Below are 230,686 nucleotides of genomic sequence, written 5' to 3' on the forward strand. Positions count from 1 at the left end.
TGGCCATGATGGAGTCGGTGCCGTAGCTGGCGAAGGAGGCATCAGTCTCGATGCGGTCCTGCGGCAGCTGCAGCACCTCCGACAGCTTGCGGCGCAGGTAGGCCTGCATGTCCGCCAGCGTGCTGCTCGCCGGGGCAGGCGTCGCAGCGGGCGCCAGCGCGGCAGGAGCAGCCGCCGCGGCCTGGGGAGCGTCCACCGCCTGCGGCAGATCGCCGCGTTCCAGCAGATAGGCGCTCAGCTCCTCGATGTCTTCATGTTCGAAGAACAGGGTCTTGGGCAGGCTGCCCAGGTCCTTCTCCAGCTCCCGGATGAGGGCCATGGCCATGATGGAGTCGGTGCCGTAGCTGGCGAAGGAGGCATCAGTCTCGATGCGGTCCTGCGGCAGCTGCAGCACCTCCGACAGCTTGCGGCGCAGGTAGGCCTGCATGTCCGCCAGCGTGCCGTCCCTGGGGGCGGGCACCTGCGCCGGCACGGCCGGCGCCATGGGCGTCGGCAGCGGGCGCTTGGCCTCAGCAGGGGGGACTGCCCTCTGCGCATCCGGTGCGGCCGGGGCCGGTGGCACCAGGGCCTCCTGCCGTTGCGGGGTCGCCGTCGCGGCGGCCACGGGGAACGATGCCCGCACCAGCCCGTTGCTCTGCGCGATGACCAGCTGCTGGCCGTGCACATGCAAGGCTTCGCCCGGGAACAGCACGCGTTCGTACCCTTCGTCCTGCAGCACCTGACGCCAGCTGTCCTGGTAGAGGCCTGGCGAGCCCGGGATGCGCAAGGCGGCGTCATCGTAATTCCACCAGCCGTCCAGCAGCCCGAACGTCACATGGCTGAACAGGGTCTTGTGGCTGATTTCATTCAGGACCAGCAGACCGCCGGCCCGCAGCGTCGCCTTCACGTTGCGGAGGGTCTGCCGGATGTTCTGCGTGGCGTGCAGGACATTGGTCGCGATGACCACGTCGAAGCGACCCGCCTCGATGCCCTGCCCCTCGATGGCTTTCTCGGCGTTGAAGATCTGGGTCTTCAGGAAGGGCGCGATCGGCGCATAGTGCTGCCGGGCATGCATGAGGAAGGCATGGGAGAGATCGGTATAGACGTACTCCTCGAGGGCCACGCCTCGATCGGCGATCTTGCGCAGAAGCCCGGCCGTCGTCCCACCGGTCCCGGCGCCGACTTCCAGCACCCTGAGCGGGCTTGGGGCGCTGCGGGCGATGGCCAGCACGGCGTCATGGACCATCTCGTTGAACAAGTCGGCCTTGCGGTTGCCCTTGTACAGCCCTTCCACCAGGGCCATGCTGGAGCCCGGGAACATGACTTCCGTGGCGAGTTGGCGCCCGGCCAGGATGTCGGGCAAGGCGCGCAGGCAGACCTCGGCAAGCTTCATGGGGATGCGCCGGTAGTCGTTCTGCGGCCACCCCGCTGCCTGCTGTTCCCAGTCCGCCCAGGCGCTGAGCGCCTGGGCGCGGGCCGCGGCGGACACCTGCCAGGCCTGCCCGCCCGCTGCCGTGCACGGGCTGATGGAGCCCTGCTCCTGCAGGACCGAGAGGCTCTCCTCGAGCCAGCGGCCATGCCTGGCCTGGGCCGCCTCGCGGCCGTCGAGGAAGGGCAGCATGCCCCACAGCAAGGCGCGGGCGATCAACGCATCCAGCTCCGGGCTGCGCGGTTCCACATCGGCCGCGCGTTGCGTCCAGTCCTGGGCACATTGCTGCAAGGCCGAGTCAAGGGCCTGCAGGGCGGTCGCCTGGCTCGCCGGGGTGCCGGCGACGTCGCGGTAGTGGAGGATCCGCTCCTCAGCAGGACCGGCCGCCCGGCCCACGACGCCCGGGCGAAGCGTCTTGAGCACGGCCACCTGGGGCAGGCGGCTGGCAAGCAGCGCCTCCAGAGCCCGCATGCCCTCGTCGGGCTCGATGGACCCAAACCCGGCGGCCGCCATGCGCTCCCGGTAGCTGGCATCGCTGACGACGCCGACGCTCCCCCAGTAGCCCCAGTTCACCACCTTCACCGGGAAGGGCAGCGTCCGGTCCAGCCAGGTGGCGAAGGCATCCTTGAAGGTGCAGCCGGCCGCATAGTTGGACTGCCCGGCCGTCTTTCCGTAGGCCGTGATCGACGAGAAGAACACCATGAAGTCCAGCGGATCGGCACCGAAGACCGCCGCCATCTGCACGCTGACATCCGCCTTGGAACGCCAGGCTGACAGGAAGCGCGGCTCGTCCATGGTGGCCAGGCTGGCGTCCGCCAGCACGATGGCCGAATGGATCACGCCGCGGGTGGCAAGAGCCTGCCCATCCCAGCGGAGCGCCGCGATGCGGCGATGGGCTTCGGCCAGGCTGTCGCGATCACTGGCGTCGGCACACAGGTAGACCGGTGCGGTGCCCAGCCGGCCCAGCGCTTCGCATTGGCGGCGGATGGCGGCGTCCTCCGGGCGCCGACCGATCCACACGATACGCGCCTGGTGCTGCTCGATCATCCAGCGGCTCCAGGCCATGCCGATGCCGCCCGCTCCGCCGATCACCACATAGACCCCGCCTCGCCGGTACGCGCCATCGCCAGCAGGCAGGTCCTGCACGGCGACCAGCTCGCGCGCCAGCCAACAGCCATCGCGCCAGGCCCAGGCATTGCCTTCGGGGTCGAAGGGGACCGAGAACATTGCGCCAAGAGGCCAGGCCCGGGCGGCCTGCAGGTCGAGCAGGCGGACCTTCCACGTGCGGTACTCCTTGGCCATGGCGCCGACGAGACCATGGATGCCCGCATGCGTCGGGATCACCCGGTCGCCGGGGCTGGTCGCGTGCGTCTGCTGCGTGAGCAGCGTCCACGCCAGGTCCTTGGCCCCGTAGCCGGCGGCCAGCAGCATCTTGATGTGGCGATACAGCGCCAGCACGCCCTGCTCCTGGGCCGCCAGGATCGCCTCCCCGCTGGCCTGCGGACCCGCGGCGCTTGCGGTGTCGAGGGAAGCCGGTGCGATCCAGACGATGTGGTTCACCGGCTGGCCGCGCGCCAGGGCACGGGCCAGGGCCGCCTCGGCCTGCGGCCGCTGGCCGTCGGCCGCATCGTGGCTGAGCTGACAGGCCGGGAACAGGCCCTGGATGGCCTGCTGCTCCTCTCGGGTCCCGCCCAGCACCAGCATGCCGGTGCCGTCTGCGCTGCGGTCCTTCAGCGACAAGGGCGAGTCCTGCGAGGTCGGGACCTCCTTCGGATTCCAGAGAACTGAGCGCATCAGCAGCCCGACCTGGGTGTCGGAGGCCGGACGCGGCCCTGCGGCGTCCGGCGACGGTGTCGTGGCCGGAACCGAGTCCGTGCCCGGGCGATGCAGGGCGCGCGAGGACAGGCCTCGCATCCGGACGCACACGGCACCGCTGTCGTCGCAGACGTCGATGTCGATCTTGTCCGCGCCTGGCCTGCCGGCCGCCTCGCCCTTCTTGCGGCGGGCCGCAGGGGCGCTCTCGGCAGCGGGTCGCAACCAGGCCCAGACAGCGTCGCCGCAGGCGCGCAGCACCTCGACGGTGTCCAGCGCGAAAGGCAGGTAGGCCAGGCGAGCCGAGGCCTGATGCGCAGGCGTCCGGCGCAGGCCGATGGCCGCCTGGAGGACGGCATCCAGCAGGCCCGGATGCATCGTGAAGCGGCCGGCCGCTGCCTGCTGGGACACCGGCAGACGCACCCGGGCGAGCACGCCGGCCTCGTTGACCCGGCACGAGGCAAGACCTCGGTGGCTGGGGCCATACACGATGCCCACGCGTTCGAAGGCGGCATACCAGAGCGCAGGATCCACCACCTCGGCCTGCGCGAAGGCGGCCTGCAGGGAGGCCAGGTCCAGGCGGGCGCCCTCCTCCGGCCCGGAGGCACCCACAACCCCTTCGCAGCACGTGAAGTGCTCGCCCCCGGTGGCTTCGATCTGGACGCTGAAGCGGCCAGGCCCTGTCCCCGGGGCGGGCGGCTCGATGAGCAAGGTCACGGGGCTGTTGACCCGCACCGGGCGAATCCAGGCCACATTCGACAGGCGGACCGTGGTCGCCCCAGGCCCCGAGGGCCAGGCGAGACGGACCGCCTCATGCACGAGCTCCAGCTGCGCCACGCCGGGCAGCACGGCATCGCCCTGCACTTGATGGTCGCGCAGGCAGTCCTCCTGCCCGCTCAGGGTGAGGCGGGCACGCCCCGTCGCGGCCTCGACAGCCGTCGCCGGCAGCAGAGGATGGGCGGACCGACCCGCATTCACGCTGGCGGTCTGGGTTTCAGGGCCCGATGCGGCCACGGCCGCCGACTCCGAAATCCAGTAGCGTTCCCGCGCAAACGGGTAGCCCGGCAGGTGCACGCGGCGCACACCGAGCGACCCGCCGATTTCATGGAGGCGGGTCCAGGGGATCGACGCGCCCTTGACCCAGGCGTCCAGCAGGGCCTCGAGCTTGCGGCCGTCGATCCAGATGTCCAGCAGGCGGTCCAGGCCGGCCATGCCGGCGGCCTCTTCGGCTCGCGCATGCTTCGAGACCTTCACGCGGCCCCGTGCCATGCCGGGCACCCTCTCCTGGCCCGCGACGAAGGCCGCCAGCCGGGCTTGCAGCTCAGCCCACGACGCCACGACAAAGCCCACGCGCTCCGGCATGGCCTCGCGCCCGACCTGCAGCGTGTAGGCCAGGTCTGCCAGGCGCGGCGCCGGTTGCGCAGCTGGGACGCCAGGGGCGGCCTCCGTGGCGATGTCCTGGACGTACTGGCGCAATGCACGCGCTGCGTCGATGAGGCGATCCGAGGTCTTGGCCGACAGCAGCACCACCGCCGGTCCTGCGTCCACCGCGGCCGCGCCGGCCGGGGCCGGCCGGTCGTCCATCGGCTCTTCCAGGACCACGTGCGCGTTCACCCCTCCGATGCCGAAGGAGCTGACGCCCGCCCGACGTGGCAGTGGCTGCCCGTCGGCATCCGGGATCCGCGGCCAGTCCAGGGTGTCGCGAGGGATGAAGAAGGGACTGTCGGTCAGGTCGATGTAGGGGTTCAGTGCCTCGCAGTGCAGGCTGCGCACGCGCTGGCCGTGCTTCATCTGCAGCAGCACCTTGATCACGCCCGCCACACCGGCAGCGAGCTCCAGGTGACCCACATTGGTCTTGAGGGCCCCCAGCGCGCAGCTGCTGTCCCAGCGCCGCTGCGAGCTCTGCGGCTGGGCGGCCAGGCGTTCCGCAAAGGCCTGCTTGAGCGCATTGATCTCGATGGGATCGCCGAGCTTCGTGCCCGTGCCATGCGCTTCGAGGTAGCCGATGGTCCTGGGGTCCACGGCGGCGCGGGCATGCGCCTGGACGATGACCTCCCTTTGTGCCGTCGGATTGGGCGCCGTGAGGGTGTTGGAGTGACCGCCATGGTTGACGGCACTGCCCCGGACGATGCCGTGGATGGCATCGCCGTCCCGCCGCGCCGCACTCAGGCGCTTCAGGAACAGCATGCCGACACCTTCGCCGCGGACAAAGCCGTCCGCCTGCGCCGAGAAGGTCTTGCAGCGGCCGTCCGGGGCCAGCATGCCGGCCTTGCCAAAGCTGATGTGGGCATGAGGCGTCAGGATGGTCTGCATGCCGCCGACCAGCGCGAGCTCGGCATCCCCGCAGGCGAGGCTCACGACCGCCCGGTGGAGGGCCACCAGGGACGACGAACAGGCCGTCTCCACCGGCTCGCTGGGGCCGTGCAGGTCCAGGAAGTGGCTGATCCGGTTGATGGCGATGGAGGGCACGACGCCCAGGAAGGAGTTGCCTTCGATGCCCTCGCCGGCCGCCTTGCGCAGGTCGCTGTAGCCGCTCTGGGCCACGCCGACGAACAAGGCCGTCTTGCTGCCCGCCAGGTCCCTGGGGTTGTAGCCGGCGTCCTCGATGGCCCACCAGGCATGCATCAGCAGCTGGCGGTGCGAGGGGTCCATCTGGTAGGCCTCCCTCGGGGAGATGTTGAAGAACAGCGGATCGAATTCCGCCAAGCCGTCGATGAAGCCGCCCCATCGGCTGCTGGGCAGCGAGGCATCCTCTGCGGCCTCCGGCGTGCAGGCGCGCCAGTCCCAACGGTCGGCAGGAACCTCGGTGATGCAGTCCCTGCCCTCGAACAGGTTTCGGGCAAACGCCGACACGTCACGGGCGCCAGGGAACCTGCCGCTCATGCCGATGATCGCGACGTCGTCGCCCCGATCCTCGATCGCCGCGGCCCCCGCCGGGGCCTGCGACGGCGCCTGGGCCCAGACGGTCGGCGGCACCGCTGCGGCCTGCTGGATGGCTGGCACTGCGGGCACTGCGGCAGGTCCTGCAGGCTGCGGCCGCTCATTCAAGGCCGGGTAGGTCTCCAGCATGAACTCGGCAATCTGCAGCAGGGTGGGACGCTCGAAGAAGGTCGTCGGGTTCATGAGACCCGCAGCCTGCGTGCCCAGCGACAGGCGCTCGTTGAGGCGGTTGCTCAGAGCGGTCAAGGACAGCGAGTCCAGGCCGTAGTCGCCGAAGTTCTGGTGCTCGTCGATGTCTTGCTCTGCAGACTTGATGACCTCGGCCACCTCGGACTTCAGGCGCAGGATGAACGCCGCCAGGCCCTCGGCGCTGGCGGGGGCTGCGGCGCGGCTGTCCGCCTGCACGGGCGCAGCGGCCGCAGTCGCCACGGGCAGGGGGCCTGCCTTGTCAGGGCCCTGGCCGGCGCTGCCGGGCTTCCAGCCGACGATCATCGCTGACTCCCCCTGGTGCAGGATGAAGTGCAAGGCCTGCACCACCGTCAGGACCTGCCGCGATGCGATGCCCTGCAGCAGAGGCTGGGCCAGCGGCATGGGCAAGGGCTCAGGGCAGAAGACGGCCGCGCTGCGTCCGTGGCGGATGCCCACCTTCACCCAGGCGTCCCGCTCGTCGAGCCAGGCGAGGATGGCGGCGTCAGGTGCCAGCGCCTCATCCGTCGCCTCGACAGGCAGGGCAATGAAGAAGTCGAGGGACTCGGCCCGGGTCGCCTCGTCCAGGGCCCTCAGCTGGGCCTCGGGCAGCAGGCGCCCCTGTGCGGGAGGGGTGGCGGCTTCGGTGCAGGCCAGCACGCCGGTGATCGGCCCGTGGCGTTGCCGGATGCGCTCGACGAGGGCCTGGCCGTCCGCGGCGGGATCGCCCGCCATGAACTCGAGCCTCGCGCCATTCACGAGGTAGGACTGCAGGCGCTCCAGCCAGGCGCTGTCCGGGGCCTGGAGGTCGGTGAGGACGAGGCTTGCCCCTGGCACCTGCCCCAGGTGGCAGGCCAGGTTCAGCGCCAGGCCGCTGCAGGCCCCGGTGATCCAGTACACGCCGCCGGTCCGGAAGATGTCCATCTCGAGCATCCAGCGTTCCGGCTCCACGGGGACGAAGCGCCGGGCCGGACGCCGTGCGGCGACGGCCGCCTGCGGCGCCGCGCCATCGCCCCGACGTCGCACCCAGTAGCGGTTGGCATTGGCGTCGCCGTCGGCGGTCTCTGCCCGGGCGCTGAACTCGCGGATCGACACGCAGACCTGCCCTTCAGCATTCAGGAAGTCGATGTCGTAGCGCGCCACGGCCGTGTTGCCGCCGGGATCGTCGCTGAGGCGGACATGGACATGGGCCTGCTCGCCCATGGGCCGCCACACGACCAGCTCCTTCACGAAGAAGGGGAGGCAGCCCCCATTGGCACGCGGCTGGAGGATGAGGCTGTCCGCGATCTGGAAGGCCGCATCCATCATGCTGGGATGCAGGCCGAAGGCATCGCCCCGCTGGGCGGCGGCAGGCAGGGACAGGGACGCCAGCACCTCCTTCTCGCCCTTGAACAGGGCCGAGATCGTCTTGAAGCTGGGCCCGTAGTTGCCACCACCGCTGTCCAGGTACTCATAGAAGCGCTCCGCCGCCACGCGACGCGGGCAGCGCGCCCTCAGGGCCGACAGGTCCACCCGCGCCGGTTCGGCGCTGTCCATGCCCGGCCCGAAACGCACGGCGCCCTGGCAGTTCAGCGCCAGGGGCGTGCTTCCATCGGCGCGGCCGGAGCTCACGGTGAACTTCATCGCGCCGGCGTCGTCCAGGTCAGCGTCCGGGTCGAGGCTCAGCACGACCTCGGCGGGCTGGTCGACGACCATGGGCGACATCCACACGACGGACTGCAGGCGCACCCGGCCATCTCCACGGGCGATCGCTGCCGCCGCGCGGGCCATCTCGAGATAGGCCACACCAGGCAGCAGGCGGCGACCCCGGATCATGTGGTCCGCCAGGAAGCGCTCCTGGCCCGAGAAGCGGGAGCGCAGGCGCAGGCGGCGGGGCTGGGTCGCCTCGACCGGGAGGACTTCCTGCAGCATGGGGTGCAGCGGGGCGGCGAGGCCGTCACGCGGGGTGTGCGCAAAGGGGGCCGGGACCTGCCGCGGCGCCGCGACGGGCCCACCCGCCGCGCCCAGCGTCTGCAGCGGCGCAAAGCGCTCGGCCGCGAAGGGATAGGTGGGCAGACTGGCCCGCTGGGGCCGCCCATGCGGGTGCAGGAGGCGCCAGTCGAGGTCGACGCCCTGGGTCCACACGGCCGCGATCTTGGACAGGCTTCCGGCCTCGACCCAGCCGCGGATCAGGCCCTCCATGCCCTGGTCGTCGCTCAAGAGGCGCGCCAGGCCCTGGGCGCCCTGCCCGGGCGCGGCAAGGCCAGTCTCGGCGCCGCCATGGCCCTGCGCGACGAAGGCGTCCAGGGCCTGGGCCAGCGCCAGATGGCTGTCCACGACGAAGGCCACCCGGCTTGCCATGGCCTCGCGGCCCACTTGCAAGGTATAGGCCAGGCGGTCGAGCGCGGGCAGCTCAGCCGGCTCCTGTGCCAGGAAGGCGAGCAGCTGGGAGGCCTGGGCCTTCAGCCGATCCGGGTTTTTCGCAGACAGCGGAACGAGCACCGCCTGCCCGCCCACGGCGGGCGCCTCCCCCGTGACGGGCTCGGCCGCCTCCATGATCAAGTGCACATTCGTGCCGCCGATGCCGAAGGAGCTCAGCGCGGCGCGACGCCGCCCGCCCGGCTCGCTCGCGGGCCAGGCCTGCAAGGCCCGCGCCACGAAGAAGGGCGACTGCTGGAAGTCGATGGCGGGGTTGGGCACCTCGCAGTTGATCGACGGCGGGATTTCGCCGTGCGCCAGGCTCAGGGCCACCTTGACGCAGCCCGAGAGACCCGCCACGGTGTCCAGATGCCCGATATTGGGTTTCACCGAGCCGATGGCGCAGAACTGCCGCTTCTCGCTGTAGCGGCGATAGACCTCCGTCAGGGCCGCGACCTCCACCGGGTCTCCCAGCTTGGTCCCGGTGCCATGCGCTTCCACGTAGCCGATGGTCTCCGGGTGGATGCCTGTGGCGTCAAGCACCTTCTGGATGACCCGCGACTGGCCGCCGACGCTCGGTGCGTAGAAACCGACCTTGTCGGCGCCATCGTTGTTGACGGCGATGCCGCGCAGCAGGGCGTAGATGTGGTCGCCGTCCGCCACTGCATCCCGGGCCCGCTTCAGCATCAGGACGACCACCCCCTCGCCTGGCGTCAGGCCGCTGGCCTGGGCGTCGAAGGTGCGGCAATGGCCATCGCTGGACAGGTTGAGCCCGGGCTGGTGGACATAGCCGATGCTCGCCTGCGGAAGCACCGTGGAGGCTCCAACCAGGGCATGGCGGCACTCGCCCGTGCGCAGGGCCTGGGCCGCCAGAGCCAGAGACACCGGACCCGATGAACAGTTCGAGTGGACGAAGAGGCTGGGGCCGGTCAGGCCGAGTTCATAGGAAATGCGGGTCGGGATGGTGCCGCCCTGAGCCAGCAGCCAGGCCTGGTATTCGTCGGTGGCATCGATGCCGCCGGCCTGGTTCAGCAAGGCCTGGTAGTAGCTGTTCGAGGCGGACATGTAGACGCCGGCATCGGCGATCGCCTCACGCGTGTAGCCGGCGTCCTCGATCGCCTTCCAGGCATGCTGGAGCAGCAGCCTGAACTGCGGGTCCATCAGCTGCGCGTCCTTGGACGTCAGGTTGAAGAAGGCCCGGTCGAACAGGTCCTTCCCGTCGAGGGTCTGCTGCATCGGCACGTAATGCCGCTCCTGAATGCGCGACTCCGGCACGCCTGCGGCGCGGAGCTCCTCGGGGCTGAAGAACCGCGCACTTTCCCAGCCTCGCGCCAGGTTGCGCCAGAACTCGCGATGGTCGGCGGCGCCGGGCAGCTCGCAGGACATGCCCACGATGGCCAGTGCGTCGTCTGCCTCGAGCGGTCGCGCGCCGCCGGGCGCAGCAGCGTCCGCCACCGGCCCGCCCACTTCGGCGTGACGCTCGCCGGTGATGGCGCCAGCGGTCGGCTCGCCGGTCTGCGCCAGGCGTTGGGCCAGGAGGGCCGCGAGGGCCGCGACATTGGGGTGCTTGAAAAAGTCCCCGACATCCAGCGCTGCGGGTTGGAACGCCAGCAGGGCACGGTCGGCGATCACGGCGATCGTCACCGAGTCGGCGCCGGCCTCGAAGAAGCCGTCGGTCACGGACATGTCGGTGATCTTCAGGACCTCGGCGCACAGGGCCAGCAGGCGCGCCTCGATGGACGAGGCATCAGGACGCGGGCGGGTCGCTGCCGGCGGCCTTGCGGGCGCGAGCCCTGCATGCAGGGACACCGGCCGATCGGCCAGCTCCTTGCGGTTGACCTTTCCGTTGTTCGTCATGGGCAGGGACTCGAGGGGTAGAAACAGGGAGGGCACCATGTAGTCCGGCAGCTGTGCCGAGAGCTGGCTGCGCAGCTGGCGGGCCAGCGCGCGGAAGTCGTCGGGCGTGCCGGCGGTGTGCGGCACGCAGTAGGCGACGAGCTGATGGACGCCCTCCTGCTGGCGCGCCACGACCGCGGCGGCCTTGAGCGCCGGGTGCAGGCCGAGGTGGTGCTCCACCGTCTGCAGCTCGACGCGGTGCCCGCGGATCTTCACCTGGAAGTCGATGCGGCCCAGGTGCTCGATGCTGCCGTCCGGGCGCCACCTGGCCAGGTCCCCTGTCCGGTACAGGGTCTCCAGGCGGCCGCTTCCCGCGGGATGCTCGAAGCCCGCCACGAAGCGCGCGCGCGTCTCCTCGGGCCGGTTCAGATAGCCTGCCGCCAGGCCGTCGCCGGCGATGCACAGCTCGCCCGCCACGCCCACCGGCACGAGCTGGCCGTGCGGGTCGATGATGCGCACCCGCGTGTTGGCGATGGGGTGGCCGACATGGACGGGCTCCTCCGCCCTCACCCGCGCCACGGTGGACCACACGGTGGTCTCGGTAGGCCCGAACAGGTTCCAGACCTCGTCGGAACAGGCCAGCAGCTTGCCCTTGAGCGACGCGGACATCGCGTCCCCGCCGCACAGCACCTTCAGGCCTTCCTCGTTGCGCCAGCCCGAATGCAGGAGCAGCTCCCAGGTCGACGGCGTGGCCTGCATGACAGTCGGCCGGGTGCGCTGGATCAGGGCACGCAGCGCGGCACCGTCACGGGCCGTGGCGCCTTCGCTGAGCACGCACCGGGCCCCCTGGACCAGCGGCAGGAAGAGTTCCAGGACGGCGATATCGAAGCTGCAGGTAGTGACGGCCAGCAGGGTGTCGTCAGCTGCCAGGCCGGGCCTCGTGGCCATGGACAGCAGGAAGTTGGTCAGCGCGCCGTGCGGGATCATCACACCCTTGGGCTTGCCGGTGCTACCCGAGGTGTAGATGACATAGGCCAGCTCCGTTGCGTCGGTCCGTTCCTCCAGGACCCCGGCCTCCAGCGCCGCATCGTCAGCGGGCTCCGCATCGAGCGTGATCACCAGCGGTGCGCTCGCCTGCCCGGCCACCGCCCGGAGGCGTGCCTGCAGCGCAGACTCGGTGAGGAGGATGCGCGGCGTGCTGTCGCGCAGGATGGCGTCTGCCCAGTCCTCCGGATAGTCCGGGTCCAGCGGCACGTACACCCCCGAGGCCTTCCACACGGCCAGCAGGCCCACGACCAGGGCCGTGGACCGCCGCAGCTGCACGGCCACGCGGTCGCCCGTGCGCAGGCCGCGCTGGCGCAGCTGCCGGGCCAGGGCGTCGCTGGCCTCCTTCAGCTGACGGTAGCTCAGCGAGCGAGCGCCGCAGCGCACGGCCTCGGCATCGGGCCGATGCCGCGCGTGCCGGTCGATCAGCTGAGGGACGCGAGCATCCCGGGGATAGTCCACCGCGGTGTCCGACCCCAGCGCCAGCAGCTGGCGCTGCTCGGCCGGCGCCAGCATTGCGCAGCGGCCGACCGTGGTCGACGGTTCGGACAGCACGCTGTCCAGCAGCTGCGCGTAGTGGCGTGCCAGGGTCTGCAACGCGGCCTCGTCGTGCGAGCCCGGCCGGGACTTCCAATGCAGGGTGAAGTCCGTGCGGCCGGAGCTGCCTTGCGTCTCGTGCACCTCCAGGACCAGCTCGTACACGCCTTCCTGCCTGAACTCGGGCATTGGCGTGACGTCGGCGTCGTCTGCCGGCAGCCTGGCGAGGAAGTCCTGGTGCATGAAGGCGATGTCGAACAGCGGGCTTCCCTCGCCCTGGCCCTGGAGCCCCAGCTGCCTCACCAGCGCCGCGAAGGGGAGCTGCAGGGCAATGCCGTCGATCAGGCTCCGGTGCAGCTGCTTGAACAGGGCCAGGGCGGTGTGGTCGGGCTGCAGACGGGTGCGCAGCGGCAGCATGTTGATGAAGAGCCCCATCGCCGAGCGGTAATGCCCGGCGCCTCGGGCATCGACCGGCATGCCGATCACCAGGTCGCTCTCTCCGCTGTAGCGGTGCAGCAGGATGTGCAGCACGCCGAGGAAGAGCGTGGACGCCGACAGCTGCTGGCCTTGCAGGAACGTGTCCACCCGGCCGCTGGTCGCGGGGGCGAGCGGTACGCTCAGGCAAGCCCCCGGGCCCTGCGCCGCCCGGGCTGCCCGCGGGGTGCCCAGGGACAGGCGCAATGGCGGCGCCGGCTGCGCCAGCTGCTCCTGCCAGTAGGCCAGGCGACGCGCGCCCTCCTCGCTGGCGAGCAGGGCTTGCTCTTCGCGCACGAAGTCGTCGAAGGTCTCGTCCAGGGCCTGAAGCACGGGCTCCTGCCCTTGCATGGCCTGCCGGTAGGTCTCGAACAGGCGCGTGACCAGGGCGACCATCGACTGGCCGTCGAAGACGATGTGGTGGACATGCAGTGCCACAAGGGTGTGGTCCGATGTCAGGGGGCTGGCGTCGGCTGGTGTGTCCTGCCCCTGCCAGCCCTGCAGGCCGAGCAGGTGGATGCGCAGCAGGGGCCCCACCTCCAGCGAGAAGGGCTGGCGGATCTGGCGGTGAAGGTGGTCCACGATAGCAGCGCGTTCTGCGCCAGCCCCCAGGAGGTCGACCACCTGCTCCAGGACGGGTTCTGGGAAAGCGCCGCTGGCCATGACGCGCCGGGGTTCACCATCCAGCGTCTGTATCGCCGAATGCAGGATGGGGTACTGCCTCACGACATGCCGGCAGGCCCGGCGAAAGGCGTCGAGGTCGAGATTCCTGACGGCAAAGCACAGGGGGATGGTGTAGGCCTGGCTTGTGGCCTGCCGCTTCTGCAGGGCCCAGATCCCCCGCTGGCCTTCGGACAAGGCCTGCGCCGTCTGGCTTTCACGCGCTGCGCCGCGAAGTTCGCCCACCAGAGCGTCGAGCGACAGCCGGCCCGTTCTGTACGCTTGAATCGCGTCGCTGATCATGACTTTCATTGGGTACTCTCAATGCAGAAAATGGCTTCGTCCAGGCTCAGTCGGCCGCCTTCCAGGCTGGCCAGCAGCGCCAGCACCTCGGGCGTCGGGGCGGCCTCCGGGCCCGCTTTCGGCATTCCTGCCGGTGCGGCCGCTGGCGCCTGCGGTGCGCATGCCGGAACCGGCCCCGACGCGGCGCTGGACGCCCGCCCCTGGGTGCGGCGCTCGGCCAGATGGGCCGCCAGCCCTTCGATCGTGGGGTAGTCAAGCAGGGCACTGGGCCTCAGGCGGCTGTCCAGCTCCCGCTGGATCGCTTGAGCCAGGGCAACAAGGTCGAGCGAGCTGCAGCCCTGGTCGACCAGACTGCGCCGGCTGTCCACCCGCTCGGCAGGCACGCCCAGCAGGGTGCCGACCTGTCGACGCAGCCAGTGCGCCTCCTCCTGCGCCAGCGCGGCTGCGGCTCGGCTTGAAGCGGTCGGGGCGTGCGGCGACGGTACCGCCGACCGCGCATTGCCCAGCGGCAGCACGGGCAGGTGGAGGCGCACTGGCGCCGTGGCCGCATCGGCGCCCTCCGCCACTGGCCAGACGACCGCGCCACCCGAGGCCCATTGCCATGCCGCCTGCCGCAGGCGGCGCTCCTCGGCGTCGCGGGACGTCGGTGCCGCTTCCTGCAGGGCCGTCTCGCCGTCGATCAGGTCGGGCGAGCTGCGCTGCTGCAGGACGTCGTCCAGCCTGTCGATGAGCCCGGCGAGATCGGTGGCCAGCAGCACCCGCCTGTAGGCCAGTGCGGAGCGGCCGGCCTGCATCGTGTGGGCCACATCCCTGAGGCGAAGGGCTTGCCGGCCCGGCCCCGGGGCCTCGTCCGCCGCCAGGAGGAAGGCCTTCAGCACCTCAGCGTAGTCCCGCAGGGCCTGGCGGCTCGTGGCCGACAGGGGCACGGCCTCCAGCCGGCTCACATCGCGGCCAATCCGGCCCTGACCCAGGCCCTGGCGGACCGGCAGATGCTCCTGGACCACCAGGTGCACATTGGTGCCGCTATGCCCGAACACGTTCAGGGCGGCCTGGCGCGGGGCCCGCGGCGCGCCAGCGGGCCAGGGCTGGCGTCCCTTGGCAAAGTGGAAGGCGGAGCCCTCGAGGTCCATCATGGGGTTGGGCTGGTCCCAGCCCCGCAGGCCCGGCATCGTCCGATGCTGGAGGGCCAGGAGCACCTTGATCAGCCCGATCACGCCCGACGCCGCCGCCGTATGGCCGATGGTGGCCTTGACGCTGTCCAGGGCGCAGAAATCGCTCCTGTCGGTGAAGCGGCTGAACGCCCGGGCCAGCGCATTCACCTCGACGGCATCGCCCAGCAGCGTGCCGGTGCCATGGGCCTCCACGTAGTCGATGCGTTCGGGGTCGATCGAGAAGCGTCGGTAGACGTCGACGATCAGCTCCTCCTGGGCCACGCCATTCGGTGCCAGGATGCCGTTGCTGGTGCCGTCCTGGTTGACGCCGGAGGCCCGGATGATGCCGTGGATAGGGTCACCGCTGGCCAGGGCATCCGACAGCCGCTTGAGCACGACAACGCCCAGGCCCTCGGCGAAGGCGGTGCCATCGGCTGAGGCATCGAAGCTGCGGCATCGGCCTCCGGTCGACAGCATGCCGGCCTGCTCCAGAGTGCCGGTCATGTCCGGCCCCATGGCCGCGAAGACGCCGCAGGCCAGGGCCCCGTCCGTCTCCCCGCGCCGCAGGCTCTCGCAGGCCAGATGAATGGCAACGCCACCCGAGGAGCAGCCCGTGTTGATGACGTAGGCCGGCCCGCGCAGGTTCAGGTGGTACGAGACGCGCGAGGCGATCAGGGCATCCGAGGCACCGGCAAAAGTGCTGGACCGGTAGCCCGTCGGCTCCGCGCCGGCGAACACGCCCATCCGGGCCCCGGCCAGGGACTGGGCTGGCATCGCAGCGTTCTCCAGCGCCTTCCAGCACTCCTGGAGCACCAGGCGCTGGTAGGGGTGCATGGCGGCCGCTTCCTCTGGCGACAGCTGGAAGAAGTCATGGTCGAAGGCGCGGCCGCCCTCGAGCAGCCCCCGGTTCGGCGGCGGGCCGGGCTCGTCACCCGCTTGTGTCAGCAGCTCCCAGAAGGCCTCGACGCTGGACGCACCGGGGAACAGGCCGGCCATGCCGACGACGGCGATGTCGGACTCGCGGGCCAGCTCGCGGTCGGCCCCGTCGGCCACCCCCGCCTCCGCTGCCGGCGCCGCAGTCGCGGATGCCGCCAGGGCCTGCGCAGGGGCGGCCACTTCGGGCGCCACGGCGCGAGCCTCCAGCTCGCGGGGCGACGCGTTCGCTGCGCCCTCCAGCTTCAGGCGGATCGCCTCGGCATGGCGGCCCGCGATGAAAGTGGCCAGGTCCCGGACGGTGGCGTATTCGAAGATGGTTGCGGTCTTGAGCGGGATGTCCAGGGCCGCCTTCAGCGTGTCGATGAAACGCACGCCCAGGATGGAGTCGATGCCGTAGTTGATGAAGGGAACGTCGTCCCGGATCTGCTCCGCCGGCAACTTCAGGGAGGCCTGCATGGCGCGGCGGATCTCCGCGCTCACCAGGTCCCGGAGCGAGGCGTCCGAGGCGACGCCCGCAGTCACGGCGCGGGCCGGCCGGCTGCTCGCATCGCGCGGGCGGTCCGGGTGGCGGTTCGTCGGGGCTGCCGTCTGCTGGCGGATCAAGCCGTTGCTGCTGGCCTGGACCACCTGCTGGCCGGCGGCATGGCCGGCTGCGGCCAGATGCCGGATGTCCGAGAAGCCCTCGTCCTCCAGCACCTCACGCCAGGTCTGCGGGCTCAGGACCGGGCTTCCCGGCACGCGGAGCGAGGCATCCTCATGCAGCCACCAGCCTTCCAGCAGCCCGAAGGTCAGGTGCGTGAACAAGGACTTCTCGCTGATCTCGCTCAGCAGCAGCAGACCACCAGTCCGCAGGCAGGCCTTGGCGTTGCGCAGGGCCACGCGGACATTGCGCGTGGCGTGCAGGACGTTGGTCGCGATGACCACGTCGTAGTGGCTCTGCGCGATGCCCTGGGGCGCCAGGGCCCGCTCCACGTCGAAGAGGCCCGTGCGCAGATAGGGGCAGTGCTGTCCCCACAGCTCTTCCGCACGCATCAGGAAGGCCTTGGAGACGTCCGTGAAGTGGTACTCGCCCACATGCGCGGCCACGGTTTCCAGTGCCTTCAGCATCGGCACGGTGGTCCCGCCGGTGCCGGCGCCGATCTCGAGGATGCGGATCGGCGCGGTCCGGCCCTGGTCGACCTGCACCTGGACGTAGTGGCGCAAGGCCTGGGCCTGCACGGCATTGAACAGATCGGACTTGGGGTTGTTCCGGTAGAGGCCCTCGACCAGGGCCATGGAGCCCTGCGGGAACAGCACGTCCGCAGCCAGCACGGCACCGCCGAGCACTTCCGGCAAGGCCTGCAGGCAGGCATCGACCAGCGTGAACTGGGCGCTGCGTCCGCCGTCGCCCTGACGCAGCGTCTGCGCCTGGAAGGCCTTCCAGTCCTGCCACAGGGCCTCGACCGGCTCGGGCCTTGCCAGGCACCGGGGCACGCCGTTCTCCAGGCAGATCAGCTGATTCGCCTCGAGCAGCTGCAGGGTTTCCTGCCACCAGCGCGCATGGAAGCCTGCGGGGGCGGTGAAACCTTGCAGCAGCGGGGCCACCGTGGCATAGGTCAACCTGAGCAGCCAGCTTTCCAGGACGCGCGCCTGCGCGGCCATCGCCGCGATGGCCGGCGCGCTGGCGTCCGCCAGGCTGGCAGACATCCAGGGCAGCGCTTCCGACCCACCGGTGCCGAGGGACAGGACCTCGTCCTGGGACACCCCCATGAGCTGCTCCACATCGCCGGAGGCGCGCATGCAGACCATCTCGCGCAGGGCGTGGCCATGCATGCACAGGCCGACGAACTGTTCGAAGCAGTCGAAACCTTCCTCGTCGCTGAGCATGCCCACATGCCGGGCATCCAGGGACCCGGCGTCCTGCAGCGATGTCTCCCAGAAGCCCCAGTGGATCGTCCCCACCGGGAACGCTGCGGCGGACCTCAGGGCACGCACCCAAGCATCCCCGGCCGTCGTGGCACTGGCGTAGGCACCGAGCCGCGTCGCGCCGGAGAAGGCGTAGGCCTGCGCGGACGAGAAGTAGCAGAGGAAGTCCAGGGCCTCGTGCTGCAGGGCCTCATGGAAGTGGCGGCTGCCCACGGCCTTGATGCGCAGGATCTCCTGGAAGCGGTCTTCCGGGACCTCCGCCACGGTGTGGTCGGCATCGAAGACCATGCCGGAGAAGATGGCCCCATCGACCTTGCCGAATCGCTGCCTGAGCGCCTGGACGGCCTGCCGCAGGGCGTCCGCGTCCAGCGCGTCGGCCTGCACATAGGCGGGGGCCGCACCGTCGAGCGTGCAGCGGTCGATCGCCGCCCGCACGGCCGCGGCCTCGGGCGCGCTGCGTCCCATCCAGACCACCTGGGCCTGGTAGCGCCGCATCAGCTGCCGGGTCAGGGCCTGCCCGACATGCCCACTGCCCCCGAGGATCAGGTAGACCCCCTTCTGGCGCAGCCCCTGGTCCTGCCGCGTCGGCGACGCCGGCAGCCGGAGGAAGCCCTGCCGGTAGGCGCGACCCGATCGCAGCTTGGTCAAGGCACCGCGGTCGGCTGGCTCCAGGGTGAGCAGCTGGCGCAGCAGCGCCTGCGTGTCCGAGGGGGTGCTGCCTCCGCCGAGATCACTGAGAGACAGATCGACATTGCGCACATGGAAGCGATGGTCGCCTTGCGCGACGGCGTAGGCCAAGCCTGACACGCCCGCCCCCCAGGGCTTGGCTGCGCCTTCACCCAGGGGATGCTGGTCCAGCGTCAGCACGTACAAGTCCACCAGGTCCGTCGAGCCCAGGGTGCGCGCGAGCGCCTGCACCAGGCGCAGCAGGGCGATTTCGTCGCTGTCCGGCTGTGCCGTCGTGGCCAGGCCAGGGGAGTACGGCTCGCGACAGCCGGCCAGGAAGAACACCTCCTGGGGAAGCCCCTGCGCGCGCAGGCGGGCATCAAGCCGCTCCAGGTCCTGGGTCTCGGCGGTGCCGGCGGCGGCCAGCGACTCCCCGGCGGCGTCCAGGTTCCAGGCCGTGAAGGCGTCACCGGGGCTGCGCTGAGCCAGGGCGTCGACCAGGCCCCAGGCCGGGCCCCGGTGCACGACCAGGGTTTTGCCCAGGGATGGACGGGGGTGTCGCACGGCGGGGTCTTGCGCGGGCCAGGGCACTTCGTTCCAGGTCGGGACATAGGTCAGGCACTCGGCCGTGCCGGCGTCCGTCGCCAGCGCCCGGGGCGCGAGGCTGACGAGCCCTGCCTCCTGTGCCGTCTCCTGTGCCGTCTCCTGTGCCGTCTCCTGTCCCGCGGCCGGTGCCTCGACCCAGCATCGCAGCTTGGCAAAGGGATAGCTCGGGCCCGATTGGCGCAGGGGGCGCGCCTCGGCCGGCAGATGCTGATAGAGCTGCGGCCAGGCGACGGACAGGCCCTGCACCCACAGCGCCGCGATGCGCTCGACCTTCCCCTTGCGGATCCAGCCCTGCAGCGTCAGTGCGAATTCCTCGTCGTTGAACAAGGCCGCGCCCAGGGCGGCGTCGGCCTGCAGACGGCCGCTGCTGACCCCCTCGCCCATCTCGCCGCGCTCGAGGTAGCGCTCCAGCTGCGCCGCCAGCTCCTGCGCGCTGCCGGCCACCAGTGCCAGGCGCTCCTCCATCTCGTCACGACCCACCTGCATCGTGTAGGCGAAATCGGCGAGCCAGTGCGGTGCCTCCGCTTCAGCCGCGTGGCGCTGGAGGTGGTTCAACACCTCTCGTGCATAGGCGCGCAGCCGGTCCGGGTCGCGTGCAGAGATGGGCAGCAGCACGCGGGATGGCGGCTGCTGCGCGGGCGCCGCCCGGTGCGGCGACGGCTTCACATACTCCTCGATCACCAGGTGCGCATTGGTGCCGCTGAAGCCGAAGGAGCTCACGGCCGCGCGGCGCGCCTGGCCAGGGACGGCCGGCCAGGGCTGGCGCTCGGTGTTGACGAAGAACGGCGACTGCAGGAAGTCGAAATGCCGGTTCGGCGTCGAGAAGTGCAGCGTTGGCACCAGCTCCCGGTGGGCCATGCACAGCAGCACCTTGTGCACGCTGGCCATGCCTGCGGCCGCCGAGGTGTGACCGACGTTGCTCTTCACCGACCCCAGCGCGCAGAAGCCCGTCTCGTCCGTGTAGGCCCGGAAGGTCGTTTCCAGCGCACGGAGCTCGATGGGGTCGCCCAGCTTCGTGCCCGTGCCATGCGCCTCGACGTAGCTGAGGGTGCGCGGATCGATGCCATGGCCCTCGTACACCTCACGGAGCAGCTCGGCCTGGCTGGCTCCACTGGGGGCGGTGATGCCGTTGGTGCGGCCGTCCTGGTTGATGCCCGAGGCGATGATGACGCCCAGGATGGGGTCACCGTCGCGCTCGGCATCGGACAGGCGTTTGAGCACCAGCGCGCCGACTCCCTCGCCTGGCACGAAGCCGTCGGCGTCGTCGTCAAAGGTCTTGCAGCGGCCGTCCGGGGACAGCATGCCGGCGGCACACATGCCGACGTAGGACTCGGGGGTCAGGTACAGGGTCGAGCCCCCTGCCAGGGCCAGGTCGATCTCGCCCCGCTGCAAGGCCTGGCAGGCCAGGTGGGTGGCCACCAGGGAGGACGAGCAGGCCGTGTCCACCGGGATGGCGGGGCCCTTCAGGTTCAGGTAGTAGGGCAGGCGCGCCGCACCAATGGCAAAGCTGCTGCCGATGCCGGCCGCGGCGCCGCGGCTCTTCATGGCCAGGGTGCCGTACTCGTGGTTCATCAGGCCCAGGTAGACGCCGCACTTGTGCTGCGACAGGGAGGCCGGTGCCACACCCATGCGTTCGATGGCGTGGTAGCCCTCCTGCAGGAACAGCCGGTGCTGGGGATCCATTTCCTCCGCTTCGGCGGGAGAAATTCTGAAGAAGGTCGGATCGAAGCAGTCGACGTCCTCCAGCATGCCGATCCACTTGCAGTAGGTCTTGCCCTCCGTGCCCGGTGTCGGGTCGTAGTGCCGGGCCACGGACCAGCGGCTGTCGGGCATCTCGACGACGCTGCTCCGGCCGGCGGCCAGGTTGTCCCAGAACTCGCGCAGGGTGGGCGCGCCCGGATATCGGCCTGACATGCCGACGATCGCGATCCGCTCGCGTCCGGCCCTGACGGACGGGTGCCCGGCCGGATCGCGGGCCTGCTGCTGCGGAGCCACTGCCGGCGTCGTGAGCGAAGTGAGGGGCGTCGCTGCGACGGCGTTCGCGGCTGATGCCCCCTCCGTGGCTGCTGCCGCTTGCAGCGATACCAGGGCCTGCGGACGGGCCAGGGTCACCTGCGCTGCCCCCGGGGCGGGCGCGGTTGCCGAGCTCGCCACCGCGGCCGCGTCGGCGGCAGCCGGCCGTGCCTCATGCAGGCGTTCATGCACCAGGGCAGCCATGGCCGCCAAGGTGGGATGGTCATAGATATCCATGCCCTTCAGCGACGTGCCGTAGCGCGCGTTGAGGCCCTTGATCCATTCGACGCCGACGATGGAGTCCAGCCCCAGGCGGGCAAACGGCTCTGTCGGATCGATGGCTTCAGGCGTCAGGCGCAGGGATTCGGCCAGGCTCTGCTGCAAGGCCCGCTGCAGCTCCTGCAGCCGGACGCCCGGCTCGCCATCCTGGGGCCGGCCCATGCCGGCAGGGGCCTCGGCCGGCACCGCGCCCTGCGTCACGACATCGCCTGCCGCGGCTTGGCCCAGGCTGCCTCGCAGCAGGCCGGCCAGCGCGCGCACGCTGGGATAGTCGTAGACGTCGGTCGCGCGGATCGACGCCTGGTAGCGCTGGTTGATGTCGCGGATCCACTCGACGCCAACGATGGAGTCGAGCCCGAGCTCATGAAAAGGTCGATCCAGTTCGATGGCCTGGAGCGGCAGGAACAGCGCACTGGCGAGGCTGGCTCGCAAGTCGCTCTCCAGCTGCGCAGCCTGCGCGGCGATGGGGGCGGCGGCTCGCGTGCCCACGCCCTCGGCGGCATGGGCCTCCGTGGCGCTGCGCAAGGGCGTCAGTTCGATCAGCGAGCGAGCTGGCGCGACGTCGCGGCGTGTCTCTGGGTTCGAAGTCATGCGCTCTTCCTGGCTGGGCAGGGTGCGGGTCTGAAGGTCGAGGGGGACGGCCGGCGCCGGCGCCGGCGCCGGGGCCGACACGGCCGTGCCGGTGCTGGCGGCAAGGGGCTTGAGCCAGTAGCGATCCCGCAGGAAGGGGTAGGTGGGCACGCCGATGCGCCGGGGCTTCAGCAAGGCGCCCTGGACAGGCCATGCCCCGAGCTCACCGCGCACCCAGCGGGCCGCCAGCAGCGCGGCGTCGTCAGCGGCAAGGCCGGGGGCTTGTTCCCCCTGCCCTGCCTGCACACGCCCCACGTGGAGAGCCGGGTGGGTCAGCTGCCCGTCGATGAAGGCTGCCAGCGCCGCTCTGAGCTGGGCCAGCGAGTCGACCACCAGGGCCAGGCGTTCCGGCATGGCGACGCGGCCGCGCTGCAGGGTGCAGGCCAGGTCGACCAGGCGGAGATCCGCCTTCTCGAGGCCCTGCGCGTGACGCTGGAGAAAGTCCTGCAGGCGCCGTGCATAGGCCCCCAGACGCTCCGGGCTTCGGGCGGACAGGGGGACGACGACGGCCGACGGCAGCGGCACGGGCTCCGGCGGCGCAGCTCCCTCAGCGGGAGCTTCGTACTCGGTCAGCAGCAGATGGGCATTGGTCCCTCCGGCACCGAAGGACGACACCCCGGCGGCGCGTGGCAGCGTCCGACCGTCCACGGTGGGGCGCTGCCAGGCCCGCAGCGACTGGTTGATGACCCAGGGCGTGGCGGCCATCTGGAGGTGCGGGTTCAGCTCGCTGGAATGCAGCGAGGGCACGATCTGGCCGTGCTGCAGCTGCAGCAGCACCTTGGTGAGGGCCGCGACGCCGGCCGCGCCCTCGCAATGGCCGATGTTGGACTTCACGGACCCGATCCAGCATGGCGACGCCGGTCCCGCATCGGCGAAGGCGCGGGTCAGGCCCGCCAGCTCGATGGGATCGCCCAAGCGGGTGCCGGTGCCATGGGCCTCGATGTAGCCCACGGAGCGGGGATCGACCCGGGCCTCCTTGAGCGCCTTGGCAATCACGGCGGCCTGGCTGGCCGCGTTGGGCACGGTATAGCCGTTGGTCCGCCCGCCGTGGTTGACGGCACTGGCTTTGATCAGGCCGTAGATCCGGTCGCCATCGCGTTCCGCATCGACGCGGCGCTTCAGCAGCAGCACGCCCACGCCCTCGCCCGGCACATAGCCCTCGGCATCGCGGCCGAAGCTCTCGCACCGGCCCCGCGGCGACATGAAGCCGGCAGAGCTCAGCATCCGGTACTTGTTGGGATGAATGCTGAGGTTGACGCCCCCGGCGATCGCCAGGCCGACTTCGCCTGCCAGCAGGTCCCGGCAGGCCAGATGGACGGCCACCAGCGAGCTGGAGCACATGGTGTCCACGGCCACGCTGGGGCCGTGCAGGTCCAGGAAGAAGGAGATGCGGTTGGCGATGCTGGCATAGCTGCCCCCGGTGAGACCGGCGGGCGCCTGCTCGCCCATCTCGGCGGCCAGCCACTGGTAGTTCTCGTACATCACGCCGACGTACACGCCCGCCAGGGACGCCAGGCCCTGCGCGTCACGCCGCTGCAGGTCCTCCGGCCGCAGTCCTGCGTCCTCCAGAGCGGTCCAGACCTGCTGGAGGAAAAGGCGCTCCTTCGGGTCCATGGACCCGGCCTCCCGCGGGGAGATGTTGAAGAACTGCGGGTCGAACTCGTCCACGCCTTCGACGAATCCGCCCCACTTGCTGCGATGCCGGCCGGCGCGATGACCGTCGGCATCGAAGTAGTCGCGCCAGTCCCAGCGCTGGGCGGGCACTTCCTCGATGCAGTCCTGACCTTCGCGCAGCTTGTCCCAGAACTGCTGCAGGTCGCTGGCCTGCGCGTACTGGCCCGACATGCCGACCACGGCGATGTCGCTTGCGCCCGCCCCGCCAGTCTCGACAGGGGCCAGCGGGGCGTGCGCAGCCAGCGGGGCGCGCGCAGCCTGCGGCTCGTCCGGGCCCGCACCGGCGGCGCGCAGCCCCTCGGGGGCGGGCTGCGGCACCGGCACCGGCACCGGAGAGGCCGACGCCAGGGCGCCTGCAGCCAGGCGGTCCTGCAGCGTCGAGGCATGGGCGCGTGCCAGGTACTGGGCGACCTCGCGCAAGGTCCGGTGCTCGAAGAACAGGGTCTTGGGCAGCTGGCCTAGGACGCGCTCCAGCTCGTGGATGAGCTGGACGGCGTTGATCGAGTCGATGCCGTAGTTCTCGAAGTGCTCCGTCTCGCTGATCTGCGAGGCGGGGAGCTTCAGCACCGTCATCAGGGCATCCTTCACCAGGCCTGCGGCGAGGGGCAGGCCCGCGCCCGCCTCGGCGGCAGGCCGGGGCGCCGCCACCCCGTGGTCGGCGACGACGGCCTCCGCGGGCATGAAGGAGCGCCGGGCCAGGGCGAGGATGTCCCGCCGCTGTCCATGGTTGACGAAGACCGCCGGCGCGTCCCCGGCCAGGGCGCGGAGCAGGGCCTCGATGCCTGCCGGTGTCGGCATGGGGGTCATGGCCAGCCTGCTGCGCAGCTCGGACGCGACCTGCGCGTCGACCGTCATGCCGCCATCGAGCCACAGCGGCCAGGCGATGGAAAGGCTGCGTCCGCTGCGCTCGCGTCCCAGGCTGCTGCGATGGGCCGCATAGGCATCCATGAAGGCATTGGCGACGGCATAGTCCGCCTGGCCGGCATTGCCCACCGCTCCGGCGCCGGACGAGAACAGCAGGAAGAAGTCCAGGCTGCCCAGGGAGCGGGTCGCCAGGTCCAGGTTCACCGTGCCGCTCACCTTCGGTCGCAGCACTTCGTGGAATTCAGCCGCGGACTTCCGCAGCAGGTACCGGTCTCGCAGCAGGCCTGCGCAGTGGACGACGCCATGCAGCGCGCCATGTTCCGCCACGATGCGCTCGACGCGATGGCGCACGGCCTGCGCATCCGCGACGTCCATGGCGTGGTAGTGTGCCTGGACACCTCTGCCGCGCAGACGCTCGATGAGGGCAAGCGTCGCCGCGCTGGCCGCGGACCGGCCGGTCAGCACCAAGGTCATGCCGGATGCGGCGCCGCTGGCACTGGCTTGCACCGCCATGGCTTCCGCGACGATGCGCCCCAGGCCGCCACCGGCCCCCGTCATCAGGTAGACACCCTGCTGCCGCCAGGGCGGCCGGCTGGCCGAGGCGGCCTCCGGACGGCTTTCACAGGGTTCCCAGCTCAGCACCTCGCGCCGCACGCCGACGTAGCGCACGCAGGGCTCGTGCGACTGCCGTGCCTCGGCTTCCAGCAGGGCCGGCAGGCTGTCCAGCGCCTCGCCGTGCACGAGGACCAGCTGGCCCTGCAGCCAGGGATGCTCGAGCTGGACGGTCCTCAGCAGCGCGCCCAGAGCCTGGGTGAAGCGGCTGGCCTCATCGCCCGGCACGAGCAGCTGCACCCGCGTCGGCTGCGTGATGCCGGCGAGCAGCAGCTCGCGCAGCTTGCCCGACAGGGCCTCAGCCTGGGCGCCAAAGCGCTCCGCCACCGCCTGCAGGTCCAGCGCCTGCGTGCGGGCGCCCTCCCCGAGCAGGTCCTTGAACAGGGCCCGGGCGCGCGGGCCGGCAGGATCGCCGACGTCCACGGGCGCCGCATCATGCGAGAGCACCCAGACATGGCGTTCACCGACCCAAGTGCCGGCGCCCTCCCCTGCCGCAGCGGGCGTGAAGGGGCGCGTGGTCCATGCAGGCTGCAGCAGCACGGCCTCCTCCGCCGCCGTCGGCATGGCCTTGACCACCACGTCGCGCAGGGCCACCGGGACCGCGCCCTGCTCGTCCATGAGGTCGATGTCGAAGGTCCAGCCGGCATCGCCCGCCTGCATGCGCAGCCAGGCCCACATGCGGCTCGAGGTCGGGCCCTGCACGTCGACACGTCCGATGCGATGGGGCACCACCGGCACGTTGTCCGCCACCTGGTTGCCGATCAGGCACAGCATGGCCTGCAGGGCCGAGTCCAGCAGGCCCGGGTCCAGTCCCTGGTCTGCGGGGGCCTCGGTGGACCCGGCAGGCTGGCTCAGCCTGACCAGCGCCTCCCGGGTGCCGAGGTGGATCTCCTGCACCGCCCGGTGGGAGGGCCCGTAGGCCATGCCCAGGCGGTCGAAGCGCTCGTACAGCGCCTGGCGAGCCTGCGTGCCGCGCAGCGCGTCGGCGCTGTTGAAGCGCCGATGCAGCGCCGGCAGGTCATGCGCCGTCACCTCCATGGCAGGGCGCGGGCGCACGGTGCAGCGGCAGTAGGCGCTGAACGCGGCCTCAGGCTCGCCGGCAGGTGCCGCGCTGACCTCGACCTGGACGACATCCAGGCCGTCATCGCGGCGGCATTCCACGCGCAGGCGCCGTGGTCCCGCGTCCAGGGGCAGGACCTGCAGCCAGCTCAGCTGCTCCAGGCTCAGCGGCGCCTGCGCGCCCAGGGTCGCCTGCACGGCTTCGCGGACGTACTCGATGTAGGCCGAGCCCGGCATCATGGGCACGCCAGCGATGCGATGGTCTCGAAGGAAGGGTTCATCGCCCGTGAGCACGCCGTGAAAGCGGGTGCCCGGTGCCGCGCCGGCCTCGGCCTGCAGACGCCCGGCTTGCCGGGAGGTCGACAGTGGCAGCGAGTCCAGCGTGGCCTGCGGCAGCGGCGCCGACACCCAGTGGCGCTGCGGCGCAAAGGGGTAGGTCGGTGCGCCGATCCGGCGCGGCAGCGAGCCCGACCCGGCCCCCGGGTGGAGCCAGCGCCAGTCGATGTCCGCCCCTTGCACCCACAGCGCCAGGACCGTGGACCGCTTGCCGCGTTGCAGCAGGGTCTGCACCAGCATGGCCAGATCCTCGCCCTCCATCAGTGCGCCCAGGGGGCTCGCCGCGTGCGGCCCCGCCGCCCGCACCAGCCCTTCGCAGCTTGTGTCGTGCTGGACGAAGGCGGTCAGCTGGCGTTCCAGCTCCGCCGTCGAATGGGCGAGCAGGCCCACCCGTGCCGGCATGGCCTTGCGGGCGACCTGGAAGGTGTGGGCCAGGTCAGCCAGCGAGAGGCTGGCGCCCGCACTGTCCTGGCGGCGGAGCCAGGCCAGGAGCTGGCTTGCGTAGGCCGCCAGACGCTCCGGGTCGCGCGCCGACAGCGGCAGGAGGAAGGGCCCCGTGGCGCCCTGCTCCGAGGGACGGGGGCGCACGTACTCCTGGACCACCAGGTGGGCATTGGTGCCGCTGAAGCCGAAGGAGCTGAGGGCGGCGCGCCGCGGGGCCTCGGCACCTGAGGTCCAGGGCTTGCGCGTGGTGCCCACATAGAAGGGCGACTCCTCGAAGCAGAAGTGCTGGTTCGGCGTGTCGTAGTGGAGCGTGGGGACCAGCTCGCGATGCTGCAGGCACAGCAGGATCTTGTGCAGGCTGGCAATGCCCGCCGCCGCGGACGTGTGGCCGATATTGCTCTTCACCGACCCGATGGCGCAGAAGCCCCGGGCCTGCGTCTGCAGGCGGAAGGCATCGCGCAAGGCCGCCAGTTCGATGGGATCACCGAGCTTCGTCCCCGTGCCATGGGCCTCCAGGTAGCTGATGGTGGACGCCTCGATGCCGTACTTGCGGTAGATGCCGGAGACCAGCTCGAACTGGCTCTCGCGGTTGGGCGCCGTGATGCCGTTGGTCTTGCCGTCCTGGTTGATGCCGGAACCGATGAGGGTCGCAAGAATCGGGTCGCCATCGCGTTCGGCGTCGCTGAGCCGCTTGAGGACCACGGCCCCGACCCCTTCGCCCGGCACAAATCCGTCGGCCTTGTCATCGAAGGTCTTGCACCGGCCGTCCGGCGACAGCATGCCCGCGGAGCACATCTCCACATAGCCTTGCGGCGTCAGGTACAGGGTGACGCCGCCGGCGAGGGCCATGTCGATCTCGCCGCTGCGCAGGGCCTGGCAGGCCAGGTGGATGGCGACCAGCGCCGAGGAGCAGGCCGTGTCGACCGGCAGGGCCGGCCCCTTCAGGTTCAGGTGGTAGGCCAGGCGCGCGGCGCCAATGGCATAGCTGTTGTGCCGCTCCAGCGCCGTCACCGCGCCGTGGGCGCTCAGCTGACGGTACTCCTGGTTCATGATGCCCAGGTACACGCCGCAATTGGTGCCATCGAGGGCCTGCATGGGATAGCCGGCGTGCTCGAAGGCCCGGTAGCCCTCCTGCAGGAAGAGGCGATGCTGGGGATCCATCTCCTGCGCCTCCGCGGGAGAGATCTTGAAGAAGGCCGGGTCGAAGTGATCCACGTCGTCCAGCAAGCCGATCCAGTGGCTGTACACCTTGCCGGGCCGGCCGGGTTGCGCGTCGAAGAAGCTGCGGGCGTCCCAGCGCGCCAGGGGCATCTCGGTGATGGCGCAGCTGCCGGCCGCCAGGTTGGACCAGTAGGCGTCGAGGTCCTTGGCCGCGGGATACCGACCCGACATGCCGATGATGGCAATGGGCTCCAGCGCCGGTGAGGCGCCGCGATCCGGGCGTGTGTCAGCAGCCCGCTCGGCAGGGGCCGCCGCCGGCGGTGCGCTTGGCGTGGGCAGGCCCGCGGGGACCTGGCCAGGCCCCGCGCCCAGCAGCCGGGCCAGATCCACAAGGCTGGGCAGGGCCATGGCCTGCTCGACGCGCAAGGCCGTCCCATGGCGGCGATTGAGCTGGCCCAGCCATTCCTCCGCGACGACAGCGTCCATGCCCGCGGCCTCGAGGCCTTGCCCGGCATCGATGTCCTGCGGCTGCTTGAACAGCGAGGCCGCCAGGCTCTCCAGCAGGCCCGCCAGCAAGGGGTCGGCGCCTGACGCCGGCGGCACGCCGACGGGCGCCGTGGTGCTCGCCACGGCGGCCGGCGCGATGGCAGCCTGCGCCGCGGGCCGGACCTCCACCACCGGGTCACTCTCCGGTACCGTCTCGGCCGGACCGACCAGGCGCGCCAGCAGCGTGGTCAAGGTGTCGATGTTGGGATGGTCGTAGATCTGGATGGCCTGGATCGAGACGCCGAACTTGCGGTTCAGCCCATGGATCCACTCCACGCCGATGATGGAATCCAGCCCCATCTCCATGAACGACTGCTGGGTGTCGATCTCCGCGGCCTCCATGTACAGCGCGCTGGCCAGGCTCTCGATGAGCTGCTGCTGAAGGTCCTGGCGAAGGCGGCTCGACGGGGCGCTGGCCAGCGGCACGGCCGCTGGCGGGGCGCTCACCGGAGCGGGTGTCAGCGACACCGGAGACACCGGAGACTCCGGCGGCGCGGCCGGTGCGGGCGCGCGGACAGCCGGCGTGGCGGCGGTGGCGGCGGTGGCGGCGGTGGCGGCATCCAGCAAGGAGCCCAGCAGGTCGGCCAGCCGGGCGACGCTGGGATAGTCATAGACCTGGATGGCCTGGATGGACACCCCATAGCTTCGGTTGATCTGGTGGATCCACTCGACGCCGATGATGGAATCCAGTCCCATGTCCACGACGGGCAGCTCGGTGTCGATCTGCTCTGCGTCCATGTAGAGCGCCTTGGCAAGGCTGAGGGCGAGCTCGCCGACCAGACGCTTCCGGTCGTGGCGCGGCGCCAGGGGGGCCGGCGCCGATGCAGCGGGGCTCGCGAGTGGCGCTGGCGCTGGCTCCGGTGCCGGCACAGGCACAGGCATAGATGCAGGCGCCATGGGCCGTGCCTCCGCCGGCCGTGCCTGCCCGGCGCCTTGGGTGCGGCCCGTGTCAGGGGCGCTGAGGGCCGCCGCCAGGGCCGCCGGACTGCCGATGCGGGCCAGGTCCCCGAGGCCGAGGGCCGTGCCGGGATAGCTCCTGCGGATCTCGCGCAGCCATTCATTGCCCACGAGGGAATCGACGCCCAGCGCCTCGAAGGAATCGCTGGGACCGACGCGCTCCGGTGCCACCAGGAGCAGGCGGGCCAGGCTCTCGGTCAGGAATGGCAGGGCGGCGCGAGGCTCGGTGGCGGAGGCCTGCACAGTAGACCCCACCGGCTGGGCGGCGGGCGCATGCGGCGGCTGGGCGGCCAGCGAGCTCAGCTCGACCCTTGCGCTGAGGCGCTGCCCCCCGTACTGGCGGCCCTCATGGTCCAGGGGGCGGCTCAGGGAGATCTGCATGACGGGGTCCTGCATTGAAGGCGTTGAAAGCATTGAGAGGGGAACAGAGGCGGTCGGGCGCTCCGGTGCCGCGGGCGGGGCGCCGCCGGGGGCCGGGTCTGCGTGGACCCAGAACGTGCTCTTCGCAAACGGGTAGGTCGGTGCGCCCGACAGTGCCGGCGGCACCTCGGGATACAGGCGGGACCAGTCAGGCGTCTGCCCCTGCATCCAGCGTTCGAGCATTTCGTTGACGACGTTCTTTTCAATCGACATGGTGACTACTCCGTCCAACCCGACCCACTTGCATGCCCTCGATGGACCTGTCGCCGTCGACAAATCTCTGCAGCTTGCTCTCCAGTTCCTGGACCGAGCTCACGACCAGGCCGAGCCTGGCCTCCATCGCCTCGCGCCCGACCTGCAGGGTGTAGGCCAGTGATTGCAGGCGCTGTGCGCCCGTGCTGCCCCGGTAGGCGGGTTCTTTCACATGGACCAGCAGGTCCCGCGCATAGCGCTCCAGCAGGTCCGGTTTCTTCGCGGACAGCACGATCAGCACGGGATCGGCCGCCGCCGCGGCAGGCGCGGGCCTCGGTGGCGGGGGCTCGTACTCCTGCAACACGACGTGCGCATTCGTGCCGCCGGCGCCGAAGGAGGAAACGCCGGCCAGCCGCGGCTGTTCCTGGCCGTCGATCAGGGGCCGCTGCCAGGGCCTCAGCTCGCGATTGACGAAGAACGGCGACGCGTCGAAGTCGATGTTCGGATTGAGTTCGTCCGCATGCAGGCTGGGCACCAGGGTGCCGTGCTTCATCTGCAGGAGCACCTTGGTGAGCCCCGCGATGCCGGACGCCGCCTCCAGGTGGCCGATGTTGGACTTCACGGATCCCAGCGCGCAGAAGCCCCGGTCCTGCGTGTCCTGGGCAAAGGCACTCGACAGTCCGGTGACCTCGATCGGATCGCCCAGCTCCGTGCCGGTGCCATGGGCCTCGATATAGCTGATGGCACGCGCATGCACACCGGCGCGCTCCAAGGCCTGGCGGATGACCTGCCCCTGGGCCTTGGGGTTGGGCACGGTGTAGCCGTTGGTCTTGCCGCCATGGTTGACGCTGGTGCCGCGGATCAGAGCGTGGATGCTGTCACCGTCCCGCAGCGCTGCGGACAGCGGCTTGAGCACGATCACGCCGACCCCTTCACCTGGCACATAGCCATTGCCGCCCAGGCCGAAGCTCTTGCAGCGGCCATCCTGGGACAGCATGCGCTGCGCACTCAGGCTGATGTACATGTAGGGATGCAGCGACAGGTTCACGCCGCCGGCGATGGCCATCTCGCACTCGCCGAACCGCAGCTTCTCGCAGGCCTCGTGAACGGCCACGAGCGACGAGGAGCACATGGTGTCGATGGGGATGCTCGGCCCGTTGGCATCCAGGAAGTAGGACACCCGGTTGACCAGCGAGCAGAACGAGGTGAAGGGTGCCTTGCCCTTCTTCAGCTTGTCGTTTCCATACAGGCTGAACTCCGAGCGGGTGATGCCGGCGAAGACGCCCAGGCGCCCCTGGTGCTGGCTGGCGATGCGGGCACGGGTGTAGCCGGCATCCTCCAGGGCCTCCCAGCAGGCCTGCAGGAAGATGCGTTCCTGCGGGTCCATGTTGGCGGCCTCCCGCGGCGACAGGTTGAAGAACAGCGGATCGAACTCGGCGAAGCCGTCGATGAAGCCGCCCCACTTTCCATAACAGCGGCTGCTCTCGATGGCCGCCTCGACATCGGACTCGTAGAAGCCGTCCAGGGGCCAGCGGTCCGGGGGGATCGTGGTGATGCTGTCTCGGGCGCCCTGCAGGTTCGCCCAGAAGGCCTGCAGCGTGGCCGCCTGCGGGTAGCGACCGCTGAGCCCGACGATGGCCACGGGCTCATCCCAGGCGGCCGCGGCTGCGCCCTTGGACTTCGGGGTCCGCCGCACGGGCTCCGAGCGCTCCAGGGCCGCTGCCGCGACGAGGTCAAGTGCCGGCGCTGCGGTGGCCTGGGCCATCGGCTGGGCGGGGGCTGCCGGGGCGACGCCGGCCAGGCGCGCGCAGGCCGGCGCATGCTTCGCCAGCAGATGCTGGGCCAGCGCCATGCCGGTCTGATGTTCGAACAGCAGGGTCTTGGACAGGGCACCGAACACCTCGGCGAGCCGGCTGTTCAGCAGCTTGACCAGGAAGGAATTGATGCCGTAGTCCTCGAAGGGGCGGTTCAGGTCGAAGGCCTCGGCGGGGATCTGGAAGGCATCCGCCAGCAAGGCCGCGAACCTGGGCAGGAAGCCCTCGGCGAGCGCGGGTGCGGTGGGCGTGGGCGTGGGCGTGGGCACGGGCGTGGGCGGCGCCGCGCGCCGGCCCTCGGTCCCCTGCCCCTTCGCAGGCCCCGTCCAGTAGAGACCGTCGGCAAAGGGATAGGTCGGCAGGCCGGCCAGGCGACGCGGCTGAAGGCCCGGCCGCAGCAGCGCCTGCCAGTCGACGGCGGCTCCGGCCGCCCAGCGTCGTGCCGCGGCACGGAGGGCCTGCAGCGGCGCATCGTCCGCAAGGGCCGCGGGCGGCTCTGACCCCACCTCCTCGGCACCGGGCCCATGGACGTCCGGATCGTCGCCCGGGCATGCGTCGTCACACCATCGGGCCAGTTGGCCCGCCAGCTCGTCCTGCGAGCGCGCGACCACGGCGAGGCGGCAGGCCATGGCGTCCCGACCGACCTGCTGGGTGTAGGCCAGGGATACCAGGTCGAGCGGACCTCCGGCCGTCAGGAAGGCCTGCCATCGGCGTGCATAGGCCTTGAGGCGTGACCGGTCCCGCGCGGAGAGCACGAAGACGACGGGCTCACCGTCCTGCGCCACGGGTGCGGCATCGGGGGCGAGGTGTTCCTCCACCACCAGGTGGGCGTTGAGGCCGCTGGCACCCGTGGAGGTGATGCCGGCACGCCGGGGGACGGGCCGCCCTTCCACTTGCACCGGCGCCCAGTCCGCCAGGGTCTGGTGGACCTCGAAGGGCAGTGCCGCGAAGTCGATGGCGGGACTCGGGGCCCCGATCAGGAGCGTGGGTGGCAGCTGGCGGTGCTTCAGTGCCAGCAGCACCTTCGTCAGCTGCGCCATGCCGGACACGGCCTCGCCATGGCCGATATTGGGCTTGAGCGATCCGATCCGGTAGCTGCCTTCGGTCTGCTGCCGCTGGCCACCGAACACGCGGGTCAGTGCCGCCATCTCGATCGCATCTCCGGCGGGCGAGCCATGGGCGGCGGCCTCGATGTAGCTGATGGTGCGCGGGTCGATGTCCCCCTGCGCCATCGCCTCGCGGATGACCGCTTCCTGCTGCTTCTGGCTGGGCATGCCGAATCGGTTCATCCGGCCGTTGTGGTTCACCGCGCTGCCTCGAATGACGGCATAGACCGGGTCACCGTCCGCCAGGGCACGCTGATGGCGCTTCAGCACGACGACGCCCACCCCTTCGCCAGGCACATAGCCGGTGGCCTCGCGGGCAAAGGCGGCGCTCGATGCGTTCGCCGCCAGCACCTGCATCTTCGAGAGCTGAGCGTAGGTGGAGGGATGGAGGTTGAGGTTGACGGCCCCCGCCAGCGCGAGCCCGTCCGGCTCCCGCCGCAGGTAGTTGCACGCCTCATGGATGGCGATCAGGGCCGAGGCGCAATGGCTGTCGTAGGCCATCGCCGGCCCCTTCAGGTCCAGGCAGTGCGAGACCCGGTTGACCAAGGCCGCCAGTGACGTGCCCTGGTAGGGCTGGGCATGGTCGAGGCTGTGCAGGTTGAAGCCCTGCTTGGTGATGCCACCGAAGACCCCCACCTTCGCCCGCTGTGCCGGCGACAGGGTGGACGGGGCACGCCCCGCATCCTCCAGGGCATGCCAGCAGGCCTGCAGGAACAGCCGCTCCTGCGGGTCCATGAAGCCGGCCTCGATCGGGGCGATGTTGAAGAACAGCGGATCGAAGGCGGCAAAGTCCTCGAGGAAGGCGCCCCACTTGCCATAGGACTTGCCCTCGGCCAGCGCCTGCTCGGGATCGGCCGCGAAGTGCGACTGCCAGTCCCAGCGCTCCTGCGGCACTTCCGTGATGGCCTGCTGGCCGGACAGCAGCAGGTCCCAGAAGGCCTGCAGGGTGGCCGCGCCGGGATAGCGCCCCGCCAGCCCGATCACGGCGATGGCATCGGCATCGGCATCGGCAGCTGCCGGGGCCGGCGAGACAGGCTTCGGCGCGGCGTCGTGTCGGGCTCGCTTCAGCAGGTCGGGCGTGGCATGTGCCGCCCCGACCAGGGACGCCTTCAGGGCGCCGGACAAGGCCTCCAGCAGGGCCGGGTCCTCCAGTTGCAGGGGAAGGGCCAGACGGACGCATTGGTTGAGGGCGGCGTCGCGCAGGTTGCCGACCAGGTGCAGGCCGCCGCGGATGCCATAGCGCTCCAGCAGCAGGCGCAGGTAGCTCTCGCGGGAATGCGCCCGTCCTGCCAGCGGCGGCAGGCAGTCCACCCGGACGAGCACGCAGTGTCCTGCCCCGGGCTGGATCACGGGCACCCCTTCGCGGGCCAGGGCCAGGTGGAGGTCCCGGACCCGGTCCAGCTGACGCGCCACCTGCGAGGCCAGGAAGTCCCGATCGGCCAGAGCCCGCTGGATGCGCTGGGTCTCCAGCTCAGCCGGCAGCCCGCCCTCGACGCGGCCCAGCCCCTGCGAATTCCGGACGAAAGCCGGATCCCTGGAAGCCAGCAGTCCGCCGACATCCAGGCCGAAGTCCTTGCAGAGGCTGCCCACGAGGGCATCCGCCTCGCTGGTGATGGCGCGGACGATGTCCCAGAGCTCACGGCCCGACTGCCCGGGTTCATGGCGCCGGATCAGCTCGGCGTTCTTCAGGATGCGGGTGACATCCAGGACCAGGGGCACGCCATGGCGGCGGCATCGGGCCGCGACCGCCTGGAGCTGCGCCAGGGAGAGCGGATAGCCGCCAGTGGCGTTGTTGCAGAGCTCCACCAGCACCATCGCGATCGCGGGCGCCTCGGCCTCCAGGGCCTGCTCCAGCCGGTGCAGGTCCAGGCCGCCCCGGAACAGAGCCGTGGCGTCGGGCCGCAGGGCCTCGGGGTCCGGTATCTCGACGGGTTCGAAGCCCCCCTTCACCAGGTTGTGCAGCGTGGACTCGAACAGCAGATTCTGGAGGACGCGCTTCTTGCCGCTGCGCCGCGCCGTCTGGAAGAACAGGCGCTCGGCCGCGCGGCCGGACGTGGTCAGCAGGGACGCCTCGAAGCCGAACAGCGCCGCGAGCTCGCCGCCCGCCTCCGGAGCCTGCGAAGGGCTCTGGCACGCCCCGAGGGCGGCGGAGCGGTCGCCGATGAAGGCATAGCTCAGATGCGCCCAGGAGTCGCTGATCAGGTCGATGCGGATGGCGGCCGGGTCGGCCTTGGTGGCGTCAAAGTGATCCGCCTCGGCGCGGGCCGAGACCTGCGTCACCGCCGGGGCGCACCGCCGCTGCACCTCGAGGTAGGAAATCCCCTGGCGGAAGAACTGGCTCAGGCAGCTGGCGAGGAGGCTCGGGTCGCTGTCCGCCCGGCGGTACAGGTGCACCGGATAGTCACGCGTCCCGTACTTGCTCTTGTACTGGCGGTTGGCCTTGCCGCGCTCGAGGATCTGCTGAAGCTGCGTCTGCGTGCCGGCCAGGAAGGCGCTCCCCTCTGGATCGCCGTCCTCGGAACCGAGCTCGAACAGGCCCCAGGTCAGGCCCAGGCTGAAGCGCTCGCACCCCTCCGCGGCCAGCAAGGCGACGATCTCGACGACCGCATGCTCGGTCCCGCCCAGCGGCATGTCGGGCAGGTAGTACTCCTGGTCCATCAGGTAGCCGTCGGGCTCCCGGCACACCATGATGACGTTCTGCAGGCTGCCGTCGAAATAGGTCAGGAAGACGCGGTAGCGGTCCAGGAGGCTGCCGTTGCGCATCTCCTCCAGCACCAGGTCCACGTTGTTCACGACCTTCTTCATCTCGCTCCAGGCGCAGATGACGCGCTGGATGTCGCGGACCAGCCCCGGCTCCAGCTGCCGGCATTCCACCGTCCGGCATTCGCCCAGCTTGCGGTAGCGCTCCACCATGTAGCGGAGCCGCCGCATGCGTCCCCCTGCGAGGGAGAAGGCAGGCAGGCTCTCCATCACCTGCACGGCCCCGACCGGGCAAGCCAGCAGGCCGCCAGCGCGTTCGAGGTCCGGCTTGCGTCCTTCCGTCAGATCCAGGTAGGCGAATGCCAGGCCCTGTTGCTGGCAGTAGGCGAGCAGCTCCGTGAAGAAGGCCTCGCGGTGCGCGGCGGGCCCGGCGTATTGCGTGGCGAAGAACAGGCGCTTGTCCACCAGCACATGGCAATAGCCCTGGGCACGAGCGTCGATGTAGACCTCCGGCCAGATCTCCAGCAAGGCAACGCCTTTCGGCGCCGCGCCATCGATGTCAGCCAGGGTCTGGCGGCTGGCGGCGTCCTGCTGCAGCGCTGCCTTGCGCAGCAGGCGGCCGGCGCGCGCCTCGCGCACGCTGGCGGGGGCTTCAGCCAGAGGCGCAGACACCGCCAGGGCCGCGCTCGCCGGTGGAGCTTGCACGGCATCGGCCAGCCCCGGCTGCAGGCAGGTGGCCAGCCGGTCGGCGTAGTCTTCCAGCAAGTAGCTCGCGAGCTGGCGGATGTTCTCGTACTCGAAGAAGAGCGTCTTCGAGAGACCGCCCAGGTCCTCTTCGAGCTTGCGGATGATGTCCAGGGCGAGGATGGAATCCAGGCCGTAGCGGGAGAAGGCGGCGTCGGCGGCGAGGGCCGAGGGCGCATGACCCAGCACCGCTCCCATGATGGACTTCAGATAGGCCTCGACCTCTCCCTGCCCGACGCAGCGAACGGGTGCCGGTGCTGGCGTCGATGCCGCCGGGGCCGAGGGCCGGGCCACCGCAGCCGGCACAGACGCAGGCCTGGGGCTTGGCGTCATGATCAGCGCGCGGGTCCGCTCCATGGACCCGTTCACCACCACCAGGTGCGGCGATGGCTCGGCCAGTGCAGCGTAGAAGGCGGCGAGGCCGTCCTGCGTCTCCATGGGCGTGAGGCCGAGCGCCTGCTCGAAGTGCTCGGCCACGCCCGCCTGATGCCCCATGCCGCCCTCGCGCCACAAGGGCCATGCCAGCGACAGCACCCGGCCATGGCGCCGCTCGGGTACCTCGGCATGCCAATGCGCCGCCTCGTCGAGGAAGGCATTGGCAGCGCAATAGTCGACCTGGCCGATGTTGCCGGTCGTGCCGACGATGGAGGAAAAGGACAGGAAGAAGTCCAGCTGGCAGTCGCGCGTGCTACGGTAGAGGTTGATCGTGCCGGCCACCTTGGGCACCAGAACGGCCTCGAAGGTCTCGCGGCGCTTCCTGATCATGAACTCGTCGCGTGTCAGGCCGGCCGCATGGATGACGCCGGACAGCGGCCCGTGCGTCTTCAGCAAGTCCTGCAGCGCGGCGTCCAGGGCGGCCTGGTGGCTGATGTCCACGGCCACGTAGCGCACGACGGCACCGGCCGGGGCCTGCAGGTCCTGGAGAGACTGGCGTACGGCCGGCGTGAGCTCGGAGCGCCCCAGCAGCACGACGGTGACGCCCTGCGCCCGCGCGAGGATTTCCCTCGCGAAGACCAGGCCGAGCCCGCCCGCGCCGCCGGTGATGAGGTAGACGCCACCCTCGCGCCAGGGCGAGGGCTGCGGCCCGCCAGGCGTCGGCACCACGGTTCCCTGCAGGGCCTCGGGCACGAGGACCTGGCGCCGGCCCTGGCGGTAGCGCAGCTGCACCGCCTGTTCGTCCAGGCGGTTGGATCGCAGCTGCAGCGCCAGCGCCGGCAGGCTGGCGCTGGCGTCAAAGGAGAGCACCTGCACGACCAGCCACGGATGCTCCATGCGGACCGCCCGGGCCAGGCCGGCCAGGCCCTGCAGCACGCGGCCGGGACCGTCGCCAGGCACCACCACCTGGACCGCGACACGGTCCCCGGGCCGGCGACGCGCCAGGCCTTGAAGGAACTCGAAGAGCTGGGCCGCGATGTCCGCATAGCCCTGATCGCCGCCTGCGGCCTTGCCTTCCATGACCTGGATCGAGGCCTCCGGCAGGCTGGCCTGCAGCACCACGGCTTGCGGGTCCAGCTGGGCCCGCTCGCCACAGAGGATCACCCAATGCGCACCCGCGGGCATGGCCTCCTCCGGGCCGTGGGCCGCAACGGCCGCCAGCGGCTGGTCGACCCACGCCATGCGAAGCAGCTGGGGCGACGAGGGCCGCGGGACCTGCGTCGAGCCTGGCGCCTCGACCCTGGCCTGCAGGGGGCGGAAGACCAGCTCCTCGATGCGGACCCAGACCCGGCCCGTGTCATCGCACAGGGCCAGGTCGACCGCGGGCAGCGAGGCTCGCGCGCCCGCGCTGCCCTTGCGCAGGCGACACCAGACCCACAGGCGGTCCGGGCAGGCCCCATAGGACACCAGGCGCCTGAGCGAGAACGGAAGGCCGCCCGCGGCGGTGCCGTCCGGCTGCGTGCTGCTGGCCAGCAGAAGGCCTGCCTGCAGCGCCGCATCCATCAGGCTGGGGTGCAGGACGAACTGCGCGTGGGAATCGGCCACGCAAGGCGGCAGCGCCAGGTCCGCCAGGAGGGCGGGCTGACCCGCCTCGTCACGCCCCCAGCGCACGCTGCGCAGAGCGCGGTGCGCCGGGCCGTAGGACAGGCCCATGCGCTCGAAGGCCTGGTAGCAGTCTTCCGCCGTGGTGCCTGGCCTGCCGGTCGGCAGCGGCTCACGGCCCAGCGCCTGCTGCAGCGCCGGGAGGTCCAGCCGGGGCGCGGGCTCATTCGCCAGGGACTGCAGGGTGCCGTAGCCATGCAGGGCCGAGGGGTCAGAGGCCCCATGCGCTTCGTATCGGTAGGCCTCCGCCGCGGTCTCGCCGGACCGGGCGGGCTGGCGGACCAGGCTGATCAGCAGCCGCTCGGGCCGGCTGACCAGGAAGGGGCGGAGCCAGGCCACATCGCTGATTTGGAACGCCGCCGCCACGGGCGCTGAGCTGCTCAGGCAGTTCCATGCCTCGCGTGCAAATTCTAGGTAGGCGACACCGGGGAGGACTGGCGTGCCCTGCAGGCGGTGGTCGGCCAGGAAGAACTCACTCCCCTCCAGCGCGATGTCCAGGCGCTGGCCACCTGGCGTGGCGGCCATGGCGGGCTTCCCGAGGTAGGCCTGAGCGGCCTCGCTGGCCTCGCGGAAGGCGTGCTGAGGGCCCCGGGCGCTGGGGATCCAGTGGCGGTCCCTGGCAAAGGGATAGCAGGGCAGGACAAGGCGCCGCGGCAAGGTCTCATAAAGGCCCTCCCAGGCGCGAACCTCGACACCCTGGGCCCACCACCGGGCCACCTGGTCCAGGCGCCCGTCGCGCAGCCAGGCGCCGACCATGTCCTGCACATCCGTGTTGTGATGGACAAGCTCCGCCAGGGACGCTTCACCGGCCGCCGGGCTGCGGAAGATACGCGCGGCCCCGCGGCCTGCCAGGAAGGCGCTCAACAGCTCCACCAGCTCGCCGACGCTGCACGCAACGAGGGCCAGCCGGTGCGCCATGGGCTGGCTGCGTTGCAGGGTGTAGGCAAGGGCCTGCGCCTCGAGTGGCGAACCCTCGCGCTCGCAACGCTGGCAATGTTCCAGCAGCCGCCGGGCCCGGGCCTGCAGCTGCACCTCGGTGTGGGCGGACATCAGGAACAGCAGCTCGCGGCCTGCTGCGGGCGCGGGCACCGCCGGGGCGGCCCTGGGCACGTACTCCTCCAGCACCACGTGGGCATTGGCCCCACCGGAGCCAAAGCTGCTGACGCCTGCTCTGCGAGGCGCACCTTGCGGACCCGCGGGCCAGGGGCGCAGGGTCTCGACGACGCTGAACGGCGTGCCGTCGAGGCGGATCTGGGCATTGAGCCGGTTGAAGTTGACCGTCCTGGGCAGGGTCTGGTGCGCCATGCTGAGCACGACCTTGAGCACGCCTGCCAGGCCCGCCGCGGCCTCTAGATGCCCGAGATTGCTCTTGACCGAGCTGATCGCGCAGCCGGCATGCGGGGCCGGCCCGGGCCGGCTGAGGAAGGCGTCCGTCAGCCCGCGCACTTCGATCGGGTCACCCAGCCGGGTACCGGTGCCATGCATCTCCACATGGCTGATGGCTTCGGCACTCACACCCGAGGCCGCCCAGGCGGCGCGCAGCAGGTCGGCCTGCCGATCGGGGTTGGGCACGGTCAGCCCGCTGGTCAGCCCGCCATGGTTGCAGGCGCCGCCGCGGATCAGGGCATGGATGGGGTCGCCATCCGCCATGGCCCGCTCCAGGGGCTTGAGCATGAAGAGGATGCCGCCCTCGGCACGCACATAGCCGTTGGCGGTCTCGTCCAGCGTCTTGCAGCGCCCGTCCCGGGACAGCATGCCGGCCTTGTAGTAGGCGACGGTATTGCCCGGATGGCACATGAGGTGGACCCCGGCGACCAGGGCCTGGTCGCACTCCCCCTGGCGCAGGGCCTGCACCGCCTGGTGCAGCGCCACGAGCGAGCTCGAGCAGGCGGTATCGATCTGCAGGCTCGGACCGCGGAAATCAAAGGTGTAGGAGATCCGGTTGGCGATGACGGCCATGGAGCCCCCCGTGGCGAGGTGAGGCTCGACCGCGACGCCCTCGGACTCCATCAGCAGCCGGTAGTCGGAGCCGCTGGCGCCCACGTAGACGCCGGTGTTGCTGCCGGCCATGGCGTCCCGCGCGTAGCCCGCCCGCTCCATGGCCTCCCACGCGAGTTCGAGCAGAAGGCGCTGCTGCGGGTCCATCGTCGTGACTTCCTTGGGCGCCAGGCGGAAGAGACCGGCATCGAAGGACTGGATGTCGCTCAGGAAGCCCCCCTGATCGATGCCGGGGTGGCTGCGAACCGGGTCGATGTCCTGGGGCCATTCCCAGCGCCCGGCCGGCAGCGATCCCACGACGCAGGTGCCGGCCTCCAGGCATTCCCAGAACTTCTCGGGCGTGTCCAGGTCTCCAGGCAGGCGGCAGGCCATGCCCACGATGGCAATGGCCCCGGGCGGGAGGCTGACGCCGGCTGGCGCGGCATCGGGCGCCACTGCGGGTGCGGGCCGCTCGGGTGCGCGGGCGGCAGACCGGCGCTCCAGCCCTGCGGACTCGGGCGCATGGCCCGGCGAGGCCGGCGGCAGCGCCTCACGCCTCAGGGCGTCGAAGTGCGCCACCACGCGCGCCGGGGTGTTGTTCCGGAACAGGAAGGTCGCGTCCAGCGGCACCTTGCACCAGGCCGCCAGGGCCTCGGCCAGCTCCAGCAGGCCGACGGAGTCCAGACCCGCCTGCATCAGCGGCAGGTCGGGGGCATACGGCAGCGACTCGTCCTGGCGAAGGATGCGCCGCAGGGCGGTGGCCAGGAAGTCGTGCAGGGCGGCCGCGTCCGGCAGCGACGGCGCGGTGGCGTCGCCGTTCAGCGCCGGCCCGGCGGCGGGCGCCTGGCGCGCCTGCTGCTGCCAGACCTCCAGGCGCGCGCGCCGGGCGAGGTCATAGGCGACCAGCACGCCGTAGCCCAGGTTGCGGGTGTCACGGGGACGGTAGCCCGGCAGGGTCTTGAGGATGCTCGCGCCATGCAACTCATGGAAGCGCAGGATGGGGTCCGCGAGCACCCCGGCACCATTGCGATGCCGGACATAGGCCTGCATGTCCAGGGCGGACTGCTGGTGGAAATCCTTGCACAGCGTCACCGCGGCCACGGAGGCGACGTCCGACTGGCCACTGCTACGCTGCAGCATGAACTCCAGGAGCTGGTCCCCCAGGCCCTGGCCTTGGTAGCCCGGGTCGACGTTGACCGCCAGCAGCTGGACGATCGGCCCTGCGCGTCGGTGCAAGGCGTCCACCGTCGTGGCCTCCACGGACGCCAGCTCGTCAAGCGCGCCGATGCGCTGGGAGTAGATGACGCCGACCACCTCGGCCCGACCGTCCTCACCGTCGACCTCCACGACGAGCTGCCCTTCGGCATGGGTTTCGACGCGGCGCGCCAGGGTGGCGTCAGGCATGCGAAGCTCCAGGGGCCAGCAGGCTGCTTCCAGGGAGACCAGGGTCGGCAGGTCCGCCGCGCGGCCCGGACGGATGCGGTAGTTGCGCGCCTCGAAGACCGTCAGACTGCCCCACCAGCGCCGCGCCAGGCTCGGAAAGCCCTGCGGCGGCTGCCTGGGGAACAGGCCGGAGGCGCCCAGGCGCATCAGCAGCGGTGCGCCTTCCAGGGTCGACCCTCGTCCGAGATGGGTCGCCAGGGCGGCGATCAGCCGCGCCAAGGGGCCGCCGGCCCACTCACCGTCCGCAAAAACCTGGCCGTGACGCATCCAGACCACCGGTGCCTGCGCGCCCTGGTCCACCAGCCATCGCAGGTAGCGGCACTCCGCATCGGCGTCGGGGTCGGCCAGGCGATCCGCCGCAAGAAGGCAGACCGGGAGCACATCCGCCAGGGCGGTGCCGTCCAGGTCCGTCAGGGCCGGATGCCATGCGACGACCGGCAGGGTCGGCCGGAGGTCCGGCGCCCGGCTGGGCGCGGCGCCCTCGTCCACATCGCCCAGCAGGCGCACGGCGATCGCCCGCGGCGCCACCGCCGCCGGCCGTCCGGACTGCACATCCTGCGCGCGGATTCGCTCCAGCAGGCGGTGGGTCCAGGTGCCGTCCTCGTCGCCAAGCACGGCCAGGCGCGTCGGCCGCCCGGACGCCGGGGCCTCGAACTGGCGCAGGACATGGGCTTCCAGCAGGTCGAGCGTGCCGAGCGAAGCTGGCCGTGACAGGGCGGAGGTGATGCAAACGAAGGGGTCGGTGACGGGGTCGGTGGCAGCCTTCCACAGCTCGTCCCTGAAGGTCGCAGCGCCATGGAGCAGCCCAAGCCAGGGCGCGATCGCGCCCGCCGCCGCGTCAGCCAGGCCCACCTGGCGCAGCAGCGCCTGGGTGGATGTGCCCAGCGTGCCGGCCACCCCAGCCAGCGCGGACGGCCGCTCGGCCAGGAGGCCGGGATGCGCCCGGTCACAGGCCAACAGCAGCGGCACCAGGACCGGTCCGAGCCGGATGTCGTCCCAGACCGAGAGATCCTGGCGCTCGAGGATGCGTGCACTCCACAGCTCCAGGCAGGCCCGGAACGACGCGTCCTGGAGCGTCTTCTCATCCAGCGCGAACCCATACAGCGCCATCAATTCCTGGGGCCAATGCGCCGGATGAGTGGCCAGGTTGCCGGGAGCCGCCGGGGCCATGGCCGGTCCGTCATGGCCCGGCTGCACAGGCTGCGCCGCCAGCCATGCCCGCAGTTCCCGCTCGATGCCTTCGTCCAGGGCACCAGCGTCGGGCGCCGCCGCGGGAGGGGCATCAGACCCCGACGCGCGTGCGATCAGCGGCTCCAGCCGCTGCCTCTGCCTCAGCGCCAGCAGGAGCGGAAACACCAGATAGCCAACCCCAACGCCCGACCACAGCTCGTTCATCACCGCCCCTCGCTAACCTAACGTCGACTCGCACTCTTTGACATGCACCCCAGGCAGTGTTCGGTGCGCGCGCCGACGCATTCACCACCCCAGGCTTCCCATGACAAAGGGATTCCCAGACTCGGTGGAGCCCGCTCACGAAAGGGATTGTTGAGGGCAGCGCGCTTGTCCAGTGACAAGCAGCCCTCCCCGCTCGAACAGACCGTCACGGCCCGGTTACCCCGGCCGCAACAATCGCTGCGCATTGACGGCACCCCCCTGGAGAGATGCCCATGAGTTTCCTGCACGTCAATGACAGTCAGCCATTCTGCTAACTTGTCATTTGACCTCCATTCCCGCGGCGATCATAAGTCAATATTCATGACATCAGTCAAGCTCATGCCCCGGGGGTCATCAGCTTATGAATGAACAAAGAGAAGCAATTCAAGACCTTCTGAATTGTTCAGATCCGCTGCCACTGCGGCGCCCGGCTGCATTCAGCTAACACGCCAGATTGCAGTCCGACAAGTTCTTGACAGAAGCTTTTGTCGTTGGCTTATGATGCGCGCGATTAAAGGCGCTCGTCTGCCGTGTTAGTGGCCATCCATGACACGGACAGAAGACCGACCCATAGACTCACCAATGACTCCGTGGGCGCCCTGCGCTCCGGAGTTTCAAAGGGCAGAAGCCTGCCCGCCTGCGCCATGACATCGATTGGAAATCGAGAAGCCCGGGCGTCTTTTCTTCAATGCCAGATCTGCCTGACTTGACCACGCGTGGGTGACATGAGCGACATCTTCATATTCCTGGCCCAGGCCTTCTTCATCATTGCCCTGCCGCCGGCGCTGACCAGCCTCCTGCGCTTGCACTCGATGGTGCCGCTGGTCGTCATGCAGATCTTTCTGGGCATCCTGATGGGCCCCTCCGGCCTGGGCCGGCTGGCGCCCGAGCTGTACGCCGGCCTGTTTCCACCTGGTTCCCTCACTTTTCTGTCGCATGTGTCCTCGCTTGCCCTCTTCTTCTTTGCCGTGCTGACGGGGGTGCACCTCGATGCCGGCTTCCTGAAGGGCAGCGGCAGAAAGCTGGGCATGATCTCCATGGCCAGCATGGTGGTGCCGCTGCTGCTGGGCGCGCTGGCAGGGGTTGCCGTGTGTGCCCTGTACCCCTTTGCCATGCCGGAGAACGGCTCCGTGCTGGAGTTCGCCATTGGTGTCGGCATCTGCTGTGGTGTCACGGCCTTGCCGGTGCTCGCAGCCATGCTGCGCGAACTGGACCTCACCCACCAGCGCCTCGGCCAGTTCGCCCTGGCCCTGGCCGCCGGCAATGACGGCATGCTGTGGATCCTCCTGGCCGTCTTCCTGTCCTTCGTCCATGCCGAGGGCGCGAACGCGGGCAACCTGCTGCTCATGGCGACGCTGATCGCCGCCTATGTGGCGCTGGTGTTCCTGGTCGTGCGCCCCGTTTTGGCGGCCGTGGCACGGCGGCCGGCGGTCTCCGACGGGGCCAAGATCATTGCCGTCTGTGGCACGGCCATGACTTCCGCGGCAGCCACCGAGTACCTGGGCCTGCATTTCCTGCTGGGCGCCTTCATCGCGGGCGCGATTGTTCCCGCCGCCTGGCGCAAGACCCTGCTGGCGCAGCTGCAGCCCATCACCGTGAATGTCCTGATCCCCTTCTTCTTCATCAGCACGGGCCTGAAGGTCCTGGTGGACTTCCATGCGGCGGGCTTCGCGGAGATCACCGCGTTGGTCACGGCCTGCGCCATCGTCGGCAAGGTCGTGGGCACCTCGGTCGCGGCGCGGCTGACCGGCGAGTCCTGGAGCTTCTCACTCAAGCTCGGCTCGCTGGCCCAGGCCAAGGGGCTGATGGAACTGGTGGTCGCCACGATCCTGCTGGACGCCCACGTGGTGTCCCGCACGATGTTTGCCGCCCTGATCCTGATGGCGCTGGTCAGCACCGCCCTGACCTTGCCCTTCATGCGCCTGACGTCGAACCGCAGCACGGAGCCGTCAACACCAGGCGTGCCCGCCAGTGCCTCGTGACGTATTCGCCCCTCACCACCGATTCCCCCTATGACCGACCACGCTCCAGCGCCCGCCCAGGGCCAAGCCCTCACTGTCTTCATGTTTCCCGGGCAAGGGTCCCAGGAAAAGGGCATGGGTGGCGACCTGTTCGACCAGTTCCCGGAGCTCACCGCTCAGGCGGATGCGGTTCTGGGCTACTCCATCAGGACCTTGTGCCTGGAAGACCCGCGGAATGAGCTGAACAACACGCGCTTCACCCAGGCCGCGCTGTATGTCGTGAACGCCTTGAACCATCTCCGCAAGATGCAGGCGGGTGGGCGCCGGCCGGACTACCTCATCGGCCACAGCCTGGGCGAGTTCAATGCCCTGCTGGCGGCCGGCTGCTATTCCTTCGAGACCGGCCTTCGGCTGGTCAAGAAGCGTGGCGAGCTGATGGCGCAGGTGTCGGGCGGCGCCATGGCCGCCATTCTCAACGCCAGCCAGGACTTCATCGAACGGACCTTGTTCGAGGCCGGCCTGGATGACGTGAGCGTCGCCAACTACAACACGCCCTCCCAGCTGGTGATCTCGGGGCCGGCCGAGCAGCTCGCCAAGGCCGAGCCGCTGCTGCGGGTCGGCAAGACCCGCTTCTATCCCCTGAACACCAGCGGGGCCTTCCATTCGAAGTACATGCAGCCGGCCCAGGCCGCCTTCGCTGCCTTTCTCGAGGGCTTCACGTTCTCGCCGCCAACGGTGCCTGTCATCGCCAACGCCAGCGCCAGCGCCTACGCGCCCGATGCGGTCGCCAAGGGCATCGCCCAGCAGATCGCCAGCCCGGTGCGCTGGTGCGAGAGCATCCAGGGCCTGCTGGCGAGCGCCACTGCGCAGGGCCGCCCCCTGAACTTCGAGGAACTGGGGCATGGCGATGTGCTGACACGGCTGGTCCTGGCCATCAGGCAGCAGACGGCGTCACCACCTGCCAGTGCCGCAGTCGCACCGGCACCTGCACCGCGCGCCGTGGAGCAGCGACCGCTCAGCGCGGTCGAGAAGATCGCGGCCTGGAACCGGCTGCATCCGGTGGGCTCCAGGATGCGATCGCTGCGCAAGGACTACCCGGAGCTCGAGACACGCAGCGATGCCGTCGTGCTCTTCGGTCATCGGGCCGCCGTCTACATGAAGGGCTACAGCGGCTACTTCGACATCGATGAACTGGTGCCGGCCTGAGCAGGGCGCGGGCAATGAGTGCTTCGAGCGGGCGGCCCCGGACGATGTCGAGGGCATCGACCTGTGGCTGGCCTTCGAGGACGAGGCGAGCGACCCGGCCCTGCTGAACCGGCTGCGCACGCTGCTCAGCGATGACGAGCGCGCGCAGGCCGGGACGTTTGTCTTTGACCGCGACCGGAAGCGGTTCGTGCTCACCCGGGCGCTGGTGCGCACCGTGCTGTCGCGCTATGCGCCCGTGCCTCCTGGGGCGTGGGCCTTCTCGATCAATCGCTACGGACGCCCCGCCATCGACCTGCGCCACGCGCTGGGCAACGGGCTGGACTTCAATGTGTCCCATACCGCCGGCCTGGTCGTGATGGGCGTCACCCGGCGGCGCGTCCTCGGGGTGGACACCGAGGACTGGATGCACCGCCCGGTCACGACAAGCCTCGCTCGGCATTGCTTCACTGCCCAGGAGGTCTCGGCCCTGATGGCCGTGCCCGCCTCGGGTTTCGCGGATCATTTTTTCCAGTACTGGACCTTCAAGGAGGCCTACATCAAGGCCCGCGGCATGGGGCTGTCCCTTCCCCTGGACCAGTTCAGCTTCCACTACCCCTGCCAGGCGACCGTGACCATGACGGCAGCGCCGGCGCTGGACCCGGATGCGTCGGCGTGGCATTTCGAGCAGTTCCGGCCCACGCCCCGCCACCTGCTGGCGGTGTGCGCGGACCTCGGGCCGGAGGGCCGCCCTCCCCGCATCAGGCTGCGTCGGGTGGTCCCGACGGTGGGGGCGTGGGTCCTGCCGCTGGCGCCCACGCGGCGCACGGTCCGAGCGAGTTAGTCTAGCGGCTGTTGGCGCCGACTCAAATTTGACCGTGGGTCAGCTTTCGGCGAGCGTCAACCGTCCTGGAGGCTCGCGAAGTCTCGGCTGGCGGGCAGCCCTGCGGTGCGCGGTACAGGGGGCGCGTGGAGTTCGCCATCAAGAACACCGCAGAAGGGGCCTTGTTCGAGTTCGGCTATGTCCCCTTCCTGAAGGTCGGGGCGAGCTATCTGCTGTTCCTGAGCCGGTATGCAGACGTTCCCGTCGAGGCCATTCCGACGTTCGCCGCCCGGTGCGAATCGGCACTGCCCTCCGCAGCGATCGTCGGGCACTGGCGTGGCGCGATGGAGATCGCCGGCGACACCAGCCAGCCCGCCCAGCAGGACCGCTGGCTGGTCCGCCCGCCCCGCCTCTTGGTGTTTCCCCCTGCCACCCGAAGCACGCTCGTGAATGGCCAGAAGCACCTGTACCTGAGCGACCTGCTCAAGCGCATGCGCCGTCCATGACGGCAGACCAGGCGGTCGGGCCGCGGCGGCGAGCCGTGGCCCCGGCACTGCAAGGGCCTACTTGGTATTCGGCGGAATGAACATCTCGCCGACCTTCTCCTTCTGGCCCTCGAAGGTGTTGAAGACGGTGAAGCGGATGCCACCGTCAGGCAGGCGGCCGCCCCACTTGCAGGTCAGGGTGTGGACCCAGGGCATCTTGGTGACGGTGGTCTGATCGAACTTGCAACGGTCAACGGGCTTGTTCTGGGCGTCCGTCCACTCGATGGAGGGCGTGTGCTTGCCCAGCTTCTTGTAGGCCACATAGGCCAGCACATAGGCTTCCTCGGCCGGGTCGTTGACGTTGTAGACGGTCCAGATCATCTTCGGGTTGACGAAGTTGTTGACTTCCACAGTCCCGGAGGTGTTCATGATGCCCACCAGGCCGGCGGTGTCCCCGGCCCAGGCGCCTTGTGCGGCGAGAAGGGCAATTGCTGCGCTGACCAGACTCTTCATCGATGTCGTCCTGCTTGGTTCGTGATGACCAGGGCAGTCTAGGAGGGGCGGCGAGCGCCCCGGCCCGATAGGCGACGAAATGGAGAAAATCTTCACGCGCAGGTCACACCCGGGCCGACGCAAGACCTGGCCCCCGTGTCTTTGCACAACACTGCATGCGGCTGCCGGCTGCATCCGGGCAGGGTCCAGCAGCAAGGGCCTGGCCCTGGCGACCCGGCCCCTGCCCCGCCCGCGGTTCACTCGCGCGCCACGGCCTCCACCTGGATGCGCAGGTTCACGTCCATCTTGAAGCCCCAGTCCTTGCCCGCGGCCAGGCCGAAGGACTCGCGGTTGAAGCTGCCGGAGGCGTCCGCGCCGCAGAAGTCGCGCTTGAGCATGGGGTGCGGCATGCACTTGAGCTGGTGGATGGCCAGGACCATGGGCCGGGTCTGGCCGTTGAGGCTCAGCTCGCCCACCACCTGGGTCGGCACGCCGCCCTGGGCGCCCCCCTCGAAGCGGCCCTTGAAGACGGCGCTGGGGTGCTTCTCGACGTTGAAGAAGTCCTTGCCCGTGGCCCACGCGTTCATCGCGTCCAGGCCGAAGTCGATGCTGGCCAGGTCCATCGTCACCTCGACGCTGCCGGCGCCGCTGGCCTTGTCATAGACGATGGTGCCGGCGCTTCGATTGAGCTTGCCGCGCCAGTAGGACATGCCCATGTGGTCGGCCTCGAAGCTGGGGTAGGTGTGGGTGGGGTCGATCTCGTAGCTCACGGGAGCGGCCTGCGCAGCGGCAGCAACGAGCAGGGCGGAGACGAGCAGCAGTGATTTCATCGTGGATCCTTGTGAAGCGGCTTGGCAGGGTCGCCATCCCTACGACGAAGCGGGGCGGCGGTTCTCGACAAGCCCGCATCATCGCCCGTCCACGAAGAAGGCAGGCAGGGCTGGGTGCTGCCACCCGCCCGCGCCCGGCACGAGCGCTGGACGAGCGGCAGGGTCAGGGGCTGCGCGGTGGCGCCTGCTCGATGCGCTGCAACAGGGCATCCGCGTCCACGGGCTTGACGAAGTGCGTGTCGCATCCGGCGCTGCGGGCCCGGTCCACGTCCTCCTTCAGGCCATAGCCCGTGAGTGCGATGAGGGTCACGCCGGACATCGCCGCGCGTCCACGCAAGGTGCGCGCGACCTGGTAGCCGTCCAGGCCGGGCAGCCCGATGTCCAGAATGATCACGTCGAAAGGCTGCTGATCGGCCACGGCGAGGGCGCGCGCGCCGTCAAAGGCCAGGCACACCTCATGGCCGTGCAGTTGCAGGATGGCGCCCAGCATCTGCGCCGCGTCGACGTTGTCGTCCACCACGAGAACCCGCCGCGCCAGCGGGCTGGCACGCGGGACCGCCGGCGAGGCCGGGGCCTGGGCGGGCGACTTCGGCAGCGGCTCCAGCAGAGGCAGACGCACGCTGAAGGTGCTGCCCTTGCCCAGGCCGGGGCTGGACGCGGTCACCTCGCCGCGGTGCAGCTCCACGAGCTGGCGCACCAGCGTCAGCCCCAGGCCCAGGCCGCCCTTGGCCCGGTCCAGGGTGCGGTCGGCCTGGCTGAACAGGTCGAACACGCGCGGCAGCATGTCCGCCGAGATGCCCGCGCCGTTGTCGCTGACCTGCACCAGCACCTGCCGCCCCAGCGCACAGGCCTTGACCTGGATCTCGCCGCCCTCGTCGGTGTACTTCGAGGCGTTGTTCAGCAGATTGGCAAAGACCTGGGTCAGGCGTACCAGGTCGCCACTGATCAGCAGCGCTTCGTCCGGCACCTCCACGCGCAGCACTTGGCTTCGCGAGTCGATCAGGGCCTGGCTGACTTCGATCGAACGCTCGATCACGACGCGCAACTCGACAGGCGCCAGCTCCAGCTCGGTCTTGCCGCGTGCGATGCGCGCCACGTCCAGGAGGCTGTCCAGCAGACGGCTCATCGCCTGCGTCTGGCGCTCGATCACGCCCACGGCCCAGGCCGCCGTCTCGCCCGCGGCGTCCTGGCGCGACAGCAGCTGCGCCGCATTGCGGATGGGGGCCAGCGGATTGCGCAGTTCGTGGGCGAGCATCGCCAGGAATTCATCCTTGCGGCGGTGCGCGTCCATCAGCTCGCGCTCCGCGAGCTTGCGGTCGTCGATGTCCAGCATCAGGGCCACATAGCCCGCAAACTCGCTGTCGCCGCCGACATGCGGCACGCTGATGGAGCGCGTCCAGCGCGGCACGCCGTCATGGCGGCGCAGGCGGATGTCGATCTCCAGGCGCGCGCGCGCCGCATAGGCACGGGTCTGCTCGGCCAGGTAGCGCTGGCGATCCTGCGGATGGACGAACTCCAGCCAGCCGCTGCCCAGCAGCATGTCAATCGAGGCCCCGGTGAACTCGGTGCAGGCGCGGTTGACGAACTGCGCCAGGCCCTGCCTGTCTTCCACCCGCAGCAGGGCGGGAATGTCATCGGCCAGGCGGCGGAAGCGGACCTCGCTCTCGATGCGCCGCCGCTCGGTGATGTCGCGCTCGGTGGACAGGAGCGCCGCCGGCATGCCCTGCTCATTGCGCAGCGCGGACATGACCACCGACACATTGATGCGGTGACCACCCCGCGTGCAGCGCAGGACATCCGCCGGCCCGGCTGCGCCGGCCTCCAGCGCCCGCTTCATCAGCCGCCGCGTCCCGTCCTGGTACTCGGGCGGCACGAGGTCGAAGATCGTCAGCTGCCGGGCCTGCGTTGCCGTGTAGCCGAAGATCCGCTCCGCCCCCTGGTTCCAGTTGAGGATGAGCCCCTGAGGATCCAGCGTGAGCACCGCGTCGTTGGAATGGTCCAGCACCGAGGCCAGCTGGCGCACCTGCTGCGCGGCGTTGCGGATCACCGTGATGTCGATGTAGGTGGCCACCACGCCATCGACTTCACCGGTCTGCGTCAGGAAGGGCTGCAGGCGGCGCAGGTACAGCCGCCCGTCCAGGCTCGTGATCTCGGCGTCCGAGGTCTGGCGCAGGTCGAAGGTGCGGCGCGCCTCCTGGGCGAACTGCGGGTCCTCGACACGGCTGGCGATGTCGCTGAGCAGGCGGCCCTCGTCGCCGGAACGCAGGCTGAACAGCTGCATGGCTGCGGGGGTGAAGCGCCGGATGCGCATCTCGCGGTCCAGCAGGATGGCGGCCAGCGCGGTGCTTTCCAGCAGGTTGGACAGGTCGTCGGCATGGCGCGCCATCTCGGCCATGCGCTCCTCGAGCTGCGCGTTGACGGTGGCCAGCTCTTCGTTGAGCGACTGCAGCTCCTCCTTGGAGCTTTCCAGCTCCTCGGTCGAGGACTGCAGCTCCTCGTTGAGAGAGGACGCCTCCTCGCTGGCCAGGCGCAGCTCCTCGTTGCTGCGCTCCGCATCCTCCAGGGCCTGCGCCAGCTCGCGCCGGCTTTCCTCCAGCTCGCTCAAGCCCTCGCCTGCAGGCGGGACCGGCGCTGCCGGCCCAGGTGCGCGGCCGGAGGCGGTGAACGTCACCACGAAGGCACCACGGCCCGCCTTGCCCTGCACGGGCTCGGCCTGGATGAGCACCTGCTTCGTGAGCAGCCCGTCCTGCAGGGCGATCTGGCGCGAGGTGGCCGCGCCCTCGGAGAAGGCCTGCCGGATCAGCAGGCGCATCGCGGGCTTCAGCTCCTGCCGGACAGTGCGCAGCAGCTCCTGGGTGGCATCGCCCTGCGGCGCCAGGAAGCGCCCGGTGTCGCCGTGGTAGTGCAGGGCGCGGCCCTCGCGGTCGATGAGAACCGCCGCGCTGACCTCGCGGCCCGTCAAGTGCAGGCGCAACACATCGCCGGCCGCCAGCGAGCGGTCGGCGGCCCGGTAGGCCGATTCCGCGGCGGGGCTGAGCGGCGCCATGAAGCCTCGCGGGAGGTGGGAACGCCCCCCCAGGCGGCGGTACACGCGCATCGGGCGGGAGACCGGCTCGAACAGGCTGCCGTGCCCGGTGAGGGACTCGGCCTTGCCCAGCCACAGCAGCCCGCCGGGCTTGAGCGCGAAATGGAAGAGCTGCACGATGCGGTCCTGCAGCGACTGCTCCAGGTACATCAGCACATTGCGGCACAGCAGCAGGTCCAGGCGCGAGAACGGCGTGTCCCGCGCCAGGTTCTGCGGCGCGAACATGACGCTGTCCCGCAGCGGCTTGCACACGACGAAGTCATCTCCCCGGCGGTCGAAGAAGCGCGCGAGGCGCTCGGGCGGCATCGCGGCATCGATCGAGGCCGGATAGACGCCGCGCCGGGCGACGGCCAGCGCCTCCAGGTCGATGTCTGTCCCGAACACCTGCACGGCCGGCGGCAGCCCGCGCTGCTCCAGCGCCTCGATCAGCAGCATGGCGATGGAATAGCTCTCCTCGCCAGACGAGCAGCCGGGCGTCCAGACGCGCAGCGGAGGGGCGTCGGGCTGGCGCTCGGCCAGCAGGGCCGGCAGGAGGGTGTCCGCCAGCTCGTCCCAGGCCTCGCCGTCGCGGAAGAACTCGGTCACCCCGATGAGGAACTCGGCGGCCAGGGCCGCGCTCTCCTCGGGGGTGTCGCGCAGCAGCTCCAGGTACTCGCCCAGCTGCTGGCAGCGGCTGCGCACCATCCGCCGGCGCAGACGCCGCCGCAGCATTCCCGGCCGATAGAGCTGAAAGTCGTGCCCCGTGCGATCCAGCACCAGGGCCAGGGCCTCATGGAGCAGGTCCTCGCTCTCGGCGCTGACGTCGTCGTCGCCGGCAGCCTCGTCCGGGAGCGGCTGCGGCTGGCGCTTCAGATAGTCCAGCAGGGCCAGGGCCATGGCGCGCGGCGCCATCACCTCGTCCGCCGCGCCGGCGGCGATCGCGCTTTGCGGCATGCCGGGGAACTCGGCCGTCGCGGGCGTCTGGGCGAAGGTCCAGCCGCCCGCGGCCTTGATGGCCTTCAGCCCCGCGGTGCCGTCGTGGTCGGTACCGCTGAGCACGATGCCGATGGCGCGGGCGCCGGCATCCTCGGCCAGGCTGGCCATGAAGTGGTCGATGGGGCGCAGGCCGGCGGCCCTGTCGACGGGCTTGTCCTCGAAGGCCAGCACATTGCCCTGCACGCTCATCCAGCATCCGGGCGGCATGACATGGACGCGCCCCCCGCGAATCCGGTCGCCCGCCTGCACCTCCTGGGCGGGCAGCATGCCGGCGCGCTGCAGCAGCTCGGCCAGGTAGCTGACGTGGTGCGGCGGCAGGTGGGTCAGCACCACGAAGGCCAGCCGCTCGTCCGGCACCATGGCACCGAAGAATTCGCGCAACGCCTCCAAGCCACCCGCAGAGGCCCCGAGCGCCACGACCATCGGGTGCCCCGGCGGGGAAGAGGAATCAGCGGGGATGTCGAGGGACTCGTTCACGGTGCTCCGGGTGAGGGCTGCACCGCGCGCATGACGCCGTTCGCTGCGGAGGCCGCCCCGGATGGGTGGCTCTCGCACTGTGCCTATGCCTGTGCCCGGGCAGTCTACTCCCTGCGTGGTTCGCCTCGCCGGCATGCCCCACTTTACGGTCGGGCCTCTGTCGACTCCATTCAATACCCCAGTCGCCCGAACTGCGAGACTGCTGCGGCCGACACCATCACCCTCCACCATGGCCCCCATCGTTCTCCAGCAGGTCCAGAAGACCTACCGTATGGATGCCGTCAGCGTTCCGGCGCTGCGCGACATCAGCCTCCGGCTCTCACCGGGGCGCTTCAGCGTGATCGCTGGCGCCTCGGGCAGCGGCAAGACCACCCTGCTCAACATCATCGGCTGCCTGGACCAGGCGGATGCGGGCGAGGTGCAGGTGCTGGGCGAGTCCGTGCGCAGCCTCAGCGACAACCAGCTGGCCGACCTGCGCGCGCGGCGCCTGGGCTTCGTGTTCCAGAACTTCAACCTGCTGCCGGTGCTGGACGCCTACGAGAACGTCGAGTACCCCACGCTGCGCCTGGGCCTGTCCGCGGCGCAGCGCCGTGAGCGCGTGGGCAGCCTGCTGGAGGCCGTGGGCCTGGCCGAGTTCGCCCGGCACCGCCCGGGGCAGCTGTCCGGCGGGCAGCGGCAGCGGGTGGCCGTGGCCCGCGCCCTGGCCAACGAGCCCGAGCTGGTGCTGGCCGACGAGCCCACGGCCAACCTGGACAGCAGCACCGGCGCCACCATCATCGCGCTGATGCGCCGGCTGCAGCGCGAGCGTGGCGTGAGCTTCGTGTTCTCCTCGCATGACCAGCAGCTGCTGGCCGAGGCCGACGAGGTCTTCCACATCAAGGACGGCGTCATCGACCGCCAGGAGGTCCGCGCATGAACGCCACGACCTTCAAGCTGGCCCTGCGCAACCTGCTGCGCAACCGCCGCCGCTCACTGACCACCCTGCTGGCCATGGTGGTGGGGCTGGGCGCCATCCTGATCTTCGGCGGCTACAGCCGCAATGCCATCCTGGGCATGGAGACGGGCTTCATCCAGCTCCACGGCCATCTGCAGGTGCAGCGCCAGGGCTACTTCCTCTACGGCAGCGGCAATCCGGCCAGCTACGGCATCAAGGACTACGAGGCTCTGATGCAGCGCATCCGCGGCGATGCGGTGCTGGGCCCCCTGGTCAGCGTGGTGACGGCCAAGCTGGAGCTGGGCGGCCTGGCCGGGCACTTCGCCGCCAACCAGTCCACGCCGGTGGCCGCCGCCGGCATCGAGCCCGAGGGGCAGGCCGCGCTGCGCCGCTGGGACGACTACGGCGCCGCCATGTACTCCGCCCCGCGCGACCTGCGCGGCAGCCCGCCCAATGCCGTCGTCATCGGCCTGGGCGTGGCCCGCAAGCTGCAGCTCTGCGCGGAGCTGCAGGTGGCCGACTGCCCGCCGCCGCCCGAGGCGGAGCCGAGCGGCACGCAGGAGGGCATCCCCGCCGACATTGCGGCCCTCAGCAGCGAGCAGGCCCAGGCGCGGCAGGCGGGCGCGCAGGATCCGGTGCAGATCGAGATGCTGGCCTCCAGCCTGCGCGGTGCGCCCAATGTCGTCGCCCTGCAGGTGCTGCGGGCGGAGAACTTCGGCCTCAAGGAATTCGATGACCGCGCCACCGTGATGCACCTCGCCCAGGCGCAGAAGCTGGTCTACGGCGGGCAGGCGCCGCAGGTGACGGCGCTGCAGATCCAGCTGAAGCACACGACCGCGCTGCCGCTGGCGCAGGCGCGGCTGAACACCCTGCTGAAGGAGCCCGGCGTGAGCACGCAGGCCCTGGAGGTGCTGGACTTCATGACCCTGGCGCCCATGTACCGCCAGAGCCTGGAGTTCTTCGATTCCATGTTCGGCTTCATCGCCGTGCTGATCGGCGTCATCGTGCTCTTCACCGTGGGCAACACCATGAGCACGGCGGTGATGGAGCGCACGGTCGAGATCGGCACGCTGCGCGCCATCGGCGACCGCCGCAGCGGCATTCGCGGCCTTTTCCTGGCCGAGGGCCTGCTGCTGGGCCTGATCGGCGTGGTGCTGGGCCTGCTGGTGGCCCTGGTCGTCGCCGCGCTGATCAACCGCGCCGGCCTGAGCTGGACGCCGCCCGGCTATGTCTATGCCTACCCCATCCGCGTGCGCCTGCTGGGCGACTGGGGCCTGCTGCTGGGCAGCGCTACGGGCCTGCTGAGCGTGGCCCTGCTCTCGGCCTGGTGGCCGGCGCAGCGGGCGGCGCGGCTGCAGATCGTCGAGGCCCTGCGCCATGTCTGAGGAGAAGACCGTGCCGATGCTTCCATCCCGTCGTGAGTGGCTGGCCCTGGCCGCCTTGCTGTGTGCCGGGGGCCTGGCCCACGCCGCCACCGATCCCCAGGCCCTGCTGGCCGCCAGCGATGCCGTGCGCAACCCCGATCACGGCTTCGGCCTGACCAACACCCTGCTGGAGTACCGCCAGGGCAAGCAGACCGACAGCAGCACGCTGGCCGTCTATTCCAAGGCCGACGCCAGCGGGCAGTTCCGCAGCCTGGTCCGCTTCATGGCCCCGGCGCGCGACACCGGCAAGCTGATGCTCTACAGCGGCAAGGACCTCTGGTTCTACGACCCCGCCAACCGCGCCAGCATCCGGCTCTCGCCCCAGCAGCGCCTGCTGGGCCAGGCCTCCAACGGCGACGTGGTGACGGTCAACCTGGCCCGCGACTACCAGGCCACCGAGGCCGTCGAGGAAGAGGTCAGCGACGGCGACCGCCAGAAGCGGCGCAGCTACCGACTGAGCCTCGCCGCGCGCAATGCAGACGCCAGCTACCACCGCATCCTGCTGTGGATCGCCGTGGACGGCCTGCGTCCGCTGAAGGCGCAGTTCATGGCCGAGAGCGGCGCCCTGCTCAAGACCGCCTTCTACCGCCGCTACCAGGCGCAGCTGGGCGCCGAGCGGCCCACCGAGACCGTCATCATCGACGGCCTGGACCCCAGCTGGGTCACCGTCATGCGCCTGAGCGACTGGGCGCGGCGGGACGTGCCCGAGGCCTGGCTGCAGCGCGACTACCTGCCGCGCTTCAAGCCGGAATGAGGTCCATGCCACGACACAAATGCCTCGCCCTGGCCCTGGCCCTGATGGCCGGCACCGCCGCGGCGCAGGGCACGGTCGCCCCCGACGAGGACCAGGCCCTGCGCCTGGCGGACCTTGCCCCCGAGACGCCCGCCCCCCCTTCGGGCAAGACCTGGCACGGCCATGCCGAACTGGCCTGGGGTCGCGCGCTGCAGCGCAGCCTGGCGGGCCCACAGACCTGGCAGGCGCAGCAGCGCCAATCCGTGCTGCTGCAGGGCGAGGTCCAGGCCGGCCCGGACCTGCGCTGGCTGGGCACCGCCCGCCTGGATCACAGCGATCCCGCGCAGGCGCCCTACCCTCAGGCCCTGCTGAGCCTGCAGGAGGCCTATGCCTCCTGGCGCGTCCGCGAGCAGCTGCTGCTGGACGCCGGCCGCATCAACGCCCGACAGGGCCTGGGCACGGGCTACAACCCCAGCGACTTCCTGCGCGGCGGCGCCCTGCGCTCCCAGATCTCGGCAGACCCGGCCAGCCTCAAGACCCACCGCCTGGGCACGGTGATGCTGCGTGCCCAGCACCTGTGGGAAGGCGGTGCGCTGACGGCGCTCGTGGCCCCCAAGCTGGCCGAGGCGCCCAGCCAGGCCGGGCTCAGTGCCGATCTGGGTGCCACCAACGAGCGCAGCCGCTGGCTGCTCAGCTGGAGCCAGCGCTGGAGCGAGGACCTGCAGCCGCAGTGGTCCTTCTATGGCGCGGACGGCCAGTCGCCGCAGCTGGGCTTCAACCTCAGCAGCCTGCTCGGGCAGGCCACCGTGCTCTACCTCGAATGGGCCGGCGGGCGCGCGCCGGACGCCATCGCGCAAGCCCTGACCCTGCCCGGCGCACCTCGCCACTGGCAGCAGCGCCTGGCCACCGGCCTGCGCTACACGGCCGGCAACAAGCTCTCGCTGACCCTCGAATGGGCCCACGACAGCGCCGCCCCCGATCGCCAGGCCTGGCAGCAGCTGCAGACCCAGCCCGCGGCCTACCTCGCGTACCGCCGCTGGGCGCACACGGCCCAGGCGCTCAACACCCGCGGGCAATGGGGCCTCTACGCCAACTGGCCCGACCTGCTGGGCTGGCAACACCTGGACCTCAACGCCCTGCTGCGCCTCAACCCCGAGGACCACAGCCGCATGCAGTGGCTGGAGCTGCGCTACCGCTGGCCGGGGCTGGACCTGGCGCTGCAGTGGCAGGCCCAGCAGGGCCGGCCGGGCAGCGAGTACGGCAGCCTGCCGCAGGCGCGGGCCTGGCAGCTGAGTGTGCGGGGGTATTTCTGAACCTATGACTGCACGCCGGCCAGTGCCCAACTGCGGCCCCGATTCCCAACTGCGCAGTGAGCGCCTGACCTTTCGACTGCACGATGAGGAAACCCACCCCTCCCCATCCCCTGGCCTCTCCGGATCAAGGAATTCGCGCCGGCCTTTCATCGCTTCCGACGGTGCTGCTCGCCACCCTCGCGGCGCTAGCATGCAGCGGATGCGAAGCCATCTACACGCGCAGCATGCAGGACGGCAAGGAATCGTGCTGGAAGATCAATGACACGGTCCGCCGCAATGAGTGCCTGCAGTACTACTCGAAGCCCTACCAGCGCTACGAAGAAGACGTGAAGGATCTGCGCAAGGGCAAGTAGCCGGGCAGGAGGGGGCCTCTTCGCGAGGCCCTGCGGCCTCAATAGCCCAGCGTGAAGCGCTGGCGCACGAACTGCGGCTGCTCGGCCTCGGCCACCAGGGCGGCGGCCAGGTCGGCCACGGTGACGCGGCTGTGGCCTTCGGCGTCGAAGACCGGTTCGTCACGGCCCAGGCGGTAGACGCCCGTGCGCTCGCCCGGCTCCAGGTGCATGGCGGGGGACAGGAAGGTCCAGTCCAGGCCCAGGCCTTCGTCGGTCTTGAGGCGGTTCAGGGCCTCGCGGGCGGCCAGGGCACCGGCCTTCCATTCGGCCGGGAACGCCGGCGTGTCGACCAGCTGCACGCCCGGCGCGATGTAGAGGCTGCCGGCGCCGCCCACCACCAGCAGGCGCCTGACGCCCGCGGCCTTGACGCCAGCATTGATGGCGGCGGAGCCGCGCAGGAACTCATCGTGCAGGTCGGCATGGCCCCAGCCGGGGTTGTAGGCGCTGATCACGGCGTCCACGCCGCGCACGGACTCGGCCACGGCGCTGGCGTCGGTGACGTCCGCCTTCACGGTCTGCAGGCCCGGCTGGCTGGCCAGCTTGGCGGGGTCACGGACCAGGGCCCGCACCTCGTGGCCGCGGGCCAGGAGTTCCTTGAGCACGGCGCTGCCCACGAAGCCGGTGGCGCCAATCAGAGCGATCTTCATACGATGTCCTTTCAGTGGGCGACCGCCATCGGTGACTGCGGCGGTCGCGGTGTTGCGATGGGATGAACTTTAAAAACTTCACAGTCCCGTGATAAGACGGCAGAATTCACCAGCACTGTTTAGAAAATCTTCATGTCTGACCCGTTGAAACGCAGGGGGAGGCGCCATGCTTGATCAGTTGAAGCGCATGGCCGTGCTGGCCACCGTCATCGAGCAGGGCAGCTTTGCCGGTGCGGCCCGCCAGCTGCAGACCAGCACCTCGGCCGTCAGCCAGCAGGTGCGGGCCCTGGAGCGGGACATGGGCGTGACCCTGCTGCACCGCTCCACCCGCAAGCTGAGCCTCACCCCCGCCGGCAGCCGCTTCCACGAGGGCTGCGCCGCCATGCTGGCCGCCGCGCGCGAGGCCCAGACGCAGCTGCACCAGCTGCGCGACGCGCCCGAGGGCGAGCTGCGGGTGGCCGCGCCCGTGGGCTTCGCCCGCCAGCTGGGCCCGGCCCTGGCGCCGCTGCTGGCCACGCATCCCGCCCTGCGCCTGCACCTGGAGGTGGATGACGGCTTCACGGATCTCGTCGAGAAGCGCATCGACCTCGCCATCCGCTTCGGCCGTCTGCCCGACAGCGCCTGGGTGGGCACGCGCATCGGCGAGAAGGGCGTCTCGCTCTATGCCGCGCCCGCCTACCTCGCCCGCCACGGCGTGCCCACGCTGGAGACCCTGGCCGCGCACGACTGGCTGCTGCTGCGCCCCGACGCCGGCAGCCGCCACCGCCTGCCGCTGCCCGGGGCAGGCAGCCGGGTGCTGGAGGTCCAGGCCCGCGCCACCAGCAACAACCAGCTGAGCCTGCAGCAGCTCTGCGAGGCCGGCCTGGGCCTGGCCCTGCTGAGCCCCGGTGACGTGGGCGAGGCTGCGCAGTCCGGCCGCCTGCTGGCCCTGCTGCCGGAGCTGGCCTGGCCCGCCCTGCCCATCCACGCCCTGAGCCCGCAGCGCGACGCCCAGCCCGCCAAGGTGCGGCATGCCATCGCCGCCCTGAGGCAGTACTTCCAGGCGGGCGGGCAAACTGCCGGCAAGCCCGCCACCGATCCCCATCGAGAAACCCCATGAACACCGACGCCCCCCTGCACGACGGCCCCCTGGCCGGCCTCAAGGTCCTGGAACTGGGTCAGCTGATCGCCGGTCCCTTCGCGGGCAAGACCCTGGCCGACTTCGGCGCCACGGTGATCAAGGTGGAGCCGCCCGGCAGCGGCGACCCGCTGCGGCAGTGGCGCATGCTCCACGAGGGCGAGAGCGTCTGGTGGCAGGTGCAGAGCCGCAACAAGCAGAGCATCACCCTGGACCTGCGCGAGCCCGCCGACCGCGCCCTGGCCCGCCGCCTGGCGGCCGAGAGCGACGTGCTGATCGAGAACTTCCGCCCCGGCCTGATGGAGGAATGGGGCCTGGGCTACGACACGCTCGCGGCCGACAACCCCGGGCTCATCATGCTGCGCATCAGCGGCTACGGGCAGACTGGCCCCTACCGCGACCTGCCCGGCTTCGCCGTGGTGGCCGAGGCCATGGGCGGACTGCGCCACCTGATGGGAGAGCCGGGCCGGCCGCCGGTGCGCGCGGGCGTGAGCCTGGGCGACACCCTGGCAGCGCTGCATGGCGTGATCGGCGTGCTGCTGGCCCTGCAGGCGCGCCAGCGCACGGGGCGCGGACAGGTGGTGGACGTGGCGCTGTACGAGTCTGTCTTCAACTGCATGGAGTCCCTGCTGCCCGAGTACAGCGCCTTCGGGGCGGTGCGCGAGCCCGCGGGCTCCGCCCTGCCCGGCATCGCGCCCAGCAATGCCTACCGCTGCGCCGACGGGCAGGTGGTGATCGGCGGCAACGGCGATTCCATCTTCAAGCGCCTGATGAGCGCCATCGGCCGCGAGGACCTGGGCCAGGACCCCGGCCTGGCCGGCAATGCGGGCCGCGCCGCCCGCGCAGACGAGCTGGACGCCGCCATCACCGCCTGGACCGTGCAGCGCCCCGTGGACGAAGTGCTGCGCCTGCTGCAGGCGGTGCGTGTGCCGGTGGGCCGCATCTACACCGCGCGGGACATCGCCGAGGACCCGCACTACCGCGCCCGCGGCATGATCGAATCCATCACCACGGCCCGGGGCCTGGCGCTGGAGGTGCCGGGCGTCGTCCCCAAGCTCAGCGACACGCCGGGCCGCCTGCGCAGCCTCGCGCCTGCGCTGGGTGAGCACAATGCCGCCGTGCTGGACGCCTTGAACAGGCCACCGGCTGAATCCGGCAAGACCTGACCCCATCAACACCGCCATGAACCTCAGCCCCGCGGCCTGGGCCCGCATCCTGCCCTTCCTGCTTTTCCTGGGCCTGCTGGCCCTGCGCGGCGTGATGGCCGACATCGGCTGGCTGGACGCCCGCTGGATCTACGCCCTGAACCTGTTGCTGGTGGGCGGCCTGCTGGCCTGGAGCTGGCGCGGATTCGGCGAGCTGCACCGCCAGAACCGGCCGCAGGGGCGCGAATGGCTGTGGAGCGTGGGCCTGGGCCTGCTGGTCTTCGTGGCCTGGATCCACCTGGATGCGCCCTGGATGCAGATCGGCGAGCCCACCGCCCCCTTCGTGCCCACCCAGGCCGACGGCCGCCTGGACTGGCCCCTCATCGCGGTGCGCTGGCTGGGCGCCACGGCCCTGGTGCCGGTGATGGAGGAGCTGTTCTGGCGCAGCTTCGTGATGCGCTGGCTCGAGCATCCGCAGTTCGAGTCGGTGCCGCCGCAGCGAGTGACGATCAAGCCCGTGCTGATGGCCACCTTCGCCTTCATGCTGGTGCACCCGCTGTGGCTCGCCGCCATCGTGGCCGGCGCGGCTTACGCCTGGATCTACGTCCACACCGGCCGGCTGTGGAACGCGGTGATCGCCCATGCCGTCACCAATGGCGCGCTGGGGATCTGGGTGGTGGCGACGGGGAACTGGCAGTTCTGGTGAGCGCCACCGGGTGAGCGTCACCGGGTAAGGGCCCAGGCAGAGTCAGTGCGCGCCGCTTGGGGGCTCGTGCGCCTGCAGGGCCCGCTCGATGCGCCGGTCCGGCACCAGCCACACGATGGCCACGCCCACGAAGACGGCCTGCGCCAGCGCCGGCAGCACGAAGGCCAGGGGCAGCGCCAGGGCGTAGGCCACGGCGGACCAGCTCCCCTTGCGGTCCCGCCCCAGGGCGCGGGCCACCACGGAGTCAGGCCCCTCGACGCTGAGGATGCAATGCGCCAGCAGCCAGTAGGCGATGGCCGCCATCAGCAGCACGAAGCCGTAGACGGCGGTGGGCAGGGCGCCGAAGTGGTTCTCGCCCATCCAGCCGGTCACGAAGGGCAGCAGGGACAGCCAGAACAGCAGGTGCAGATTGGCCCACAGCACGCCGCCGCTGACCTTGCGCACCGCATGCAGCAGGTGGTGGTGGTTGTTCCAGTAGATGCCCACGTAGACGAAGCTCAGCACATAGCTCAGCAGCACCGGCAGCAGCGGCCACAGGGCCGCCAGGCTGTCGCCATGCGGCACCTTCAGCTCCAGGACCATGATGGTGATGATGATGGCGATGACGCCATCGCTGAAGGCTTCGAGTCGGGACTTGTGCATGCGGGGCTTCCTCTCAGGTTCTCAGGACTGGACGTTCGGGCGGCGCTGCAGGTGGCGCAAGCGCTCGAAGAGCCAGCCGCGCATGCCCATCAGCAGGGTGTACTGGCGCTTCTCGGCGTCCGGCAGCTTCTGGTCCAGCAGGTGCTGGCGGGCGAAGTCCTCCGCCACGCGCTGCAGGCGCTCGTTGAGCTCGCGCGCCTTGGCCGGCGCCAGCTGGCCATGGACCAGCATCAACAGCTCGCCCTCGCCGTCGAAGCCTCCGGCGTAGAAGTCCTGCATCACCTCCTCGCGGAAGTACTGCATCACCGGGCCCTGCGGCCGCCAGCGAAAGGTCTTGGCCACCTGCAGCTTGTAGCGGTTGAGCGGGCGCAGCTCGATGATGCCCAGGCGGTCCAGCTGCGCCAGGTAGCGCGTCACCTCGGCCTCGTCGAGGCGGTAGTGGGCACTGATCTGCTCGGCCGTCCACTGGCTGAGGCAGCAGATGGCCATCAGCAGGAGCTTGTCGTCGGCCACCACGGCGCGCTCCTGGGCCAGTGTCAGCTCGCGGCGCAGGGGCCGGGCCTCGACCAGCCGGCGCGAGAGCTCGGCGAAGTCGCAGCGCAGCACGCGGCAGATCTCGTCCACACGCGACAGCGGCATTTCGCCGCCGCTGGCGAACATGCGCTTGACGCTGGACTCCGACAGCCCCAGGGCCTGGGCCAGCTGGCCGTAGCTGATGGACTGGGCCTTGAGTTCGGCCTTGATGAGGGTGAGCAGGTCGTGGGTACCGGACATGGCGCAACGGTAGCAGCAGACGCTACCGCCGGTGCCCCGGGATGGCCCGGCCTTGCAAATCCGGCGGCGGGCAAGTCCTGGCACCCCAGCATGCCGGCATGACAGCGCATGAGCACCCTGCCGCCACCCGTGCCCACTTTCGCCCCGACCGCCGCCGCCTGCTGTGCTGCGGTGCCGCCGCCCTGGGCTTCTTCACCAGCCTCGCACCTGCGCCCGCCCTGGCCTCCCCGTGGACATCGCCCTGCCCCGACACGCCGCCGCGGCCCGCCCTGGACAGCGCGCTGCAGGACCTGCTCGCCCGCAGCTGGGACGGCCTGGACCCGGCCCGCGTGTGGGACGTGCACACCCACCTGCTGGGCAGCGGCGATGCCGGCAGCGGCTGCCGCCTGAACCCCGTCATGGACCAGTGGTGGCACCCCATGGAGGTGGTGCGCAAGCGGGTGATCATGGACGCCGCCTGCGCGCGCCCGGCCGGAACCGGCCCGGCCGCCAGCACCGATCGCGCCTATGTGCAGCGCCTGCGCCAGCTGGCCGCCGACTTCCCGCCCGGGGCGCGCTGGCTGCTCTACGCCTTTGACGAGGCCCTGGATGCGCAGGGCCGTCCCCGCCCGGACTGGACCACCTTCCACACGCCCGACGCCTATGCGCAGGGCGTGGCCGCGGCCCATCCGGAGCGCTTCGGCTGGGTCGCCTCCATCCACCCCTACCGGCCGGACGCCTTGGAACGCCTGGCCCTGGCACGGGCCGGTGGCGCCGTGGCGATCAAGTGGCTGCCCAGCAGCATGGCCATCGACCTGCGCGATGCGCGGCTGCGGCCCTTCTACGAGCAGCTCGCCGCCAGCCGCCTGCCGCTGATCGTGCACTGCGGCGAAGAGCACGCCGTGCCCGGCGCCGGCCGCGAGGACCTGGGCAATCCGCTGCTGCTGCGGGAGCCCCTGCGCCATGGCGTGCGGGTGATCGCCGCACACTGCGCCTCCCTGGGCCAGGCGCTGGACCTGGACCGGTCGCGCCCCCGGCGTCGCCCCGCCTTCGAGCTCTTTGCCCGGCTGATGGACGAGGCGGACGGGCGCCAGCGCCTGCTGGGCGACGTCTCGGCGGTGTTCCAGTTCAACCGCGAGCCCGAGGTCTGGCGCACCCTGCTGACCCGGCAGGACTGGCACGAGCGCCTGCTGCACGGCTCCGACTACCCGCTGCCGGCCGTGCGCCCCCTGCACCGGCTGGGGCGCCTGGTCGCGGCAGGCCTGCTGGACAGAGCCGAGGTCCCCCACCTGGAACGGCTGCGGGATGCCAACCCCCTGCTCTTCGACTTCGCGCTCAAGCGCAGCGTGCGCTGGGAGGGCCAGGTCTTGAGCCCGCGGGTTTTCGCCAGCGCCCACCATTTCGGGGGGGCGGTGTCATGAGGCGATACTTCGCCGGCCGGCTGGCAGTACTGACCAACACAGCGGAGGACCGGGCCCCGCGGCCGGCAGATCATGGGCCCAGCGACCTCCGGGAGGATCTTATGCAACACACCCCGTCCATCGTCCGCCGCGACACCGCCGCCTGGCGCCTGCAGGTCTGGATCTCCTTCGGCCTCAGCGTGAGCCTGTGCGCCATCGGCCTGGCCTGGCTGCCGGGCGAGGACCTGGACCGCGCCTTCATGGTGATGGGCTACATCTTCTGCCTCTCCACCGCCTTCGTGCTGGCCAAGTTCATCCGCGACAACCAGGACAAGTCCGTCGACACGCCCATGTGGCGGGTGGTGGTCTGGAGCGCCTTCTTCCTGGCCATGGGCCTGACGGGCTGGGGCCTGTGGCGCATGGAGATCCAGCCGGTGTGGAAGGCCTACCTGCTGGTCTGCTGGTTCTACCTGATCTCCAACGTCTTCACCCTGGCCAAGATGCTGCGCGACGCCCATGACGCCGACATCGCCGAGGCCCGCTACCACGGCCGCCGCCCGGTGATGCACGAGGACACCACCCCGGCCGCCTGAGGCCTGGCCGACGCTTGAAAGGACCGCTCATGACGCCCCTGCACCACCGCCTGCATGCCCGTGCCCTGCTCTGCGCGGCCTTGAGCCTGCCGCTGGCCAGCCAGGCCCATGACCCCTCCGCGGACCTCAGCCTGGTCTCCATGCTGCCCGTGGCCGTGTCGGTGGCGGCACCGGTGGCCCTGCTCTCGGCCGGCGCAGTGCTGACCGTGGTGGCCGTTGAGGCCAGCGCGCAGGGCACGGTCTGGATCCTGGAGCGGGCTTCCGATGGCGCGCGCATCAGCATCCGCTTTGCCGGCAAGGTGCTCAAGGGCGCGGCGCTGTCGGCGGGCACGGCGGTCACCGTCTCGGTGATCGCCACGGGCACCGTGCTGTCGATCGCGGGCGAGGCCATCTGCTTCATCCCCAACGAGATCGGCGCCTCCCTGCTCTACAACGAGAAGGTCAGCAAGTGAAGGCCGCCACCACCGCCCTGCTGCTGGCTGTGGTGGTGAGCACGGCCCAGGCGGGCCGCCCCTGCGAGGAGAAGCCCCTCACCCGGCCGCAGATCGAGCAGGGCATGGCCCTGGCCCAGCGCACGGCCCAGCAGCTGGACGCCAGCGGCGCGCAGGTGCTGGTGCTGGCCCGTGCGGGGCAGGACCTGTCCAAGTACGGCCTGCAGTGGTCCCACCTGGGCCTGGCCTACAAGACGGAGCAGGCGGGCAGGCCGGTGTGGCGGGTGCTGCACAAGCTCAACCACTGCGGCACGGCCGATGCAGCCATCTACCGCCAGGGCCTGGGCGAGTTCTTCCTGGACCGGCCGCACCGCTACGAGGCCGCCTATGTCGTGCTCAGCCCCGCGCTGCAGCAGGCCCTGCTGCCGCTTCTGCGCGATCCCCAGCGCCTGCTGACAGTGCACGAGCATCGCTATTCCATGGTGGCCTACCCCTGGGCCACCCGCTACCAGCAGAGCAACCAGTGGGTGCTGGAGTCCATCGCCCTGGCCGCCGAGCCCGGCCTGCAGGGCCGCGCCCAGGCCCAGGCCTGGCTGCAGCGCCAGGGCTACCAGCCCAGCGACCTGCGCATCTCCACGCTCTCCCGGCTCGGGGCGCGCGTCGGCATGGCCAATGTGGCCTTTGACGACCACCCCAATGCCCAGCGCTTTGCCGGTCACATCGAGACCGTCACCGTCGATTCCATGTTCGCCTGGCTGCCCCGTGCGGGCCTGGGCGAGCGCGCCGTCCTCATCAAGCCCTGAAGAAGTCCGCCATGTCCGACGCCCACAACGCTCAAGACGACCACGCCCACGGCAACCAGTTCAGCCTGCTCGCCCAGCGCCGCTTCGCGCCCTTCTTCTGGACGCAGTTCCTCGGGGCGGGCAATGACAACCTCTTCAAGTTCGCCTTCACGGTGCTGATCACCTATCAGCTGCAGCTCTCCTGGCTGCCGCCGGCGCAGGCGGGGCTGGTCATCGGCGCGCTGTTCATCCTGCCCTTCGTGCTGCTCTCGGCCACCAGCGGGCAGCTGGCCGACAAGCTCGAGAAGGCCGGCCTGATGCGCCGCATCAAGGAGCTGGAGATCGCCATCATGGCCCTGGCCGCCTGGGGCTTCTGGACGGTCAACGTGCCGGTGCTGCTGGCCTGCGTCTTCCTGATGGGCCTGCACTCCACGCTCTTCGGCCCGGTCAAGTTCGCCTACATGCCCCAGCACCTGGACGAGCGCGAGATCACCGGCGGCAACGGCATGGTGGAGATGGGCACCTTCGTGGCCATCCTGCTGGGCAATGTGGCCGGCGGCCTGCTGATCGCCACGCCGGAGGTGGGCCGGCATCACGTGGCGCTCGCCGCCCTGGGCCTGGCCGTGCTGGGCCGGCTCACGGCGCAGCTGATTCCCCACAGCCCCTCCACCGACCCGGGCCTGAAGATCAACTGGAACCCCGTCACCGAGACCTGGCGCAACCTGGTGCTGGCGCGCGAGCAGCTGGCGGTGTTCCGCTCGCTGCTGGGCATCTCCTGGATGTGGTTCTTCGGCGCCGTCTTCCTGGCCAACTTCCCGGCCTTCGCCAAGGACGTGCTGCATGGCAACGAGCAGGTGGCCTCGCTGCTGCTGGTGGTGTTCTCCATCGGCATCGGCACGGGCTCGCTGCTGTGCGAGATGCTGTCGCGCCGCCACGTGGAGATCGGCCTGGTGCCGCTGGGCGCCATCGGCATGAGCGTCTTCGCGCTGGACCTCAGCGCGGCCTCGCAAGGCCTGCCGGCCGTCGCGCAAGCCCTGACCCTCTCCGAGTTCCTGGCCCAGCCGGCCCATTGGCGCGTGCTGGTCGACCTGTGCCTGCTGGCGCTTTTCGCCGGCCTGTACAGCGTGCCCATGTACGCGCTGATCCAGATGCGCTCGCAGCCCAGCCACCGCGCGCGCATCATCGCGGCCAACAACATCCTCAACGCGCTGTTCATGATCGCCAGCTCGCTGATCTGCGGCGTGCTGCTGGGCGCGGGCCTGAGCCTGCCCCAGCTCTTCGGGCTGCTGGGCCTGGCCAACGCAGTGGTGGCGCTGTACATCTTCCTGGTGGTGCCGGAGTACCTGCTGCGCTTCTTCGCCTTCTGCCTCTCGCGCCTGATCTACCGCTTCAAGCTCAAGGGCGACGAGCACATCCCGCTCAAGGGCGCGGCCGTGCTGGTGTGCAACCACGTCAGCTTCATCGACGCCGTGCTGGTGATGGCCGCCAGCCCCCGCCCCATCCGCTTCCTGATGGACCACCGCATCTTCCGCATGCCGGTGCTGGGCTGGCTGTTCCGCCTGGCCAAGTGCATCCCCATCGCCCCGCAGAAGGAGCATCCCGCCATCTACGAGGCCGCCTTCAAGGAAGCGCAGGCCGTGCTGGCCGACGGCGAGCTGCTGGGCATCTTCCCCGAGGGCGGCATCACCCGCGACGGCCAGCTGCAGCCCTTCAAGGGCGGCATCATGAAGATCCTCGAGGCACAGCCCGTGCCCGTGGTGCCCCTGGCGCTGCAGAACCTCTGGGGCTCCTACTTCTCGCGCATCGAGCAGGGCCAGGCCATGGTGCGGCCCTTCCGCCGCGGGATCTTCAGCCGCGTGGGGCTGGTGGCCGGGCCGGCGCTGGCGCCTGAGCAGGTGACGCCGGAGGGGCTGCAGCAGCAGGTGGGCCAGCTGCTGAGCGCCTGAACCCGCTGGCAGGACTGCCCATGCCCTCTGTGGCCTCCTGCTGACAGCGCAGCGCAGCGCCGCGGCACCCACCCCTTCCCCTGGTCAGAAAAGTCGCGCTTTTGCAGGGGCCGTGAGGCTGCCTGGCCGGCAGTTGGGGGCATCATGGCCGCTTCAAGAGCCGCCCCCGAGGTGATGCATGCCCCGCGCCACGCTTCCTGATGCCGCCCGCCGCACCGTGCTGCGCCAGCTGGGATCGACCCTGGGCCTCGCGGCCCTGGGCACGCCCGCCCTGGCGCAGGAGAAGGTCTACAACTTCTCTCCCGTCAACCAGGCCAGCATCCCGCTGATGGCGAGCTACTGGAACCCGATCATTGCCTACGTGTCGGAGAAGAGCGGGGTGAAGCTGGCGCTGAAGCTGGGGCGCACCTCGGCGGACACCACCAGCTATGTGCTGGCGCAGGAGGTGGACTTCGTCTTCAGCAACCACCTCTTCAGCCCGGAGCGCGAGCAGCTGGGCTGGCGGGTCTTCGGCCGGCGCCAGACACCGCCCATCCACGGCCAGATCATCGTGCCGGCCGACTCCCCCATCAGGGAGCTGGCCCAGCTGGAGGGCAAGGACGTCGCCTTCCCCGGCCCCGAGGCCCTGGTGGCCTACAAGTTCCCCTATGCCCAGCTGCTGAGTCGCAAGATCAATGTGCGGGTGGTCTTCGGCGGCAACATGGACGGCGCCCTGACCCAGCTCTACAGCGGCAAGGTGGCGGCCTGCGGCGTCAACTCCCAGCTGGCGGAGAGCCACGCCCGGCGCGAGAGCAAGGCCTACCGCGTGCTGTGGAGCTCGGACGCGCTGCACGACCTGGCCCTGATGGCCTCCGCCCGCGTGCCGGACAAGGACATGCAGGCCGTGGCCCGCGCCTTCGTCAACATGCACAAGGACCCGCGTGGCCTGGCCATCCTGGAGCAGGGTTCGCAGGCCCTGGGCCTGTCCGGCGAGGCGCATTTCATCGCGTCCGACGGCAGCGAGTACGCCGCCTACCGCCGCTTCTACCAAAGCGCGCCGGCCCCTTTGCGCTGAACCATGGCCCTCCGCTTCGGCGCCCTGCTGCCTCAGAGTCTGGTGGCCCGGGTCTTCCTGCTGCACTCGGCGGCGATGCTGCTGTTCGTGGGTCTGGGCTTCGGCGGCTTCGCCTGGTACACAGCGCGCAGCAGCATGGACCAGGCCATCATCGAGGTGGACACCCTGGGCGCGGTGATCAGCCCGGCGGTGGGCGAGTCCGCGGTGATCGGCGACTACGACACCATCAAGCGCCAGCTGGAACGCGCCATCGACCACCCGGCGCTGGATCGGGCCCAGTTCATCGACATGAAGGGCGCCCTGATCGACGTGCGCCGCCAGGAGCACCCGGGTCTGAGCGCCCCGCTCTGGCTGCTGCAGCGGGTCAACGAGGAGCTGGTGGATGCCAGCCTTCCGATCAGCGTGGGAGGCCGGGACTACGGCGTGCTGCGCCTGAGCTTCCACACCCGGCGCGTGGCGGGGGAGATCTGGCGCCAGGCCCTGCTGTCCCTGGCCCTGGGCCTCAGCGCCCTGGCCAGCGGCGTGGTGCTGGTGTGGTTCCCGCTCAAGCGCTGGCTGGGCAATCTGGGCCGCATCCAGGCTTTCGGCCAGCAGCTGCAGACGCAGGGCGGCACCCTCGCGAGCATGGCCGACGACGCCGCCGCGCCGCTGGAATTCCGCCAGACCTTCGAGATCCTCAACAAGGCCGCGGTCTCGCTGCAGGCCGAGCGCGCGCAGGCAGCGGTGACGCTGTCCGCCATCGCCGACGGCATCGCGACCACCAATGCGCAGGGCGAGCTGGTGCTGGTCAATCCGGTGCTGGCCGACTGGCTGGGCAGCAGCCCCCAGGAGCTGCTGGGCCGCCCCCTGCAGTCCCTGGTCCCGTACCTCCATGACGAGAAGGAGGAGGGCGACGAGGCCGGCGGCCTCATGGTGCTGGCGCGGCCGCGGGGGGCGCCCCTGATCGTCTCCGTCAGCCGCTCCTCGGTGCGGGCGGGTGACGGCCAGGTGGCCGGCTGGGTCTACGCCCTGCGCGACGTCAGCGAGCAGCAGCGCCTGGCCGCGCAGCTGCAGGAAGAGCTGGCCGCCCGCGCCGCCGCCATGCGCTCGATGCGCGAGCTGCTGGAGCAGCACCGCAGCCGCGGCAACCTCTCCCACCTGCTGCAGCTGCATGACGACGAGGCGCCGTCCGAGATCGAGCACCTCTCCCGTCTGGTGGCCGATCTCGTCCAGCAGCTCAGCGGCCAGTCCGCCCAGCTGGAGGCGATCTTCGCCCTGAGCCCGGACGCCTTCGTGGCCTTCGATGCCGACGGCACGGTGCACTACGCCAGCCCCGCCTTCGAGACGCTCACCGGCAGCGAGATCGCCGATATCCTCGGGCTGGACGCCGCCGGGCTGTCACGCGCGCTGCAGGCGCGCTGCGTGGATGCGCAGGCCGCGCTGTCCATCGACCAGCTGGCCGGGCGCCGCCAGACCATCGAGCTGGCCCAGCCGCGCGACCGCGTGCTGGAGCTGGCCCTGCACCGCGGCAGCGGCAGTTCCATCCGCCAGGTGCTGCACATCCGCGACCTCAGCCACCAGGTCGCGCTGGACCGGCTCAAGAGCGAGTTCGTCACCACCGCCGCCCACGAGCTGCGCACGCCCATGACCAGCATCTACGGTTTTTCCGAGCTGCTGCTGATGCGCACGCCCTCGCCGGAGCGCCTGAAGGATGTGCTCGGCCGCATCCACCGCCAGAGCGAGGCGATGATGCAGATCCTCAACGAGTTGCTGGACCTCTCGCGCATGGAGGCGCGGCGCGGCAAGGACTTCCAGTTCGAGCAGCTGGCCCTGGCGCCGGTGCTGACCGAGCTGGTGCAGGACTTCCAGCCTGCGGACGGCCGCGAACCGCCGCGGCTGCAGCTCGCCGCGGACGTGGGCGGCGCGCAGGTCCGCATCGACCGCGCGAAGTTGCTGCAGGCCCTGCGCAATGTGCTGTCCAACGCCTACAAGTACTCGCCGGACGGCGGCGAGGTGCGGGTGACGCTCTCGCGCACCCTCCGCGAGGGGCGGCCGGCCCTGCTGGAGATCGCGGTGCAGGACCAGGGCATCGGCATGACGGCCGAGGAGCTGAGCCATGTCAGCGAGCGCTTCTACCGCGCGGACAAGTCCGGCGCCATTCCCGGCACCGGCCTGGGCATGGCCATCGTCAAGGAGATCGTCGAGCTGATGGAGGGCAGCCTCTCGCTGAGCAGCGAGCGCGGCGTGGGCACCTGCGTGACGCTGGCGCTGCCGGAACGCTCGCTCATCGCCTGAGCCAGGGCAGCACCCCGGGGGCACGCTCAGGACGAGGCGCCCCCGTGCATCATGGCCCGCCACTGCTGGCGCCAGCGCTTGAAGAGCTGCTTGAGCTGGCGCTTGAGCGCGCGGGCCTGGCGCCACAGCAGCGTGCCGTGCAGCCAGTCCAGCACGCCCTGCTTCCAGGCGGTCCAGCGCCCGTAGAGCCGTGCGAACCAGGGCAGGGCCATCAGCGCGGGCTGGGTCAGGTGGAAGAGGCGGGCCAGCAGGGCCGTGCCGCCGAACTTGACCGAGAGGATCAGGAGCAGGCCCAGCAGGGCCCGGCCCGAGGCCATCAGCCAGACTGCCAGCAGCTTGACGGGAATCGCCAGCAGGAAGGGCAGGGCCAGCACCACCAGCGCCGGCTTGGGCGGCAGCGCCCGGATGCGGTCTTCCAGCCACTTCAGCGGCGGCCACCGGGCCAGCCAGGCCATGAAGCGCTGCAGGGGCACCCAACCCCATTCCTCGAAGAGGATGACGAAGGCCATCAGCAGACGGCCCAGCCAGCGCAGCGGTGCGATCAGCAGCTTGAGCATGAGCCCATGATGCGCCGCAGGGCGCCCTCTGCCAAAAGCCATGCGCGCGAATGGGAGGTGGCGCTCATGGCTTCAGGCGTCGAGACGACTCAGACGCCGCGCGCGCGATCCGCCGCGAAACGGGCACGGAAACCTTCGAAGTCGCCGGCATCCAGCGCGTCGCGCACTTCCTGCATCAGGTTCAGGTAGTAATGCAGGTTGTGAATGCTGGTGAGCATGGGGCCCAGCATCTCGCCGCAGCGGTCCAGGTGGTGCAGATAGGCGCGGCTGAAGCCGCCGCTGACCGTGCCGTCGGCGTTCGTCACGCCCTTGCAGGTGTAGCAGCTGCAGGTCTCGTCCACCGGGCGCTCGTCGCTCTTGTAGCGGCTGTTGCGCAGGCGCAGGTCGCCGAAGCGGGTGAAGAGGTGGCCGTTGCGCGCATTGCGGGTGGGCATCACGCAATCGAACATGTCGATGCCCTGGCGCACGCCCTCGACCAGGTCTTCCGGCGTGCCCACGCCCATCAGGTAGCGCGGCTTGTTCTCGGGCAGCTGGTGGCCGGTGTGCTCCAGCACGCGCAGCATGTCGGCCTTGGGCTCGCCCACCGAGAGGCCGCCGATGGCATAGCCCGGCAGGTCCAGCGCCACGAGGCCGGCCAGGGAGTGGTCGCGCAGGTTCTCGTACATGCCGCCCTGCACGATGCCGAACAGCGCGTTGGGGTTCTGCAGGCGGCTGAACTCGTCCTGGCAGCGCTTGGCCCAGCGCAGGCTCATCTCCATGGACTTGCGCGCTTCCAGCTCGGTGGCGATGTGGCCCTTGGTCTCGTAGGGCGTGCATTCGTCGAACTGCATGACGATGTCGGAGTTCAGCACCGTCTGGATCTGCATGGAGATCTCGGGCGTGAGGAAGAGCTTGTCGCCGTTGACGGGCGAGGCGAACTTGACGCCTTCCTCGCTGATCTTGCGCATCTCCCCGAGGGACCAGACCTGAAAGCCGCCGGAGTCGGTGAGGATGGGCTTGTCCCAGCGTTCGAAGCGGTGCAGACCGCCGAACTGCTTCATGATGTCCAGGCCCGGGCGCATCCAGAGGTGGAAGGTGTTGCCCAGGATGATCTGGGCGCCCATCTCCTCCAGCGAGCGCGGCATCACGCCCTTGACGGTGCCATAGGTGCCCACGGGCATGAAGATGGGGGTCTGGACCACGCCATGGTTGAGCGTCATGCGGCCGCGGCGGGCGCGGCCCTCGGTCTTGAGGAGTTCGAACTTCAGCATGGGCGCGATTGTCGCAGGGGCGGGCCGGGGCGCGGCATGCGCGGCCCGGACCGGCATCACCCGCGAATGAACGGAGGTGGCTTTCCACACCCTGCAGCCGCTCCTACACTGGGAGAAACAGGGAGACACCCGGCGGCGGCCTGCGGCTCGCGGCCCTCATGGCGGTGCGCGTTCATGCGTCTCTTCTCCCTGACCTCCCCCCCTTTCCTGGCGGCCCTGGCGATGGCAATCCTGCCGGCCCTGCTGCCGGCCAGCGCATCGGCGACAACGCCCACAGCGCCCGCAACGCCCACAGCGCCCACAGCGCACCCGCCGCCCTGCGGCCCCTTCACCCTGGCCTTCTACGAGCTCGGCCTGCTCTACCACCAAGACGAGGCCGGCGGCTTCTCCGGCATCGACAAGGACGTGGTGCAAGCCCTGCAGGCACGCAGCCAGTGTGAGCTCAGGACCCTGCTGGAATCGCGGGTGCGCATCTGGGACCGCATGGCGGCCGGCAGCCTGGATCTCAGCGTGTCGGGCATCCCCACGCCGGAGCGCGAGCGCTTCGCAGACTTCGTGCCCTATTTCCAGACCCGCAACTTCGCCCTGATGCGTCGGGAGCTGGCCCAGCGCCTGCCCACGCCCGAGGCCTTCCTGGCGGACAAGGCGCGGCGGGCCGTCGTGGTCAAGGCCTTCCGGCATGGCCCGGGCTTCGACAGCTTCATCGGCCAGCTGCGCGAGCAGGGCCGCCTGATCGAGGCGGCGGACTTCGACACCGTGCTGCGCCTCTTCCTGGCCCGCCGGGCGGACCTGATGCTGGCCCTGCCGACCTCCTGGAGCCCCATGCTGCACAAGCCCTCGCTGATGAGCCAGCTGAGCGTGCTGGACTGGGCGCCGCAGGACCGCGTCATCCACGGCCTGATCATGTCGCGGGCCCGGCTGCCGGAAGCCGAACGCCAGCACCTGCGTCAGGCCCTGGAATCGCTGGTCGCCGACGGCAGCATTGACGCCATCTTCCGCCGCCACGTGGGCGAGCGCATGGCCCGGGAAATGCGCCTGGACCTGCCGCCGCCAAGCGCGGGTCTGCGCAAGGGCAAGGGCGGCGAGGCCGGCGGAGGGACAATGCCCTGATGCCCTTCAGCCTTGCCGACCCCGTCCACAGCGAACTGATCATCAAGAAGAGTCGCTTCCTCGGCTGCGTCGAGCCCTGTGCCGACCGCAGCCGCGCGCAGGCCCGCGTGGCCGAGCTGAAGCAGCAGCATCCCGGCGCCGCCCATGTCTGCTGGGCCCTGCTGGCCGGCGGCCAGTCCGCGGCCAATGACGACGGCGAGCCCGGCGGCACCGCCGGCCGCCCCATGCTGGACGTGCTGCGCCACCAGGACCTGGACGGCGTGCTGGCCACCGTGGTGCGCTATTTCGGCGGGGTCAAGCTGGGCGCGGGCGGCCTGGTGCGGGCCTACACCGACAGCATCGCCCAGGCCCTGCTGCAGGCGCAGAAGATCCCCCGCGTGCGCCAGACCCGGCTGCGCTGCACCCTGCCCTATGCGCTGGAGGGACTGCTGCGCCGCGAGATCGAGCTGGCGCAGGCACAGCTGCTCGATGTGCAGCATGGCGCCATGGTCGAGATGAACCTGTCCCTGCCCGAGCCGCAGGCCGCCGCCTTCCAGACCCGGCTCAACGAGGCCTGCCAGGGCCGCCTGGGCTGGCTGGCACCGGACGACGGCGCCTGAGCCCTGCCCGGGCGGCGCTCAGCCCTCGCGCCGCTCCAGCAGCATCGCGTCTCCGTAGCTGAAGAAGCGGTAGCCCTGTGCGATGGCGTGGCGGTAGAGCGCCATGATGTGCTCGTAGCCCGCGAAGGCCGAGACCAGCATCATCAGCGTGCTCTTGGGCAGGTGGAAGTTGGTGACCAGGCGGTCCACCACGCGGAACTGGAAGCCCGGCGTGATGAAGATGCTGGTCTCGCTGGCACCCGCCTGCAGGCTCCCGCCGCGGGCCGCGGACTCCAGCGCGCGCAGCGTGGTCGTGCCCACCGCGACGACCTTGCCACCGCGCTCGCGCGTCCGGGCGATGGCTTCCACCGTGGACGCGGGCACCTCGAAGCACTCGCTGTGCATCTGGTGCTCGGCGATCTTCTCCACCCGCACCGGCTGGAAGGTGCCGGCGCCCACATGCAGGGTCACATGGGCCGTGTCGACGCCACGGGCGGCCAGCGCGGCCAGCACGCCTTCATCGAAGTGCAGGGCGGCCGTGGGGGCGGCCACCGCGCCGGGCTGACGGGCGAAGACGGTCTGGTAGCGGCGCACGTCGTCCGCGCTGTCCTCGTGGCTGATGTAGGGCGGCAGCGGCACATGTCCATGCCGCTCCAGCAGCTCGAAGGGATCGCCCGAGAGACGCAGGTGGAAGAGCCCGTTGTCGGGGCCGCAGCGGCCCAGCACCTCGGCATCGAAGGCCTCGGCGAAGCGCACGATGGCGCCCGGCTTGGGGCTCTTGCTGGCCCGCATATGGGCCCAGACCTCGCGGGTGCCGGGCAGCACGCGCTCGATGAGGGCCTCCACCGCGCCGCCGCTGGCCTTGGCGCCATACAGGCGGGCCTTGATGACCTGGGTGTCGTTGAAGACCAGCAGGTCGCCGGGGCTCAGCAGCCCGGGCAGCTCGCGGAACACGCGGTCCACCGGGGGCTGGCTGCGGCCGTCCAGCAGGCGCGAGGCGCTGCGCTCGGGCGCGGGATGCTGGGCGATCAGCGCGGGGGGAAGTTCGAAGTCGAAGTCGCTGACGCTGAACTCGCGCGCCGCGTCGGGGGGAAGACTGCTCATGGACTTGAGGGCCGGACAGACCCGTACCAATCAGGTGACGAAGGCCTGGATTGTTCCATGCCTTCGAGCAGGACTCAGAGGCCGCCCGTCCCCGTAGCCAGCACCGCACCCCACATGCCAATGGCCCAGACCGTGCGGCTGTCCAGCACTTCCAGGCGGTACAGGTCCTGCTTCGTGCCAGACTCCTGACGCTCCCAGGTCGTGCCGCCGTCGCGCGTGGCATGAATTTGCCCATCATGGCCGACCACCCACCCGTGCTGGGCATCAGCGAAGCGGACATCCAGGAAGTGCCCCGGCAAGCCGGATGAAGTCCAGGTCACGCCTTCGTCCCTGGACACCATCAGGCCGTCGACGCCCACAGCCCACAGCTGCTTCCCGTCCACCGAATGCAGGCCAAACAGGGAGCTCTTGGATGGCGTTGCGCGTTCGATCCAGCGCAGTCCCCCGTCGTCCGACTGCTGCACCCGGCCTTCCTCACCGACGATGGTCAGCCGGCCGCTGGCACTGCGGTACACCGCGGCCGGCACCTTGAGTGGCACCTGCACCGCCTTCCAGTGGGCGCCTGCGTCGTCACTGAGGAGGACCGCGCTCGTCAGGCTGCTCGGGCATTGCCGGACATCGCTGATCAAGCCGCCGCACAGGGGCGGCACCACCCAGAGGAACTGCTCATCCTGCGCTCGCAGCGAACCCCAGCGCTGCGCGGGCGTGCCGTTGAAGACTGACCAGGACTGCCCCTTGTCCGGGCTGAGCCAGAGCTGGCCGTCCCCGTCCACCACGCCCAGACGATCCTTGCCCCAGGCCGCGAGGGAGGCGGGGGACCAGACCTGGTTGGCGACATCCATGCGGCCCGGCTTGATGCCCACCGAGGGCAGGTCTAGCAAGGACCAGGACTGCCCCCCGTTCTGGCTGCCGTAGAACTTGCCGTCGGCACCGAACAGATAGCCCTGCTGTGCGCTGGCAAAGCTGACCACCGTGGGGCTATGGAAGCGATGGCGATCGGCCACCTGGGTCCACCGGCCATCGGCCGACAGGACAAAGTCCGGCCCCATGCCACCGGCGACAAAGACGAGGGCACCATCCGGAAGCGCTTCCAGACGTTCAAAGGCGGTGTCACGGTAGTTCCGAACCGCATCCGGCATGGACTTCAGGTCCCAGGTAGCCCCTAGGTCCTTCGTCACGCCATAGGACCTTCCGTCATAGGTCGAGCAGATCAGGCGATCACCGGTGGAGGCGCAGTTGGACGACAGCGCGAAGCTGGGAGGCAGCGACTGATCCCAAATCCAGGTGCGTCCGCCATCCAGGCTGCGCACGGGATGGCCAAAGGCGATGGCCAGCAGTCGCTGGCCGCCGTCCATCGCGGCCACCAGGTCTGCATACACGCCGCCGAACGGCGCGCCTTTGGTCGAGAGGGCATCCTGGATGCGCCAGGTCAGGCCATCATCCTGGCTCACGTAGGTGATGGGCAAGGGCTTGTCGCTGGCCGTGGAGGTGGACGCCTGCACCGCCCAGATGACGCCGCCGCTGGACGACCAATGCACGTCGTAGCCCCCCGCCATGCCACCCGCCGCCTTCAGGTTCAGGACCACGCGGGACGTGCCTTGCGAAGGATTGGCGCGAAAGATCTCCCCATTGGCATGCGTCAGGAGGGTGCCCTTGTCGGTGACGATGCCGTCGCCCAGAACGTCTGGCGTGCTCCAGCTGGCACCACCGTCAGCCGTATACCGGAAGCCCGGACGGGTGCCCCAGCGCGCATTCCAGATTTTGACCAGCAGGCCTCCATTGGGATAGACGTGGCTGATCGTGTAGTGGTCCTGGCTCAGGCGTCCGAAGTACAGGTGGCTGATGCCGAAGAGCCCGGGCGCCGTGGCCTGGGTCCAGCTCCGGCCGCCGTCGCTCGTGTGCAGCAGCACGTTCTCGTCCTGCAACCATTTCTCGCCGAAGACCCACACCTCGTTGCTCGACACCGCCCGAACGGCCACCAGGCGCAGATCCGACTTCTTGTGCTGCAGGCTCCAGCCAGCGCCGCCGTCACTCGTCTTGAAAATCTCGCCTTCCTCGCCGACGCGCCAGCCGGTCTTGCCGTCTGCAAAGGCCAGGCCGTAGCTCGGATTTCCTGTGGGCGAGGGCTGCTGCCAGCACCAGCCCTTCTCCTCGGCCTTGTTGCAGTTCAGACCCTTGACGATGCCCGGGCGGCTCAGCGCGATGGAGGTCTTGTACTCGCGCGTCTGGCCGGCTTCGTTGGTGATCGTCAGGTGAATCTCATAGTCGCCCGCCTTGACATAGCTGTGGCGAGGCGCCAGCTCCGTGCTGCTGCTGCCGTCACCGAACTCCCAACGGGCCTTGAGGCCGCTGGCGATGGTGGCGCTGGTGCCCAGCGGCACCGCCTGCGCCACGTCGCCGCTGGCCGGCGCGGTGATCGACAGCTCCGGCAGCGGCGTTGGCTGGACCGGGCTGGTGTCACCACCGCCACCACCGCCACCGCAGCCGGCCAGCACCACGCTGGCCAGTGCCGCAACGGCGAAGGGGGTCCGGGAAAGGGTCGACGTTGCTACCGACATGCCTGCAATCCTCCTCATTTATGGGTCTTCGGCCCTCGTCTGGCGCTGGCCTTCGCGCAGGCCCTGACGCCGGATACGAGCCCAAAGTTGCGCGGATTCTATGAGTCAGCATCCGGCCCCTGGCACCACCCGATGGGGGAGTACCGCCGGGCGCGTCGCGCACTCGCACACTTGATGCGCATCAACGCGCGGGGACGCCAGCGGTGCAACGATGGCGTCAAGGAGCCCTCACCATGAGCACATCCCTGACACCCGGCCAGAAAGGCCTTCTCGAGACCGCCCTGCTGACGCAGCGCAGCCGCCTGGAGGCGGAGCTGAAGCTGCAGCTGGGCGGCGAGGACCGCGTCACCCATGCCCGCGAGCAGCTGCTGCAGGACACCGACGGCGAGACCGCCCACGAGGCGGATCGCGAGGTGGACCTGGCCCGCAGCGACGCCACGCTGCTGGCCCTGCGCCAGGTCGATGCGGCACTGCAGCGCCTGCAGGAGCCGGACTTCGGCCACTGCGCGGACTGCGGCGCCGCCATCGCCTTCGAGCGCCTGCGCCTGAGCCCGCAGGTCACGCGCTGCATCGAGTGCCAGTCGGCCGCCGAGACCCGAGGCGGCGGCGCGCATCACGCCACGCTCTGAGCCCGCCCAGATTTCCCATCCCTTCCATTCACAGGAGCCCCGCATGAGCCTTTTCCACGCCGTCGTCTGGCTGGACCACCACAGCGCCAACATCCTGCAGTTCGACGCCGAGCATGTGCAGGCCGAGAAGGTCAAGGCGCACACGCACCACACCAAGCAGCACGGCAGCACGGTGCGCAGCGAGCATGAGTTCTTTGCCGACGTCTGCACCGCCCTCGCCGGCATCACGGAGATCCTGGTCGTGGGTTCGTCCACGGCGCAGAAGGACTTCAAGCACTACGTGGAGAAGCATCGCGCCACGCTGCTGCCGTCCATCGTGGGCTATGAGTCGGTCGACCATCCCAGCGACAAGCAGCTGGTCGCCCTGGCCCGCCAGTACTTCCTGAAGCACGACCGCATGGCCGGCGTGCCGACGCCGACCTGAGCGGCCCGCGCCCGTCCCCCTCGAACGCCCTGGCCCGCCAGGGCGTTTGTCATGGCCGGGGGGCGGACAGCATCTCCATGCGCTGGCGCTGGCGCAGGCGCATCTGCTCGATGTCCAGCTCGCGCAGCAGGCTGCGCAGGCGCTTGCGCTCCTCATCGGTCTTGGCGTCGGCGAGGTCGCGCTCCAGGCGCTGCATCTCGCGGTAGTTCCGATCCAGCTGCTGGCCGATGTCATAGACACGCTTGCCGGCCTGGTAGTTGTTCTCGAAGTCCTCGCCCTCGGGCTGGTCCGAGCAGACGCCACGGTAGTACTCGCCCTTGAGTCCCAGCTGCCAGCCGTTGGACGGGCGGCAGTAGCGCCGCAGGCCCTCGGTCCAGCCTGTCTGCCAGCGCGTCTCGTCGGGGCTGATGCCCACCTTGGCGCAGGCCTTGGCATGGTCCTCCACACGGCCGCGGGCCTGGCCGTCGCGGCCGTCCTGCACGCCCTTCTGGTACCAGTCGGCACGCTGGCATTCGCTCTCGCTCATGCTGGCGCAGCCACCCAGCAAGGCCGCCATGGCCGCGGCCAGACTCCATCCCCATGCACGCTTGCTGATCATTCCCGGGCTCCTCGGTCCATTGTCAGTTCTGGCTCCAACGCATCTTCGCCGATTCCAGCAGACCGCCGCCCTCGGCACCCCCCGGTTTAGGCAGAATGCCGCCCATGTCCGCCACGCCCGAATCGTCCCCAGCACCGCAGGCTCCGCCGGCCGCCGCGGTGGCCAAGTCAGGCCCGAAGAAGGCCATGGAGAAGCTGGGCCTGAAGCGCGACATCGACCTGGCCCTGCACCTGCCCCTGCGCTACGAGGACGAGACCCGCCTGGTTCCCATCGCCGAAGCCGGCGAAGGCGAGACTGTGCAGTGCGAAGGCGTGGTGCGTGAGTGCCGCGTGGAGCTGCGCGGCCGCCGCCAGCTCATCGTGCGGCTGATGGAAGACGGCGCTGACACCCGGGGCCGCGCCGCCGAGCTGACCCTGCGCTTCCTGCATTTCTACCCCTCGCACCAGAAGAGCCTGGCCGTGGGCACGCGCGTGCGCGTGCGCGGCGAGGTCCGCGGCGGCTTCTTCGGCCGCGAAATGGTCCACCCCACCTTCCGGACGGTGGACGAGGACACCCCGCTCGCAACCGCGCTCACGCCCGTCTACCCCACCAGCGCCGGCCTGCCCCAGGCCTATCTGCGCAAGGCCATCGGCGCGGCGATGAAACGGGCGCCGCTGGAGGAGGTCCTGCCAGCCGGCGCCGTGCCCAGGCCCCTGCCCTCGCTGCGCGAGGCCCTGGACTACCTCCACCATCCTCCGCCCCTGGCCCGCCTGGGCAGCCTGGAAGACCACAGCCACCCGGCCTGGCAGCGCCTCAAGTTCGAGGAGCTGCTGGCTCAGCAGCTGAGCCAGATGAAGGCCCAGCGCGAGCGCGCCCGGCTGCGCGCGCCCATGCTGCCCACGCGCCCGGGCGGCCTGCAGGAGCAGCTGCTCGCCGCCCTGCCCTTTGCGCTGACCGGGGCGCAACGCCGGGTCTGCGAGGAGATCGCGCAAGACCTGGCACGCCCCCAGCCCATGCACCGCCTGCTGCAGGGCGACGTGGGCTCGGGCAAGACCGTGGTGGCGGCCATGTCCGCCGCCATCTGCATCGCCGCGGGCTGGCAGTGCGCGCTGATGGCGCCCACCGAGATCCTGGCCGAGCAGCACTTCCGCAAGCTGATCGGCTGGCTGGAGCCGCTGGGCATCAAAGTCGCCTGGCTGACGGGTTCCGTGAAGGGCAAGGCTCGCCAGAAGATGCTGGACGCGGTGGCCGACGGCAGCGCGCAGCTGGTGGTGGGCACCCACGCGGTGATCGAGGACAAGGTCCAGTTCCGCTTCCTGGGCCTGGCCATCGTGGACGAGCAGCACCGCTTCGGCGTGGCCCAGCGCCTGGCCCTGCGCAAGAAGCTGGAGTCCTCCAGCGGCGAGATGCCGCCCGGCTATGGCGACCACGTGCCGCACCTGCCCGCCCAGCGCTCCGGCATCGAGCCGCACATGCTGATGATGAGCGCCACGCCCATCCCCCGCACCCTGGCCATGACCTACTTCGCGGACCTGGACGTCTCCACCATCGACGAGCTCCCGCCCGGCCGCAGCCCCATCGTGACGCGTGTCTTCGCCGATGGCCGGCGCGATGAGGTCATCGCCAAGATCGCCGACGCCGTGGCCGAGGGGCGCCAGGTCTACTGGGTCTGCCCGCTGATCGAGGAGTCCGAGGCCCTGGACCTCAAGAACGCCACCGAGACCCACGCCGAGCTGAGCGCCGCCCTGCCCGAGCGCATGATCGGCCTGTTGCACGGCCGCATGCCGCCGGCCGAGAAGGCGGCGGTGATGTCGCTGTTCGCCTCGGGCGAGATGCAGGTGCTGGTGGCCACCACCGTGATCGAGGTGGGCGTGGACGTGCCCAATGCCAGCCTCATGGTGATCGAGCATGCCGAGCGCTTCGGGCTCTCGCAGCTGCACCAGCTGCGCGGCCGCGTGGGGCGGGGCTCGGTGGCCAGCGTCTGCGTGCTGATCTACACGGGGCCGCTGTCCCAGACCGGCAAGGAGCGCCTGCGCGCCATGGCCGAGACGACCGACGGCTTCGAGATCGCGCGGCGCGACCTGGACATCCGCGGCCCCGGCGAGTTCATGGGTGCGCGCCAGAGCGGTGCCGAGCTCCTGCGTTTCGCCGACCTCCAGGAAGACGCGCCCCTGCTGCAGGCCGCGCGCCGCCTGGCGCCGCAGCTGCTGGATGCGCACCCGGCCGCCGCCGCGAAGCATGTAGACCGCTGGCTGGGCAGCAAGGCGGAGTTCCTCAAGGCCTGAGGCGCAGGCGGGCTGGCAAGACCTGACCCTCTGCGTGCCCTCGGCGTGCCCGGCGCCTCAGCGGCAGCCTTCGCGGGAGGGGGTGCCGATCGGGTGGCCGTCGCTGAGCGTTTCCAGGAAGCACTGCAGGTCCCGCAGGTCCGAGGGGCTCATGCGCGGCGTGGCGCTGCCGAAGGGCGCTTGCGTGGTGACGTTGCCGCGCAGTGCCTCGGGCAGGTCGTCAAAGCGCTGCACCACGCCATCGACGGTGGGATACCAGCGGGCCGGCTCGCTGTCCCGCGTGTTGTAGAAATCCAGCACCTGCGCCAGCGAGGTGAAGCGGCCGTTGTGGAAGAAGACGGGCCGGCGCGCCACATTGCGCAGATTGGGCGTGCGGAAGGCGCCGCAGTAGGCCGGCACGTTCAGATCCTGACGCTGCGGCCCGCACAGGCCGAGGTCGAAATGGGCCGGGTCGCGGTTGGCCGGCAGGTCCGGATTGCGCGGCACGCCCAGGGCCGCGTAGCCGAAGTTGGTGAAGCGCGGCTGCTGGCCTGAGTTGGTCACGATGTCATGGCAGCTCATGCAGTTGCCCTTGTCAGGATCGCGGAAGAGCTGCAGGCCGCGCTGCTCGGGCGGGCTCAGCTGCTCCAGGCTCTGCAGCACGCGGTCGTACTTGCTGTCAAAGGGATGGAACTGGGCGCTCTCGCGCTGGAAGGCCGCCAGGGCCTGGGTGGCCTGCGTCAGCTTGAGTTCGTCGTCGGCCGTCTCGCCGAAGACCTGCACGAACAGCGGCGCATACGCGGCACGGCGCAGCTTGCCGGCGAGGACGGCGACGCTGCCGTTGTCCATCTCCAGCGGATTGAGAAAGGGCAGCCGGGCCTGGGCCTCAAGGCTGGCGGCACGCCCGTCGCTCATCAGGCCGCCCCGCAGGCTGGCCAGGCTGCCGTCGGCCCGGCTGAAGGCGGGCACGCCGTCCAGGTAGCGCAGGGAGGGCGCGGCGCGCAGGCCGAATTCGGTCTCGAAGGCGCCGCCCACCTGCACGGCCTGCGCGTTGGAGGGCCCGTGGCTGAACGCCGGGTCGTGGCAGGTGGCGCAGGACATGCGCCCCGAGCCGCTGAGGTTGCGGTCGTTGAAGAGCCGTTCGCCCAGCTGCACGCGGGCCTGGGCCGTGGCATCCGGCCCGGTGGAACCACCGCCGCCACCGCCGCCGCCGCCACCGCCGCCGCCACTGCCCCCGCCGCCACAGGCCACCAGGGCGCTGAAGGCACCGATCGAGGCGGCACGCAGGATGAAGGACAGGGCAGGCGATGACATGGCGCGCATTGTGGTGCGGGCAGGCGTCCGACGGCGGAGTCCTAGGGAAATTACTCAGCGTCCCGTTGCACCGGGCCGCGTCCAATGCGCGAAACACGGTCTGCATGCGCCGGCGTGGCCGAACACACGACCGGATTCGCAGGACCGAACCCGCACGACTGAGCGAGAGGATCCCATGGCACGACAAGAACAGCGCCGCCGCCTGCTCCTGGGCGCCGGCATGGCCGGCCTGCTGCAAGCCTGCGGTGGCGGGGGCGGATCGCCCAGCCCCTCGCCGGCCCCCACGCCCACGCCCACGCCCACGCCCACGCCCACGCCTACGCCCACCCCGACCCCGACTCCAACGCCGACACCGACGCCCACCAGCGATCCCGCCTGGGCCTTCTACGGCGGCAATGCCCAGCACACGGCGCAGGCGGGCGTCGCCACGCAGGCGCTGCAGCGCGTGCTCTGGACCCTGCCCGTGGACCGCCAGCCGCCCTACCGCGCCGGGGGCTTCCTGCTGATCCACTACGGCACGCCGGTGATCAGCGCCGCCAACACGGTGATCGTGCCGGTCAAGACCAGCACCGCGGGGGACTTCATCATCGACGCGCGCAAAGGCAGCGACGGCAGCAGCCTCTGGACCCTGGCCACCGACTACCTCCTGCCCGGCAGCAGCTGGACGCCGGCCTTCAACATCGCCCTGGATCGCCAGTCCCGCGTGTACGTGCCGGCCAAGGGCGGGCGGCTGCTGCAGCGGGACCAGGTGGACCAGGCCAGCGGCACCGTGCGGACCCTGGTCTTCTACGGCAGCGCCAACTATGACGGCGCCCCGGCCAGCTTCGACAGCACCGTGCTGATCAACACGCCGCTGACCGTGGGGCCGGATGGGGCCGTCTACTTCGGCTTCATCGCGCGCGCCGGGGCCCCGCTGGGCCTGCGCGGCGGCATCGCCCGCATCGCGGCCGATGGCTCGGGGAGCTGGAAGGCTGTCGCCGAGCTGGCGGACGATCCCCTGGTCGTGCAGCCCGCGATGAACGCGGCGCCCGCGCTGTCGGCGGACGGCAAGACGCTCTACGTGGCCGCGAACACCGACGCGGCAGTGAACCCGCAGACGGGCTACCTGCTCGCCCTGGACGCCGCCACGCTGGCATTGAAGGCGCGCCAGCCCCTGTTCAACCCGGCGACCGGCCAGCGGGCGCGGGTCAGCGACAGCAGCACCGCCTCGCCCACCATCGGCCCCGACGGCGACGTCTTCTACGGCGTGCTGGAAAGCACCCGCCAGGACCACAACGGGCGCGGCTGGCTGCTGCATTTCGATGCCGCGCTGGGCCAGCTCAAGACGCCCGGCTCCTTCGGCTGGGACGACACCCCCTCCGTCGTGCCGGCGTCCGCCGTGCCGGGCTACACGGGGGCCTCGCCCTATCTGCTGCTGGTCAAGTACAACAACTACTACGGCATCGGTTCCGGCGACGGCCAGAACCGCATGGCCCTGCTGGACCCGCGAGCCAGCAGCGCCGACCCCATCACGCCGACGGTGCAGGTCATGAAGGAAGTGCTGAGCATTCTCGGCCCGACGGAAGACCCCGAGACCCCGGGGGGCGTGCGCGAATGGTGCGTGAACTCCGCGGCGGTGGATGTGGCCGGCCACGCCGCGCTCGTCAACTGCGAGGACGGCTTCCTCTACCGCTGGGACTTCCGCAGCAACACCTTCAGCGAGTCGGTGCGGATGAACGCCGGCGTGGGCCAGGCCTACACGCCCACCCTCGTGGGGCCGGACGGGCGGGTGTACTCCATCAACAACGCGCAGCTGCACGCCGTCGGTCGCTGATGGGGCGCGGCGGGGCCGCCCGCCGGCTTCAGCGCACGCGCTGCACCCAGTAGACCAGCACCTCCTGCTGCGGCTCGATGTCAGAGGCGCTGTAGTAGTAGGTCGGCTGGCCGTTGATGGCGTAGACCGTGCTCATGCCCGAGATCACCCGCCCGAAGACGGTGTAGCCGGGCTTGCTGGCGCTTTCATAGTCCAGGGTCCGGCTGTTGTCGACCACGTTGATGAAGAACTGCGAGGTCGCGCTGTTGGGATCGCTGCGGCGCGCCATGGCCACCGTGCCCACCAGATTGCTCAGGCCGTTGTTGGACTCGGACACGATGGGCGAGTAGGTCGGGGACTTCACCCGCATGCCGCTCGTGTAGCCGCCGCCCTGGACGACGAAGTCGCGGTCCACATGGTGGAACAGGGTGTTGCTGTAGAAGCCGTCCGACACGTAGCGCAGGAAGTTGTTGACCGTGACCGGTGCGTAGCCCGGGTAGAGCTCGATCACCATCTCGCCGCTGCTGGTGAGCATGCAGACGGTGGGGTAGCTGCTCGCCGCCGCCGCGGCCAGGCCGGTGCTGCTGCAGCTCATGGTGGGCGGATAGGGCTGGGGATTGCGCCGCGGATAGGGGCCGCCGCCATCGCCGCCACCGCTGTGGTACTCCGCGCCGCCGCCACAGGCGCTCAGGATCAGGGCAGCGGCCGCCACGGCGGTGCGCAGGATCAGGGTGCTCATCGGTTTGTCCTCCTGGTTGGAAGGCTCAACGCGGCAGGGCGCGCGCCCGATGACCGCCGCCCGCCGCTGCTCGCACACCTGTCAGCTCTGCCAGCAAGGCTTCTTGACAGGCCCTCGCTACACTGCGCCGCGCGCCGGCTCTGCCGGCGGCGCACTTTGCAGCCACACCTGGCATCCAGCGGCCGGCCCTCTGCGGCGGCCGCACCTACCCTTTCTCGCCCCATGAACAAGACGTATCTTCGCCGCTCCCTGCTGATCGGCTCCCTGGTGATCACGGCCGGCCTCACCGCCTGCGGCGGCGGCGGCAGTGGTGACAGTGTCTTCAACGACACCTCCGGCTCCTCCGCCATCACCACCCTGCAAAGCACCGACACCGTGGTGGGCACCGGTCTCGTCGCCACCACCGGCAAGAAGGTGACCGTGCACTACACGGGCTGGCTCTACGACGTCAAGGCGGCCGGCACCAAGGGCAGCAAGATCGACAGCTCCCTGGACCGTGGCCAGCCCTTCACCTTCCCGCTGGGCGCGGGCGAGGTCATCGCCGGCTGGGACCAGGGCGTGCCGGGCATGAAGATTGGTGGCAAGCGCACCCTGGTCATCCCCGCCAGCCTGGCCTACGGCAGCGCGGGCAGCCGCAATGGCGTGATCCCGCCGAATGCGGCGCTGGTGTTCGAGGTGGAGATGCTGGGCGTCCAGTGACGCCCGGCGCTCGAGGCCTGGCTCAGGCCTCGATGTTGTCGATCAGCCGGGTGCTGCCCAGCCGGGCGGCGGCCAGGGCCACCAGGGGCTGGCCGTCCTCGGGCGTGCCCAGGTCATGCTGGCGGCGCAGCACCACGTAGTCCGGCTGCCAGCCCGCCTCGCGCAGGGTCTGCAGCGCCTCGGCCTCCATGGCCGGGAGGTCCCGCTCGCCGGCCTGCCAGCGGGCGATCAAGGCCCTCAGGGTGCGGGACAGCAGCAGGGCGTCGGCCTTTTGCGCCTCGCTGAGGTAGCCGTTGCGCGAGGACAGGGCCAGGCCGGCCTCGTTGCGGCAGGTCTCGCCACCCAGGATGCGGATGGGCAGGGCCATCTGCTGCACCATGCGGCGGATCACCATCAGCTGCTGGTAGTCCTTCTTGCCGAAGACGGCCAGCTGCGGCTGCACGATGTTGAAGAGCTTGGCCACCACCGTGCTCACGCCGGTGAAGAAGCCGGGCCGGAAATGGCCCTCGAGGATGTCCGCCAGCTCGGCAGGCGGCTGCACCTTGTAGCCCTGGGGCTCGGGATAGAGCTCCTTCTCGGAGGGTGCGAAGACGAGGTCGCAGCCCACGCCGGCCAGGAGTTCGCAGTCGCGCTCCAGGGTGCGGGGGTACTGGTCGAAATCCTCGTGCGGCGCGAACTGCAGCCGGTTCACGAAGATGCTGGCCACCACCACGCCCTGCGGCCCCACGGCCTCACGGGCCTGGCGCACCAGGGACAGATGCCCCTCGTGCAGATTGCCCATGGTGGGCACGAAGGCGACGGGGCCGCGGCCCTGCAGGGCGGCCCGCAGGCCGGCGATGTCGTGGTGGATCTGCATGATGGGAAGCGTACTCGGGTCAGGCACCGGTTCAGAAACCGTGCACGGCGTCTTCCGGGAAGGTCCGGGCCTTCACCTCGGCGACGTAGCGCTGCACGGCCTCCTGCACCGACGCGGCGCCCTGCATGAAGTTCTTGACGAAGCGGGGCTTGCGACCCGGCGTGATGTTGAGCATGTCGTGCAGCACCAGCACCTGGCCCGAGCAGCCCACGCCGGCACCGATGCCGATCACGGGGATGGGCAGGCTCTGGGTGAGCTCGGCGGCCAGGGCCGCGGGCACCATCTCCAGCACCAGCATCTGCGCGCCGGCCTCGACCAGCTCCTGCGCATGCGCACGCAGGCGGGCGGCCGAGGCCTCGTCCCGGCCCTGCACCTTGAAGCCGCCCAGGGCGGTGACGGTCTGCGGGGTGAAGCCCAGGTGGGCGCAGACGGGGATACCGCGCTCGACCAGGTAGCGCACCGCCGGCGCCGTCCAGCCGCCGCCTTCCAGCTTGACCATGTGAGCGCCCGCCTTCACGAGCGCCGCGGCGCTGTGCCAGGTCTCGGCCAGGGTGCCCTGGTAGCTGCCGAAGGGCAGGTCGCCGACGATGAAGGCCGTGCGACGGCCGCGGGCGACGCAGCGCGTGTGATAGACCATCTCCTCCAGCTCGACCGGGGCGGTGGTGGGCTGGCCCTGCAGCACATTGCCCAGGGAGTCCCCCACCAGCATCACGTCCACGCCGGCCTCATCCTGCAGATGGGCGAAAGCGGCGTCATAGCAGGTCAGCATGGCGATCTTCTCGCCGCTGGCGTGCATGTCCAGCAGGCGCTGCAGACTGACGGGTTTGCGCTCGGTCGTCATGGCGTGAAGCCCTCACGGTTGATCACGGTTGAAAAAGCTGCGGCAGTGTAGCGGGGCGCTGCGGGTTTGCACCGAGCCCGGCAGAATGTAGGGCTCATACCCTAAGGCCTTCAGGAGATCGATAGCATGACCCTCACCGAGCTCCGCTACATCGTCGCCGTGGCCCGGGAACGCCATTTCGGGCGGGCAGCCGAGGCCTGCTTCGTGTCTCAGCCCACGCTCTCGGTGGCGATCAAGAAGCTCGAGGAGGAACTGGACGTCAAGATCTTCGAACGCGGCGCCAGCGAGGTGACGGTCACGCCGCTGGGCGAGGACATCGTCCGGCAGGCGCAGTCGGTGATCGAGCAGGCCAGCGCCATCAAGGAGATCGCCAAGCGCGGCAAGGACCCGCTGGCCGGCGCCCTGCGCCTGGGCCTGATCTACACCATCGGCCCCTACCTGCTGCCGGAGCTGGTGCGCCACACCATCGAGCACTACCCGCAGATGCCCCTGATGCTGCAGGAGAACTTCACGGTGAAGCTGCTGGAGATGCTGCGCACCGGCGAGCTGGACTGCGCCATCATGGCCGAGCCCTTCCCCGACACCGGCCTGGCCCTGGCCCCGCTCTATGACGAGCCCTTCGTCATCGCCGTACCCGCCAGCCACCCGCTGGCGCAGCGCGAGTCCATCAGCGCCGAGGAGCTCAAGGCCGAGACCATGCTGCTGCTGGGCACCGGCCACTGCTTCCGCGACCACGTGCTGGAGGTCTGCCCCGAGTTCGCCCGCTTCTCCAGCGACGCCGAGGGCATCCGCAAGAGCTTCGAGGGCAGCTCGCTGGAGACCATCAAGCACATGGTGGCCTCGGGCATGGGCATCACCGTCGTGCCTCTGCTGAGCGTGCCCAAGGAGGCCAGCCCGCACCTGCGCTACGTCCCCTTCAGCGCCCCGGTGCCCAGCCGGCGCGTGGTGCTGGCCTGGCGCCGCACCTTCACCCGCTACGAGGCCATCGCCGCGCTGCGCAACGCGGTCTACGCCTGCCCGCTGGAGGGCGTGGCGCGGCTGTCCTGAGCCTGGCCCGGAACAGAGCGGCCTGCGCAAGAAGCGGGTCGCCGTCGGCCGGGCCGCTGGCCAGAATGGGCCCATCGCCTGCCAGCCCCCGAATGCCATGGACACGCCCCTGCCGACCGCCCCCCCCGAACCCGCCGTGACGGATACCGACCCCCAGCGTTACGCCCGCGTCCGCCAGGCCATCGAGACCATCGTCCGTGAGCCGCAGGCACCCAGTCTGGAAGCCCTGGCCCGGGCGGCGGGCCAGAGCCCCTTCCATTTCCAGCGCAGCTTCGTGCAGCTGGCCGGCATCAGCCCCAAGGAGCTGGCCCAGGCTCTGAGCCTGGAGCGCGCCAAGAGCGCCCTGCAGCAGGCCGCACCGGTGCTGACGGCGGCGCTGGACGCGGGCCTCTCCGGCCCCTCGCGCCTGCATGACCTCTTCCTGAGCCTGGAGGGCCTGACGCCCGGGGAGTTCAAGGCGGCGGGCGCCGGGCTGCAGGTGCACTGGACCTGCTTCGACAGCCTCCTGGGCCCGGTCTTCCTGGCCGCCACCCCGCGCGGCGTGCTGCGCATGGCCTTTCTGCAGGACCAGGTGCCGGAGCAGGCCCTCGCCGCCGCCCAGGCCGAGCTGCCGGCGGCCCGCTGGGTGCCTGACGACACCGGCCTGGCCGGGCTCTCGGCGGAGGTGCAGCGGCGGCTGTCCGGCGCCGCCCCGCAGCAGACCATCGGCCTGCTGATGAGCGGCAGCCCGCTGCGCCTGCAGGTCTGGCGGGCGCTGCTGCAGGTGCCGCAGGGCCAGGTCCGCTCCTACACCCAGCTGGCGCAGGCCGCTGGCGCCCCGCAGGCGGTGCGCGCGGTCGCAAGCTGTGTGGCGGCCAATGCCATCGCCTACCTGATCCCCTGCCATCGGGTGATTCGGGCCAATGCCCAGTTCGGCGAGTACCGCTGGGGGCCCCTGACCAAGCGTGCGCTGCTGGGCCTGGAGCTGGCGCGCCACAGCGGCTGAGCTCCCCCGCAAGGGGCGGGCAATTTGACACCTGGCGGCCCCGGGGCTGGGCTAAGCTTGGTGCCATGAAAAGCCAGCCAGGGGGATGCAAAGCGACACTGCGCGTGCAGTCCCTGCCGCCGTCGCACGAACAGACCGCGCTGCGCCGCCTGTGCCTGCTGGCGCCGCTGGGCCTGCTGGTGGGCGGCCCGGGCCGCGCCGCCCAGCCCCCGGGCCGGGAGCTGCGCATGGCCTTCGGCGAGCGCATCCCGCCCTTCTGCCTGCCCCAGACGGAATCGGGTATCGAGGTGGATGTCTTCCGCGAGGCCCTGGCCTACAAGGGCTACCGCCTGAAGCCCCTGTTCTACCCCTTTGCCCGAGTGCCGAGGGCCTTCAAGACCGGCGAGGTCGACGCCACCATGACCGACCTGGGCGAGGACCTGGGCCGGCAAGGCGGCCACTACGGCGACAGCGCGGTGCTCTACGACAACGTGCTGATCAGCCTGCAGTCGCGCCGGCTGCGCATCCAGAAGCCCGAGGATCTGACGGGTCTGAGCGTCATTTCCTTCCAGGGGGCCCTGCGCCGCTTCCCGGAATGGCTGGAGCCCGTGCACCAGGCCGGCCGGCTGGTGGAGATCAATGACCAGGCGCTGCAGGTGCGCACCCTCATGCGGGGCCGCTATGACCTGGTGCTGTCCGACCGCAGCATCTTCCGCTACTTCAGCCTGCAGCTGCGGCGAGAAGGGGAGGCCCTGCAGCCGGTGACCGAGCATGTGTTCACCGTGGCCAATCCACATGACTATCGCCCGGTCTTTCGCGACGCCCGCGTGCGCGACGACTTCAACGAAGGCCTGCGCTGGCTGCGCAGCACAGGGCGCTACAAAGCCATCTACGAGCATTACCTGGCGGAGTGATCAGCCTTGTGAGCAGGCGCTCACATTCACGCAAATAAAGGCCTGGACTGGCGCCCGAGGCCCCGGCGCTCAGAGCACCTGCACCGAGCCGGCGCGCACGCGAGCCTCGAACTGGACCTGCACGGCCTCCCATTCCTCGTAGGTGGAGTCCGAGACCTCCAGGCCGTCGATGCCCTGGCCGGGACGCAGCAGGGGGCGCGCCAGCAGGCCCAGGGCCTCACGCCCCACCCGGGTCCAGCGCCAGGCCTCGCCGAAGGCGCCCTTGGCAGCGGGGGCCTCCTTCGAGGCGGCAGCGAAGCGGGTAGCAGTGGCGTGGAACATGGCGACCTCTCGTGTTGCAGTGCACGAAGTGTCGGGTTCGAGCACCGACATCCCCCATCCCACTGAAGTGGCCCCCACGCCTCCCCCATTAGAGGGAGAAGCGCTGCTCTGCATTCGCGTGTTGAACGCCAGCACGGCCCGGTGAGCGCAGCCGACCGTTGTTTGCCGGTGCTTGCGCGGGCAACAAATTACTGTACATTCATACAGTACTTAAAACGTCTACACAAGGAGCCGCGCCATGCATCTGGATCTCAACAATCCTCGCAGCATCGTCAGCTGGTGGCAGGTCTACCCGGAACGTCACGGCCCGCAGCTGAGCGCACTGGCCCGGCTGCAGCCGCAGTTTGCCGCCAGCATCCGGGAGGCCCGCCGCCTGATTGACGACGACCCCCTGCTCGCCGAGCGCCATGCCGCCGCCCAGCGCCGCCAGGCCCTGGTGCGGGGCTGGGTGCCCAGCGCGGAAGACCGCGAGCTGGACCAACTGGCCGAGCAGGCGGCGGACGAAGACACCTCCGCCGCGCCGCCCGAGCCGGAGGAGCCGGCTGCGGCCAGCGCCTGGCACTGAGCGCGGCCGGGCCCCGGGGGCGGCGAGCGCTCCTATGGGCTCAGGCCCGCTCAGGCCATTTCAGGCCAGTTCAAAGCGGTCCAGGTGCATCACCTTGGACCAGGCCGCCCCGAAGTCCCGCACAAAGGTCGCCTGCGCATCGTGGCTGGCATAGACCTCGGCCACAGCGCGCAGCTGGGCATTGGAACCGAGGACCAGGTCCACGGCCGTGGCGGTCCAGCGGCGCTCGCCGCTGCGGCGGTCGCGCCCTTCCAGCACATGCGGATCCGCTGCGGAACGGGCCCATTGCGTGCGCATGTCCAGCAGATTGACGAAGAAATCGTTGCTGAGCACGCCCGGCCGGCCGGTCAATACGCCGTGCGGGCGCTGGCCGTGGTTGGCGCCCAGCACCCGCAGGCCGCCCAGGAGCACGGTCATCTCCGGCGCGCTGAGCGTCAGCAGCTGGGCCTTGTCGACCAGCAAGGCCGCTGCCGCCTCCTCCAGGCCCGGCTTGACGTAGTTGCGGAAGCCGTCGGCGCGCGGCTCCAGCACGGCGAAGGACGCCTCGTCAGTCTGCGCGGCACTGGCGTCGGTGCGGCCGGGCCGGAAGGGCAGACTCAGGGGCTGGCCGGCGTGGGCGGCGGCCTGCTCCACGGCGGCATCGCCCGCCAGCACGATCAAGTCCGCCAGTGACACCCGCTTGCCGCCGGTCTGCCGGGCGTTGAAGCTTTCCTGGATGGCGCCCAGGGTGGACAGCACCCTTCCCAGTTGCTCAGGCTGATTGACGGCCCAGTCCTTCTGCGGCGCCAGGCGGATGCGGGCGCCGTTGGCCCCGCCACGCTTGTCGCTGCCGCGGAAGGTGGAGGCCGAGGCCCAGGCCGTGCCGACCAGCTCCGCCGTCGTCAGCCCCGAAGCCAGCACCTGGGCCTTGAGCGCAGCCACGTCCTGGTCGTCGATGAGGGCATGGTCCACCGCCGGCACCGGGTCCTGCCAGATCAGCGTCTCCTGCGGCACCAGCTTGCCCAGGTAGCGGGCGCGCGGGCCCATGTCGCGGTGGGTCAGCTTGAACCAGGCGCGGGCAAAGGCGTCGGCAAAGGCCTGCGGGTCCTGGTGGAAGCGGCGGGCGATTTTCTCGTAGGCCGGGTCGAAGCGCAGGGAGAGGTCCGCCGTGGTCATCATGGGCGGGTGCTTGCGGCTGGGGTCGTGGGCGTCGGGGATCAGGTGCTCGGGCTTCACGTTCTGGGCCACCCATTGATGGGCGCCGGCCGGGCTCTTGGTGAGGGCCCATTCGTAGCCGAAGAGCATGTCGAAGTAGCCCATGTCCCAGGTGGTCGGGTTGGGCTTCCAGGCACCCTCGATGCCGCTGGTGGTGGTGTGCACACCCTTGCCGGAGCCGAAGGCGTTCTTCCAGCCCAGGCCCATCTCCTCCAACGCGGCGCCTTCGGGCTCCTTGCCCACCAGGGCCGGATCGCCCGCGCCGTGGGCCTTGCCGAAGGTGTGGCCACCGGCGATCAGGGCCACGGTCTCCTCGTCGTCCATGGCCATGCGGGCGAAGGTCTCGCGCACGTCGCGGCCCGAGGCCACGGGGTCGGGGTTGCCATTCGGGCCTTCCGGGTTCACGTAGATCAGGCCCATCTGGACGGCGGCCAGGGGACTGGCCAGCTCGCGCTCGCCGCTGTAGCGCTGGTCGCCCAGCCAGGTGGCCTCGGGGCCCCAGTCGATGTCCTGCTCGGGCTCCCAGATGTCGGCCCGGCCGCCGCCGAAGCCCAGGGTCTTGAAGCCCATGGACTCCAGCGCCACATTGCCGGTCAGCACGAGCAGGTCGGCCCAGGACAGCTTGCGGCCGTACTTCTGCTTGACGGGCCACAGCAGGCGGCGGGCCTTGTCCAGATTGCCGTTGTCAGGCCAGCTGTTGAGGGGGGCGAAGCGCTGAGCGCCGGTGCCCGCGCCACCGCGGCCGTCGGCAATGCGGTAGGTGCCGGCGGCATGCCAGGCCATGCGCACGAAGAGCGGCCCGTAATGGCCCCAGTCCGCGGGCCACCAGTCCTGGGAGTCGGTCATCAGGGCCTTCAGGTCTGCCACCACGGCGTCCAGGTCCAGGGTCCTGAATTCGGCGGCGTAGTCGAAGTCCTCGGCCATGGGACTGGCCTTGGGCGAGTGCTGGTGCAGGATGCCCAGCTGCAGCTGGTTCGGCCACCATTCGCGGTTGCCCTTGGCGCCGGCCAGGGACTGCGCGGCCCCGGCACGGGCTGCGGAGGCAAAGGGGCACTTCATTTCGGTCGACATGCGCATCTCCTCGGTCGTTCATGCGGAAAAGGCAGTCTAGGAACGCCGATTGCCGGCGGCAATTCAAGGATGCCAATCGCAGTGATAGCGACGATTCAACGCGCCCTGCCCTGCCCTGTCCTGCGCCGCCGCGCCAGCGTTGGCCGCTGATTTCAGGCGAACTCGCGATCCCGGGCGTCAATAGCTGCGGGCATCGATGACCTCCCGCACCAGACCCAGGGCCCGCCGCAGCTGCGGCAGGGCCACGGACCCCAGGGCCAGGCGGATGGCATGGGGCACGACGGCGCCAGTTGCGTAGGGCTCGGCCGTCGACACCGAGACGCCCCGCCGCAGCAGGTCCATGGCCACCTGGTCGGCCCGCACCTCCTCGCCCAGGGGCAGCCAGACGAAGTAGGAGCTGGCATGCCCGCGGCGCTTCAGGGGCCCCAGCAGCTCCGCCGCCAGGGCCTGGCGCTCCCGGGCGTCCTCGCGCTTGCGGGACTCCAGGCGAGCCACGGTGCCGTCTTCCAGCCAGGCACAGGCCAGGGCGCTGGTGAGGCCCGGTGTGCTCCAGCTGCTGGCCCGCAGGGCGCGCTCCAGGCGCGGCGCCAGGGCAGCGGGCAGGGCCACGAAGCCGGTCCGCAGCCCCGCGGCCACGCTCTTGGACAGGCCGGTGACATAGACCGTCAGCTCCGGCGCCAGGGCGGCCAGCGGCGGCGGCGACTCGCCGGCCAGGTAGGCGTAGGCGCCGTCCTCGATCAGCAGCAGGCCCTCGTGCCGGGCCAGGGCAACCAGCTCGCGACGCCTCTTGAGGCTCATCACCCAGCCTAGCGGGTTGTGCATCGTGGGCATGGCATAGACAGCCCGCACGCGGCGGCGGCGGCAGGCCTCGGCGAGGGCGTCCAGGTCCGGCCCCAGACCGGAGGCGGGGATGGGCAGCAGCTCCAGGCGCAGGGCCTCGGCGATCAGCTTGAAGCCGGGATAGCTGAGACTGTCCACCGCCACCACCTCGCCGGGCTGCAGCAGGGCCAGCGCCGTGAGCATCAGCCCATGCTGGGCGCCTTCCACCCACAGCACCTCGGCCCCGGATACCGCCAGCCCCCGGTCCGCCAGGTGCCGGGCGGCGATCTCGCGCTCATGCGGGCGTCCGCCCAGGGGCTGGTAGCGCAGCAGGGCGTCCAGGTCCCCGCCCTGGGCGAGCTGGCGCAGGGCGCTGCGCAGCATTTCGGCCTGGCCCGGCAGCGAGGGGTAGTTGAAGCTGAGGTCGACCATGTCGGCCGCCGAGGCCAGCAGGTCCACGCCCTGGCCCGGTGGCAGGGCGGTCTCCTTGACGAAGGTGCCGCGCCCCGTCTCGCCGCTGACCAGGCCCATGGCCTCCAGCTCCGCATAGACACGGCTGGCCGTCACCAGGGCCAGGCCTTCGCGGGCGGCCAGCTGGCGGTGGGTGGGCAGGCGGCTGCCGGGGAGCAGGCGGCCCTCGCGGATGTCAGCGGCCAGCTGGTCGACCAGTTGCTTGTAGCGGGCTCGGGGCATGGTGCGGCGTATCCATGACAATATTTTGATTGTATTGATTGACCTGCCTAGCATGCGCCGCATACCTCGCCGGACAGTCCGGCGGATTTGGAACGGCAGACAGCAGGGAGGCCTTCATGGCGGCACAGGGAACACAGGGCAGGCCGGGCAGCGGCTGGATCCACGGCTTCATCGGCATGCTGATCTTCAGCGGCTCCATGCCCGCCACGCGCGTGGCCGTGGCGGACTTCGACCCCGTCTTCCTCACCGTGGCCCGCGCCAGCCTGGCCGGCGTGCTGGCGCTGCTGGCCCTGGTCCTGACGAAATCGGCCTGGCCGGCGCGCCCGCAATGGCGGCCGCTGGGCGTGGTCTCCGGCGGCGTGGTGCTGGGCTTTCCCTTGCTGACGGCGCTGGCCCTGCGGCAGCTCAGCTCCGCCCATGCCCTGCTCTTCCTGGGCCTGCTGCCGCTCTCGACCGCGGGCTTTGCCGTGCTGCGCGGCGGCGAGCGGCCCCGGCCGGCCTTCTGGCTCTGCGCCGTGCTGGGCAGCAGCCTGGTGGGGGGCTACGCTCTGAGCCGCGGCCCCGCGCTGCAGGGCTCGCTGATGGCGGACGGGCTGATGCTGCTGGCCGTGCTGGTCTGCGGCCTGGGCTATGCCGAGGGCGCGCGCCTGGCACGCAGCCTGGGCGGCTGGCAGGTGATCTGCTGGGCCCTGGTGCTGGCCCTGCCGCTGAGCGTGCTGGGCGCCTGGCTGCTGCTGCCCGCCAGCTTCAGCGGCGTCAGCGACAGCGCCTGGCTGGGCCTCGCCTACGTGAGCCTGTTCAGCATGCTGATCGGCTTCGTGTTCTGGTACCGCGGCCTGGCCCTGGGCGGCATCGCGGCCGTGGGCCAGCTGCAGCTGCTGCAACCGCTGTTCGGCCTGGCGCTGGCGGCGGGCCTGCTGCACGAGGCCGTCAGCGCAGGCATGGTGGGCGTGACAGTGGGCGTGCTGATGTGCGTGGCCGTGGCGCGGCGGATGGCGGCATAGGCGACGCTCAGGCCGGGCGCGTCACCGCGCTGTACAGGGTCCCCACCGCCAGCCCCACCAGGGACAGGCCCATCACCCCCGACAGCAGCACGGCCCCCCGGCCGCCTTCGCGCTGCCAGCGCCGCGAACCCAGGCAGGCCAGCAGCACGGTGCCATACACGGCGATCTGGTTGCCGGCAATGATGCTGCCCAGCAGCAGGCCTTGCGCCGCCAGGCCGCGCTCGCTGCTGCGCAGGAAGCCGGGAAAGACCGCCAGCATGAAGGCATAGGCCTTGGGATTGAGCAGGCAGTTGGCCATGCCGCTGAGGAAGATGCGGCCCGGGGACTGCGTCGCCACGGGCGCCGGCGCGGCGGCGGCGGCAAGGGGCGCGGGCACCGCGTGCCAGCCCTGCCAGGCGCCGCGCAGCATCTGCAGGCCGATCCACCCCAGGTAGAGCGCCCCTGCCCACAGCAGGACCTCGAAGGCGCCCGGCAGCAGCATCAGCAGGGCGGACAGCCCGCTGAGGTTCAGCAACACATGCACCACGCCGCCCGCCACGATGCCGCCCAGGGCGAGGAGCCCGGCCCGCGCGCCGGACTGCAGGGCGTGGCCGGCGATATAGGCCATGTCCATGCCGGGCAGCACGATGATGCCCAGGGTGAGCAGGAAGAAGAGCCAGAGGCTGTGCGAGGCGTCCATGGGGAACTCCGGGGAAAACGGTGAGACCGGGCGGGGAATGGGTGCCACTGTAGAGTCCATACAGGACAAAATCCGCCCTGATTCAACACCACCCACCGAACATGGCCCGCGCCCCCAGCCCGCCCTCGCCTGACGGCCATCCCGCCGGCCGCCTGCTGAGCCTGCTGGAGCTGCTGCAGTCCCAGCGCCAGCGCAGCGGGCCCGAGCTGGCCGCCCTGCTGGGCGTGGACGCGCGCACTCTGCGCCGCTACATCGCCCAGCTGCAGGCCCTGGGCATCCCCATCCACAGTCAGCGGGGCTGCGACGGCGGCTACGGCTTGCGGCCCGGCTACAAGCTGCCGCCGCTGACGTTCAGCGCCGATGAGGCCCTGGCCCTGGCCATCGGCCTGCGCGCCGCCCGCGAGCTGGGCCTGCAGGGCGCCCTCCCGGCCATCGCCAGCACGCAGGCCAAGCTGGACCGGGTGATGCCCGAGGCCCAGCGCCAGCGCATCCAGGCCGTCAACACCAGCGTCGCCCTGGACCTGGGCCGCGGCGGCAGCAAGGGCTCCGCGGGCCGCGAACTGCTGACCCTCAGCGCCGCCGCCGCCTCCGGCCAGCGCGTGGCCCTGCACTACCGCGACCGTGACGGCCGGGGCAGCGAGCGCGAGCTGCACCCGTACGGCATCGCCTGGCGCAGCGGCACCTGGTACCTCGTGGCCTGGTGCCGCCTGCGCAAGGACCTGCGCAGCTTCCGCCTGGACCGCATCGAGCAGGTGCGCGCCCTGCCCGCCTCCTTTGCAAGGCCCGAGGGCTTCGACGTGCTGGCCTATCTCGACAAGACGCTGGCCAGCCTGCCCCGTCGCCATGCAGTGGACGTGCTGCTCGGCGGCCCCGGCGAGCCACCGCCCGCCATCGACGCCAGCCTGGGCGAGCCCGAGTTGCAGGCCGAGGGCTGGCGCCTGCGCGCGCAGGTCGACGACCTGGACTGGATGGCCCGCGAGCTGGCCCGCCAGCCCTGCCGGGTGCGCGTGCTGGCGCCGCGCGCGCTGCGTGAGCGCCTCGCCGCGCAGGCCCGCCGCCTGCTGATCGATTGCACCGAACCGGGCCCCTGACACCCCTCGCCGCCCCCCTTTTTCGGCCGCGCATTCGTGACATCCGACACTGGCCCTGTCAGCCCCTGCGATTGACGCTGCCCGGGGCCCGGACCTAACTTGTTCGGCACGCAACGGCCGCTCCGTGCCGTGAAGGGAGTCCGTCATGATCCAACTCGCCCACCTGCAGATCGGCACCCGGCTGAGCATTGCCTTCGCCCTGGTGATTTCGCTGCTGCTGCTGATCCTTGGCGTGGCCTACCAGGTGCTGTCCCGCTCGGGGCAGACCATGGAGCGCCTGGTCGACGACCGCTACGCCCAGATCGCCCTGAGCACCGAGATCAAGGACGTGGGCGACAAGGGCATCATCACCGTCGGCCGCCTGCTGCTGACCGAGGAGCCCGAGCGCACGAAGCAGTACATGAGCGAGTACGCCGCCCTGCGCAGCCGCAACACCGAGAACTTCAAGAAGCTCGAAGGCCTGCTCAACAACGACACCAGCAAGGCGATCTTCAAGGAGCAGAGCGAGGCGCGCCAGGCTTACGGCGCGGCCCTGCGCAAGGTCTTCGAGCTGCTGGCCGCGCGCCAGCGCGAGGCCGCGCTGAGCCTCTACCAGGGCGATCTGGTGGGCCTGCAGGTGCGCTACTACGCCCTCATCGACAAGATGGTCGACTACCAGGCCCGCAGCATGGTGGCCGACGTGAACGAGGCCAGGGATGACGCCACCCGCGCCCGCCTGGAGATGGCCGCCATCACCCTGCTGGCCGTGCTCTTCGCGGGCGCCACGGCGGTGATGATCACCCGCTCCATCACCCGCCCCATCCGCCATGCCATCGAGCTGGCCGAGTCCGTGGCAGCGGGCAACCTGACCTACCACCTGCGCGTGGAGCGCAAGGATGAGGTCGGCCGACTGATCGCCGCCCTGCAGCGCATGGTGGACAGCCTGCACCGCATCGTCTCCGAGGTGCGCTCGGGTGCCGACACGATTGCCAGCGCCGCCCTGCAGGTGGCCGACGGCAACCAGGACCTCTCCGCCCGCACCGAGCAGCAGGCCAGCGCCCTGGAGCAGACCGCCTCGGCCATGGAGCAGCTGACCTCGGCCGTCAAGCTCAGCGCCGACTCCGCCAGCCAGGCCGACCGCTCGGCCCACAGCGCCTCCGAGGTCGCGGTGCAGGGCGGGCAGGTGGTGGGCGAGGTCATCACCACGATGAACCAGATCGCCGGGGCCTCGCGGCGCATCGTGGAGATCATCGGCGTGATCGACGGCATCGCCTTCCAGACCAACATCCTCGCGCTCAACGCCGCCGTGGAGGCCGCACGGGCGGGCGAGCACGGCCGCGGCTTCGCGGTGGTCGCCACCGAGGTGCGCAACCTGGCCCAGCGCAGCGCCGTGGCCGCGCGCGAGATCAAGGGTCTGATCGACAACTCCGTGCAGCAGGTCGACCAGGGCAGCCGCATGGTCGAGCAGGCCGGCCAGACCATGCAGCAGGTGGTGGACAGCATCCAGCAGGTCAGCCGCATCGTCGCCGACATCAGCCGCAGCAGCCGCGAGCAGAGCCTGGGCATCGAGCAGGTCAATGAAGCCATCGTGCAGATGGACGACAACACGCAGAAGAACGCGGCCATGGTCGAGCAGAGCACGGCCTCGGCCCGCTCGCTGCAGGACCAGGCCCACCAGCTGAACGACATGGTGCGGACCTTCGCCCTCTGAAGGCCGCCCAACGAGGGAGAGAACACCATGAGCACCCCCCTGCCGCTGCCGCATCCCGACTGGGCCAAACGCAGCCGATTCCATCTCGCAGGCGAAGCCCTGCAGTCCCGGCCACAGCCGGCCGGCCCGGCGGCGGACCCGCTGCGGGTGGAGGCCTATGTGGAGCAGGTGCGCCGCGAGGGCCACCGCCACGCCCTGCTGGACCCGCTGCAGGCCAGCCCGCCGCTGCCCGCCGAGACCCTGCAGGCCGCCGCCTTCGGCCTGGAGGCCACGCAAGACCTGACCCCCGCGATGGCCGCGCAGTGGGGCTGCACCCAGGTCGCCGGCCTGCAAAGCCGCCTGCTGGCCCTCTACACCGGCGCGCTGAGCCTGGACTGCTCCGCCCTGCGCGACGACACCCGGCGCCGCTGGCTGCTGTCGCGCTTCGAGGCCGCGGCCCCTGCGCCCGAACCTCACCAGGCCCTGCAATGGCTGGAGCGTCTGATCGAGGTCCAGGCCTGGGAGCAGTTCCTGGCCCAGCGCCTGCCGGATGAAAAGCGCTTTTCGCTGGCCGGCTGCGAGGGCCTGGTCCTGCTGCTGGACGCCTTGTGCGAGGCGGCCGCGGCCCAGGGCGTGCGGGCCGTGGAGATGGGCATGCCGCACCGCGGCCGACTGGCCGTGCTGGCCCTGCTGCTGCAGCAGCCGGTGTCTGACATCCTGGAGGCGCTGGACCCCGAGAGCCGCCGCCCGCGGCCCGACCTCGCCTACCACCAGGGCGCCCAGGCCCGCCTGGACACGGCCCGCGGCACCCTGGCCCTGCGCCTGGCCCCCAATCCCTCGCACCTGCAGAGCATCCAGCCCGTGGTGCTGGGCCGCGCGCGGGCCTGCCAGGACGCCTCGCAGGGCCTGCCCCGTGCGCAGGCCGCCCTGGCCCTGCTGCTGCATGGCGACGCGGCCTTCGATGGCCAGGGCATCGTGGGCGAGAGCCTGCTGCTGTCCCGCCATCCGGCCTACGAGGTCGGAGGCTGCATCCATGTGCTGATCAACAACCAGGTCGGCTTCACCACCCCCCATGCCGCCGACCCGCTGCACCAGCGCTATGCCAGCGACGCCAGCCGCGTGATCGATGCCCCCGTGCTGCGCGTGCGCGCCGACGCCCCCGAGCAGCTGGCCCGCGCCGCCGAGCTGGCCCTGGACTACCGCATGGCCTTTGGCGCCGACATCGTGATCGATGTCATGGGCTTCCGCCGCATGGGCCACTCGGAGCACGACCAGCCCATGCTGACACGCCCGCAGCTGCAGCGCCTGGCCGAGGCCCATCCCACCGCCGCCGAGCAGTACGGCGCCGAGCTGGTCGCCCGCGGCCGCTGCGAGCCCCAGCAATGGCTGGCGCTGCGATCGCAGGCGCCGCTGCGCGCCCTGGCCCGCTTCGGGCGTCTGGCCCGCGAGCCCGTGCGCCCGCACTCGCCGGTCGCCGAGCCCAGGCCGTCGTACGACGCGCGGCCCGCCCTGCCCGCCCTGGACGCCACCCAGCTGCAAGTGGCCCTCACCCGGCTGCGTACCGTGCCCGAGGGCTTCGCCCTGCACCCGCACCTGGCCCGCCTGCACCAACGCTGGGAACGCCTGGCGCGCCAGGAGGCGGGCGCGGTGGACTGGTGCCTGGCCGAGAACCTGGCGCACGCCACGGTGCTGGCCAGCGGCCAGCCCGTGCGCCTGGCCGGCATGGACGTCGAACGCGGCACCTTCATGCACCGCCATGCCGTGTGGCATGCCCAGGGCGAACGCATGGACCGGCATGTGCCCCTGCAATCGCCCAGCCGCGGTGCAGCGCGCTTCGAGATTGTCAATTCGCCGCTCAGCGAGGCCGCGGCGCTGGGCTTCGAGTACGGCTACAGCCTGCAGCGCCCCGAAGTGCTGACGGTCTGGGAGGCGCAGTTCGGCGACTTCGTCAACGGCGCGCAGATCTACCTCGACCAGTACATCGCGTCCGGCGAGGCCAAGTGGGGCCTGGCCTCGGGCCTCACCCTGCTCCTGCCCCATGGGCATGAGGGCGTCGGGCCCGAGCACTCCAATGCGCACCTGGGCCGCCTGCTGCAGTTGTGTGCCGAGCAGAACCTGCGCGTGGCCTGCCCCTCCGACAGCGCGCAGTACTTCCACCTCCTGCGCGAGCAGGCCCGGGCGCAGCCGCGCCGGCCGCTGGTGGTGTTCACGCCCAAGAGCCAGTTGCTGCAGGACCCGCTGAGCCACGCGCCGCTGGAGCGCCTCATGGAGGGCGGCTTCCAGCCGCTGCTGCGCGTACTGACGGCCGCCGAGGGCTGCGAGCGGGTCTGGCTGTGCAGCGGCAAGCTGCGCCACGAGCTGGCCCGCGCCCTGCGCGACGCCGGGGATCCCTGCACGGCCCTGTGGAGCCTGGAACAGCTCTATCCCCTGCCTGCCGAGGCCCTGCGCAACGCCCTGGCCGAACTGCCGCACGTGGGCGAGCTGCTGTGGATCCAGGAGGAGCAGCGCGCCCAGGGCGCCTGGCCCCTGCTGCGCGAGGCGCTGGAAGGCGCTTGCCCGCCGGGCGTCGCGCTGCGCTGCATCAGCCGGCCGGACCGCGCCGCGGGGCCCAGCGCCTCGCCGCGCCAGCACCGGGTGGAACAGCAGCAGCTGTGGATGCAGGCCCTGGTCCGCTGAGGAGGTCTCCGGAGGACGGGAAGGCAAGACCTGACCCCGGCTCCGGCAAGGCCTGACCCCCTGGCATCAAATCTGCCTATGACGGCCATCAAGCGGGCCAACTGGCCCGCCGGCCTGCGCTGCGGTAGATTGCGACATCCGCCCGACGCTCGACCGCGCCCAGGCGCTCACCAGGAGGACCCATGGCCAAGAAGCCCGCAACCGCACCGAAGTCTGCACCCAGCCTCAACATCGGCATCTCCGACAAGGACCGCGCCGCCATCACCGCCGGCCTGTCCAAGCTGCTGGCCGACACCTACACCCTCTATCTGACCACGCACAACTTCCACTGGAACGTCACCGGCCCCATGTTCAATTCGCTGCACGCGATGTTCATGGGCCAGTACACCGAGCTGTGGAACGCCGTGGACCCGATCGCCGAGCGCATCCGCTCCCTGGGCCACGTGGCGCCGGGCAGCTATGCCCAGTTCGCCAAGCTCAGCAGCCTGAAGGATGCCCCCGCCACGCCTCCCAAGGCCCTGGAGATGGTGCGCATCCTGCAGGAAGGCCACGAGGCCGTGGCCCGCACCGCGCGCAGCCTGTTCCCGGCGGTCGAGAAGGCCTCTGACGAGCCCACGGCCGACCTGCTGACCCAGCGCATCACCGTGCATGAGCAGACCGCGTGGATGCTGCGCAGCCTGCTGCAGGACTGAGCCTCTGCCCCTGAAACGACAAGAGGCCCCGCGGGGCCTCTTGTTCATGGTGCGAGGGACGGTGCGTCAGAGCACGGCCAGCAGGCCCGCCACGCCCAGGCCCAGGGCCGCGAGCGCATCGCCGGCAATCAGACCGCCGCCGACCAGGGAGGTCGAGCTCATGTCGGACGGCAGCTCCTCCTCGCCCGGCTTGGGCGGGGTCTTGGGCGCGAAGGTATTGATCGCGCTGGAGACCGTGCCGCCCGCCGCGAACCAGGCCGAGGTGGCCAGGTTCACGAAGCCGCCGAAGGACGAGGCATAGGGGCTGGGCAGGACCACCGCGTCCAGCATGAAGTCCGTGCCGAAGCCCAGACGCGAGCCGGCCGCGAAGCGCTGGTAGGCGCCGTTGGCCTTGATCCACTTGCGCAGGAACTCCGTCACCAGGCCGATGGCGATGCCGATCAGGATGGCGTCGGTCTGGTAGGGCTTGGGGTCGGTCAGGCTGCGCAGGGCGCCGACGAACTTGTAGGTCATGGCCGAGGTCCACTGCGCCGGGGCCTGGTCCTTGCTCATCACGGTCTGGTCCAGGTTCAGCACCGGGTAGGCCGTCATGAAGAGCTTGGCGATGGCCACCGCCATCACCGCGCCCAGCAGCAGGCCCACGACCTGGAAGCGGAACTGCAGGGTCCGGTTGGAGCCCAGGCGCCAGCCGGTGGAGCGGTCCTGCTGCATGTCGCCAGCCACGCTGGCCGAGACGAAGACCACCATGGCCGCCATCAGCGCCAGCATCGGGTCCTTCAGGCCCAGGCTGGCCAGCACCAGCACGGTCACCACGAAGGAGGAGGAGATGGGGTTGGAGTCCGTCAGCCCCAGGGAGATGCCGCAGACGATGACGAAGAGGTAGCACAGGGCCACGGCCAGCAGCATGAAGCCCAGGGGCTCATGGAAGAACTGCACGCCGCAGATCACCGTGGCCACGGTCCACACGCCCACCCAGGCGAGCAGGCGGGGCATGCTGGCGCGGGGGCCGGTGCGCTGCTCGTCCGGCACCACCACGCGCTCGCCTGGCTGGGCCAGGCGGCGCACGACGCGGTAGAAGATCAGCGAGAGGTCGATGACGGCCGCGCCCAGGATCATGCCCAGCGCAATCAGGAAGGCGATCTTGCGGAAGGGCTCGCCCTCGTGCAACCAGCCGATGCTGATGAAGTAGGGCGAGAGGCCTTCGAAGACCAGGCCGGCCACGATGGCCGGAATGCCCACGCGGGCGCCGACGATCAGCCCGGCGCCAAAGGTGGAGGTGGACAGCTCGATCGTGCCCATCCAGACCACCTTGGCCGCCGCGATGCCCCCCACCAGGCCAGCGCCCAGTCCGCCGAACAGGCGGGACACCGACTGGCGCAGCAGCACCGGGTCCGTCAGCGCGCGCAGGATGTTGGCCACCGCCAGACCCGAGGGGAAGGTCAGCTGCATGCGCTCGACCAGGATGGGCGTGTAGAGCATGCCGATGCCCGCGGCCATCATGCTGATGCACAGCATGTACAGCACCAGCTGCCAGTCGGGCACCTGAGGCATGCCCATCCAGGTCATGGCCTGGATCAGGGTGCTCATGGCCATCATGCCGGCCACGGAGGCGGCCGTCGTCTGGATGTAGTTGGCGCCGTGGCGGCCCTCGGGCCCGTAGCCATAGGTGATCACCGAGCCCAGGATGCCGGCCAGCACCTGGCCGCCGACGAAGAAGCCGATGGAGAAGTTCATGAAGGCGGCCGTGACGCCACCCAGGGGTCCGAGGATGAACATGCCGACCGCGGCCAGCAGGGTGTAGTAGCCCCAGCTGCCGACGGGGGGCAGCCAGGCCCAGCGCCGGGTGTCGGGCTGGATGAGGGAGGATTGGGACATGGTGCTTCCGGATTGGGGAATGGCCGCGACTGTAATCGCCGTGTAAGCCCGTCACCACGGGTCTTCCCCCCCCCTGCCCCGGTCCGGACCGCCGCCCTGATCTGCCGCAAGAACCCGCCTGCCAGGGCGGCAGGCGGGTTCTTGCGGCGGCTCTGATCAGGGGTAGCTCAAGGTCAGCGTGTAGCGCTGCGTGGTGCTGCTGCCCGAGTAGGAGACCACCTTGATGTAGACCGTCTGCGCGCTGCTGCCGTTCGTGTAGGTCACGCTCTCGCTGCTGCTGCTGCCCTCGGAGGCGACCAGCGTCGTGCCGCTTCCGTTGACGAGGTAGAGGTCGTAGTCGGTCGTGGAGGGGCCGACCATGTCCACGCGCAGCTTCTTGCCTGCGGCCAGGCTCAGCTTGAAGAAGTCCTTGTCGCTGCTGCTGCCCATGGTGCCGCTGAGGGTCGTCTGGCCGCTCACCACGTTGGCGCTGGCGATGGTGCCGTTGGACTCGGTCTCGTTGAGCGTGGCGCCGGCATTGCTGACGCTGAAACTCACGCTGGAGGAAGCCCCGACGTTGCCGGCAGCGTCATAGGCGCGCGCCACCAAGGTGTGGCTGCCGTTGCCGAGCGTCGTGGAGTCCAGCGCCAGGCTGTAGGGAGCGCTCGTGTCGCTGCCCTTGAGGTTGCCGTCCACCACGAAGTCCACCCGGCTCACGCCCACGTTGTCGCTCGCGGTGGCGGACAGCGTGAGCATGCCCGCCGTGCCGCTGACCGCTGCGCTGGCCGTCGGGGGCGTGGTGTCCGCGGTGCCACCGCCGGAGGTCTGGGTGACCCAGATGGGCGCGGACCACAGGATCTTGCCGTCGTCCTGCGTGACCTTGGCGTAGTAGAAGTGCTCGCCCACGGCTGGCGTGACGGTGGCCGTGGCGGTGCTGGCCAGCGTGCTGACCGTGCCGTTGCGCCTGGGCACGCCCTCGATGATCTGGACGCTGGCCACGCTGCGGCCCGCGCTGTTGGCGAAGCCCACGCTCAGCTGCAGCGGTCCGCTGTTGCTGAAGCGTTCGCCCATCAGATGGCCGTTGGCCTGCAGCACCAGCTGCGAGTTCTTGTCCATGGTGGCGAACACGCGGCGCGCCTTGAGCGCATCCAGCAAGGCCGTGCGGCCCAGGGTCGTGCCGTTGGGAATCAGCACACCGGTGCGGTTGGTGTAGGACTTGCCCCAGTTCGCGCAGTGGTTGTCCTGGTTGCTCGCCGGCGCGACATGAAAGCCCCGCTCCAGCAGCAGGTTGAAGGCATCCTCGTAGCTGCTGCGGCCGGTTTCGGTCTCGCTGGTGTTGCTGGAAAAGGCCGAGGTGTTGAGGATCTCGGCCAGCACCATGACCTCGTCGCCGTCGGCGCTGTAGGCCAGGGCCGTGCCGTTGATGGCGAACTGGCCGGAGGTCTCGGGATGGTTGAACTGGCCGATCAGGCCCTGGCTGCGCATCACCCCGTACAGCGCGGCGTAATCGCTCTTGGCAACGTAGCGGTCGCCGAAGAGCTCGTTGCTGCTGCTGTATTCCCAGGCAAGGAGCTCGTTGCTGTTGAAGATGTTGAGGTGGCCGCCATTGTTGATCACGCCCCACTCCATGCCGTACAGCGCCAGGAAGCCCGGATTGGCCGCATTGAAGCTGCTCGCGGCCGAGAGGCCGGCCTGGTAGCGGCTGCGCGCGGTGGCGGGGCTGGCAGAGGTATTGGTCCCGGAGGAGCCGTCGAAGTAGTGGTTGTGCTCCGAGGTCATCAGCACGTCCAGGCCCGCATTGCGGCCATAGGCAAAGGCATCGGTCGGGCCGTAGGCACCGGTCTGTGCAGGCTGGGACGAGGTGCAGTTGCCCAGCGCGCCGCCGCCGTCGGAGTCATTGGTCTGGCTGTGCAGATTGGCGTAGTAGACGGTGAAGGGCAAGGCGCCGGTCGCCGCGACCGACTGGATGCGTGCCCGCTGCGACTCACCCGCCTCCGGTGCGGTGCGCAGCGGCGCGAAGGCCGGCATCTGCGGGCCGGCCGGACGCCCGACCTGGAAGCCCCAGCGCTGCTGGACCTCATGACCCTGAGCCCGGGCCCAGAGCGCAGTGCGGCGGGCCTCGCCACTCGACGGCGCAGCCTGCGCCACCTCGCCAGGCACCGCGACGGCCGTCAGCCGCGCCTCGTAGCGACCTTCAGGCAAGACCTGACCCTGGGCATCCAGCCCATCCCAGGCCTGCACCAGCGTCAGGGGCCGACCGCCCCAGACCGCCTCGCCGACCAGCACGCGGCGCTGCTGCTGGCGCTCGTCCACCAGGGCGATCTGCCAGGCAAACACCTGCCCGGGCGCCATGCCCGGGTAGCTGAGGTTCACCGCCAGCTCGCGTGCCGCCTGACCGTTGGCCGTGCGGTACGGCAGGTAGAGGCTGGCATCGAATTCGTGGTGATCCGGAAACTTGGCGGCCGGATTGACCAGGCCCTGGGCCTCCTCCTGCTTCGCCGGAAGCGGCGTGCTGCCGCCCGGGGATTCGCCCGAGCACGCACTCAGCAGGGCGGCCGCGAGGGCCACCGGCCACAGGGCGGAGCCCCGGATTTGAGAGAGCAAAGGTTTGCGCATACGTTTGCGCGCGCAGGCGACCGCGGTCGCAGAGACGGATTTCATGGGAACCAGGCCTTCCGTTGTTGTCGTGGATGGGTGCAGGCGTCCTCGGCGCCGGCGGGCCGGACTGTGCGGGGAGCGCGCGCCGGGATCAATGAGGGTTTGCAGAGCCGGTGCATTCACCAATTCGTCAAGAAGTGGACGGCGTGCTGGCCCCGCCTTTCACGCGCCGCCCGCACTTGATCAAGCTCAAGTGGCGCCCCCCGGGTGCCCCCTAGGCTGTCGATTGGTCGGGATCGTGGGCCCGGCAGCAGGACGGCCTCGCGCCGATGGAGGTCCCCGATGCGATTGAATGAACCCGTGACCCAGCGAGAGCACCTGTTCCAGGACGAGCTGCTCGTCTCCACCACCGATGCCCAGGGCCGCATCACCCACTGCAACGCCGCCTTCTGCAGCGTCAGCGGCTACAGCTACCAGGAATTGATGGGCCAGCCGCACAACCTCGTGCGCCATCCCGACATGCCGGGGGAGGCCTTCAAGGACATGTGGTCCACCATCGGCCGCGGCCGCCCCTGGACGGGCATCGTCAAGAACCGGCGCAAGAATGGTGACCACTACTGGGTGCGCGCCAATGTGACGCCCATCCTGGAGCGCGGCAAGCCGGTGGGCTATATGTCGGTGCGCGAGGCGCCGACGCGCCAGGAGATCCAGGACGCCGAGCAGCTCTATGCCCGCCTGCGCGAGCAGCAGCGCAGCGGCATCCAGCGCATCCGCCTGCATGCCGGCCGGGTGCGGCGCACCGGGCTGCGTGACCTCCCCGCCCGCTGGCACCGGCTCAACATCACCCAGCGTCTGGTCGCGGGGCTGAGCGGCATCGGCCTGGGCGCCGCGGCCGCGAGCTGGCTGCTGCCCGGCTGGGGGGCCTGGGCGCCCGTGAGCGCGGCCCTGCTGGGCAGCGTTTGGCTGGTCATCTGGTTCCAGATCGACATCCAGCAGCGCCTGGACGATGCCGAGGAAGCCGCCAACCGCATCGCCAGCTGCAACCTGGTCGACCGGGTGGAGAACGTGCACCCGCATCCGGTGAGCGCCATCACCCGGGCGCTGAGCCAGATCCAGATCAATCTGCGCGCCGTGATCGGCGACGCCCGCGAAGAGGTGCTGGGCACCGTGCAGACCACGGCCGAGCTGGCGCGGGCCGGGCAGGACCTGTCGGACCGCACCGAGCACCAGGCCAGCGCCGTGCAGCGCTCGGCGGCCAGCATGGAGCAGATCGCCACCACGGTACGCCAGACGGCGGACACCGCCAGCCAGGTGGCGGCGCAATCGACCTCGGCCGCCGGCGCGGCCCAGCGCAGCGGGGAGGCCGTGGGGCGCGTCAACAGCGCGTTCACGGCCATCGAGGCCTCGTCCCGGCGTATCGGGGACATCGTGCAGGTCATCGAGGGCATCGCCTTCCAGACCAACATCCTGGCGCTCAATGCCGCCGTGGAGGCCGCCCGCGCGGGCGATTCGGGCCGCGGCTTCGCGGTGGTCGCCAGCGAGGTGCGCGCCCTGGCCCAGCGCAGCGCCACCGCGGCCAAAGAGGTGCGCCAGGTGATCCAGGCCTCGGTCGAGCAGGTCGCGCAGAGTGCCCGCGAGATGGACGAGGCCAACGAGACCATCCGCCGCACCGTCGGCGAGGTGGACCGCGTGGGCACCATGATGGCCGAGATCCGGCGCGCCACCACCGAGCAGTCCAGCGGCATTGCCGAGGTCAACACCGCGGTCACCACGCTGGACCGCATGACCCAGGAGAACTCCGCCATGGTCGAGCAGACCACCGCGGCGGTGGAAGCCCTGCTGCAGCGCTCGGAAACGCTCAAGCGTTCGCTGGAGGTGTTCAGGGCCTGAGCGCAGGCAGCCTGCGCGTCCCGGCGCCTTCTGACCGCACGCGGCTCGTCCTGGCATGGCGGCCACGCAGGCGCAGCGCTGGAGCATGGCGGCCGGACGCTTGAGCCGCCCGCCCGCACCGGGAGTTCCATGCAGACACGACGCGTCTTCACCCTGCTCTGGCGGGTCAATGCCCTGATCATCCTCGTGGTCGGACTCCTCGCGACCGCCCTCCTGGCAGCCGCCGGCTATCTGCTGCTCAAGGACGCAACGCGGACACGCCATGTGGACGACATAGCCCGCACGGCGCTGGGCGACGTCCGGGACAGCCGGGCGGAGCTCGGTGCCTTCGGCCCCATCCACGGCAGTCCGCTGCTACGCGCGCGCCTGACCGTGCCGCAGACCTATGCGCTGGGCTCGGGCTCCTAGGAAGCCGGCTCCGTGCCGAACTATGTCTATGTCGACCCATCCCGGCGCTCGGCCCACTGGCTGCTCCCGTCAATGGACAGCGTCATCCTCAGTTCCGAAGCGCTGCCTTCCAGTGAATACGGGAGCAAGACGCGGGAGGCCGTCGCCTATGTCCATGCCACCGTCAGCGTCGACAGCAGCGGCGACGAGCGGCTCTCGGCCTCGGACGCCCAGCAGATCGCGGTGTCGGCGCCGGACGGCAAGGGCTACCGCCTGCTTGCCGACAAGGCAGACCGGCTCCTGGATGCCCGACTCCTGGATGGCGGCCGGCTGTTCATCCTGTATGCCAAGGGCAAGAAGCTGACGGCCATCGAGCTGCATGCACGCGATCTCTCGTCGCCGCTGGTCAGCTACGAGCTGCCGGCCTCGATCAAGTAGCGGGCTGCCCAGGCCTTCGATGGCAAGACCTGACCCTGCGCAGGGGCCCTGGCCGGCGATGCCCACGGCCGGTCGCAGCGGACACTGCGCGGCGCCTGCCGCTTCAGCGCTTGCCGGCAGCGTCCAGGGTCAGGGACGCCTCGCTGCCCCTTGGGGTGCCGGCTCAGGCCCGCCGCAGCAGCTCGCAGGCCAGCTGTCCCACCCGCGCCAGCGCCTGCGGGTGGCGATCCGTCCAGTCGGCGCCGACGCCGATGCGCACGCAGTTCTTGAAGCGCTCGTGGGCACTGAACAGCCGCCCCGGCGCGACCAGGATGCCCTCGGCCTGGGCGGCCTCGAACAGCGCCTGCGCGTCCAGGCCCCGCGGCAGCTCCACCCACAGCAGGAAGCCGCCGGGCGGGTCGCTCACCCGCGTGCCGGGCGGGAAGTGCTCGGCCAACAGACTGCGGGCCTCTTCCAGCCGGGCCGCCGCCCAGCTGCGCAGCTGGCGCATGCCCGCCAGATAGCCGGCCTGCGCGAGCAACTCGGCCATGGCCAGCTCGATCACCGCTGTCTGGGCACCCTGCACGTTGTTGAGCTGGCGCAGGCGCGCGGTCCAGCGGCCGGCTTCCACCCAGCCCAGGCGCAGGCCTGGCGCCACCGTCTTGGTGAAGGAGTCGCACAGCATGACGTGGCCGGTGGTGTCGAAGCTCTTCACCGTGCGCCGCAGCTCGTCGCTGAAGACCAGGTCGTTGTAGACCGCATCCTCGATGACGGCGAAATCGTGCTGGCTGGCCATCTGCGCCAGCCGCCGGCGCTCGGCCAGGGGCATGCAGCTCCCCAGGGGATTGCTCAGCGTGGGCACCACCAGCACCGCCTTGACCGGCTGGGTGTCCAGCGCCAGCTGCAGCGCGTCCAGTGACAGGCCGTGGCGCGGATGGGTGGGGATCTCCAGGGCCTTGAGGTGCAGGCTCTGCAGCAGCTCCAGGAAGGAGTAGTGCGTGGGGGATTCGATGGCCACCACATCGCCCGGCTGCGTCACGGAACGCAGGCACAGGCTGATGGCTTCCATGCAGCCGGCGGTCAGGGTGATGCGCTCCGGATCCAGGCTGCAGCCCAGCCCCAGGGCATAGCGCGCCAGCGCCTGGCGCGCCACCTCGTGCCCGTTGGGGCCCGGGTATTCGCACAGGAGATGGCGGTGGCGCTGCACGGCGCGCACCAGCGTGCGGCGCACGCGATCGGCGTCCAGCATGGCCGCCCCCGGGGTGCCGCTGCTGAAGCTCACCAGCGCCTGGCGGTCCTGGAGCCCCAGCAGGCGCTGGCCCAGCACGTCCACATGCACCGGCTGCGCCCGCCGCGGCACCCGACCCACCGTGGGCTCGGGCAGCTGGGTCGAGCGGCTGGCCGCGACAAAGAAGCCCGAGCGCGGCCGGGCAACGACCAGGCGGGCATCCTCCAGCCAGTGGTAGGCCTGCACCACGGTGCTGAGCGCCACGCCGTACTGGCGGGCCGTCTCCCGCACCGAAGGCAGGCGCTGGCCGCGCGCCAGGCTGCCCTGGCGGATGGCCTCGGCCAGGGTGTGGGCGATGCGCAGGTACAGCGCGCCGCCCTCCTGCGGACGGGCGGCGGCGGAAGGTTCAGGCAGCGCTGCGGCAGTCATCACGGGATTGTGTACTGGCCGGCAAGCGGGCAGGCAGTACAGATGCCCGGCCCCTCAACCCATACAGATGGCTCGACCACGCCACTGTCCTGCCGGCCTTCGCCGCGGCCTGTGTCTGGCGGCCGGGCCTGGGCGCCGCGACAGTGGAGGCATGGACACCACCCTGCCGCCCCCCTCCTCGCGCTCATCCACCCACGCCCTGCGCCCTGTGCCCAGGGCGGCCGCGGTGCCGGAACCCCTGCCGGCCAGCCAGCTGCTGGTACTGGCAGCCAGCGGCCACAGCCAGGCCCTGGACTGCCCAGCCGGCGGCGAGCTCCGCATCCTGCAGGGGCGGGTGTGGATCAGCCGTGAAGGCCACGCCGAGGATCTGTTCCTGGACAGCGGCGAGATGCTGCGCCTGCAGGAAGCGGCCCGCCTGCACCTCAGCGCCGAGCTGGCGGCACCGGCCTGGGTGCGCCTGGCGCCCGAGTGAAGCCGGGCCCTGCCCTGCGATAATCCGCGCCTTCCCCAAAAAAGGTCTGGCCAGCGCGCGGTGTCGTCCGCAGCGGGCACGGACTCCCGAACCCATGTCCACCGAGCTGTCCACCCGCATCGAGACGGAAGTGCGCCGCCGCCGCACCTTCGCCATCATTTCCCACCCTGACGCGGGCAAGACCACGCTGACGGAAAAGCTGCTGCTGTTCTCGGGCGCCATCCAGATCGCCGGTTCGGTGAAGGCGCGCAAGGCCAGCCGCCATGCGACCTCGGACTGGATGGAGATCGAAAAGCAGCGCGGCATCTCGGTGGCCTCCTCGGTCATGCAGATGGAATACCGCGACTGCGTGATCAACCTGCTGGACACCCCGGGCCACCAGGACTTCTCGGAAGACACCTACCGCGTGCTGACGGCCGTCGATGCGGCCCTGATGGTCATCGACGCGGCCAACGGCGTCGAGCCCCAGACCCGCCGCCTGCTGCAGGTCTGCCGCGCCCGCAACACGCCCATCCTCACCTTCGTCAACAAGATGGACCGCGAGGTCCAGGAGCCGCTGGCCCTGCTGGACGAGATCGAGCGTGAGCTGGGCATGGCTGTGGTGCCCTTCACCTGGCCCGTGGGCATGGGCAAGCAGTTCCATGGCGTGATGGACCTGCGCCAGGAGCGCATGCGCGTCTTCGCCCCCGGCGAGGACCGCGTGGCGGGCGACGAGGAAGTGCTGGCTGGCCTGGACAACCCGGCCTACGCCGAGCGCTTCGGCATGCAGTACGACAACGCCAAGGGCGAGATCGAGCTGGTCAACGAGGCCGCACCGACCTTCGACCTGGAGCAGTTCCTCACCGGCAGGCAGACGCCCATGTTCTTCGGCTCCGCCGTCAACAACTTCGGCGTGCAGGAGGTGCTGGACGCGCTCGTGGAGCTGGCCCCGGCCCCTGGCGAACGCGGCGCCATGCAGCGCGTGGTCAAGCCCGAGGAACCCAAGTTCAGCGGCGTGGTGTTCAAGATCCAGGCCAATATGGACCCGGCCCACCGTGACCGCATTGCCTTCCTGCGCGTGGCCTCAGGCCACTTCGAGCGCGGCATGCGGCTGAAGGTCGTGCGCTCGGGCAAGGAGCTGCGGCCCAACACCGTGGTGAGCTTCCTCTCGCAGCGCCGCGAGCTGCTGGACGAGGCCTTCGCCGGCGACATCATCGGCATCCCCAACCACGGCGTGCTGCAGCTGGGCGACACCATCACCGAGGGCGAGGCCCTGCAGTTCACCGGCCTGCCCTTCTTCGCGCCGGAAATGTTCCGCTCCGTGGAGGTGGCCGACCCGCTGAAGACCAAGCAGCTCAAGGCCGGCCTGCAGCAGCTGGGCGAGGAAGGCGCGATCCAGGTCTTCCGCCCCGTGGCCGGCAGCGTGCTGCTGCTGGGCGCCGTGGGCCAGCTGCAGTTCGAGGTGGTGGCCCACCGCCTGGAGCACGAGTACGGCGTCAAGGCGCGCATCACGCCCAGCCGCTTCCAGGTGGCGCGCTGGGTGACCTGCGACGATGAAGCCGAACTCAAGCGCTTCATCAACGCCAATGACTTCCGCATGGCCTACGACGCCGTCGATGCGCCCACCGTGCTGGTGGAATACGCACCCGAGCTGCGTGCCATCGAGGCCAACTGGCCCAAGATCAAGTTCCACGCCCTGCGCGAGCACGCCGGCCTGGTCTTCCAGCAGCGCCTGGACGGCTGAGCGCGTCGCGCCTGCCGGAGCAAGGGGCTGCCGTGGCAGCCCCTTTTGCATGGCGGCCGGGCCCTTCCGGCCTCAGAACTGGTACTGCAGGGCCAGGTAGTAGGCGTTGACCTTGCTCTTGCCATAGCGCTCGGCACCGAGCTTGAAGGCCCAGCCGCTGCCCAGGCCGTAGCGCAGGCCGGCGCCCAGGGTCGGATCGGTCACGGTGTCCAGGCGGCGGCCGGTGGTGGAGCCCACCATCTTCGTGCGGCCGATGCCCGCGCGACCGAACACGCCCCAGCCCTCGCTCAGCGCCAGGGTGCCTTCCACGGCCAGGCCCACGTGCCGGTCGGGGATCTGGTAGGCGTCCGTGCGGCCGAAGAGCTCGGGAAAGCGGATGAAGCTCAGCTCGCGCGTGAAGCCCTCCACCGCCAGCTGCTCGCTGACGCGCCAGCCCACGGCCAGGCCCAGCGATGGGTCGGCGCCCTCCTTGTAGGCCGGCCCGCTGCCATCGGCCTTGCCGACGGACAGCGCCACATAAACGCCCGGTTCAGCGGCCCGGGCCGAAGCCGCAAAGCCCCACGCCAGGGCGATACCGGCCATCGCCAGGGCCCTGCGCCACGTCTTGTGTCTGCTCATGGTGTCTCACTCCTCCTGTGTTTGTCGGAGCGCGAGCATAGGGCGTAGGCCCCCGCCCGAAACGGCACTCCCCCCTCCCTCCCCCTTCGCCCGGGCGCAGCTCGCCCAGGCCCGGTGCCCGTGGCAAGGCAGGACCCGTGGTGCGCACGGTACTGGCAAGCCCTGAGCGCAGCGCGCCAGGCATCTGGCACAGTGGCCGCCATCTCGCGGCCGGGATGCCGCGACAGAGGGATGACATGGGCAAGAACAGAAGATGGCTCGGCCGCCTGGCCGCCTGGTGTGCTCTGGGCCTGGCCCCGTTCGCGGGCGCCCAGGGACTGCAGACGCAGGAGCTCCCCAGGCCCGTCCAGGACTGGCAGGCCTGGGCCTGGCAGGACCAGGGCCAGCGGCGCTGCCCGCCGCCCCATGACCAGCAGGGCGAGGCCAGCTGCCTGTGGCCCGCCCTGCTGAAGCTGCAGGCCGATCCGCAGGGCGCGCGCTTCCAGTACGAGGTCCATGTGCTCGGGGCTCCCGTCCGGGTCACGCTGCCGGGTGAGCCGGCGCACTGGCCGCAGGACGTCAAGGCCCAGGGCCGGAGCCTGGCCCTGGTGGCGGTCGACGAGGCCCCCACCGTGCTGCTGGCACCCGGCCACCATGTGATCGAGGGGCGCATCCCCTGGACCCGCATGCCCCAGGACCTGCCCCTGCCTCCGGGCCTGGCCAGCCTGCAGTTCAGCCTGGACGGCCAGGTGCAGGAACGCTGGGTCGGCGAGGACGGCCGGCTCTGGCTGCGCGGATCGCCCCAGCAGGTCAGCCACACCGAAAGCCTGCAGATCAAGACCGTGCGCCTGCTGGACGACGGCGTGCCCATGGGCCTGCGCACGCGCTACCAGCTGCTGGTGGCCGGCAAGGCGCGCGAGCTGGTCCTGCCCCATGCCGTGCTGCCCGAGTGGACCGCCAGCGAGCTGAACAGCCCCCTGCCCGCCCGGCTGCAGCCGGACGGCAGCCTGCGCATCCAGGCACGGCCGGGCCAGTGGATCCTGGAAGTCGCCAGCCGGCGCATGCAGCCCCTCACCCAGCTGAAGCTGCCCGAAGGGATTGCCGGCGAGGAGGAAGCCTGGCTGGTGCAGAGCCACCCGGCGCTGCGCGTGATCAGCGTGCAGGGCGCTACCGCCATCGACCCCAAGCAGCTGGAGATGCCCGATGAATGGCGCCAGCTGCCGGCCTACCGCCTGCGCCCGGGCGAGGCCCTGCAGCTGCAGGTCAGCCAGCGCGGCATGGCCGAGGCAGCGGCCGACAAGGTCAGCGTGCAGCGCAAGCTGTGGCTGGATTTCGACGGCCAGGGCTACACCGTCCAGGACCGCATGCTGGGGCAGTTCAATCGCTCGACCCGCCTGGAGATGACGCCCCCCGGCCAGCTGGGCCGCGCCAGCGTGAGCGCACAGGACCAGCCCATCACGCGGCTGGCGCCCGGCGGCCCGCTGGGCCTGGAGATCCGCCACAGCGAGAGCGGACCGCGCGGCGGGCTCAGCGCCGACAGCCGCATCGAGGGTCCCCTGCGCACACTGCCCGTCAGCGGCTGGTCGACGACGGCCCAGAGCGTGCAGACGAATCTGCAGCTGCCGCCGGGCTGGCGGCTGCTGCATGCCGGGGGCGTCGACGGCGTGCAGGGCAGCTGGGTCTCGGCCTGGACCCTGTGGGACCTGTTCTTCCTGATGCTGGCCGTGGCGGCCGCCACGCGACTGGTGCACTGGCGGCTGGGCCTGCTGCTGGGACTGGGCCTGCTGCTGGGCTGGCACCTGGCCGGCTCGCCCTCGCCGGCCCTGTGGCTGGCGATGCTGGCCCTGCTGGCCCTGGAGCGGCAGCTGCCCGCGGCGCCCCGCCTGCATCGGGCCCTGCGGCTGGGTCGCCTGGCCTGCGCCCTGGCGCTGGGCCTGCTGCTGCTGCCTTTTGCCGTCCAGCAGGCGCGCCTGAGCCTGCATCCGGCGCTGGAAGACCTGGGCCGGCCCATGGACCGCCGTGACATGGACCCGCCCCCGGGGGAAGTCGCCGTCGATGTGGCCGAGGCAGTGCCGGCGCCGGCACTCATGCCGCCCATTGAGAAGATGGCGCCGCCCCCTGGCCGGCTGCGCGAGGCGAAGCCGGAGCCTGCCAAGGCGGTCTACGGCTCCTCGTCCCAGGAGCGCCTGCGCCAGCAGGACCCGGGCCTGCGGGTGCAGACCGGGCCGGGCCTGCCCTCCTGGGGCTGGCGCAGCGTCACGCTGAGCTGGGAAGGCCCCGTCCAGCCCCAGCAGGCGTTCCGGCTGTGGCTGATCCCGCCCTGGCTGACCGCCCTGGGCCTGCGCCTGGGGAGCGTGGTCCTGCTGGTGGCGGCCTTGCTGGCGCTGCTGCGCGCCCGCGGCCAGGATGCCGCCCCACCCGGCGCACCCGGGCGAGCGACGCTGTGGCAGCGCTGGCGCCGTCCCGCCTCGGCGCCTGCGGCCCTGATGCTGGCAGCCCTGCTCGGAACCGGCCTGCTGCCGGCCCCTGCCCAGGCCCAGAGCCCCGGTCCGGAGGCCGCGGCCACCGCCGGCCTGCCCTGGCCCAGCGAGGCCCAGCTGGAGGCCCTGCGCCAGAAGACGCATCCCGCGCCGGCCTGCCTGCCCCACTGCGCAGAGTACGCGCGGGCCTGGCTCAGCGCGCGCGGCACGGCGGTGCAGCTGCGCCTGGAGCTCCACGCCCAGGCCGAGGTGGCGGTGCCGCTGCCGGGCCAGGGCAGCCACTGGCGCCCGGTCCGCATCAGCGTGGACGGCCGCACGGCGCGCACGCGGCGTGACGAGTCCGGCGCCCTGTGGCTCGCGGCCTCGCCGGGGGTCCAGCTGGTGGTGCTGGAGAGCGAGGTGGGCACTGCCGACAGCGTCGACATCGCCCTGCCCCTGCCCCTGCGCGCGCTGCAGAGCGATCTGCAGGGCTGGCAGCTGGGCGGCCTGGACGCCCGCGGGCTGCCCCAGGGCGCCCTGATCCTGAACCGGTCCACTGGCCTGGGCAGCAAGGACGCCGACGGCGGCACGCAGCGGGACAACCTCGCGCCCCTGGTGCGCATCGAGCGGCAGCTGGACCTGGACCTCAGCTGGCAGGTCCGCACGCGCATCAGCCGCCTGACGCCCAGCCGCACGCCGGTGCGCGTCCAGTTCGCCCTGCTGCCCCAGGAGAGCCTGGACGATGCCGCCGTCAAGGTCGTGGACGGCCTGGCCGAGGTCCAGCTGGGCGCCGAGGAAACGCTGGAGCTGCTGAGCCGCCTGCCCGTGCAGCCCGGCCTGCAGCTCAGGGCCCTGGACCGCCCCCTGCAGGTGGAGACCTGGTCGCTGAGCGCGGCCTCGCTCTGGCATGTGCAGTTCGAAGGCCTGGCTCCCACCAGCCATCACCAGGAGGGGCAGTGGCAGCCCCAGTGGCATCCCTGGCCGGGCGAGCAGCTGCGCCTGCAGGTCCAGCGTCCGGCAGGCGCAGCCGGGCAGACCCTCACCATGGACCGGCTCAGCACCACCATCACCCCCGGCCGCCAGATGACGGACTACGCCGTGACGCTGCACCTTCGCAGCAGCCTGGGCGGGGACCAGCCCCTGCAGCTGCCGGCCGGTGCGGAGCTGCTGGCCCTGAGCATGGACGGCCGCGAGCTGCCCCTGCTGCAGAGGGCGGGCCAGGTGCAGCTGCCCCTGGCGCCGGGCGCGCATGAAGTCCAGCTGCGCTGGCGCGAGCCGGCCGGCCTGGGCCCGCTCTTTCGCAGCAGCACGCTGGGCCTGCCCGCGGCCGGCGTCAACGAGTCCCTCACCCTGATCGTGCCGCAGGACCGCATCGCGCTCTGGATGCGGGGCCCGCTGATGGGGCCGGCCGTGCACTTCTGGGGCGTGCTGCTGGTGCTGGGCCTGCTGGCCGCCCTGCTGCGCCGCGTGCCGGACCTGCCCCTGTCGCCCGCGGGCACCGTGCTGCTGGGCCTGGGCCTCGCACCGACCGGCCTGTGGGGCCTGCCCTTCTTCGTGGCCTGGCTGCTCCTGCTGCGCCAGCGCCCGGCCTGGCAGGCGCGCCTGGGGCGCCGCACCCACAACGCCTTGCAGCTGCTGCTGGTGCTGGGATCGCTGCTCGCGCTGGTCGTGCTGCTCAATGCGCTGAGCGTGGGCCTGCTGGGCTATCCGGACCTGCGGGTGATCGGCCACAACTCCGACGCCCATGTGCTGCACTGGTACGCCGACCGCTTTGCCGGCCAGTCCAGCAGCGTGCAGCTGCTGAGCATGCCGCTGTGGGTCTACCGGCTGCTGATGCTGGCCTGGGCGCTGTGGCTGGCACTGACCCTGCTGAGCGTGCTGCGCTGGGCCTGGGCCCACTTCAGCGAGGGCGGCGTGTGGCGGGCGGGCGTCCGGCCCCTCAAGGCCGGTGCCGCAGCGCCGGTCCAGGACGGCCCCGAGCCGCCCGCACCCTCCCCCTGAGCGGCCCCTGCCCCACGATGCGGGGCGGCCGGGCGCTCAGTCCGCCTTCCAGTCCTGCTGCCCGTAGCGGGACAGGATGCGCGCCAGGCGCTTGCTGCGGCGCAGCTCGGCGATGCCCTGGTCGAGATGCTCGACCAGCTGCGCGGCGTTGGGCAGGCGCGGGCTGAAGCCCACGTAGACCGGCGAGGCCTGCTGGCAGCCGGCCTCGCGGATCTTGTCCTGCAGGCGCAGCTGCTTGACCAGCATGTGCATCACCGCCGCGCTCTCGATGACGCCGTCCAGGCGCCCGCGGGCCAGGTTGCGCGCATTGACCTCGGCGGGATTGGCGCCGCGGGTCAGCACCACGCGGGCCTTGTTCTCCGGCCGGCTGATCCACTCGCCGAAAGCGAACTCGTATTCGTAGCCCGACACCACGGCCACCTGACGGAGCCCGTCGAGGTCGGAGGCCTGGCTGAAGCGCAGCGGGTTGCCGGCGGCCACGTAGAGGCAGTCGGCCGGCTCGCCCACGGCTTCATGGCCGATCAGCAGCCCCAGGCGCTGGGCCTGCTCGCGCGTCAGCTCGGGAGCGATGGCGGCCTGCCCCTCGCGCACCTGCTGCAGGGCGCGGTCCCAGGGCACGATCTGGTATTTCAGCTGCCAGGTGGGCGGCGCGAAGATCTCGCGCAGCATCTCCACCACATAGCCCGGCCTGTCGCTGTCGGGTTGGCAGTTGTAGGGGCACCAGGGGTCGGACAGCACCAGCAAGACCTGTCCCCCAGGCGCGGCGCCGCTGGCCTGCGTCGCGGGCACGGCGCCCGCCCCCGGGGCACCGGACTGCGCCCAGGCGCCCGGGACCCCGACCAGCAGAGCCCCCAGCAGCCACACCCAACGCCCGACAGCACGCAGGTTCAAACGCTTCTCCTTGGCCGGCCAGGGCCGACGCAGCCGCCCCATTCTTGATGAGTCGCCCTGCGCAGGCAAGCGCGGGCCGGCCAGGGACCGGCACTTTCCCGGCCCTTCGTGAACACGGCCATGAACACAACCGTTTGCAGGTGCAGCCGGCGCGCAAGCGGCGCGGGGCAGCGCCCGCTCAGAACTTGGTGCTGTAGTTCGCCGGCAGCCAGGTGTAGCCCTTGCCATCGGCGCGCAGCTTGCCGATGCCGGGGAAGCTCACATGGGCCACGGCCACGTAGTAGCCCTTGGCCGCGGCCTCGGCATAGGCCTTCTTGCGCTGGGGCGCCGCGGCCTTGGAGTCGCTGTCGAACTGGATGGTCACGCTGGGGTCGGGGAACTGCACGGCGGCCACGTGCATCAGGTCGCCCCAGAAGGCCATCTGCTGGCCCTTGCTCTCGATCACGTAGATGCTGTGACCCGGCGTATGGCCGGGCGTCGGCACCGCGCGGATGCCAGGCAGCAGTTCCGTCGGGCCGCTGAAGGGCTTGAAGCGGCCGGCGTCCACGTAGGGCTTCAGCGACATCTGCGCCCCCTCGAAGCCGCTCTTGGCCGCGGCCGGGGCCTTGTCCATCGCTTCCTTGCTGAGCCAGTAGTCGGACTCATGCTGGTCCGCGCGCACGACGGCATTGGGGAAGGCCGCCTTGCCGGCCGAGAGCAGGCCGCCCACGTGGTCGCCATGGAAGTGGGTGATGTAGATCTCGTCGATCTCCTCCGGCTGGTAGCCGGCCGCCTTCAGCTGGACCAGCAGGCGGCCCAGGGTGGGGCCGAAGAGGCCGGCCGCGCCGGTGTCGATCAGGACCAGCTTGCTGCCCGTGTTGACCAGGAAGGCATTCACCGAGGTCTCCACCGGCGCCTTCAGGTAGGCGCGGCTGAGGGCCTTCTCGACCTGGCCGGGCTTGGCGCCGGTCAGCAGCTTGTCCATCGGCAGGTCCACGGTGCCGTCGTTGAGCGCGGTGACCTCGAAGTCGCCCAGGGCCAGGCGGTAGAAGCCCGGTGCCTGGTTCTTCTGCTGGGGGGCAGCTGCCAGGGCCGGCAGCGAGATGGCCAGTGCCAGGCCCAGGCCCGTGCAGATGCGGGACAGTTGCGGGATGGTTGCGCGTGCGCTCATGAAGTCCTCCGGTTGGGAATGCGGCTGAGCCTCTCGCCCGTGCGACAGGCCCGCATACAAGGTGCAGGACGCCCGGGAAGCCCGGCAGTCTTGGCGGAAAGGCAGCATAGCGGCGGCGCATTCGGCCCGCCACGCCAGGGACATTGCCGTCGCCAGACCGGGTGACAATGCCTGCATGAGTTCCGCCGTCCCTTCCCGACTGAGCCTCTACCTGAACCTGATCCGCTGGGACCGGCCGGCCGGCTGGCTGCTGCTGCTGTGGCCCACGCTGGCCGCCCTGTGGATGGCGGCGGACGGCTTTCCCGGCTGGCACCTGCTGGCCGTGTTCACCGCCGGCACAGTGCTGATGCGCTCGGCCGGCTGCTGCGTCAACGACGTCGCCGACCGCGACTTCGACAAACACGTCAAGCGTACCGCCCAGCGGCCGGTGACCAGCGGCGCGGTCTCGGTGAAGGAGGCGCTGGCCGTGGGCGCCGTGCTGGCCCTGCTGGCCTTCGGCCTGGTGCTGACGACCAACGCGCCCACCATCCTGCTGTCCTTCGCGGCCCTGGCCGTGACCCTGCTCTACCCCTATGCCAAGCGCGTGGTGAACATGCCCCAGGCCGTGCTGGGCGTGGCCTTCAGCTTCGGCATCCCCATGGCCTTCTCGGCGGCCCTGGGCGGCAGTGAGTGGAGCCTGGCGGCCATCCAGGCGGCCGTGCCGAAGTCGGCCTGGGCCCTGCTGGTGGCCAACCTGTTCTGGGTGCTGGCCTACGACACCGAGTACGCGATGGTCGACCGCGACGACGACCTCAAGATCGGCATCAAGACCAGCGCCATCACCCTGGGCCGCTTCGACGTGGCGGGCGTGATGGCCTTCTACGCCGTCTTCCTGGCGTCCTGGGCCTTCCTGGGCCTGCGCCTGGGCCTGGGCAAGCTCTTCCTGCTGGGGCTGGCCGTGGCGGCGGCCCAGGTGGCCTGGCACTACACGCTGATTCGCGACCGCGGCCGCGAGGGCTGTTTCCGCGCCTTCCGCGCCAACCACTGGGTGGGCTTCGCGATCTTCGCCGGCACTGTGGCCGACCTCAGCCTGCGCTGAGCGGCCCCGGGGCTCAGTCGAAGACCGAGTTCAGCACCGCAGCCACCACCAGGGTGGTCACGGCCACCAGCACCAGGTCCTTGCCGCACACCTGCCACTCGTAGCCGGGGTAATGCGGCAGGCGCTGCTGCAGGGCGGGTGGCGGCAGGCGCTTGGCAATGCCCGGCGGCAGGGGCTTGCCGCGCGCCAGGTTCTTGCGGATGCCCGGCGGCAGGTCGGCATAGCGTTCGCGCACGCCGGCCTCGCGCACCCACAGGCGGGCGTCGCCCACGCTGATGTTGACGCTGACCAGACCGCCGGCGTCGCCACGAACGCTCACGCTCGTGCCGTCGGCGCGCTCATCGCGGTCATTGCGGTCCTCGTGCTTGTTGCGCCCCTTGCCATGACCGCGGCCCTCGGGCGGATTGGCGAGGGCGGGCAGGGCCAGGGGCGTGAGCAGCAGGGGCAGCAGGTGGCGGCGTTGCATGGCGACTTCCTTTCTTGTGAGCCGAGCGCCCCGGGGCCGGGGCACGGCGGATGTGCGCATTGTGGACCGCGGCTGAGTGACGCGCTGCAGCGGCGGTATCTCGTGAACGTGCCGTGAGGGGCGGGGCGTCATCCTTCGGTTCCGTGACTGCAGAGGGTCGGAATGGCCACCGGGCTCCCTCAGTCAGAGGATGCTTTTGCTTCACTTATTGCATTTGAAATGTGGCACGCCGCACAGCAACCCCAGGGAGCAGGACCTGCGAACGCCCGAGATCGGCCAGGAGGCCCCGTCGCCGCCCCTGTCCGCCAAGGACATCGAGATGGCGAGACTCGCCCAGCGCTGCCTCATGGAAGCACTGGACCGATCGCGGGCCGCCGCCATCACCTTGACCACCGACAGCGGCGACCACCCCTCCATCGAGTTGCCGCCAGCCGCCCTGCGGCTGATCGGGCAGCTGCTGGGCGCCATGAGCGAAGGACGACCGGTTTCGCTGGTGCCGGCGCACCGGGAGTTCACGACCGTCGAGGCTGCGAATTTCCTGAATGTGTCCCGTCCTTTCGTGATCAAGGCGATCGAAGCAGGGCATCTGCCGCATCGCAAGGTGGGCACCCATCGCAGGATCGCCGCCGAGGATCTGATGGCCTATGCGCGCCGGATGCGCGCCGGGCAGGAAGCGGCTCTGGAGCCCATGGCCGACAACGCCCGAGAGCTCGGACTGGACTACTGACATGGCAGGGCACGCGCGCTACACCGCGCTGCTCGACGCCTGTGTCCTGTATCCCATCGCCACCGCCGATTCACTGATGAGCCTGGCCACCGCCGGCCTCTTCGCCGCCAAGTGGACCACGCAGATCGAACGCGAGTGGATCGCAGCGCTGGAAGTGAAGCGACCGGCGCTTGCCGGCCGGCTCGAGGTCCGGCGAGACCAGATGCGTGCCGCCGTGCCGGACTGGGAGGTGCCTGAGTCGGCATGGCGGGCCTGGGCTGGCGGGCTCAGCCTCCCGGATCCTGATGACGTCCATGCGCTGTGCGCCGCCCTGGCCGGCCACACCGACTGCATCGTCACCGCCAAGCTGCGGGACTTCCCGCCGGAGGTCGTCGAGCCGCTGGGCCTTGAGATGATCCATCCGGATTCATTCATTGCGGCACTGTGGGACCTCGAGCCCCTGCCCCGCCCACTGGCTGCGGCATCGTGCAGGTCCACCCGCTCAACGCGGCCGCTTCCCCGGCTTGAACCGGGCCACCGCCGGCACGAACAGCTCCATCACCCGCAGCGGCGCCCCGCCCCGGCGGAAGACCGAGTTGCGCGACCACAGCATCTGCGCGGGCGGCAGTTCGCCCGTCGCGGCCAGCCATTGGCGCGCCATCTGGCGGCGGGTGTGGCCGAAGCGGGCGAGGCGGCGGGGCTGGAGCTCGCTGCGCTGGATGCGCGGGTCCTCATAGAGCAGGTGGGCCAGAGGCCGCGAGCCCAGGCCCTTGAGCGCCTTCCAGGGGCCGGCCAGCGAGGACTGGTGCAGGGCCGAACGGGCCCAGACCAGGGGCTGGCCGTCCACGCGCAGCAGCACCTCGCGCACCACCGTGCAGCCGCGCCGCGGCAGGCCCAGGGCCTGGCGCTCGGCCGCGCGCAGCGGCGTCACGCCCTGGCGCAGCACCTGCACTTCGAAGCGCTGGCCCAGGCGGGCCAGACGGCGGCTGAGGCTGCCGGGCGCGCACAGCCAGTCGCGCAGGGAATGGCGGGAAGCAATGCCCATGTCAGACGGCAACAGGGGGCCAGGCGGGATCGTCCGCCAGGCGGGAGAGTTCGGGATTGGCGCTCACGGCGCGTGAGTGTAGGGCCGCAGCGGCGGCCCGCACCCGGTCTCAGCGCGGCCGCGACTCGATGAAGGCCAGCGTCGCGTCCACCATGTCGGCGTCCTGCCCCCAGAAGCCATGCGGTGAGCGCCCCTCGCAGGCGTCGGGGCCGCTGACGGGGCCCTGCCCGCCGCTGATCAGCTGCGTGCGGGCCGAAGCGCCGATGCGCTGCGCCACCCGCTCCTGGCCGCTGGGCGGCGAGCGCGGGCAGCTGTCGTCGACATGCCCCAGCAGCAGGGTGGGCTGCTGGATGCGATCCAGCGGCAGGTCGAAGACATGGTGGCCCGCCCAGGACTTGCGCGCAGAGACGCTGGTGCTCAGCACCGAGCTCAGCACCAGGCCGTCCGGCGCCGCCTCGCCCGAGAGGCGCGCGGCAGCGTTGACGGCCGAGATGCTGCCGCGGCTGGTCCCCAGCAGCCAGACCTCGCGGGCGCCCTGCCCTCGCAGCCAGCGCAGCACGCGGCCGATGTCCTGGGCATGGGCGGGATCGATGCGGAAGCCGGCCAGGCCGTCGTCGCCGCGGTAGTCGGCCGGCGCGTCCAGCGTCACCACCTCGTAGCCCCGCGCCTGGAACAGCGGCCGGGCGCGCAGCAGGGCATTGCCCTTGAGCTGCGTGGGGCAGCCCGCGGCGTCCAGACCCACATGCCCATGGCCGCCGGCCAGCAGGACGAGGCTGATGCCGCGCGCCGGCACGGTGGGCGCACTGACCGCGAATGGCAAGACCTGACCCTCGTGGGCGCTGATCTGCTCCAGGCGGCCACAGTCCGCGGCCGCCAGCAGCGGCCACGCCAGCGCCGCCAGGACCAGCGACGGCTTCATCCGCAGGCCGCCTCCCACGATCAGGCGACGCCCTGGCTTCCAGCTTCGCCGTGCACAGGCGGTGCGAACTCCTCACCCAGCTCGCGGGCCCGCCGCTGGGCGGCCTTCACGGCCTGCACGATGGCCGGGCCGACGCCCGCCGCCTGCATCGCGCTGATGGCCGCATGGGTGGTGCCGCCCTTGGAGGTCACGCGTTCGCGCAGCACGGTCGGCGAATCGCCCGACTGCAGGGCCAGGGCGGCGGCGCCGGCGCAGGTGGCCAGGGCCAGCTCGCGGCCCTGGGCCTCGCTGAGGCCCATCTCCTGCGCGGCCTGCACCAGAGCCTCGACCACATAGAAGAAATACGCCGGGCCGGAGCCGGACAGCGCCGTCACGGCGTCCAGGTCGGACTCCTGCGCCACCCAGACGGTCCGTCCCGTGGGGGCCAGCACGGTCTCGACAAGCTCGCGATCCCCGGCCGTCACCGCCGGCCGGGCGAAGAGTCCGGCGATGCCCTGGCCGATCAGCGCCGGCGTGTTGGGCATGCTGCGGACCACGCGCTCGCTGCCCGTGGCACGGGCGATGTCCTCCGAACGGATGCCCGCCATCACCGAGAGCTGCAGGGCCTGCCCCAGCAGGCCGGCGCAGGGCGCCGCGGCCTCGGCGAACAGCTGCGGCTTGACCGCCCAGACCACCAGGCCTGCCCGGGCCAGCGAGGCGTCCGGGGCCGCCAGGGCCTGGAGCCCCAGCTCCGCCGCCAGCTTCTGGCGCTGCGGCTCGTAGGGCTCGACGACGAGGAGCGAATCCGGCGAGCGTCCGGCACGCAGGAGGCCGCCCAGGATGGCGCTGGCCATGTTGCCGCCGCCGATGAAGGCCAGAGTGTTGTTCATGGAGTCGGTGTCAGGGAGTGGAGGGATGACGGGGCCGGCGCCCGGCGGCGCTGCGCCGGGGCCAGTGTAAGAGGGGCATGGGCTGGTGCAGACGGGCCCACCGCCCGCCGGACAGCCGGGCGGCACCGGTCTTGGGGATAACGTCGACTTGGCAGGGACCGTCCACCTGCTTAAGCTCGCGCCCGGAGTCACGAGAGGAGACCAGATGAAGACCAATCAAGCCCATCCCCTGCCACCCATGGAGTCCCTGGCGCATTACCGCGAGCTGCCTGCCGACGAGATGAAGGCCCGCGCCCTGGCGCACTACGAGCAGCAGAAGCGCCGCCGCACCGTGCGCGATTTCGACAGCCGTCCGGTGCCCCGCGAGGTCATCGAGCATTGCCTGCTGGCCGCCGGCACCGCGCCCTCGGGCGCCAACCAGCAGCCCTGGCATTTCGCCGTGATCGAGGACCCGGCGCTCAAGCGCCAGATCCGCGAGGCGGCCGAGGAGGAAGAGCGAGCCTTCTACAACGGCCGCGCCCCCGAGGAATGGCTGCGCGCCCTGGCCCCGCTGGGCACGGACCCGAACAAGCCGTTTCTGGAGGAGGCCCCGCTGCTGATCGCCATCTTTGCGCAGAAGTACGGCGTCGATGCGCAGGGCGAGCGCTTCAGCCACTACTACGTGCCGGAGTCGGTGGGCATTGCCACCGGCTTCCTGATCAGCGCCCTGCACGACGCCGGCCTGGCCACGCTGACGCACACGCCCAGCCCCATGGGCTTTCTCAACGGCCTGTGCCGGCGCCCGGACAGCGAAAAGCCGGTGATCCTGCTGGTGGTCGGCTACCCGAAGCCGGGCTGCCAGGTGCCGGTGCACGGCGGCCTCAAGAAGCCGCTGGACCAGATCAGCACCTGGCTCTGAGCCGGGCCGTCTTGCCCGGGACGATGTGCCGGGCAAGACCTGACCCCCGCCAGGCCGCGGTTCAGTGCATGCCCGCCAGCAGGGCCGCATTGCCGCCGGCGGCCGCGGTGTTGATGGTGAGCGTCTGCTCGGCCGCGAAGCGGTACTGCTGGCGCGGGTTGGCGGCGTCGGCCGCAGTGACCAGCGGCAGGATGGCGCCCTGGCGCTCGGCCAGGCGGCGCAGCACGGCACGGGCCAGGGCGATGTCGTTCGCGGCCACCACCACGCCGGCCAGCGCGGGTGCGCTCAGCAGGCCATGGGCCAGGTCCACCGGCAGCACGGCCACGGCGGTGCCGGGCACGCCAGCCTGCACCAGGCGCTGGCGCAGGGCCTCGCAGCGACCGTCGCCGACCAGGGCGACAGCATTGCCGGCCACCAGGGCCCCACCCAGGGCGGCGGCGATCTGGGCGTCGTCGGCCCCCTCGCTGAGCACGGCAAAGACACCGCGGCCATGCAGGCGCAGCTCATTGCTCTCGCCCGTGGGGCCGGGCAGGACCTGGTCCTGCAGGCCATGCTCGGCCTGCTGTGCATGGGCACGCAGCACGGCGGCCACGGGACCCTCGGCGCCCTCCGCGGCACGGCGCAGCACGGCCACGCGCTGAGTCAGCTCGACCGAGGCCCAGGTGGCCTGCGCGGCCTGCAGGGCAGCCAGACGACTGCTGAGCTGGCTGGCATCGGCACTGCCGGCGATCAGCCCGCCGCCCACGACCGGCGCCGCGCCGGTCTCGGCGCAGAAGCGATGCAGGTAGTGGCGGCCGCCGGCCTTGGGACCGGTGCCCGACATGCCTTCGCCGCCGAAGGGCTGCACGCCCACCACCGCGCCGATGATGTTGCGGTTGACGTAGATGTTGCCCACACGCGCCTTCTCGGCCAGTCGCAGGGCGCGGCTGTCGATGCGGGTCTGGATGCCCATGGTCAGGCCGTAGCCCAGGGCGTTGATCTGCTCCAGCACGCCGTCGACCTCGCCACTCCAGCGCAGCACGTGCAGCACCGGGCCGAAGATTTCCTGGCCCAGGTCTGAGACCTTGGCGATCTCAAAGGCCACCGGGCGGATGATGCGCGGCAGCTTGTCATGCACCGGCGCCTCGGCGATCAGGCGGGCCTCGCGCTTGAGGCGCTCCACATGGCGGGCGATGTTGTCGAAGGCCTCGTCATCGATCACCGGGCCCACGTCGGTGGCCAGCTCGGCCGGCTGGCCCACCCACAGCTCCTGCACCGCGCCCTTGATCATCTCGATCACGCCGTCGGCAATGCTCTCGTGCACGCACAGCAGGCGCAGGGCCGAGCAGCGCTGGCCGGCGGAGCGGAAAGCGCTCTGCACCACGGCATCCACCACCTGCTCAGGCAGGGCGGTGGAGTCCACCAGCATGGCGTTGAGGCCGCCGGTCTCGGCGATCAGGGGGACGATCTCGCTGCCGTCCTTGGCCGCCAGGGTCTTGTTGATGATCTGGGCCACGACGGTCGAGCCCGTGAAGCACACGCCGGCGGTCAGCGGATGGGCCACCAGGCCCGCGCCCACGGTCTCGCCGGGGCCGTGCAGCAGCGCCAGCGCATCGGCAGGGACGCCAGCCTCGTGCAGCAGCTCGACGGCCTTCAGCGCCACATAGGGCGTCTGCTCGGCCGGCTTGGCGGCGACGGCATTGCCCGTCACCAGGGCCGCGACGACCTGCCCCGCGAAGATGGCCAGCGGGAAGTTCCAGGGCGAGATGCAGACGAAGACGCCACGGCCCTGCATCAGGGGGGCCTGGCTCTCGGCCTCGTCGGCGTAGTAGCGCAGGAAGTCCACCGCCTCGCGGACCTCGGCCACGCAGTCGCCCTGGGTCTTGAAGGCTTCCTTGACCAGCAGGGCGCAGAACTCGGGCAGGCGCGCTTCCATCGCGTCGGCGGCGCGGCGCAGGATGGCGGCACGCTGGGCGACCGGCGTGGCGTTCCAACCCTTGAAGCCTGCCTGAAGACGCTCCATGGCGGCGCCGATCTCCCCCGGCGTGGCCTCGGCCACCGGGCCGACCACGGTCTTCTCCAGCGCAGCCAGCAGGGGCTGGCGCTGGTCCAGGGCGGTCAGGTCCACGCCCTTGGAATTGGCGCGGCCACGGCCGGATTCATCGCGGTAGAGGTCCAGCGGCAAGGGCAGCGCGCCGCGACCCTGCACCTGCGCCAGCGGCGAGCCCAGCAGCTCCTGCACGTTGACGCTCGGGTCGGCCAGCTGGTGGACGAAGGAGCTGTTGGCGCCGTTCTCCAGCAGGCGGCGCACGAGGTAGGCCAGCAGATCGCGGTGCTCGCCCACGGGAGCGTAGACGCGGCAGGGAATGCTGGCGTCCTTCAGCACCTCGCGGTAGATGCCCTCGCCCATGCCGTGCAGGCGCTGCATCTCGAACTTGGCACCGGCCGTGCGGGCCATCTGCACGATGGCGGCGATGGTGCCGGCGTTGTGGCTGGCGAACTGCGGGTAGATCACGTCGGCATGCTGGATCAGCGCCTGCGCGCAGGCCAGGTAGCTGACGTCGGTGTGCTGCTTGTGCGTGAACACCGGGTAGGCGGCCAGGCCGTTCTCCTGGGCGCGCTTGATCTCGCCGTCCCAGTAGGCGCCCTTGACCAGGCGCACCATGAACTTCAGGCCGTGCCTGCGGGCGATGGCGGCCACCTCGTTGACCACGGCCAGGGCGCGGGTCTGGTAGGCCTGCACGGCCAGACCGAAGCCGCGCCACTGCGGGAAGTGCGCGGCGATGCGGGCCGACAGCGCGTCCAGCACGTCCAGGGACAGCTCCAGACGGTCGACCTCCTCGGCGTCGATCGTGAGGTTGATGTTGGCCTGCGCGGCCTTCTCGATCAGCACCCACACGCGCGGCAGCAGCTCGGCGAACACGCGCTCGCGGTGCAGCACTTCGTAGCGCGAGAACAGGGCGCTGAGCTTGATGGAGATGCCGTCCGAGCCCTCGGGCGACTCGGCCTTGCGGCCCGCGGCGATGGCCTCGATGGCGTTCACGTAGGCGGCGTGGTAGCGGCGCGCGTCGGCCTCGGTGCGGGCGCCCTCGCCCAGCATGTCGTAGCTGAAGCGCAGCTGGGACTGCACACGGCGGGCATCGTCCGCCTCCTTCATGGCTTCCTGGATGTTGCGGCCCAGCACGAACTGGCGGCCCAGCAGCTGGATGGCGCGCACGGTGGCGGCGACCACGGTCTGCGCGCCCAGGCGGGTCAGCAGGCCGCCCTGCCCTTCGTTCTCGGGCAGGAACTTCTTGGACAGCGAGATGGCCGTGGCCGAGAGGCTGGCCAGCATCTTGTGCGGGCCCTCGGAGCCGCCGTCGAAGCTGCCGCGGCCCAGCTGGTCGGCCGTCAGGGCGATGGCGGTGGGGGCGTCCGGCACACGCAGCAGGGCCTCGGCCAGTCGCATCAGGGCCAGGCCCTCGCTGCTGGTGATGGGGTACTCGCGCAGCAGGGACTCCATGGCCCAGAAGGGCGCCGGGTTGTTGCGCACCTGGTCCACCCAGGGGGCGGCGGTGGCGATCACCGCGTTCCAGTCCAGGCCCCGGCCCAGGCTGGCCGCCAGGGCTTGCACCACGGGGATTTCCTCGCGGTACGGGTCCGGCAGGCGGGCGTGTTCGGGCAGAAGTGTGAAGGCGGTCATGGAGATCCCCTTTTGAACGCGGTCGAATTAGTGAAAGCCTGAACTTTATGCAGGTTGAAGCTGAATTAAATTCAGAACATCAAGCCACCTGCAGTAGAAAGTTCATATGGCCAGCCCCGACACCGGTCTCGACACCATCGACGCCCGCATTCTGCGCGTGCTGCAGCAGGACGGGCGCATTTCCAACCTGAAGCTGGCCGAGGCGGTGCACCTCTCCCCCACGGCCGTGCTGGAGCGCGTCAAGCGCCTCACCCGCGAGGGCTACATCCTGGGCTACGAGGCCCGGCTGAACCCGGCCAAGCTGGGGGCCTCGATGATGGTCTTCATCGAGATCCTGCTGGACCGCACGGTGCAGGATGTGATGGACAACTTCAAGGCCGCCGTGCAGGCCCGGCCCGAAATCCTGGAATGCCACCTGGTGGCCGGCGGCTTCGACTACCTGCTCAAGACCCGGGTCTCCGACATGGGCGCCTACCGCGAGTTCATCGGCAGCGTGATCTGGACCCTGCCCGGTGTGCGCGAGACCCGCACCTACGCCGTGATGGAGGAGGTGAAGAACAGCACAGCCCTGCCGATCTGAAGGGCGCGCGGGTCCACAAGCACCGCCGCGCTGGCTATATTCAGGGAGCCCCGCCCGCCTGTCGCGGGGGGCAGGAGGCAGCAGAACATGCGTTGGGATCGCGCAGGAAGCACCGGCCGCCGAGGCCGGGCATGGCTCATGGCCGTCGGCCTGCTGGGCGCCCTTGCCCCGGGGGTGGGGCGGGCCCAGGCCCCGGACGCCGGCAACCCGTCGGTGCTGCAGCTGTGTGCCGAGGACGAGAACTCCTACCCCTGGCTGCTGCGCGACCGCAGCGGCCTCAACATGCTGATGGTGCGCCTGCTGGGCCAGCGCCTGGGCCTGCGCTTCGAGGTCACGCTGCTGCCGTGGCGGCGCTGCCTGCTCTCCCTCCAGGAAGGCGGCGTGGACGGCGCCTTCAAGGCCAGCTTCCAGCCCGAGCGGCTGAAGATCGGCCGCTACCCCATGCGGGGCGGGCAGGTGGACGTGGAGCGCGCCATGCTGGAGGAGAGCTACCACCTCTACCGCCTCAAGGGCAGCGCCGTGAGCTGGGACGGGCAGCAGCTCAGCCAGCTGGATGGCGCCGTGGGCGCGCAGGCCGGCTTCTCCATCGTGGCCTGGCTGCGCCAGCAGCAGCTGCCCATCGAAGCCTCGGCCAAGGCGCCCGACGCCATCCTGGCCATGCTGCAGCGCGGTCGAATCGGCGCCGCAGCGCTGCAGACCAGCCAGGGCGACTACACCCTCAGCCGCAACCCGCAGTTCGCCGCGCAGATCGAGCGCCAGGGCCCGCCCCTGGTCAGCAAGCCTTACTACCTGCTGCTCTCGCATGCCTTCGTGAAGCGCCACCCGGCCCTGGCGGAACGCATCTGGGACGGCGTGGCCGCGGTGCGCGAGTCCGCCGAGTACCGCCAGGCCCTGCACCTGGCCCTGGCCGGCGCTGCGGCGGCGTCGCCCTGAGGCCCAGCGCCTCGCGCGGGCTCAGCGCGTCGGGAGGGAAAAGCGGTAGTCCAGGCCCAGGGTCAGGTTGCTGGCGCTGAAATGCCCCCCGGTATCCCCCCGGCCCAGGGTGCGTCCCAGGGAGGCATTCAGGGCCAGGCGCTCGTCCACGATCCAGCGCAGGCCGGCGCTGACCTTGGCCACCTTGCCGTGCACATTCGCGCCGCCCATCAGCTGGCCGAAGAACTGGAAGCGGTCCTCCCGCGCGAGCGCCGTCTGCAGGCCCAGGCCGGCCAGGATCTCGGCATAGCCGGGATAGCCCAGGTAGGCGTTGTAGGCGCCGGAGGCCTGCAGCGGCAGGTACCAGTGCGCGTCAAGGGGCAGGTCCAGCTGCAGGCCCATCATCTGCAGCGACGGGCGTGCCTGCTCCCGGTAGCTCAGGTGGAAGGCGGTGTGCTGGAAGACCGACATCCGCAGGCCCTGGTAGCGCGCCGGCCCCACGGCGTCGCCGGACTGGCCGGACCGCAGGTGCCGGGTCAGCGCCAGGCCGAAGGTCTGGTTGCGCGAGCTGCCGCGGGGGGCCGTCATGTAGCCCAGCGTGAAGGCCAGGCCCAGGTCACGGTCCAGGGCGTACTCCAGGCCCAGCCGGGGATAGACCAGCAGGCCCGAGGCCGTGTCGATCACCTCCGGGGCATACCCTCCCGAACCCAGGCCCAGCTGGCCGTAGAGCGTCAGCGCCGGCGAGAGCCGCCAGCGCTGGCCCGCGCCGCCCAGCAGCTGGTTGTACAGAGGCATGCCCCGGTAGCCCATGCCCAGGGAGGCGAACCAGTAGCTGTCCTGTGCAAAGAAGTGGGCGAACTGCAGCTCGCCCAGCCCCACCGTGCGCTTGTTCGAGCCCTGCGGATCCTGCTGGCGGTAGTTGTCCAGCGAGAGGGTCAGCATGCTCTCGCCCATCTCCTGCGCCGCGCGCCGGTCGTCCCCGGGTGGCAGGGCCTGCCCGTGGCCCGCGTGAGGGCCAGTGAGGTAGCGGAAGGGGAACTCGATGAAGACATTCGCCTGGCTGCCGTCGATCAGCGACTGGCGGAACTTCAGCCGCGACAGGCTGGCCCCCACCGAGAAGTCGCCGAAGTCATAGCCCAGACCCAGGTGCCCCTTGATGAAGCCGCCGGTGCCCGACAGCAGCTTGCTGTGCTCGACGCTGCGCCCGCCCCCGCCCCCGCCCGCGGACAGGCCCGCCGTGACGTACCAGGGCCCGGCCAGCGGATAGCGGGCCAGCACGCCGAGGTCGGCCGCGACAAAACCGCCGTACTCCCCCTTGAACAGCGGCGCATAGAAGCCGGCGCCCAGCTTGATGCCCTCCATCACCTGCTGATGGAAGTGAAAGCCCATCAGGTCCAGGGGGCGGTCGCCGGGCACGCTCACGCGCTGGTACTCCAGTCGCAGGGAGGCCTCGCTGGCTTGCAGGCCGCCGGGCGCAGCCTGCTCCGACCGGGCCTGCGCGCCCAAGCAGGCCAGTGCCATGCCGATGCAGCAAGCCAGCAAACGAGATGACGGTGAGCGAGCCATGCGATCCATCCAGAGTGCAGGACACGCCGGCAGCCTGCCGCCCAGTCAGGGGGCCAGCGGCGCCGGATGCCATGAGTTCGTTGAAATTGGTCGCGATGGTAAGGGCTAGGCGCCTCCCTGCGCAGCCGCCCCCGCCGCGAGCCCCCTGGAAATGGGAGGGGACGCGGCCTCCGTGCCGGCCTCGTTTCACTTGCCGATGCGACGTTGGTTCATAACTTTCATGATGCGCGTCTTGTTCACTCCAGGGGCGCACGGTGCCGGATGCCATGAACGAAGCACCTCCCGGGCCCACGTTGCCCCTGCAGGCGCCCGCCCCGCGGGAGTGCGGCTGGTTCGGGTCCAGCATCGAACTGCGGGAGGGGCTGGAGGTGCAGGACCTGGGCGACCTCGGGACCGCGCTGCCAGCTGCAAGCTGGCCCGACTCCCAGACACCGCCAGGCCGTGAGGCGGCTTGACGCCGCTGCGGCCTTGCAGGCGTGCTCAGGGCCGGGGCCCCTGGATCAGACGGGGCCAGTCCTGGCGCTGCAGGTCCTGCAGCACCTGGCGCGCCGCAGCCTCGGCGCGCTGGCGCTCGGCCTCCGTCAGCAGGTTCGCGCTGTGACAGTGGCCATGGACCGCGCATTGGAGGCGCTCGAACAGCACCGTCTCCTCCGTGTTGCCCAGCACCTCCCGCACTAGCCAGCTGCTGGCATGCCAGGCCTGCCAATCATCCAGGCCATGGCGCCGCTCGAAGACCTCACGCAATCCTGCGTCCGCCCAGATCGTGAACTCGACCGCATGAGCCTTTGAGGCGTTCAGCAGGGCCTCGGCGACGAAAAAGCCGCCTGGCCGGTTCGATTGGCGCGCCCGCACGGCGGCGGCGTAGGCGTCGCGGGCGTGCATCAGGCTCGTCGAGGGCTCGGCGCGCAAGCCGGCAGGGCCTTGTGATGCCTGCAGAGCCATGGGCGGGGCGCTCAGCCAGGGCGTCGGACTCGAGGCTCCGGCACTGGCCGCCGTCGCCGGCTGAGAGACAGCGTCGACAGCGGAGGGGTCCTCGACCGTCCCCGCGGTCTGGCTCTGCCAGACCAGGAGCGCGCCCAACGCGCGGCCAAGGCCACTCAGCCATGGCCAGGCCTAACGCAGCCTGCGACCCGGCATCGTGCTCAAGCCTTTCTTCTGCAGGGGACGCACTGTCATTCCGTTGATGTGCGTTTTTTCCGGATTGCCGCAATCAGCGCCGCATCCATGCTTCTTGCATTGGCCTGATAGCCAGCATCCCGGGGCTCGTCAAAGCCGTTCGGATAAAGAAATGCCCCCTGCGCATCCGTACCGAAACCAGCGGAGTTGACCGACCTCTGTTCAGGGTGGCGCTTGGCCCAGTATTGCTCCAGCACTCTTGCATAGACGGCTTGCGCCTGGGCGACTTCATCCTTGATTTCCGGATTCCTCGCAGCCCTCTGCAGCGCAAACGCGAAGAGCTTTGTCTCCAGAGACTCAAGATCGCCGTCCTTCGCCTGGAGCAGCGCCCAAGACGTCAGTGTGGGCACATCGCCCGCAGCGGCGTCCTCAGCGGCACGCGCCTTCAGCGCTTCGATGGGCAGTTCGGCGAACTGCTGCGGAATATCGAGCAGTTCCATTGCGGCCCCCGGCACATGGGCACTGTATGCACGTCGCAGCAGTCGAGCTCGCAGCTGATGGGCGTCGCCCACAGTGCGGATGTCCGCTGGGAGCGTTTGGCAGTTCCACTCCATCGCCATCAGCGACTCCCGTTCACGCAGCATCCTCTCCTTGTAGGCGCCTGCCTGTTCGCGGGCAATGCGACCTTCAAGCAGCTCGATATCAAGAGGCAGATTGACGCACCGGACGAGCACACGCGCGCTGCTCAATGCAAGTTCGGGCTGCATGGCGTCGACCCCCATGGCCAGGCTGTCACCCAAGGTCAGGGCGACCTTGGGCTTGTCCTGGAGCGGCGCCTGGACGGGGTCGATGCGACGCTGCTGTCCATGCTGAGTGCCATGTTCAGGCATCAGTGGTGCGGCTTGAGCCACCTGTGCTGAAGGCACGGCGCTATCGCGACCAGGCGCCGAAGGACGAACGTATGTCTCCATCAGCACATAGCCACCCAGTACAAGGGCAGCCGCGCCCAACGCAATGGCTAAGGTCTTCGGCTTTCTCATCATTGGTATGGGTTGTTTTGCTTGCAGATCATCTGATTCGCAAGGCCGTCACCCCTGCCTGTCGGCTCCTGGCGTCGAGCGCCTGCCAGGCTTGCCCCTGCTGGCGCCAAAGCCATGAACCCGGCCTGCATCGCGAATCACGGGCTGATCGCCTGCCGCCTGCGCTGCTCCGGCCCGATGCTGCGTGGATACCGAGCACAGCGCGGGGATTCCGAAAACAGTGCTCAGCGGTTTGACGTCACCAGAGGGGACGGCGGCGGTGCCTTCGGGACCATCTCCCACCAGCTCACTGCTCGGCGGGCCGCGTGGCCGCCACCAGCGTGCGTACGATGCGCTGGGCACGCTGCTCGTCCGCCGCAGGGAGTTGCAGATCCGCCAGGTTCACCGCGGGAATCTGCCCTGCCTGCCATAGCGCCCAGCCCTGCGCGCCGTGAACGCCCGCCCGTTCCATGGAGGCCCGCTGCTGAACTGTGAACAACGCGGCTTGGAAACCCTCGTACTCCAGTGCAGGCGTCTGAGCTGCCAGCACCAGTGCACGACACAGGACATCCCAGTCAGAAGGGCTCAGACCGAATGCCGCCGGATTGTGCTCCAGCAGCACGGTGTTGAACGCCAAGGCACTGGTGCCCTCCAGCGCCCATCGGCCAATCTGCGCGGACGCCGTCCCGCTCGGATCCCATTGCTCACGATAGACCCGCACGGTGGCCCTGGGGTCCCCCTGGGCAGCAGCGAGCAGGAACAAGCGGCGCTGTAGGTCTCGTCCCTGAGAACCCAGGGCCTGACACATCGACTCCGTACGTGCTGCTTCGGCCGGATCACTGAGTGCCGAATCCGCAGGCAGCACTTGCGAGCGGCCGAGACGCTCCATCGCTTCACGATTGGCCTTCAGGCTCAGACAGCTGCCGATCTCGTCCGCCAGCGCCAGCGCCTTCCCCGCATCACCGAGTTGCAAGGCGGATTGGGCCGCTGCAAGCAAGCCAACAGGATATTTGGCGCTCAGGGTCCGATGGCTGGGGAGGTCACGAGCGACACGGGAGCGCTCCGACAGTTCTGTGCCCGAGGACAAGACCACGGCGTCCTGCGCCGGCTGGCTGCCCGCCGGCGCAGTAACGGAAGCCTGGGCGCTGGGAAGCCGGGTCGGGCCTTGCGTCGCCCGTTCAGGTGCGGGCGCTAACGCCTCGGGGGCTCGAAGCAGCCCAAGGGCCGCCAGGACAATCCCTCCAGCCACGCCCCATGAGGCTTGAGGGGACACCCGTACAGTGTCACGATTCATGAGCCCTGGGCCGCCAGTCTCTTCTTGAGCGCCGCCACATACACATCGGCCAGGGCACGGACCTGTGGGTCTGACGAAGCTTGGAGCTGAGGGGCTCCCTTGCCGACATAGGCGGCATCAGCAGTTGCAGCCTTGGCAGCATTCCCTGGGTCCGCGCGCCAGTCTTCTACAGCAGCGTGGCGCTCCACAGCAGCAAGATGCTGCTGAATCCGCAGGGAAGCGTCGCTTCGCAACTCTGGATCCCGGGCCCCCCGCACGAGTGCGTCACGGGCTGCCTCCCGCTGAAGACGCGTGGCTTGCGGGACATCGCCGCTCGCCAGCATTCGCAGGGCCATGCCCTCTCCATGTTCCGCTTCTCGCAACACTTGGCTGGCCACCCAGGGCTCGTCGGCGCCACTCAACAGCAACGTAACCCCTGAGCCCTCCACGCCGTCTCGGACGGCCACTTCAAGGAGCTGTCGCCTCAAGCTCTTCTGATCGCCATTCAGCACCTGGCAGTGGGACTGGTCACGCTGCATAGAGGCCAGCAGCGACTCGGCTAAGTGCCTATCACTTGGCTTCAGCACGCCCTGGGTCTGTAGGTCCGCGAGATTCTGACGCGTCCCCTCCAGCCTCGCCGGTAGTCCATCGCAGGCATCCATGATTCGGACAAGTTCGTACGCCCGCTTCCCCTCCTTAAGGCGCAGGGCTTGATCCGCCGCGGCCACCAGGCCACCCGGATAGAGCGTCCAGTTAGCCAAGGTCACCGGAGCATTGGCGGATGCAGCGGCCAAGCTGCCGAGCAACGGTTCCGTCGCCGGTACGGCTGCGTTCATCGAGGGCTCGTGAGCTCTCCTGGCCTCTTCAACCGGCACCACTGCCCCAGCCGCCCAGGGGCTTGCTTCGTCGGCCGTCTGGTCCGAAGAGGCCAGCTGGCCACTGCGCCATACGACCATGAACATCGAAGCTATCACCAGGGCGCAGATCAATGCCCAGACAATTCTTCGTAGAAATGGCGTGGTGTTCATCACTTGCTTCATCCGCCACGACCCGCCTTGGCCCTGCATGCGTCGGCCACGGCCTTGTTGTACCGTGTGGCGGACTGCCATTTGTCTTTGGCGGCTGATTCACATTCAGCCCTCTTCGCAGCGGGATTCCTGATCAGATCCCAGGGAATCGTAACCGTCGCTCCCGACCCTTTGACGGTCACACCAATCCCAATGGACCCAGATGAGTCGGGATTGTCCCGAACGCAACGAGCCATTTCGAAGTCGTAGTCAGCTTTGGATTGCGTTTGAGCGGCGATCTCATCGTCACCGCATTTGATCCATCTTGCGAGTTTGTCATCGCCCGCCGAAGGTGGGAGGATTTTTGGCTGAATCGGCGCCTGATTGCCAAAATTGTCCGCGGGCAGATTCGGAATCACCTCACCTCCCCCATCGCCATCGCTCTTGCCGTCGATCTCCACCTTCTCACAGTGCGGCACACCATCAGACCCATTCGTGCAGACGACGCTGCCCGAGCCGCCGCCATTGATCCGCAACGTCGTCTGCCCGCTGCCCGGCTTCGCAGGCAGTGCCGGCAGCTTGCTGGCAGGAGGCGTGAGGGGTGTGGCCTTGGGGGCCGTCGGGGCGCTGGACTGGCTGTGAGCCGCGCCATGCGCGCACAGGCCAACTGCGCTGAGCAGCGCCAGGATCGTCTTCATCGAGTGTTCTCCCTTTGGAATGGGCCTCGCTTCTTCGAGCGGAGGACCCTTGTGCTCCTTCTGCCATCCCTACCCAGGGACGGCAGCCTCCGGAGCCGTCTTGAAAGCCCGGCACTCTATCGGCCGCGGAGTGGCATGAGCTCTGCAAGTCCTTACAGGTAACGCTCAGACAGGGGGACACGCTTCGCAGGAGGCAAGACCTGGCCCTGTCGGGCGGCAAGACCTGACCCCGCGGCCGCTCCTCAGGCCCGCTGCAAGGCCTTCACCACCGCCAGCTTGGGCTCCGCCGCCACCGGCTGGGGCAGCTCGAAGGCGTCGGCGGGCATGGGGCGGCCGTAGTGCCAGCCCTGGGCCCAGTCGCAACCCTCGCGGCGCAGCCATTCGGCCTGCTGGGCGGTCTCCACGCCCTCGGCGAGCACGTCCAGGTTGAGGCTGTGGGCCAGCACGATGACGGTGCGGGCGATGGCGGCGACGTTGTTGTCCTCGCCCAGCTCCTGCACGAAGCTGCGGTCGATCTTGAGGGTCTGCACCGGCATGCGCTTGAGGTAGGCCAGGGAGGAGTAGCCGGTGCCGAAATCGTCGATGGCCACGCGCACGCCGCGGTCGGCCAGCTGGTTGAGCAGGCGGATGGCCTGCTCGGCGTCCTCCAGCAGCAAACTCTCGGTGACCTCCAGCTCCAGCGCCGTGGCCGGGCAGCCGGTGCTCATCAGGATGAAGTCCAGGGCCAGGATGAAGTCCGGCTGGCGCAGCTGGCGGGCCGAGACGTTGACCGCCACCTGCTGCGGCTTGCCGGCCTGGCCCTGCCAGCGCGCGGCCTGGGCGCAGGCCTGCTCCAGCACCCAGCGGCCGATGGGCACGATGAGGCCGGTGTCCTCGGCCAGGGGAATGAACTCGGCCGGGGAGATGGGCCCGCGGGTGGGATGGCGCCAGCGCAGCAGGGCCTCGGCGCCGATCAGCTGGCCGTCGGATAGCCGCACCTGGGGCTGGTACTCGAGCCGGAACTGCGCCGCCTCATTGGCCAGGCGCAGGGCGTGGGTCAGCTCGAAGCGCTGCTGCACGGCCTGGGTCAGCTCGGGACGGTAGGACTGCACGCTGTTGCGCGCGTGGCCCTTGGCACGGCACATGGCGGCCTCGGCATTGCGCAGCAGCTCGTCGACCGTCTGCCCATCGGTGGGGAACAAGGCCAGGCCGATGCTGGCGCCGATGTTGAAGCGCTGCAGGCCCACGTGGATGGGCTCGTCCATGGCCTGGATCAGGCGGTCGCCCAGGCGCAGGGCGGCGGATTCGTCGTCCAGCCCGCCCAGCACGATGGCGAATTCGTCGGCGCCCACGCGGGCCACGGAGTCGCTGGCGCGCACCACGTTGACGAAGCGCTCGGCCGCCGTGCGCAGCACCTGGTCGCCCGCGGCATGGCCGGCGATGTCGTTGACGTCGCGGAAGTCGTCGAGGTCGATGAAGAGCACGGCCACCTTGCCCTGCGCGCGCTGCGCCTGGCCGATCTCGCGCTCGATGCGGTCGCGCATCAGGGCCGAGTTGGGCAGGCCGGTGAGGCGGTCATGCAGGGACTGGTGCAGCAGCGCGGCCTCCGTGGCCTTGATGCGGGAGATGTCGGTCAGCACGCTGAGGTACTGCAGGCCATCGCCCTGGCCGGCATCGGGGTCGACGCGCACCACGGTGGCCCACACGGGCACCGGGTCGCCGCTCTTGTGGCGCACCATCAGCTCGCCGCTCCAGTGGCCCTGGCTCTCGACCTGGGCATGCAGGGCCAGCAACTGCTCGGGGTCCTGCTCGCCGTCGCGCCAGAGCTGGGGCACCTCGCCCAGCAGCTCCTCGCGCTCGTAGCCACAGATGCGGCTCAGCGCGGGGTTGAGGTCCAGCACCCGCAGCTCTTCGTCGCAGACCAGGATGCCCTCGCCGCAGTGGGCGAAGACGGTCTCGGCGCGGCGCGCCTTCTCGCGCGCCAGCTGCAGCTCGGTGACGTCGCGGCCGATGGCCATGCGGCCGAGGAAGTCCTCGCCGTCGTGGATGTCCACCTGCACCACGTCCAGGCACTGGCGCTCGCCGTTGGGACGCTGGTACCAGCTGAGCTGGCGGTCGCGCTTGCGGGTCCAGTCCAGGCGGATGCCGACTTCGTCATCCCGGCGGCCCAGCAGCTCGGCCTCATTGCGCCCGACGGCGGCCTCGAAGGCCGGGTTGCAGCCCTCGTAGGCCCCCAGGGCATTCTTCGAGAACATGGGATCGGGCACGGCGTTGAGGAAGGCCCGCAGCCGGGCGCGCTCCTGGCGCAGGCGGCGCAGCTCCTCGCGCCGGCGCTGCAGGCGCTGACGCTGGTGCAGGAACAGGGCCAGCACGCCGCCCATGCTCAGGCCGCCGGCCACGCAGGCCAGGCCCAGCCACAGGACGGGGTCCTGGGCATTGAGATCGTTCCAGCTGGGGAGCAGGCCGCCTTGCGCATGGGCGCACAGCGGCAGCAGCAGCGGGCTCGCCATCAGCGGGCGGCGACGCAGAAAGCGCATGGAGCGGCAGACCTTTCGCGAGTCCCGTCAGGCCCAGGGCCTGCGGATCGCTTTATTCATCGGATCGAGCGCCGTCCAACAGCACGGGACGCCCCCTCTGGACGCGACTGTCAGGCCAAAGTGATCCGAACGGCACGCCGTCTAGGGTTTACCGGGAGCGCATCACTCCGGCATCAGCGAAAAGTTGCACGCTTGAGCAGGAGCGCCCCGGCGCTCAGAGCCGGGCCGCCAGCTCCACACCCTGACGAATGGCACGCTTGGCGTCCAGCTCGCCGGCTTCCAGGGCGCCGCCGATCAGGTGCACGCGGCGGCCGGCCGCCTCCAGCGGCGCCTGCAGCTCGCGCACCGGCTCCTGGCCGGCGCACAGCACGATGGTGTCGACCTCGATCAGCTGCAGGTCCTCGCGCTTCTCGCCATAGCTGACCCACAGGCCCTCGGGCGTGATGCGCTCGTAGTTGACGCCGGCCACCATCTGCACGTTCTTCATCTTCAGCGCGGCGCGGTGGATCCAGCCGGTGGTCTTGCCCAGGCCGGCGCCCAGCTTGCCCTTCTTGCGCTGCAGGAGCGTGACCTCGCGCTGCGGCGCCTCGGGCGCCGCCCGCAGCAGGCCGCCGCGCGTCTGCGCCGGATCGCCCACGCCCCAGTGCCTGCGCCAGGCCTCCGGATCCAGGGCCAGCGAATGGCCGGCCTCCAGCAGGAACTCCGACACGTCGAAGCCGATACCGCCCGCGCCGACCACGGCCACGCGCCGCCCCACGGGCTTGCGCTGCAGCAGCACGTCCACATAGCTCAAGACCTGACCCCGCGCCTCGCCCTCGGCCTGCCCCTCGATGCGCGGGTTGCGGGGCGCCACGCCGGTGGCCAGGAGGATCTCGTCGTACGGCTTCAGGTCGTCCAGGCCCACGCGGCGGTTGAGATGCAGCTGCACGCCGGTGGTCTCGATGCGGCGGCGGAAGTAGCGCAGGGTCTCGTTGAACTCCTCCTTGCCGGGCACGCGGCGGGCCAGGTTGAACTGGCCGCCCAGCTCAGGCCCGGCCTCGAACAGGTCGACCGCATGACCGCGCTCGGCCAGGGTGGTGGCGGCGGCCATGCCGGCCGGGCCCCCGCCCACCACGGCCACGCGCTTGCGCGGCTGCTCCTTCTGCAGGGGGATCACGCGCAGCTCGGTCTCGTGGGCCGCGCGCGGATTGACGAGGCAGCTGGCGATCTTCTGCTGGAAGGCGTGGTCCAGGCAGGCCTGGTTGCAGGCGATGCAGGTGTTGATCTCGTCCGCGCGGTCCTGGCGGGCCTTGCGCACGAAGTCGGCGTCGGCCAGGAAGGGGCGGGCCATGCTGACCATGTCGGCGCTGCCCTCGGCCAGCACCTGGTCGGCCACCTCGGGGGTGTTGATGCGGTTGCTGGTGACCAGGGGCGTGGTGATGCCCTCGGAGCGCAGCTGCTCGCGCAGCTTCTTCGTCACCCAGGCGAAGCCGGCGCGCGGCACGCTGGTGGCGATGGTGGGCACGCGGGCCTCATGCCAGCCGATGCCGGTGTTGATGATGTCCGCCCCCGCAGCGGGCAGCTCGCGCGCCAGCTGCACGACCTCCTCCCAGCTGCTGCCATCCGGGATCAGGTCCAGCATGGAGAGGCGGTAGATGATGATGAAGTCCCGGCCCACGGCCTCGCGCATGCGGCGCAGGATCTCCAGCGGCAGGCGCATGCGGTTCTCGTAGGCGCCGCCCCAGCGGTCCTGGCGCTGGTTGGTGTGGGTCACCAGGAACTGGTTGATGAAGTAGCCCTCGGAGCCCATCACCTCGACGCCGTCGTAGCCGGCCTCGCGGGCCAGCTTGGCGCAGCGCACGAAGGCGCGGATCTGGCGCTCGATGCCGCGCTCGCTCAGCTCCCGCGGCGTGAAGGGCGAGATGGGGGACTGGATGCGCGAGGGCGCCACGCACAGCGGGTGGTAGCCGTAGCGGCCGGTGTGCAGGATCTGCAGGGCGATCTTGCCGCCCTCGGCGTGCACGGCGTCGGTGATCACGCGGTGGCGGCGCGCCGCGCCGCTGGTGGCCAGGGTGCCGGCAAAGGGCTTGGCCCAGCCCTCGATGTTGGGCGCGAAGCCGCCCGTGACGATCAGGCCCACCTCGCCCCGGGCGCGCTCGGCAAAGTAGGCCGCCATGCGCTCGAAATGCTTGCGGGAGTCCTCCAGCCCCGTGTGCATGCTGCCCATCAGCACCCGGTTCTTCAGCTGGGTATGGCCCAGGTCCAGCGGGGCCAGCAGATGCTCATAGGCCATGGCGGTCTCCTTCATGCTTGTTCTTGCGCGGGGCAGGCCACCGCAGGCGGCCCGAGGTCGCGGCTGATGCTAGCAGCGGCCCCCGGGCGCCCCATGGCGGGCAACCCTGCTTTGGAGAGCCGGCTCTAGGCCTGGCCGGCGGCCGGCGCCAGGGGCCGGCACGGGACTTGCCGCGCCGGATTTCAAGGGCAGCAAATCTTTACGGATTGGCCCTCGCCCAGGCTCGCCGACAGCGTCAGGCCATCTCATTACAATCGCCCGCAGTCGACGCCGGCAGCCCCGGGCTGTCGCGTACTCGATTCATGCGCGCCCCAGGGGCGCGAACGGAGAACTGGAGCGTTTGATGAGATTCACTCGATGGGCGAGCGCGATCGCCATGATCGGCACCCTGGCGCTGAGCGCCTGCGGCAGCGGCGGCGGCGGCAACGACGGCAACACCAATGTGCGCCTGCTCAATGCCAGCGTCGGCTACTCCTCCCTGGACCTGAAGGTCAATGACACCAAGGTGAGCTCGGGCGTCAACTTCGGCACCGTGTCCAACTACGGCAGCATCAGCACCGGCAGCAACACCGCCGAGCTGCTGGTCGCGGGCTCCAGCACCCTGCTGTCCACCCCGGGCCTGAACAACCTGAACAAGGACGGCCACTTCACCGTCATCGCCTTCGGCAACACCGGCTCCATGGCCACCCGTCTGCTGAACGAGTCCGAGACCGAGCCGGCGTCCGGCAGCACCAAGCTGCTGACGCTGAACCTGGCTCCGGATGCCGGCACCGTGGACGTCTACGTGACCGCCCCCGGCGCATCGCTGACGGACTCCACCCCGACCGCCTCGAACCTGATCCCCGGCAACGGCGACGCCTACCGCACCATCACCTCGGGCACCTACCAGATCCGCGTGACCGCGACCGGCAGCAAGACCGACCTGCGCCTGGACATCCCCAGCGTGGTCCTGGACTCGACCAAGGTCAACACCCTGGTGCTGACCAGCGCCGGCGGCGGCGTGATGGTCAACGGCCTGCTGCTGGCCCAGCAAGGCAATGTGACCAAGTACCAGAACGGTCTGGCCAAGGTGCGCGCGATCACCACGCTGCCCCGCGGCGTCATCGTGACCGCCAAGCTGAACGGCTTCGCCTCGCTGGACAACTACAGCTCGCCCTCCCAGTCCCCCGCCTACAGCGACATCACCGTGACCAACGGCGTCAAGGTCGACTGGATCGTCGATGGCGTGACCCAGCCCTCCAAGCAGATCGCGCTGGAGAACAGCGCCGTCTACACCACGCTGATCTGGGGTGACACCGCGGCCCCGACGCTGAGCGTGCTGAAGGAAGACAACTCGCTGCCCTCGACCGCCAACACCGCCAAGGTGCGCGTGCTCAACGGCGTGCCCGGCTTGAACAACGTGGCCCTCTACAACAACACGGCCCCCGTCATCACCAATGTGCTGCCCGGCACCCTCTCGGCCAGCACCAGCGTGAACGCCGGAAGCAACGGCACTGACGTGCAGGTGGAAGTCCGCGCCGGCGCCCCGACGGTGTTCACCGAAAAGAAGACCATGACCGCCGGCAAGATCTACACCGTGATCCTGAGCGGCAAGCTCGGTGCGATCGAAGGCAGCATCATCGAGCAGTGATCTGACACTCGTTCGCCAGAAACCCCCTGCGCCTCCCGGCCAGGGGGTTTTTTCATGGGCGATCCGCAGGTGCGAGGCGCCCTGCTGACAGCATCCGGCCGCCCGCGCTGGCAAGATGCCGGACATGCCCAACGCTGCCTCGTCTTCCCGGCTCGCCCTTGTGGCCGGGCTCCTGGTCATCCTGGCCTGGGGCCTCAACTTCCCCCTGCAGAAGGCCCTGCTGGCCGCCATGGGGCCGGGGGGCTTCCTGTGCCTGCGCTTCACCCTGATGCCGCTGCTGGTGATCGGCCTGCTGCTGTACCAGCACGGGCTGCGCTGGCCGCGGGTCTCGCGCCAGGACGCCTGGGCGCTGGCGCGCCTGGGCCTGCTGGGCCAGGGGCTGCACCTGATGTTGTCCAGCTTCGGCGTGCACTGGTCCACGCCCTTCTCCAGCTCGGTGCTGCTGGCCTGCGGGCCCATCTTCACGCTGCTGATCCTGCGTGCCTACGGCCTGGAGCGCCTGCGGCGCGCCCAGTGCGTGGGCATCGCGCTGGCGGTGGGCGGGGCCCTGCTTTTCATGTCGGACAAACTGCTGGCGGCCAACTGGCGGGCCGGCGGCGGGGACCTGGTGCTGCTCGTCGCTGCCGCGCTGTTCTCCTACTACACCGTGGCGGCCAAGCCCCTCATCGAACGCCATGGCGCGGTGCTGGTGATGTGCTACGCCAGCCTGGCCGCCACGCCGCCGGTGCTGCTGTACGCCGTGCCGGCCGCGCTGCAGACCGACTGGGCCGGCGTCACGCCCGGGCTCTGGCTGGGGGCGCTGTGGGCCGTGGTGGGCATCGGCTTTGGCAGCTGGCTGGCCTGGGGCTGGGTCAATGCGCAGCGTGGCGTCGCACGCACGGCGCCCCTGATCTACCTGATGCCGCCCATCGCCGGCCTGGCCGCCTGGGCTGCGGGGGGCGAGCAGTTCGGTGCAGCCAAGCTGGCAGGCGCCGCCCTGACCCTGGCCGGCGTCGCCTGGGCCCAGTTTGCCCCGCAGGCCAGCGCCACGCGCCAGGCCGCTGACGCCCAGACCCCGGTGCTGGACTGAGGCGAACACACATGGCCCTGGGCACCCCGCATTGGCGCCGTCTGCGTGAGATCTGGCGCAGCGCAGGCTGGCCCTGCCAGGACCTGGTGGAGGTCGAACTGCTGGCGGCCGGCCTGCTGGAGCGGCTCAGCGAGGGGCCGCGGGAACGGCTGCGGGTCACCGACGCCGGCATCCAGGCCCTGGCCGCTACCCTGGACCGCAACCGCCAGGCCCGCGATGCGCATGAGCAGCTGGTGGGCCGTGTGGCCCTGGAGCTGCAGCGCGGCGGGCGCGTCGTCTGGCGCGGTCTGAGCCTGCGGGCCGGGCTGCCCGGCGAGGCAGCGCCGCCTGCCGAAGCCGGCACGCTGATCGACGCCGCGGCGCCAGTGCCCGCCGCCCGGCCGCGCTGGGTCAATGCCATGCCTGACGTCTTCTCCCTCCGCCACACCACGGTGCCGGACTACCTGGACGTGGCCGTGCATGAGATCAAGGTCAGCCGCGCCGACTTGCTGGGGGAGCTGCGACGCCCGGCCAAGTCCCAGGCCTACCTGGCCCTCAGCAGCCAGTGCTGGTTCGTGCTGAAGGCGGGCATCGCCGAGCCTCAGGAAGTCCCGCCCGAGTTCGGCGTGCTGCTGGCGCATGCCCAGCACCTGGAGCTGGCCCGCCCGGCGCCGCGGCGACCGCATCAACCCGATTTCGCCACCTGGATGGCCCTGGCCCGCCATGCCTGCGAAGCGCCGCCTCAGGACGACGCGCAGGGCCGCCTGGGCGAGCCAGCGCCCGGCGCGCCGCCCGAGGACCGTTAAGAAAACGCTCATCTGCGGCGCCCACCATGAGCCCATCGAAAGCCAATGCTGGAGAGCCTCATGGACATCACACAAGACCCGCCGCGCGACAGCGGCATGGCGGACGCAGCGCGTCCGGCACGGCGCCGGATCCTCGACGCCCCGACGCGCCTGGTGCACTGGGCCCTGGCCCTCAGCTTTGCCGGGGCCTACGTCACGGCCGAGCAGGAGGCCTGGCACGGACTGCACATCAGCTTCGGCTACACCGCCCTGGGCCTGGCCCTGTGGCGGGTGCTGTGGGGCCTGCTGGGCCCCCGCCGCAGCCGGCTGCCCGCCCTGCTGAACCGCGTCCGCGGGGCCTGGCAGGGGCGGCCGGAGGCCAGCCGCCTGCTGGGCGCCGGGCAGGCTGCGGCGGCACTGGGCCTGCTGGGCCTGGCCCTGCTGAGCGGCTTCAGCGGCCTGGCGCTGGACCAGGAATGGCTGGGCGAGGCCCTGGAGGAGCTGCATGAGGCCAGCGGCGAGATCATGCTTTTCCTCGTGCTGCTGCACCTGGGCCTGCTGGCGGGGCTGTCGCTGATGCGGCGCCGCAATGCCTTCGCGCCCATGTTCAGCGGCCGCCAGGCGGGCCCCGGCCCGGACCTGGTCCGCCACAGCCTGTGGCCCCTGGCCCTGGGGATCGCCACCCTGATCGCCGCCTTCTGGGCCTGGCAATGGAACAGCGGGGCGCTCGCCCGGGGCGAGGAGCGGCACGGCGGCCATGAGCGGCAATCGGTGCATGATGGGCGGCACGACAAGGGCGAGCACCACCGCGGGCGCTCGCACGACGACGACGACTGAGCCCCCGGAGACCGCCCCGACCATGCGCATCCTGCTCGCCGAAGACGACACCTTGCTGGGCGACGGCCTGCGCGCCGGCCTGCGCCAGCAGGGCTTCCAGGTCGACTGGGTGCGGGACGGCGCCGCCGCCGAGCGCGAGCTGCGGGCCGAGCCCTATGCCGCCGCCGTGCTGGACCTGGGCCTGCCGCAGCTGGACGGCCTGGAGGTGCTGGCCCGCATCCGCGCCGCGGGCGTGGCACTGCCGGTGCTGGTGCTGACAGCGCGCGACGCCGTGCCGGACCGCATCCGTGGCCTGGACCTGGGCGCCGACGACTACGTCATCAAGCCGGTGGACCTGCACGAGCTCGCCGCCAGGCTGCGCGCCCTGGTGCGCCGCGCCCATGGTCAGCCGCAGGAACGCCTGCAGGTGCAGGACCTGGTGCTGGACCCAGCCGCACGCAGCGTGCAGCGCGCCGGCCGGCCCGTCGCACTGGCCACGCGGGAGTTCGACCTGCTGCAGCTGCTGATGCTGTCAGCCGGCCGCGTGCTCTCGCGCGAGCTGCTGGAACAGCAGCTCTACGCCTGGGGCACGGAGGTGGAGAGCAACGCCATCGAGGTCCACATCCACCACCTGCGCAAGAAGCTGGGTCCTGGCCTGATCCAGACGGTGCGCGGCGTGGGCTACCTGCTCAGCCGCGAGCCCCTGCCCTGAGGCGCAAGCCATGAGGACCCTGCTCCATCCCCGTTCCCTGCAGGCCCGGCTGCTGGCCCTGGTCCTGGCCCTGGTGCTGGGCCTGTGGGCGCTGAGCAGCCTCAGCACTGGCCTGGATGCCCGCCATGAGCTGGACGAGCTGCTGGACGCCCACCTGGCGCAGGCCGCCGCCCTGCTGGTGGCGCGCCAGTCAGGCGTGCCGCACGAGGGAGCGGCCGCGGAGCCCCGGGAGCTGCAGCCCGAGGCGCCCAGCCTGCACCGCTATGCCTCCAAGGTGGCGTTCCAGGTCTTCCATGAGGGGCAGCTGGTGCTGCGCTCCGCCAATGCGCCGGCGACACCCCTGCTGCCCCTCGCCGACGCTGCAGGCTTTCGCAATGTGCAGCGCGAGGGCCAGGCCTGGCGCATCTTCGCGACCCAGGGCGCGGAGGGCGACATCCTCGTGCTCGTCGGTGAACAGCTGCAGTCGCGGGCCGACATCCTGCACGCCGTGCTGCGCGGCATGCTGTGGCCCCTGCTGCTGGCCCTGCCCCTGCTGGCCCTGGGCCTGTGGTGGGGCGTGCACCGTGGCATGAGCCCCCTGCGCGAGCTCGGCCGCCAGCTGCGCGCCCGCTCCGCCGCCGAGCTGCAGCCGCTGCAGCTGCCGGCCGCCCCGCTGGAGATGCAGCCCCTGCTGGAGGCCCTCAACACCCTTTTCGCCCGCATCCAGGCCCTGATGGAGAGCGAACGCCGCTTCACCGCCGACGCTGCGCACGAGCTGCGCACCCCCATCGCCGCCATACGCACCCAGGCCCAGGTGGCGCTGGCGGCGGGCGGGGACGAAGCCACGCGGACCCATGCCCTGCAAGCCACGCTGGCCGGATGCGACCGCGCGGCACGGCTGGTCGAGCAGCTGCTGACCCTGGCGCGCCTGGAGACCGGCCAGGCGCCCGCGCTCCAGCCCCTGGACCTGTCGGCCCTGGCCCGCCAGGCCCTGGCCGAGCAGGTGGCTCGCGCCCTGGCGGCCCGCCAGCAGCTGGCTCTGGAGGGCGCCGACACCGCCTGCCTCGTCATGGGCGACAGCACCTTGCTCGCCGCCCTGCTGCGCAATCTCCTGGACAACGCCTTGCGCTACAGCCCTGAGGGCGCCCGGGTGCAGCTGCAGCTGGGTCGGCAGGCGGGCGAGGTGCTGCTGAGCCTGGAGGACAGCGGGCCCGGACTGGACGAGGCGGCTCTGGCCCGACTGGGCGAGCGCTTCTTCCGCCAGCTGGGCACCGGCCAGGAAGGCAGCGGGCTCGGGTGGTCCATCGTGCGCCGCATCGCGGCGGTGCATGGCGCGCGGGTGGCGGTCGACCGCAGCACGGCGCTGGGGGGCTTGCGCGTGCAGCTGTGGCTGAAGGCGGCGCGCTGAACCGGCCCCCGGGGCGCACACCGCACCCTCCTGCCTGCGCCGGGCCCCATGCCCTTTGGATGGACGCCGCTGGCTTGCCAGAATGGGGCGCTTTCTCCGCAGTACGACAGCGCCATGTCCACCGATTACACCCTGCTCCGGCAGACCCCCAGCGTCCAGACCTACCGCCACCTGCGCCAGCAGGCCGGCCTGAGCGACAAGAGCGACACCGCGGCGGCCCGCGGCCTGCGCCAGACCCTGTTCGCGGTGCAGCTGCTGCAGGGCGAGGAGGTGGTGGGCATGGGCCGGGTGATCGGCGACGACGGCTGCTTCTACCAGGTGGTGGACATCGCCGTGCTGCCCGCCCACCAGGGACGCGGCCTGGGCAAGCGCATCATGACCGCGCTGTGCGAGTGGCTGCATGCGCGCGCGCCGCGCACCGCCTACGTCAGCCTGATCGCCGACGGCGAGGCCCACCGCCTCTATGCCCAGTTCGGCTTCCGCCCCACGGCCCCGGCCTCGATCGGCATGGCACTGAAGCTCTGAGCCGGACTGGCGCCGGCCGCTGCCCCGGCGATATGCCCTTTGCGCAGATCGCCCGGACGAGCCCGCATAGGCAGGGCCGCGAGCTTGGGTTCACAATGCGCCCTTCTTCACCCGACACCGGCCTTCCACGAGGGGGCCGCATGAACGCATGAAGCTCCCTGCCTCCCTGCGCCCCTCCTCGCTGGCCTGCGCCGCCCTGCTGAGCCTGGCCACCTTCAGCCCCTCCCTTGTCCTGCCCGCCAGCGCTGCCGCGCCCACCGCCAGCAGCGTGGCCTGGCAGGAAGCCGCCGGCGATGCCGACATCGAGAAGGCCTTCGCCCAGGCCCGCAGCGAGAAGAAGCCTGTGCTGCTGTACTGGGGCGCTAAATGGTGCCCGCCCTGCAACCAGCTCAAGGCCACGCTGTTCAACCGGCAGGACTTCATCGAGCAGACGCGCAGCATCGTCGCCGTGCACCTGGACGGCGATGTCCCCGGCGCGCAGAAGCTGGGCACCCGCTTCAAGGTGCGCGGCTACCCCACCCTCATCCTCTTCAGCAATGACGGCCAGGAGCTGACCCGCCTGCCCGGCGAGGCCGATGCCGCCCAGGTCATGAAGGTGCTGCAGCTGGGCCTGGCCGGCGGCCGCCCGATCAAGTCCGTGCTGGCCGACGCCCGCGCCGGCAAGAAGCTCAGCGCCAACGAGTGGAAGCTCCTGGGCTTCTACTCCTGGGAGACCGACGAACAGCAGCTGGTGCCCGCCGCCCAGCGCCCCGCCCTGCTGGCCCAGCTGGCCGCCGCGGCGCAGGGCGTGGACGCCGAGACCGGCTCGCGCCTGTGGCTCAAGGCCCTGGCCGCGAATGAGGACGGCAAGAGCCTCAAGGTCGATGCCGCCCTGACCGAACGCGTGGGCAAGGTCCTGGCCAATGCCGCCGAGGCCCGCGCGCAGACCGATGCGCTGAGCTACGGCGCCCCCGAGATCGTGCGCAGCCTGGCCCCCAAGGCCGGCCCCGAGCGGCAGGCCCTGCTGGCCCAGTACGAAGCCGCGCTCAAGCGCCTGGAGGCTGACACCAGCCTCTCCCGCGCCGACCGCCTGGCGGCCCTGAGCGCCCGCGTGGAGCTGGCCCGCATCGACCTGCCCAGGGACGAGCGCCACCCCAAGCTGAATGCCGCCCTGCTGCAGGAGGTGCGCGAGGCCGCCGCCCGCCTCGACAAGGAAGTCACCGACGGCTACGAACGCCAGGCCGTGATCACCGAGGCCGCCGGCCTGCTGGGCGTCTCGGGCCAATGGGAGCAGAGCGATGCCCTGCTCAAGGCCAGCCTGTCCAAGAGCCACTCGCCCTACTACCTGATGAGCATGCTGGGCGGTAACGCCAAGAAGCAGGGCAGGAAAGACGAAGCGCTGCGCTGGTACGAGGAGGCCTTCAACAAGAGCGAGGGGCCCGCCACCCGCCTTCAGTGGGGTGCCAACTACCTGGCGGCCCTCGTGGAGCTGGCGCCGCAGGACACGGCCCGCATCGAGAAGGTCGCCGGCCAGCTCTTCGCCGAGGCAGAGAAGGACAAGGGCGCCTTCTATGAACGCAGCGCCCGCTCGCTGAAGAAGGTCGGCAATGACCTGCAGGCGTGGAACAAGACCGGCCAGCACGAGGCCAGCCTGGGCAAGCTGCGCGGGCAGCTGGAGGGCATCTGCGCCAAGGTCGACACCGCCGACCAGCAGCGCGCCACCTGTGAAGGCCTGCTGAAGCCTGCAAAGAAGGGCTGATCGCCCGGCAAGCACCCACAAGAAAGGCGCCTCCTGCGAGGCGCCTTTTTCATGGCGGTGGCGAGGCGGCTTACTTGAGCAGGCCCTCGGCCTTCATGGCTTCCTGCACGGCCGGACGGTCGGCCACGCGGGCGCGGAAGGCGCCCAGCTGCTTCAGGCCGCTGATGTCCACGCCCACGTACTGGCCCCAGTTGCTCACCACGAAGAGGTAGGCATCTGCCACGCTGAACTGGCTGCCCAGCAGGTAATCGCGGCCTTCCAGCTGGCTGTCCACCCAGGCCAGGCGCTTCTGCAGAGCTTCGCGGAACAGGGGCTTGGCGTCTTCCGGCGTGGCCGGGTTGAACAGGGGCGAGAAGCCCTTGTGCAGCTCGCTGGTGATGTAGTTGAGCCATTCCTGCAGGCGGTAGCGCGGCCAGCTGCCGTTGGCCGGGGCCAGCTGCTTCTCGGGCACCAGGTCGGCCAGGTACTGGACGATGGCCGGGCCTTCGGTCAGGCGCTCGCCGTTGTCCAGCTCCAGCACGGGCACCGAGCCCTTGGGGTTGATGGAGAAGAAGTCCGTGCCATCGGCCAGCTTCTTGGTCTTGGTGCTGGCCAGGACCGCCTCGAAGGGCAGGCCTGCCTCGCGCAGCACGATGTGCGGGGACAGGGAGCAGGCGCCGGGGCTGTAATAGAGCTTCATTGAACGTACCTCCAGATACGGTTGCTTGGGGCGTGAATTCGGCCAGGCCTGCAGGAGGGGATCCTGCGGGTGCGGAGCGCAACGATACGCCGGAGTGACGCGGCGCATGAGAAAGCCCTCGGCTGCAAGTCGTCGCAAAAGCTGCTACCGCCCGGCCCCGGATTCCAGCCAGTCGCCGCCCCGCGCTGCCATTCGCCGCATGGCCGTCCCGGCCGCCGGGTGCCCTTCTCATAATTCGCCCAGGCAAACAGGACCGCCGGGTCCGAGGAGGAAGACGATGAAGATCTGCCGAACACGGCATGGAGGACGCCTCGCCGTGCTGGTGGGCGTGCTGGTGGCGCTCATGAGCGCCCAGCACAAGGCCCAGGCGGCCACCCGCGCCTGCCGCATCGAGGGCATCCCCAACGAGCTGCAGTGCGGCGTGCTCAAGCGGCCGCTGGACCCCGCCCGCGCCGACGGCCCGCAGGTCGAGGTCCACTACCTCGTCGTGCCCGCCATGGCCCGCAACAAGCAGCCCGACCCGGTGCTGATGCTGGCGGGCGGTCCCGGCCAGAGCGCCATCGGCGTGGCGCCCCTGGTGATGAGCCGCCTGGCGCGACTGAACAACCGGCGCGACCTGGTCTTCATCGACCAGCGCGGCACGGGCAAGTCCGCGCCGCTGCAATGTGCCGACGACTCCCGGCTGCCCATGGCCGAGAGTGCAGACGAATCCGCCAGCCTGCGCCGCGTCGAGCAGTGCCGCGAGCAGCTGCAGAAGCTGCCCTACGGCGACCTGCGCTTCTACACCACCACGATCGCCATGCAGGACTTCGATGCCGTGCGTGCCGAGCTGGGTGCCGAGCGCTGGAACCTGATCGGCGGGTCCTACGGCACGCGGGCCGCGCTGGAGTACCAGCGGCAGTTCCCGCAGCATGTGCGGCGCACGGTGATCGACGGCGTGGCACCGCCGGACCTGGTCCTGCCTGAAAGCCTGTCCGTCGACGTGCAGGCCGCCCTGGACGCCGAATTCAAGGCCTGCGAAGGCGAGCCGGCCTGCGCGAAGCGCTTCCCCCAGCTGCGCCAGCAGTGGACCCAGCTGCTGGCTTCGCTGCCGCGCACGGTGACGCTGAGAAACCCGCTGACGAACGAGCCGGAGTCCTTCACGCTGACGCGCAACCAGCTGCTGCGCACCATCCGCGGCCCGCTGTACGTGCCCTCGATGACCTCCCTGGTGCCCGCCGCCATCCAGGCCGCCAGCAAGGGCCAGTTCGAGGCCCTGGCCGGCCTGGGCGGCATGATGAGCAGCAACAAGGCCACACGCCTTGCCCTGGGCATGCACTTCTCGGTGATCTGCGCCGAGGACTTCCCGCGCATGGGCAAGGGCGCCGAAGCGCTGGGCAGCGACATGGGCCGCGTGGAAGCGGAATCCTACGACCGCATCTGCAGGAACTGGCCCCGCGGCGAGGTGCCGGCGGCCTTCTACCAGGTGCCACCCGCCCAGACGCCGGTGCTGCTGCTGTCCGGCGGCGCCGACCCGGTGACACCGCCGCGCCACGCCGAGCGCGTCGCCAAGCTGCTGGGCGCCAAGACCCAGCACATCGTGGTGCCGCAGGCCGGCCATGGCGTGATGAGCCTGGGCTGCATGGGCGAGGTGCTGTACCGCTTCATCGACGCCAAGACCGACGCCACCGCCCTGCCCCAGGACGCCGCCTGCGCCATCAAGATCCCCAGGCCGCCCGCCTTCCAGCCCATCATCCGCACGGAGGTGCAGCCGTGATCCGCATCGAACAACTCTCCAAGCAGTTCATCACCCAGGCCGGCGGCAAGACGCTCTTCAAGCGCCCGCCCAAGCGCATCGTGAAGGCCGTGCAGTCCCTGAGCTTCCATGCGCCGGACGGCCGCATCACCGGCCTGCTGGGCCCCAACGGCGCCGGCAAGACCACGACGCTGCGCATGCTGGCCGGCCTCTTTCCGCCTGACCAGGGCAGCCTGGCGGTCGACGGCATCGACGTGCTCAAGAACCCCCGCGCGGCCCTGGCCCGCATGGGCATCCTGGGCGACGCCCATGGCCTGTACCCACGCCTGACGGCCCGCGAGAACATCATCTACTTCGGCCGGCTGCAAGGCATGGAGGGCGAGGCCGCGGCTGCGCGCGCCGACGCGCTGGCCGAACTGCTGGACATGCGCCGCATCCTGGACCGCCGCACAGAGGGCTTCAGCCAGGGCGAGCGCATGAAGACCGCGCTGGCCCGCGCCCTGGTGCACGATCCGGCCAACATCGTGCTGGACGAGCCGACCAACGGCCTGGACGTGCTCGCCACACGAGGCCTGCGCGACGCCCTGCGCCATCTGCGCTCCCCGGCCGGCGGCAGCAAGTGCATCGTGTTCTCCAGCCACATCATGCAGGAGGTCGAGCAGCTCTGCGACCACGTGGTGGTGATGGCACGCGGCCGCGCCGTGGCCCAGGGCAGCGTGCCCGAGCTGCTGGCGCAGACCGGCGAGACGCGCTTCGAGGAGGCCTTCGTGAAGCTGGCCTTTGCCGACAGCACCACCGATGACACCACTGAGGAGGCCCTGGCATGAGCGAGAACCCGAGCCCCGTTTCCAAGGAGCTGCTGATGAGCCCTGCACGCCCCCCCCTGTCCTTCCTGGCCCATGCCCGCATCGTGCTGTTCAAGGAACTGGTCGATGCGGTCCGTGACCGCCGCACCCTGCTGCGCATGCTGGTCCCGGCGGTGCTGATGGGCCCGCTGATGCTGATGGCGCTGTCCGGCCTGATCGCCTCACTGGAGGAACGCGCTGAGAAGCGCGAGCTGATGGTGGCCGGCCTGGAGAACGCCCCGACGCTGGAGAACTACCTGCTGCGCCAGACCTACACGCTCAAGGCCGCACCGGCGGACTACGAGCAGAAGCTGCGCGCCACCCAGTTGCTGGAACCAGTGCTGGTCATCGGCAAGGACTTCGAGAAGCAGCTGCTGGAGGGTGACCGCCCCACGGTGGAGGTGGTCAGCGACAGCGCCAACCAGCGCGCCCAGGTGGCCGTGGGCAGCGTGCAGCGCCTGCTGCGCAGCTTCAACCAGGAGCGCGCAGGCCTGAACCTCGCCCTGCGTGGCATCTCGCCTGAACTGCTGCAGCCCGTGGCCATCGAGGAACGCGACCTGGCCAGCACCCAGGCCCGCGCGACCCGCATCACCAGCATCGTGCCCATGTTCATCATCATGGCCGTGCTCTACGGCGCGCTGACCGCCGCCCTGGACAGCACTGCCGGCGAACGCGAGCGGGGCTCCCTGGAGCCCCTGCTGATGAACCCGGCCTCGCCGCTGGCACTGGTGCTGGGCAAGTGGGGCGCGGTGGCGCTGTCCGGCGTGGCGGTGGCGGCACTGTCCAACCTGAGTTTCCTGCCGGCGCAGTACCTGATCCAGAGCGACAGCCTGCAGGCCATGTTCCAGTTCGGCTGGGGCGAGGCCCTGCGCTGCCTGGCCGTGCAGCTCCCGCTGGCAGCCGGCGTGGGCGCCCTGCTGATGGCGATGGCCGTGCGCACCAAGACCTTCAAGGAGGCCCAGGCCAGTGCCACCCTGGCCATGACTCTGATCAGCCTGGCGCCCATGGTGGGGCTGATGAACCCCGGCGGGGAGGCCGCCTGGTACTACTGGGTGCCGGGCCTGGCCCAGAACACGCTGATGCTGCAGGTGCTCAAGGGCGAAGGGCTGAGCCTGGCCAAGGTCCTGCCCTCGGTGCTGGTGTGCGGTGCCATGACCCTGGCCGGCCTGCTCTTCATTGCCCGCTCGATGCGGCAGGCCGTGGCCCGCTGAGCCTCATCGGCCGACACGGCAAAAGGCGCCTCGCTGGAGGCGCCTCTTTTTGTTGGAGGCCGGGAGAGAAATGACGCGCAGGATCAGTGCATCAGGCTGAGCGCCCGGTGCACTTCCTGCTGCCAGGGCAGGGCATGGACGATCTCGTTGAGCTGGCGTGCGGAATCGACAGGCGCCAGCACCTCGCCGCGCGGATTCAGGAACTGCAGATTGGTCACCAGCGACATGGGATCCACCATGGCCACCACGCCAACCGGCAGGCGGACCCAGTCCCAGGCCACCCCCGCCGTGCCATGCTGCCATTCACCCTTCCAGAGCGTCTGGCCCATGGCCGGATGGTCGGCATCGCCCGGCACCAGAACACGGGTGCTGAGGTGGGCGAGTTGCAACTTCGGAGTGGCGTCCGTCGCGCACAGCAGGCGGGGCCAAGCGTAGACAATCCAGGCAGGTGTCATCGACAGGACTTGCTTGTTGTGGAGGATGACGGTCGGTGCTGCGCATCATCCTGTAAGCGCAGTCTGCTGAGACCTGCAAGTTGTTGCTAGCTGTAAACCCTAGCAGAACAGGCCCCTCTAGCACTGACAATTCCCGGACAACTCCAATCTTCCCGAGGGATCCCCGGCCTCATGCTGCAAGGCAGTTTTCAATCGGTGCTGGAAGCCAAGAATCGCGACGAGTTCCGCGAGGAGATCGTGCGGTTTGCGCAGAACCTGGGGTTTGAGACCGTCACTGCGACCGTTGTCCTGGATCGCGGGCCCGGCAATGCCGAGTTCATGTCCATTGACAACGCGCCGGTCGGTTTCAACGAAATCGCCTACGACCCCTCGCTTGGCAAGTTAGATCCGGTGATGCAGCACGTCAAACGACACAGCGTGCCCATCATCTGGAGCCAGTTCACCTATGTTCAGCATGGGCGCGGCGATCTGTGGGAAGAACAGGCGCGATTCGGTTACTGCAGCGGCGTGTGCCTCGCGCTGCACCTGCCCGAAGGCCGGCACTTCATCATGGGCGTCGACCGGCGTGAATCCCTGCCTTCGGATCACCAGCAGCTCACGCGCGTGGTGGCGGACCTCCAGCTGTTTGCCGTCCATGCCCAGGAAGCGGCCTGGAACGTCTTCCTTCCCGAAGGTGCCTCGCTGGACCAGCAACTTCCCAGCCTCACGCCCCGTGAGCTGGAATGCCTGCGCTGGACCATGGAGGGCAAGACGGCTTGGGAGGTCGGCGGCATCCTGGGCATCAGCGAGCGCACGGCGGTGCTGCATCTCAACAATGCAATGCACAAGATGGATTGCAATAACAAGCACCAAGCCGTCCTGAAGGCCCTGCGCCTGGGGTTGATCCGCTAAGGATCATCCCTAGTATGTAATGTGTGACAGTGGCCGCAGAAGGCTTCCAGTGATCCAATTGGCCAAACTAGCTTCCATTTGGAGCCAACTGGAGATTTCTTATGAATACTTTCCAACAACTGAGCGCAAGCGAACTGGAGTGGGTTGCCGGCGGTGAAGACCCCTCGCCCAAGGGCACCTGGCTGACCACCGGGCAGGATCCGTCCCCCAAGGGCACCTGGCTGGTGGCCGAGCAAGACCCCTCGCCCAAGGGCACCTGGCAGACGGCTGAAGAAGACCCCTCGCCCAAGGGCACCTGGTAAGCCGCCCTATGAAGTCCCCCCAAGAGGCTGGCATTTGCCAGCCTCTCGTCTTTCTGCCTCCCACGGCTTCATGCTCCCGAGCGCCCGACGGCCCGGCTTGATGCGGCGCTGCGTGGCGCGCTGGCTGGGCCAGCGAAACCTGGCAAGACCTGACCCGGTGCGGCATGGCGCCCTGGCTCCCCTGGCCTACATTGCCGGCCACTATGGCCTGGCGGCCGAGGGCCTGATCGAAGCGAGCCCGGCCGGCAGCGGCCTGGAGGCGCTCTGCTTCCACGCCCTGGGCCTGGGCCTGAAGAGCCGGGTCGTGCGCCTGGAGGCCGGCTCCCTCAACCGGCTTCAGCTGCCCTGCCTCGTGCGGCACGAGCAGCTGGGGTGGATGCCGCTGGTGGCCGTTCACGAGGAGCACGTCACCGTGCAGCACCCGCAGCAGGGGCGTCTCAGCCTGCCCCGCGAGGCCTGGGCCATGGCCTTCATGGGCCTGGCGCTGGAGTTTCAGCGAGCTCCCTAGGCCCGCCCTCTGCGGTGCCACCGCCGGGTCTGAATGGCTCGCATGCCGCTGCGCGAAGCCACGGGCCGGATCAGGCGGGCGGCAGGGGCGAGGTCTGCTCCTCCATCCAGCCGAGCCAGCGCATCGCCTGCTCACGGCTCTCGCCGCACATCAGCTCGGAAGGCTGCAGGGAGCCGCAGACGGCCGGCCGCTCTGGCCGGCCGAAGATCTTGCAACGGTCCTGATCATCCAGTTGCACGCAGCGCACGCCGGCCGGCTTGCTGATGCCATTCACCATGGGCATGCCGGGAATGGGCGAGCTGATGGAAGGCGCGATGCAGCAGGCCGCACAGCGGGGACGGCACTCCATCAGCCCTGCTCCACCTGAAGGCGCAGCGGGCAGGCCCGCGCGAGTTGATCTGCCAGCTGGGCCCGCAGGGAACGCAGCTCGTCGAGCCTGGCGTCGATCTGTGCCAGCTTGCCCTGCAGCAGGGCCTGCACCTGCACGGCGTCCAGCCCGCCTGCCTGCAGGGCATCCATCTGGCCCAGGACTTCGCGGATCTCCGCCAGGCTGAAGCCCAGGCCCTGGGCCAGGCGGATCAGCGTCAGGCGCGCCGCCGCTTCCGGTGCATAGCGACGATAGCCCTTGGCGGTGCGCAGGGCGTGGAGGAGGCCCTGGCGCTCGTAGAAGCGCAGGGTGTCGTGGCTGAGGCCGCTGAGTGCGGCAAGTTCGCCGATGAGCATGTCCGGGCAGTCGAGGCAATGGAGCGAATGTGCTTGACCCTGGAGTGTAGTCAAGGCTCGAGCATGGCGCTTTCCACTTCCGCATTCCGCCATGTCCACCCCCATCCTCATCACCGGCGCGAGCGGCCAGATCGGTCGCTGGCTCCTCCATGCCTTGCTCCAGCGAGCCCTCACACAACCCCTGGCACTCGCTCTGCGTGATCCCGTCGCGCAGCTGCAAAGCCTGCGCCAGTGGTTGTCAGCCCGCGGCATTTCCGACGCCCGGCTGGCCCTCCTGGCTGCGCATCCCTACCGGCTGGAGGACGTCGCCGCTGCACAGGCGCTGGTCCGGGCGCAGCGTCCCCACACGCTGCTGCACCTCGCCGCCCGCTTCGAATGGGGGCTGGATGCAGACGAGGCGCGGCGCGCCCAGCTGCAAGCCACCGAGGCGCTGTGGGAAGCCCAGACCGACCCCCAAGGCCACGCCGGCCGCTTCGTGGCCCTGGGCGGCTACATGACCCAGCATCGCCCGCAACTGGACAAGCTGGGCATCCGCCCCGAGGGCCCGGTGGATTGGCAGCGCATCTACCGTCGAATCGGCGGCTACGAAGCCAGCAAGCTGGAGACCCAGGTCCACATGAGCGCGCTGGCCCGGCGCCTGGGGCGGCCCTGGCTGTGCGTGCATCCGGCCACCGTCTGCGGGCATTCGGTCGAGGGCGAGCTTCCTGCGCACGCGGCGCTGCATGCGCTGTGCCGGCAGCTGATCCGCGGTCGCCTGCAGGCACTGCCGGGCTCTCCCCGGCATCTGCTGCCCCTGGTCAGCGTGGACGAGGTGGCCGGCTTCCTCGCCCATCTGGCCCTGGACCCGCAGGTCCGCTCCGGCGACTTCCTGTTGATGGATCCGGCCTCCCCGCCCTTGCACGGCCTGATCCGGGCGCTGGCAGCCTCGTTGAACGTGAGGGCACCTCGCTGGGCCCTTCCTGTCGCCCTGATGCAGGGCCTGCTGCGCCTGCCCGGCGTCGCTGCCTGGAGCGGCGCCTCCGCCGAAGGCCTGGATTTCCTGATCCAGGACCCCGCCTTCGACACCGGACCAGCCCAGGCGCTGAACCAGCGCTGGGGCCTGCGCGCCGCGCCCCTGGCCCAGGCTCTGGCCGCCACGGCGCGCTTTGTCGCGGGGGACATCGGCCACCCGTCGACCCGGCCCACCGCGGCCTGAACGCACAGGGTGCTGCCGCGGGGCGTGTGCAGGGCCGTGGGGATGATGGTGCCCTGCTCGCACTTATCCACAGGCCCCGGTAAAATCCTTGCCCTTCCCGCTGCTGATCTCGGGCCCCACGCTGTCAAGGCGCTTGCGGGCCCCTGCCCTTGCCATGCTGTATCCCAAAGAGTTCGACGTCATCGTGGTTGGCGGCGGTCATGCCGGCACCGAGGCCGCCTTGGCCGCCGCCCGCATGGGCGTGCGCACGCTGCTGCTGACCCACAATATCGAGACCCTGGGGCAGATGAGCTGCAACCCGTCCATCGGTGGCATCGGCAAGGGGCATTTGGTCAAAGAGGTGGATGCGCTGGGCGGTGCCATGGCAGCAGCCACAGACGAATCGGGCATCCAGTTCCGCATCCTCAATGGCTCCAAGGGACCCGCGGTGCGCGCTACCCGCGCCCAGGCCGATCGCGTGCTCTACAAGGCGGCCATCCGCCATCGTCTCGAAAACCAGGCGAACCTGTGGCTGTTCCAGCAGGCAGTGGACGACCTCATGGTGGAAGGCGATCGCGTCGTCGGTGCCGTGACCCAGTCCGGTTTGCGCTTCCGCGCGCGTGCCGTGGTGCTGACAGCAGGCACCTTCCTCGACGGTCGCATCCACATCGGCCTTGAGAACTACAGCGCCGGCCGCGCGGGCGATCCGCCGGCGGTGAGCCTGTCTGGCCGACTGAAGGAGCTCAAGCTGCCACAGGGCCGCCTCAAGACCGGCACCCCGCCGCGCATCGACGGCCGCAGCATCGACTTCTCGCAGTGCACCGAACAGCCGGGCGATCTGGACCCCGTGCCCGTGTTCAGCTTCATGGGCTCGGCGGACCAACATCCCCGCCAGCTACCCTGCTGGATCACCCACACCAACGAGCGCACGCACGCCGTCATCCGCTCCGGCTTTGACCGCAGCCCCATGTTCACCGGCGTGATCGAAGGCGTGGGCCCGCGCTATTGCCCCTCCATCGAGGACAAGATCAACCGCTTCGCCGACAAGGACTCGCACCAGATCTTCCTCGAGCCCGAAGGCCTGAGCACGCACGAGTTCTATCCCAACGGCATTTCCACCTCCCTGCCCTTTGACATCCAGCTGGCGGCCGTCCAGACCATCCCCGGCCTGGAGAACGCGCACATCCTGCGCCCGGGCTATGCCATCGAATACGACTACTTCGACCCGCGCGAGCTGAAGTCCAGCTTCGAGACACGAGCCATCCAGGGCCTGTTCTTCGCGGGCCAGATCAACGGCACCACGGGCTACGAGGAAGCAGCCGCCCAGGGACTCTTCGCGGGCATGAACGCTGCCCTGCAGGTGCAGGGGCGCGAGGCCTGGCTGCCCGGCCGCGAACAGGCCTACCTGGGCGTGCTGGTCGATGACCTCATCACCAAGGGCGTGACCGAGCCCTACCGCATGTTCACCAGCCGCGCCGAGTTCCGTCTGCAACTGCGGGAAGACAACGCCGACATGCGTCTGACCGAAAAGGGCCGCGAACTGGGCCTGGTGGATGACGCGCGCTGGGAGGCCTTCAATCGCAAGCGCGATGCTGTTTCACGTGAAACAGAGAGGCTGAAGAGCACCTGGGTCCATCCTGGCATCCTTCCTGCGGCAGACGCCGAGCGCCTCGTGGGCAAGGCCCTGGAACGCGAATACAACCTGGTCGACTTGCTGCGCCGGCCCGGCGTGAGCTATGGCACCGTGGTGGAGGTCGCCGCCATTGCGCGGCCCGAAGCCGGCGTTTCACGTGAAACCCTCGATACCGAACTGGGGAGCACCCTGGCCGCCGCCGTGATCGAGCAGGTGGAGACCAGCGTCAAGTACGCCGGCTACATCAGCAAGCAGACGGAGGACGTCGCCCGCGCGGCCCATTTCGAGCATCTCAAGCTGCCCGAGGAGCTGGACTACGCCCAGGTCACCGCCCTCTCCTTCGAGGTGCGCCAGAAGCTCAACAAGCACCGGCCCGAGACCCTGGGCCAGGCTTCGCGCATTTCGGGCGTGACGCCTGCAGCCATCTCCTTGCTCCTGGTCCACCTCAAGAAGGGTCGTTTCAAGGGCTTCGCGGACGACGCCAGGATCAGCGCATGAGCCGCCTGACTGCCCGCGCGACCGCCGGGCGCAGGCGCCGGCGCCTGACTCCCCGGCCTCCACTCATCACCCAAGCCTGAGACCCCCCACCGCATGAGCGCCACCGAACTTCTTGCCCCCTTGCGTGAGGCCGCCCAGACCCTGGGCCTCGACCTCAGCGAGACCCAGCTGCAGCAACTCCTGGACTATCTGGGCCTGATCCAGAAATGGAACAAGGTCTACAACCTGACCGCCGTGCGTGATCCGCAGGCCATGCTGGTCCAGCATCTGGTAGACAGCCTCAGCCTGATTCCTGCCCTGCGCCGCCATTTGGCTGCAGTTCCAGCCGCAGTTCCAGCCGCACAGCCCGGCCAGCGTCTGATGGACGTCGGCAGCGGCGGCGGCCTGCCCGGCGTGGTGGTGGCCATCTGCGAACCCGGCCTGGATGTCAGCTGTGTGGACGCCGTGGCCAAGAAGGCCAGCTTCATCCAGCAAGTCGCGGCCGAGCTGCGTCTTCCCAATCTGCATGGTCTGCATGCCCGTGTGGAGGACCTGAAGGTGCCGCCCTTCGACGTCATCACCTCCCGGGCCTTTGCCTCCTTGCTGGACTTCACCACGCTCACCCGCCAGCATCTCAAGCCCGGCGCCATCTGGCTGGCCATGAAGGGTCAGCACCCAGACGACGAGCTCGCCGCCCTGCCCCCGGACTTGAGCGTGTTTCACGTGGAACAACTCCAGGTGCCCGGCCTGGATGCCCAGCGCTGTCTCATCTGGATCAAAACCGCCGCATAAGCTCGGTGCCTCTCACCATCCCAAGTACGATAGCCCCCCTAAGCACACCACGCACCCGATGACCGAGTGGAGCCCGAAGATCCGGCTTCGCCGGGCCTGCCCTTTTCGGGGATGCCCGCAGCGCGTAGGGGGGGAGCCACCATGAAGATTTTCTGCGTCGCCAATCAAAAAGGTGGGGTCGGCAAGACCACCACCACCGTCAATCTTGCTGCGGGCCTGGCCAAGGTCGGCCAGCGGGTGCTGGTGGTCGACCTGGACCCGCAGGGCAATGCCACCATGGGCTCGGGCGTGGACAAGCGGGCGCTGGAACTGAGCGTCTACGACGTGCTGCTGGAGTCCGCCAGCATCGCCGAAGCCCGGCAGCGCAACGAGAAGGTGGGCTACGACGTGCTCGGCGCCAATCGCGAACTGGCCGGTGCCGAGGTCGAGCTGGTGGAACTCGAGCGCCGCGAGCGCCGTCTCAAGGCCGCGCTGAAGGCCGCCGAGGGCGACTACGACTTTGTGCTGATCGACTGCCCGCCGTCCCTCTCCATGCTGACGCTGAACGGCCTGTGCTCAGCCCACGGCGTGATCGTGCCCATGCAGTGCGAGTACTTCGCCCTGGAGGGCCTGTCGGATCTGGTGAACACCATCAAGCAGGTCCACGCCAACCTGAACCCTGACCTGCAGATCATCGGCCTGCTGCGCGTCATGTTCGACCCCCGCATCACGCTGCAGAACCAGGTCAGCGAGCAGCTGAAGGCGCACTTCGGCGAGAAGGTCTTCGACACCGTGATCCCGCGCAATGTGCGTCTGGCGGAAGCCCCCAGCTACGGCCTCCCGGGGGTGGTCTTCGATCCCTCGTCCAAGGGCGCCCAGTCCTTTGTCGAGTTCGCCCGAGAAATGGTGCGCCGCATCTCGGCCATGTGACATGGACGCCGCCGAGCTGGCTGAACTGGGACGACAGGCCGAACAGGCCGGCCTCAACGCCACCTCGCCGCCGCAGGAATCCCGCATCGAGGGCTGGCTGATCCGGCTCTCCCCCGGTCAGGCCAAGCGCGCCCGCTGCATCAACGCCCTCGAACCGGGCTCGCTGCCCGTGGAGGAACTGCTGGCCCGCTGCGCCCGCAGCTTCCATGCCGCAGGCCTGCCCCTGGTGGTACGCATCACGCCATTCACCCAGCCGCCGGAGCTGGATGCTCTGCTGGCCGCCAAGGGCTGGCCCGCCTATGACGCCGCCGAGGTCCTGGTGCGGCCCCGGCTGGACGATGTCATGGGCTGGCCCCTGCCCAGGGGTCAGGTCTTGCATGCGGTGGATGCCCTGGACTTCGCTCGCCAGATGGGCGAGCTCAAGGGCAGCAGCGCGCTCGAGGTCCAGTCCCAGGCGGAGCGGCAATCGCAGTCCCCCGTGCCCTACCAGGGCTTCTGGCTGCGCCGCAACACCATCCGCGGCTGGGAGCTGCTCGCCTGCGGCCAGATCGCCCGCGAGGGCGACTGGGTGGGCCTCTACGACATCTACACGCCCGCCCCCTTCCGCGGCCAGGGGCACGCCCGCAGCCTGTGCCTGGCCCTGCTGCAGCAGGCCTGCGCACAGGGCGCGCGCCGGGCCTATCTGCAGGTGGGCGAGGCCAATGCACCGGCCCTGGCCCTGTACCGCGGCCTGGGCTTCCAGCAGGCCTATCGCTACCACTTCCGCAGCCCGCCACAAGACCTTCGCTGAGCCCGCCGGCCAAGGGGGGCGGGGCAAGCACATCGTTACATCATGTAGAAGTGTGCTGGGTAGCATCCCCCTGCATTGCCACTCCCATGAAAGACGCTGTCGATGCGCCTCTCCAGCCTCCCCCGCCTGACCCGCCCTGCCCTGCTGCTGGGTCTGGCCCTGAGTGCCTTCGCGGCCCAGGCCGCGGCGCCCAGGGCCGACGTTCCCGGGGCCAAGGACCACCCGGTCCTGCAGCGCTTCAGCGGCAGCCTGCTGGTGGGCTATGCCCAGCAGGACTGGGACCAGCGCCAGTTTCCCGATGCACGCGGAGCCGCCAAGGACGACAACCGCTTTGCGAATCCGGTCGCTGTCGAAGGCAAGGTGACGCGGCTGTTCTACCTCGCCCCCCTGGGCAAGAGCCCACTGGAGGTCTTCCGAAACTACCAGCAGGCCCTGATGGGCGCGGGCTTCAAGACCACCTGGACCTGCGAGACCGAGGCCCAGGGCTGCGCCCGCGCCTACTTCGCGCTGGACGGCTACGAGCGCGCCAAGGGCATGCGCTGGGCTGAGGGTGACCTGCCCGGCATCGACGCTGCCTACCGCGACAGCAGCTGGAACCTGGAGATGTCCCTGAGCTACGAGCAGGGGCGCATGCTGGTGGGCACGCTGTCCAGCGGCGGCCGCAACCTCCAGGTGCTGCTCTACACCTCGATCGCCGACAACGCCCACACCGGGCGCACCGCCACCTACATCGAGATCGTCGAGCCCAAGGCCATGGCCACCGGCCAGGTCACGGTGGACGCCAAGGCCCTGGGCCAGGGCCTGCAGACCGAGGGCAAGATCGCGCTCTACGGCCTGTTCTTCGACACCGGCAAGACCGAGGTCAAGCCCGAGAGCCAGGCGCAGCTGGACCAGATGGTCACCGCCCTCAAGGCCCAGCCCGCGCTCAAAGTGCTGATCGTCGGCCACACCGACAACGTCGGCGGCATCGACGCCAATCTGGCGCTGAGCCAGGGCCGGGCGCAGGCCGTCGTCGCGGCCCTGGTGCAGCGCGGCATCGCGGCCGGCCGGCTGCAGGCCCGCGGCGTTGCCAGCTTCGCCCCACTGGCCAGCAATGCCGGCGAGGACGGCCGCGCCCGCAACCGTCGCGTAGAGATGGTGCTGCAGTAAGCAGCCCTCCCCCGCCCCTGCATCCCGCAGGGGAGCCCGGTGGCGGGCTCCCCTGTCTTCTGGAGAACACCTCATGGCATCCATCCGTGCACTCGGCGCCGGCGCCCTCCTGGCGCTGGGCACCGCCCTGTCACCCCTGCCCGCCCTGGCCGATGCGCCCACGGCTGACGCGCCGGGCAGCAGCGACCACCCCGTGCTGCGGCGTTTCAGCGGCAGCCTGCTCGTAGGCTATGCCCAGCAGGACTGGGAACAGCGCTTCTTCCCCGATGCCAGCGGAGTGGCCAAGAACGGCGACCTCTTCGCCAATCCGCAGCCGCTGGAGGGCAAGATCACACGCCTGTTCTACCTGGCCCCGCTGGACAAAGGGCCGCTGGAGGTCTTCCGCAACCACCAGCAGGCCTTGCAGGCCGCCGGCTTCAAGACCGTCTGGACCTGCGAAAGCAAGGAGCAGGGCTGCACCAAGGCCTACTTCGCGCTGAACAAGAACGAGCGGCTGCGCGGCATGGCCTGGTCCAAGGGTGACCTGCCCAATATGAGCAAGCCCTCCGGGGGCCGCTGGTCGCTGGAGTCCAGCCTCAGCCACGAGGGCGGCCGCATGCTGGTCGGCCAGCTGAGCCAGGGAGGCCGGACCCTGCACCTGATGCTGTACAGCTCCATGGCCCAGAACTCCGACACGCACCGCACGGCCACCTACATCGAGATCGTCGAGCCCAAGGCCATGCCCACCGGCCAGGTCACGGTCGATGCCGGTGCCATCGGCCAGGGCCTGAAGGCCGAAGGCAAGGTGGCGCTGTACGGTCTCTTCTTCGACACCGGCAAGAGCGAGGTCAAGCCCGAGTCCCAGGCCCAGCTGGCCGAGATGGCCCAGGTGTTGAAGGCCGACCCCAAGCTGCGGGTCTTCATCGTCGGCCACACGGACAACATCGGCGGCTTCGAGGCCAACCAGCTGCTGTCCCTGGCCCGGGCGCAGGCCGTGGTCGCCGCCCTGGGCAAGCCGCCCTACGGCATCGAGGCCAGCCGCCTCAGCGCCAAGGGCGCCGCCAATATCGCGCCCCTGGCCTCCAATGCCGACGAGGACGGCCGTGCCCGCAACCGGCGGGTGGAGATGGTGCTGCAGTAAGCTCCTGCCGCTTCAGCAGGGCCGGGCCCGTGGACCTCAGTCCCGCGCCCGCCAGACCTTCAGCAGGGTGTGCCGGGTGAAGCCGGGCACGAAGTCGTGGACGTGGGCGATGCAGGCATAGCCCAGGTGCTCGTAGATCGCCGCGGCATCATCCAGCAGCGTCTCGGCCAGGGCATCGCGGCAGCCGCGTCGCAGGGCCTGGGCTTCCAGGCGGCGCAGGGTGTCGCCGCCCAGGCCCTCGCCGCGGCGGTCCGGGTGGACCCACAGGTAGTCGATGTAGAGCCGCTCGAATTCGGTGCGGCCGCAGGCACCGGCCAGCAGGGTGCCGTCCTCGTCATGGACGGCGCAGGCGATGTCCCGGGCATCGCTGCCCTGGGCCTGCTGCCGGCCGTGCAGGATCACGCCTTCGCGCAGGGCCTGCAGGTCTGCAGCGGACACCGCCTCGTCGCTGCTCCAGCGCATGGAGAGTGGGCTCAGACCAGGCCCAGGGTCTCGTCCACGCCCAGGTGCACGTTCATGCTCTGCACCGCGGCGCCGCTGGCGCCCTTGCCCAGGTTGTCCAGGCGGGCCATGACGAGGATCTGCGTGTCACTGCCGAAGACGAACAGGTCCACGCGGTTCGTGTCATTGCAGGCCTGCACGTCGAAGAAGCCGCCGGCCAGGGTGTCGGCATCGCGCAGAGGCATCACGCGGATGAAACGCTCACCCTCGTAGTGCGCGGCCAGGGCCTCGCGCACCTGCTCAGGGCTGGTGCCCGCACGCAGCTGCTGCAGGTGCAGGGGCACGGTGACGGCCAGGCCCTTGTAGAAATCGGCCACGATGGGCATGAACACGGGCGCCGTCTTCAGGCCGGTGTGCGCCATCATCTCGGGCAGGTGCTTGTGGGCCAGGCCCAGGGCATAGGGGCGCGGCGACTTCAGCTGGGCATTCCCGCCGGCCTCGTACTCCGCGATCATGCCCTTGCCGCCGCCGGAATAACCGGTGATGGAGGTGGCCGAGATCAGGGCCTCGGGCGCCAGCAGGCCGGCATCCACCAGGGGGCGCACGGCCAGGATGAAGGCGCTGGCGTGGCAGCCCGGGTTGGCGATGCGCTTGGCACCGCGGATGGCCTCACGCTGGCCCCTGCACAGCTCCGGCAGGCCGAAGGTCCAGCCCGGCACGGTGCGGTGGGCGGTGCTGGCGTCGATCAGGCAGGTGTTGGGGTTGCTGATCATGGCCGCCGCCTCGCGGGAGGCGGCATCCGGCAGGCACAGGAAGGCCACGTCGGCGGCGTTGAGCAGGCGGGCACGCTCGGTGGCGTCCTTGCGCTTGTCGGCGTCAATGCGCAGCACCTCGATGTCGCTGCGCTGGGCCAGGTACTCATGGATGCGCAGGCCCGTGGTGCCTTCCTGTCCATCCACAAACACGGTGTACGTCATGAGATCTCCAGCACAATCAATGGGAACAATCCGACAGCATAAGGGATGACCCGGCCCCCCGGCTGTGCAGGGCGGGCCCCATCCTTCGCCCCTGATGATGCCTCTGCCCTCCTGCGACACGCCCCCACCCGTCTACCTGCTGCCCGGCTGGCTCAATTCCGATCCTGAGCACTGGCAGAGCCGCTGGGAGCGGCAGCTGGGCCATGTCCGCATCGAGCAGGCCGACTGGGCGTGGCCGCGCCGCGGCGACTGGATGGCGCGGCTGGACGAGGTGCTGCTGACCGACAAGCGCCTGGCGCAGACACCCGCCGTGCTCGTGGCCCACAGCCTGGGCTGCCAACTGGTGGCGGCCTGGGCTGCGCATTCGCAGCACACCGGCCGCGTGCGCGGCGCCCTGCTGGTGGCGCCGCCCGACACCGAGCGCGAGGACATGCCGCCCCAGCTGCACAACTGGCGGCCCATCCGCCGCCCTCGCCTGCCCTTCCCGGCCATCGCCGTGGTCTCTTGCGACGACCCCTACTGCGCGCCCGAGCGGGCCGGCCAGATGGCCGCCGACTGGGGCGCCCGCCTGGTGATGGCGGGACCGCGCGGCCATCTCAATACCGAAAGCGGCCTGGGCGACTGGCCCGAGGGCCAGGCCCTGCTGGCGACGCTGTGCGGAGAGACGCGCTGAGAGGCGCTGAGAGAGGCCCGGCCGCGCTCAGCCCTCGCGCTCAGCCCAGACCCAGCCGCTCACCCCGGCGCTGAGGCCCAGCACGCAGGCCAGGACGACGCCCAGCGCCGGCGTGAGCAGGCCTGCCGCTCCACCAGCCAGGGCCTGGGGCAGCAGGCCCGTGCCGGCCAGCTGCCAGACCAGCAGACCGCCGCCCAGCCCCGCCCCCCACAAGGGCGCCTTCGAGCGCCGGCGGTAGCGCCCGGGGTCGGGCAGGCGCTGCATCAGCGCCGCGCTGAAACCGTCGTCAGGCACCGGGTCGAGCCGGGCCTGGGCCAGCCAGGCGTCCAGCGCGGCCTCGTCGTCCGGATCCGAAGGCCCGAGGGTCTCGTGATTCAACTCGCTCATGGCGTCGTCTCCTTCCAGTCCTGCAACCAGCTTCGCAGGCGCTGCTTGCCTCGTTGCACATGCGACTTCAGCGTGCCCAGGGGCAGTCCCATCACCTGCGCGGCCTCCTCGTGGCTCAGGCCCAGCTCGGCGCAATGCATCAGGGCCTGGCGCTCCGGGCGGGGCAGGCGCTCCAGGGCCTGCTGCAGGTCCAGGCGCAGGGCCGGCGAGGGGCCGAGGTCAGCACCGGCCGCGCCTTCCAGGTCCGCGTCCTCCTCCAGGGGCAGCTGGCTCTTGCGACGCGACTCCAGGAACACGGTGTAGGCCAGGCGGAACAGCCAGGTCGCGAAGCGGGCCTCGCCGCGGTACTGGTCCAGCTTGCGCCACAGACGCAGGAAGACCTCCTGCGCCAGCTCGTCCGCCTGGGCGGCGTCGCCATGAAGCAGGCGGCGCAGCTGGGCCCGGACCAGGCCCTGGTGGCGCCGCAGCAGCTGCTCGAAGGCCTGTGCCTCACCGGTGTCCAGCACCCGCCGCACGAGGAGCCGGTCCAGCCGGTCCTCCGGGTCGAGCGGCTCAGCCATCGGCCCGCTGGCCGCGCTGGCCCAGCCACCAGCTGGCCAGGTAGCCCAGGCCCACCATCAACGGCAGGCAGGCCAGGCCCCACAACTCGCCCAGGCGATGCCCCTCGCTGTACTCCAGCGGCAGCAGCTGCAGGCTCAGCCAGATGCCCACGGCCGCGCTGACCAGCACCAGGCCGCGGCGGCGGTCTGCCTCGGTCGGCGTGGGCTCCTTCAGCAGCTCCGGCGGCAGCACCTGGTGGCGGTCGGCCAGGTCCAGCAGGAAGCGGTAGCGCTGTTCCTTCTGGCGGGTCTGGTGGCGCATCAGGCGCAGCAGCACCATCACCGGGCCGATGATGGCGACAAGCGTCACCACGATCATCCCCAGGCCCACAAACAGCTCGTTCACGTTGTCCATCGTCGGATTCCTTCATCAATGCGGGGCCCCGCGCTGTCAGGCCAGGCCCCGGGGTGGGGTTCAGAGCCCCAGTCGCTTGGCGACCTCATCCAGCTCGGCCAGCAGCGCTTCCCGCTCGCCCGGCATCGCCGTCGCTGCCTTGGCCTGCACCAGATCCTTCAAGGCACGGCCATAGGCCGCGCGACGCGCCTCGGGCGCCTTGGCGCGCTGATCGGGCTGGACGCCGTGCCCTTCCCAGTTGCCACCCGTGACCGGGCTCACCGAGCGCGCCAGCGACACCCACAGGCGGAAGTGCGGATGCACCGTCCGGAAGGCGCCGGGATTGGCCCCGCCGCCGCTGGCTTCGCCGAGCACCGTGGCGCGGCCGGTCTGCTGCAGGTCGTAGGCCAGGTGCTCGCCGGCCGAGAAGGTCTTGCTACTGGTGAGCAGGTACAGCGGGACTCGGCTCAGGTCCGGCCCCGGCAGGCCGGCCTGCGTCTTCAGGGCTTCGCTGGATGCATCACGGGCACGGACCATGGAACTCAGGGCTGTCTGCGGCGGCAGGAGGTGGCTGGCCAGCCATTGCACCATGGCCGGGCTGCCCCCGTGGTTGCGGCGAAGGTCCAGGATCAGGGCATCGCTCTGTGCCAGCACCTGCAAGGCGGCCGCCATCGTGGGCGCGCAGGCCTCGGGCGGGGCCATGGCATCCACGCGCAGGTAGCCGATATTGCCGGGATAGTGCTCCACGCGCTCCACGCCGCAGTTCAGGTGGCGCATCACCTCGGGAGGAGGGCCGGAGGGGCCCTCCTCGGCTGCGTCAGCGTCCAGCGGCAAGGCCTCGGGGCTGTAGACCAGGCGGGCATGGGCATCGTTGAGCTGATCCTGCAGCAGGCGGGTCCAGGCCTCGGCCAGGACCGGGCCTGGCAAGGCCCCGGCCTGCGGCTTCAGGGCTGCCAGCGCGGCGGGGACCCGGGTCAGGTCGTGATAGTCCCGGTTCAGGCGCAGGCCGATCTGCTGGCCCAGGGCCGCCTGCTCTGCGGGTGGCAGGACCAGGGGCGAGCCGGTGCCTGGCGCGGCCATGCTCAGCGGGCTCAGCATCAGGGCGGCCGCCAGGGCCAGGCCTTGTGTCTGCCGTTTCATCTGGGGTTTCGACATGCAAGCGCTCCTCGTTTCAGGACCCCGCCACATGGAGGTCTCTTCTGCTTGGATGCAGGGAGCGTCGATCTGGATGCAGGTCGCCTGAAAAAATCCTCTGGCGCTGCGCGCAGGGGCGCAACGGCACTTTGCGACAATCCACCCCATGGTCACGAAAAAACCCAAGGGCCTCGGCATGGGCCTGGAGGCCCTGCTGGGCCCCAAAGTCTCTGAAACGCCCGCCGCGCGCGAAGGCGAGCCCAGCACACTGCGCCTGGAGCAGATGCAGGCCGGCAAATACCAGCCCCGCACGCGCATGGACGAGGGCTCGCTCTACGAGCTGGCCGAGAGCATCAAGGGCCAGGGCATCATGCAGCCCATCCTGGTCCGCCCCATTGGCGCCGACGCTTCCAAGGACGGCGTGGCCCGCTACGAGATCATCGCCGGCGAGCGCCGCTTCCGCGCCGCCAAGCTGGCCGGCCTGCGCGATGTGCCGGTGCTGGTCAAGGCTGTGCCGGATGAAGCCGCAGCGGCCATGGCCCTCATCGAGAACATCCAGCGCGAGGACCTCAACCCGCTGGAAGAGGCCCAGGGCCTGAAACGCCTCACGGACGAGTTTGGGCTCACTCACGAGCAGGCTGCACAGGCCGTGGGCCGCTCGCGCAGCGCCGCCAGCAACCTGCTGCGCCTGCTGAACCTGGCCGAGCCGGTGCAGGCCATGCTGATGGCGGGTGACCTCGACATGGGCCATGCCCGCGCCCTGCTGGCCCTGGACGGCGCTCACCAGATCACCAGCGCGACTGAAATCGCCGCCAAGAAGCTGAGCGTGCGCGAGGCCGAGAAGCTGGTGCAGCGCCACCAGGGCGCCGGCCGCCAGGCACCGCTGCTGCGCGTCAAGGGCGACAAGAGTCGCGACGTGCTGCGCCTGGAGGAGGAGCTGTCCGATCTGCTGACCGCACAGGTAGAGATCCGCGTGAAGAAGAAGACGCGGCGCGGCGAGTCCGGCGAGATCGCCATCCAGTTCAGCTCGCTGGACGAGCTCAACGGCCTGATCGAGCGCCTGCGCGGGCCTCAGTGAAGCCTCCGTGAAGCCGCGCTGCGCCTGACACGCGTCCACGCCCCCAAAGCCGTGCCCTGCGCACGGCTTTTTTTCACGCCTTTCGACACCGGATTTCCTGCCCGCGCATCATGCAGGGGTCTATGCTGTAAACGCGCCCCCACAGGACAGCGTTGCGAAGTCATCGTGAAAGGACTACAAGTGAAGCCATGAGGGGTCAGGTCTTGTGTCCTTCCTCGCCACGACAAGCGGCGTAGGATGGGAACCGGCCCCTGATTGCAGCAGACAGGCCTTGAGAAGTCGCCCCGCACGGGCCTTTTTCGAGGACTGCCGGATCCCCCGCTGCACGACGCTGCTGACCAGCGCTGATGCTCGGAAAGCTCTGATGACGCCTTGCCCCAGGACGTCACCAGAACTTCCCGGACGATGCCGGATGTCATATGCCCGGCATCGCCTCCAACGAACATAGGAGGTCAGCATGGACGTGATCAGCAACTACACCGCACGCTACGAGCGCAGCCGGATCGAAGAGCTCTCGCTCGAAGAGTACCTGGCCGAGTGCAAGCGCAATCCCCTCGCCTACGCCACCGCCGCGGAGCGCATGCTCAGGGCCATCGGCGAACCGCAGATGGTGGACACGCGCAACGACCCACGGCTCTCGCGCATCTTCGCCAACAAGACCATCAAGCTGTACCCCGCCTTTGCCGAGTTCTACGGCATGGAGGAGGCCATCGAGCAGGTCGTCAGCTACTTCCGCCACGCCGCACAGGGCCTGGAGGAAAAGAAGCAGATCCTCTACCTGCTGGGCCCGGTGGGCGGCGGCAAGAGCTCCATCGCCGAGCGGCTCAAGCAGCTGATGGAGCAGGTGCCCTTCTACGCGCTGAAGGACTCGCCGGTGAACGAATCGCCGCTGGGCCTTTTCGACCCGGTGGAGGACGGCCCGCTGCTCGAGAAGGAGTTCGGCATCCCCAGCCGCTACCTCAACCGCATCCTCTCGCCGTGGGCCGTCAAGCGCCTGGACGAGTTCGGCGGCGACATCCGCAAGTTCCGCGTGATCAAGCGCTACCCCAGCGTGCTCAAGCAGATCGGCGTGGCCAAGACCGAGCCGGGTGACGAGAACAACCAGGACATCTCCAGCCTGGTCGGCAAGGTCGACATCCGCAAGCTCGAGACCTACGCGCAAGACGACCCCGATGCCTACAGCTACAGCGGCGGCCTGTGCCTGGCCAACCAGGGCCTGCTGGAGTTCGTGGAGATGTTCAAGGCGCCCATCAAGGTGCTGCACCCGCTGCTGACTGCCACGCAGGAAGGCAACTTCAAGGGCACGGAAGGCTTTGGTGCCATTCCCTTCGACGGCATCGTGCTGGCGCACAGCAACGAGAGCGAATGGAAGACCTTCCGCAACAACAAGAACAACGAGGCCTTCCTCGACCGCATCTACATCGTCAAGGTGCCTTACTGCCTGCGTGTCAGCGAGGAGATGAAGATCTACGAGAAGCTGATCCGCGGCTCCTCGCTCGCCGAGGCCAAGTGCGCCCCGGGCACGCTGAAGATGATGGCGCAGTTCGCGGTGCTGACCCGGCTGAAGGAGCCGGAGAACTCGACGCTCTACTCCAAGATGCAGGTCTACGACGGCGACAACCTCAAGGACACCGACCCGCGCGCCAAGAGCCTGCAGGAGTACCGCGACTACGCCGGCGTGGACGAGGGCATGAACGGCATCAGCACGCGATTTGCCTACAAGATCCTCTCCAAGGTCTTCAACTTCGACCCCAGCGAGGTCGCGGCCAATCCCGTGCACCTGATGTACGTGCTGGAGCAGCAGATCGAGCGCGAGCAGTTCTCGGGCGAGCTGGAGCAGAAGTACGTCGGCTTCATCAAGGAGGCGCTGGCGCCGCGCTATGCGGAGTTCATCGGCAAGGAGATACAGACGGCCTACCTGGAGAGCTATTCCGAGTACGGCCAGAACATCTTCGACCGCTACGTCACCTACGCCGACTACTGGATCCAGGACCAGGAGTACCGCGACACGGACACCGGCGAGGTCTTCGACCGCTCGGCGCTGAACGCCGAGCTGGAGAAGATCGAGAAGCCCGCGGGCATCAGCAACCCCAAGGACTTCCGCAACGAGATCGTCAACTTCGTGCTGCGGGCCCGCGCCAACAACGCCGGCAAGAACCCGGCCTGGACCAGCTACGAGAAGCTGCGCACGGTGATCGAGAAGAAGATGTTCTCCAACACCGAGGAGCTGCTGCCCGTGATCAGCTTCAACGCCAAGGCCAGTGCCGAGGAGGCCAAGAAGCACGAGAACTTCGTGCAGCGCATGGTCGACAAGGGCTACACGGCCAAGCAGGTGCGCTTGCTCTGCGAGTGGTACTTGCGCGTCCGCAAGAGTAGTTGATGGTCCACCCCCTACGCGCTTCGCGCGCCCCCTCAAGGGGGCGGGCCCAGAGGCCCGGCAAAGCCGGATCCTCGGGCCCCGCTCGGGAAGAGCGTGCAGGGCGGAGCCTTTGAAGGACAGACATGCTGCAGCAGATCATCGATCGACGGCTTTCGGGCAAGAACAAGTCCATCGGCAATCGCGAGCGGTTTCTGCGTCGACACAAGGACCAGATCCGCGAGGCGGTGCGGCGGGCGGTGGACGGGCGTGGCATCCGGGACATGGAGCGCGGCGAAGAGGTGCACATCCCCAAGAAGGACCTCAGCGAGCCCGTCTTCGGCCATGGCGAGGGCGGCACCCGCGAGGTGGTGAGGCCGGGCAACCGGGACCACGTCAAGGGCGACCGCGTGCCCAAGCCCCAAGGCGGGCAGGGCCAGGGCCAGGGCAGCCAGGCCAGCGACTCCGGCGAGGGCGAGGACGACTTCGTCTTCCACCTCAGCAAGGAAGAGTTCATGCAGGTCTTCTTCGACGACCTGGCCCTGCCCAATATGGCCCGCACCACCCTGGCCGAGACGCCGGAATGGAAGAGCCACCGCGCCGGTTTCACCAGCGACGGCACGCCCACCAACCTGCATGTGGTGCGCTCCATGCGGGGCGCGCTGGGGCGGCGCATCGCGCTGGGCATGGGCAAGCGGCGCGAGCTGCATGAGCTGGAAGAGCGGCTGGCCCTGCTGCTGCGCGAGCTGCCCGCACATCCCGAGAACAAGCCGCTGATCGAAGACACCGAGGCCCGCATCGCCCTGCTCAAGGGGCGTATCGAGGCCATCCCCTTCCTCGATCCCATCGACCTGCGCTTCCGTTCGCGGGTCAAGGTGCCGGTGCCCACCACGCGCGCCGTGATGTTCTGCCTGATGGACGTCTCCGGCTCCATGGACGAGGCCCGCAAGGACCTGGCCAAGCGCTTCTTCATCCTGCTCTACCTCTTCCTCACGCGGCACTACGAGAAGATCGAGGTGGTCTTCATCCGCCATCACACGCAGGCCCAGGAGGTGGACGAGCAGAACTTCTTCCACGCCACCGAGACTGGCGGCACCGTGGTGTCCTCGGCCCTGGTGCTGATGGAGCAGATCATCCGCGAGCGCTACTCGCCCTCGGAATGGAACATCTACGGCGCCCAGGCCAGCGATGGCGACAACTGGCACCACGACAGCGGCCGCTGCCGCGAACTGCTCACCGACAAGATCCTGCCCCTGTGCCGCTACTTCGCCTACGTGCAGGTGGCGGAAGCCGAACAGAACCTCTGGGAGGAATACGCCAAACTGGCCGACGAGGTGCCGCAGTTCGCGATGCGCAAGGCCGTGGAAGTGAACCAGATCTACCCGGTCTTCCGCGACCTGTTCAAGAAGGAAGGAGCCTCCGCATGAACCGCTCTCCCGATCTTGAAAACCGCCGCAGCACCGGCCTGGCGGCCAATCGCCACGAATGGGGCGGCCGCCGTTCCCCGCCTCCCCTGCGCCAGATGAAACCCCTCGAGAAACGACCGGACCGCCCCCTGCCCGCCCCCAGCGACTGGACCTTCGAGCTGATCCACGAGTACCACGAGGTGATCCGCCAGACCGCCGAGCGCTATGGCCTGGACACCTATGCCAACCAGCTGGAAATCATCACCGCCGAGCAGATGATGGACGCCTACGCCTCCGTGGGCATGCCGGTGAACTACCGGCACTGGAGCTACGGCAAGGAGTTCATCGCCACCGAGCGCAACTACAAGCGCGGCCAGATGGGCCTGGCCTACGAGATCGTCATCAACTCCGACCCCTGCATCGCCTACCTGATGGAGGAGAACACCATGGCCATGCAGGCCCTGGTGATCGCCCATGCCTGCTACGGCCACAACAGCTTCTTCAAGGGCAACTACCTCTTCCGCATGTGGACGGACGCCTCGTCCATCATCGACTACCTCGTCTACGCCAAGAACTACGTGGCCGAATGCGAGGAGCGTCATGGCCTGGACGCGGTGGAGGCTGTGCTCGATTCCTGCCACGCCCTGATGAACCACGGCGTGGACCGCTACCGGCGGCCTGCCAAGCTCTCGCTGGCCGAGGAGCGCAACCGCCTCAAGGACCGCGAGTCCTACGCCCAGCAGCAGATCAACGACCTCTGGCGCACCCTGCCCCGCCGTGCCGACAAGGACGCCGAGGCCCAGGCCGCCCGCCGCTTCCCCGAGGAGCCGCAGGAGAACCTGCTGTACTTCATCGAGAAGAACGCACCCCTGCTGGAGCCCTGGCAGCGCGAGATCGTGCGGATCGTGCGCAAGATCGCCCAGTACTTCTACCCGCAGCGGCAGACTCAGGTGATGAACGAGGGCTGGGCCACCTTCTGGCACCACCGCCTGCTCAACCAGATGTACGACGACGGCTACCTCACCGACGGCATGATGATCGAGTGGCTGAAGTCGCACACCAACGTCATCGCGCAGCAGCCCATGGCCAACCTGAATCCCTATGCCCTGGGCTTTGCGATGTACACCGACCTCAAGCGCATCTGCGAGGCCCCCACCGCCGAGGACCGCCAGTGGTTCCCCGACATCGCCGGCAGTGACTGGCTGCCCACGCTGCAGCACGCCATGCGCAACTTCAAGGACGAGAGCTTCATCGGCCAGTACCTGAGCCCCAAGCTCATGCGCGACTTCAAGCTCTTCGCCATCCTCGACGATGAGAAGGAGAAGGAGTACCTGATCTCCGCCATCCACGATGAAAGCGGCTACCAGCATGTGCGCGAGGCCCTGTCGCGCCAGTACGACCTCTCCACCCGAGAGCCCAACATCCAGGTATGGAACGTCAACCTGCGCGGCGACCGCTCCCTGACCCTGCGCCACACCCAGCATCTGGACCGCCCGCTGCACGAGGGCGCCCAGGAAGTGCTCAAGCATGTGGCCCGGCTGTGGGGCTTCGGCGTGCAGCTGGAGAGCGTCAACGGCAAGGGCGAGGTGAGCAAGCGCTGGACCGTGCCGGCGCCTGCACATTGAGCACGGCGCCTTCCCTCAGGAGGCCCTGAGCATGGGTGCCTGGGCCGCACGGGCCTGCACGCTGGCCATCCTGGCCCTGAGCCTGAGCCTGGCTGCCGAGGCCGCCGCACCACCGCTGCGCCTGCTGGTGACCACGGGCGCCAGCCTCCCCTTCGCCGACATCAGCCAGGGCAGCGGCGAGGCCCGGCTGCAGGGCGGCATCATCCATGACTGGGGCCTGGCCCTCGCGCAGCGCCTGGGGCGCGAGGCCCGCTTTCTCCTGATGCCCACGCGCCGTGTGGGTCAGCAGCTGCGCGAAGGCGGTTTCGACGTGCAATGCTTCGAGAACCCCCAGTGGTACAGCGCGCAGGACGAGGCCTGGATCGAGTGGCTGCCGCGGCCGCTGATGGAGGTGGTCGAGGAGCTGGTGAGCCTGCCCGGCACGCCCCTGGTGCGGCATCTGGAGCAGCTGCAGGGCCGGACCGTGGGCGTGGTCACCGGCTACCGCTATCCGCTGCTGGACCCGCTGTTCGAGGCCGGCCGCCTGGAGCGCAGCCTGGCGCACAACGAAGGGCGCCTGCTGCTCATGCAAAGCCTGGGTCGTGCCGACTACAGCGTGATCAGCCACCTGCAGTTCGCCTACGCCCGGGCGCATGACCCCCGGCTGCGCATCCTGGTGACCTCGCCGCTGGAGGTCTCGCGCACGGCCCTGTACTGCCTGCGCCAGCGCAGCTCGCCCATCCCGCTGTCCGAGCTGGCCTCAGCCCAGCAGGCCCTGCTGAGCGAGGGCCGGCTGGAGGAGATCCTGCGCCGCTATCGCTAGCGGCCCTGCCCACCGGGCCTAGCCGGCCGCCTGGCCGGGAAAGATCTTGCCCGGATTCATGATGTCCAGCGGGTCCACCGCCCGCTTGAGCGTGCGCATGAGCTCCACGGCCTCCGCGCCGGCCTCGTCCAGCAGGAAGTCCTGCTTGTGCAAGCCGATGCCGTGTTCGCCCGTGCAGGTACCACCCAGGCGAAGGGCGCGTGCCACCATCTGCGCTGACAGGCGCTCGGCCGTCTCGCGCTCGGCCGGCAGGGCCGGGTCGATCAGGTAGCCCATGTGGAAATTGCCGTCCCCCACATGCCCCACGATGAAATAGGGCAGCCCCGAGGCCTGCACCTCGGCCACCGACTCGTTGATGCTTTCGGCCAGGCGCGAGATGGGCACGCAGGTGTCCGTGGTGACGCAGCGGCAGCCGGGCTTCATCTGCAGGGCCGAGAGGTAGGCGTGGTGGCGGGCCGTCCACAGCCGGGTGCGCTCCTCGGGCGTGCTGGCCCACTCGAAGTCCTCGCCACCGCAGTCGCGGGCAATCTCCTGCACCGTGCCGGCCTGTTCGGCCACGCTGGCGGCCGAGCCGTGGAACTCCATCAGCAGCATGGCCGATTCCCGCAGGCCCAGGTGGTCATGCGCGTTGACGGCGCGCACCGTGTGGGCATCCAGCAGCTCGCAGCGGGCGATGGGCACGCCCATCTGGATGATCTGCATGGTGGTCTGCACGGCCGCATCGATGCTGGGGAAGAAGCAGATCGCCGCGGACACCGCCTCCGGCAGCGGATACAGCCGCAGCGTCAGCTCGGTGATCACGCCCAGCGTGCCCTCGCTGCCCACGAAGAGCCGGGTGAGGTCATAGCCCGCGCTGCTCTTGCGCGCCCGAGAGCCCGTGCGCACGACGCCACCACCCGGCGTGACCACGCGCAGGGCCAGCACGTTCTCGCGCAGCGTGCCGTAGCGCACGGCATTGGTGCCGCTGGCCCGCGTGGCGGCCATGCCACCCAGCGAGGCGTCGGCGCCCGGGTCGATAGGAAAGAACAGGCCCTGGTGGCGCAGCTCGTCATTGAGCCGGTGGCGCGTGACGCCGGGCTGCACCGTCACCGTCAGGTCCTCGGCCTGGATGGCCAGGATGCGGTTCATGCGCGAGAGGTCCAGGCTGATGCCGCCCTGCACCGCAAGCAGATGACCTTCCAGCGAGGTGCCCGCGCCGTAGGGAATCACCGGCACCGCGTGCTGCTGGGCCTGGGCCAGCACGAAGGCGACCTCCTCCTCGCTCTCGGCGAAGAGGACCAGCTCCGGCGGCTCCACGTCGAAGGGGCTCTCGTCCCGGCCATGCTGCTGGCGCACCGCCAGCGACTCGACGCAGCGCGCGCCGAAGCGTTCACGGCAGGCCTGCTTCAGCAGCTCGGGCACGGCGCGGCGCGGGCCGTTCAGGGCCGTGGGCAGGGAGGCATGGGTCATGGCGGAACTCCGGCATTGCTTCGACGGGCATTCTAGGAATCGGTGCTGAACCGCGCCTGAACGGGCCGGACCTGCGCTGGCGCAAGTGCGAAGGCTTGAAGCCCAGGCGCGCCCGTGCCACCATGGTCGCACGACAGCCGCACGAGGAGCTTTCATGACGACTTCGAGTTGGATCCTGCTGATCGCCGTCGTGGCCCTGGCCCTGCTGGGCCTGTGGCGGCGCGACATGCTGGCCCTGCTGGTCCAGAACATCATGAACGCCTTCCGTGCGCCCGCCACGCCTGCGGCACCGGCGGGCCATGAGCCCAAGCCCCATGGCGAGGGCGCCCATGGGCACCCGGCCCGTCCCCAGCGGCCCGACTTTCACCGCAGCGGACGCAGGGGCTAATCCGGGCACCCGGTCGGTCTGAGGCAAGATGCGGGCCTCATCAACAAGCCCGCTCCCTGTCATCATGGCCAACCGACTTTCCCAGATCGCCACCCGCACCGGAGATGACGGCACCACCGGCCTGGGCGATGGCACCCGCGTGCCCAAGGACCACCTGCGTGTCCAGGCCATGGGCGATGTGGACGAGCTCAACTCCACCCTCGGCGTGCTGCTGGCCGAGCTGCTGCCCGAGGACGTCCGCGAGCTGCTGATCACCATCCAGCACGAGCTCTTCAACCTGGGCGGCGAGCTGTGCATGCCCGGCTACAGCCTGCTCAAGGAAGACGCCGTGCTGCGCCTGGACGAGGCGCTGGCCCACTACAACGCCCATCTCCCCCGCCTCAAGGAATTCATCCTGCCCGCCGGCACCCGCAGCGCCGCCATCGCTCACGTGGCCCGCACCATCGCGCGCCGCGCCGAGCGGTCCGTGGTCCACGCCCTGCACCAGGGCGAGAAGATCGAGGCCGCGCCCCGCCAGTACCTCAACCGCCTCTCCGACCTGCTCTTCGTGCTGGCCCGCGTGCTCAACCGCGCCAACCTCGATGGCAAGGGCGGAGACGACGTCTACTGGCACAGCGAACGCCTGCAGCGCCAGCAGGACGAGCCCGGGCAGGCCTGAGCACGGCCCTCAAGGTCCCGTGCTGCGCATCCTGCTCTTCGCCCTGGGCGGCACGGGCCTGCTGGCCCTGAACAGCCGCCTGGAACACCTGCACCACCCTGTGCCGGCCTGGCTGCTGCTGGGGCTGTTCCTGCTGCTGTGTGCTGCCACGGGCATGGGCCCCTTCGGCGAGGACGATGAAGCGGAGGCGTCCAGCCCGCTGGGCCATGCCCTGCGCCTGTTCTTCTTCGGTGGCGTGGGCCTGGGATCGCTGGTGCTAGGCGGCCTAGGTGTGAAGCTTCAATAGGTTGTATCCGGTGTTCATCCGGATTGGGTTTGAGAGACTGGAAGTCGCCAAACACCCAATCCACTCCAGAGCCAACACCGGATGAACAGCCATAAGCATGCCCGACTTACGTACGCCCGCCGCATCGAGATGGTCAAACAGATGACCGCAGGCGTTCTCAGTGCCCCTGAAGCTGCCGCTGCCCAAGGCGTGACGGCGCCCACCGCCAGGAAGTGGCTGGGGCGCTATCTGGCCGGCGGTGAGGCCGCTCTGGCCGATGTCTCGTCGCGTCCGGCGCACTCGCCGCGTAGCATCGATCCGGCCAAGGCACTGCTCATCGTTGAACTGCGACGCAGGCGCATGTTGCAGTCCAGCATCGCGCGCAGCGTGGGCGTGTCGGCCTCGACAGTCAGCCGCGTGCTGGCACGAGCCGGACTGTCCAAGCTCAGCGACCTGGAGCCCGCACAGCCTGTGGTGCGCTACGAGCGCGAGGCGCCAGGCGAGCTGCTGCACATCGACACCAAGAAGCTCGGACGCATCGTGCGCCCGAGCCACCGCGTCACAGGCAATCGGCGCGACTCGGTGGATGGCGCGGGCTGGGAAACGCTGTTCGTCGCAATCGACGATCACGCCCGGCTGGCCTTCACGGCCATGCATCCGGACGAGAAGAAGGCGCAGGCGGTGCAGTTCCTGAGAAACGCCGTGGCCTACTACGCCAGGCTGGGGGTCTGCGTGCAACGGCTGCTCACCGACAACGGCTCGGCCTTCCGCTCACGCGAATTCCGCCAGGCCTGCCTGGAGCTCGGCATCAAGCACACGTTCACCAAGCCTTACCGCCCCCAGACCAATGGCAAGGCCGAGCGCTTCATCCAGTCGGCTCTGCGCGAATGGGCCTATGGCTGGACGTATCAGAACTCGGCCCAGCGCACTGAGGCCTTGGCCCAGTGGCAGCATCACTACAACTGCCATCGTCCGCATAGCGGCATCGGCGGTCTGCCGCCCATCTCCAGGCTCAATTCGTCAAGAAACAACCTCTTGACGCTTCACACCTAGTCCAGCGTGAGGCGCAGCCCGGCCACGAGCCGCCAGTCCGACTGGCGGTAGGCCGGCTGCGAGACGGCCAGCAGGCGCCCGGAGTCCATCCGGACCGCCACGGGTTCGCCCGCGCGGCTGCGCAGGCTTTCCCAGCGCCAGCCCAGCCAGGGCTGCCAGCGCCCGGCCTGAGGCGCGGGGCTGAGGGTCCAGGCCAGGGCCAGGGACGACCAGCGACCCTCCTCCAGCCGGACGGTCGTGGCCCCGAAGGCCTCGCCGTCCAGGCTCAGGCGCGCCCGCGGGCCGCTGTCCAGCCAGGCTTCCCAACGGCCCTGCCAGGCCGCGGGCAGCTCATGCTGCCAGCGCGCACCCAGGCCCAGCCGCCAGCGATCACGACTTTCCTCGTAGCCCTGCACGGCCCCTACGGAGGCCAGCGCGCGGCGGCTGTCGGGCTCCCAGCCCAGGCGGGCGCCCACAGACCAGGCGCTGCCTTCGAACGGGCGCCAGGCCTGCAGCTGCAGGCGCTGGGAGCGCACGCGGCTCTGGGTGCTCAGGGGGACGCCGGTCGTGCTGCGGCCCTGGTAGTCCCGCGTGCCGGACTCGAGATCCAGCTGCGCCACCCAGTGCAGCCCTGCACAGGGGAGGCCGACGGCCAGGGAGGCCGCACGCAGGGTGCCACGCTCCTGCAGCAGCCGCTCCCCGCTCGCGCCCTCCTCGTGCCAGCGGCTGGACTGGGCGCCCAGGCCCAGGTCCAGCTGCGACGGCACGCAGGCGGCCTGCACCGCCGGGGCCAGGAAGGCAAGACCTGGCACCAGCCTCCGCCACAGGCCCTGGGGCGAGGGCGTCGGGCCCGTGCTCATCCCTGCAGTTCGGCCCAGGACTTGGTGGTGCTGGTCTCGAAGACGTTGTCGCCATTGGCGTCCAGCTCGAGCAATGCCCTGCCGCTGCCTTGCACCGTTACGCGCACCTGGCTGCCATTGGCTCCCTTGACCAGGACCTGGCCGCTGCTCGGGTAGCCGAGCGACGACTCCTGCACCAGCGCCACCGGCGTGGACACGGTGATGTCACGCGACTCCAGCGCCGTGCTGTTCACCGTGCCGCCGAAGGTCAGCGTGGCGCGATACCCGAAGCCGCTGGCCACCGTGCTCACGTTCAGGTTGAAGCCGGTGATGCTGGACTGGAAGCTGCTGCCCGCCACCGTGCCGCTGGTGGTGAAGGACGGGATGCTCATCGCCACCGAGGTGACGTTGACGCCGGTGGCCGCGATGGTCATCTGGAATTCGCCCTGGCCGGTCACGGTGCCGCTGGAGGAGGTCACGCGCAGATTGCCCAGCTTGACGCCGATGGTGGCGCTGTACTGGCTGCTGCCGAAGTTGCCGGTGACGGCCTTCAGCGAGTAGTCCATGGTGCCGTCCAGCGTGCCCCCGGCTTCCTTGCAGGCGGAGGCCTTGATGGCCATGCTGTCGCCGGAATCGAGGAGCTGGTTGCCGTTGGCGTCATTGATGGTGACCTCCACGCTGCCGCCCAGGCTGCAGGTCTGCACCACGGTGGTCGTGGCACCCTGCACCATGGCCGTGCCCTGTGCCTGCTTGAAACGCTCGGCCAGGCGCAGGGCCTGCTGCTGCGCAACCCACAGGGGCTGCGGCAGGGTCTGGGCGTCGACGCCCAGCACGTTGCCGGCCCCCGCGCTCATCATGTAGGTGCCGGCGCCCACGCCCTGCGCAGCCACCGTCTGGTAGTTGCTGCTGGTGATGGCCAGCGGTTGGCGGCCGGGCTGAGGTTCCGTGCCGCCACCGCCACCTCCGCCGCCACAGGCGCTCAGCAGCAGAGCCGTCGTCAGAAGGGAAAGGCTGGAAGGCAAGAGACGCTGGGTATTCATGGGATCCTCCCTGGATCACAGACGGGTTGAGGGAACGTTTCGGTGAAAAGGCGCGAGGCAGTGTAGGCCGCCGGCGGACGCTCGAGTCGTCCCCCCGAGGGGGGCCTGAGCGGCGCCTCGGCCGGATCAGGCCAGCGTGTCCGGCCCGGGTGCAAACGAGCGATGACGCGCATCAGCGCAACGCCCGCCGGGACGCCCGGGATGACACCCGCGCGCTGGCGCCTTGTGCCACCCGGGCGATTGGCGCACATCCGGCACGCCGCCTTGCTGAGCAGGGTCAGGTCTTGCCCCGGCCCCGGCGGCTCACTCGCGCCAGCGGAATCGCCAGAGGGCCAGGCCGGTGAGCAGGAGGGCGCTGCCGAACAGCACCGCCGCCGCGAGCGCCGCCGTGCCGAGGCCCTGGCCGCGCCAGGTCATGGCATCCAGGCCGTCGACGGCCCAGCGGAGCGGCACCCAGAGGGTCAGGTCTTGCAGCCAGGCCGGGAAGACGAAGCTGGGAACCCAGGCGCCGCCCAGCATCACCAGCATCAGCGAGGCCATGATGGCCAGGCCGCGGGTGGCCTCCGGCGAACCGCCCATGGCCGCCAGGGCCAGGCCGAAGCCCGCGGTGAAGGCGCCCATGCCCAGCACCACCAGCAAGAAGCCCGCCAGGCTGCCCTGCACGCGGAAGCCGAACAGCGCCATGCCCGCGGCCATCACGACCAGCAGCACGACCGAGGCGATGATCCAGATGCTCAGGAAGTGGCTGCCCAACAGCAGCCCCCTGGACAGCGGTGCAGCGCGCAGACGCTGCCACATGCCGCTGCGCCGGGCCATCAGCAAACCCACGCCCAGCTCCACGCCCAGCATCAGGACGAACTGAACCCCCATGCCCGAGAAGCTGTGCGCATAGCCGTTGTAGCCAGCCTGCCCGGCGCTGAGGGCCCGGGTCTTCAGCGCATACGGCAGGCTCAGCACCTCGCCGGGCGAAGCGCCGCCCGGCGCGTCACCGGATGCCGCCGTGGCCACCCCCTCACCCGGCTGCGGCGTCTGCAGCTCGTTCACCGTGCGGGCCAGGACCTTGAGCTGCTCGCGGCGCAGGGGCGGGAGCTCGCTCGCCTCGAGCTCCGATTCCAGGGTCGCCAGCCCTCCGGCGCCCGGTCCCGACTTGAAGCCCTGCGCCAGGGTCTCGCGCATCGCATGCTGGGCCAGCAGGCCCTCCAGCAGCTGGGCCGACAGGGCCTCGCTCGGGTCGTACCACAGCTGCACCTCGGGCAGCTGGCGGCGGTCCCACCAGCGCGAGGCCTGCGTGCCGAAGCCGGCCGGCATCAGCAGGGCCGCACGGCGCTCCCCCTTGCGGACCGCGGCCTCGGCCTCGGCGCGCGTCATCACCTGCACGGCCAGCTTGCCGTCCTGCTGCAGCTGCTGGCCGATGCGCTGGCTGAGCGCGGAGCCGTCTTCGTCGACCCACGCGACCTTCAGCCGCGCCATCTCCCGGTCCCCGCTGCCGCCGAAGAGGCTGCCGAAGAAGGTGGCAATCAGGACGGGCATCAGCAGATGGGTGATCAGGGCCTTGCGGTTCTTCAGGTACAGCTGCAGCTGGGTGCGCACCAGCGCGATCAATGCATGCATCATGGTCGTCCCCTCGCTCAATCGCGCAATTGACGTCCCGTGAGGGACAGGAAGAGCTGCTCCAGGCTGGGCCGCTCGGTCTGCAGGCCCTGCAGGCCCAGGCCCTGGCCGGCCAGGCACTGCAGCACCGCCGGAAGGCCTTGCACCAGCGAGGCCAGCTCCAGGCGCAGCTGCTGCGGGCGTTCGCCGCCGGCCAGCAGCTGCACGCCGGGCAGCCGGCCCAGGGCCTCGGCCAGGCCCGCCGGCGGCGCCCGGTCGAGCTCCAGGCAGACTGTGGGCACCAGCACGGCCGCATCCAGCAGCTCCCGGGTGCGACCGGAGGCCACCACCTGGCCGTGGTCCACGATGAGCAGGCGGTCGCACAGGCGCTCCGCCTCCTCCATGTAGTGCGTGGTGTAGAGCAGGGCCTTGCCGGCGTCGCGCAGGGCCAGCAGGGCCTCGAAGATGGCGTTGCGGCTCTGCGGGTCGACGCCCACGGTGGGCTCGTCGAGGATCACGATGGCGGGATCGTGCAGCAGGGCGCAGGCGATGTGCAGGCGGCGCTTCATGCCGCCGCTGAACTCGGCCACCGTATCGCCGGCGCGGTCCCGCAGGCCGGCGATGTCCAGGGCGGCGTCCACCCGCTGCGCCAGGCGCTGACCGGACAGGCCGTACAGGGCCGCGAAGGCGCGCAGATTGCTGGCCGCGCTGAGCGTCTCGTGCAGGGCCAACTCCTGGGGCACCAGGCCCAGCAGGCCCTTGCGTGGGTCGGCATCGCCCCGCACGGGCTGGCCGTCGATCAGGCAGTCGCCGCCGTCCGCCTCGATCAGACCCGCGATCATGGACACCGTGGTGCTCTTGCCCGCGCCGTTGGGCCCCAACAGGCCGAGGATCTCACCGCGCCGCAGGCTCAGGTCCATGGACCGGACCACCTCCTGTGTACCGTAGCGCTTGCGCAGGCCGCGTGCCTGCAGGATCACCGAGGGATCGCTCATGCCGTCACTCCATGAAAAGTCTGGATGGACGCAGTCTAGGCAGCCGCCCCGCCGCCGGCGCCTGCCGTGGGGACGAACGGTCAGCCCGTGCGATGAATCGACAGCCACAGGGCGCCGATAAAATCGAGGCCATGAGCGCATCGCCCAAGCACCTCGAACTCCTGGCCCCGGCCAAGACCGCCGACATCGGCATCGAAGCCGTCAACCACGGCGCCGACGCCGTCTACATCGGCGGCCCCGGCTTCGGCGCCCGGCACAACGCCAGCAACGAGATCCAGGACATCGAGCGCCTGGTGCGCCACGCCCACCGCTACGGCTCGCGCATCTTCATCACCCTCAACACCATCCTGCGCGACGACGAGCTGGAGGATGCCCGCCGCATGGCCTGGCAGGTCTACGAGGCCGGCGCCGACGCCCTGATCGTGCAGGACATGGGCCTCACCCAGATCGACCTGCCGCCCATCCAGCTGCATGCCAGCACCCAATGCGACATCCGCACGCCGGAGAAGGCCCGCTTCCTGCAGGACGCCGGCTTCTCGCAGGTCGTGGCCGCCCGCGAGCTGACTCTGCCGCAGATCCGGGCCATGGCCGAGGCGCTGAGCAGCGCGCAGCTGGAGTTCTTCATCCACGGCGCCCTGTGCGTGGCCTACAGTGGCCAGTGCTTCATCAGCCACGCCCACACCGGCCGCAGCGCCAACCGCGGTGACTGCTCGCAGGCCTGCCGCCTGCCCTACGAGGTGCTCGACGCGCAAGGCCGCATCGTGGCCCACCAGAAGCATGTGCTCTCCATGAAGGACAACGACCAGAGCGCCAATCTGCGCGCCCTGGTCGATGCCGGCGTGCGCAGCTTCAAGATCGAGGGGCGCTACAAGGACATGGGCTATGTGAAGAACATCACCGGCCATTACCGGCAGCTGCTGGACGCGATCCTGGAGGAACGCCCCGGCCTGGCGCGGGCCTCCAGCGGCCGCACCCGCCTCTTCTTCACGCCGGACCCCGACCGCAGCTTCAACCGCGGCAGCACCGACTACTTCGTCACCGGCCGCAAGGAAGACATCGGCGCCTTCGACACCCCCAAGCACGCCGGCCTGCCGCTGGGTTGGGTCGGCAAGGTCGACGGCGAGGGCTTCGAGCTGGAGCTCGACGAGGGCGTGAGCCCGCTCAACAACGGCGACGCCCTCACCTACCTGGACCTGCAAAAGGAGCTGGTGGGCCTGCGCGTCAATGTGGCCACGCCGCTGGATGCGAAGGGCCGCCGCTGGCGCGTCGAGCCCAACGAGACCATGGAGCAGCTGAAGGACCTGCGCCGTGGCGTGGCCCTGTCCCGCAACCGCGACATGGCCTGGGACCGGCTGCTGGAGAAGAAGTCGGCCGAGCGCCGCATCGCCCTGGACCTCAGCCTCATGGAGACGCCCGAGGGCCTCGCCCTGCAGCTGACGGACGAGGACGGCCATGCCGCCTATGTCGAGATGCCCCTGGACAAGCAGCCCGCGCAGCAGGCCGAGCGGGCCGAGGCCAGCGCGCGCGAGGCTCTCGGCAAGCTGGGCACCACGGTCTTCGAGGCGCGCGAGCTGAGCCTGCTGTGGTCGCACCCCCTGTTCGTGCCGGCCAGCCAGCTCAATGCCCTGCGCCGTGAGGCCGTCGAGCAGCTGGAGGCTGCGCGCCTGGCCGCCCTGCCCCGCCTGCCGCGCGCCCGGCCGGTGGAACCGCCGGTGCCCTATCCGGAGGACACGCTCTCCTACCTGGCCAATGTCTTCAACCACCCCGCGCGCGACTTCTATGCCCGCCACGGCGTGCGGGTGATCGAGGCCGCCTACGAGAGCCACGAGGAGCACGGCGAGGTCAGCCTGATGATCACCAAGCACTGCGTGCGCTACTCCCTGTCCCTGTGCCCCAAGCAGGCCAAGGGCGTGACCGGCGTGCAGGGCACGGTGCGGGCCGAGCCCCTGCAGCTGGTCAACGGCAAGGAGAAGCTCACCCTGCGCTTCGACTGCAAGCCCTGCGAGATGCACGTGGTCGGCAAGATCAAGAAAAGCGTGCTGCAGCAGCTGCCGGCGGCCCCCATCCAGTTCTACAGGGCCCGGCCCAAGACCGCGCACTGAACTGAGCACCGGGTGGCGCTCTGGGTGGCGCACAGAGCGGCGCACAGAGCGGCACGTCAGGCCCGCCCCCCGCCCAGGCCAGCGCGGGATGCCCTGCCGGACGGCGGCGCCCGCCCCTGAAGGCTCGCCGTGAAGCCCGGCACGCCCCCCGCGTTGACACGCTGCGCGGCGGGACCAGCCTGTGATACCGTGGGCCGGACCCCTGCTTCCCCTGCAGTCCGGCATGTCGCTTTCCGATCTCCATCCCCGCGCCCGAGAGGTTCCGGCCATGGCTGAGGCCCTGCCGCACCGCCTCTTTCGCGGCTGGATCGCCCTGGGCACCGGCTACTGGCCGGTGGCGCTGAGCCTGGTGCTGAGCCTGCTGGTCTGCGCGACCCTGGCGCGCCTGGATGCCCGACAGGCCGCCGAACAGGAGCGCCAGCACGTGGCCGGGCAGCTGGACCTGCTGCGCAGCCGCCTGGAGCTGGCGGCCCGCAACACCTTCGCCCCCAGCCAGTCGCTCGAGGCCATGATCCAGCTCGATGGCGCGATCAGCGAGGCCCGCTTCGCGCTGCTGACGGAGAAGGCGCTCAAGCTCTATCCCCAGGTCCGCAGCATCGCCATCGCCCCCGACGACGTGGTGCGCCTGGTCTACCCGCTGCCCGGCAATGAACGGGCGCTGGGGCTGGACTACCGCAGCGTGCCCGCGCAATGGCGCCAGGTGCAGCAGGCGCGCGAAAGCCAGTCGGCCGTGCTGGTGGGCCCGGTGCAGCTGGTGCAGGGCGGCCAGGGCCTGATCCTGCGCAATCCCGTCTTCCTGCGCGCCCCGCCGCCCGCGCCGCCGCGGTACTGGGGCATGGTGTCGGTGGTAGCGGACCTGGACCGCTTCATGGCCGATGCCGGCCTGGGCGCCCATCCCGAGCTGCACCTGCTGCTGACGGAATCCAAGGGCGGCAAGGAAGCCGGGCGCCTGATCTGGGGCCAGTCCGCCCTGCTGAAGCAGCCGCCGCGGGACCTGGTCCAGCAACGGGTGGAGGTGCCGGGCGGGCAGTGGCTGCTGGCCGCCCAGCCTGCCGATGGCTGGCTGGACCAGCCCTTCCGCTGGGACTCGCCCGAGGTCCTGACCGCGCTGGCCGCCGGCACCGTGCTGAGCCTGCTGCTGGCCCTGCTGGTCTGGCAGAGCCGCGTCCTGCAGCAGCGCAACGGAACCCTGGCCCGCGAGATCCAGGAAGGCCAGCTGATGCGGGCGCAGCTGGAGGAATCCCAGGCACGCTTCCGCAGCATGGCCGCCCTGGCCTCCGACTGGGTCTGGGAGCAGGACGAGCAGCTGTGCTTCACCTACATCTCGCGCATCGCCGAGGAAGCCACGGAAGTGCAGAGCAGCTCGGTGCTGGGCCATCACCGCTGGGACTCCCCCGCCCTGCTGCCCGGCACCGACTGGGAGGCGCACAAGGCCCTGCTGGCGCGCCGCGAGCCCTTCCGCGACTTCGAATATGCGCAGCGCACGCCCGACGGCAGCGTCCGCCATGTGAGCATCTCGGGCGTGCCCTTCTTCGATGCCGAGGGCCGTTTCAAGGGCTACCGCGGCACCGGGCGCAACATCACCCCGTCCAAGGAAGCCGAGGCCGCCCTGCGGCGCTCGCAGCTGGAGCTCAGCACGGCGCGCGACCGCCTGCAGGCCGTGCTGGACGCGGCCCAGGAGGTCGCCATCATCGCCACCGACATGGCCGGCCACATCCTGCTCTTCAACCGCGGCGCCGAGCACATGCTGGGCTATGCCGAGGCCGAGCTGCTGGGGCGCTCACCAGCCTGCCTGCATGACCCGGGCGAGGTCCAGCAGCGTGCGGCGGAGCTGAGCCGGCTGCGCGGCACCACCGTCGAGGGCTTCGAGACCTTCGTGCTGCTAGCCCGCGAGCTGGGCAGTGAGACGCGCGAGTGGAGCTACCTCCGCAAGGACGGCCGCCGGCTGTGGGTCTCGCTGAGCGTCAGCCATGTGCGCGCCCGGGACGGCCAGGCCATCGGCTATCTGGGCGTGGCGCGCGACATCAGCGCCCAGCGTGCCGCCGAGACCGAGCTGCGCCAGCTCAACGCCGAGCTGGAGTCCCGCGTCCAGCAGCGCACGCTGGAGCTGCGCGAGGCGCTGCGCAACCTCAAGGAGGCGCAGGACGGCCTGCTGCGTTCCGAGAAGCTGGCCGGCCTGGGCTCCATGGTGGCTGGCGTGGCCCACGAGCTGAACACGCCCCTGGGCAACTGCCTCACCACGGCCTCGACCCTGCAGGAACGCACCGATGAGATCCGGCAGGAATTCGGCAGTGGCCAGATGCGGCGCTCCTCGCTGGAGGCCTATCTGCTGGAGGCCGGCCAGGCCTGCGACATCATGCTGCGCGGCCTGGGCACGGCCACCGAGCTGGTCAGCCACTTCAAGCAGCTCTCAGTCGACCAGACCAGCATGCAGCGGCGCAGCTATGCGCTGGAAGCCGTCGTCGGCGACGTGATCAGCCTGCTGCGCGCCCGCTGGAAGACCACGCCCTGGCTGCTGGAGTCCGAGCTGGACCTCACGGACCCGCTGGAAGGCTATCCCGGGCCGCTGGGCCAGGTGCTGGGCAACCTGCTGCTCAACGCCCTGCTCCATGCCTTCGAGGGCCGCGAACAGGGCCGCGTGAAGATCAGCGCCCGCAGCCTCGGCGCCAGCGACTACCTGCTGGTGGTGGAGGACGACGGCATTGGCATGAGCGAGGAGGTGCGGCGCCGCGCCTTCGACCCCTTCTTCACCACCAAGATGGGCCGCGGCGGGACGGGGCTGGGCCTGAACATCGTCTACAACCTGGTCAGCACGGTACTGGGGGGCAGCATCAGCCTGCACAGCGAGCCCGGCCAGGGCAGCCGCTTCGAGATCCGCCTGCCCAAGGTGGCGCCCATCGTGACGATGGTGTGAACGGGGCAGGCAAGACCTGCCCCCCGCAGGAGCCGGTCGCGGCCCCGGCAAAGAACGGGGCCCCGCCGCATCTGCCGCGGGGCCCGTCCGCGGAAGGATCAGCCTCCACTGTCCCTCCCCTGCCCGCATCCAGGCCGACGCCTTGGTCACGTCAGCCGGACTGCCCCTGCAAGCCGGGGCGGCGGGACTCCTCTCTCCTGAGCTACGACTGCCGTCGTGCGCGCATTGCAAGGCCTGCCGCACGGGCGCGCAAGCAAGATGCCGGAGCGGGCATGGGCCTCATGCCTGGGCGGCATGGACCTCGGGGAGGGGCTGGGCGAAGTGCCGCGCCACCAGAGCCCGCAGCCAGCCGACGGCCGGGTCCTGGTCCTGGCGGCTGTGCCAGTACTGGTGGACGACGATGGGCGGCAGCGGCAGGGGGCAGGGCAGCAGGCGCAGGCCCGGCAGCTGGGCCATCTGCCGGGCGATCTGCTCGGTGGCCGTGAAGATGTGGTCGGACTGCGCCACGATGAAGGGCGCGGTCAGCAGCGAGTGCACCCGCAGGCCGATGGCGCCCTCACCCGCCGTCTGGACGATGGCCTGCTCCACCCGACGGTAGGCATGCTGGGTGTCGCTGATCGAGGCCACGACGTGCTTCTCGGCGCAGAATCGCTCCAGGGTCAGGTCTTGCCCGATGCGCGGATGGCCCGCGCGCACGAGGCAGCAGTGCCCCACGCTGTACAGCGCCTGCGAGCTGAGCCCCGGCCGCTGGGCCTGGTAGGCCGACAACACCAGGTCGATCTCGCCGGAGGCCAGCAGGCCGCCCAGCGCGTCGCCGGCCAGGGGCACCACCTCCCAGCGCACGCCCGGGGCGCTGTCTCGCACCGCAGCGAGCAGGCGGGGCATGAAGTGGATGGCGCCGACCTCGGTGCAACTGATGCGGAAGGTGCGCGAGGAGCGCGCCGGATCAAAGCCCGAGGGCGCGCGCAGGCGCTCCTGGACCAGGCCAACCAGCTGCTGCACGTCAAGCGCCAGGCGGCGCGCCAGCGGCGTGGGCCGCATGCCCTGCTTGCTGCGCACGAAGAGCTCGTCGCCGTAGTAGCGGCGCAGCAGGCCCAGGGCCTTGGACAAGGCCGGCTGGGTCATGCCCAGCTCCTGCGCCGCGGCGGTCAGACCGCCCAGGCGGTGGATGGCCTCGAAGGCCCGGAAATGCTGGAGCTCGGGCGAACGGCCGCCGCCCTCGGGCATCGAAGGCGGCAGCACGCGAGCCACCCCGATCAGCCCAGCCAGCGGCGCGCGTTGCGGAACATGCGGGCCCAGGGGCTCAGGGCTCCCAGATCACCGGAGGTCCAGCTCATCTGCGCATTGCGGAAGACGCGCTCCGGGTGCGGCATCATGACCGTGAAGCGGCCGTCGGCGGTGGTCACCGAAGTCAGGCCCTCGGGGCTGCCGTTGGGATTGAAGGGATAGGCCTCGGTCGGCTGGCCGTGGTGGTCCACGAAGCGGGCCGCGCGCACCACCTGGGCGGCATTGCCGCGCTGGGCGAAGTTGGCGAAGCCCTCACCGTGGGCCACGGCCACCGGCAGGCGGCTGCCGGCCATGCCCTGGAAGAAGAGGCTGGGGGATTCCAGCAGCTCCACCATGGCCAGGCGGGCCTCGTACTGCTCGCTCTGGTTGCGCGTGAACTTGGGCCAGGCCTCGGCGCCCGGGATCATGGGGGCCAGGGCCGCCATCATCTGGCAGCCGTTGCACACGCCCAGCGCGAAGCTGTCAGAGCGGGCGAAGAAGGTCTGGAACTGCTCGGCCAGCACCGGGTTGAACATCACCGAGCGGGCCCAGCCCTCGCCGGCGCCCAGGGTGTCGCCATAGGAGAAGCCGCCGCAGGCGATGAAGCCCTTGAACTGCTCCAGACTGACCTTGCCGGACTGCAGGTCGCTCATGTGGACGTCATAGGTGTCGAAGCCGGCCAGGGCGTTCACATAGGCCATCTCGACGTGGGAGTTGACGCCCTGCTCACGCAGGATGGCCAGCTTGGGGCGCGCACCGGTGGCGATGAAGGGCGCAGCCACGTCCTCGCTCGGGTCGAAGCTCACGTGCACGTGGCGGCCCGGGTCCCCGGCACGGCCCACGGCCTCGTGCTCGGCATCGGCGCAGGCCGGGTTGTCGCGCAGGCGGGCGATCTGCCAGGAGACACCGTCCCATTCCTTGTGCAGCATCTCCAGCGGCGCGTCGAAGACCTTCTTCGCGTCACGCCAGACCTCGACCACGCCGCGGTCATTGGGCTTGCCGATGACGTGCGCATGCCTGGACAGGCCATGCTGGCGCAGCACCTGGAGGACGGCATCGCGATCCTCGGTCTTCACCTGCAGGACCACGCCCAGCTCCTCGTTGAACAGGGCCTTGAGCGCCAGTTCCTCGCGGCGGGCGCTGACCTGGCGGGCCCAGTTCTTCGAATCGCCGACGTCGGCCCGGCTGTCCGAGACGCCGTCGCCCTCGGTGATCAGCATGTCGACATTGAGGCTCAGGCCCAGGTGGCCGGCGAAGGCCATCTCGCAGGCCGCCGTCCACAGGCCGCCATCGGAACGGTCGTGGTAGGCCAGCAGGCGGCCCTGGCCGCGCAGCTCGTTGACGGCCGCCACCAGCGACTTGAGCAGGGCCGGGTCGTCCACGTCGGGCACGGCGCCGCCGAACTGCTGCAGGGTCTGGGCCAGGATGGAGCCACCCATGCGATGCCGGCCCTGGCCGAGGTCGACCAGGATCAGGCTGGTGTCGCCCGGCTGCAGCTGCGGGGTCAGGGTGCCGCGCACATCGGGGAGCGTGGCGAAGGCCGAGACGATCAGCGAGACGGGCGCGGTGACCTGGCGGGTCTCGCCGCCGTCGCTCCACTTGGTGCGCATGGACAGGGAGTCCTTGCCCACCGGGATGGACACGCCCAGCGCCGGGCACAGCTCCATGCCCACAGCCTTGACGGTGTCGTAGAGGGCGGCGTCCTCGCCGGCCTCGCCGCAGGCGGCCATCCAGTTGGCGGACAGCTTCACGCGGGAGAGCTCGATGGGCGCCGCCAGCAGGTTCGTGATGGCCTCGGCCACGGCCATGCGGCCGGAGGCGGGGGCGTCGACGGCGGCCAGCGGCGTGCGCTCACCCATGCTCATGGCCTCGCCGCGCAGGCCCTTGAAGTCGGCCAGGGTGACGGCGCAATCGGCCACCGGCACCTGCCAGGGGCCGACCATCTGGTCACGGTGGTTCAGGCCGCCCACGGTGCGGTCGCCGATGGTGATCAAGAAGCGCTTGGAGGCCACGGTCGGGTGGCGCAGCACCTCGATGGCCGACTGCTGCAGCGTGGCCTGCGAAAGGTCCAGAGCGGCCGTGCTGCGCTGCACGCGGTTCACCACGCGGTGCATCTTGGGCGGCTTGCCCAGCAGGGTGTCCATGGGCATGTCGATGGCGCGCTCGCCGCCGGGGCCGTCTTCCAGGATCAGCTCTCGGGCCTCGGTGACCACGCCGACGACGCCGAAGGGGCAGCGCTCGCGCTCGCACATGGCCGTGAACATCTCCAGGCTCTCGGGGGCGATCGCCATGACGTAGCGTTCCTGGCTCTCGTTGCACCAGATCTCCTTGGGCGCCAGGCCGGACTCTTCCAGCGGCACCTTGCGCAGGTCGAAGATGGCGCCACGGCCGGCGTCATTGACCAGCTCGGGGAAGGCGTTGGAGATGCCGCCCGCACCCACGTCGTGGATGGCGAGGATGGGGTTCTTGTCCGCCAGGCCCCAGCAGTGGTTGATCACCTCCTGGGCGCGGCGCTCGATCTCGGGGTTGCCGCGCTGGACGGAGTCGAAGTCCAGATCGGCGGTGTTGGTGCCCGCGGCCATGGAGCTGGCGGCGCCACCGCCCATGCCGATGCGCATGCCCGGGCCGCCCAGCTGCACCAGCAGCGTGCCGGCGGGGAACTCGATCTTCTTCGTGAGGTCCGAGCGGATGGCGCCGATGCCGCCGGCGATCATGATGGGCTTGTGATAGCCGCGCACCACGCCGTCGACTTCCTGCTCGTAGACGCGGAAGTAGCCGCCGAGGTTGGGCCGGCCGAACTCGTTGTTGAAGGCCGCACCGCCGATGGGGCCCTCGATCATGATCTGCAGCGGGCTGGCGATGTGCTCGGGCTTGCCCACGCCGCCCTGCTCCCAGCGCTCGGCCAGGCCGGGCAGGTGCAGGTTGGACACGGAGAAGCCGGCCAGGCCGGCCTTGGGCTTGGCGCCGCGGCCGGTCGCGCCTTCGTCGCGGATCTCGCCGCCGGCGCCCGTCGAGGCGCCCGGGAAGGGCGAGATGGCCGTCGGGTGGTTGTGCGTCTCGACCTTCATCAGCACGTGCGAGGTCTCGGCACGGGCGTGGTACTTCGGCGCGGCGTCATAGCCCTCGGGGATCCAGCGCTCGATCTCGTGGCCTTCCATCACGGCGGCGTTGTCCGAGTAGGCGATCACCGTGTGCTGGGGCGAGAGCTTCTCGGTGTTGCGGATCATGCCGAAGAGGCTGAGGTCCTGCTCCACGCCGTCGATGGTGAACTTCGCGTTGAAGATCTTGTGGCGGCAGTGCTCGGAATTGGCCTGCGCGAACATCATCAGCTCGACGTCGCTCGGGTTGCGCTGCGCGGCGGTGAAGGCGTTGACCAGGTAGTCGATCTCGTCGTCGGACAGGGCCAGGCCGAAGCGGCTGTTGGCCTCGTCCAGGGCAGCGCGGCCGCGGCCCAGCACGTCCACATGCTCCAGGGCCTCGGCGGTCTTCTCGTCGAAGAGGTGGGCGCAGTCCTCGCGGAGGAACAGCACGCTCTCGGTCATGCGGTCGTGCAGCAGCGCGGCGCAGGCGCGCAGCTCGGTCTCGCTCAGGGTCTTGGTGCCGCCCAGCAGGCCCGACTTGAGCGTGATGCGGAACTCGGTGACGCGCTCCACGCGGTGGATGTCCAGGCCGCAGTTGTGGGCGATGTCGGTGGCCTTGGAGGCCCAGGGGCTGACAGTGCCCAGGCGCGGCGCCACCACCACCAGCTGGCCCTCGGTGCCGCCTTCGTAGCCTTCACCGTAGCTCAGCAGCGCGGCCAGCTTGTCCTGCACGCCGGCCTGCAGCGCGCTGTCCGTCCAGACCCAGTGCACGTGGCGGGCCACCAGCCCCGTGATGCGCTCGTTGATGGCCTGCAGGCGCGGCAGCAAGGCCTGGGCGCGGAAGGCGGAAAGAGCGTTGCCGCCCTCGAAGTGGGTCAGGTGCTTGGAGGTGGATGCCATGGATGCTGGACTTGCGCGCCGGAGCGCGTGAGGTTGGGGCGCGGCCGCCGGGCAGGCGGACGGCTTGAAGCGCGGGATTTTACCGAGGCTTGGGCCGGATTCCGCTCGGGGCCTGGCTCAAATCAACGCGCAAACGTTAGCGCTCACGGTGGGCCGCCTGAAGCCTGGCGTCGGGCCCGGATCTCATGAGCCGAGCTGCGCCGCGCGGGTCCAGCAAGGGCCGCCGGGCGACCGCCCCGGCCGGCGCCCCCCCTCGCCCGGCACACCGCAGACCCCCACACGCCGGCTCGTCCGACAACTGTCAGACCTGACACGGCGCGTCGCTGGAGTCCGGGATAGGCTGCCGTGGCCGTGCTTTCAATAATGGAATTGGACGCTACTTATCGACGTTATCCATTTACCCCTCCCCCGGCGTCCCGCCCTGCCTCCAGCGCCTTGGAGGCTTGAAGGAATTCCCATGCACATGCCCTCATTCCCGGCCGGGACCGCCCCGCGGCGCCCTGCCCGCTTCCAGGACCTGCAGGCCAGTGCGGCCGCGGTGGCCCTGCTGATCGCCGCCACCGCGGCCTCGGCCGCGCAGCGCCAGGACCTGAGCCAGCTGCCACCGGCCCCGGCCACCCTCGGCGCCGCGGCGGCCGTCCATGAGCGCCTGGGCCTGGCCGCCCAGGACCTGCAGGCCCAGCGCAGCAAGACTTACGCCAATGGCCGCACCGTCACCCGCTACCAGCAGCACTACCAGGGCATCCCGCTGTGGGGCGAGGCCATCGTCAGCCAGCAGGACGCCGGCCTGGCCGCGCCCAGCTTCCATGGTCAGCTGGTCCGCCAGATCGAGCAGGACCTGCCCGACGTGCGCCCCAGCCTCAGCCAGCAGGCCGCCCTGGCCCTGGCCAAGGGCCGCAGCGGCTTCGCTCAGCACGCCTCGCAGGAGGAAGCCCAGCTGTGGATCAAGCTGGACGAGCAGGGCCGCGCCCGCCTGGTCTGGGCCCTCTCCTTCATGCTCCACGGCAACAAGCCGGCACGCCCGCATTTCCTGATCGACGCACGCAGCGGCGAGATCCTGGAGCAGTGGGAAGGACTCACCACCAACAACGCCACCGGCCCCGGCGGCAACCTCAAGACCGGCAAGTACGAATACGGCGTCAACTTCGGCTATCTGGACGTCAACGCCAGCTGCCAGATGGACAACGCCAACGTCACCACCATCAACCTCAACGGCGGCACCAACGGCAGCACGCCCTTCCAGTTCACCTGCCCGCGCAACGAGTTCAAGCAGATCAACGGCGCCTACTCGCCGCTCAATGACGCGCACTACTTCGGCGGCGTGGTCTTCGCCATGTACCAGAACTGGCTGGGCCAGCGCCCGCTCACCCAGAAGCTGCAGATGAAGGTGCACTATGGCAGCGGCTACGAGAACGCCTTCTGGGACGGCCAGGCCATGTTCTTCGGCGATGGCGCCAACACCTTCTACCCGCTGGTCTCGCTGGATGTGACCTCGCACGAGGTCAGCCACGGCTACACGCAGCAGAACTCCAACCTGCAGTACAGCGGGCAGTCCGGCGGCATCAACGAGGCCTTCTCCGACATGGCCGGCGAGGCAGCCAAGTACTACATGCGCGGCAGCAATGACTTCAAGGTCGGCTACGACATCATGAAGGGCTCGGGCGCCCTGCGCTACATGGACAACCCGCCGCTGGACGGCCGCTCCATCGACCACACCAGCCAGTACTACGACGGCCTGGACGTGCACTACTCCAGCGGCGTCTACAACAAGGCCTTCTACCTGCTGGCCACGAGCGCGGGCTGGAACACGCGCAAGGCCTTCGAGGTCTTCGCGGATGCCAACCACCTCTACTGGACGGCCACCACCAACTTCTCCGGCGGCGTCTGCGGCGTGGAACGCTCGGCCTCCAACCGGGGCTACAACGTGGCGGACGTGACCCGGGCCTTCAACACCGTCGGCGCGGCCTGCCTGCCGCCCCTGCCCTCTGACGCCGGCACCAAGTGCGCCGATGAAAACGGGACCTGCAGCTTCACCGGCGTGCGTGCGGTGAGCTACGGCTACCAGCCCACCTTCTTCCGCAAATTCGCCAACGGCAGCCTGGCCTGCAACAACGCGACCTTCGGGGACCCGGCATCGGGCAAGGGCAAGAGCTGCTACGTGGGCAGCACGGCCTTCACGGCCTGCGCCTCGGAGAACGGCACCTGCAGCTTCACCGGCCGCCGCCTGGTGGTCTATGGGGCCGGCAACCGCTTCACCTCGCGCGTCAGCAACGGCCCGGTGGCCTGCAACAACGCCACCTTCGGCGATCCGGCCTCGGGCGTGGTCAAGGCCTGCTACATCAGCCCCGAGACCTACACCACCTGCGCCAGCGAAGGCGGCAGTTGCAGCGTCAGCGGCGCCCACCTGGTGATCTACGGCGCGAACAGCGAATACTCGGTGCGCGACTTCAACGCCCCGCTGAGCTGCAGCAACGCCACCTTCGGCGACCCGCAGAGCGGCATCACCAAGGCCTGCCACGTCAAGGACTGACCCCGTCCTGAACCGCGCCTGAAAGCACGAGGCCCCGGGCTCCATTGCTGGAGCACCGGGGCCTTTGTCTTGCAGGGTTCCAGCCTGCGCTCAGCGACCGGCCTTCATCTGCGTGACGATGGCCTCGCTGCGGTCCAGCAGGGCCGGCACGTCGATGGTGGTGAGCTGGCGCTGCTGCAGCACGCGGCGGCCATTGACCCAGACGTCGGACACGTGCTCGCGGCCGGCCACATAGACCAGCTGGGCATCGGCGTGGTAGACCGGGCGGCACTCCAGCGCGTCGAGCGACACGGCCACCACATCGGCCAGCTTGCCGACTTCCAGCGAGCCGAGGTCGGCCTCGCGGCCCATGGCCTTGGCGGCGCGGATGGTGGCCATCTCCAGCGCCGTGCGGGCCGAGACAGTCAGCGGATCGCCCGTGATGCCCTTGGCCAGCAGGGCCGCGGCGCGGATCTCCGCGAACATGTCCTGGCGGTTGTTGGAGGCGGCGCCGTCGGTGCCCAGCACGGTGTTGACGCCCGCGGCCTCCAGGGCCTTCACCGGCGCGACGCCCGAGGCCAGCTTCAGGTTGGAGCTGGGGTTGTGGACCAGATGCGTGCCCTGCCTGGCGATCAGCTCGATCTCGGCCTCATCGAGGTGGACCATGTGCACGGCGATCATGCGCTCGTTGAGCAGGCCCAGCTTGTGCAGACGTTCCAGAGGGCGCACGCCGTACTGCTTGAGGCTGCCCTCGATCTCGTCCTGGGTCTCGTGGATGTGGCAGTGCATCTGCAGGCCGTGCTGCTCAGAGAGCTGGCGCAGCTTGACGAAGGTCTCGTCCGACACCGTGTAGGGCGCGTGCGGCGCGCTGGTCCAGTCCAGCAGGGCCTCGCCCTTGTACTGCTCATAGGCCTCCAGGCCCTTGGCGATGTAGTCGTCCGGTCCCGAGCCGTAGCCGGTGGGGAAGTCGATCACATTGATGGAGACGCCGGCACGGATGCCGGAGTCCAGCGCCGCCCGGGCCATGGCCTTGGGGAAGAAGTACATGTCGTTCAGGTAGGTCACGCCACCGCGCAGAGCCTCGGCGGCCGACAGCAGCGAGCCCTGGTAGACCCAGTCGTCGCTGACCCACTGCTTCTCCAGCGGCCAGATGTGGTTCTGCAGCCAGTCCATCAGGGCGCGGTCGTCGGCCACGCCGCGCAGCAGGGACATGGCGCTGTGCGTGTGCGCATTGATCAGGCCGGGGATCAGCACGTGCTGGCCCAGGTCCACCTGCTCGGCGTCCGGGTAGGCGATCGCGGCCTGGGCCTGCGGCAGCACGGCGGCGATGCGCTCGCCCTGGATCACGAGGGCGTGCTGCTCCAGCACCTGGCAGCCCGGGGTCATGGGCAGGATCCAGCGGGCCTTGAGGACAGTGGTGTGGCTCATTGGGAGTCTCCGGAGACGGCCGGGGATGCGGCCTGGGATGAATCGTCGAACAGTTGCATGAATTCGTCGCGCACGCGCTGGGCGTCCACGCCGACGCAGACCTGCTGGTCCGGGCAGCCGCGCCACGGCGAGGCGGGGCTGTCCTCGTGCAGGCCCAGATGGTCCTGGATGGTCTGGCCGCGCGCAATGCCCTCCAGGGCCACACGGACGGGACCGCGGCGCAGCTGGAAGGCCTCGGGCGCCACGCAGTAGACGACGGCGCTGGCATCGTGGGCGTAGAGGCCGCCGATGGCGTCGCGGCCATCGTAGTAGCGCTGGTAGTGGCGGGTGATCTGCCAGAAGAAATCGCCCACGGGCCCCCTGCGGCCCTGCAGGGACTGCAGCAGGGCCTCGGGCATCACCACCTGCTGGGTGACGTCCAGCCCCACCGTGACCACGGGCCAGGACGCGGTGAAGACGAGGTCGGCGGCCTCGGGGTCGTTGATGATGTTGGCCTCGGCCACCGGCGTCACATTGCCGCCATGGCCATGCAGGCCGAAGGCGCCGCCCATCAGCACGACTTCGCGCACCTTGCGGGCGATGCCGGGATCGTGGCGCAGTGCCAGGGCCAGGTTCGTTAGCGGGGCCACGGCCACGAGGGTGATCTCGCCGGGCGCGGCGTTGATCTCGTCGCAGATCAGCTGCCAGGCGGGGCGCGGGTCCGGCTGGCGCCGGGTGGCCGGCAGCAGAGGCGCCCCGCCGCCCAGGCCGTCCTCGTGGTGGACCTGGGTGGGGAAGAAGCGCTCGGTGCGCGGCAGCAGGGCGTCGTCCGCGCCTGCAGCCACCGGCACGTCCAGGCCGAAGAAATCGACCAGGGCCAGGGCGTTGCGCGTGGTGGTGCCCACCGGCGCATTGCCGTGCACGGTGGTGATGGCGCGCAGGTCCAGACCCGGGTGGCGGGCCAGCATCCACAGGGCCATGGCGTCGTCGATGCCCGGGTCCGTGTCGAAGATCACGGGCCGGGGCGGCAGGGCTTGGCTCATGCGGACCTCAGGCGCTACGGGCCGCGAAATCGGGGCCCAGTTCCTCGCGCCGGGGCATGGCGCCCTGCACGCCCACCCGGCTCACGGCCAGGGCGGCGGCGGCCTGGCCCAGGCGCACGGCCTCGTCCAGCGACTGCCCCTCGGCCCAGGCGGTGGCGACGCCGCCCACGAAGGTGTCGCCGGCGCCGACGGTGTCCACGGCCTGCACGCGCCGGGCCGGCAGCAGGCGCTGGCCGGCTTCGTCAGCCACCAGCACGCCTTGCGCACCCAGGGTGATCAGCAGGCGCGGCAGGCCCTGGGCCTGCAGCGCGTTGGCCGCGGCGCGTGCCACGGCCTCGGCGGATTGCACGGCATCGGGCAGCCCGGCCAGTTGGGCAGCCTCGGTCTCGTTGAGCACCAGGCAGTCGGTCAGGGCCAGCAGGGCCGGGTCGACCGCCAGGGCCGGCGCGGCATTGAGGATGGTCCGCACGCCCTGGGCGCGTGCCAGACGGAAGGCCTCGAGAATGGCCGGCTGCGGCACCTCCAGCTGCGCCACCAGCACCCGCGCCTGCTGCAGCGGTGCAGCGGCGCGCTGCACATCGGCCGCCGCCAGCTGCGCATTGCTGCCGGGCACGTAGATGATGCTGTTCTCGCCGCCCTCGCGGCCCACCATGATGACGGCGATGCCAGGCAGCGCCGATTCATCCTCGACCACATGCGTGGTGTCCACGCCCTCGGCGCGCAGGGCCGCGATCAGCGCGCGGCCATGCACGCGGGTGCCCACGCGGGAGACGAAGCTCACCGAGGCCCCGAGCCGGGCCGCGGCCACGGCCTGGTTGGCGCCCTTGCCTCCGGGCGTCATCTGGAAGTCCTCGCCCGGCAGGGTCTCGCCCGGACGCGGCAGGCGGCGCGCATGGGCCACCATGTCCATGTTGATGCTGCCGACGACGACGACACGCGCGGAGCTCATGCGCTCTTTCCTGCCTTTCCTGCCTTGGCGGTCTTGGCGGCCAGGCTCTTGGCAGCCGGCGCGGCGGTGCTCTCGCGCCGCACCAGCTGCGGCTTCATCAGCACCTCGCGCAGGCCGGCCTGCGGTTGCTCGATGCGCGCCAGCAGGGCCCGCCCGGCCTCGCGGCCCAGTTCCTTGATGGAGCAGCCCACGGTGGTCAGCGAGGGATAGGCATAGGCCGAGAGCTCGATGTCATCGAAGCCGACCACCGACAGGCTGGCCGGTACCGGGCGCGCCGCCTCGGCCGCGGCCCGCATGAGGCCCAGGGCCATCAGGTCATTGCTGGCGAAGACGGCGCTCAGCTCGGGCGCCGTCTCCAGCAGGCGCTTGCCGGCCTCGTAGCCGCCGTGCGAGCTGAAGTCGCTGTGGACCAGCCAGTGCGCCTGCGGCTCGATGCCGGCGGCCTGCAGGGTCTCGCGCCAGCCGGCAATGCGCTCCTGCGCCACCTCGAACTCCACCGGGCCGCTGATGCAGCCGATGGCGCGGTGACCCAGCTCCAGCAGGTGGCGCACCGCGGCGGCCGCGCCCTCGCGGTTGTTGACGCTCACCCGGTCGGCCCGGGCGCCCGGCACCAGGCGGTCCACCGTGACCGAGGGCACGCGGGCCATCTGGAAGATCTGGGCCAGTGCTTCGTCATCGCCCGCGGAACTCAGCAGCAGGCCGTCGATGCGCTTCTCCAGCAGGGTGCGCATGTACTGCTGCTGGCGCTTGGGGTCGTTGTCGGAATTGCAGAGGAAGACAGAGTAGCCGGCCAGGCGGCAGGTCTCCTCGACGCCGCAGACCAGCTCCGCGAAGAAGGGGTTCTGCACATTGGGCACCAGCACGCCGATGATGCGGGTCTCGCTCTTGCGCAGGGAGCGGGCCACCGCGCTGGGCAGGTAGCCGATCTCCTCCACCGCCGCCAGCACGCGCCGCCGCGCCTCGGCGCTGACCGGGCGCGTTTCGTTCAGGACATGGGAGACGGTGGTGAAGGACACGCCGGCAAGGGCGGCAACGTCTTTGATCGTGCTCACGGTGAGGCAGGTCTCGGCAGGAAGGAAGAGGCAGGCAGCCGGTGATTCCGCAAGGGGGCTGAACGCTCGCAAAACTGCACTGGGGCAAACGTTTGCCGCAGCATACCCGAAATGGCGCCTTCCGCGACAAGCGCCGCGTCGCCAAGGGCGGTGACGGACTTCGCCCGGCACGAACCATGCAGGCCCATGAAAAAAGCCGCCTGGGCCTTGCGACCCGGGCGGCTTTCGAGGGTGGGCCCAAAGGCCGCCCCACGACCGGCCATCAGGCCAGCTTTTCCTTGATTCGAGCGGACTTGCCCGAACGCTGACGCAGGTAGTACAGCTTGGCGCGGCGCACATCGCCACGACGCTTGACTTCGATGGACGAAATCAGCGGGCTGTACAGCTGGAAGGTACGCTCCACGCCTTCGCCGCTCGAAATCTTGCGGACGATGAAGCTGGAGTTCAGGCCGCGGTTGCGCTTGGCAATCACGACACCTTCATAGGCCTGCACGCGCTTGCGGGTACCTTCGACCACGTTCACGCTGACGATCACCGTGTCGCCGGGGGCGAAAGCGGGGATGGTCTTGTTCAGGCGAGCAATTTCTTCTTGCTCAAGGGTTTGGATCAGATTCACATCGATCTCCTGACGATCTTACCGGCGCACCTGAAATTGACTGGAACCGGCCCGAACTGGCCTGCATTCCTGGAGCTGGCTGAAGGTCAGAAACACTGACCTGAACCTGGGCTCCGCCCGATAGAGGATCGCGAAAAGCCCTCGATTGTAGCCGAAAAAGTCTCAGCCAATCAAGGACTTGAGGAAGGCTTCGTCCTTCTTGCTGAGCTTGCCGGCGGCACGGGCGGCCTCGATCAGCTCGGGGCGGCGGCGCCAGGTCAGCGCCAGCGACTGCTCGCGGCGCCAGCGCGCGATCTGGGCATGGTGACCAGACATCAGCACCGCCGGCACCGGCAGCGGCTCGATCTGGCCAGGCAGGCCTTCCAGCACCTCGGGGCGGCTGTAGTGGGGGCAGTCCAGCAGGCCGTCGGAGAAGCTGTCCTGCTCATGAGAGGCAGCGTCATTGAGCACGCCGGGCTGCAGCCGCGCGACAGCATCCAGCAGGGCCAGGGCCGGCAGCTCGCCGCCGCTCAGGACGAAATCGCCCAGGCTCACCTCCAGGGTGACATGGCGGTCCAGGAAGCGCTGGTCCATGCCCTCGTAACGGCCGCACAGCAGCACGGCGCCGGGCCCCTGGGCCAGCTCCTGCACCAGAGCCTGGTCCATGCGGCGGCCGGTGGGGCTGAAATGGATGATCTGCGGCGCAGCGCCGGCATCGGCACCACTGGCCTGGCGGGCCGCCAGCACGGCGGCCAGCGCGCGCTCCAGCGGCTCGACCAGCATGACCATGCCCGGACCGCCACCGTAGGGGCGGTCGTCGACACGGCGGTAGTTGTCTTCGGCGTAGTCGCGCAGCTGCCAGAGCTGCACGTCGACCTGCCGGCTCTCGAAGGCACGGCGCGTCACGCCCACCGACAGATGCGGGGCGAAGAGCTCAGGAAACAGGGTGATGAGGTCGAAGCGCATGCGGCAGGCGCCACGGCAAGGCAGGACTCAGAAGTCCAGACCCCAATCCACCGAGATGCGGCGCTCTTGCAGGCTCACATCGTCGACAAAGGCGGACACGAAGGGGATCAGGCGCTCCTGCTCCGGCTTGACCGGAGCCGTCAGCCCGGCGGGCTGGATGCGCAGCACGGCATGCGGGCCGGTGTCGAGCAGGCCGATGACCTCGCCCAGGGTCTCGCCCTGGCGGTTCACGACCGTGAGGCCCACCAGGTCCACCCAGTAGAACTCGTCCGGGTCGGCCTTGGGGAAATGCGTGCGGGAGACGAAGACGCGGGCGCCGCGCAGGGCCTCGGCCCCATTGCGGTCCGACACACCCTCGGCGCTGGCCACCAGGCCGTCGCCATGCTCACGCAGGGAAAGAATCTTGAGCAGCTTGGGCACGGTGCCCTTGCCTGCGGCCATGCCAGGAATGGCAGTCTCGGCGGGTTTCAGGAACCAGCGCCGGGTCGCAAAGATCGCCTGGGGATCCGTGGAATGGGCATGGACCTTGAACCAGCCCTTGATGCCCCAGGCGTCGGCAATGCGCGCGACCTCGATGGCGTCATCCGGCCAGGCTGCCTCGGCAGCGTCAGCGGGGGAACGGGTCTCGGGGGCAGTCACGCGCAAGGCTCGATATCAGCTGAGCGGATGCTCAGGCAGCCTTCTTGGCCTGGTCGACCAGACGGGCCACGGTGGTCGACAGCTGAGCGCCGACGCCGGTCCAGTAGGCCACGCGGTCCTGAGCCACGCGCAGGCTTTCGGCAGCGCCGGAAGCCACGGGGTTGTAGAAGCCCACGCGCTCGATGAAGCGGCCGTCACGACGCTCCTGGCTGTTGGCGACGACGATGTTGTAGAAGGGGCGCTTCTTAGAGCCGCCGCGTGCGAGTCGAATCACGACCATGATGAGTCCTTTGAGTTGAAGCGTTCTACCGCACCAGGAGACACTCAGGGCAAGCAGACCATTGGACACCCCGTGCGCCATCTCCAGGCTTCCGGGGTGCACCGGTTGTTGGTACCGTAGATACGCCGCGAGTCTCCCGCGACCGGCACCAAAACCTGGCATTATAAACTCGCAAATCCAATTGCGATAGCAAGTCGCTGCAGAGAATCTCTGGCGCTCCTGTTTTCCGCCATTTTCACCCCTCCTGCCCTCGGTCCTCCCCCATGTCCCAAGCCCTTCCGCTGCTGATCCGCCCCAGCCAGGACGCCGATCTGCCCGCCATCCAGGCCATCTATGAGCATGCCGTGCTGCACGGCACCGGCACCTTCGAAACGGACGTGCCCGACGTGGCCGAGATGAGCCGACGCCGCGCCGAGGTGCTGTCCCGCGGCCTGCCCTACCTGGTGGCCGTGCGCGGCGAGCAGGTCCTGGGCTATGCCTATGCCAACTACTTCCGGCCCCGCATGGCCTACCGCTTCTGCGTGGAGGACTCGATCTACCTGGCGCCGGCGGCCCAGGGCCAGGGCGTGGGCCGCCTGCTGCTGGCGGAGCTCATCGCCCGCTGCGAGCGGGCGGGCGCGCGGCAGATGCTGGCCGTGATCGGCGACTCCCAGAACCACGGCTCCGTGGGCGTGCACCGCGCCCTGGGCTTCGAGCCCACGGGCCTGCTCAAGTCCTCGGGCTGGAAGTTCGGCCGCTGGCTGGACGTGGTGCTGATGCAGCGCCAGCTCGGCCACGGCGACACCCTGCCGGCGGAGGGCGCATGAGCCAGGCCGCCACCCCTGCCCTCGCCTACCGTTCCAAGACCCTCGCCACCTGGCTGGCCCTGGGCCTGGGCGCCTTCGGCCTGCACCGGCTCTACGTCCACGGCTTCAAGGACAAGCTGGCCTGGCTCTTCCCCTGGCCCAGCCTGGCCGGGCTCTACGGCATTCACCGCATGGACGTGCTGGGCCAGGACGACCGCCTGGCCTGGGTGCTGATGCCCCTGCTGGGCCTGATGCTGTCCATCGCCATGCTGCAGGGCATCGTCTGGGGGCTGACGCCGGACGAGCGCTGGAACCAGGCCCACAACGGCGGGCGCAGCGGCCGCGCCAGCGGCTGGGGCGCCATCATCGGCGTGGTGGCCTGCCTCATGGTGGGCGGCGCCTGCCTGATGACCACCATCGCCTTCTCGGCCCAGCGCTACTTCGAGAGCCAAGCGGAAGCCGCCAAGGAGCTGAGCCAGTAAGCGGCGCGCGCTGGCCCCGCCAATGCAAAGGCCCGACTGCACTGGCAGCCGGGCCTTTGTCTTGGTGCTTCCGAGGTGCGAGGCTCAGAACAGCTGGAAGCTGACCCAGTAGCAGACACCCGCCACGAAGGCCGACGCCGGGATGGTGAAGATCCACGCCCAGACGATGTTGCCCGCGACACCCCAGCGCACGGCCGAGGCCCGCTGCGTGGAACCCACACCCACGATCGCACCGGTGATGGTGTGCGTGGTCGAGACCGGCACGCCCAGCGCGGTGGCCAGGAACAGGGTCAGCGCGCCGCCCGTCTCGGCACAGAAGCCGCCGACTGGCTTGAGCTTGGTGATCTTCTGTCCCATGGTCTGCACGATGCGCCAGCCACCGAACATGGTGCCGGCACCGATGGCCAGGTAGCAGACCCAGATCACCCAGGTCGGCGGCAGCTTGGCTCCCGCCTCGGCATAGCCCGCCGCCATCAGCAGCATCCAGATGATGCCGATGGTCTTCTGCGCGTCATTGCCGCCATGGCCCAGGCTGTAGAGGCCCGCGGAGACCAGCTGCAGGCGACGGAACCAGTTGTCCACGCGCAGCGGTGAGGAGCGGCGGAACAGCCAGGCCACCGCCACCATCAGCAGCGAACCGAGCACAAAGCCCAGCACCGGCGACACGAAGATGAACAGCACCGTGATGCCGATCTTCTTGGCCACCAGACCCTGCACCCCGACCTTGGCGATCACCGCGCCGACGATGCCGCCGATCAGCGCATGCGAGGAGCTCGAGGGAATGCCGTAGTACCAGGTGATCAGGTTCCAGGTGATGGCCCCGATCAGCGCACCGAAGACGATGTGGTGGTCCACGATGCCCGGCTCGACGATGCCCTTGCCGATGGTGGCGGCCACATTGAGCTGGAAGAAGGCGATGGCGATGACGTTGAAGAACGCGGCGAACAGCACAGCCTGCTGCGGCTTCAGCACACCGGTGGAGACCACCGTGGCGATCGAGTTCGCAGCGTCATGAAAACCGTTCATGAAGTCGAACAGCACTGCCAGCACGACCAGCAGCACCACGACCCAGAACGCAACGTTGATGCTTTCCATGAATCGAGGCGCGTCAGGAGTTCTCGAGGACGATGCCCTCGATCAGGTTGGCGACGTCCTCGCAGCGGTCGGAGATGGACTCCAGCTGCTCGTAGATGGCCTTGAGCTTGATCAGCTCGCGCACGTCTTCCTGCTCGCGGAACAGGCGGGACATGGCGGAGCGCATCACGCGGTCGGCGTCGGACTCGAGCTTGTCGATCTCTTCGCAGGTCTTGATGGCGGCTTCGGCCGTCTGAGGCTGGCTCAGCTTGGGCAGCAGGGTCACGGCATGCTGCACGCGCTCGCAGCACTTGGCGGACAGCTCGGCCAGGCGCAGCACATCCTCGGGGATGGAGCGCACGTCGTAGAGCTGCATGGTCTCGCTGGAGTCCTGGAGCAGGTCCAGGATGTCGTCCATGGCGTTGATCAGGCTGTGGATCTGCTCGCGGTCGATCGGGGTGATGAAGGTGCGATGCAGCAGGCGGTTCACCTCGGCGGTGACGCGGTCGGCGTGGTGCTCGCGGGCATCCACCTCGGCAGCGTACTTCTCGCGCAGCGTGATGTCGCTGTAGTTCTGGCACATGGCCATGAAGGCCCGGGCGCCTTCGGTGATCTGGGCGCCGTGCTCGTTGAAGAGCTCAAAAAAATTGCCCTCTTTGGGCAGCAGCTTGCCAAACAGCATGGGTTCTCCTGGCAGATGAGGCTGGCGGGTGAGCCGGCCTCCGTCCACAGTGAGTCAATCGGGGTGAGATTTAAAGAAATGGTCATCACCGCGTCATGTGAACGCGGCAAAGGCGGAAGTGTAATGGCGAGTAGCGCACGAACTGTGACAGTTCCGTGACGCTTGATGACGGTCAGGGCGGCCGCAAATGCCTCCACCAGGACTTTGGTTCACTGCACCAGGCTCCAACGACGAAGCAAGGCCCCGCCAGTAGCACGGGCGGGGCCTTGCGGCAGTGAAACAGTTGCCAGGGCAACACCCTCGCAGGAAACCACGTGCTGGTGGGGCAGTCAGCGGCGCCAAAGTTGCCCCAGCAACTCCCCCCTGCGAAAGCGACGGACCAGGAGGCGCGGTATTGCGCCGCTCCTGGTGTTCCGGCGAGCGTCTCAGATCCCGGGCATTGACAGCATATCCAGCATCATGTTGTCACGGCGCAAGGAGCCGATGTCAGCGTTTGGCATGGCAGCCCAGCTGCCGCCGCCAAATGCGGCCATGGCACTCACCAGGCCCTGGGCTTGCGAAGCCGTCACAACCGAACCATCGGCAAAACGGAACTCCTCGACCTGGTACTGCCCACCCAGGTACCAGCCCGTGACCGTCAGCTTGTCTGTCGTATTGCGGATGCTGACGATCAGGTCGTTGCCACTGCGGGTGAACTGGGCGTCCGCCTTTGCAAGGCCGCTGGCAAAGGCCACGATGTCCTTGACGCCTGAGGTGCTGTCGTTCTCCTGGATGGTATCCAAGCCGTAGCCAATGCCGAAGCGGTAGGTATCCGCCCCGGCACCCCCCATCAGAATGTCACTGCCGGCGCCTCCGTCGAGGGTGTCCGCCCCCCCTGCGCCCGTCAGGCTGTTGGCCCCGGCATTGCCGGTCAGGACGTTGTCCAGCGTGTTACCGATTCCATTGACCGCCGCCGTTCCGGTCAGCATCAGATTCTCGACATTGAGGCCCAGCGTGTAGGTCACGCCAATCTTCACCGTGTCGATGCCCTCGCCTGACTGCTCGGTCACGACGTCGCCCAGCACATCCAACACGTACAAATCGTCGCCGGTGCCACCCACCAATGTGTCATTGCCTGCCCCGCCGGTCAGCGTGTCGTTGCCGGCACCGCCGGTCAGGGTATTGGCCGCACCGTTGCCCGTGAGGCTGTTGGCCAGCCCATTGCCGGTACCACTGGCGGCGGTCGACCCTGTCAGCGTCAGGTTCTCGACATTGGTGCTGAGGGTGTAGGTCACGCCGACCTGCACCGAGTCCACGCCTTCGTTCTCCAGTTCCTTCACGACATCGGTGACCAAGTCCAGCACATAGAAGTCATCGCCCGCGCCGCCGATCAGCGTGTCACTCCCGGCGCCGCCCGTCAGCGTGTCAGCGCCCGCACCGCCAGTCAGCGTGTTGTTGCCGCTGTTGCCCGTGATCGAGTTGTCCATTTCATTGCCGGTACCGGTGATAGCTCCGGACCCAGTCAATGTCAGCTTTTCGACGTAAGCGGGCAACGCATAGTTCACGCTGCTCTGCACCGTGTCCAGGCCTTCGCCAGCAACTTCGACCACTGTGTCGTCCATGTTGTCGACGACATAGATGTCATCGCCCCCGGCACCCAGCAGGGTATCGGCCCCAGTACCCCCATTGAGCGTATTGGCGGCCGAATTGCCCTGCAGACGGTTCGGCAGGGTATTGCCGGTGCCGTTGAGGGCGCTGCCCCCAGTGAGGACGAGGTTCTCCAGGTTGGATCCCAGGGTCCAGGTCAGCGAGGCATAGACGGTGTCCGTGCCGAAGCCATTGGCCTCAGTGATCACGTCACCGGAAACGTCCACATAGTAGGTGTCGTCCCCCCACCCGCCATTGAGCGTGTCGGTGCCGACGCCCCCGTCGAGGATGTCATTGCCGGAGTCCCCCACCAGGGAGTCATTGCCCGCCAGACCGAACATCTGGTCACCCAGGCGCGTGCCGACCAAGGTGTCATTGCCGGCCGTTCCCTCGATGCGGGTCACCATGGCCAGCATCTGTGCCGCGCTTCGGATCGTGCCATCCGCGAACTCAAACACGTCCACCTTGGCGTCAGCGATCAGCAGCGCGCTGATGCGGAGCGAATCCGTGGTCCCCTTGACCTTGACCAGAATGTCCTCCCCGTCGGCCTTGAAGTCGAGGTCTGCAAGGTTCAGGTCCGTGAACAGCACCCGGCCGCCCGAACCTAACAAGTCTTCGATGGTGTCGACGCCGTCGCCACGTCCGAAGCGATAGGTATCGTTTCCTTCGCCGCCCTGCAGTGTGTCGTCACCCGAACCGCCCGCCAGCGTGTCGTCGCCTTCCCCACCCAGCAGCGTATCGGCACCAGCTCCGCCGATCAGGCTGTCATGGCCGGCTTCGCCGCGAAGGATGTCGGCGTCATCGCCGCCATCCACGGAGTCATTGCCATCGTCGGCGTAGATCGTGTCGTTGCCCGCGCCGCCCAGCAAGACATCGGCACCCGCGGTGCCAGCCAAGGCATCGGGCGATGCCGTACCCTGGCTCGGGTTGCCATTGACCATCCGGTTGATGAAGAACGCGGTCGGGATCTCCTCTCCCGTCGACAGCACCACGGACTGGAGGCGTCCATCAGGAACCACGCTGGACGCATCAGGGAACAGGTCTTCAAGCCTCAGCGAATCCCCCAGCCCCAGGCTCAACACCATGGTCCTGCCGCTGCGCGTCACGGTGACTTCGGAGAGCTGGGTCCCGGGGCTCAGCTGGATCTTGCTGCCCGACCCGAGTCCGGCCGTCCAGATGTCATTTCCAGATCCTCGGCCAAACAGAATTGTGCCCAGGTGAATACCACGCAGGGTGTCATTGCCTGCGCCGCCATCGACCGTCGTCGAGTACGAGGACGTCAAGGAAATGACGTCATCGCCAGCACCACCGAAGATCTTCACGTAGCCGCCCTCTCCCGAGAGCACATTGGCCTCATCGGAGCCGACCACAGTGACGCTGGTCCCCACGACGCTGAGATTCTCGACATTCGAAAAGGCCGTCCCAAGCACGATGGACTGGTTCGACGCACTCAAGACCTTGACCGTGTCGACGCCACCATCCGCCAGCTCCACCACTTGGTCGCCCTGTACCCAGTCGACGACATAGCTGTCATCGCCCGCACCACCGGCCAACACATTGGCCGCGGTATTGACGCTGGCGGCCAGGACGTTCGCGAGCTGGTTGCCGGTACCAGCAATTGCGTCGGTGCCCGTCAGCGTCAGGTCCTCGACCTGCTCCTGCCCCGCCAGCGAGTAGGAAATGCTGGACCGCACCAGATCCCGCCCGGCAGCGGCACCACCGAAGTCGACGACCTCGTCGCCGGCGTTGTCCACGACGAACACGTCGGCGAAGCTGCTTGACCCACGCATGGTGTCAGCCCCCGCGCCGCCATCGATCCAGGCTCCCCCGTAGTTGGGGTCATTCGCATTGATCTCGTTGTCGAGGCTGTTGCCGGTCAACTTGCCCAGGACGCGCGCTCCGCCGGACCCAGACCAGGAAGTGACCGGTGACCAGACAAGCACTTCAATATTGTCGGGGAGGGTGTAGTAGTGGCTGGAGGCGACCACCCTGTCGTACCCACCGCCAGCCTGCTCCACCACCGTGTCATCGCTGAAGCTGGGCTGCCCCGAAGTGCCGCTGGAGACGTAGTAGGTATCGTTTCCTCCCAAGCCAGTCAGCGTATCCATGCCGACGCCTCCGGTCAGCGAGTCATTGGCGCCCGTACCGGTCAGGCTGTCGTTACCGCTGGTGCCAGACAGAATCGCCGGGGCCACACCGACCACGGTGGCAGCAGCAATGGCGTTGGCGTCCCAGACCGTCCCGTTCGCAAACTCGATCGCCTCGACCGCTTGCGCCGTGCGTTGGCCGGAGGCATCGTAGACACCCTTGACGCGCAGCGTGCCGCCGCCGGTCAAGACCAGCACCAGATCCACCCCGCTCTTCTCCAGCTTGAGGTCTGAGGGAAGGATGCCCGCCCCAAGCACGATGCGGTCCGTGCCACCCAAGTCGGTGATCTGGTCATCGTCGTAGCCTCTACCGAAGAGGTAGGTGTCGTTGCCGCCACCGCCCTGCAGGTAATCGAAGCCGGCTCCTCCATCGAGCGTGTCATTGCCGTCCGAGGCGCCCAGCAAATAGGCATCACCGTACAGGGCATCGTTCCCCACGCCACCGGTGATCAAGTCCGCCCCTGACTGCCCTTCGATCGAGTCGTTGCCCGCGCCGCCCGCGAGCGTCTCGTTCCAGCCGAAGCCGACAATGGAGTCGCTTCTGGAGGTGAACTGATAGCGGGCATCACGCGCGACGACATCGGTAAAGCTCAGCGTCACGCCACCCGAGAGCACGATGGACTCGATGGACTTGCCGTTGAAGTAGTCCGTGATCGATATGTTCGCAGGCTTGCTGGATGTCTGGACTTGCAGCATGTTGCCCAAGCGGGTGAACTGGACGTTGTCCAGTGACGCGTAGCTGGAGATGTCGAGCACATCGGCCGACGAGATGGCATCGGCCTCTTCGGTGATCTGCCGGTTGAAATCAGAAGCCTCCAGCTGGTAGCGGTCATTGCCGCTCCCCCCTTCCATGTTCTCCCCGTTGCGCAAAAGATCATCACCCGCGCCGCCCCACAAGGTGTCTCCACCCTCGCCGCCATCCAGCGTGTCATTGCCATCGCCACCGTTCAGGCGATCCCCGCCAGTTCCGCCGTCAATGGAATCGTCTCCCTCCATCCCGGAAAGAGAGTCGTCACCCGCGCCGCCGGCGAGCGAGTCCCGGGTGTAGAAGCCGGTGATGGTGTCGTTGCCAGGGGTAGCCTGCGCCAGCAGGTAGCGGCTCATCCAGTCTTCGCGGTTCCAGACCGTGCCGTCGGCGAACTCGATCCGCTCGAGGCCACGGTTGACGCTGCTCAGCGAGGGTGCCGCGAAGGCGATGCTGTCGTTCGTGCCGATGATGCGCAGGCGCATCGGTGTGCCGGCAGCGGTGACGTCGAACTTGACGTCGGCATGGGTGATGCCCGCATCCAGCCGAATCACGTCGACGCCGCTGTCGGTGCCCGTGTCGCTGAGGGTGTCGGCTCCTGAGCCCCGACCCAGCAAGTAGACATCGGCTCCAGCGCCCCCATCGAGCGCATCGGCAGCATCGTCACCTCGCCCGTCCAGCGTGTCATTGCCATCGCCGCCGACCAGAGAGTCCGAGCCAGTGCCCCCGATCAGCAGGTCGTTGCCCGCTTCGCCGTTGAGTGTGTCGTTGCCGGCACCGCCATTGACCTGGTCGTTGCCCTGCTTGGCGTTGACCGTGTCATTGCCACCCTTGGCATCGACGAAGTCGTCGCCGGCCGTGCCGTTGTAGAGATCGGAAAGATCCGTCAGCTCGTTCGTGACATGGGCCGCGATCTCCGCACCGTTCCACACCGTGCCGTCGGCAAAGGTGAGCCGGTCCAGCGCAGACGTCGTGAAGTGGTTCACCACCTTGATGGAATCGGACCCGTCGCGCACGCGGATGAGCAGGTCGTCACCCACGCGCCCCAGGGCCAGCTGGCTCGCAGAGAGCCCGGTCAAGATGCGCAGTTCGTCGACGTCGGCCGCCGTGGAACTGTCCTCGATGGTGTCTTCACCCGCGCCCAGGCCCCAGTCATACACATCGGACCCAGCGCCGCCCCGCAGGGTGTCTTTGCCGGTGGTCGCATAGAACCGGTCGACAAAGGCCGTGCCGGCCTGGAGATCGTCCCCGTCGGTGCCAATGGCCTCCAGCCCATTGGCCAGCAGCTGGCTGAAGCTCAGCACCGTCCCGTCGGCGAACTCGAACTCGTCGATGGGCGTGGCAGCCGCCGTATTGCCGAGGTCGCCACCTTCGATCTGCACAGACAGGTCAGGCGAGCCGACGTACAGGGTCAATCCCCCTTCGTTGGTGAGCAGCACGTTGCTCGGCGTGATGCCATCCTCGAAGCGGATCCGGTTCAGCAGCCGCTTGCCCTCGGCGTCGACCTTGCTGCTGGTGTCGATGATGCGTTTCTGGCCCGAGCCCAGGCCGATCACATAGGTGTTCTGCCCGCCGCTGCCCTGCATGACGTCGCTGCCGTCTCCACCAAAGAAGACCGTCTTGCCGCCGTAGCCGTTGAGGCTGTCGATGCCCCTGCTGCCGATGGCGGTGGTGGTGCCGGTATGGCTGTTGGTGTAGGTCCCGGCCGTAGGCTGGAAGGCGGCGAGCAAGGATCCGTAGCTGTAGCTGGCGCCATCGATCTCATAGGTCGACACGGCACCGGCCGCACCGTTCGAGACCACCAGCTGCTGGCCCGTCCCGAAGCTCAGCACCAGCTTCCCGCTCACGACCTGGACCTGCTTCGGAGCGCCACCGGTGATCACCACCTTGTTGATCCCCTCGTCGTCGATGATGCCCTCGCTGACGCCTTCCGGCGTCATGGCCAGGTCCGCCACCGAGAACACATAGGTGTCATCGCCCGCGCCGCCGGCCAGATAGTCGGTGCCATCACCACCGGTCAAGGTGTCGTTGCCATCTCCGCCATAGAGTGCGTCGTCGCCGGCGCCGCCGAAGAGCACGTCATCACCGCCGTAGCCGAAGAGCTTGTCCTTTCCAGCACCGCCGTCCAGATAGTCCTTGTCATGGGCGCTTGCGGGCAGGTCAGACAGCTCGTCGTCACCTTCCAGCTGGTCGTCACCCTCGCCGCCGAGCAGGGTGTCCTTGCCACCCCCGCCCTTGAGGAAGTCGTTGCCGGCGCCGCCATCCATCCAGTCGTTGCCATGGGCGGACGCGGGGACATCATCATCGCTGTCGTCGCCCCACATGGAATCGCTGCCCTCACCGCCCAGCAGCGTGTCGTTCTTGCCGCCGCCGATCAGCTGGTCGTTCCCTTCGCCGCCATCCAGGTAGTCTTCGCCGTGGATGCCCACGGGCACGGTCTGGGCCTTGCCGTCGCCGCGCATCACGTCGTTGCCCTCACCGCCCAGCAGGATGTCGTTGCCGCCATCAGCCGTCACGGTGTCATTGCCGGCACCGCCATCGAGCACGTCGTTGCCATGCGCCGAAGACGGGGTCAGCGAGACCTCCTGATGCTCGTGGTCCACGATCACATCGCCATTGAGCTGGTCGTCGCCATCACCGCCGAAGAGCTGGTCGCTGCCCCCCTGGCCGACGACGGCATCATTGCCTTCGCCGCCCATCAGGGTGTCATCGCCATAGCTGTCGGTGGCGCCCAGCTGCCCGGCCACGGCCAGGCCGTCACCCCAGAGGATGTCGCTGCCCTTGCCCCCAGACATGACATCCGCACCACCCATGCCCAGCAAGTCGTCATCGCCTTCGCCGCCGTCCACCACGTCGTCGCTGGCGCCCGCCATCACCACGTCATTTCCTGCACCGGCGTCAATGACATTGCCACCGGCGTCAGCCTCGCCATCGGCAGCGCGGAAGCCGATCAGCTGCCCCTCATTCGTGTACAGGCCCGCGCTCCCGGTCACGACCGTGCCATTGAAGGTCGCGGTGCTGGCGCTGAATCGTTCGGCGTCGGTGCGTTCGACGGCCCAGGTGAACCCGACCGATTTAAGGGCCAGGCCTCCCGCCGTGCCGGAAACAATCTTGGTGGCAAGTTGCGGGTCCTCCTTGGCCGTGATCAAGGTGGTGAAGTACTCGCCGGGAGCGCCCGCCCAGTAGAGGAAGCGAGCTTCACCACCGATGATGACGTCGTTGCCACTGCCCCCTGCCAGCGCGTCCTCGCCCAGTCCGCCAATGACCAAGTCGTCGCCATCACCGCCATCGATGACATCGTTGCCTGCCTGGCCCGCCAGGCCGTCGTTGCCGAGGCCCCCGAGCAGTTCGTCCGCGGCGCCGTTGCCGTTGAAGACGTCCTGTGCCATGGCAACGGACGAACCGGTGACATAGCCGAAATCCCCGCCGATCAGGAACTTGCCGTCCTTGTCGGTGAGCTTCTGAACGTCACCGATAGCATGCCGGGTGGTGGGGGGAGCGGTGGTGCTGTCAACCAGTGTGATGCCGAAGTTGCGGGAAGGGGACCAGTCTTCGATACGGATGGCGCTGGCGCTTCCCCGGACCAGGACCAGCAGCGCCTGCGTGCCATCAGAGCCCGGGCAGACCACATACCTGACCTTGTTGTCGGCACTGTAGTAGACGCTCTTGCTCCCATAGACGAGCTTGCCTTCCGGAAGGCCTCCCTCGAAGCCTTCCACTTGCAGACTGCCCACGCCATCGGCATCGATCACGGTGTCGTTGCCCCATTTGCCGGTGAACGCGTAGACATCCGAGCCGATCCCGCCCATCAGGCGGTCAGCACTGCTGTCTCCACCGCTCAACCAGTCATCACCCGCTCCGCCCAGCAGCGTGTCGGCACCATCGCCCCCCTTGAGGCTGTCATTGCCGGCATTGCCCTCGACCCAGTCAGCCCCATCGCCGCCGGTGATCGTGTCATTCCCATCGCCGCCGAACAGGTAATCGTTGCGGCTGCCACCGGTCAAGGTATCGGCCTTGCTGTCGCCAAAAACGATCTCCGGCAGGGGACTGGTAGCCGACTCATTGTCCTTTGCGAGCACCACAGAGACACCTGATTCGACATCGCGATAGCTCGCGGCGAGGCTGCGACCGGAGGGCGGCAGCTGATTCAGAACCAGGCCATCCCCATTCAAGGTGTTCCTCATCAGAACCGCTGCGGTCAACTCGTTGCGCTTGGCGATCCAGGTATCGGTATAGGTTTCCAGCCCCTTGTCGCGGCTCGCCGCAGCCAGGTTCCGGTCAGCCAGCCATGTGCCATACACCGTCGACCACTTGGAAGCCAGGTGCGTTTCAAGCGCCGCCGCCGCTTCCGCCGTCTGGCCGCCGAAGACCACCGGGCTCAGGATGTAGGCGCTCAGGAAGGCGCTGAAGTCACGGCGGCCGTTCATATCATGGCTGCTGAGCTTGGCCGTCAAGGTGCCCTTGAACGTGTCGGCGAGGCACTTCAGGGGCGCCAGGCCAGTCTCCAATCTCTGCCGGGACTCGATGTCCGCCCAGGTGCCGCCCTCCAGCAAAGACCGATCCTTCTCGGTCTTGCCGTCCGACAGTTTCGATTTCGTGCCAAGGAGCAGCCAGTTCATGGCATCCGTAAACCGCTCCATGGTGTCGCCATCCGCCTTGCCTTGCGTGCCTGACGCCTCAGTAGCCTTGGCATTGGACGATGCGCGAAGCAGTCCCTCCAAAGTGCCCGGGCTCGTCTTGGCTGCAAGAGCCAACAGGGTGTTCTGCACCCGCAAGGAGTCTTCGATGAGCACGATGCTGTGGGTGTCACCGAAGTCGTTGAGGTCATAGCGATCATGCAGGAAGCGCAGCTCGCCCTTCTTGAAGAACGTCGAACCGATGTCGCCAAGGACCTTACCGCGGTAAAGCGGCTGGTCTTCAATAAACACGGGAGTTGCTTTCCCGTAGTGAATCTGCGAGTTCGCCACGGCAGAGGGGGGGCTGGCAGCGTAGACGTCGTAGAAGCTCGGCCTGGAGCCATCGGAACGCACGGTACGCACGTCAGTGCCAAACAGATAAGTCAGTACGGTGCTCTTGACGGAACTGCCAAAAGCCCCGGCAATCTGATCCTTGGCCCGCAGCGCAGCAATTTGGTAGTCCAGGCGGAGCCCCGCAATATTGCCAGCGTCCTTGATATCGGCCGGACTGGCCTTGCCATCACCGATCGTCTGCGAGAACTCCGCCGCCCGCTCAATCGCCTCGATGCGAGACAACGCATCTGCAAGCAGGGCAAACTGTGTTGGGAGCCTTGGCCGAAACTCGCCGCGTTCGCCCGGCGGAGGGACAATGGGCTGGCCCGCGAGGGCATACACACGAGCGATATCCCTCTTGAGATCGTCAAGAGAAGGCCTGCCAGCAGCGGCATAGCGGTCCTGGAATTCCACATAGAGTTGCAGAGCAACAGGATTCGTGAAGACCGCGCGATTGGCGTCCTTCTGGTTACGGGTCTGGAAGTCTTGAACCACGGTGGCCAGCGAGGTTCCGTTTTTCAATATCCCAACGCCCGCACCGTTGAAGGTATAGACCTTCCCGACGCTCGACGAATTCATCTCATAAAACGCCGTCGCCAGGTGGCCGCCAAGGCTGTAGCCCGTCACATCAAGGCGACTGGAGCCCACTTCTGTCTTGACCGAATCCCACCAGGTCTTCATGTCGGAGATTTGCCCAACAGCCCACCCCAGTGTCTTCACCTCCAGATCGTTCGTTGCGACGTTGTCCCGCGCATAGTCTTCAATGAATTCCGTGGAGCGGAAGGAAATGACGTATTGGCCTGCTTTCAAACCCCGTATCGGGTCATCTTGGGTGCCTTTCCACTTGAACAGTGTGGCGCTGAACCCGGTGGCGGTATTGGGCTGGTGAGAGACGACTTCCCACTCTTCGGCAAATTGCTTCGCTTGCTCGGTGGTCATCTTGCTGGAGTGGTCGTTGCCTTTGGTCAGTACGCCTATGGCCACCATTCCAAGCTTGGTGGCTCCTGCCCCGGGAGCCGCGGCCGTTCGCGCATGCTCTTCTGAAAACATTGCTTCTGCAGCAATCTGCAGCAACGTGTAGGTTTGAAGCGCTTGCGGCGTGACGTCTGTATTTTCTGCACTCATGGCTATCTCTCCTCCGCCTGCTGTGGAATTAGGATTGTGTCGACAAAGAATCTGGTCACACGCTCTCTCGTTCCCCAATCATGTGGACACACCCGATCGGGACCAACACTACTTGCATGCTGCCAAGGCCACCGCCCCGTCGTAGAACCCCCAAACCCCGGATCCCACACATATCGAGTCAACTGGGCGATCACCTCGCCTTTACTCTGGTCAATGATCTTGATCCGCGTACCGGCCACCCAATAAGCCCGGTCTGCCGGGTCCACGATGTCTTCATAGTCGATCGCAAATGGCGCCGGCTTGCCCGACTGCGGCGAACGCTCCAGATCCTCGGCCCAACTGGCACGAGCCAGCCACTCGGGGTCCCTCAACCCACGAACGGCCTGATAACGCCAGCGTTGGTGACCACTCTGGTCACGCACATCGACATAGCGATAGCCCATTCGTGGCGCCTCCTCGTTCAGCCCGGGTTTGGTGCCGGGAGGCTTGATCACCCCACGCCTGTCTGGTGTGTGGGGATTTCGAAATTCCCAGTACAAGAAGCTGGCGATGTATGAATCACCCTGCGCCTCGTCTGCCATCGCCGCTCCTTCGAACATTGGGTCGAAGTACGCCTTGTCCCCCCATTCGAGCTTCGGCCGGACCTTGATGAGCTCAATCCCCTCCACATCCTTCACCGTCCGCTTCACCACCACCCCGGCCGTCTTGCATCGTTCCTCAAAAAGCGCCTTGGCCTTGGCGTATTTCTCCTTGTAGGCGGCCTCCCGGGCCTGGGCCTCCTTGTCTTCCACCGGTTTGCTGCAGGCACTCAGGACCAGCATTGCTGCAGCGGAAACCAAAATCCATCTCATCTTTGAATTAGACTGCATGCAGATTCTCCAGTTTGTGGGCAGCGAGATTCCATTCAGACGTTCGGCTGGGAATTCTCTGGGTGCCGGTTATGAGGATCGACGCGGCGGGGTCTGTAAATGCCCCGCGGTTGGCGCCATCAGCCTTGTTGCTCCGGAAGGCCTGAATCACCGAATTCAGTGAATTTCCATCCTTGAGTGGCCCCACTCCGGCACCGTTGAAGGTGTAGACCTTGTCGATACTGGCAGGGCCGTACATCTCATAGAAGGAGGTGGCCAGATGCCCGCCCAGGCTGTAGCCCGTCACCGTCACTTTTGAAGTACCGACTTCCCCCTTGACCGAATCCCACCAGGCCTTCATGTCGGAGATTTGCCCAACAGCCCACCCCAGTGTCTTCACCTCCAGATCGTTCGTTGCGACGTTGTCCCGCGCATAGTCTTCAATGAATTCCGTGGAGCGGAAGGAAATGACGTATTGGCCTGCTTTCAAACCCCGTATCGGGTCATCTTGGGTGCCTTTCCACTTGAACAGTGTGGCGCTGAACCCGGTGGCGGTATTGGGCTGATGAGAGACGACTTCCCACTCTTCGGCAAATTGCTTCGCTTGCTCGGTGGTCATCTTGCTGGAGTGACTATTGCCTTGGGTCAATATCGATGCATCCACCTTGCCAGGCGCAGTAGCACCTACTCCGGGAACTGCGGCACGTTTGTCATGAGCCTGACCAAACATTGCTTCCGCAGCGATCTGCAGCAATGTGTAGGTTTGAAGTGCTTGCGGCGTGACGTCTGGATTGTCTGAACTAGTGGTCATTTTTAATCCCCCATTTTTGGAATAGTTACTGAATCGACAAAATAGCGAGTCACATAGCTCAGGTCCCCCCGAGAAATCGGACATTGCTGGCTCTCGCGAGCATTTGCATGCTGCCAAGGCCACCGCCCCGTCGTAGAACCCCCAAACCCCGGATCCCACACATATCGAGTCAACTGGGCGATCACCTCGCCATTACTCTGGTCAATGATCTTGATCCGCGTACCGGCCACCCAATAAGCCCGGTCTGCCGGGTCCACGATGTCTTCATAGTCGATCGCAAATGGCGCCGGCTTGCCCGACTGCGGCGAACGCTCAAGATCCTCGGCCCAACTGGCACGAGCCAGCCACTCGGGGTCCCTCAACCCACGAACGGCCTGATAACGCCAGCGTTGGTAACCACTCTGGTCACGCACATCGACATAGCGATAGCCCATTCGTGGCGCCTCCTCGTTCAGCCCGGGTTTGGTGCCGGGAGGCTTGATCACCCCACGCCTGTCTGGTGTGTGGGGATTTCGAAATTCCCAGTACAAGAAGCTGGCGATGTATGAATCACCCTGCGCCTCGTCTGCCATCGCCGCTCCTTCGAACATTGGGTCGAAGTACGCCTTGTCCCCCCATTCGAGCTTCGGCCGGACCTTGATGAGCTCAATCCCCTCCACATCCTTCACCGTCCGCTTCACCACCACCCCGGCCGTCTTGCATCGCTCCTCAAAAAGCGCCTTGGCCTTGGCGTATTTCTCCTTGTAGGCGGCCTCCCGGGCCTGGACTTCCTTGTCTTCAGCGGGCTTGCTGCAGGCGTTCAGCGTCAGCGAGAGGGCGAGCCAAGCCCAGCAGCCAGCAGCGCGCAGCCGAGTGGACGGGGCGCCAGGCCGTTTCCTGGGCACGCGTGGATGTCTTGCTAGCGGCATGCACCCTCACTGCAGGCAACTTCACGGGGGCAATGGACTTGCTTCATGACGACGAGCCCCTGCGCTCCTGGGTGCTTCTTGAAGGCACTGATGATGGCCTGTTGCTGCTGGAACTTCTCGCTGCCGCCGGCTCGCGCGCGAGCCTTGATCAGCTGAGAGGCTCCCTTCATTGCATCCGCACAAGGCGCGGACTCGACAAGCCTGATGGACGCCAGCCCCAGCGCCGCGAATCCGAAGAGGGAATCGCCCCGTGGCACCTGCATCTGCGTCGCATCCACAGCGTGGATCGAGATCGTGCGCTTGGCGCTCTCGGCCTTCACCTCGGTTCGATGCCCGGCCTGGGGGTGCACTGCGGCCCGCTGCGGGACAGCCAGCCTCCCGGCGGGCCCACCCACAGTCGCCTTGCCTGGCAGCTGCTCAGCCTTGATCGGATGCCCCTCGGTGCAGGCCCGCATGTCATCGGTGCGAGCCATGTTCTTCTGGTCCATTCACCCTCAGCCTCTGCCCCCAGATCCGGCGGGCGCTCTTTTGGCTGATTATTCAAGCATTTGCAGCTCGCAACCGCCTCCCCAAATTGGGTGACCTGGCCCAGGCGCATTCGATCGAAGAAGTTCACGCAGGGACATCGGGCAAGGACTCGGGCACCGCTCGGTCTCCCGGCGGCTCCTGCCGGCAGGAGCCGGTGGCACGGCCCACATGATTCTGGGCACGCAGCAGGCCAGGAACACGCTCGATGGGGAAATGCTGATTCAGACGGAGACGAGGAGTGGAAAGGCTCTCCGTCAGCGGAGGAACAGGAGGACGTAGCCCATGGCCGCGGCAGCGAGCAGGGCCGGCACGGCGTACAGATGGAAGATGATCCAGGCCCGGCGGTCGCCGCTCATGCGCAAGGCGATGAGATTGGCCAGGGACCCCACCATCCATCCGAAGCCCCCGACATTGACGCCGTAGAGCAGCACGCCCCAGTCCTTCGAGAACTCCGCGAGCGCGATGGCGGCCGGCACGTTGCTGAGCAGCTGGCTGGTGCCAATGCCTGCCAGGTACAGATGCGCAGGGTCCTGAAGGCCCAGGCCCAGCATCAGCTGCTTCACGACGTCCAGGCCGGCCAGCAGGCGCAGGTCGACGAACATCAGCGCGAACACCAGCAGCAGCCCCCAGTCCAGATCCGCCAGGACCCGTGGGCGCGAGATGGCGAACATCAGCAGGAGGGCCAGGGCCGCCCATCCGGCCAGATGGAGGTCCGTCGCGATCAGGAAGGGAACGTACAGCAGCAGCGAGACGGCCAGCAGCGGGCGGTCGAGCGGGCGTGCCTCGTGGTCCTGGATCTCGAACGAGCGCGTACCGAAAGCGAAGGCCGTGAGCAACAGGAGTGCCGCGAGCATGGCCGCCACCAGGGGCAGTTGGTGCCAGACGAAGTCCCCGAAGCTCATCCGGGACATCTGCCAGAGGAAGATATTCTGAGGATTGCCGATGGGCGTCAGCGTCGACCCGACATTGACCGCCAGCGCCTCGAAGACGATGAGCTTCGTGGACGGCATGCCGGTGAGCTTGCTGATGCTCAGCGTCAAGGGGACGACGACGAACAGCGCGACATCGTTGGTCAGCACGGTGGACAGCATCGCCGCCACCAGGACCAGGCACAGCGCCGCGGCCCGCTCGGTCCTCATCCACTCGATCAGCGTGCGACCCAGGCGGTGCAGCGCCCCACTCAGCTCCAGGCCCTTGGTGAGCAGCAGGAGTCCGGTCATCGCGGCCAGGGTCGGCCAGTCCACCAGCGACGGGTAGCGGGCGATGCGATCCGGCCCGAAGACACTGAAGAGGAACAGCGCACCCAGCAGGACCAGGAAGAACTGGTCCCGCCTCAATCCTTCCGCGACGCGAACGAAGGCCGCCTTCACAGGATGCACGGGCACCTGGCCTCCCGGGCTCAAGGCGGCGTGTTCCCGCACCCGGCGGCGGGCCACAGGGCCCCGTCAGGATGCAGGCGCTGGTCGGCCACCGCCGGCAGCTGCGCCGCGAGAGGGCCGATGCCGGGCAGCGACAGCCCGGGCGCCAGTTCCAGCAGGGGGTGCAGCACGAAGGCGCGCTGGTGCAGGCGCGGATGCGGCAGGCTCAGGCGGGCATCGGACCAGACCTGACCCTCCATGAGCAGCAGGTCCAGGTCCAGGGTGCGCGGCGCATGGTGGTAGGGGCGCTCACGACCGTGGGCCTGCTCGATGGACTGCAGGGCGTCCAGCAGTTCCAGAGGCGCCAGCGCCGTCTCCAGGCAGGCGACGGCATTGAGGAAGTCAGGGCCGCCGGCATCGACCGGCGCGCTGCGCCAGCCCGAGGACACGGCCAGCAGCCGCGACTGCGGCAGGCCGTCGAGGGCCTGCAGGGCGGCACGCAGCGTGGCCGCCAGGTCGCCGAGGTTGGCGCCGAGCCCGATGTAGGCCTTCACGCGGGATCCCGTGGACGAAGAGGCTCAGCCGGCATCCGCGGGGCCCGCCCCCCCAGCACCGCCACCGCTGCGCGGCTTGCGACGCCGGCGGCGCTTGCGTGCGGGGGCCGAGGCGCCCTCGCCTGCCTCGCCGGCCTCGTCTGGGCCGTCACTGGCATCGGCGCCGTCGTCGGCCTCGTCGTCAGCGGACGCCCGGGCCGGCGCGCCGGTGCGGGCTTCACCGCTGACGGCACCCTTGGCCACCTGGCGCACGCGACCGCCGCCGCTCTTGCGCTGCTGGCGCTCGCTCTCGCGGGCCTGCTCGACCAGGGCGCGGCGCTCTTCGTCGCTGCCCAGGGCAAAGTCTTCCCACCAGTCGACCAGGGCCATGTCCAGGTCACCCACCTCGGCACGCAGCAGCAGGAAGTCGAAGCCGGCGCGGTAGCGCGGCTGCTCGACCAGGCTGTAGGGGCCGTTGCCGCTGCGGCGCTCGAAGCGCGGCTGCATCATCCAGATCTCGCGCATGTCGGCGGCCAGCTTGCCACGGCCGGAGATGTCCCCGATGCGGGCATCGAAGACCAGATCGATGGCCTGCTGCAGCGCGGGCACGGCCGGCTCGCCACCGTCACGCAGGCGCTGCCAGCGGCCCTGCACCTCATGCCACAGCATGCAGGCCAGCATGAAGCTGGGGGCCACGCTGCGGCCCTCGGCCACGCGGCGGTCGGTGTCTTCCAGGGCGCGGCGCACGAACTGACCGCGGGCCTCGTCCGGCAAGGCGCCCTTCTCGTCCAGCACCGCGTCCAGGATGGAGAACACGCCGCGGCCCAGGCCCTGCTTGCGCAGTTCGTCCAGGCTGGCCAGGGCGTGGCCCGTCTGCAGCAGCTTGATCATTTCGTCAAACATGCGCGAAATGGGCACGTTCTGCAGCAGCGGGATCATGGCCTTGACCGGCGCGCGGGTCTTGGGCTCCAGCTCGAAGCCCAGCTTGGCGGCGAAGCGCACGGCGCGCAGGATGCGGACCGGGTCCTCGCGGTAGCGGGTTTCAGGGTCGCCGATCATGCGCAGCACGCGCTTCTTCACGTCGGCAAAGCCGCCGTGGTAGTCGACCACCAGCTCGCGCTGAGGGTCGTAGTACAGGGCGTTGATGGTGAAGTCGCGCCGGGCGGCATCCTCGATCTGGGGACCCCAGACGTTGTCGCGCAGCACGCGGCCGCTGGCATCGACCACATGACTCTTGCCGGCCAGCTCGTCCTTGGAGGTCTTCTCGTTGCCGCTGACCTGCTCCGCGGCCTCGTTGGCCAGCAGGGCACGGAAAGTGGAGACCTCGATCACCTCGTGCTCACGCCCGCGGCCGTAGACGACGTGAACGATGCGGAAGCGCCGGCCGATGATGAAGGCGCGGCGGAACAGGGCCTTGACCTGCTCGGGCGTGGCATTGGTGGCCACGTCGAAGTCCTTGGGGCGGCGGCCCAGCAGCAGGTCCCGCACGGCGCCGCCAACGATGTAGGCCTCGAAGCCGGCGTCGCTGAGCGTGCGCACCACCTTGACGGCGCGGTCGTCCAGCAGCTCGGGGTCGATGCCATGCTCGGCCACGCCGATCTCGAGCCGCTTGCCCAGCGCATGCGCCCCGGATGAGGCCTTGGCCTTGGGCTTGGCATCGGGTTTGCCGGGCTTGCCCAGCAGCTTGTCAATCAGGTTCTTGATCATGCAAAGAGATTCAGGATGGGCCAGCCCCGGGTCTGGGCAATCTGTGCCAGCGCTGCCGACGGGTTGGTCGCGATGGGATGGCTGACGCGCTCCATCAGGGGCAGGTCGTTCACCGAATCGCTGTAGAAATGCACTTGCTCGAAGTCCTTCAGTGCCCGCCCCTGCCCGGCCAGCCATTGCTCGACGCGCGTGATCTTGCCGGCCTGGAAGGACGGCACGCCACGGATGGCCCCGTTGTAGTGGCCGGTGGCGTCGCGCTCCAGTTGCACGGCGATCAGATCAGGCACGCCGAAGGCCTCGGCGATGGGGGTGGTCACGAATTCGTTGGTGGCGGTCACGATGGCCACCAGGTCACCGCGCTCCTGATGTTGGCGCACCAGGGCTCGCGCATTGTCGCGCATCATGGGCTGCATCACCTCGGCCATGAAACGCTGGCGCGCGGCCAGAGCCTCGTCCAGGGGACGCGAGCGCCATACCGAGGTCGCGAAGGCGATGTACTCGGGCAGATTCAGCTCGCCAGCCTGGTACTGGGCGTAGAAGGCGTCGTTGCGGCGCAGCCATTCGCCACCGTCGGCCCAGCCGATCCGGACCATGAAGTCACCGAAGGCGTGGTCGGAATCACCCGGGATCAGGGTGCCGTCGAGGTCGAAGAGGGTGAGGTTCATCAGCTTCCTTGGTCGAGCAGCATCTGACGCAGCAGGGGCACGGTCACGGCCCGCTTGTTGGCCAGGGCGAATTCATCCAGCCTGTCCAGCAGGCCCATGAGGTGCTTGAGGTCGCGGGCGAAACGGGTCAGAAGATAGTCCATGACCTCGTCGCTGAGCACGATGCCCCTGCGGTCGGCTTCGCGGCGCAGGGCCGCGCGCATCTCGCCTTCAGGCAAGGGCTGGAGGGCGTAGGTCGGACCCCAGCCCAGGCGGGTGCGCAGATCCTCCCGCAGTTCGAGGTCGATGGGCGGTGCCACGCCGGTGGACACCACGGCCAGGCCCAGGGTGGCCGCCTCCACGAAGAGCGTGAAGGCGGCGTGCTGCTGACCGGGGTCGAAGCGGTCGCAGTCGTCCAGCAGCAGCAGGCTGGGGTGGGCGGGCAGCTCCCAGGGCAGCGGTGTCTCGGCGTCGTACCAGCCCACCTGGGCGCCGGCCGCCTGCCAGGACTGGGCCAGGGCGCGCAGCACATGGGTCTTGCCACAGCCCGCCTGCCCCCACAGGAACACGGGCGGCTCGCCCG

At 69.7% G+C, this 230,686-nt stretch carries 162 protein-coding genes (1 of these 162 running past the window's edge); 83 read left to right on the forward strand and 79 right to left on the reverse strand.

Annotation, left to right across the window (positions count from 1 at the left end; translation table 11 throughout):
- The 3 genes from ABDJ40_RS06555 to ABDJ40_RS06565 all read right to left on the reverse strand — a co-directional run.
- Positions 1 to 13,606: amino acid adenylation domain-containing protein (locus tag ABDJ40_RS06555; RefSeq protein ID WP_347607777.1), on the reverse strand; the 13,606-nt coding region annotated here is incomplete at its 3' end.
- On the reverse strand, positions 13,603 to 30,069 hold the full coding sequence (locus ABDJ40_RS06560) for an SDR family NAD(P)-dependent oxidoreductase (RefSeq protein ID WP_347607780.1): 16,467 nt from the start codon (positions 30,067 to 30,069) through the stop codon (positions 13,603 to 13,605). The genes ABDJ40_RS06555 and ABDJ40_RS06560, both read right to left, overlap by 4 nt.
- Positions 30,059 to 43,264, reverse strand: a complete 13,206-nt coding sequence (locus ABDJ40_RS06565; RefSeq protein ID WP_347607783.1) for an SDR family NAD(P)-dependent oxidoreductase — start codon at positions 43,262 to 43,264, stop codon at positions 30,059 to 30,061. The genes ABDJ40_RS06560 and ABDJ40_RS06565 overlap by 11 nt, the downstream gene beginning before the upstream one ends.
- A gap of 764 nt (positions 43,265 to 44,028) precedes the next feature.
- Here ABDJ40_RS06565 and ABDJ40_RS06570 point away from each other — a divergent pair.
- The 4 genes from ABDJ40_RS06570 to ABDJ40_RS06585 all read left to right on the forward strand — a co-directional run bounded on the left by ABDJ40_RS06570 (position 44,029) and on the right by ABDJ40_RS06585 (position 47,775).
- Complete coding sequence (locus ABDJ40_RS06570; protein ID WP_347607786.1) at positions 44,029 to 45,285, forward strand: cation:proton antiporter; 1,257 nt, start codon at positions 44,029 to 44,031, stop codon at positions 45,283 to 45,285.
- Positions 45,286 to 45,366: 81 nt separating this feature from the next.
- Positions 45,367 to 46,470, forward strand: coding sequence for an ACP S-malonyltransferase (fabD, locus tag ABDJ40_RS06575; RefSeq protein ID WP_430765611.1), 1,104 nt, complete (start codon positions 45,367 to 45,369; stop codon positions 46,468 to 46,470).
- A complete protein-coding gene (locus ABDJ40_RS06580) occupies positions 46,451 to 47,290 on the forward strand; it encodes a 4'-phosphopantetheinyl transferase family protein (protein ID WP_347607792.1) in 840 nt (279 codons plus the stop codon). Before fabD ends, ABDJ40_RS06580 begins: the two co-directional genes overlap by 20 nt.
- Before the next feature lie 125 nt (positions 47,291 to 47,415).
- Entirely contained in the window at positions 47,416 to 47,775 is a 360-nt protein-coding gene (locus tag ABDJ40_RS06585; RefSeq protein WP_347607795.1) for a hypothetical protein, read from the forward strand.
- A gap of 57 nt (positions 47,776 to 47,832) precedes the next feature.
- On the opposite strand, the gene ABDJ40_RS06590 is transcribed toward ABDJ40_RS06585, so the two are convergent.
- The 3 genes from ABDJ40_RS06590 to ABDJ40_RS06600 all read right to left on the reverse strand — a co-directional run bounded on the left by ABDJ40_RS06590 (position 47,833) and on the right by ABDJ40_RS06600 (position 53,613).
- Positions 47,833 to 48,267: a hypothetical protein gene (locus ABDJ40_RS06590; RefSeq protein ID WP_347607798.1), complete on the reverse strand. Its 435-nt coding sequence runs from the start codon at positions 48,265 to 48,267 to the stop codon at positions 47,833 to 47,835.
- A gap of 236 nt (positions 48,268 to 48,503) precedes the next feature.
- Complete coding sequence (locus ABDJ40_RS06595; protein WP_347607801.1) at positions 48,504 to 49,076, reverse strand: YceI family protein; 573 nt, start codon at positions 49,074 to 49,076, stop codon at positions 48,504 to 48,506.
- Between the two features lie 163 nt (positions 49,077 to 49,239).
- Positions 49,240 to 53,613, reverse strand: a complete 4,374-nt coding sequence (locus tag ABDJ40_RS06600) for a chemotaxis protein CheB (protein WP_347607804.1) — start codon at positions 53,611 to 53,613, stop codon at positions 49,240 to 49,242.
- 229 nt (positions 53,614 to 53,842) lie between these two features.
- On the opposite strand from ABDJ40_RS06600, the gene ABDJ40_RS06605 reads away from it, so the two are divergent.
- From ABDJ40_RS06605 to ABDJ40_RS06625, 5 genes are all read left to right on the forward strand, one after another.
- Entirely contained in the window at positions 53,843 to 54,529 is a 687-nt protein-coding gene (locus tag ABDJ40_RS06605; RefSeq protein ID WP_347607807.1) for an ABC transporter ATP-binding protein, read from the forward strand.
- Positions 54,526 to 55,932, forward strand: a complete 1,407-nt coding sequence (locus tag ABDJ40_RS06610; RefSeq protein ID WP_347607810.1) for an ABC transporter permease — start codon at positions 54,526 to 54,528, stop codon at positions 55,930 to 55,932. Before ABDJ40_RS06605 ends, ABDJ40_RS06610 begins: the two co-directional genes overlap by 4 nt.
- 16 nt (positions 55,933 to 55,948) lie before the next feature.
- The gene (locus ABDJ40_RS06615; RefSeq protein ID WP_347607814.1) at positions 55,949 to 56,725 is read left to right on the forward strand and encodes an outer membrane lipoprotein-sorting protein; all 777 of its coding nucleotides are present in this window, start codon (positions 55,949 to 55,951) and stop codon (positions 56,723 to 56,725) included.
- A gap of 5 nt (positions 56,726 to 56,730) precedes the next feature.
- The gene (locus ABDJ40_RS06620; protein ID WP_347607817.1) at positions 56,731 to 58,017 is read left to right on the forward strand and encodes a hypothetical protein; all 1,287 of its coding nucleotides are present in this window, start codon (positions 56,731 to 56,733) and stop codon (positions 58,015 to 58,017) included.
- Positions 58,018 to 58,100: 83 nt separating this feature from the next.
- The gene (locus ABDJ40_RS06625) at positions 58,101 to 58,370 is read left to right on the forward strand and encodes a hypothetical protein (RefSeq protein WP_347607820.1); all 270 of its coding nucleotides are present in this window, start codon (positions 58,101 to 58,103) and stop codon (positions 58,368 to 58,370) included.
- A 38-nt stretch (positions 58,371 to 58,408) separates the two neighbouring features.
- On the opposite strand, the gene ABDJ40_RS06630 is transcribed toward ABDJ40_RS06625, so the two are convergent.
- On the reverse strand, positions 58,409 to 59,056 hold the full coding sequence (locus tag ABDJ40_RS06630; RefSeq protein ID WP_347607823.1) for an NAD(P)-dependent oxidoreductase: 648 nt from the start codon (positions 59,054 to 59,056) through the stop codon (positions 58,409 to 58,411).
- Positions 59,057 to 59,222: 166 nt separating this feature from the next.
- On the opposite strand from ABDJ40_RS06630, the gene ABDJ40_RS06635 reads away from it, so the two are divergent.
- From ABDJ40_RS06635 to ABDJ40_RS06645, 3 genes are read left to right on the forward strand one after another with little or no spacing between them, the layout of a single operon-like run.
- Entirely contained in the window at positions 59,223 to 60,155 is a 933-nt protein-coding gene (locus ABDJ40_RS06635) for a LysR family transcriptional regulator (RefSeq protein WP_347607826.1), read from the forward strand.
- Positions 60,152 to 61,339, forward strand: a complete 1,188-nt coding sequence (locus ABDJ40_RS06640) for a CaiB/BaiF CoA transferase family protein (protein WP_347607829.1) — start codon at positions 60,152 to 60,154, stop codon at positions 61,337 to 61,339. The genes ABDJ40_RS06635 and ABDJ40_RS06640 overlap by 4 nt, the downstream gene beginning before the upstream one ends.
- 16 nt (positions 61,340 to 61,355) lie before the next feature.
- Positions 61,356 to 62,024, forward strand: a complete 669-nt coding sequence (locus tag ABDJ40_RS06645) for a CAAX prenyl protease-related protein (protein ID WP_347607832.1) — start codon at positions 61,356 to 61,358, stop codon at positions 62,022 to 62,024.
- Positions 62,025 to 62,066: 42 nt separating this feature from the next.
- Here ABDJ40_RS06645 and ABDJ40_RS06650 read toward each other — a convergent pair whose 3' ends face one another.
- Positions 62,067 to 62,666 carry a TMEM175 family protein gene (locus ABDJ40_RS06650; protein WP_347607835.1) on the reverse strand — a complete coding sequence of 200 codons (600 nt, stop codon included), beginning with the start codon at positions 62,664 to 62,666 and terminating at the stop codon, positions 62,067 to 62,069.
- Between the two features lie 21 nt (positions 62,667 to 62,687).
- Positions 62,688 to 63,440, reverse strand: coding sequence for a helix-turn-helix domain-containing protein (locus ABDJ40_RS06655; protein WP_347607838.1), 753 nt, complete (start codon positions 63,438 to 63,440; stop codon positions 62,688 to 62,690).
- Positions 63,441 to 63,538: 98 nt separating this feature from the next.
- Here ABDJ40_RS06655 and ABDJ40_RS06660 point away from each other — a divergent pair, with 98 nt between their 5' ends.
- The 7 genes from ABDJ40_RS06660 to ABDJ40_RS06690 all read left to right on the forward strand — a co-directional run bounded on the left by ABDJ40_RS06660 (position 63,539) and on the right by ABDJ40_RS06690 (position 71,899).
- Entirely contained in the window at positions 63,539 to 64,840 is a 1,302-nt protein-coding gene (locus ABDJ40_RS06660; RefSeq protein WP_347607841.1) for an amidohydrolase family protein, read from the forward strand.
- A gap of 101 nt (positions 64,841 to 64,941) precedes the next feature.
- The gene (locus ABDJ40_RS06665) at positions 64,942 to 65,412 is read left to right on the forward strand and encodes a YiaA/YiaB family inner membrane protein (protein WP_347607844.1); all 471 of its coding nucleotides are present in this window, start codon (positions 64,942 to 64,944) and stop codon (positions 65,410 to 65,412) included.
- Positions 65,413 to 65,441: 29 nt separating this feature from the next.
- Entirely contained in the window at positions 65,442 to 65,864 is a 423-nt protein-coding gene (locus ABDJ40_RS06670) for a hypothetical protein (RefSeq protein WP_347607847.1), read from the forward strand.
- A complete protein-coding gene (locus ABDJ40_RS06675; protein WP_347607850.1) occupies positions 65,861 to 66,646 on the forward strand; it encodes a DUF2145 domain-containing protein in 786 nt (261 codons plus the stop codon). Before ABDJ40_RS06670 ends, ABDJ40_RS06675 begins: the two co-directional genes overlap by 4 nt.
- A gap of 11 nt (positions 66,647 to 66,657) precedes the next feature.
- Positions 66,658 to 68,571 (forward strand): MFS transporter, encoded by a 1,914-nt coding sequence (locus ABDJ40_RS06680; RefSeq protein WP_347607853.1) that lies wholly within the window; start codon positions 66,658 to 66,660, stop codon positions 68,569 to 68,571.
- Positions 68,572 to 68,749: 178 nt separating this feature from the next.
- Positions 68,750 to 69,625, forward strand: coding sequence for a phosphate/phosphite/phosphonate ABC transporter substrate-binding protein (locus ABDJ40_RS06685; protein WP_347607856.1), 876 nt, complete (start codon positions 68,750 to 68,752; stop codon positions 69,623 to 69,625).
- A 3-nt stretch (positions 69,626 to 69,628) separates the two neighbouring features.
- Complete coding sequence (locus ABDJ40_RS06690; RefSeq protein WP_347607859.1) at positions 69,629 to 71,899, forward strand: sensor histidine kinase; 2,271 nt, start codon at positions 69,629 to 69,631, stop codon at positions 71,897 to 71,899.
- Positions 71,900 to 71,925: 26 nt separating this feature from the next.
- Here the strand turns inward: ABDJ40_RS06690 and ABDJ40_RS06695 are convergent, their stop codons facing one another.
- A complete protein-coding gene (locus tag ABDJ40_RS06695; RefSeq protein ID WP_347607862.1) occupies positions 71,926 to 72,456 on the reverse strand; it encodes a hypothetical protein in 531 nt (176 codons plus the stop codon).
- A gap of 89 nt (positions 72,457 to 72,545) precedes the next feature.
- A complete protein-coding gene (gene tgt, locus ABDJ40_RS06700; RefSeq protein ID WP_347607865.1) occupies positions 72,546 to 73,706 on the reverse strand; it encodes a tRNA guanosine(34) transglycosylase Tgt in 1,161 nt (386 codons plus the stop codon).
- Positions 73,707 to 73,928: 222 nt separating this feature from the next.
- Here tgt and ABDJ40_RS06705 point away from each other — a divergent pair, with 222 nt between their 5' ends.
- Together ABDJ40_RS06705 and ABDJ40_RS06710 are read left to right on the forward strand one after the other, a co-directional pair.
- Positions 73,929 to 74,816, forward strand: a complete 888-nt coding sequence (locus ABDJ40_RS06705) for a substrate-binding periplasmic protein (RefSeq protein WP_347607868.1) — start codon at positions 73,929 to 73,931, stop codon at positions 74,814 to 74,816.
- Entirely contained in the window at positions 74,816 to 75,415 is a 600-nt protein-coding gene (locus tag ABDJ40_RS06710) for an IMPACT family protein (RefSeq protein ID WP_347607871.1), read from the forward strand. Before ABDJ40_RS06705 ends, ABDJ40_RS06710 begins: the two co-directional genes overlap by 1 nt.
- Before the next feature lie 18 nt (positions 75,416 to 75,433).
- Here the strand turns inward: ABDJ40_RS06710 and queA are convergent, their stop codons facing one another.
- Positions 75,434 to 76,498: a tRNA preQ1(34) S-adenosylmethionine ribosyltransferase-isomerase QueA gene (gene queA, locus ABDJ40_RS06715; RefSeq protein ID WP_347607874.1), complete on the reverse strand. Its 1,065-nt coding sequence runs from the start codon at positions 76,496 to 76,498 to the stop codon at positions 75,434 to 75,436.
- Positions 76,499 to 76,572: 74 nt separating this feature from the next.
- On the reverse strand, positions 76,573 to 79,056 hold the full coding sequence (locus ABDJ40_RS06720) for a YCF48-related protein (protein WP_347607877.1): 2,484 nt from the start codon (positions 79,054 to 79,056) through the stop codon (positions 76,573 to 76,575).
- A gap of 233 nt (positions 79,057 to 79,289) precedes the next feature.
- On the opposite strand from ABDJ40_RS06720, the gene ABDJ40_RS06725 reads away from it, so the two are divergent.
- Together ABDJ40_RS06725 and ABDJ40_RS06730 are read left to right on the forward strand one after the other, a co-directional pair.
- Complete coding sequence (locus tag ABDJ40_RS06725) at positions 79,290 to 79,685, forward strand: TraR/DksA family transcriptional regulator (protein ID WP_347607880.1); 396 nt, start codon at positions 79,290 to 79,292, stop codon at positions 79,683 to 79,685.
- Between the two features lie 43 nt (positions 79,686 to 79,728).
- Complete coding sequence (locus tag ABDJ40_RS06730) at positions 79,729 to 80,109, forward strand: hypothetical protein (protein ID WP_347607883.1); 381 nt, start codon at positions 79,729 to 79,731, stop codon at positions 80,107 to 80,109.
- A 49-nt stretch (positions 80,110 to 80,158) separates the two neighbouring features.
- Here the strand turns inward: ABDJ40_RS06730 and ABDJ40_RS06735 are convergent, their stop codons facing one another.
- On the reverse strand, positions 80,159 to 80,707 hold the full coding sequence (locus ABDJ40_RS06735) for a DUF2799 domain-containing protein (RefSeq protein ID WP_347607886.1): 549 nt from the start codon (positions 80,705 to 80,707) through the stop codon (positions 80,159 to 80,161).
- Positions 80,708 to 80,811: 104 nt separating this feature from the next.
- On the opposite strand from ABDJ40_RS06735, the gene recG reads away from it, so the two are divergent.
- Positions 80,812 to 82,971 carry an ATP-dependent DNA helicase RecG gene (recG, locus tag ABDJ40_RS06740; protein ID WP_347607889.1) on the forward strand — a complete coding sequence of 720 codons (2,160 nt, stop codon included), beginning with the start codon at positions 80,812 to 80,814 and terminating at the stop codon, positions 82,969 to 82,971.
- Positions 82,972 to 83,028: 57 nt separating this feature from the next.
- On the opposite strand, the gene ABDJ40_RS06745 is transcribed toward recG, so the two are convergent.
- A complete protein-coding gene (locus ABDJ40_RS06745) occupies positions 83,029 to 84,264 on the reverse strand; it encodes a cytochrome-c peroxidase (protein WP_347607892.1) in 1,236 nt (411 codons plus the stop codon).
- 175 nt (positions 84,265 to 84,439) lie between these two features.
- Here ABDJ40_RS06745 and ABDJ40_RS06750 point away from each other — a divergent pair, with 175 nt between their 5' ends.
- Positions 84,440 to 86,077 carry an SMP-30/gluconolactonase/LRE family protein gene (locus ABDJ40_RS06750; protein WP_347607895.1) on the forward strand — a complete coding sequence of 546 codons (1,638 nt, stop codon included), beginning with the start codon at positions 84,440 to 84,442 and terminating at the stop codon, positions 86,075 to 86,077.
- A gap of 28 nt (positions 86,078 to 86,105) precedes the next feature.
- Here the strand turns inward: ABDJ40_RS06750 and ABDJ40_RS06755 are convergent, their stop codons facing one another.
- Complete coding sequence (locus ABDJ40_RS06755; protein WP_430765612.1) at positions 86,106 to 86,651, reverse strand: peptidylprolyl isomerase; 546 nt, start codon at positions 86,649 to 86,651, stop codon at positions 86,106 to 86,108.
- A gap of 492 nt (positions 86,652 to 87,143) precedes the next feature.
- Here ABDJ40_RS06755 and ABDJ40_RS06760 point away from each other — a divergent pair, with 492 nt between their 5' ends.
- The gene (locus ABDJ40_RS06760) at positions 87,144 to 87,494 is read left to right on the forward strand and encodes an FKBP-type peptidyl-prolyl cis-trans isomerase (protein ID WP_347608475.1); all 351 of its coding nucleotides are present in this window, start codon (positions 87,144 to 87,146) and stop codon (positions 87,492 to 87,494) included.
- Between the two features lie 22 nt (positions 87,495 to 87,516).
- On the opposite strand, the gene panC is transcribed toward ABDJ40_RS06760, so the two are convergent.
- The gene (panC, locus tag ABDJ40_RS06765; protein WP_347607901.1) at positions 87,517 to 88,350 is read right to left on the reverse strand and encodes a pantoate--beta-alanine ligase; all 834 of its coding nucleotides are present in this window, start codon (positions 88,348 to 88,350) and stop codon (positions 87,517 to 87,519) included.
- 31 nt (positions 88,351 to 88,381) lie between these two features.
- Entirely contained in the window at positions 88,382 to 89,191 is an 810-nt protein-coding gene (panB, locus tag ABDJ40_RS06770; RefSeq protein ID WP_347607904.1) for a 3-methyl-2-oxobutanoate hydroxymethyltransferase, read from the reverse strand.
- Between the two features lie 126 nt (positions 89,192 to 89,317).
- On the opposite strand from panB, the gene ABDJ40_RS06775 reads away from it, so the two are divergent.
- From ABDJ40_RS06775 to ABDJ40_RS06785, 3 genes are all read left to right on the forward strand, one after another.
- Positions 89,318 to 90,238, forward strand: a complete 921-nt coding sequence (locus tag ABDJ40_RS06775; protein WP_347607908.1) for a LysR substrate-binding domain-containing protein — start codon at positions 89,318 to 89,320, stop codon at positions 90,236 to 90,238.
- Positions 90,239 to 90,335: 97 nt separating this feature from the next.
- Complete coding sequence (locus tag ABDJ40_RS06780) at positions 90,336 to 91,223, forward strand: methylated-DNA--[protein]-cysteine S-methyltransferase (protein ID WP_347607911.1); 888 nt, start codon at positions 90,336 to 90,338, stop codon at positions 91,221 to 91,223.
- A 104-nt stretch (positions 91,224 to 91,327) separates the two neighbouring features.
- On the forward strand, positions 91,328 to 92,116 hold the full coding sequence (locus ABDJ40_RS06785) for a substrate-binding periplasmic protein (RefSeq protein WP_347607914.1): 789 nt from the start codon (positions 91,328 to 91,330) through the stop codon (positions 92,114 to 92,116).
- Positions 92,117 to 92,185: 69 nt separating this feature from the next.
- On the opposite strand, the gene ABDJ40_RS06790 is transcribed toward ABDJ40_RS06785, so the two are convergent.
- On the reverse strand, positions 92,186 to 92,437 hold the full coding sequence (locus ABDJ40_RS06790; protein WP_269630601.1) for a hypothetical protein: 252 nt from the start codon (positions 92,435 to 92,437) through the stop codon (positions 92,186 to 92,188).
- A 238-nt stretch (positions 92,438 to 92,675) separates the two neighbouring features.
- Between ABDJ40_RS06790 and ABDJ40_RS06795 the strand changes: the two genes are divergently transcribed.
- Positions 92,676 to 93,002, forward strand: coding sequence for a hypothetical protein (locus tag ABDJ40_RS06795; RefSeq protein ID WP_269630602.1), 327 nt, complete (start codon positions 92,676 to 92,678; stop codon positions 93,000 to 93,002).
- A gap of 60 nt (positions 93,003 to 93,062) precedes the next feature.
- Here ABDJ40_RS06795 and katG read toward each other — a convergent pair whose 3' ends face one another.
- Together katG and ABDJ40_RS06805 are read right to left on the reverse strand one after the other, a co-directional pair.
- A complete protein-coding gene (katG, locus tag ABDJ40_RS06800; protein ID WP_347607918.1) occupies positions 93,063 to 95,267 on the reverse strand; it encodes a catalase/peroxidase HPI in 2,205 nt (734 codons plus the stop codon).
- A 177-nt stretch (positions 95,268 to 95,444) separates the two neighbouring features.
- Positions 95,445 to 96,779: an aminotransferase-like domain-containing protein gene (locus ABDJ40_RS06805; RefSeq protein ID WP_347607921.1), complete on the reverse strand. Its 1,335-nt coding sequence runs from the start codon at positions 96,777 to 96,779 to the stop codon at positions 95,445 to 95,447.
- A gap of 116 nt (positions 96,780 to 96,895) precedes the next feature.
- Between ABDJ40_RS06805 and ABDJ40_RS06810 the strand changes: the two genes are divergently transcribed.
- Entirely contained in the window at positions 96,896 to 97,783 is an 888-nt protein-coding gene (locus tag ABDJ40_RS06810; RefSeq protein ID WP_347607924.1) for a DMT family transporter, read from the forward strand.
- 7 nt (positions 97,784 to 97,790) lie between these two features.
- On the opposite strand, the gene ABDJ40_RS06815 is transcribed toward ABDJ40_RS06810, so the two are convergent.
- On the reverse strand, positions 97,791 to 98,462 hold the full coding sequence (locus tag ABDJ40_RS06815) for a LysE family translocator (protein ID WP_347607927.1): 672 nt from the start codon (positions 98,460 to 98,462) through the stop codon (positions 97,791 to 97,793).
- 101 nt (positions 98,463 to 98,563) lie between these two features.
- On the opposite strand from ABDJ40_RS06815, the gene ABDJ40_RS06820 reads away from it, so the two are divergent.
- The 4 genes from ABDJ40_RS06820 to ABDJ40_RS06835 all read left to right on the forward strand — a co-directional run bounded on the left by ABDJ40_RS06820 (position 98,564) and on the right by ABDJ40_RS06835 (position 104,590).
- Positions 98,564 to 99,553, forward strand: a complete 990-nt coding sequence (locus tag ABDJ40_RS06820) for a helix-turn-helix transcriptional regulator (RefSeq protein WP_347607930.1) — start codon at positions 98,564 to 98,566, stop codon at positions 99,551 to 99,553.
- 145 nt (positions 99,554 to 99,698) lie between these two features.
- Positions 99,699 to 101,243 carry a methyl-accepting chemotaxis protein gene (locus ABDJ40_RS06825; RefSeq protein WP_347607933.1) on the forward strand — a complete coding sequence of 515 codons (1,545 nt, stop codon included), beginning with the start codon at positions 99,699 to 99,701 and terminating at the stop codon, positions 101,241 to 101,243.
- Between the two features lie 27 nt (positions 101,244 to 101,270).
- Positions 101,271 to 103,898: a 2-oxoglutarate dehydrogenase E1 component gene (locus ABDJ40_RS06830; protein WP_347607936.1), complete on the forward strand. Its 2,628-nt coding sequence runs from the start codon at positions 101,271 to 101,273 to the stop codon at positions 103,896 to 103,898.
- Positions 103,899 to 104,080: 182 nt separating this feature from the next.
- Positions 104,081 to 104,590 carry a Dps family protein gene (locus ABDJ40_RS06835; RefSeq protein WP_269630610.1) on the forward strand — a complete coding sequence of 170 codons (510 nt, stop codon included), beginning with the start codon at positions 104,081 to 104,083 and terminating at the stop codon, positions 104,588 to 104,590.
- A 66-nt stretch (positions 104,591 to 104,656) separates the two neighbouring features.
- Here ABDJ40_RS06835 and ABDJ40_RS06840 read toward each other — a convergent pair whose 3' ends face one another.
- Both ABDJ40_RS06840 and ABDJ40_RS06845 read right to left on the reverse strand, forming a co-directional pair.
- Complete coding sequence (locus tag ABDJ40_RS06840; RefSeq protein ID WP_347607940.1) at positions 104,657 to 106,465, reverse strand: OPT/YSL family transporter; 1,809 nt, start codon at positions 106,463 to 106,465, stop codon at positions 104,657 to 104,659.
- A gap of 156 nt (positions 106,466 to 106,621) precedes the next feature.
- Complete coding sequence (locus ABDJ40_RS06845) at positions 106,622 to 109,060, reverse strand: CehA/McbA family metallohydrolase (protein WP_347607943.1); 2,439 nt, start codon at positions 109,058 to 109,060, stop codon at positions 106,622 to 106,624.
- A gap of 324 nt (positions 109,061 to 109,384) precedes the next feature.
- Here ABDJ40_RS06845 and ABDJ40_RS06850 point away from each other — a divergent pair, with 324 nt between their 5' ends.
- From ABDJ40_RS06850 to ABDJ40_RS06860, 3 genes are all read left to right on the forward strand, one after another.
- Complete coding sequence (locus tag ABDJ40_RS06850; protein WP_347607946.1) at positions 109,385 to 110,932, forward strand: methyl-accepting chemotaxis protein; 1,548 nt, start codon at positions 109,385 to 109,387, stop codon at positions 110,930 to 110,932.
- A 129-nt stretch (positions 110,933 to 111,061) separates the two neighbouring features.
- Positions 111,062 to 111,340 carry a hypothetical protein gene (locus ABDJ40_RS06855; protein ID WP_347607949.1) on the forward strand — a complete coding sequence of 93 codons (279 nt, stop codon included), beginning with the start codon at positions 111,062 to 111,064 and terminating at the stop codon, positions 111,338 to 111,340.
- A 12-nt stretch (positions 111,341 to 111,352) separates the two neighbouring features.
- The gene (locus ABDJ40_RS06860; RefSeq protein WP_347607952.1) at positions 111,353 to 111,757 is read left to right on the forward strand and encodes a hypothetical protein; all 405 of its coding nucleotides are present in this window, start codon (positions 111,353 to 111,355) and stop codon (positions 111,755 to 111,757) included.
- Between the two features lie 163 nt (positions 111,758 to 111,920).
- On the opposite strand, the gene ABDJ40_RS06865 is transcribed toward ABDJ40_RS06860, so the two are convergent.
- Positions 111,921 to 113,393, reverse strand: coding sequence for an aminotransferase-like domain-containing protein (locus ABDJ40_RS06865; RefSeq protein ID WP_347607955.1), 1,473 nt, complete (start codon positions 113,391 to 113,393; stop codon positions 111,921 to 111,923).
- Between the two features lie 151 nt (positions 113,394 to 113,544).
- Between ABDJ40_RS06865 and ABDJ40_RS06870 the strand changes: the two genes are divergently transcribed.
- Positions 113,545 to 113,865, forward strand: a complete 321-nt coding sequence (locus ABDJ40_RS06870) for a DUF2917 domain-containing protein (protein WP_347607958.1) — start codon at positions 113,545 to 113,547, stop codon at positions 113,863 to 113,865.
- 94 nt (positions 113,866 to 113,959) lie between these two features.
- Positions 113,960 to 115,588 (forward strand): peptide chain release factor 3, encoded by a 1,629-nt coding sequence (locus ABDJ40_RS06875; protein WP_347607961.1) that lies wholly within the window; start codon positions 113,960 to 113,962, stop codon positions 115,586 to 115,588.
- Between the two features lie 72 nt (positions 115,589 to 115,660).
- Here the strand turns inward: ABDJ40_RS06875 and ABDJ40_RS06880 are convergent, their stop codons facing one another.
- Entirely contained in the window at positions 115,661 to 116,206 is a 546-nt protein-coding gene (locus ABDJ40_RS06880; protein ID WP_347607964.1) for a porin family protein, read from the reverse strand.
- Between the two features lie 236 nt (positions 116,207 to 116,442).
- Between ABDJ40_RS06880 and ABDJ40_RS06885 the strand changes: the two genes are divergently transcribed.
- Positions 116,443 to 120,645 carry a hypothetical protein gene (locus ABDJ40_RS06885; RefSeq protein ID WP_347607967.1) on the forward strand — a complete coding sequence of 1,401 codons (4,203 nt, stop codon included), beginning with the start codon at positions 116,443 to 116,445 and terminating at the stop codon, positions 120,643 to 120,645.
- 36 nt (positions 120,646 to 120,681) lie between these two features.
- On the opposite strand, the gene ABDJ40_RS06890 is transcribed toward ABDJ40_RS06885, so the two are convergent.
- On the reverse strand, positions 120,682 to 121,536 hold the full coding sequence (locus tag ABDJ40_RS06890; protein WP_347607970.1) for a substrate-binding periplasmic protein: 855 nt from the start codon (positions 121,534 to 121,536) through the stop codon (positions 120,682 to 120,684).
- 178 nt (positions 121,537 to 121,714) lie between these two features.
- Positions 121,715 to 122,686 carry an MBL fold metallo-hydrolase gene (locus ABDJ40_RS06895; protein WP_347607973.1) on the reverse strand — a complete coding sequence of 324 codons (972 nt, stop codon included), beginning with the start codon at positions 122,684 to 122,686 and terminating at the stop codon, positions 121,715 to 121,717.
- A 175-nt stretch (positions 122,687 to 122,861) separates the two neighbouring features.
- On the opposite strand from ABDJ40_RS06895, the gene ubiA reads away from it, so the two are divergent.
- Positions 122,862 to 123,764 carry a 4-hydroxybenzoate octaprenyltransferase gene (ubiA, locus tag ABDJ40_RS06900; RefSeq protein WP_347607976.1) on the forward strand — a complete coding sequence of 301 codons (903 nt, stop codon included), beginning with the start codon at positions 122,862 to 122,864 and terminating at the stop codon, positions 123,762 to 123,764.
- A gap of 13 nt (positions 123,765 to 123,777) precedes the next feature.
- Here ubiA and ABDJ40_RS06905 read toward each other — a convergent pair whose 3' ends face one another.
- Positions 123,778 to 124,230 (reverse strand): anti-virulence regulator CigR family protein, encoded by a 453-nt coding sequence (locus ABDJ40_RS06905; protein ID WP_269630622.1) that lies wholly within the window; start codon positions 124,228 to 124,230, stop codon positions 123,778 to 123,780.
- 346 nt (positions 124,231 to 124,576) lie between these two features.
- Here ABDJ40_RS06905 and ABDJ40_RS06910 point away from each other — a divergent pair, with 346 nt between their 5' ends.
- Positions 124,577 to 124,957, forward strand: coding sequence for a helix-turn-helix domain-containing protein (locus ABDJ40_RS06910; protein WP_347607980.1), 381 nt, complete (start codon positions 124,577 to 124,579; stop codon positions 124,955 to 124,957).
- A 70-nt stretch (positions 124,958 to 125,027) separates the two neighbouring features.
- On the opposite strand, the gene ABDJ40_RS24745 is transcribed toward ABDJ40_RS06910, so the two are convergent.
- The 4 genes from ABDJ40_RS24745 to proC form a co-directional block, all read right to left on the reverse strand.
- Entirely contained in the window at positions 125,028 to 125,357 is a 330-nt protein-coding gene (locus ABDJ40_RS24745) for a hypothetical protein (protein WP_430765605.1), read from the reverse strand.
- Positions 125,358 to 125,438: 81 nt separating this feature from the next.
- Positions 125,439 to 125,981: a chorismate--pyruvate lyase family protein gene (locus tag ABDJ40_RS06920; protein ID WP_347607983.1), complete on the reverse strand. Its 543-nt coding sequence runs from the start codon at positions 125,979 to 125,981 to the stop codon at positions 125,439 to 125,441.
- Between the two features lie 109 nt (positions 125,982 to 126,090).
- On the reverse strand, positions 126,091 to 126,900 hold the full coding sequence (locus tag ABDJ40_RS06925; RefSeq protein WP_347607986.1) for an alpha/beta hydrolase: 810 nt from the start codon (positions 126,898 to 126,900) through the stop codon (positions 126,091 to 126,093).
- A 20-nt stretch (positions 126,901 to 126,920) separates the two neighbouring features.
- Positions 126,921 to 127,769 carry a pyrroline-5-carboxylate reductase gene (proC, locus tag ABDJ40_RS06930; RefSeq protein ID WP_347607989.1) on the reverse strand — a complete coding sequence of 283 codons (849 nt, stop codon included), beginning with the start codon at positions 127,767 to 127,769 and terminating at the stop codon, positions 126,921 to 126,923.
- Positions 127,770 to 127,974: 205 nt separating this feature from the next.
- Between proC and ABDJ40_RS06935 the strand changes: the two genes are divergently transcribed.
- A complete protein-coding gene (locus tag ABDJ40_RS06935) occupies positions 127,975 to 128,667 on the forward strand; it encodes a nitroreductase family protein (RefSeq protein WP_347607992.1) in 693 nt (230 codons plus the stop codon).
- A gap of 61 nt (positions 128,668 to 128,728) precedes the next feature.
- On the opposite strand, the gene ABDJ40_RS06940 is transcribed toward ABDJ40_RS06935, so the two are convergent.
- Positions 128,729 to 132,328 carry an L-glutamate gamma-semialdehyde dehydrogenase gene (locus ABDJ40_RS06940; RefSeq protein ID WP_430765606.1) on the reverse strand — a complete coding sequence of 1,200 codons (3,600 nt, stop codon included), beginning with the start codon at positions 132,326 to 132,328 and terminating at the stop codon, positions 128,729 to 128,731.
- Positions 132,329 to 132,434: 106 nt separating this feature from the next.
- Between ABDJ40_RS06940 and ABDJ40_RS06945 the strand changes: the two genes are divergently transcribed.
- On the forward strand, positions 132,435 to 132,908 hold the full coding sequence (locus ABDJ40_RS06945; RefSeq protein WP_269630628.1) for an Lrp/AsnC ligand binding domain-containing protein: 474 nt from the start codon (positions 132,435 to 132,437) through the stop codon (positions 132,906 to 132,908).
- Positions 132,909 to 133,046: 138 nt separating this feature from the next.
- Positions 133,047 to 133,841: a substrate-binding periplasmic protein gene (locus ABDJ40_RS06950; RefSeq protein WP_347607997.1), complete on the forward strand. Its 795-nt coding sequence runs from the start codon at positions 133,047 to 133,049 to the stop codon at positions 133,839 to 133,841.
- A 21-nt stretch (positions 133,842 to 133,862) separates the two neighbouring features.
- On the opposite strand, the gene ABDJ40_RS06955 is transcribed toward ABDJ40_RS06950, so the two are convergent.
- Positions 133,863 to 135,341: a hypothetical protein gene (locus ABDJ40_RS06955; protein WP_347607999.1), complete on the reverse strand. Its 1,479-nt coding sequence runs from the start codon at positions 135,339 to 135,341 to the stop codon at positions 133,863 to 133,865.
- Positions 135,342 to 135,652: 311 nt separating this feature from the next.
- Here ABDJ40_RS06955 and ABDJ40_RS06960 point away from each other — a divergent pair, with 311 nt between their 5' ends.
- The gene (locus ABDJ40_RS06960; RefSeq protein ID WP_347608003.1) at positions 135,653 to 135,841 is read left to right on the forward strand and encodes a hypothetical protein; all 189 of its coding nucleotides are present in this window, start codon (positions 135,653 to 135,655) and stop codon (positions 135,839 to 135,841) included.
- Positions 135,842 to 135,866: 25 nt separating this feature from the next.
- Here ABDJ40_RS06960 and ABDJ40_RS06965 read toward each other — a convergent pair whose 3' ends face one another.
- The 7 genes from ABDJ40_RS06965 to ABDJ40_RS06995 all read right to left on the reverse strand — a co-directional run bounded on the left by ABDJ40_RS06965 (position 135,867) and on the right by ABDJ40_RS06995 (position 145,302).
- Positions 135,867 to 136,268 (reverse strand): hypothetical protein, encoded by a 402-nt coding sequence (locus ABDJ40_RS06965; RefSeq protein ID WP_347608006.1) that lies wholly within the window; start codon positions 136,266 to 136,268, stop codon positions 135,867 to 135,869.
- Positions 136,269 to 136,558: 290 nt separating this feature from the next.
- On the reverse strand, positions 136,559 to 137,542 hold the full coding sequence (locus tag ABDJ40_RS06970; protein WP_347608009.1) for a hypothetical protein: 984 nt from the start codon (positions 137,540 to 137,542) through the stop codon (positions 136,559 to 136,561).
- 286 nt (positions 137,543 to 137,828) lie between these two features.
- On the reverse strand, positions 137,829 to 138,494 hold the full coding sequence (locus ABDJ40_RS06975; RefSeq protein ID WP_347608011.1) for a hypothetical protein: 666 nt from the start codon (positions 138,492 to 138,494) through the stop codon (positions 137,829 to 137,831).
- Positions 138,495 to 138,811: 317 nt separating this feature from the next.
- The gene (locus tag ABDJ40_RS06980; protein WP_347608014.1) at positions 138,812 to 139,822 is read right to left on the reverse strand and encodes a hypothetical protein; all 1,011 of its coding nucleotides are present in this window, start codon (positions 139,820 to 139,822) and stop codon (positions 138,812 to 138,814) included.
- 8 nt (positions 139,823 to 139,830) lie between these two features.
- Positions 139,831 to 140,499, reverse strand: coding sequence for a hypothetical protein (locus ABDJ40_RS06985; RefSeq protein WP_347608017.1), 669 nt, complete (start codon positions 140,497 to 140,499; stop codon positions 139,831 to 139,833).
- Between the two features lie 242 nt (positions 140,500 to 140,741).
- Positions 140,742 to 143,015 carry a putative bifunctional diguanylate cyclase/phosphodiesterase gene (locus ABDJ40_RS06990; RefSeq protein ID WP_347608019.1) on the reverse strand — a complete coding sequence of 758 codons (2,274 nt, stop codon included), beginning with the start codon at positions 143,013 to 143,015 and terminating at the stop codon, positions 140,742 to 140,744.
- A 214-nt stretch (positions 143,016 to 143,229) separates the two neighbouring features.
- Positions 143,230 to 145,302 carry an oxidoreductase gene (locus ABDJ40_RS06995; RefSeq protein ID WP_347608022.1) on the reverse strand — a complete coding sequence of 691 codons (2,073 nt, stop codon included), beginning with the start codon at positions 145,300 to 145,302 and terminating at the stop codon, positions 143,230 to 143,232.
- A 328-nt stretch (positions 145,303 to 145,630) separates the two neighbouring features.
- On the opposite strand from ABDJ40_RS06995, the gene ABDJ40_RS07000 reads away from it, so the two are divergent.
- The 8 genes from ABDJ40_RS07000 (at position 145,631) to ABDJ40_RS07035 (ending at position 153,928) form a co-directional block, all read left to right on the forward strand.
- Positions 145,631 to 146,917, forward strand: a complete 1,287-nt coding sequence (locus tag ABDJ40_RS07000; RefSeq protein WP_347608025.1) for a DUF4397 domain-containing protein — start codon at positions 145,631 to 145,633, stop codon at positions 146,915 to 146,917.
- A gap of 124 nt (positions 146,918 to 147,041) precedes the next feature.
- A complete protein-coding gene (locus ABDJ40_RS07005; protein WP_347608028.1) occupies positions 147,042 to 147,986 on the forward strand; it encodes a DMT family transporter in 945 nt (314 codons plus the stop codon).
- Positions 147,987 to 147,997: 11 nt separating this feature from the next.
- Positions 147,998 to 148,771, forward strand: a complete 774-nt coding sequence (locus tag ABDJ40_RS07010; protein ID WP_347608031.1) for a hypothetical protein — start codon at positions 147,998 to 148,000, stop codon at positions 148,769 to 148,771.
- A 60-nt stretch (positions 148,772 to 148,831) separates the two neighbouring features.
- Positions 148,832 to 149,587: a cytochrome b/b6 domain-containing protein gene (locus ABDJ40_RS07015; RefSeq protein WP_347608034.1), complete on the forward strand. Its 756-nt coding sequence runs from the start codon at positions 148,832 to 148,834 to the stop codon at positions 149,585 to 149,587.
- Between the two features lie 22 nt (positions 149,588 to 149,609).
- The gene (locus tag ABDJ40_RS07020; protein WP_269630642.1) at positions 149,610 to 150,278 is read left to right on the forward strand and encodes a response regulator; all 669 of its coding nucleotides are present in this window, start codon (positions 149,610 to 149,612) and stop codon (positions 150,276 to 150,278) included.
- 19 nt (positions 150,279 to 150,297) lie between these two features.
- Complete coding sequence (locus ABDJ40_RS07025) at positions 150,298 to 151,665, forward strand: ATP-binding protein (protein WP_430765613.1); 1,368 nt, start codon at positions 150,298 to 150,300, stop codon at positions 151,663 to 151,665.
- A 114-nt stretch (positions 151,666 to 151,779) separates the two neighbouring features.
- Positions 151,780 to 152,190 (forward strand): GNAT family N-acetyltransferase, encoded by a 411-nt coding sequence (locus tag ABDJ40_RS07030; protein WP_347608040.1) that lies wholly within the window; start codon positions 151,780 to 151,782, stop codon positions 152,188 to 152,190.
- A 148-nt stretch (positions 152,191 to 152,338) separates the two neighbouring features.
- Positions 152,339 to 153,928, forward strand: a complete 1,590-nt coding sequence (locus ABDJ40_RS07035) for a thioredoxin family protein (RefSeq protein WP_347608043.1) — start codon at positions 152,339 to 152,341, stop codon at positions 153,926 to 153,928.
- 70 nt (positions 153,929 to 153,998) lie between these two features.
- Here the strand turns inward: ABDJ40_RS07035 and gstA are convergent, their stop codons facing one another.
- On the reverse strand, positions 153,999 to 154,607 hold the full coding sequence (gene gstA / locus ABDJ40_RS07040; protein ID WP_269630645.1) for a glutathione transferase GstA: 609 nt from the start codon (positions 154,605 to 154,607) through the stop codon (positions 153,999 to 154,001).
- A 277-nt stretch (positions 154,608 to 154,884) separates the two neighbouring features.
- Between gstA and ABDJ40_RS07045 the strand changes: the two genes are divergently transcribed.
- Genes ABDJ40_RS07045 through ABDJ40_RS07055 form a run of 3 tightly spaced genes read left to right on the forward strand, consistent with a single transcriptional unit; the run spans position 154,885 to position 158,398 of the window.
- Entirely contained in the window at positions 154,885 to 156,363 is a 1,479-nt protein-coding gene (locus tag ABDJ40_RS07045; protein WP_347608047.1) for an alpha/beta fold hydrolase, read from the forward strand.
- Complete coding sequence (locus tag ABDJ40_RS07050; protein WP_347608050.1) at positions 156,360 to 157,169, forward strand: ABC transporter ATP-binding protein; 810 nt, start codon at positions 156,360 to 156,362, stop codon at positions 157,167 to 157,169. Before ABDJ40_RS07045 ends, ABDJ40_RS07050 begins: the two co-directional genes overlap by 4 nt.
- Positions 157,166 to 158,398: an ABC transporter permease gene (locus ABDJ40_RS07055; RefSeq protein WP_347608053.1), complete on the forward strand. Its 1,233-nt coding sequence runs from the start codon at positions 157,166 to 157,168 to the stop codon at positions 158,396 to 158,398. Before ABDJ40_RS07050 ends, ABDJ40_RS07055 begins: the two co-directional genes overlap by 4 nt.
- An 83-nt stretch (positions 158,399 to 158,481) precedes the next feature.
- Here the strand turns inward: ABDJ40_RS07055 and ABDJ40_RS07060 are convergent, their stop codons facing one another.
- On the reverse strand, positions 158,482 to 158,787 hold the full coding sequence (locus ABDJ40_RS07060; RefSeq protein ID WP_269630649.1) for a DUF4902 domain-containing protein: 306 nt from the start codon (positions 158,785 to 158,787) through the stop codon (positions 158,482 to 158,484).
- Positions 158,788 to 159,024: 237 nt separating this feature from the next.
- Between ABDJ40_RS07060 and ABDJ40_RS07065 the strand changes: the two genes are divergently transcribed.
- The 3 genes from ABDJ40_RS07065 to ABDJ40_RS07075 all read left to right on the forward strand — a co-directional run bounded on the left by ABDJ40_RS07065 (position 159,025) and on the right by ABDJ40_RS07075 (position 160,554).
- Positions 159,025 to 159,744, forward strand: a complete 720-nt coding sequence (locus tag ABDJ40_RS07065; protein ID WP_183102512.1) for a helix-turn-helix transcriptional regulator — start codon at positions 159,025 to 159,027, stop codon at positions 159,742 to 159,744.
- Positions 159,745 to 159,845: 101 nt separating this feature from the next.
- On the forward strand, positions 159,846 to 160,046 hold the full coding sequence (locus ABDJ40_RS07070) for a hypothetical protein (protein ID WP_347608058.1): 201 nt from the start codon (positions 159,846 to 159,848) through the stop codon (positions 160,044 to 160,046).
- Between the two features lie 70 nt (positions 160,047 to 160,116).
- Positions 160,117 to 160,554, forward strand: a complete 438-nt coding sequence (locus ABDJ40_RS07075) for a cysteine peptidase family C39 domain-containing protein (RefSeq protein WP_347608060.1) — start codon at positions 160,117 to 160,119, stop codon at positions 160,552 to 160,554.
- 70 nt (positions 160,555 to 160,624) lie between these two features.
- Here ABDJ40_RS07075 and ABDJ40_RS07080 read toward each other — a convergent pair whose 3' ends face one another.
- Both ABDJ40_RS07080 and ABDJ40_RS07085 read right to left on the reverse strand, forming a co-directional pair.
- Positions 160,625 to 160,903, reverse strand: coding sequence for a YkgJ family cysteine cluster protein (locus tag ABDJ40_RS07080; RefSeq protein ID WP_347608063.1), 279 nt, complete (start codon positions 160,901 to 160,903; stop codon positions 160,625 to 160,627).
- Positions 160,903 to 161,277, reverse strand: a complete 375-nt coding sequence (locus ABDJ40_RS07085; RefSeq protein WP_269630653.1) for a MerR family transcriptional regulator — start codon at positions 161,275 to 161,277, stop codon at positions 160,903 to 160,905. Before ABDJ40_RS07085 ends, ABDJ40_RS07080 begins: the two co-directional genes overlap by 1 nt.
- A 91-nt stretch (positions 161,278 to 161,368) precedes the next feature.
- Between ABDJ40_RS07085 and ABDJ40_RS07090 the strand changes: the two genes are divergently transcribed.
- The 7 genes from ABDJ40_RS07090 to ABDJ40_RS07120 all read left to right on the forward strand — a co-directional run bounded on the left by ABDJ40_RS07090 (position 161,369) and on the right by ABDJ40_RS07120 (position 169,321).
- Complete coding sequence (locus ABDJ40_RS07090; protein ID WP_347608066.1) at positions 161,369 to 162,472, forward strand: NAD-dependent epimerase/dehydratase family protein; 1,104 nt, start codon at positions 161,369 to 161,371, stop codon at positions 162,470 to 162,472.
- Between the two features lie 154 nt (positions 162,473 to 162,626).
- A complete protein-coding gene (mnmG, locus tag ABDJ40_RS07095) occupies positions 162,627 to 164,582 on the forward strand; it encodes a tRNA uridine-5-carboxymethylaminomethyl(34) synthesis enzyme MnmG (RefSeq protein ID WP_347608069.1) in 1,956 nt (651 codons plus the stop codon).
- A 93-nt stretch (positions 164,583 to 164,675) separates the two neighbouring features.
- Complete coding sequence (gene rsmG, locus ABDJ40_RS07100) at positions 164,676 to 165,353, forward strand: 16S rRNA (guanine(527)-N(7))-methyltransferase RsmG (RefSeq protein WP_347608072.1); 678 nt, start codon at positions 164,676 to 164,678, stop codon at positions 165,351 to 165,353.
- Between the two features lie 141 nt (positions 165,354 to 165,494).
- Positions 165,495 to 166,262 (forward strand): ParA family protein, encoded by a 768-nt coding sequence (locus tag ABDJ40_RS07105; RefSeq protein ID WP_269630657.1) that lies wholly within the window; start codon positions 165,495 to 165,497, stop codon positions 166,260 to 166,262.
- Between the two features lies 1 nt (position 166,263).
- On the forward strand, positions 166,264 to 167,052 hold the full coding sequence (locus ABDJ40_RS07110) for a GNAT family N-acetyltransferase (RefSeq protein ID WP_347608075.1): 789 nt from the start codon (positions 166,264 to 166,266) through the stop codon (positions 167,050 to 167,052).
- 102 nt (positions 167,053 to 167,154) lie between these two features.
- Positions 167,155 to 168,201, forward strand: a complete 1,047-nt coding sequence (locus tag ABDJ40_RS07115; protein ID WP_347608078.1) for an OmpA family protein — start codon at positions 167,155 to 167,157, stop codon at positions 168,199 to 168,201.
- Positions 168,202 to 168,274: 73 nt separating this feature from the next.
- Complete coding sequence (locus ABDJ40_RS07120; RefSeq protein WP_347608081.1) at positions 168,275 to 169,321, forward strand: OmpA family protein; 1,047 nt, start codon at positions 168,275 to 168,277, stop codon at positions 169,319 to 169,321.
- 36 nt (positions 169,322 to 169,357) lie between these two features.
- On the opposite strand, the gene ABDJ40_RS07125 is transcribed toward ABDJ40_RS07120, so the two are convergent.
- Positions 169,358 to 169,783, reverse strand: coding sequence for a GNAT family N-acetyltransferase (locus tag ABDJ40_RS07125; RefSeq protein ID WP_347608084.1), 426 nt, complete (start codon positions 169,781 to 169,783; stop codon positions 169,358 to 169,360).
- An 11-nt stretch (positions 169,784 to 169,794) separates the two neighbouring features.
- On the reverse strand, positions 169,795 to 170,739 hold the full coding sequence (gene argC, locus ABDJ40_RS07130; RefSeq protein WP_347608087.1) for an N-acetyl-gamma-glutamyl-phosphate reductase: 945 nt from the start codon (positions 170,737 to 170,739) through the stop codon (positions 169,795 to 169,797).
- Positions 170,740 to 170,833: 94 nt separating this feature from the next.
- Between argC and ABDJ40_RS07135 the strand changes: the two genes are divergently transcribed.
- Entirely contained in the window at positions 170,834 to 171,412 is a 579-nt protein-coding gene (locus ABDJ40_RS07135; RefSeq protein WP_347608090.1) for an RBBP9/YdeN family alpha/beta hydrolase, read from the forward strand.
- Positions 171,413 to 171,439: 27 nt separating this feature from the next.
- Here ABDJ40_RS07135 and ABDJ40_RS07140 read toward each other — a convergent pair whose 3' ends face one another.
- From ABDJ40_RS07140 to ABDJ40_RS07155, 4 genes are read right to left on the reverse strand one after another with little or no spacing between them, the layout of a single operon-like run.
- Positions 171,440 to 171,799, reverse strand: a complete 360-nt coding sequence (locus ABDJ40_RS07140) for a hypothetical protein (protein ID WP_347608093.1) — start codon at positions 171,797 to 171,799, stop codon at positions 171,440 to 171,442.
- A complete protein-coding gene (locus ABDJ40_RS07145) occupies positions 171,796 to 172,359 on the reverse strand; it encodes an RNA polymerase sigma factor (RefSeq protein ID WP_347608096.1) in 564 nt (187 codons plus the stop codon). Before ABDJ40_RS07145 ends, ABDJ40_RS07140 begins: the two co-directional genes overlap by 4 nt.
- Positions 172,352 to 172,753, reverse strand: a complete 402-nt coding sequence (locus ABDJ40_RS07150; RefSeq protein WP_269630666.1) for a DUF6249 domain-containing protein — start codon at positions 172,751 to 172,753, stop codon at positions 172,352 to 172,354. Before ABDJ40_RS07150 ends, ABDJ40_RS07145 begins: the two co-directional genes overlap by 8 nt.
- A 60-nt stretch (positions 172,754 to 172,813) precedes the next feature.
- On the reverse strand, positions 172,814 to 173,887 hold the full coding sequence (locus tag ABDJ40_RS07155) for a S41 family peptidase (RefSeq protein WP_347608099.1): 1,074 nt from the start codon (positions 173,885 to 173,887) through the stop codon (positions 172,814 to 172,816).
- A 145-nt stretch (positions 173,888 to 174,032) separates the two neighbouring features.
- On the opposite strand from ABDJ40_RS07155, the gene ABDJ40_RS07160 reads away from it, so the two are divergent.
- The 5 genes from ABDJ40_RS07160 to ABDJ40_RS07180 all read left to right on the forward strand — a co-directional run bounded on the left by ABDJ40_RS07160 (position 174,033) and on the right by ABDJ40_RS07180 (position 181,133).
- Entirely contained in the window at positions 174,033 to 174,944 is a 912-nt protein-coding gene (locus ABDJ40_RS07160) for a ParB/RepB/Spo0J family partition protein (RefSeq protein WP_269630668.1), read from the forward strand.
- Positions 174,945 to 175,401: 457 nt separating this feature from the next.
- The gene (locus ABDJ40_RS07165; RefSeq protein WP_347608103.1) at positions 175,402 to 177,324 is read left to right on the forward strand and encodes a PrkA family serine protein kinase; all 1,923 of its coding nucleotides are present in this window, start codon (positions 175,402 to 175,404) and stop codon (positions 177,322 to 177,324) included.
- Between the two features lie 122 nt (positions 177,325 to 177,446).
- Positions 177,447 to 178,727: a YeaH/YhbH family protein gene (locus ABDJ40_RS07170; protein ID WP_347608106.1), complete on the forward strand. Its 1,281-nt coding sequence runs from the start codon at positions 177,447 to 177,449 to the stop codon at positions 178,725 to 178,727.
- A gap of 95 nt (positions 178,728 to 178,822) precedes the next feature.
- Positions 178,823 to 180,331 carry a SpoVR family protein gene (locus ABDJ40_RS07175; RefSeq protein WP_347608478.1) on the forward strand — a complete coding sequence of 503 codons (1,509 nt, stop codon included), beginning with the start codon at positions 178,823 to 178,825 and terminating at the stop codon, positions 180,329 to 180,331.
- 31 nt (positions 180,332 to 180,362) lie between these two features.
- Positions 180,363 to 181,133 carry a substrate-binding periplasmic protein gene (locus ABDJ40_RS07180; protein ID WP_347608109.1) on the forward strand — a complete coding sequence of 257 codons (771 nt, stop codon included), beginning with the start codon at positions 180,363 to 180,365 and terminating at the stop codon, positions 181,131 to 181,133.
- Positions 181,134 to 181,151: 18 nt separating this feature from the next.
- Here ABDJ40_RS07180 and ABDJ40_RS07185 read toward each other — a convergent pair whose 3' ends face one another.
- Positions 181,152 to 182,582, reverse strand: a complete 1,431-nt coding sequence (locus tag ABDJ40_RS07185; protein ID WP_347608111.1) for an FAD-binding oxidoreductase — start codon at positions 182,580 to 182,582, stop codon at positions 181,152 to 181,154.
- Positions 182,583 to 182,736: 154 nt separating this feature from the next.
- Between ABDJ40_RS07185 and ABDJ40_RS07190 the strand changes: the two genes are divergently transcribed.
- The 4 genes from ABDJ40_RS07190 to ABDJ40_RS07205 all read left to right on the forward strand — a co-directional run bounded on the left by ABDJ40_RS07190 (position 182,737) and on the right by ABDJ40_RS07205 (position 184,946).
- Positions 182,737 to 182,970 (forward strand): hypothetical protein, encoded by a 234-nt coding sequence (locus tag ABDJ40_RS07190; protein ID WP_347608114.1) that lies wholly within the window; start codon positions 182,737 to 182,739, stop codon positions 182,968 to 182,970.
- A gap of 64 nt (positions 182,971 to 183,034) precedes the next feature.
- Positions 183,035 to 183,628 carry a cob(I)yrinic acid a,c-diamide adenosyltransferase gene (locus ABDJ40_RS07195; RefSeq protein WP_269630674.1) on the forward strand — a complete coding sequence of 198 codons (594 nt, stop codon included), beginning with the start codon at positions 183,035 to 183,037 and terminating at the stop codon, positions 183,626 to 183,628.
- A gap of 19 nt (positions 183,629 to 183,647) precedes the next feature.
- Positions 183,648 to 183,914, forward strand: a complete 267-nt coding sequence (locus ABDJ40_RS07200) for a hypothetical protein (protein WP_347608116.1) — start codon at positions 183,648 to 183,650, stop codon at positions 183,912 to 183,914.
- Positions 183,915 to 183,995: 81 nt separating this feature from the next.
- Entirely contained in the window at positions 183,996 to 184,946 is a 951-nt protein-coding gene (locus tag ABDJ40_RS07205) for an IS481 family transposase (RefSeq protein ID WP_347608118.1), read from the forward strand.
- On the opposite strand, the gene ABDJ40_RS07210 is transcribed toward ABDJ40_RS07205, so the two are convergent.
- The 4 genes from ABDJ40_RS07210 to ABDJ40_RS07225 form a co-directional block, all read right to left on the reverse strand.
- Positions 184,943 to 185,785: a hypothetical protein gene (locus ABDJ40_RS07210; RefSeq protein ID WP_347608120.1), complete on the reverse strand. Its 843-nt coding sequence runs from the start codon at positions 185,783 to 185,785 to the stop codon at positions 184,943 to 184,945. The genes ABDJ40_RS07205 and ABDJ40_RS07210 overlap by 4 nt on opposite strands.
- Positions 185,782 to 186,804, reverse strand: coding sequence for a hypothetical protein (locus ABDJ40_RS07215; protein WP_347608122.1), 1,023 nt, complete (start codon positions 186,802 to 186,804; stop codon positions 185,782 to 185,784). The genes ABDJ40_RS07210 and ABDJ40_RS07215 overlap by 4 nt, the downstream gene beginning before the upstream one ends.
- A gap of 303 nt (positions 186,805 to 187,107) precedes the next feature.
- Positions 187,108 to 188,418, reverse strand: a complete 1,311-nt coding sequence (locus ABDJ40_RS07220) for an ABC transporter permease (RefSeq protein ID WP_347608125.1) — start codon at positions 188,416 to 188,418, stop codon at positions 187,108 to 187,110.
- A 14-nt stretch (positions 188,419 to 188,432) separates the two neighbouring features.
- Positions 188,433 to 189,389, reverse strand: coding sequence for an ABC transporter ATP-binding protein (locus tag ABDJ40_RS07225; protein ID WP_347608128.1), 957 nt, complete (start codon positions 189,387 to 189,389; stop codon positions 188,433 to 188,435).
- Between the two features lie 131 nt (positions 189,390 to 189,520).
- On the opposite strand from ABDJ40_RS07225, the gene ABDJ40_RS07230 reads away from it, so the two are divergent.
- On the forward strand, positions 189,521 to 191,491 hold the full coding sequence (locus tag ABDJ40_RS07230) for a peptidase U32 family protein (RefSeq protein WP_347608131.1): 1,971 nt from the start codon (positions 189,521 to 189,523) through the stop codon (positions 191,489 to 191,491).
- A gap of 268 nt (positions 191,492 to 191,759) precedes the next feature.
- Positions 191,760 to 194,405 (forward strand): sensor histidine kinase, encoded by a 2,646-nt coding sequence (locus ABDJ40_RS07235; protein WP_347608134.1) that lies wholly within the window; start codon positions 191,760 to 191,762, stop codon positions 194,403 to 194,405.
- A gap of 279 nt (positions 194,406 to 194,684) precedes the next feature.
- On the opposite strand, the gene ABDJ40_RS07240 is transcribed toward ABDJ40_RS07235, so the two are convergent.
- Positions 194,685 to 195,647, reverse strand: coding sequence for a LysR family transcriptional regulator (locus ABDJ40_RS07240; protein WP_347608137.1), 963 nt, complete (start codon positions 195,645 to 195,647; stop codon positions 194,685 to 194,687).
- A gap of 14 nt (positions 195,648 to 195,661) precedes the next feature.
- Complete coding sequence (gene purL / locus ABDJ40_RS07245; RefSeq protein WP_347608140.1) at positions 195,662 to 199,651, reverse strand: phosphoribosylformylglycinamidine synthase; 3,990 nt, start codon at positions 199,649 to 199,651, stop codon at positions 195,662 to 195,664.
- 457 nt (positions 199,652 to 200,108) lie between these two features.
- On the opposite strand from purL, the gene ABDJ40_RS07250 reads away from it, so the two are divergent.
- Positions 200,109 to 202,181, forward strand: a complete 2,073-nt coding sequence (locus ABDJ40_RS07250; RefSeq protein ID WP_347608143.1) for a M4 family metallopeptidase — start codon at positions 200,109 to 200,111, stop codon at positions 202,179 to 202,181.
- 90 nt (positions 202,182 to 202,271) lie between these two features.
- Here the strand turns inward: ABDJ40_RS07250 and ABDJ40_RS07255 are convergent, their stop codons facing one another.
- The 8 genes from ABDJ40_RS07255 to rpsP all read right to left on the reverse strand — a co-directional run bounded on the left by ABDJ40_RS07255 (position 202,272) and on the right by rpsP (position 209,091).
- Positions 202,272 to 203,588: a TRZ/ATZ family hydrolase gene (locus ABDJ40_RS07255; protein WP_347608147.1), complete on the reverse strand. Its 1,317-nt coding sequence runs from the start codon at positions 203,586 to 203,588 to the stop codon at positions 202,272 to 202,274.
- A complete protein-coding gene (locus ABDJ40_RS07260) occupies positions 203,585 to 204,610 on the reverse strand; it encodes a nucleoside hydrolase (RefSeq protein WP_347608150.1) in 1,026 nt (341 codons plus the stop codon). The genes ABDJ40_RS07255 and ABDJ40_RS07260 overlap by 4 nt, the downstream gene beginning before the upstream one ends.
- Positions 204,611 to 204,617: 7 nt before the next feature.
- Complete coding sequence (gene rbsK, locus ABDJ40_RS07265) at positions 204,618 to 205,559, reverse strand: ribokinase (protein ID WP_347608152.1); 942 nt, start codon at positions 205,557 to 205,559, stop codon at positions 204,618 to 204,620.
- Positions 205,556 to 206,611 carry a LacI family DNA-binding transcriptional regulator gene (locus tag ABDJ40_RS07270; protein WP_347608155.1) on the reverse strand — a complete coding sequence of 352 codons (1,056 nt, stop codon included), beginning with the start codon at positions 206,609 to 206,611 and terminating at the stop codon, positions 205,556 to 205,558. Before ABDJ40_RS07270 ends, rbsK begins: the two co-directional genes overlap by 4 nt.
- 262 nt (positions 206,612 to 206,873) lie before the next feature.
- Positions 206,874 to 207,227 (reverse strand): 50S ribosomal protein L19, encoded by a 354-nt coding sequence (gene rplS, locus ABDJ40_RS07275; RefSeq protein WP_183104516.1) that lies wholly within the window; start codon positions 207,225 to 207,227, stop codon positions 206,874 to 206,876.
- 162 nt (positions 207,228 to 207,389) lie between these two features.
- Positions 207,390 to 208,172 carry a tRNA (guanosine(37)-N1)-methyltransferase TrmD gene (trmD, locus tag ABDJ40_RS07280; RefSeq protein WP_347608159.1) on the reverse strand — a complete coding sequence of 261 codons (783 nt, stop codon included), beginning with the start codon at positions 208,170 to 208,172 and terminating at the stop codon, positions 207,390 to 207,392.
- Between the two features lie 27 nt (positions 208,173 to 208,199).
- Positions 208,200 to 208,811, reverse strand: a complete 612-nt coding sequence (gene rimM, locus ABDJ40_RS07285) for a ribosome maturation factor RimM (RefSeq protein ID WP_347608162.1) — start codon at positions 208,809 to 208,811, stop codon at positions 208,200 to 208,202.
- A gap of 31 nt (positions 208,812 to 208,842) precedes the next feature.
- Complete coding sequence (gene rpsP, locus ABDJ40_RS07290; protein ID WP_269633958.1) at positions 208,843 to 209,091, reverse strand: 30S ribosomal protein S16; 249 nt, start codon at positions 209,089 to 209,091, stop codon at positions 208,843 to 208,845.
- 263 nt (positions 209,092 to 209,354) lie between these two features.
- On the opposite strand from rpsP, the gene ABDJ40_RS07295 reads away from it, so the two are divergent.
- Positions 209,355 to 209,897 carry a GNAT family N-acetyltransferase gene (locus tag ABDJ40_RS07295; protein ID WP_347608165.1) on the forward strand — a complete coding sequence of 181 codons (543 nt, stop codon included), beginning with the start codon at positions 209,355 to 209,357 and terminating at the stop codon, positions 209,895 to 209,897.
- Complete coding sequence (locus ABDJ40_RS07300) at positions 209,894 to 210,358, forward strand: hypothetical protein (RefSeq protein ID WP_347608168.1); 465 nt, start codon at positions 209,894 to 209,896, stop codon at positions 210,356 to 210,358. The genes ABDJ40_RS07295 and ABDJ40_RS07300 overlap by 4 nt, the downstream gene beginning before the upstream one ends.
- A gap of 84 nt (positions 210,359 to 210,442) precedes the next feature.
- Here ABDJ40_RS07300 and ABDJ40_RS07305 read toward each other — a convergent pair whose 3' ends face one another.
- The 12 genes from ABDJ40_RS07305 to ABDJ40_RS07360 all read right to left on the reverse strand — a co-directional run.
- Complete coding sequence (locus tag ABDJ40_RS07305; protein WP_269633961.1) at positions 210,443 to 211,453, reverse strand: inorganic phosphate transporter; 1,011 nt, start codon at positions 211,451 to 211,453, stop codon at positions 210,443 to 210,445.
- Positions 211,454 to 211,466: 13 nt separating this feature from the next.
- Positions 211,467 to 212,114, reverse strand: a complete 648-nt coding sequence (locus ABDJ40_RS07310; protein ID WP_347608171.1) for a DUF47 domain-containing protein — start codon at positions 212,112 to 212,114, stop codon at positions 211,467 to 211,469.
- Positions 212,115 to 212,539: 425 nt separating this feature from the next.
- Positions 212,540 to 222,766 carry a calcium-binding protein gene (locus ABDJ40_RS07315; protein WP_347608174.1) on the reverse strand — a complete coding sequence of 3,409 codons (10,227 nt, stop codon included), beginning with the start codon at positions 222,764 to 222,766 and terminating at the stop codon, positions 212,540 to 212,542.
- Positions 222,767 to 222,768: 2 nt separating this feature from the next.
- Positions 222,769 to 223,635: a hypothetical protein gene (locus ABDJ40_RS07320; RefSeq protein ID WP_347608177.1), complete on the reverse strand. Its 867-nt coding sequence runs from the start codon at positions 223,633 to 223,635 to the stop codon at positions 222,769 to 222,771.
- On the reverse strand, positions 223,625 to 224,425 hold the full coding sequence (locus ABDJ40_RS07325; protein WP_347608180.1) for a hypothetical protein: 801 nt from the start codon (positions 224,423 to 224,425) through the stop codon (positions 223,625 to 223,627). Before ABDJ40_RS07325 ends, ABDJ40_RS07320 begins: the two co-directional genes overlap by 11 nt.
- 2 nt (positions 224,426 to 224,427) lie before the next feature.
- The gene (locus tag ABDJ40_RS07330; protein WP_347608183.1) at positions 224,428 to 225,333 is read right to left on the reverse strand and encodes a hypothetical protein; all 906 of its coding nucleotides are present in this window, start codon (positions 225,331 to 225,333) and stop codon (positions 224,428 to 224,430) included.
- Positions 225,324 to 225,821 carry a hypothetical protein gene (locus ABDJ40_RS07335; protein WP_347608186.1) on the reverse strand — a complete coding sequence of 166 codons (498 nt, stop codon included), beginning with the start codon at positions 225,819 to 225,821 and terminating at the stop codon, positions 225,324 to 225,326. The genes ABDJ40_RS07330 and ABDJ40_RS07335 overlap by 10 nt, the downstream gene beginning before the upstream one ends.
- A 294-nt stretch (positions 225,822 to 226,115) precedes the next feature.
- Positions 226,116 to 227,246 (reverse strand): SLC13 family permease, encoded by a 1,131-nt coding sequence (locus ABDJ40_RS07340; RefSeq protein ID WP_347608189.1) that lies wholly within the window; start codon positions 227,244 to 227,246, stop codon positions 226,116 to 226,118.
- 14 nt (positions 227,247 to 227,260) lie between these two features.
- A complete protein-coding gene (folK, locus tag ABDJ40_RS07345; RefSeq protein ID WP_347608192.1) occupies positions 227,261 to 227,773 on the reverse strand; it encodes a 2-amino-4-hydroxy-6-hydroxymethyldihydropteridine diphosphokinase in 513 nt (170 codons plus the stop codon).
- 24 nt (positions 227,774 to 227,797) lie between these two features.
- Positions 227,798 to 229,459, reverse strand: coding sequence for a polynucleotide adenylyltransferase PcnB (pcnB, locus tag ABDJ40_RS07350; RefSeq protein WP_347608195.1), 1,662 nt, complete (start codon positions 229,457 to 229,459; stop codon positions 227,798 to 227,800).
- Complete coding sequence (locus tag ABDJ40_RS07355) at positions 229,456 to 230,124, reverse strand: histidinol-phosphatase (RefSeq protein ID WP_269633622.1); 669 nt, start codon at positions 230,122 to 230,124, stop codon at positions 229,456 to 229,458. Before ABDJ40_RS07355 ends, pcnB begins: the two co-directional genes overlap by 4 nt.
- A protein-coding gene (locus ABDJ40_RS07360) for an HdaA/DnaA family protein (protein WP_347608199.1) crosses the window boundary here: on the reverse strand, positions 230,124 to 230,686 show its 3' portion. The gene runs 106 nt beyond the window's last position; 563 of the gene's 669 nt are visible here — the last part of the coding sequence; its start codon lies beyond the right edge, outside the window; it ends in the stop codon at positions 230,124 to 230,126. The genes ABDJ40_RS07355 and ABDJ40_RS07360 overlap by 1 nt, the downstream gene beginning before the upstream one ends.

Origin of the sequence: Roseateles flavus, assembly GCF_039872765.1 — a bacterium.
Lineage (GTDB): Bacteria > Pseudomonadota > Gammaproteobacteria > Burkholderiales > Burkholderiaceae_C > Roseateles_B > Roseateles_B flavus.

Coding starts and splice junctions, on each gene's coding strand:
- ABDJ40_RS06560 (WP_347607780.1), bottom strand. CDS start 30,069: ATGTCGATTGAAAAGAACGTCGTCAACGAAATGCTCGAACGCTGGATG.
- ABDJ40_RS06565 (WP_347607783.1), bottom strand. CDS start 43,264: ATGAACGAGCTGTGGTCGGGCGTTGGGGTTGGCTATCTGGTGTTTCCG.
- ABDJ40_RS06570 (WP_347607786.1), top strand. CDS start 44,029: ATGAGCGACATCTTCATATTCCTGGCCCAGGCCTTCTTCATCATTGCC.
- fabD (WP_430765611.1), top strand. CDS start 45,367: ATGTTTCCCGGGCAAGGGTCCCAGGAAAAGGGCATGGGTGGCGACCTG.
- ABDJ40_RS06580 (WP_347607792.1), top strand. CDS start 46,451: ATGAACTGGTGCCGGCCTGAGCAGGGCGCGGGCAATGAGTGCTTCGAG.
- ABDJ40_RS06590 (WP_347607798.1), bottom strand. CDS start 48,267: ATGAAGAGTCTGGTCAGCGCAGCAATTGCCCTTCTCGCCGCACAAGGC.
- ABDJ40_RS06595 (WP_347607801.1), bottom strand. CDS start 49,076: ATGAAATCACTGCTGCTCGTCTCCGCCCTGCTCGTTGCTGCCGCTGCG.
- ABDJ40_RS06605 (WP_347607807.1), top strand. CDS start 53,843: ATGGCCCCCATCGTTCTCCAGCAGGTCCAGAAGACCTACCGTATGGAT.
- ABDJ40_RS06610 (WP_347607810.1), top strand. CDS start 54,526: ATGAACGCCACGACCTTCAAGCTGGCCCTGCGCAACCTGCTGCGCAAC.
- ABDJ40_RS06615 (WP_347607814.1), top strand. CDS start 55,949: ATGCTTCCATCCCGTCGTGAGTGGCTGGCCCTGGCCGCCTTGCTGTGT.
- ABDJ40_RS06620 (WP_347607817.1), top strand. CDS start 56,731: ATGCCACGACACAAATGCCTCGCCCTGGCCCTGGCCCTGATGGCCGGC.
- ABDJ40_RS06625 (WP_347607820.1), top strand. CDS start 58,101: ATGAGGAAACCCACCCCTCCCCATCCCCTGGCCTCTCCGGATCAAGGA.
- ABDJ40_RS06630 (WP_347607823.1), bottom strand. CDS start 59,056: ATGAAGATCGCTCTGATTGGCGCCACCGGCTTCGTGGGCAGCGCCGTG.
- ABDJ40_RS06635 (WP_347607826.1), top strand. CDS start 59,223: ATGCTTGATCAGTTGAAGCGCATGGCCGTGCTGGCCACCGTCATCGAG.
- ABDJ40_RS06640 (WP_347607829.1), top strand. CDS start 60,152: ATGAACACCGACGCCCCCCTGCACGACGGCCCCCTGGCCGGCCTCAAG.
- ABDJ40_RS06645 (WP_347607832.1), top strand. CDS start 61,356: ATGAACCTCAGCCCCGCGGCCTGGGCCCGCATCCTGCCCTTCCTGCTT.
- ABDJ40_RS06650 (WP_347607835.1), bottom strand. CDS start 62,666: ATGCACAAGTCCCGACTCGAAGCCTTCAGCGATGGCGTCATCGCCATC.
- ABDJ40_RS06655 (WP_347607838.1), bottom strand. CDS start 63,440: ATGTCCGGTACCCACGACCTGCTCACCCTCATCAAGGCCGAACTCAAG.
- ABDJ40_RS06660 (WP_347607841.1), top strand. CDS start 63,539: ATGACAGCGCATGAGCACCCTGCCGCCACCCGTGCCCACTTTCGCCCC.
- ABDJ40_RS06665 (WP_347607844.1), top strand. CDS start 64,942: ATGCAACACACCCCGTCCATCGTCCGCCGCGACACCGCCGCCTGGCGC.
- ABDJ40_RS06670 (WP_347607847.1), top strand. CDS start 65,442: ATGACGCCCCTGCACCACCGCCTGCATGCCCGTGCCCTGCTCTGCGCG.
- ABDJ40_RS06680 (WP_347607853.1), top strand. CDS start 66,658: ATGTCCGACGCCCACAACGCTCAAGACGACCACGCCCACGGCAACCAG.
- ABDJ40_RS06685 (WP_347607856.1), top strand. CDS start 68,750: ATGCCCCGCGCCACGCTTCCTGATGCCGCCCGCCGCACCGTGCTGCGC.
- ABDJ40_RS06690 (WP_347607859.1), top strand. CDS start 69,629: ATGGCCCTCCGCTTCGGCGCCCTGCTGCCTCAGAGTCTGGTGGCCCGG.
- ABDJ40_RS06695 (WP_347607862.1), bottom strand. CDS start 72,456: ATGCTCAAGCTGCTGATCGCACCGCTGCGCTGGCTGGGCCGTCTGCTG.
- tgt (WP_347607865.1), bottom strand. CDS start 73,706: ATGCTGAAGTTCGAACTCCTCAAGACCGAGGGCCGCGCCCGCCGCGGC.
- ABDJ40_RS06705 (WP_347607868.1), top strand. CDS start 73,929: ATGGCAATCCTGCCGGCCCTGCTGCCGGCCAGCGCATCGGCGACAACG.
- ABDJ40_RS06710 (WP_347607871.1), top strand. CDS start 74,816: ATGCCCTTCAGCCTTGCCGACCCCGTCCACAGCGAACTGATCATCAAG.
- queA (WP_347607874.1), bottom strand. CDS start 76,498: ATGAGCAGTCTTCCCCCCGACGCGGCGCGCGAGTTCAGCGTCAGCGAC.
- ABDJ40_RS06720 (WP_347607877.1), bottom strand. CDS start 79,056: ATGTCGGTAGCAACGTCGACCCTTTCCCGGACCCCCTTCGCCGTTGCG.
- ABDJ40_RS06725 (WP_347607880.1), top strand. CDS start 79,290: ATGAGCACATCCCTGACACCCGGCCAGAAAGGCCTTCTCGAGACCGCC.
- ABDJ40_RS06730 (WP_347607883.1), top strand. CDS start 79,729: ATGAGCCTTTTCCACGCCGTCGTCTGGCTGGACCACCACAGCGCCAAC.
- ABDJ40_RS06735 (WP_347607886.1), bottom strand. CDS start 80,707: ATGATCAGCAAGCGTGCATGGGGATGGAGTCTGGCCGCGGCCATGGCG.
- recG (WP_347607889.1), top strand. CDS start 80,812: ATGTCCGCCACGCCCGAATCGTCCCCAGCACCGCAGGCTCCGCCGGCC.
- ABDJ40_RS06745 (WP_347607892.1), bottom strand. CDS start 84,264: ATGTCATCGCCTGCCCTGTCCTTCATCCTGCGTGCCGCCTCGATCGGT.
- ABDJ40_RS06750 (WP_347607895.1), top strand. CDS start 84,440: ATGGCACGACAAGAACAGCGCCGCCGCCTGCTCCTGGGCGCCGGCATG.
- ABDJ40_RS06755 (WP_430765612.1), bottom strand. CDS start 86,651: ATGAGCTGCAGCAGCACCGGCCTGGCCGCGGCGGCGGCGAGCAGCTAC.
- panC (WP_347607901.1), bottom strand. CDS start 88,350: ATGCAGATCCACCACGACATCGCCGGCCTGCGGGCCGCCCTGCAGGGC.
- panB (WP_347607904.1), bottom strand. CDS start 89,191: ATGACGACCGAGCGCAAACCCGTCAGTCTGCAGCGCCTGCTGGACATG.
- ABDJ40_RS06775 (WP_347607908.1), top strand. CDS start 89,318: ATGACCCTCACCGAGCTCCGCTACATCGTCGCCGTGGCCCGGGAACGC.
- ABDJ40_RS06780 (WP_347607911.1), top strand. CDS start 90,336: ATGGACACGCCCCTGCCGACCGCCCCCCCCGAACCCGCCGTGACGGAT.
- ABDJ40_RS06790 (WP_269630601.1), bottom strand. CDS start 92,437: ATGTTCCACGCCACTGCTACCCGCTTCGCTGCCGCCTCGAAGGAGGCC.
- ABDJ40_RS06795 (WP_269630602.1), top strand. CDS start 92,676: ATGCATCTGGATCTCAACAATCCTCGCAGCATCGTCAGCTGGTGGCAG.
- katG (WP_347607918.1), bottom strand. CDS start 95,267: ATGTCGACCGAAATGAAGTGCCCCTTTGCCTCCGCAGCCCGTGCCGGG.
- ABDJ40_RS06805 (WP_347607921.1), bottom strand. CDS start 96,779: ATGCCCCGAGCCCGCTACAAGCAACTGGTCGACCAGCTGGCCGCTGAC.
- ABDJ40_RS06810 (WP_347607924.1), top strand. CDS start 96,896: ATGGCGGCACAGGGAACACAGGGCAGGCCGGGCAGCGGCTGGATCCAC.
- ABDJ40_RS06815 (WP_347607927.1), bottom strand. CDS start 98,462: ATGGACGCCTCGCACAGCCTCTGGCTCTTCTTCCTGCTCACCCTGGGC.
- ABDJ40_RS06820 (WP_347607930.1), top strand. CDS start 98,564: ATGGCCCGCGCCCCCAGCCCGCCCTCGCCTGACGGCCATCCCGCCGGC.
- ABDJ40_RS06825 (WP_347607933.1), top strand. CDS start 99,699: ATGATCCAACTCGCCCACCTGCAGATCGGCACCCGGCTGAGCATTGCC.
- ABDJ40_RS06830 (WP_347607936.1), top strand. CDS start 101,271: ATGAGCACCCCCCTGCCGCTGCCGCATCCCGACTGGGCCAAACGCAGC.
- ABDJ40_RS06835 (WP_269630610.1), top strand. CDS start 104,081: ATGGCCAAGAAGCCCGCAACCGCACCGAAGTCTGCACCCAGCCTCAAC.
- ABDJ40_RS06840 (WP_347607940.1), bottom strand. CDS start 106,465: ATGTCCCAATCCTCCCTCATCCAGCCCGACACCCGGCGCTGGGCCTGG.
- ABDJ40_RS06845 (WP_347607943.1), bottom strand. CDS start 109,060: ATGCGCAAACCTTTGCTCTCTCAAATCCGGGGCTCCGCCCTGTGGCCG.
- ABDJ40_RS06850 (WP_347607946.1), top strand. CDS start 109,385: ATGCGATTGAATGAACCCGTGACCCAGCGAGAGCACCTGTTCCAGGAC.
- ABDJ40_RS06855 (WP_347607949.1), top strand. CDS start 111,062: ATGCAGACACGACGCGTCTTCACCCTGCTCTGGCGGGTCAATGCCCTG.
- ABDJ40_RS06865 (WP_347607955.1), bottom strand. CDS start 113,393: ATGACTGCCGCAGCGCTGCCTGAACCTTCCGCCGCCGCCCGTCCGCAG.
- ABDJ40_RS06870 (WP_347607958.1), top strand. CDS start 113,545: ATGGACACCACCCTGCCGCCCCCCTCCTCGCGCTCATCCACCCACGCC.
- ABDJ40_RS06875 (WP_347607961.1), top strand. CDS start 113,960: ATGTCCACCGAGCTGTCCACCCGCATCGAGACGGAAGTGCGCCGCCGC.
- ABDJ40_RS06880 (WP_347607964.1), bottom strand. CDS start 116,206: ATGAGCAGACACAAGACGTGGCGCAGGGCCCTGGCGATGGCCGGTATC.
- ABDJ40_RS06885 (WP_347607967.1), top strand. CDS start 116,443: ATGGGCAAGAACAGAAGATGGCTCGGCCGCCTGGCCGCCTGGTGTGCT.
- ABDJ40_RS06895 (WP_347607973.1), bottom strand. CDS start 122,686: ATGAGCGCACGCGCAACCATCCCGCAACTGTCCCGCATCTGCACGGGC.
- ubiA (WP_347607976.1), top strand. CDS start 122,862: ATGAGTTCCGCCGTCCCTTCCCGACTGAGCCTCTACCTGAACCTGATC.
- ABDJ40_RS06905 (WP_269630622.1), bottom strand. CDS start 124,230: ATGCAACGCCGCCACCTGCTGCCCCTGCTGCTCACGCCCCTGGCCCTG.
- ABDJ40_RS06910 (WP_347607980.1), top strand. CDS start 124,577: ATGGAAGCACTGGACCGATCGCGGGCCGCCGCCATCACCTTGACCACC.
- ABDJ40_RS24745 (WP_430765605.1), bottom strand. CDS start 125,357: ATGGATCATCTCAAGGCCCAGCGGCTCGACGACCTCCGGCGGGAAGTC.
- ABDJ40_RS06920 (WP_347607983.1), bottom strand. CDS start 125,981: ATGGGCATTGCTTCCCGCCATTCCCTGCGCGACTGGCTGTGCGCGCCC.
- ABDJ40_RS06925 (WP_347607986.1), bottom strand. CDS start 126,900: ATGAAGCCGTCGCTGGTCCTGGCGGCGCTGGCGTGGCCGCTGCTGGCG.
- proC (WP_347607989.1), bottom strand. CDS start 127,769: ATGAACAACACTCTGGCCTTCATCGGCGGCGGCAACATGGCCAGCGCC.
- ABDJ40_RS06935 (WP_347607992.1), top strand. CDS start 127,975: ATGAAGACCAATCAAGCCCATCCCCTGCCACCCATGGAGTCCCTGGCG.
- ABDJ40_RS06940 (WP_430765606.1), bottom strand. CDS start 132,328: ATGACCGCCTTCACACTTCTGCCCGAACACGCCCGCCTGCCGGACCCG.
- ABDJ40_RS06945 (WP_269630628.1), top strand. CDS start 132,435: ATGGCCAGCCCCGACACCGGTCTCGACACCATCGACGCCCGCATTCTG.
- ABDJ40_RS06950 (WP_347607997.1), top strand. CDS start 133,047: ATGGCCGTCGGCCTGCTGGGCGCCCTTGCCCCGGGGGTGGGGCGGGCC.
- ABDJ40_RS06955 (WP_347607999.1), bottom strand. CDS start 135,341: ATGGCACTGGCCTGCTTGGGCGCGCAGGCCCGGTCGGAGCAGGCTGCG.
- ABDJ40_RS06960 (WP_347608003.1), top strand. CDS start 135,653: ATGAACGAAGCACCTCCCGGGCCCACGTTGCCCCTGCAGGCGCCCGCC.
- ABDJ40_RS06965 (WP_347608006.1), bottom strand. CDS start 136,268: ATGCACGCCCGCGACGCCTACGCCGCCGCCGTGCGGGCGCGCCAATCG.
- ABDJ40_RS06970 (WP_347608009.1), bottom strand. CDS start 137,542: ATGAGAAAGCCGAAGACCTTAGCCATTGCGTTGGGCGCGGCTGCCCTT.
- ABDJ40_RS06980 (WP_347608014.1), bottom strand. CDS start 139,822: ATGAACACCACGCCATTTCTACGAAGAATTGTCTGGGCATTGATCTGC.
- ABDJ40_RS06985 (WP_347608017.1), bottom strand. CDS start 140,499: ATGAAGACGATCCTGGCGCTGCTCAGCGCAGTTGGCCTGTGCGCGCAT.
- ABDJ40_RS06990 (WP_347608019.1), bottom strand. CDS start 143,015: ATGCGCTTTCTGCGTCGCCGCCCGCTGATGGCGAGCCCGCTGCTGCTG.
- ABDJ40_RS06995 (WP_347608022.1), bottom strand. CDS start 145,302: ATGAAGGAGACCGCCATGGCCTATGAGCATCTGCTGGCCCCGCTGGAC.
- ABDJ40_RS07000 (WP_347608025.1), top strand. CDS start 145,631: ATGAGATTCACTCGATGGGCGAGCGCGATCGCCATGATCGGCACCCTG.
- ABDJ40_RS07005 (WP_347608028.1), top strand. CDS start 147,042: ATGCCCAACGCTGCCTCGTCTTCCCGGCTCGCCCTTGTGGCCGGGCTC.
- ABDJ40_RS07010 (WP_347608031.1), top strand. CDS start 147,998: ATGGCCCTGGGCACCCCGCATTGGCGCCGTCTGCGTGAGATCTGGCGC.
- ABDJ40_RS07015 (WP_347608034.1), top strand. CDS start 148,832: ATGGACATCACACAAGACCCGCCGCGCGACAGCGGCATGGCGGACGCA.
- ABDJ40_RS07020 (WP_269630642.1), top strand. CDS start 149,610: ATGCGCATCCTGCTCGCCGAAGACGACACCTTGCTGGGCGACGGCCTG.
- ABDJ40_RS07030 (WP_347608040.1), top strand. CDS start 151,780: ATGTCCACCGATTACACCCTGCTCCGGCAGACCCCCAGCGTCCAGACC.
- ABDJ40_RS07035 (WP_347608043.1), top strand. CDS start 152,339: ATGAAGCTCCCTGCCTCCCTGCGCCCCTCCTCGCTGGCCTGCGCCGCC.
- gstA (WP_269630645.1), bottom strand. CDS start 154,607: ATGAAGCTCTATTACAGCCCCGGCGCCTGCTCCCTGTCCCCGCACATC.
- ABDJ40_RS07045 (WP_347608047.1), top strand. CDS start 154,885: ATGAAGATCTGCCGAACACGGCATGGAGGACGCCTCGCCGTGCTGGTG.
- ABDJ40_RS07055 (WP_347608053.1), top strand. CDS start 157,166: ATGAGCGAGAACCCGAGCCCCGTTTCCAAGGAGCTGCTGATGAGCCCT.
- ABDJ40_RS07065 (WP_183102512.1), top strand. CDS start 159,025: ATGCTGCAAGGCAGTTTTCAATCGGTGCTGGAAGCCAAGAATCGCGAC.
- ABDJ40_RS07070 (WP_347608058.1), top strand. CDS start 159,846: ATGAATACTTTCCAACAACTGAGCGCAAGCGAACTGGAGTGGGTTGCC.
- ABDJ40_RS07075 (WP_347608060.1), top strand. CDS start 160,117: ATGCTCCCGAGCGCCCGACGGCCCGGCTTGATGCGGCGCTGCGTGGCG.
- ABDJ40_RS07080 (WP_347608063.1), bottom strand. CDS start 160,903: ATGGAGTGCCGTCCCCGCTGTGCGGCCTGCTGCATCGCGCCTTCCATC.
- ABDJ40_RS07085 (WP_269630653.1), bottom strand. CDS start 161,277: ATGCTCATCGGCGAACTTGCCGCACTCAGCGGCCTCAGCCACGACACC.
- ABDJ40_RS07090 (WP_347608066.1), top strand. CDS start 161,369: ATGTCCACCCCCATCCTCATCACCGGCGCGAGCGGCCAGATCGGTCGC.
- mnmG (WP_347608069.1), top strand. CDS start 162,627: ATGCTGTATCCCAAAGAGTTCGACGTCATCGTGGTTGGCGGCGGTCAT.
- rsmG (WP_347608072.1), top strand. CDS start 164,676: ATGAGCGCCACCGAACTTCTTGCCCCCTTGCGTGAGGCCGCCCAGACC.
- ABDJ40_RS07105 (WP_269630657.1), top strand. CDS start 165,495: ATGAAGATTTTCTGCGTCGCCAATCAAAAAGGTGGGGTCGGCAAGACC.
- ABDJ40_RS07110 (WP_347608075.1), top strand. CDS start 166,264: ATGGACGCCGCCGAGCTGGCTGAACTGGGACGACAGGCCGAACAGGCC.
- ABDJ40_RS07115 (WP_347608078.1), top strand. CDS start 167,155: ATGCGCCTCTCCAGCCTCCCCCGCCTGACCCGCCCTGCCCTGCTGCTG.
- ABDJ40_RS07120 (WP_347608081.1), top strand. CDS start 168,275: ATGGCATCCATCCGTGCACTCGGCGCCGGCGCCCTCCTGGCGCTGGGC.
- ABDJ40_RS07125 (WP_347608084.1), bottom strand. CDS start 169,783: ATGCGCTGGAGCAGCGACGAGGCGGTGTCCGCTGCAGACCTGCAGGCC.
- argC (WP_347608087.1), bottom strand. CDS start 170,739: ATGACGTACACCGTGTTTGTGGATGGACAGGAAGGCACCACGGGCCTG.
- ABDJ40_RS07135 (WP_347608090.1), top strand. CDS start 170,834: ATGATGCCTCTGCCCTCCTGCGACACGCCCCCACCCGTCTACCTGCTG.
- ABDJ40_RS07140 (WP_347608093.1), bottom strand. CDS start 171,799: ATGAGCGAGTTGAATCACGAGACCCTCGGGCCTTCGGATCCGGACGAC.
- ABDJ40_RS07145 (WP_347608096.1), bottom strand. CDS start 172,359: ATGGCTGAGCCGCTCGACCCGGAGGACCGGCTGGACCGGCTCCTCGTG.
- ABDJ40_RS07150 (WP_269630666.1), bottom strand. CDS start 172,753: ATGGACAACGTGAACGAGCTGTTTGTGGGCCTGGGGATGATCGTGGTG.
- ABDJ40_RS07155 (WP_347608099.1), bottom strand. CDS start 173,887: ATGTCGAAACCCCAGATGAAACGGCAGACACAAGGCCTGGCCCTGGCG.
- ABDJ40_RS07160 (WP_269630668.1), top strand. CDS start 174,033: ATGGTCACGAAAAAACCCAAGGGCCTCGGCATGGGCCTGGAGGCCCTG.
- ABDJ40_RS07165 (WP_347608103.1), top strand. CDS start 175,402: ATGGACGTGATCAGCAACTACACCGCACGCTACGAGCGCAGCCGGATC.
- ABDJ40_RS07170 (WP_347608106.1), top strand. CDS start 177,447: ATGCTGCAGCAGATCATCGATCGACGGCTTTCGGGCAAGAACAAGTCC.
- ABDJ40_RS07175 (WP_347608478.1), top strand. CDS start 178,823: ATGAAACCCCTCGAGAAACGACCGGACCGCCCCCTGCCCGCCCCCAGC.
- ABDJ40_RS07180 (WP_347608109.1), top strand. CDS start 180,363: ATGGGTGCCTGGGCCGCACGGGCCTGCACGCTGGCCATCCTGGCCCTG.
- ABDJ40_RS07185 (WP_347608111.1), bottom strand. CDS start 182,582: ATGACCCATGCCTCCCTGCCCACGGCCCTGAACGGCCCGCGCCGCGCC.
- ABDJ40_RS07190 (WP_347608114.1), top strand. CDS start 182,737: ATGACGACTTCGAGTTGGATCCTGCTGATCGCCGTCGTGGCCCTGGCC.
- ABDJ40_RS07195 (WP_269630674.1), top strand. CDS start 183,035: ATGGCCAACCGACTTTCCCAGATCGCCACCCGCACCGGAGATGACGGC.
- ABDJ40_RS07205 (WP_347608118.1), top strand. CDS start 183,996: ATGAACAGCCATAAGCATGCCCGACTTACGTACGCCCGCCGCATCGAG.
- ABDJ40_RS07210 (WP_347608120.1), bottom strand. CDS start 185,785: ATGAGCACGGGCCCGACGCCCTCGCCCCAGGGCCTGTGGCGGAGGCTG.
- ABDJ40_RS07215 (WP_347608122.1), bottom strand. CDS start 186,804: ATGAATACCCAGCGTCTCTTGCCTTCCAGCCTTTCCCTTCTGACGACG.
- ABDJ40_RS07220 (WP_347608125.1), bottom strand. CDS start 188,418: ATGATGCATGCATTGATCGCGCTGGTGCGCACCCAGCTGCAGCTGTAC.
- ABDJ40_RS07225 (WP_347608128.1), bottom strand. CDS start 189,389: ATGAGCGATCCCTCGGTGATCCTGCAGGCACGCGGCCTGCGCAAGCGC.
- ABDJ40_RS07230 (WP_347608131.1), top strand. CDS start 189,521: ATGAGCGCATCGCCCAAGCACCTCGAACTCCTGGCCCCGGCCAAGACC.
- ABDJ40_RS07235 (WP_347608134.1), top strand. CDS start 191,760: ATGGCTGAGGCCCTGCCGCACCGCCTCTTTCGCGGCTGGATCGCCCTG.
- purL (WP_347608140.1), bottom strand. CDS start 199,651: ATGGCATCCACCTCCAAGCACCTGACCCACTTCGAGGGCGGCAACGCT.
- ABDJ40_RS07250 (WP_347608143.1), top strand. CDS start 200,109: ATGCACATGCCCTCATTCCCGGCCGGGACCGCCCCGCGGCGCCCTGCC.
- ABDJ40_RS07255 (WP_347608147.1), bottom strand. CDS start 203,588: ATGAGCCACACCACTGTCCTCAAGGCCCGCTGGATCCTGCCCATGACC.
- ABDJ40_RS07260 (WP_347608150.1), bottom strand. CDS start 204,610: ATGAGCCAAGCCCTGCCGCCCCGGCCCGTGATCTTCGACACGGACCCG.
- rbsK (WP_347608152.1), bottom strand. CDS start 205,559: ATGAGCTCCGCGCGTGTCGTCGTCGTCGGCAGCATCAACATGGACATG.
- trmD (WP_347608159.1), bottom strand. CDS start 208,172: ATGCGCTTCGACCTCATCACCCTGTTTCCTGAGCTCTTCGCCCCGCAT.
- rpsP (WP_269633958.1), bottom strand. CDS start 209,091: ATGGTCGTGATTCGACTCGCACGCGGCGGCTCTAAGAAGCGCCCCTTC.
- ABDJ40_RS07295 (WP_347608165.1), top strand. CDS start 209,355: ATGTCCCAAGCCCTTCCGCTGCTGATCCGCCCCAGCCAGGACGCCGAT.
- ABDJ40_RS07300 (WP_347608168.1), top strand. CDS start 209,894: ATGAGCCAGGCCGCCACCCCTGCCCTCGCCTACCGTTCCAAGACCCTC.
- ABDJ40_RS07305 (WP_269633961.1), bottom strand. CDS start 211,453: ATGGAAAGCATCAACGTTGCGTTCTGGGTCGTGGTGCTGCTGGTCGTG.
- ABDJ40_RS07310 (WP_347608171.1), bottom strand. CDS start 212,114: ATGCTGTTTGGCAAGCTGCTGCCCAAAGAGGGCAATTTTTTTGAGCTC.
- ABDJ40_RS07315 (WP_347608174.1), bottom strand. CDS start 222,766: ATGAGTGCAGAAAATACAGACGTCACGCCGCAAGCGCTTCAAACCTAC.
- ABDJ40_RS07320 (WP_347608177.1), bottom strand. CDS start 223,635: ATGCAGTCTAATTCAAAGATGAGATGGATTTTGGTTTCCGCTGCAGCA.
- ABDJ40_RS07325 (WP_347608180.1), bottom strand. CDS start 224,425: ATGACCACTAGTTCAGACAATCCAGACGTCACGCCGCAAGCACTTCAA.
- ABDJ40_RS07330 (WP_347608183.1), bottom strand. CDS start 225,333: ATGCCGCTAGCAAGACATCCACGCGTGCCCAGGAAACGGCCTGGCGCC.
- ABDJ40_RS07335 (WP_347608186.1), bottom strand. CDS start 225,821: ATGGACCAGAAGAACATGGCTCGCACCGATGACATGCGGGCCTGCACC.
- pcnB (WP_347608195.1), bottom strand. CDS start 229,459: ATGATCAAGAACCTGATTGACAAGCTGCTGGGCAAGCCCGGCAAACCC.
- ABDJ40_RS07355 (WP_269633622.1), bottom strand. CDS start 230,124: ATGAACCTCACCCTCTTCGACCTCGACGGCACCCTGATCCCGGGTGAT.